We start from the raw sequence: 222,033 nt of genomic DNA, 5'->3' as shown, positions 1-222,033 counted from the left end.
GAAGCCGCTGAGATTTTCCCAGTGGATGGTGCAGCGATAGCCGTCGAGCAGGCCGGCCCAGGCCAGGTGATAGGTGCCGGTCGAGACCGCGCCGAGCCGCGAGCCGCGCCGCGCCATCCGCCGCAGCCAGGCCAGGATGCGCTCGTCGCGGCCGTCCTGCGGGTCCAGCCCGGCGACGACCACGATCATGGTGAAGGAATCCTCCGGCCCGATCGCGCCCTGCGCCATCAGCACGCCGCCGTTGCTGGCCGTCACCGGCTCGCCGTCGACCGAGAGCAGCCGCCAGTCGTAGAGCGTGCGCCGTGCCACCCAGTTGGCGGCGCGGAACGGCTCCAGCACCGCCGACAGGGCCATCATCGAGAAGTTCGGCACCAGGAGGAAGCCCACCCGCTGCGGCGGCTCGGTCATCGGATCGTCGGCCATTCCTGATCTGCTGCGCTTCCCGCGGTTTCCGGCATCCGGCCACAGCGCGAGGGCCGGCGCAACCCCCGTACCGGTCGGGTCAGCGGCGCTCCCGGTCGCGGGACCGTCCCCGCACGATCAACACCACGAAGCCGCCGATCAGCAGCAGAGCCGCCACCGCCGCGCCGGCGGCGATCCGGACGGCCTGGCCCCCATCGGCTCCGGCCACATCGCCGGTGATGGCGAAGCTCCAGACGCCGATTCCGACGAGAAAGGCGGCGATGGCCGCGATCAGCAGGGCGATGCGCATGGATCCTTGGCTGTGGCAGGTCTCAACAGGCATCGGCATCCTGCCAGGACGGACAGCAGGCGGTCGAGGGTCCGCGGCCCGGATGCGATCTCCGGGCCGCGGATCGGCGGTCAGGCCAGGTCGAACAGCAGGAACTCCGCCTCGGTCTCGGCGGTGATCCGGAGGCCGGGCTCGCCTTCGACCGCAGCGCCGTCGCCCGCCCGCATCTCGTGGCCGTCGAGCGCGACGACCCCGCGGGTCAGCTGGACGAAGGCGGCCCGGCCTGGGGCGATCGCATGCTCCACCGCCTCGCCGGCGGCAAGCCTCGCGATCGAGAGCCGGGCATCCTGGTGGATCCGCAGCACACCGTCTCCGGCCTCAGGCCCCGCCACCAGCCGCAGCCCGCCCGCCGGCCCTTCGCCGACGCTCAGTTGCTCGTAGCCGGGGGCCAGGCCGCTTCGGTCGGGATGGAGCCAGATCTGCAGCAGGTGCAGCGGCTCCGTCGCCGAGGGGTTCATCTCGGCATGGGTGATGCCGGTGCCGGCGGTCATGCGCTGCAGCTCGCCGGCGCCGACCACCGCGCTGTTGCCGAGGCTGTCGCGATGCTCGACCGCGCCGGACAGCACATAGGTCAGGATCTCCATCTCGGCATGGGGATGCGCCGGGAAGCCGGCGCCCGGGACGACCCGGTCCTCGTTCAGCACGCGCAGCGACCGGAACCCCATGCGGTCCGGGTCGTGGAACCGACCGAAGGAGAAGGTGTGGCGGGCCTCGACCAGGCCGGTCTCGGTGCGGCCCCGGGCCATGCGGTCATGCAGCGTGATCATCGCGATCTCCGATCCGGTGGTGATGCCGGGAAGATCGGGCCGATCGGCCGGCAGCGAAAGCGGCGGATCAGGAAACCCGGCGTTCGGCCGGGGCGAACGACAGCCCCTGCTCCCAGGGCGCGGCCTCGCCGCAGCTCTCGGCCAGGTGGTCGATCAGCGCCCGCACCCGGCGCGACAGGTGCCGGGTCTGCGGATACAGCGCATGGATCACATCCGCCACCGGCTCGGCGTCGAGCATCACCGGCAGCAGCCGGCCCTGGCGCAGGGCGTCGGCGACGATGAAGCTCGGCAGCACGGTGAGCCCCAGCCCGGCGATCGCCGCGTCCCGCGCGGCCTCGCCGTTGTTGACGGTGACCCGGCTGCGCATCGCCACGCTGCGCGGGGGCCCGCCGGCGGCGAAGGGCTCGAACTGCCACAGCCAGGTGGAGGGCGCCTCGGTGGAGCCGATCGCCTCGTGCTGCGGCAGCTCGGCCAGGGTCTTCGGCAGTCCGGTGGCGGCGGCGTAGCCGGGGCTGGCGCAGACCACGCGCCGGCTGGCGGCGAGGCGCCGGGCGATCAGCGCCGAATCGCGCGGCCGGGTGATGCGGATGGCGAGGTCGTAGCCCTGTGCCGCCAGGTCGACCATGCGGTCGTCGAGGTCGAGGGTCAGGGCCAGCCGCGGGTGGCGGCGGGCGAAGTCGAACAGCACCGGGCCGAGATACAGCGTGCCGAAGCTCATCGGCGCGGCGACGCGGAGAGCACCGCGCAGGTCGCCGTCGCCCTCCGCCACCTCCTCCGCCGCCTCGTCGAGCTGGCGCAGGATGCTGCGGCCGCGCTCGTAGAAGGCCAGGCCACGCTCGGTCGGCAGCACCCGCCGGGTCGAGCGCTGCAGCAGCGCCCCGCCCAGCGCCGCCTCGAGATCGCTGACGCGCTTGCTGACCACGGATTTCGACAGGTTCAGCCGTCGCGCCGCCGCGCTGATGCTGCCGCTGTCCACCACCTGCAGGAAGGTGGCGATGTCGTCGAGCCGATACCGCATCGTTCGATCATAGCGAACGGCGGTTTCGGGGAAAGCCGCATTCTCCGCGCCGGCCGTCGGCCCGATCTTGAGGGCAGAGCGAAACCGCGCCGATGATCCCGGCGCCGAGACGGAGATGATGATGGCAACCACCGACACCGCTGCCCTGACCCGCCCGCGCGGCGTGACCCGCACCCTGCGCGGCCGCCCGGCCAGCGAGGGCGCCGGGGTGAGGCTGACCCGCGTGATCGGCCAGCCCGGCCTGCCCGATCTCGACCCGTTCCTGATGCTGGACGAGTTCCGCTCCGACGACGCCGCCGACTACCTGGCCGGCTTCCCGGACCATCCGCATCGCGGCTTCGAGACCGTGACCTACATGCTGGCCGGCCGGATGCGGCACGGCGACAACAAGGGCAATGTCGGCCTGCTCGGCCCCGGCAGCGTGCAGTGGATGACCGCCGGCAGCGGCATCGTCCATTCCGAGATGCCGGAGCAGGAGAACGGCCTGATGTGGGGCTTCCAGCTCTGGGTCAACCTGCCGGCGGCGGAGAAGATGACGGCGCCGCGCTACCAGGACATCCCGGCCGCTTCGGTGCCGGAGGTGACGGCCGGCCCGGGCGCCAGGATCCGCGTCATCGCCGGCCGGTTCGGCGGCACGGCGGGCGCGGTCGAGGGCGGCACCACCGAGCCGGTCTATCTCGATGTCCAGCTCGAGGCCGGTGCCGCGGCCGACCTGCCGCTGCCGGACGGCCATGCCGGCTTCGCCTATGTCTATCGGGGCGCGGCCGAGGTCGGCGGCGAGGGGCTGGAGCGCGGCACCCTGGGCGTGCTCGGCGCCGGCGACGGCGTGCGCGTCGCGGCCAAGGCCGGCCCGGCGCGGCTGCTGATCGTCGCCGGCAAGCCGCTGCGCGAGCCGGTGGCGAAATACGGCCCCTTCGTGATGACCACCGAGGCGCAGATCGCCGAGGCGATCGAGGATTTCCGCGCCGGCCGGTTCTGAAACGCAAAAAAGGGGCGGAAGCCTTTCGGCCTCCGCCCCCTTTTTAGCGCCAGCCGCAGTGCCGCTGGCCGTAATCGACGATCGGCACCAGCCAGTCCACCCAGGCCTGGTCGGCGCTCTCGACCCAGCCCGTTGTCACCGGCGGTTCGGCCACCACCAGGCAGAGGCTATCGGCGCTCCCGGCCTTCGGCGTAGCGGCGCAGCCACTCGCGGCGAGCAGCAGGGCTGAGAGAGCGCAGCGCCTGGTCGCGCCGGACGATGTCCAGAACATGGGTCAGGGTCTCCTGGGTCTGCTGCGCGGCGACGCCGGCCCGGCCGGCCGCGAAGACGCGCCAGAGGATCAGCGCGACGGTGGCGGCGCCCAGCAGTGCCAGCGCCGCCCGGCGACCGAGACGGGAGCCGAGCAGGCCGGCGACGATCCCGATCATCGCCGCCTCAGCACCAGCCAGGCCATCAGCCCGGCCGCGGCGATACCGCCGGCCACCACCAGGGCGATGGGCGGCAGGGTGGCGATCTGCTGCACCACCGGCAGCGCCGGGGCCAGCTGCTGCAGCCCGTCCAGCGCGGCGCCGAGCACCGCCGTGCCGCCGGCCGCCACCGCCACCGTGGTCTTGGCCCGGTCGGCGGCGCGGCTGACCACCGCCCGGCCCGGCGGCTGCACGCCCGTCCGCAGCAGGCCGTCGTCGATCACCGCATCCGGATAGCGGTTCCGGCCGTTCTCATGAGCGATCACGGCCTTCACCAGCGGCGCCAGATGGGCGTAGCCGTGCAGGTCCAGCACGGCATCCGGCCCGAATCCGGTCAGCGCCGCCACATGGGCGACATAGGCGCCGGTGTCGTTCTCGTGGCCCGGAGCCCAGCGCGCGATGATGCCGCGGATGGTGCGCAGCCCATGCCGGTCCTGATAGGCGATCAGCAGCGCGGCCAGGGCGCGGATGCCCCAGGCCGGCGCGGCAAACACCTCGAACCGGCCGCCATTCTGCCGGGCCTCGACGGTCCGGCGGTATTCGGCCTCCGGCAGGCGCCCTTGCCATGGGTTGGCGGCGGTCCGCTCGATGTTGCCGGGGTTGTTGTTCCGCTCCCCGCGGGTCTGTGCAGCCATGCCGTGCTCCTGAGGCAAAAAGGCCCCGCGCGAGGCGGGGCCGGTTGATCCGAATCCGCTGCCGCCGCGCCGCGGCAGGCGCTAGGATCGGCGCGAATCTCGAGGGGGAATGGGTATGAACGCGTTGTCGAGGATTGGGGCGGCCGTGCTGTTGGCCGCCCTGTCGGCGTGCTCCGGGGAATGGGGCCCTGCTCCGCCGCCGAAGCCCAAGCAGCCCAGCGTGCTCGACCGCGCGGCGGAGCCGTTGGTCAAGGATCTCGGCGGCACGATTGGCCCGCAGGGCGGCATCGTGTTTCAGGGCCAGCCGCCGAAATAGCGCGTCAGCTCGGGTCCTGCCGCGCGATCCAGCGGTAGAAGACGACCTCGACGACCTGCGGCCCCAGGTAGCCCAGTGTCGCCGCCAGGCCCCAGCGCACGGTCTCGGCCGCACCCAGCCAGTCGCCGAGGGCGCCGCCCATGATCCCGAGGCCGATGACGGACGGCAGCTCGAAGGACAGCCGGCGCAGCGAGAACGGCTTGCCTGTCGCCGCGCGCTGGGCGTGCCGCATCACGACGCCGATGCCGGCCGAGACCACCGGCCCGATCAGCGTCATCAGGATTGCATACGGCGCGGGCTCGGGCAGGTTGGGGTCGGCCATTTCGGTCTCCTGAGCGGGCGACATGAAAAAGCCCGCCGGCGGCGGGCGAAGAGACTGGCCTTCGCCGGGCAGAGCGGCGAAGATTGCCAGGATACATAAGGGGGTATTGCGCATGACCCGGTTTGCCGAGCACAGCCTGATCAACCCACGCACATTGACGCCTGCCAGCGTTCTGCTGTCGATGTGCCTGGCTTGGCTGGCCATCTTCTGGCTTGCGCCGGTCCAGATGTACGCCCCGGCGACGAGCGCCCCCTGCGTGTTGCTCGGATCCTGCCTGGCGGCGCTGTTCGGGGGGCTGGTGCTGTTCTTCGAACCTTCCTGGAGAGCGCAGGAGGCGAAGCCATGACGGCCGGGCCGAAGCCGCACCGCCTCGCCTATATCGACTCCCTCCGCGGCGTCGCCGCCCTGCTGGTGGTGCTGATGCACAGCATCCAGCCGATCGCGACGGGCCCGGTCAAGACCTTGATCTACGACATCATCGACCCGGGCAAGGTCGGGGTCGTGATGTTCTTCGCCATCAGCGGCTTCGTGATTCCGTTCAGCTTTCCGAAGGGGCCGGCGCCGCTCGCCCGGTTCGTGGTGTCGCGGCTCTTCCGGCTCTACCCGGCCTACTGGCTGTCCATGGCCGCCTGGATCGCCGTTGCCGCCATCATCGGCGGGGCGATGCCCTCGGCGATCAATGTGCTGGCAAACGCGACCATGGCCCAGACCCTGTTCGGCCAGGCCAACCTCGTCGGCCTCTACTGGACCCTGTTCATCGAGCTCCTCTTCTACAGCCTGTGCGCTGTGGCTTTCGCACTGGGGTTGCTGCACATCGGCCGCTTCACCTTCGGCGCCTGCCTGGTCTGGCTGCTGGTCGCGGTGCTGTTCGCCATTGCCCGCTTCGCGCTGGAGCGGAAGGTGCCGGTGGCCGTGCCGCTCTGCCTCTCGATCATGTTCTGGGGCACGCTCTGGCGCGAGGCGACGATCAACCGATCTGCGCTCCACCGGCGCTATGCTCTCCGGGTCCTGGCGCTGTTCGCGGTGGCGATCCCGCCGATCAGCCTGCTCGCCTACGACTTCGACACCGGCCTCGAGGAGTACTGGGTGCGCTATGCCGTGTCGTATTGCGCCGCCATCGGCTTGTTCATGCTGCTGTCCACCCGGGTCCGGCTGACCGGTCGGGTGGCGGTCTGGTTCGGCCAGATCAGCTACTCGCTGTACCTGTTCCACGTGCACACCAAGCTGCTGGTGGACGAGGCCGTGGCCCGAGCCGGGCTGGCGCTTCCAGCCGCGCTGCAGGTCATCCTGTCCATCGCGGCCGCGGTCTGCGTCTCCTGCATCGTCTTCACGCTGGTCGAGCGCCCCGCCATCCGGATGGGCAAAGCCGTCGGCGGAATGATCGCGGCCCGCCGGTCGGAACAGGCCGGCGCGCCGGGCGCCGCCCAGTGAGTCCTTAAGAGACCGTTTGGAAATGCGCTGGTGTGAGTCGGATGGCGGTGGTTTCGAGAACCGGCGCGCAGCGGACGTTTGGGTCCGTGAGCACTGGAAGCGCTCGAGCCCGCCGTCAGACGGCCGCACCAGTAGCATTTCCAGACGGGCTCTAAGGTCGGCGCGTGTCGTCCTGGGAAGGCCTCGCCCGAACCAGCATCGGCTGGCCGGTGACGATGGATCGCGCCGGCACATCCTTGCTCACCACCGCGCCGGCACCGACCACGGAGCCGGCACCGATCGTCACGCCACCCAGAATGATGGCATCGGCGCCAATCCAGACGCCATCGCCGATCGTGATCGGCTTGTGCACGTGCGGGTACGGAAGCGGCGCCGAGAAATCCAGCCCGGCGGTCTCGACGTGGACGCCTTTCGACAGGTGGACGTGGTCGCCGAGCCGGATCGGCGAGGCCGCCCCGATCGTGCAGCCAGGCCCGATGATGACGCCGCGGCCGAGCCGCACGCGCTCCGGATACTTCACCTCGGCAGACCAGTGGCAGAAGCAATCGGGCGCCCCCGGAAAGAGAGCCGCAGTCCTGGCTGCGCTGGCGAGCCTGGCGGAGCCGCTCGCGATCTTCATAGTCACCCGCGCCAACAGGCGCACAGGGCCGCTGCGCAGGCATCGCAGGATCAGGTTTCTCGACATGGCCTGAGGGTGCCGACGCCGGCAGGGCAAAGCAATGGGATCGTCAGCGGAGCCCGCACGAAGCGGACGTGACAGATCAGGACGGCGCCCCTATCCTGCGCGGCTCGATTGGAGGGGCGTGTGAGCAATCAATTCACGGGCGCTGGCGCGGCGGCCCATCCGCTTATCAATCCTCGCAAACTGACCCCGACGGCCTGCCTCTTGTTCATGATGGCCATCTGGACGCTGGTTTACGCGGTGGCGCCGGTGACCCCTTACGCTGTCGAAAGCCTCTACCCGTACGTCCTGCTCGGCCTCGGCCTAGCCGGGCTGCTCATCGGCTTCAGCCTTTTCGAGCCGCGCAGCACGCCGGCACCGGTTACCGACCGCGACGATCTGTGGCGCTCGCTCCGCGCGCTGTACCGGGCGACCTATCTTCTCGGCTTAACCGGCATCACCTTCCGCGCAGTCGACTGGGTAGTCTACCGCGGGTTTTCCATCGCGATGGACTTCGCCGAGAACAGGGAGCGCGCCGAAGAGGCGGGCGGCAACCCCTTCTCGTCGATCGCCGTCTTCCTGATCCCCTTCACGGTCGGCCCCTACATCTTCCACGCCGTGGCGCGCCGGAACGGGCTGCGAGTAGGCCGCGCGTGGACCGCCGCCGGGCTGGCGATTCTCTGGCCATGCATGGCGATGCTCGTCGGGTCGCGCTCCACGATCTTCATGCAGGTCGGGATGCTGGTCATCGCCCGCATCCTGATCATTCCCCGATTCCCGTGGCGTGCCATTCTCGCGTCGCTGACGCTGTTCCTCGTCCTGGTCCATGTCGCCGGCTATATCTTCATCTTGCGCTCACAAGAATTCGGCCTGAGCATAGATGGCGTCTCCAGACTGTCCGCGTTTACGCATCTGATACCAGCGACCGATGAGTACTTCTACATGATGGACAACTTGGATTCGCCCTGGAGGGAGATCCTGTTCATCGATGTAACTATGTGCCAGTACTTCCTCCACGGGGTTCCGGAATTCAGCTTTCAGGTAGAACACTACACACGCGGCGACAACTGGGGTGCCTATACGTTTACCGCCCTGGTCAGGATCTATAGCGCGCTTGCCGGCATCAGATTTGACGGCGAGGCAATGGGTACGATTACGCCGCGATTCGGCATCTACACCACGCTGTTCGGCCCATTTTATGTCGACTTCGGCCCCCTTACCCCGGTCGCCGCCTTTGTCTTCGGCGGCTTCATCTCATGGGCACGACGCTGCGTCCTTGAGGGCAGCATCGGCGCATTGCCGATCTATATCGTCCTCACCATGCAGGTGATCGCCGCTGTCATCGTCAACACGATCACATCAGCCTATGGGCTCTTTTACGACGTGGCCTTCATAGGCCTTTGGATAGGCTTCGTGATCTTCCGGCGTGGCACCAGACGCCAAGCTATGCTGAATGCCGAAGCCAGCGCCTGATGCCGAGCCTGCTGGCGCGCAGCAACGGACGCTCGACGACGTAATAGGCGACAACGCCGAGGACAAGCGACGCAACAAAGGAAATCGCCACCACCGCGCCGAGCCCGAACTCCAGCAGATGTCGGGCAACTGCATACACGGCTCCAATCGTGAACAGATGCGACAGATAGATCGAGTATGACGCATCACCCAGCAGCACGAGCAGGCGGCCAGCGCTCCCCTTAACGTCTGGCAACGATAAAGAAGCGAAGACCACGGCCACAGCCGGGATGCCCCACATCAAGAAGCGAACGGCCGGCGCGTGGTTTCCCTGCCCGGACCATGCGAAAAGCGCTGCCGCGGCGCCGATCAGCATCAAGGAGTGCAAGATGCTGCAGCGGAAGCCGCGGCGATGCAGGACATACAGCGCCATCCCGGCCAGGAATTCGAATGTGATGCTACTCTGAAGATATAGAAAAACCTCCCCCCCGTTCGAATAACTATGTCCGATAACAAACAACGATGAAAATATAACGGCCATCACTGCCAAACGGCGCCAAAGTCCGAGGTGTATCACCAGGGCAAAAGCCAGATAGAACCAAATCTCATAATTCAAGGTCCAACCGACAGTTAATATCGGAGCCACACCATCGCTTTCCCTAAAAGGGATGAACAGCAATGTTAGAACGACCGACTCCGTTGAAACTAAAGCGCTCCTCATCAGATTCAACCCAGAAATGGCAACGACCGTTACGGCCCATGTATACATCCAGTATAATGGAACAATTCTAGCGACCCTGTTAGCGACAAACTGCCTAGCAGTGATCTCTCGACCGGCTCTATGATCGCTGACCAACATCATTACAAACCCGCTGATTACAAAAAATATATCCACCCCTGCTGCAAATACGTTGAGACCATCGGCGAAATTTACCACATTGTCGCGCGCAGCGGCATAGTAAATAGAATGGTGCAGAGCGACGGACGCTGCCGCCAAGCCCCTTAGAATCTGGATCCACTGAATATTTTCGTGATATTTATCTATCATCCTCGTGAATCCTGTCGCCAAATTCTTATCCTATAGCGCAACATAGAACAGAAAACCGGAAACACAAATTCCGTATCATCCTATTAGGACCAGCGGCATCCTGCCCTGATATGGAGGCAAAACACCATGGGCATGCTCGATATCACAGCAGTTTTAGTCCTATTGGCCGCATTTCTCGATATCGCGCATCCCGGGCGGCCGATTGGGTAAATCCTGTCGAGCATCCCGACATGAAACCGAAGAAGGCTCCAATCAACGCCAGTGGTGAGCTGGACCGCGCTCACGTCCCGTCGAAGGTGTTCGCCACCCACGCTGCGATCACCTCCGCATACTGGTGTACGCCGGACGGCGACGGGTGCAGCATGTCGCCGTTGTCCAGCGTCTGCACGCCGGTGTCCGCGTCGGTCGAGACCAACCACGATGCTGGTCGAGTCATGAGGTACAGCGACCGCAAGGACGTCGCTGCGGCGGACGTGGCCGGCGTGATTAAGTCTGGCGGTCTTGGGGCGATCGGCATCGAATGGGGCCGCAAGAGCCCGAAGAAGTCGCCGCGGAGCGCATCGGCTACATTGTCGGCTCGGCCAAGCGCCTGCCGACCATCGACGCCATCCTGGTGCTGTTTGGCGACCGCGAGGTCGGTGACCTTCTGGTCGTGCCCCGCCTGCGCCGATCGTTCTAGAGCGCCAAAAAACGTGATTCGGCATCGTACGGTCGCCTTCCTGAGATTCGCCGAGATCTGGACCATGAGCCCATGGCCTAGGGGCGTGACAGATCTGGACATCGCCCTTATGATCTCGACCTATAGTTCCGATGTATTGAGAGGCTTTTCAAATGACGTCCGCGACGGATCGCCAATGGCAGCGCTGGGGTCGGAAGAACCCCTATTTCGGCATCGTCGGCATCGAAACGTCGGAGTTCGAAACAAGGTGGCGGGCCAGGTTCTTCGAGACTGGCAAGGTCCACATGGACCAGGTTTTCGAGCATCTTGCCCGTTATGACGCGCTGCCTGCCGGCCGGCAGAAGGCTCTGGACTTCGGTTGCGGCGCCGGCCGGCTGCTCCTGCAATTGGCGGCCCGCTTCGACAGCCTGGTAGGCGTCGACGTCTCGCCTGACCAGTTGGCCCTGGCAAAGGAGAACGTCCGCACCGACAGCCTCCGGCTCATCCGCTCCCCTGATGACCTATCGGGCGAGGCTGGCACATTCGATTTCGTGAACACCTTTGTCGTGCTGCAGCACATCCGACCCCAGCAGGGATATTTGATCATCGACAAACTGCTGAAGCTGCTCCGACCGGGCGGATCCTTCGCGCTACATTTCACCGTGGGCGACACCCGGGAGAAGCGTCGGCGTGTGAACTGGTTCCGCTACCGGCTACCGCCGTTGCACTGGGTCTACAACCTTTCCAGGCGCCGGCCCTGGAACGAGCCGATCATGGAGATGAACAAGTACGACATGGCGACCGTCGGCGCGATCTTCATGCGCAACGACGTTGGGCGGTTCGGCTGCTCCTTGATCAACCACACGGGCTATACCGGCATGCTCTGCGTCGGCCGCCGAGAACCCGGCATCAACATCCTGCCCCAGAACATGGAAGGATGATCTGATCAGGAAATTTTACTGGTCGAGCATTCCACCACTCCGGAGCAGGGCGGAACCTCCACCTTCAGCATCTTGGCGCGCCTGCGGGTCGTCCTGTGGGGAACGAACTACGGCGCCACCGCGGCCCTGCACATGATGCCTCGCTTCGGCATCTACACCACCACCGCGTTCGGCCCTACGTCCACTTCGGCATACTGGTACACGCTGGCGGCATCGCCTTCTCCGGTCGGCAGTGACAGGCCGCGACATCTCTCCTATCATTGCCGCATTGTTAGAGGGGAATTGATGGCTGCCGAATTGCTTTCCGCCGACGGCTCGAAAACCAAGCACCGCCGATCGCTGGGCCGGGCAATGCGCAACTGGATCGGCCCGATGTTCAGTCAGTGGCCGCGGGCGCAGCTCCGGGTAACGCTGTACCGCTTCGGCCTGGCCGCCGTCCGCTACGCTTGGTTCGTCCTCATCCTACGCCGGCTGAAGACCGTAGCCGGCGAGGGCGTCGCCGCCTCGACCGTCCGCCACAATTTGCGCGGCATGCTTGACCTGCACGTCGAGCGCTCGGTCCGGCTGATCTATCCCATCGTCACCACCTTGCTCGGCGACCGGCAAGACCCGGCGGAAAAGAAGGTCCTCTCGATCGGGCCGCGGACCGAGGGGGAGTTGTTCAACCTGGTGGCCTATGGCTTCCGGCGCCGCAACATCCGGGCGCTCGACCTGATCAGCTACTCGCCCATGGTCGATCTGGGCGACATGCACGCAATGTCGTATCCCGACGCCAGCTTCGACATCGTGCTGGCCGGCTGGGTCATCTCCTATTCCGACGCCAAGGAACAGGCCGCGGCCGAGATAGCCCGGGTCGCGAAGCCCGGAGCCATCGTGGCGATCGGCGTCGAGTGGGGGCGCAAGACGCCGGAGCAGGTTGCCGCGGAGCGGGCCGGCTACATCGTCGGCTCCGCCAAGCGCCTGCCGACCGTCGACGCCATCCTGGAGCTGTTCGGTGATCGCGTCGACCGCGTCTATTTTAGGCAGGATGACCAGGACATCTCGACCAACGAGGTCGGCGATCTCCTGGTCGTGTTCCGGCTTAAGTAAGCGCGTTCGCTGCGATCAGCAGGAACGTGCCTTCCGTCCCGCCGCCGACCTTCACGACGTTCGCGGCGGTGCGCTCGGTCGTGCAATCCCGATAGGCCAGGATGTTGTTTGCGGGGACGCGGACCTGCCCTGTCAGCGGCTGGGCGCTGACCACCAACTCCCCGTTGCCGACCCCGGCGGCCGGGGTTCCGATCCAGACGCCGCTGAGGTCGCAGCGCAGGAGGGCCATACCGTCGGTGTAGAGGTTCTGAACACCGATGGTCCCGACGCCCTGTGGGTCGATGACGGTCCCGTTGATGAACGCCCGCTGCGTCCGGCCGATCGCCACCGTGGGCACGGTGTTGCCGGGCACGCCGAACAGCGACAGCTGGGCCGTCCCGCACCGCTCGATAACCCCGCCTTCCACCATCATCAGATCGTCAAGGCTGACGAGCCCGCACTTCCAGCAGTCGTGGATCCAGGGGTTAACCAGCTTAGTGACCGTGGCGTTCCTGATCGTCTCGTTAAAGTGCTGGGAGATGCCGTCGCCCTCCCGGGTGTGCGAGATCTCGGGGTTGATGATCTCGATGACCTGGATCGCGTCAGCCTGGAAGGGCATGGTCGCGATGTCGTCGCGGGGCGTCCGCCCGATGCCGTCGTTCCCGATGTACTTGATGCGCGGGTTCTCGATTCGGTAGGACCCGTTTTGGCACTCGACGCCGTTGCCCTTGTAGCCGGACCAGTAAAAATCGCAGTTCCTGATGACCCCTCTCCCAGCGCCGCCGGTGAACAGGTGGGCCGTCGAGTACTGCAGCGTGATGTTGGTCAGGTTCACCTCCGGGCCACCCACCACCTCGACGACAATGGCCGTGCGCGACAGTCTGATGGTGGCCGACGCCGGATTGGGGCCGACGCCGTCCGGCAGGCGGATGTAGACGAGGCCGTTGGCCTGGGCCTGGGCCCCTCCGATCAGCCCGGCCATGTCGACGCCGCCGTTTGTTGTGGTCACGACGGGCAGGATGAGATCGGGGAAGGTGTACCAGGGGCGAGGGTTGTTGTTCACGCCGACGACGAAAGCCTGGTTGAGCTGGCTTCGGCCCTCGTTGCCCCACTTGTGCGGGGTTGACCAGATGGTGTTGCTGGTGCCTGGCACCACGGTCCACGGCACGGTCTCCTGGATGTAGCCGTTCAACCTGGTTTTGCCGCCCGGCCGTCCGTTGAGGTTCCACTTGCCGGCCAACGTGTCCTTGCACTGCAAGTAGCCATAGTCATCGTCGCTGAGCCAATTGATCGTGACCTCGTCCTGGTAGCCGATCCTGGAGAGATAGGCCGGGACATCGAGCATGGACTTGAGAGGGCTGCCCCGAGATCCGTTGCCACTGACTGAGACGGTGCTGTCGATCCAGATGGTCTTGCCGGCGCTGGATTTGCGCAGGATCTTGGAGAGGCGGCCGGTCACCCCGTTGATGACGCTGAGGCCCACAACCACGGCTCCGGCCGCAGTTGCCGGGGTGACCACTACGTCGACGAGCTGCTGGACGCCGTCCCGGTAGACGCGCCAGCGGAGGGAGCGATCGGACAGGACGTCGATTGCGAAGCCGAAGACGGCCCCTACGGCCACCGCGCCAGTCGCGGCCCAGGCCGGCGACACGGCCCGCGCCCCGTCGGCCGAGATGGCGTTCGCCAGCGTCGGCACCAGGATGGTGTCGCGGTAGGTTACAAACTTGGCGCCCGACGAGATATCGCCGGACGTGACTGGGTCGGTCCCGAAGAAGAATCCGATCTGCGTGAAGCTAGCCCCCGCGCTGTAGCTGCCCTCGATGTAGTAGCTGTCGCCAGGGACCAAATCCCAGGGCAGCTTGATCCCAACCGGCCAGGGGGTGGCCAGGGCCGGCAGCCCTTGCACCTGGAAGCCGGACGCGCTTGGAGTGATCGTGAAGCGCGTCGAGGGGTTGGAGATCGTGCCCCAGGTCTTGGCATAGCTGGAAGTGTCGGCGAAAGCGACCGGCCGCGGCGCTCCAATCGCGGTATAGATGCCGTCGGCAGTGCTGGATGCTCCGGCGATCTGGAGCGCCTGCAGGTCGACCACATCCTTGAGCGACTGGATGCGGTCGGTGCCGGCGATCCACTGGTTCAGGGCATCGTCGTAGACCCAGACCGTCGGGAAGTTGTTCGCTGGGGTCGGATCCGCCCAGAGCAGCGCCGGCTGGCCGTCCTCCTGCGTCAGGTCCGCGTCCATCGCCGCCTTGTTGGGATAGGTCTCCATCCCGGCGGCCGTGGCAATGGCCTCGATGTATCGCCCCCAGCGCCGGACATCGGCCTTGTTCGGCTCGTGCACCGTGCCGTCCGGATTGTAGTCGGCCCAGATCTCGTCAACGTTCGGCGTCGCCATGAACGTGCACTCCGTCAGGTTGTCGTGTAGAGCCGCCTCGGCGGCGATGTCAGGTGACCGTCGTCCAGCCGCTCTTGGCCTGGAGGGTCGCGCTCGTCGGCTTCGTCGTGCCCCACTTCACCTGCTCGACGATGCCGTTCAGCGGCACGGTGACATTGAGGCTGACCGTGATCCTGGCTGGCGTCCCGCTCGGGAGCGCGCCGGAAGTGTCGGTCACGGTCGTCGATCCGTTGGCCGAGAAGCCGAAGTCGTTGGCCTTGTAGCCGTAAAGGGCCGTCGTCATGTTCGTCGCCGTGAGCGACTGCGATGCCAAGCCTGTCGCGGCAGAGGCCACTTGCGTCAGGCCGCGCATGGCCGTCGTCGTCACGGCCTGGATTACATTCGCATCGCCAATCGTCGTCTGGATCGAACCCACGATGACGCCGCTGTTGCTGGCGCCGGCGGCAACTTTGGCGCGTGCGCCGAAGAACCCTTCCGTGGCGTTGAAGTCTACTCCTGCTGTCCGCTGGATCTGCGGCGCGTTGCGCGTCGCGATGGCGGCGTTGACGACGATCGGCGCCGTGTCGAAGGCCCCGGCCTCGAGCTGGTTGAGGATGAAGTAGATCACCGCCCCGGCGGGCGCCGCGATGCGCATCTGCTCGCTGGTGGCCGCCGCGGTTCTGCTGCCGCCGACGCGGGCGTAGGGCGTCGAGGCGCCGAAGGACACCGCCGTGGCGCCGCCGATCTCGATCCGCCCGGCCGAGCCCCGGTAGACGATGGAGCCGCGGCAGGCGCCGGTCACCGCCACCGTGCCGCTGATCGTCGCGAAGGCGTCGGCCCCGCCGGTGGAGTTGTCCAGCTTGAAGACGCTGCCGTTGATGTCGCTGCTGGCCAGCAGCGCCGTCAGGATGCCGCCGGCCATCGCGGCGCTGTCGTTCACCAAGGTCACGCCGCCCGCCGTACCGGCCCCGCTGGCGGTGACGCCGGTCAGGTCGATCGGCTTGGCGTTGCGGTTGGTGCAGCGGTTGGTGCGGTTCTCCCACAGCTCGAGGCCGCGGTCGGAGATCGGCGCCGCATTGGCGGCAATGGCGTGCAGCGAGCCGTCGGCGTGGGTGACGAACGTCGCCGAGGTCGTGATCGTGTCGAACATGCCGGCCAGGGTCGAGCCGGCCCCGCTGAGCCGGTAGTTGCCGCCCTTGAAGTCGGCATGGCCGGAGGCGTCCGGGTCGTACCAGACGACGGTCAGCGTCACCGAGCCCGACGCCGGGCTCTCATTGCCGCCGACAGTCGCCGTGGCCGTGATGGCCTGCGCGCCGCTGCCGAGCGAGACGAGTGCGGCGGACCAGTTGCCGGACCCGTCGGCCGTCGTGGTCGTGTTCAACACGGCGTTGGCAAAGACCTTGATGGACGCGCCGGGCAGGGCCGTCCCGCTGACGGTCGGGTTGGTCTGGCCGATCGTGGCCGGCGAGGTCAGGATCACCGGCGCCGCCGGTGACACCTCCGCCATCACCCCGCCCGCCGGCGCGCTCGGCACGTTCGACCAGTTGCTCGAGGTCGCGAAATACCACCAGTCGCCGGCGGCCGGCATGTCGATGCAGGTCTGCGCCGACAGGGGCGCGCAGTAGAGCGGCCCGTTGATCAGCGTCGCCCCGGCGAAGCTGCTGCTGCTGTTCCGGTAGAAGCGGAGCGACAGGTGCCGCGGGTCGTTCGGCGCCGTGGCGGAGACCGTGACCTGCCCGGTGGCCGGCGCGTTCGCCTGGGCCGTCAGGTTGGCCGGCGATGCCGGCGCCACCGGATCCGCGACCGCGGTGAAGGTCGCCGGCGGCGTCGACCAGTCGCTGCCGGCGCCGCGCGGCCCGATGAAGCGCACCTGCGCTTCGTAGGCCGTGCCGTCCTGCAGCGGGAAGGTCTCGACCTGGTCGCCGTCCTGCGCCACCGGCAGCGGCTGCCACGGGAACGGGTGCTGCGGATCCGCGGAGACCTTCCTGTACCGCGCCTTGGCGACATAGACCGACCGCGGCGGCGGCTCCCAGGCGATGACGCCGACCGCAACCGGCGTCTGCGCGTTGTAGAACCGATGCGCGATGGTGACCGAGACCGCCTCCGGCACCGGCACCCCGGCATCGTCGTCGCCGTCCGGCGGCGGCACGGCCGGGTCCTGCTCGTCGGTCGCGGCGCTCCACTCCCACCAGGTGTCGTAGCTGGTCACCTCCAGCTCCACCGTCATGTCGGCCTGGTTGAGCCGCATCGACGTGATCTCGAACACCGCGTCGATGCCCAGCTCGGCGATCCGCAGCCGGATCCACCGCTCGCCCCAGGCATCCAGCCCGGCCAGCGTCGTCCGGATGCGGCCGGCATGGCTGGGGTTGCCGCGCCGCAGGACCTCCCTGGCCACGCGCTGGGCCTGGCTCTCGGACGGGACGAAGCGCAGCTTGATCTGGCTGCTCTCGACGCCGTTGCGGTCGATCGCCGCCTGGTCGAGCTGGATGCCGGCCTCGGTCTCCGCCCATTCCCACGCTTGGGCGACATAGGTCGCCCGCACCTCGTTGATGCGCTCGATCGCCGGCTTGCCCTGGTTCAGGTCCCATTCCAGGATCTGCTCCTCGGTCAGGGTCACCGCCGCCGCCGGCCCGGGCGCGCCGACCGTCAGGCCCAGCTTGCCGTCCGGTCCCTGGATCAGCCGGCCGCCGCACGCATCCAGCAGGTCCTGCAGCACCGCCTTCTTGTCCTCGGTCAGCTCATAGGCGCCCCAGGCCCGCCAGCGCTTCTCGGTGCCGCCGGCCTTCAGCGCGACGAGCTGGTCGCAGACATCGGCCGCGGCCTTGAAGCTGGCGAGGTCGATGCGGCCGGCCGGCCCGGCCAGCGGGATGCCGAAGCCGACCGGAACGCCCCGCTCCAGCCGCGTCAGGTAGTCCAGGACCACCAGCGCCGCGTTGTCCGACCAGGTCCAGCTCGCCTCGTCATCCGGGTCATGATCGCCCGGATCGGTCCCCTCCAGACGCGGGTCGAACACCTTGGCGCCCCGCAGCACCACCCGGTAGGGGGGCGGGCCGGAGGGGAAGACCTTGATCTGGTCCTCATCCTTCAGGTCGGCATATTTCACATAGGCGCAGCACAGGCCGTGCGCCTTGTGTTGCGCGGTCCACTTCTCGTCGAAGGCCGGGATTTCCTGGGTCGGCGCTCCCAGATAGTGCCGGATGACGACGGCGCTGTGGCCTTCGTCGCCGCCCAGCCCGCTCCCGTCCTGCCACCACGGATCGTCCGTGACATTGCCCTCCCCGTCGAGCTGTACCCGCTCGTCGTTCAGCCAGTCCTCCTCGGGGTTCGGCCGTTCCGCGGTGCTGTCGTCGACCTCATGGGCGCAATGGCAGACCAGGGTCTTGAGGTCGCCCTCGCTGGTGCTGTCGTAATACAGGTACACGCCACCCAGCCGCTGCCGGCCGTACATGCGCGTCCGCGGCGGGATCGCCTGTTTGATGCTGACGTCGCCGTCCTGCATCTTGGGCTTCGGCGGCTGCTCGGCCAGCAGGGTTTGCGCCAGCGTCCCGGCGATCGAAACGCCGACGCCGACGGCCGTCCAGGCGACCGCGGACAAACCGAGGAAGAAGCCGGTACCAGCGGCAGCGGCGCCGCCGGCAGCAGCAGCGGCGCCGGCAGCGGCTACGATGGGGATCGCTTGTGGCATTCAGATCCTCCAGGCGAACGAGGCGTCGGGCGTGGTGCAGAGCTGGTCGCCGGTCTTGGCCATCCAGGCGAGCTGCCCGCGGATCGCGAGCGCCGGCCCCCTCTCGGTCACGATGATGCCGACGTCGCCGGGCCGGGCATCCGCCGGCGCGACCCGCCTTGCGCCGAGGCGCGCCATGGCCCTCGCGGCGACACGGACGAGCCCGCCTTCGGCCAGCAGCAGCCGCATGTACTCGCGCTCGGTGCCGTAGGCGCCGCGCCACGAGGCCGCCAGGTCGATTCCGGTCTGTCGCAGCACCCAGTCCGCAGCCCACAGGCTGCAATCCATCCTGCCGAGCACGAACGGCGTCGTGTTGCCGACACGCTGGTGGATGGCGAGATCGGAGAGAAGCGACGACATCAGGAGAGCCGGTTGCGATCCGCGACACTGATCGGCCGGCCGCTGCCACCGACCACCACGGTCATCGCCTCTCGCTCGGCCCGCGCATGTTCCTTGGCCTCCAGTTCGGCAACACGGTCCCGCAGCGCGCCGACAAGGGCGCACAATTCATCGAACTGCATGGGTGTCTCCTGGATCAGAGCGGAATGAGTTCAAGCGAGAGCGGGTTGTCCCGATCGCGCCAAGGCGGTGTTGTTGCCTCTCCCGCTTGCGAGGCCTTTTCGGAATGGCCCTTGGGCCATCCTTGGGGGCCAGAAACGCATCGACCGAAAGAAGAATGAGTCCCCCCTCCCCTCGCGGGAGGGGGGTAGGGGGAGGGGGTTTTCGCCGTCAAGACCGGCCTGAACTCTGGCGATCGGGCTCTGGCCGTGGGACCTGTTCTCCGCGCATTCGCGCACGGACGCGCGCAGTCCCCTCCCCCTGCCCCCTCCCGCAAGGGGAGGGGGACTAGAAAGGAGCGAATTCAGCCATTCTGAAAAGGTCTCGCCACGCGGGAGAGGCAACACACGAAGACGCTCGACATTCTGTCAGCCGCTGCCCGAATGCAGTGACGTGACCCGACCTCAATTCATTCCGTCTAGTGACGCGGCCACGCCACGTCGCGGTCCACCAGCTTCGGCGGGAACTGGCAGCCCAGGTCGCCGGGGAATCGGCGCTGCTGGTCCCGGTCGGTCAGCATCCCGAACGGCGCCCTGCTGCGCTGCGCGAACAGCGTCTCGCAGGGCAGCGAGATGGTCCGCAGCGTCGGGCCGGTCGCGGTGAAGCTGGGCTTCTGCATGGTCCAGATGCCGAGCGTCAGAAGGTCGTCGAGCGCCACCAGGGCGCCGGGGACGGTCGCGTCGTAGAACCCGATCTGCACCGTCAGCCCGCGTCCTTCGATCTCCTCCGGATCGGCGCTCTTGGCCGCCGTCACCACGGTGGAATCGACGCCGTTCAGCGTCAGGCTCAGCTGCGGCGCGGTGCCGTTCGCCGCCTGCTCCAGCCCGTCGATCGACTGCAGCGGATTGCCGCTGCCGTCGACCCGCTGCCCCAGGCCGATCCAGTCGAAGCCGCCGCGGCGGATCGGCCCGTCGCCCTCCCACACCCGCAAGGGCCCCTGCTTGAACGCGAAGGTCACGAACAGGGCGGCGAAGACGTGCTGCCCGGCGGCCTGGGCGCGGATCACCGCTTCGAGCGGCGGCGGCGGGGTCGGGAAGAAGGCCATCTCACCACACCTCCACCAGGTCGAGCGACGCCGTGCCGCTGCGGGCGAGCTGCAGCTCGAAGGCACCGCTGTCGTCGGCCGACAGGCGCATCGGCGCCCGGGCCCGGCACCATTCGACCGGCGCACCCTCGGCAACGCCGGCGCGCAGCTTCGGCCGGATGTCCAGCACCGTCTCCTCGCCCGGTTCCGGGTCGACGCCGACGACGACGTAGAGATAGCCGCCGAGGCCGAGGAAGCTGCCCTCCAGCACCGGCAGCACGGTCGATCCGTTGAGGATCCGGATCGTCGTGGCGCCGGCCGGCACCGCCGCCGCAACGGTCGGCGCGATGCCGCCCTGCATGAAGCCGGCGCCGTCGCTGTGCAACGCCTGGTCGCTATAGGGGATGTCGCCGACCACCGGGATCAGCCGGTTGCCGTTGCGGCAGTCGCAGGGGCCGACGCGGACGGCGTTGGTCCGGCCGTCCAGGCGGGCCAGCAGCGACCGCATGGCCCGGATCTTGGCCGGCGTGTGCAGCGGCACGGTCAGCCGCGCCACCCACCGGCCGAGATTCGACGTCACGACCTGCTCGCGGCCGGCGATCGTCTCGCCGCCGGAGCGGGTGCGCGCGTCGATCCGGAAGGTCTCGGCATTGGCGATCAGGATCGCCGGCCAGTCATAGATGATCATGCGAAGCGGATCCTGTGCTGGCGGTTGATCTCGGGCACGCCGGCCAGGCCATTCTTCACCGCCGCGGCGGCGATCTCGGCGATGGTGCGGTCGCCATTGGCGCCGGCCATGGAGATGTTGAAGGTGATCGGCTGGTTCGCGCCGTTGCCGCCGCCGGCCGCCCCCTTGATCACGTGGTTCGGGATCACCTGGCCCGGCACCGACGGCGCGAACCATTCCCGGCCGGCCTCGCCGACCTCGTACAACTGGCCGGGCAGCACCTGGCCGCCGGAGGCGCGGCCGAAGATTCCGCCGAAGAGGCTCCCGAACAGGCTTCCGATCCCGCTCCAGACTCCGCCGCCGGATGAACCTTCGGACGACCCGCCGAGCAGGCTCAAAAGCCCGGCCCCGCCGGGGCCAGCGCCGAGCAGCTGATTGAAGACGCCGCCCAGGGCCCCCTGGCCGAACAGCCCCTTGGCCGCGAGGTCCAGCAGGCCGAGGCCGATGCTGTCCAGCGCGTCGTTGAAGTCCTTGGCCCCCTTGATGCCGTTGCTGAACACGTCGCCGACGGCGGTGATGGCGCCCGCCAGTTGCTTCTGATCTTCGGTCGTCTTTTCCACGAGCCGGTCATAGGTCACCGGGTCGATGATCTTGAGATCCCGCAAATTCTTATAGTGTCCGAGTTGCTCTGCGCGCTTCTCTCGCTCGGGGCGAACCGATTCCGTGAGTTCCTCCCCCTCCTCGATCAAGGCCGCGAGGTCTTTGCCTCCGGACAAGCGTGATATGTGCGAGGCATTCTGGCTGTCAGCCGCAATCGCGGGTGAAGGCGCCTGAGGCGCTTGTCTATCAGGCTGCGGCGTGGAGCCCTTGATTTCGGCAATGCTCGCAGCACTCCTCGGCACCGACGCGTCATCACTGATCTCGATGGGATTTAGGAAGCCGCCCACATTCGGAGACACCTCCTCGGCCGCAGTGGCAAGATCATCTGCACTCTTCGCTGCAGTATCGAAAGCGCTCCCCGCTCCGTCGGCGGCTCTAGCACTCTCGATCAATCGATCATTGACCAAACGCAGATGATTGTTCATCAGGATAGATTTTTCGATATAATCCTGCTCTGCCCCACTCGCGCCACGAATATGATCTTCGAGTCCCGCGTATTCACCATTAAGAAGATCAAATTCTTTGACAATTCTCGCAATTGTTATTTTGCCATCTTCCAAATCATCAAAATACTGAACAAATTTCTTATTTTCATCGAAGGCGCGGCGACTTTTCTCGTCTGCCAATTCGCTGATGCCGCTCGCTACGGCGCCTCGTTTCGGATCAAGCACCCAGTCAAACATGCTGATGAAGCTTTGCCGAGCCTCGGCAGCTTTTGCGTCCTGATAGCCGATCCCGGCCTGTAGATCTTTGCGCTGAACCTGAAGCACATCGGGAGATGTTGCTCGGATGCGCTCGGCGGCTTCGTGCGGGGTTTTCCCGAACCGATCGACAGCCTGATTGTAGCTCTCACGTGCCAAAATCGAGAGCTCGTCATCGCTCTTCAGCTTGTCGTAGAGAAAGTTGCCAAAGATCCCGCCCGCGATATCGACAGCGCCCCTTCGGACGGCCGGCGCATACCGCTTCACGAATCCTAGAAGCGCCGTTCCATATGACGCCACCTGAGTGCGCTCGCCTTGCTCAATGCGAGTTGGCTGGAGACTTGGCAGCGCCGACCGCATCAAAGCCGTATACTCAGCTACTCTCGAGGTTGCCGAATCGGCAACAACGGGGAGCCGGCTTACTCCGCCCTGCGGCCTAAGCCCCTGGCTCGTGGATCGGACAGCACGTCTGCGCTCCCGGATCTGCACATCGGCGGTATTACGAGCCGACTGAACCGCGCGCCTCTCGAAGCGCTCGAACTGGCCGGCGGCGTTTGCGAGATCGCGCGGCAAGCCGGCCAGGTTCGCCCGGAGCTCGACATTGATGCGATCGGCGGTAGTTGCCATGGGACCTCCTGGAGATGGGTGCAGGGGCTGGACTCTTGGCTTCGGTTCTGCAAATGTTCCAGCATTGGCCGTTTCGGCTGGAATCCGGCTGGAAGGTCGGCCAGGTTGGTCGGCTGTATGATTTGCGAGAACCGGAGCGCAACGAATACTAAGCTTCGTGGATAGTAAAAGCGCAGGTGATCGCGTCAGACGACCACCGAAATGAATCTCGGATCAGGCTCTGAGGGCGATCGGTTCCAGTGTGGAGGATGATCGTGTTCGAAGATTGGACTTTCAGTGAATGGTTCTTTGTATTGAGCTTCGCCGTGACCACTGCAATCGTGGCGCATGTCCGAGGCAGAAATGCTGTCGGCTGGTTCATCCTCGGCTTGCTGTTCAACGTCTTCTCTCTGATCATCCTGTTCGCGCTCAACCGCCTGCCGCGCGGTCCGGTCAAGACCTGCCCCCGCTGCGCCGAAACGGTGTTGGCAGCGGCCCTGGTCTGCCGCCACTGCGGTCACGAATTCGCCCTTCACCGACCCTCTCCGGCAAGGCCGTCGCGGCCGTTGCCCGTCGTCATCGGGGCGCCCCGAACATTCGTCTCTCGGGACAGCTACGGGTCTGTCGCCTACTCGGTCTTCAGTGACGGGTCGATCGAGGCGACCCTGGACGGAGCCCTGCGAGCCTGGGACAATGTCGACGAGTTCCGCCGGGACGCCGATCGCAGGACGCTGTCGATTTCGGGCGGGCGACGCGGCGGAGTCTGACATGGGTTTCGATTGGCAATCCCCGTTCGATACGGGACAATCTCTCAGCGTCCCGAACAGAAATATTGGAAGAACACGGGCTACGGTGGACAGGATCATGTTCGCTGTTTATCGCAATTCGCTTAAGATCTTGTCGGCGGGCTTCATCGGCATCGTTTTCCTGATTCTGCTCATCTTCTGGAGTGACGGCGCCTTCACACCCTTCCCGTCGCTGCTGGCAAGCGAGTCGACCTTCGATCACGTAGCGGAACCTGAGTTTCAGCGCCGTCTTGAGACCTGGTACCCGCCTGGATCGAGCGACGAAAGCGCGCTGATCGCCGCGCTGGCCCGCCACGGCTTCGAGACCGATCCAGGACGTCGGGTTGCTCTGTACCGCATCTCCGCGATCGTCTGCGTCGACGAGGCGAAAGTGTCTTGGGGGACGGATGAGGCAGGCCGTCTGACAGGGGTTCAAGGATGGTTCGACAGCGTATGCTTTTGAACGGCGCGCCTTCCGGAGAACCCGTCGAGAGCGCGCCGGCGCGATTCGGCTGGCGACGGTCAGCCAGGTGGACGATCACTGGAGATTTCGGATGATCAGGAAACTTGCGGCGATAACAAGGCTTACCCTTTTTGCACTCCCCATTGTCTTCTTTTGTGAATCAGCACTGTCAGACACACAGACTTCCAATGCCCTCTATGACAACTTGGAGACCATGCATCGACACTTTCGAGGAGAATCAATACGAAACCTCATATGGATTGTTGTCTCTATTATTGTGGCGTTCGTTTGCGCAAACCTGGCAGGCAAGGAAGGCAGAAGCAAAATCGGATGGTGGCTAATAGGTCTAATTTTCAATATTAACGGATTGATATTTCTTTATGCAATTTTGATATTACAGCAGATTCGGCAGAATCGATCATAGATTAATTTTGTCTCGCGGGTCCGGTACCCGCCGTCGCCCGCCTACACCACGACGTCGGCCATGCCGATGTCGCGCAGCGCCTCCATCATCGCCGCGAAACCCTCTTCCGATGGCGCCGCGGCCGGCGAGGCGTCCGACAGCCGGGCATAGGCCCGGCCGGCGATCAGGAACTCGGCCAGGCTCAGCCCCCCGATGTCTCGGGGGGAGAGGCCGAGGGCGAGTCCCTGGCCGTAGAAGGCCGCGACGTCGACTCTTCCTCCGTCGCGGCCTCCTCTTTTCCCGGCTGATCCCCGCCCTCGCCGTCGCCGGCCTTGTCCTCGCCCAGGGCCTCGGCGACGCCGAAATAGGCGGCGCCCAGCACCGCCTGGGCGACCGCCAGCGCGTTGTTGGCGTCGCGCGGATCGGCGATGGGCCGGCCGTCGACATAGGTCTCGACCAGCTCCCGTGCCCGCGCCGGCGGCAGGCCGCCGCCGATCAGGCCGAGACGGATGGTCTCGACCACGTCGGCGGCGTACCAGCGGCCCGAGAACAGGCGCTGCGCGATCTCGCCCAGGCCGGCCCGGCACAGTCGCTGCAGCTCCTCGATCTGCTTCAGCTTCAGGGCGAACAGATAGTCGCCGTCCGCCCAGTTCAGCACCACCTCGGCGGCGATGTTGGGCTGCGCTCCCGTTGTCATGCTGCCCTCCGGTTCAGGCGGCCGCGGTCCAGGCCGGCTTGCCGTTGAGGGTGATGGCGATCTGCACCGTCGCCCGCTGCCCGCGCTGGGCCGTGACCTGGTAGTTGGTCAGGATCGCCGGCGCCTGGTAGTAGCCGCCGAAATCCGCGGCGGTGACGTCGTAGATCCAGCGCACGGTCTTCTCGGTGCCGCTGAAGGCCCAGTCCTCCCACGTCTTGCGCGCGTTCCGATCCAGGATGCCCTGGCCGGACAGCGTCATCTGCAGCGCGGAGATGTCGGTGATCTTCCAGGCCGGGTCGTCCGGGTTCTCGCAATCCGGAATGATGCTCTCATTGGTGTCGGTGGCGATCGTCATGCCCAGCTCGGTCAGGCCGCAGGGCGCGGCGAAGGTCTCGGTCGGGGTCGCCCCGTCGCCGAGCAGGATCATGACGTCGCTGAACTTGAAGGTCTTGGCCTGAGCCATCTCGAAGATCTCCTCACACGAAAAACCCCGCACGCCGGCGGGGTCGGGGCATGCCGGCAGGCGGCATGGGATGAACCGCGCGCTACAGCGTCGCGATGCCTTCGAACTCGATCACGCCGTGGGCGATGCCCTGGTCGGCCGGGTCGTCGAGCAGTCGGGTCTGCCGCCATTGCAGCGACAGCAGGGTGGCGCCACCGAGACCGAGGTCGGCCTCGTCCAGCGCCGCGGCCACGGCGGCGGCGAGCTGCTCGGCCGTCGCCCGGCCGTAATCCTTGGTGAAGGCGTCGACCTGCACCGTCGACGTCGCGCCACGCACCGCGCCCGTCGCCTCCCATGGCGTCGCCGTCGCGATCGTGCAGCGCAGGAAGGGATAGGTCGGCGACGCCGCGACATAGTCGTAGACGCGGGTGCCGACCAGGGCGGTCACGCCCGGATCGGCCAGCAGGGCTGCGACGACGGCCTGGCGCAGCGGGCCGGACAGGTCACGGCCGCTCATGCGTGGGCTCCTTCGGCTTCGGCGCGCGCCGGCCGGCGCCGGCGGCTTCGGCGGCATCGGCCGCCGCAGCCGGGATCAGCAGCGTCGTCCCGGCGCGATAGGCCAGGATGATGCGGCGGGCCGGCCGGAAATCGAAATCGGTGGCAAAGGCGAACCAGGGCATCGTTGCATCTCCCATATGGCCTGTCCCTCATCGCGTCGCCTTCCGCACCGCGCGCGCGATCAGATCGTCGATGTCGGCGCGAACGGCCTCGACCGCCGGGCGCAGGAAGGGCCGTGCGGCGGTTCCGGCGGTGCCGTATTCCAGTTCCGCGGCGCCGGGTCCGGCGGCGATCACGTCCACCGCCAGCTCGTCGCGCCGCGACACGGTGACCTCGACCTCGGCCCCGCCCGGCGTTTTTTGAAGCCGGGCTCGTGCCTCGGCCCGGATACGCCGCGCGGCCTCGGCCAACGCCTTGTCGATCTCCACCCGCATGGCCGGCCCCATCCGGGCGAGCCTGCGCAGAGAGCGGTCTGCGCCGGTGATGCGCGCCATCAGGCGGGCACCCCGGTCAGGATCCAGGCGGCGCCGGCCGGGTCCTGCTCGACCGCGCTGATCCGCCACCGGCCGCCGGCCAGGGTGATCTCGTCATCCGGCGTCGGGGCTGCGGCGATCCCCGCTTGCAGCACGATCAGCCGAGCCGCCCGGTCCGGGATGTTCCAATCGGCCCGCTGCCGGTCATGGGACTCGTCGCGATGGCCCTTGGCCGGGACATCGGCGAAGGCCGGCGGCAGGATCATCCGGCCGTCGGCGTCCTTGGCCGCGACATGCAGCGTGCCGTCGAGCAGCAGCGGCGCGAAGGCGGCGCCGAACACCGTCCGGAAATGGCCGTCGAACAGGGGCATGGTGGCCTCCAGATTGGGAATGGTTCATCCGTGCTTGCGGCAGCCGGCACCGGCTCTATATAATGTGGATTATATAGGAGGAGACTGCCATGCTGAGCTTCAAGGTCACGACGGTCGGGGCCTCGGCCGGGTTCATCCTGACCAAGGAGGCGATGGCCCGCCTGAAAGTGAAGAAGGGCGACACCGTCTACCTCACCGAAGCCCCTGGCGGCGGTTACCGCCTGACGCCCTACAACCCCGAGTTCGAGCGGCAGATGGCCCTGGCCGAAGAGATCATGCACGAGGATCGCGACATCCTGCGGGCCTTGGCGAAATGACGGATTGGCGCTGGGTCGGCGCCGATCTGGTCCACGCGCTGCACGACCGGCAGCTCGCCGAGCATGGCGGACCGGACGGCGTGCGCGATCCGGGCGCCGTGGAATCGGCGCTGGCCCGACCCCTGAACCTCGCCGCCTGCGGCACGCCGGATGCGGCCGATCTCGCCGCGGCTTACGCCTTTGGTCCGGCGCGCAATCACGGCTTCGTCGACGGGAACAAGCGGACCGCCTGGGTGGTGGCCCGCCTGTTCCTGGCGGACAATGGATACCGGCTGCGCTTCGACCCCGTCGATGCGGTCAAGACGGTCGAGGCGCTGGCCGCGGGTTCTCTCGGCGAGAGCCAGCTTGCCGCCTGGTTCCGGGACCGCCTGCAGGCGAAGTGAACGGGTCGTCCCTGCCCGTCCGAGTCTACACCACCGTGACAGCCGGAACGTTGCGCCGCATCAGCTCGATGAAGCGGCGGCCATAGCCGGTCGAGTCCAGCGCGCCCGGGCCGGCCTCGGCGGCGCGCTCCAGCTCCAGCGCGCCGCTGCGCATCCGCCGGAACCCGCCGGCGGCGGCGGCCGCGGCCTCGGCGCCGCTGCCCTGCCCGTCCAGGGTCAGGACATGGGCGGCGAGGAGCAGCCGGCCGAGCCGGACATCGGCCTCGCTCGTCCAGCCGGCGCCAACCTGCAGCGCCGCCTCGTCCAGCGCCGACTGCACCACGGCGTCGGCGATGGCGGCGAAGCCCGGGAAGCGGGCCTTGAGCTCGGCCGGGGTGGTGGCGTCCATGATCACCCTCCCTGCCCCAGAAGCCGGGCCAGCTCCGCCGCGGCCTCCTCCTTGCGCAGCGGGCCGGCCAGCACCTCGCCGCCGGCGCCGACGATGTAGTGCCTGCCGAAGCCCCGATACACCGCCCGCGGCCCGGCTGCCGCCGGCGGCTCGGACAAGGCCAGCACCCCGGCCTCGACCTGCTGCCGGGCACTGGCCGCCTCCGCCGCGCTCAGCTCCAGCTCGGCGGTCTCGCCTGGCTCGAGCAGCCGCGCCTGGCCCTGCGCATGGAGGAAGCGCGGACCGGGCGAGATGTTGGTGACGCGCATGACCGCTTCTCCTCTCAGATGCCGTCGCCGTAGCGGAAGGCCTTCGGCCGCCGGATCTCGACCCCGCCGGTGCGGAAGAAGCCGGGGACGTCGAACACCATCGGGGCGGATTGCCAGGGCGCATGGAACTGGTGCGGCATCGGCAGGTGCAGCTTCACCACCTGCGGGTCGCGGCGATAGGCGACCATGCGCGCGGTGTTGCCGGCCCCTGCCGTGTCCAGTCCGCGCACCGCCCGGATGGTCAGCGGCGCACCGGTGATCGCGGTGTAGGTGTTGTTGCGGCGCAGGTATTCCAGAATGGTCGTGTCGCTGGTCGAACTGCGCGGCGTGCTCGCGATGGTGTCGAGTCGCGCCACCGGCAGCAGCAGCGTGTCCGCCATCTCGACCGTCAGCGACCCGGTATAGACGCCGCTCAGCAGCCCGTTGATGTCGCGCAGGATCTGGTCCGGGGACTTGTCGGCCCACAGGGTCGACGCCCCGGCGCCGTCATTGATGACCGGGCCGGCGGAGACGATCGGATTGTTGATCAGGCCGGTCCAGGTCTTGCCGGTGCCGCTCGGCGGCACGCCGCGCAGGGCGAGGCCGTCCATGAACTCCTCATAGGCGCGGATGGCGGCCGCCGCCCGGTCCGCCGACAGGTTGGTGCCCGGCACCATCATCGCCTGGCCCAGCTCCTCGCTGGTGTAGCGATAGCCGATCGCCGCCATCGCGATTGGATGCTCATGCGCGCTGCGCTCGACATCGGCCAGCGGCATGTCCTTGGCCAGGTGGCTGAACCATTCGGCCTGGCCGAGCTTGTCGGTGGAGTAGAAGGTGACGCTCTTGGCCCAGGGATTGGCCGAGGTATCAACCGGCACCAGCGCCGGATACTGGATGTCGGGATACTGGATCTCGTAGGCCTGGGCCTCGATGCTGGCGGTCTGGGACACGAGGAAGCCCAGCGCCTGCTGGGCGTCGAATGCGAACATGGAAGGCTCCTTCGAGAGGGGCTGGGTTGGCCGGGGAGCTCACTGTTCCCCGTCTGTCATCACCGGGCTTGACCCACGGCTGTCCGGCTGAAGAAAATCGCAAATAAAGTGTGTTTACCTCAGGTTGATATTCGATTTTATTGTCATCCTCGGGCTTGACCCGAGGATCCAGGGGCTTTCAAGGCAGTTCTCGATGGCCCCTGGAGTGCCGGGTCAAGCTCACGGCCGTCCGGTTGAAAAAAATCGCAACCGAAGCGTATCTATCATGGGTTATCATTCTATTTTTATTGTCATCCTCGGGCTTGACCTGAGGATCCAGGGCTTTCAAAGCAGCTCTCGGTGGCCCCCTGGATTGCCGTCCTCGGGCTTGACCCGAGGACCCGTCCGGCAATGACAATAAAGTTTAGTTTGCCGCCTGGATATCAGCGGATCGGCTCTCAGGCGGAGGGCAGCGCCCCGCCCAGCCGGACGACCGCGAGGCCGCCATTGCCGGCTGCGGTCATCCAGCGGGCGCCGGCGACGGCGAAATGGGTGGCGTCGGCCGGCAGGCTGGACAGGATGCCGGTTGCGGCCTCGAACACGACGGTGTCGCCGGCCGCGACGGCGCCGCCGGTCACCACCCAGATGTCGCCCTCGGTCAGGACGGCGATGCCGGCGCCCCGCGGATAGGTGTCGCCGTCGGTCGGATCGAGCACGACGTCGCGGATCGAGATGCCGACGAAGCCGGCGGCCGCGGCGGCGCCGAGCACGGCGCCGCGGGCTCCGGCACCCTGGCCGACGACGAGGCCGAAGCCGATGCCGGCGGCGGTCTCGACGATGCGGGTGTCGGCATCGGAGCTGGTCAGGTTGGCGACCATGCCGGCGACCGCCGGGCGGATGGTCTCGCTGTAGCTGTTCTGAACGACGGCCATGTCCGTCTCTCCTTCTACGATGGGTGGCGGCTCAGGTTGGGGCGGAAGCTCTCCAGGCGCCGGCCAGGCGGGCGTCGCGCCGGCGCAGGGCCTCGGCCCGGGCATCGCCCGCGACCGGCCGCTCGGCCAGCACCTGCCGCAGCGGGTCGGGCCGCACGGCCGCGGTGGCCAGCACCCGGAAGGCGCCTTCAATCGCGGCGTCGCTCATGTCGCGGGCGGCGGCGTCGCCGATCCGGGTGGCCACGGCGGCGCGACGGATCTCGGCCTCGCCGCGGCCGTCGACCGGCAGCGCCTCGCCGCCGATCCGCCGGGCCTCGGCGACCAGCCGGGCACGAACGGCCACCGCCTCGTCCAGCCGCGCCGGGCTCAGCTCGGCATCGCGCAGCCGGGCGGTCAGGGCGGCGATCTCGCCGTCCTTGGCCTCGATCACGGCCCGCAGCGCCGCCGCCTCGTCGACCGGCGCGGCCGGCGCGGCCGGCGCGGCCGGTGCGACCGGTGCGACCGGTGTGGCCGGCGCGGCGGCGGCGGTCCAGGCGTCGCCGATCCGGCAGGCCGGTCCGGCCCGGGCGGCGTCGACCACCGCCAGGTGGTTGGCGCGGATCCGGCGCTGCACGGCGTCATAGGCCTCGCCCGCCGGCGTGGTGCCGGGCGTCCAGTCGATCTCGGCGGCATAGCCGACGCTCAGCTGCCGCTTGCCGGCGATGACGGCATCGACCGCCGCCCGGTCCATCAGCACCAGCGGCACCCGGATATAGTCGCCGTCCCGCGCCACCTCGCCGCCGATCTGGCCGACGCAGTGCGCCTTCCAGTTGGCGGCGGTGACCGGCTCGGCCGGATGGTCGAGCGTGACCGGGCGGTGCGCCATCGACGCCAGGGCGTCGGCGGCGAACACCTCCTCCTCCGGCCGCCAGACCCGCACGGTGGCGAGGTCGGTGCGCCCCATCTCGGCGCCGCTGTAGCTCTGGACGCCGGTGCGGGCGATGCGGGCCGCCGCGACCAGATAGCCGTCCTGCGTGGTGCGCCGGTCTCCGACCAGCGTCACGGTGTCGGTGATGAGCATGGGATCTCCGTTGTGATGCGGCGGTGCCGTCGCCAGTCGACCGCCAATAACCACCGTCATCCCCGCGAAAGCGGGGATCTCGTCACGATCGATCTGAAAGAGATTCCCGCTTCCGCGGGAATGACGACCAAGAGGGGCGGCAATCTACGCTCCGGATGCCCTCTCCCCGCCGGCCTCGGCATAAGAGACCGTTTCGAAATGCGCTGGCGTGAGTCGGATGGCGGTGGTGTCGAGAACCGGCGCGCAGCGGACGTTTGAGTCCGTGAGCACCGGAAGCGCAGAAACCGCCGTCAGGCGGCCGCGCCAGTAGCGTTTCCAAACGGTCTCTAGGCGGCCTCGATGCCGGGATAGAGGCCGTCCTCGACCACCTGGTTGCGCACGGCCCGGGCCAGCACCTCGGCCGGGATCAGCCCGGACGCGGCGTAGAGCGTGCTGGTCTCCGCCTTGGTCTTGCCGATCGCCGCCGCCTCCCCCGCCCCGAGCTGCCACAGCGGCGCCCATTCGCAGCGGATCTCCGGCGGCCGGGTGCCGAGCGCGCTCAGGATCAGCGCCTCGTCCAGCCGGCGCAGCGCCGGGCCCAGCGTCACCCGCTGCTCCGCCGCGATCCGGTCGTAATAGTTGCGGACGTCGCTTTCGCCGGTCGCGTTCAGCCCGGCCGGGGCCTGGCCCAGCAGCCGGGTGGCCGGGATGTCGGCGGCGCCGGCGGCGATCTGCAGGTATTGCTGCATGATCTCCGGCAGCTGGGCGAAGCTCAGCTGCTTGCGGTCCCACTCCTCCTCCTTGTCGATCACCAGGGCGTTCACCAGCCCCTTCATCGTGTTGGCCAGGGTGAAGCGGTCGACCAGCCGCCTGGCATAATCGTCCTGCGCCAGGTTCTGGGTCAGCTGCGGGACCCGGATGACGTCGAGCTTGGCCTCGTGGATCAGCGTCGCCACCCCCTGGGCGGCCAGCCCGGCGTGGCGGATCGCGTCCATCACCGCCTGCAGCACGCTGTCGCCCCAACCGTCGGTGCCGACCCCGTCCGGCAGCTCGGCGCCGGGCAGCCGCACCACCCGGCTCGGATGCAGCCGCACGCCGCCCTGCCCTGCCCCCATCCTGCTGGTCCCCATGCTGCCGGCAGACGCGACCTGATACCAGCCGGGCTCGCCGAAGCCGGGCGACAGCACGTCGCGGTCGATCTCGCCGGGCGCGATCTCCCAGCGATGCATGACATGCAGGTAGCGCAAGGCCCCGCGGCCCAGCGGCGGCAGCGGCTGCGCCGGGTCGCCGTCGCCGGCGCCCAGCACCAGGGCCGCGCCGCCATACAGCCGGGCCAGCCGCAGCGCCCGCGCCACCTTGCGCTGGACGCCGAGCCGCGCCTCCTCCGCCTCGATCGCCGCGATCTGCTCCGGCGCGGCATGCCAGCGCCGCCATTCCCGGGTCATGTCGAAGGGCGGCACGTCGATCACCTTGCGGGCGATCCAGTCGCCCCGGTATGCGGCGTCGAGCTGCCCGCGGTCCTGCAGCACCAGGCCGAAGCGGTCATGGGCGAGCTTGTCCTTGCCGGTGAACAGCCCGGCGACGAGATTGCTCAGCGTGTCCAGGAACAAGGCCGGCCTCCAAGGGCCATGGCGGCCCGCTTGTGTGTTGCCTCTCCCGCCTGGCGAGGCCTTTTCGGAACGCTCACCCTTCGCCGTCATTGCGAGGAGGCGAAGCCGACGAAGCAATCCATCGGTCCGCCCGTGCGCTGCATGGATTGCTTCGCTGCGCTCGCAATGACGGTGTGGGGAATTCTGAAAAGGTCTCGCCTGGCGAGAGAGATCGGGCTTGCGCAGCGAGATCGGGACGGGTGGCGGACAGCAGGCCTCACCCGAACAGGCGGTACGTCCAGCCGAGCGTGCCGACCCAGCGCATCGAGCTGTCGTAGGTGCCGCCCCTCCGCTGGTTTTCAACGGCGTAGCGCAGGGCGTCGATGACGTGGTTCTCGCGGTCCTCGAGCCGCCGCTGCAGCTCGCCGGTATGCGGGTCGGTCCGATAGCTGTACAGGGCCAGCTCGTCGATCAGATGCCGGCAGCGCGGATGCACCAGGATGTCGTGGCTCTGCAGGAAGGCGACGCCCTCCTCGACCGATCCCGCCCCCTTCGCCGCCGCCCGCAGGTTGCCGAAGCCGTGGCGCTGCAGGTAGTTGATCGTCTCCGGCCGGGCGCTGTCGGCGGTGATCGGCCATGACCGCGCCCCCGGGATGGTGTCGAACAGCGCCGGCGTCCGGTCGATTTCGCAGCCCACGGCATAGGCCTCGTGGTCGACGAACAGCGTCCGGCCGGTGATGAAGCAGCGCACCAGCACCGTCGGGTCGGTGCTGAAGCCCCAGTCGGCGCCGAGCAGGAACCGGGCATCGGCCGGCGTCTCGAACGCCTCGACCCGCCAGTTCTTGAACACCCGCGCCTCGCTGACCCGGCGATAGCCGCCCAGCCAGACATGCTGGTACTTGTCCGGGTCGCGCCGGCGGTCCCACTCCATCTCCGCCTTCAGCACCTCCGGAAAATGCGGGTTCTCCGAGTATTTGGCCTCCACCAGCAGGGCGTCGGGCGGCAGCATGGGGCCGCGGAACAACGCGTCGACCGGGTCGGTCGGCTGGGTCGGGTTCCAGGAGAACCACAGCTCCGACCCCGGCTTGCGGATGGTCGGGCGCAACAGGTCCAGGCTGCGGGCCGACAGCGACTGCGCCTCCTCGACCCAGGCGATATCATAGCCCTCCAGCGATTTGATGCTCTCCGCCGTGTGGTTCTGCATGCCCTGGAAGATGATCCGGCCGCCCGGCGTCAGGATCTGGGCCTGCTGCACCTTGAACTGGCTGCCGACGCCCAGCGCCAGGATCTTGTCCTCGATCAGCCGCTTGACCGACTGGTCGAGCGACCGCTGCACCTCGCGGATGCACACCGCGCGGGTCGGCCGCTCGAAGCAGCGCCGCACCAGCAGTTCGGCGAAAAAATGCGACTTGCCAGAGCCGCGGCCGCCATGGGCGCCCTTGTACCGGGCCGGCGGCAGCAGCCCGGCGAAGACGCCGTAATGCTCGGGCGGCGGATCGGCCGGCAGGCAGGACATCTTGGTCACCTTGGCTTGGTCGGTCTTGCCTTTGGCGGCCCGCCCCGCCGGCAGGCGGAGGCGGCCGAGGCTGCGGTGCAGCTCGCGCACGGTCTCGCGAGTCTCCTCAGGAACATCGGCAGTCTCGAAATGGACGGCCACCTTCACCAGCATGGCCTGCACGCGCTTGCGGAGGCTCCGGCCGTCCTGCCGCAGCGCCACCGCCGCCTTGAAGACCGCGATCGCCGTGTCCGGATCCTTCAGCATATGGGACGCCAACGCCGTGGCACCCTTGGGGCTGTATCCGGCCCGGATCGCCGCCCGGTTGCCGTATCCGTCGACGAGAATCTCGTCGACGAACCTCAACTGCTTGTCCGTGCCCTTCATCCCGATCGCCCCCCGCTCCGGAACGAAAGCGCCCGCCGCGGCGGTGCCGGGCGGGCGCAACTCTTCGACTCTGCCTGAACTATGTCACGTGACGCAGCGTCGCGTCAAGAACAAAAGGCGAACGCATCTCGTGATGAGCTGTCGGCCCGTTATTGACGCCCGGCCGGCGGAGCTGTCGACGAAAGCATCCCGGCGAACATCGCCTGTGCCTGCCCCTTCACTCCGACGCTCGATCCTCGTCCCGGAACGAAAGCGCCCGCCGCGGCGATGCCGGGGCGGGCGCAACTCTTCGACTCTGCCTGAACTATGCCACGTGACGCAGCGTCGCGTCAAGAACAAAAAGCGAACGTAATGCGCGATGGGCTGATCCGGGTCGCTGGCGAGCGGTTCAGAGCACGAAGTCGCCGGCCACCGGGGCCAGGATGCCGGTGAGGGCGATGGCGAAATCCGCCAGCTTGTCGCCGTTGACATCGCCCGAGACGATGGTCTTGCCGGCGTCGGTCCAGATGTGCAGTTGCCCCGCGACGCCGGTGAACGCCCCGGTGCCGAGATAGGTGAAGGCCTGGTCGCCCGCGGCCCCGGCATTGGCGTCGATCAGCGACAGGTCGATCCTGTCACCCTGGGCGTGGCTGAAATCGGTGATCAGGTCGCGGCCCGCCGCCGTCGACGGGCTCTCGCTGGTCGTGACGAAGATGAAGCTGTCGGCGCCGGCGCCGCCGGTCAGCCGGTCCATGGCGCTGCCGCCATGGAGCAGATCGTTGCCGGCACCGCCGTCGAGCAGGTCGTGGCCGGCCCCGCCGTCGATCGTGTCATCGCCATTATAGCCGTTCAGCAGGTTGACCGCGCCGTTGCCGAACAGCGTGTCGGCGGCCTGGCTGCCATTGACGTCCTCGATCGAGATGTAGGTGTCGCCCAGGGCGGGGCCGCCCGTGCCGGTGCCGGTCAGCAGGTTGACAGTCACCCCGATCCACCTGTCCCAATAGCTGGCGAGGTCCCTGCCGGCGCCGCCGTCCAGGACGTCGCCCCATCCACCACGCAGCACATCGTCGCCGCCCCAGCCCTGCAACCGATTCGCGAACGTATCGCTGCCGGTGAGGCTGTCATTGCCCTGACCGCCGGTCAGGTTTTCGATGCCGGTCAGGACGTCACCCTGCGCGTCGCCGCCCGTGCCTTTGCCGGTCGCCAGGCTGACCGTGACCCCGGCCGTGCTGTAATAGTAGCTCGCCGTGTCGCTGCCAGAACTGTAGAAGTCCACGCCACCACCGCCGTCGAGGCGATCGGCCCCCGCGCCCCCCCGCAGAACGTCATCCCCAAAGGACCCGTACAGGCTGTCATTCGCGGCAGATCCCGTCAGTATGTCGTTATAGCTGGCGCCGCGAACACCCTCGATCGAGATCAGGGTATCGCCCATGGCGTCGCCGGTGGCCAGATCCACCACGATACCCTGGTTCCACGTCTCAAATGAAGCGATGTCGGACCCGCTGCCGCCATCCAGCGTATCGCCGCCGCCAAGGCCTGCCAGGATATCATTGCCCGCGCCGCCGCTCAGCCGGTTGGGCCCCGTATCGCCAGCAAGCCTGTCATTGAAGGCCGAGCCGATGATGTTCTCGACCGAAGTCAGCTCCTCCGCACTGATGACCCGGTGATTGAAGTAGATCAGCGGGTCGCCGATATAGGGGTTCAGCGGGCGGACTTCGACCCAATCCGGGCTGGCGGCGAAGCTGACCGTGTCGTTGCCGGCGCCGCCGTCCATATTGAGCCACCAGGCCCGTGGGCCTTCCCGTCCCGCGGCGTCGAGGACCTCGGTGTAGTCGGTGTGGACCGAGCGATCGATCATCACGTCGTCGCCATCGCCGCCTTTGATTGCGCCGACCCCGCTCAGGGTATCGTTCCCGGCACCGCCGTTCAGGGCGATGTTGGTGTGACGGGCGTCCAGCACGTCGTTGAAGCCGGTGCCGATGATCGCCTCGACCGAGACCAGCGTATCGCCCAGGGCGTCGCCGCCGGTGCCGGAGACGGCGGCGTTCAGGTCCAGCGTCACCGCAGCGGTGCTGTCGGCATAGCTGGCGGTATCGAAGTCGGCACCGCCGTCCAGGCTGTCCGCCCCGGCGCCCCCGACCAGCAGGTCATTGCCGTCGCCGCCGGCCAGCGTATCGCTCCCCGCGTCGCCGTAGAGCCAGTCGTCCTTGCCCAGCCCGGAGAGCGTGTCGTTCCCGCCCAGGCCGTGCAGCTCGTCCTGCCAGTAATTCGGGTCGATGACCGGGTCGGCCGGCGGCGGCTGCGGCACCAGGATCGCCCCGGTCATCGTATCGTCGCCCTCGGTGCCGAAACGCGGTGCGGCGATCGCCATGGTCGCTCTCCCTATCCCGAATTGAAATCCAGCTCGAATACAGCGTCAGCAGGCCCCGGCCGACGGCTCTCTGCCGCCGTGCCGGCCCCGGCCGCCGGTCCCATGCCAGGACCAGGCAACCCAATTAAGCGCAAATTATGTCGATCTCCGACCTCTCCGTCGAGCCCCGACAAATATCGCCCAGGGCAGCGAACTCAAGTTACAGGTGACAGGGGGGAGAAAGGGTGAATCGCTGGAGGCGGATGATTCGGAGCCGCCGAGATGAGCGAAGAGCAGGGGAGTGCGTGGCCGAAGTCGCGGCTGCGGGCGTTGTTGGAGCATTTTTCGACGATCGAGGATCCGCGGGACGTGCGTCGGATTCTGCATCCGTTGCCGGAGATCCTGCTGCTGGTGGTGTGCGGGACGCTGGCGGACTGCGACGACTATGAGGGGATCGCGTCGTGGGGCGAGGCTCATCTGCCGTTTCTGCGGCGCTATCTGCCGTATGAGCACGGGGTGCCGGGCGAGCGCTGGCTGACGATCCTGATGAACCGGATCAACCCGGCGCTGTTCTCGGCCGCTTTCAGCGACTGGGTGCGCGAGACCTGGCCGGAACGGCCGGAGTTGGTCGCCATCGACGGCAAGACCTCGCGCCGCAGCCATGACCGGGCGGCGGGCGCCGGGCCGCTGCATCTGGTCTCGGCCTTCGCCACCACCCGCCGGCTGGTGCTCGGCCAGGAGGCCGTGCCCGACAAGGCCAACGAGCTGGCCGCGATCCCCGTCCTGCTCGAACGGCTCGGCGCCGAGGACGGGCTGAAAGGCGCCCTGGTCTCGATCGACGCCATCGCCACCAATGCCGACATCGCCACGGCCATCCGAAAGGTCGGCGCCGACTATCTGCTGGCGGTCAAAGCCAACCAGCCGACCCTCAGGGCCGAGATCGAAGCCGGCTTCGCCGCTGCCGAACCTCACAGCCTCGATACCGACATCGATCTCGACAAAGCCCATGGCCGCATCGAGCACCGCCGCGTCGATGTGCTCCGCGAGGTCGACTGGCTCTCCGGCGAACGCCGCTTCCCCGGCGAGCTCCGCCTGCCCGGCGTCGCCTGCATCCTCCGCGTCCACGCCAAGGTCGAACTGGCCGACCGCTGCCGCCAGGACACCCGATACTTCATCTCCTCCGCCAGCCTCTCCGCCACCCAGGCCGCCGAGGCCGTGCGCGGACACTGGGCCATCGAGAACCGCCTGCACTGGGTCCTCGACGTCACCTTCCGCGAAGACCAGTCCAGGCTCCGCAAGGGACACGGTGCCCAGAACATGGCCGTCGTCCGACACTTCGCTCTCAACCTCCTACGCAACGCCCACGATAAAAAATCTCTCAAACTCCGCCGCAAAATCGCCGCCTGGTCCCCTGAATACCTCAGCTCGCTACTCTCCATGCCAGACCGGTAACTTGGATTCGTAGCCCTGAAATATCGCCAGCCAAGATCGACGCGTCATGGCGCGCATCTCACGCCGCTATGTGGCCCCGGAAAGGAGAAGAAGGGCGGTACCACCAGCCCATTGCCTCTCCCGCATGGCGGGAGAGGCCGGGCGTCCGCAGGACGACCGGGTGAGGGTTGGCCGGGCCTCGACAAAGAGCCTCACCCGGAGCCGCTTCGCGTCTCCGACCTCTCCCGCAAGCGAGATCTTTTCAGAATGTCTCTTGGGCCATTTTGGGACCAGCAAAGGCATCGGCCGAAAGAGAAAGGAGTCCCCCTCCCCTCGCGGGAGGGGGTTAGGGGGAGGGGGTTTCCGCCGTCAAGACCGGCTTGGACTTTAGCGATCCGGCTCCGACCGCGCGACCTGTTCTCTACCATTCGCGCGCGGACGCGCAGACCCCTCCCCCTGCCCCCCTCCCGCAAGGGGAGGGGGAGGTCTCGCAAGCGGGAGAGGCAAACCGGCTTCACAAGGCTCGAGTTTGGTACTTCTTCAAGAGCGCCGAAGGGGCGTGGCCATCCAAACAGGCGGAAGGGTCGCCCGGCTCAGGACGGCGTCGGGTCCGACCGCGCGGATGAGCTCGTCCTCCAGGTCGTGGCCGCAGACGAAGAACCCCTCGCGTTCGAGGTCGCTGCGCGTCGTCGTCGAACTGCTCGGCGTCTGATCCCTTCGCCCGAGCCCGGGGCTTGACCGGGTCCGGCCTGTGGTAGGACAATAGGCCGAACAGGGGCGGCAACGCTGCCCTGAATACATATATTTGTCTCAATATTTTTGCGTCTTGTCAGGGAGAGGCACGTGGCGATCATCAACGGCGACGACAACCCGAACGTTATCAACGGCACGGTGGCCAACGACATCATCAACGGCCTCGGCGGCGACGATGTGCTCGACGGCGGCATCGGCCAGGACCAACTTTTCGGCGGCCAAGGCGATGATGTGCTCTACGCGGGGCGCAGCGATCAGACCTTTGATGGCGGCGATGGGGTGGACACGGTGACTTTTTCCCACCTCCCCTGGGGAGGGACGGCCACTCTCGTCACCGGGTCAGCCAGGATGGGCAATCCCTACGCCAACCTCTACGACCTGATCGGCATCGAGAATCTCACCGGCACCAATTTCAACGACGAGCTGACCGGAAACAGCGGCGCCAATGTCCTGCGGGGCGAGGGCGGCAACGATCTGCTCCGCGGCGGGGCCGGCGCCGACAGCCTCATCGGCGGTGGCGGGGTGGACACCGCGACCTATTCCGAAAGCGCATCGGGGGTGACGGTCGACCTCGCTGCCGGGACCGGCATGGGCGGCGACGCCGGGGGCGACACGCTGGCCGGGATCGAGAATGTCACGGGGTCCAAGGCCGGCGGCGATACCCTGACCGGCGACAGCGGAAGCAATGTCCTGGGCGGCTTGGCTGGCGACGATCTGCTCCGCGGCGGGGCTGGCAACGACACGCTCGAAGGCGGGGCGGGCATCGATACGCTCGATGGCGGCGACGGGGTGGACACAGTGAGCTACCTCGACGATCCCTACGGGGCGATCGTCGACCTCACCCTCGGGATCGGTGCCGGCAGCGACAACCAGCCCGACACCCTGATCGGCATCGAAAATGTCATTGGCACCATTTACGGCGGCGACGTGCTGACCGGCAACAACGGTTCTAACGTCCTGAGCGGCCGGGGCGGCAACGATCTGCTGCGCGGGGGCGGCGGCGCCGACACGCTCGATGGCGGTCACGGGGGGCCATGGGGCCCCGGCACCGGCATCATCGAGACGGACATCGTGGCCTACTACAGCAGCGCCACGGCGGTCACGGTCGATCTCGCGGCCGGCACCGCCGCGGGCGGCGACGCTCAGGGTGACATCCTGATCGACATCGAGGCCGTCACCGGCTCGAATGTCGGCGGCGATGTGCTGACCGGCACCAGCGGCGCCAACAGCCTGTGGGGCTATGGCGGCGACGATCTGCTGCGCGGCGGCAACGGCGCCGACAAGCTCGACGGCGGTACCGGGGTGGACACCGCGACCTATTACGCCAGCGCCTTAGGGGTGACGGTCGGCCCCGGTTCCGGCTCCGGCGGCGATGCCCAGGGCGACAAACTGGACGGCATCGAGAACCTCACCGGCTCGAATATCGGCGGCGACAGCCTGACCGGCACCGACGGCGCCAACGTCCTGAGGGGCTGGGGCGGAGACGACCAGCTGTTCGGCGGCGCCGGGGCCGACACGCTCGACGGCGGGGTCGGAAGCGACACGGCGTCCTACTTCGGCAACGGTGGGGCGGTGACGGTGAATCTGGCCGCCGGCACAGCCTCCGGCGGCACCGCCCAGGGCGACGTCCTGATTTCGATCGAGAGCGTCGACGGCTCCAATTTCAACGACACCCTGACCGGCAGCGGCGCCAACAATACGATGCGCGGCTGGACAGGCCGCGACATGCTCACCGGCGGCGCCGGCGCGGACCGCTTCATCTATGCGGCGACCAGCGAGAGCGCGGTCGGGGCCAATGCCGACCGGATCACCGATTTCAGCCACGCCCAGGGCGACAGGATCGACCTGTCGACGATCGACGCCAATGGCGGGGCGCCCGGCAACGGGGTCTTCACCTTCATCGGCACCGGCCTGTTCACCGGTGTGCCCGGGCAGCTCCGCTTCGCCGTGACGAGCCCCGGGGTCACGACCATCGCCGGCGACGTCAACGGCGACGGCACCTCCGACTTCCACATCCAGCTCACCGGCAACCTGGCCCTCGTCGCCGGCGACTTCGTACTCTGACCAGGCCGGCTTGACCCGGCCCGGCCCCTGCCGGGAGAATGGATCGAGCAGGGGCGGCAACGCCGCCCTGAATACAGATATTTGTCTCAATATTTTCACGTCTTTTGAGGGAGAAACACGTGGCGATCATCAACGGCGACGACAACCAGAACGTTATCGACGGTACGTCGAGCGGCGACACGATCAACGGCTTCGGCGGCGACGATACCCTCTCCGGTTTGGACGGCAACGATGAACTCAATGGCGGGGCCGGCAACGATGAACTCAATGGCGGGGCCGGCGACGATAAACTCAATGGCGGGGCCGGCTACGATGAACTCAATGGCGGCGACGGCGACGATGAACTCAATGGCGGCGACGGCGTCCTCCGCGGCGGCGGTGGCAATGATGTGCTCCACGCGGGGCCCGGCAATCAGACCCTCGATGGCGGCGATGGGGTGGACACCGCGAGCTTTTCCGACCTCCCCTGGGGAGGGACGGCCCATCTCCTCCCCCCGGGGGTGCCAGGATGGGCAATCCCTACGCCAGCCTCTACACCCTGATCGGCATCGAGAATCTCACCGGCACCAATTTCAGCGACGAACTGACCGGGAACAGCGGCGCCAATGTCCTGCGGGGCGAGGGCGGCGACGATCTGCTCCGCGGCGGAGCCGGTGCCGACACGCTGGATGGCGGTGCCGGGGTGGACACCGCGACCTATTTCGAAAGCGCATCGGGGGTGACGGTCGACCTCGCTGCCGGCACCGGCATCGGCGGCGACGCCGGAGGCGACACGCTGGCCGGGATCGAGAATGTCACCGGGTCCAAGGTCGGCGGCGATACCCTGACCGGCGACAGCGGAAACAATTTCCTGGGCGGCTTGGCTGGCGACGATCTGCTCCGCGGCGGTGCCGGCAACGACACGCTCCAAGGCGGGCGGGGCATCGATACGCTCGATGGCGGCGGCGGGGTGGACACAGTGAGCTACCTCGACGATCCCTACGCGGCGGTCGTCGACCTCACCCTCGGGATCGGTGCCGGCGGCGACAACCAGCCCGACAGCCTGATCGGCATCGAAAACGTCACAGGCTCCAATTACGGCAACGACACGCTAACCGGCAACAGCGGCGTCAACACCCTGCGGGGTGAGGGAGGCAGCGATCTGCTGAAAGGGGGCGGCGGCGCCGACACGCTCGATGGCGGTTACGGGGGGATGGACACCGTGATCTACTACAGCAGCGCCACGGGGGTCACGGTCGATCTCGCGGCCGGCACCGCCGCGGGCGGCGACGCTCAGGGTAACATCCTGATCGACATCGAGGCCGTCACCGGCTCGAATGTCGGCGGCGACGTGCTGACCGGCACCAGCGGCGCCAACACCCTGCGGGGCGGGGGCGGCGACGATCTGCTGCGCGGCGGCGGCGGCGCCGACAGGCTCTTCGGCGATGCCGGGACGGACACCGCGACCTATTACGGCGGCGCCTCGGGGGTGGTGGTCGATCTCGTCGCCGGAAACGGCTCGGACGGCGCCAAGCTGGAGGGCATCGAGAACCTCACCGGCTCGAATATCGGCGGCGACAACCTGACCGGCACCGGCGGCTCCAACGTCCTGAGGGGCTGGGGCGGTGATGACCAGCTGGTCGGCGGCGCCGGGGCCGACACGCTCGACGGCGGGATCGGAAGCGACACGGCGTCCTACTTCGACAGCGGTGCGGCGGTGACGGTGAACCTGGCCGCCGGCACCGTCTCCGGCGGCACCGCCCAGGGCGACATCCTGATCTCGATCGAGAACCTCAACGGCTCCAGCCTGAACGACACCCTGACCGGCAGCGGCGCCGACAACACGATGCGCGGCTGGACAGGCCGCGACACGCTCACCGGCGGCGCCGGCGCGGACCGCTTCATCTATAAGGCGACCAGCGAAAGCGCGGTCGGGGCCAATGCCGACCGGATCACCGATTTCAGCCACGCCCAGGGCGACAGGATCGACCTGTCGACGATCGACGCCAATGGCGGGGCGCCCGGCAACGGGGTCTTCACCTTCATCGGCACCGGCCTGTTCACCGGTGTGCCCGGGCAGCTCCGCTTCGCCGTGACGAGCCCCGGGGTCACGACCATCGCCGGCGACGTCGACGGCAACGGCACCTCGGACTTCCACATCCAGCTCACCGGCAACCTGGCCCTCGTCGCCGGCGACTTCGTGCTCTGACCTGCGCTTGGCCGGTTGTGTACGCTGCGCGACATTGTGGCGGTACGGGGTTTCGGACAGATGGCCCGGTATCTTTTCGCCGGCGCGCTCAGCATGTCCGGACGGTCTCTAAGAGCCCGTTTGCGAATGCGCTGGCGTGAGTCGGCTGGCGGTGGTTTCGAGAACCGGAGCGCAGCGGACGTCTGGGTCCGTGAGCACCGGAAGCGCAGAAGCCGCCGTCAGACGGCCTCGCCAGTAGCATTCCCAAACGGGCTCTAAGCCCGGGTCAGGACGCCCTGCAGGGGCCGGGGCTGGCGGTCGAGGTCCAGCGCGAGAACGAAAAGGCTGGCATAGCGCAGCTTCCGGCGTGCGCCGGCCCCCAGGAAGCGGCGCAGCTGAGCGCCGAAGCCGGCGTCGCGCCATGCGGCTTGCCTCTGCAGCGTGCGGAACGAAGCGAGGTCGCCCTCCTCCGCCAGGATCGCTTCGATGGCGTCGGGCCCGACCGCGCGGATGAGCTCGTCCTCCAGGTCGCGGTCGCAGACGAAGAACCCCTCGCGTTCGAGGTCGCTGCGCGTCTCGGGCGGCGCATAGCCGGCCCGCGCCAGTTCACGACAGAAATGCCGCTCCTCGGCGGCATCGCACAGCCCGCCGACGCGCAGCCCGGCGCCGGCCGGCCCGAAGCGGGCCAGGAACTTCGACACCGACCGGGCGCCGCCGATCGGCACCACGACCACGCCGTCCCGCGTCAGGTCTCTGCCCTGCAGGCTCGCCAGGGTCTCGACGGCGATCTGATCGCTGATCCCCTCGACCAGCACGATGGACCGGGCGTGCCGGGCACGCTCCAGCGCATCGGCGGTCGCTCGCAGCGGGGCATCGGCGCCGCTCGCATATCCGGGAACGGCGAGCTCCCGGTGCCGGCTCCGCGCGCCGCGGCTCCGCGATCGCGTCGGCGCGATATCTGCGTCTTTGTCAGCCAACCGCCCCCCCTGCGCTCCGACAGCCCAGCCATCGTACACATCGCAGAGCCCCCCTGACCACCGGCCCGGGCAAACCGCACCTCTGGCGGTGGACAGCAAATCCGTTACTGCTCCTTCTTGAACAGGTCCTGGAAAATCAGCTGGCCCCAAGCGCGGCCGCGTGCGTGCACCAGCGCGCCACCCTCGTTGAGCTTTCCCAGCTTGAGGGGTGCGAACCCGAGTTGTTTGGCCAAGGCCGCCACGGGAGCGATCGCGTCCTCGTCGTCGCTCGACAGAAAGACGACACGGTGGCCGCCCTCGACGACCGGATCGGCAGCCAGGGTGGCCGCGACCAGGTGATTGAACCCTTTCACGAGCCTGGCGCCGGTGAACGCCTTGGCGACGAAGGCGGAGGACGGCAGGCCGTCCAGCTCTTCAGGGACGGGAAACGCGTTCGTCGCGTCGATGACCGTCTTGCCTTCCCAGCTCGGCAGGGCCTTCGCAACCTCGCGATGCTCCCCGAACGGGACCGCCAGGATGATCGTGTCGGCCTCGAGTGCATCCCGCAGCGACTTGGCGACGACCGTGGGTCCGATCGCCCGGGCCTGCGGCGCCAACACCTCGGGCGGCCGGCGGCTCGCGACGGCCACGTCGATGTTCTTGCGGGCGAAGGCGCGGGCGAGGGCCTGGCCGATCTTACCGAATCCTACGATTGCGTAGCTCATGACGCTTCTCCGATCCGTGTTGATAGTGAGTCCCCGGCCTTCAACGGCGCCGGGTTATCCGTTCCGCTGCGTGGCGACCTTCCCGTGGGCGTCCCGCCGTGACCGACTTCCGCGCGGCCCGGACTGACCGTTCAGCGCGGAAGCCGTCCACCAATCCCGCGATCTGGCGCGATTTCAGATGGCCGAGAAGCCGCCGTCGACGGACAGCTCCACCCCATTCACGAAGCTCGACTCGTCTGAGGCAAGAAACAGTGCGACCGCCGCAATTTCCTCAGGACGGCCCATCTTTCCCCGCGGGATCAGGGATTCGAACATCCGCTTCGCCTCTTCGGTGAGGACTTGGTCCTGCATCGGTGTGGCGATCGGCCCCGGGCTCAGCACGTTCACCCGGATATTCCTGCCCTTCAGTTCGTTGAGCCAGGTGCGTGCGAATGACCGCAACGCCGCCTTGCTCGCCGCATACACGCCGTAACCAGGAAACCCTTTCACCGAAGCAACCGACCCGGTCATGAAGATCGATCCGCCGTCGTTGAACAGCGGCAACGCCTTCTGAACCGTGAACAGCGTGCCGCGCGTGTTCAGGCCGAAGGCCGCATCGAAATGCTGCTCGGTGATCTCGCCCAGCGGAACGGCTTCGCCCATGCCGGCGGCTCGCATACAGGACGTCGATCCTGCCCTTCTCGCGCTTGACCGTGTCGAACAGCCGGTCGAGGTCGTCGAGATTGGCCGCGTCGCCGCGCACGCCGGTCACGTTCCGGCCGATCAGCCTGACGGCCTCGTCCAGCGCCTCCTGTTTCCGGCCCGTGATGAAGACATAGGCGCCTTCTTCGACGAACCGCCTGGCGCTCGCCAGCGCCATGCCGCTCGATCCTCCCGTGATGACTGCAACCTTACCTTCAAGCTTTCCCATGACGTCCTTCAAACTCCGTCTCTGTCCGATCGGGGAGGTCCCCGAGACGCTCGAAATGGGTCCGCCGGCGTCAGGCGTTGAGTGCGGAAGCGCGCACACCGGTGGTGCGAAATCGATCCAGCCGGACGGCTGACACCGGCCGCGACGATCGGTGTCAGCCATTCGGAAATTGGGCCACGCTCGCCGACATAGGTTACGATGGTCTAGCTACGGGCTTTGGAAGCCGCACCGTGCGGCGCGGAAATGCACCATGATCGACTGGGATGACGTTCGCTACTTTCTCGCCGTCGCGCGGGGAGGCTCGGTGCGGGCCGCCGCCGGGCGCCTCGGGGTGAATCACTCGACCGTGCTGCGACGCGTCGCCCAGCTCGAGGAACGCCTCGGGGCGCAGATGTTCGAAAAGCTGCCTTCGGGCTACCGCCTGACGGCTGCGGGCGAGGAGGTCCTCGAGCTCGCGAACCAGATGGAAGCGTCGTCGCACCAGCTGGAGACGCGCGTCTTCGGCCGCGACCAGAGCGTGCGCGGGCTTCTGCGGGTGACGCTGGCGCCGCCCCTCGCGACCCACCTGCTGATGCCGGACTTCGCCGATTTCGCGCGTCTGCATCCGGACATCGAGATGGAAATCCTGTCGTCCGGCGAGCTGGCAAATCTGACCAACCGGGAGGCCGATGTCGCGATCCGCGTCGTCTACGACCGCAAAACCCTGCCGCTCAATCTTCACGGCCTGAAGGGACCGGAGCTGTTCGGCGGCGTCTACATGTCTCGCGATCGGCTGGCCGCGTGGCGTGCCGGTGCGACTGATCCCATCCGGTGGATCGTCATAAGCATGCATGGCATCCCGGACTGGGCCCGCGAGGGTGAGGTTCGCACCACGGGGGTTCCGTTCAGGGCCACGGACGGCGAGGCGCAGATCGTGGCGGTCCGGCAAGGGCTCGGGATGACGACACTGCCGTGCTTCGTCGGGGATGCCGACCCCCTGCTGGCGAGGGTGCCGGGCACCGACCTGCACATGCATGGAACGCTCTGGCTTCTCACGCAGGGGGAGACACGCAAGACCAAGCGCGTGCGGCTCTTCACCGAGTTCGTATCCCGCAGGCTCGCCGCGTACGCTCCGCTTCTCGCGGGGCTGTCTGTATTGCGCGACTGACGCGCGGCAGGTCGCCGGCGACGCTTGCAATGGACAAGTGCCTGCGGCTTCGGTCTCCGGATCACCCCTGTCCAGGCTCATGGACGGCGCTCCACGCCCCGCGATGCCGGAGGATCCCCGTCACGGCACGCCCTTGGCCCGGGCCCGAGGTCCTCGCCGCGGCCCGGCCTCCCCTGCTCCCGGTGCCGGATCGTCGCGGCCGGTCAGGCGATAGTGGTCGGCCAGGGTCTTCAGCCCGTCCTCCAGCACACCCATCACCTTGTCGCGGATGCGGCCCTGCCTGGCGGCGATGACCGTGACGTCCTGCTCATGGCAGCACATCGCTTCCACCACCGCGCCGACATGGGCGCCCAGGCAGCGCATCGCCGATTTGTAGGCACGCAGGGTTTCGAGCTGCACCTCGCTCGGGGTCGGCACCCCGCCGGTGCCGCGTATGCCGGGCGGCAGCTCGCCGTCGCGGTCCCTGGCGCCCAGCACGCCGATCTCGAACTGGCCGCGCAGCCGCTGCCCGGCCGAATGCATGCGCGGGCTGATCGTGCCCCGCGCCGCCAGCCGGTCGAGCGGCGATTGCACCAGGCGGCCGACCGGGGCGCGCCGATCGCGGTGCCGGTCGGGCGGTCGACGATCCCCGCCGCATGCCGGCCCCGCTCCGGCGTCTCCCGCATCTCTTTCCCGGTCGCAGCCGCCCCGTCGCGGCCGATCCTGCGTCGCACCATCTCGCCCCTCTGCCGGTTCGGAAAGTCCGCGATGGCGGCGGCATCCTGCCGCCTTCATCTCTTTGATCGGGAACAACTTCCAGGGTCGCCCCCTTGCTCTCATGGGATGACCGGAGGTCGCATGTCTGAATCCGCAAGGCAGGCCGAGGCGATCCACGCCTGGCTGCGCATCTATCTGCTCAACTGGCAGGAGGGCCATCGGCCCTCGATGCTGGAGGTGGGATGGATCGCCCGCGCAATGCGGATCGCGCGCGACGGCGGCAGCCTGGACCGGATCCACGACTGCATCCTGGCCGCGATCACGCACCGGGCGTTGGCGGAGCCGCCCGAGCCCTATGAGCTGGAGCAGTTCCGCCGTGACTTCGCCGCCTTCTGCGAAGCCCATTTCAGCGGCCCGGCCGCCGCCCGCATCTGAGGGCTCACCCGGAGACCGTTTGAGAATGCGCTGGCATGAGTCGGCTGGTGGTGGTTTCGAGAACCGGCGCGCAGCGGACGTCTGAGTCCGTGAGCACCGGAAGCCTCGAGTCCGCCGTCAGACGGCCATGCCGGTAGCATTACCAAATGGTCTCCTCACCAGGCCGCCATCATCGCCGTCGCGCAGCCGGTCGATGACCACCGGGCCGGCGGGCTGATCCGGACCACCGGGCCGGACCGCTCGGGATGCTCGTGCCTGGCGAATTCGCGGCGCTGCACCGCCGCGTCGTAGCTGGCGGCGCTGTCCTTGGTCGGCCGCGGCCAGCCCGCCTGCGCCATCCGGAGGCGGCCCTTCGCCTCGGCCAGGGCCAGTGTCCGTGTCGCGCTGGGCCCGCCCCGGCGCGGCACCGTGCGCCGGCCGGTGGCGGCGATCTCGAAGATGCGCCGGCGGCGGCCGATGACGGTGATCAGGCCGGCGCACCGCAGCCGGCGCAGCTCGTAGCTGATCAGGCCGGGATTGCTGCCGATCCGGTGGCCGGCGGCCTGCAGCGTCGCCGTCAGCTCGGCCGTCGAGGGTGTCACCGCCCCCTCCTCCGCCGCGGCGGCGATGATCGCGAACAGCGTCCGGCTGCGGTCGCTGAGCGGGGCCTCGCCGCCCATCATGCACCCGTCCCCGGCACCGGCGCCGCCGCCGGGTTGACCAGGGCGAAAGCCGACCCGGTCGCCAGCACGCAGGCGGTGCCGCTGGCCTGGATGCCGAGCACGGTGGCCGTGGTGCCGTCGGCCGACGCCAGGATCTCGATGACGAAGCCGCGGTCGGACAGCATCCGCGCCACCGGGGCCTCGTGATAGCGCTCGCTCAGCGCCGCGGCGACGATCTCGTAAGGGGCACAGGGGCTCTCCGCCTGGGCGATCGCCGGGCCCGGCTGGATGGCGGTCAAGGCAAGGGCGAGGCCGGCCGCAGGGCCGGCAAGCGTGGATGCGAAATTCATGACGGAACTCCGAAAGGGAGGGCGGTCAGCCGGGCCTCATTTCGCTCGGCGTTGCGTTGGCTTGAAATGGACGGAAGCCATGCCGTGATTATTCCCCAATATGGGGAACTGAGTCAAGTCGCTATTTCCCAAAATGGGGAATGACAAACCCATTTCGATCTATAAAATGCCCGGAATGGGGAACGGACTGAAACGGCTGCGCCAGGCCCGGGGCTGGACGCATGAGCAGGCGGCGGAGGCCATGGGCATCTCGCGCGGTCAGCTGATCAAGCTCGAGCGCGGCGAGCGGCGGCTGACCGCCGACTACATCCGGCTGGCGGCCGAGGCCTTCGGCACCAGCGAGCTGGAGGTGCTGGGCACGCCGCGCACCGTGCGGCTGGTCGGCAAGGTCGGCGCCGGGGCCGAGGTGCATCTGTTCGACGGCGATGCGTCGTCGGAGCGGATCGACGAGGTCGAGGCCCCGCCTGGGGCCGACGACATGACCGTGGCGGTGATCGTCGAGGGCGATTCCATGTTCCCGCGCTACATGGAGCGCGAGACCATCTACTACCGCCGCGCCGACACCACCGGCGACCCGGCCGGCCTGATCGGCCGCGAGGTCGTGGTCCGCCTCGCCGACGGCCGCACCTTCGTCAAGGTGCTGCGCCGCGGCTCCAGCCCCGGCTATTTCACCCTCGACAGCTACAACGCCCCGCCGATGGAGGATGTGGTGGTCGAATGGGTGGTGCCGGTGAAATGGGTCCGGCGGGACTGATCGGACGCATTCCAGGCTCCTCCGGCCCCGCATTCGACATAATCACTGTGGTATATGCGGCGGTCTGCTTCTTTTGTGACCGGCCTGATCTCCCATCCGGGGGTGTCGCCGGCCGCGTCCTTCGGGGCTTGGCGGCGGGCGTCAGACAGGGGGATCATCATGCCGGTGCGGAAATGGGGCAGTGAGCGGGTCGTCGGGACGGACCACTGGATCAGCTTCATGGAGGCGGATGTCGCCGGGCTGGCCGATGGCGGCTATGTCGTGGTGTGGGAGGACGGCGACACCGAGCGCGTGCTGGCCCAGCGCTTCGATGCGCAAGGCAGCCCGGTCGGTGCGGAGATCGTGGTTGTCGGCAGCGAAGTCGCCGGCACCGGGTATTACCTGCCGCAGGTCACCGCGCTGGACGGGGGCGGCTTCGCGATCAGCTATACCAGCGACGCCGGTGGCCAGAACATCTGGGTGAACCAGTATGCGGCCGACGGCAGCTACCTGAACGGGCAGGGCTTCGTCGACCCCACCGCCTCCGAAAGCCAGGGCGCGATCACCACGAATGGTCTTGGCTACCGCATGGCCTACCAAGATGGGACCGACATCCGGATCGGCGGCACCATCGTCAACAGCGACGCCACGGCCGGCCTCCAGTCGCATCCCGCGATCGCGGAAATCGACGACGGCCGCTATGTCGTGACCTGGCTCGACGGCGGCGACATCCGCTACCGCGTGTTCGCCGCGGACGGCACCGCCCTCACCGCCTCGATCCAGGCCAACAGCTCGCCGCACGTCGCCGCCCCGCATAACCCCAGCGTGATCGCGCTGGCCGACGGGCGCTTCGTCATCGCCTGGGGCGAGTCGTCCGCCCTCCTGCAGGACCGCGACGGCTACAGCGTGCACGCCAAGGTCTACAATGCCGACGGGGTCCAGATCAGCAACGAGTTCGTGGTCAATTCGGCCTTCAAGAACGATCAGCTCTTCCCTGACCTCGCCGCCCTGCCGGATGGCGGCTTCGTCGCCGTCTGGTCCGACTCCTCGGCGGGGACGGACAACGACGACTACAACATCGCCGGCCAGCGCTTCGACGCCTTCGGCGCCCGGGTCGGCAGCCAGTTCACCGTCAACACCGGCACCGACGGCACGGTCGGCCAGTACTTCCCGCATGTCGCGGCGCTGGCCGACGGCCGGCTGGTGGTCGAATGGCACAGCGGCACCGGCGAGATCCGGACCCAGATCATCGACCCGCGCGACGGGGTGGTGACCGGCACCGAAGACGCCGACACGCTCTACGGCCATACCCTCGTCAATGACGAGATCAACGGCCTCGGCGGCGACGACGCCCTGAACGGCCTCGGCGGCGACGACGCGCTCTACGGCGGCGACGGCAACGACGTGCTCCGCGGCGGCGCCGGGGCCGACGAGCTCGACGGCGGCGCCGGCATCGACACCGCCAGCTGGTACACCGGCTCGGCCGCGGTCGTGGTCAGCCTCGTCACCGGCATCGGCGGCGGCGGGGAGGCGCAGGGCGACACACTCTCCGCGATCGAGAATCTCTCCGGCAGCCAGGGCAATGACAGCCTGGTCGGGAATTCGGGCGCCAATGTTCTGCAAGGCTGGAACGGCAACGACGTGCTCACCGGGGCCGGCGGCAAGGACACGCTCACCGGCGGCGCTGGGGCCGACCGCTTCGTCTACAGCAGCGCGGCGCAGAGCGTGGTCGGCGCCAATGCCGATCTGATCACCGACTTCAGCCACGGCCAGGCGGACAAGATCGATCTGATGGCGATCGACGCCAAGACCACCGTGGCCGGCGACCAGGCCTTCAGCTTCATCGGCACCGGGCTCTACACCGGCGTCGCCGGCCAACTGCGCTATTCCGTGGTCGGCAGCCTCACCACCATCGCCGGCGACACCAACGGCGACGGCGTCTCGGATTTCCACATCCAGCTCACCGGCGCCATCGCCCTGGTCGCCGCCGACTTCGTGCTCTGACATCGGCGTGGGCGGCGCCCGGTCGGCACAATCCTGATACCGGCTCGGCACGGTTATGAAACAACATGCTGCGCTTCCTGTCTGACCGGCGGCACCGCCACCGGTCAGACAGGAGGGAACATCATGCCGGTACGGAAATGGGGCAGCGAAAAGGTGGTCGGGACCACCGACGGCGAGCTCGGAGTCAGGGAAGCAGACGTCGCCGGCCTCGCCGATGGCGGCTATGTCGTGGTGTGGGAGGATGCGAGCGATACCCAGCGCGTGCTGGCCCAGCGCTTCGACGCGCAAGGCAGCCCGGTCGGTACGGAGATCGTGGTCGGCAGCGGGATCTCCGGTGAGCATTCCGGGCCGCAGGTTGCCGCGTTGGCGAATGGCGGCTTCGCCATTTCCTTCACCAGTTCCACCGGCGGCAACAACCTCTGGGTGCGAGAATATTCGGCCGGCGGGATCTTCCAGACCGAACAGGGCTTCGCCACCAACCCCGTGTCCGAGAGCCAGGGGGCGATCACCTCGTCCGGCACCGGTCACCGTTTGGTCTTTCAGTTCGGCGACGACATCCTTGGGGCCGGCATCGTCAACAGCGACGCCCTCGCCGGTACCCAGCTGGCGCCCTCGATCGCCGAGATCGCCGATGGCGACCGCTTCGTGGTCACTTGGCTCGACACCACCGGCGGCAACTATCGGTATCGCGTGTTCGAGGCAGACGGCACGGCCGTCACCGCCTCGACCCAGGTCAACAACCCGCCGGGCGTCGTCGAATCCTTCGACATCCCGGCCGCCGTGACCGGGCTGGCCAATGGCGGCTTCGTCATCGCCTGGGATGAAATGTCGGCGACGTTGCAGGACCAGGACGGCTACAGCGTGCATGCCAAAATCTACAACGCAAACGGCGTGCAGGTGAGCACCGAGTTCGTGGTCAACGCGACCTTCAAGCATCATCAGGGCGTCCCCGACGTTGTCGCCCTGCCGGATGGCGGCTTCGTCGCCGTCTGGTCGGATTCCTCGTCGGGCGTCAACGCAACCGATCACAACATCGCCGGCCAAGTCTTCAACGCCTTCGGCCAACGGGTCGGCGGCCAGTTCACCGTCAACACCGGCACCGACGGCCCGGGCAGCCAAATTTCCCCGCATGTCGCCGCCCTGGAGGACGGCCGGCTGGTCGTCCAATGGCACAGCGTCGCCACCGGCGAGATCCGGACCCAGATCGTCGACCCGCGCGACGGGTTGGTGACCGGCTCCGACGACGCCGAGACGCTCTACGGCCACACGCTCGTCGCCGACGAGATCAATGGCCTCGGCGGCGGCGATGCCCTGAACGGCATGGGCGGCGACGACGCGCTCTATGGCGGCGACGGCACCGACGTGCTCCGCGGCGGCACCGGGGCCGATTATCTCGACGGCGGCGCCGGCACCGACACGGCCAGCTGGTACACCGGCGCGACCGGGGTCGTGGTCAGCCTCGTCACCGGCCTCGGCAGCGGCGGCGAAGCGCAGGACGATACGCTGAGCGGCATCGAGAACCTCTCCGGCAGCCAGGGCAGCGACAGCCTCGTCGGCGACACCGATGCCAACACGCTGCAAGGCTGGAACGGCAACGACGTGCTCACCGGATCCGGCGGCAAGGACACGCTCACCGGCGGCATCGGGGGCGACCGGTTCCAGTTCACCGCCATCGGCGACAGTATGGTCGGCGCCAATGCCGACCGGATCACCGATTTCAGCCATGCCCAGGGCGACCGCATCGACCTGGCGGGGATCGATGCCAGGTTCACGGTCGCCGGCGACCAGGCCTTCAGCTTCATCGGCACCGCCGCCTTTACCGGGGTCGCCGGGCAGCTCCACTACTGGCACGACGCCGGCCGGACCATCGTCTCCGGCGACGTCAACGGCAACGGCACCGCCGACTTCAACGTTACCCTGACCGGCACCATCGGCCTCGTCGCCGGCGACTTCGTGCTGTAGCGAGGGAGAAGGATGGCGACCCCGGCTGGACTCGAACCAGCGACCGTCCGCTTAGAAGGCGGGTGCTCTATCCGGCTGAGCTACGGGGCCGTATCCGCTCAGCGCGGCCGCGGGCGGAAATTATCGGCGTAGTTGCGCGGCACCACCCGGCGCTCGTGCTCCGGCAGCACGGAATAGGCGATGCTCTTGCGCTCGGCGAAGGCGATCGCCTCCTCCTTGCTCGGGAAGGTCAGCTGCACCTGGTTCAGCGTGTCGCCCGAGGCGACCCAGCCCATCAGCGGCTCCGGCCGGCGCGGTGTCGCGGGCTCGTATTCCAGGACCCAGTCCTGGACCTTGCCGCGGCCGCTCTGCATCGCGGATTTGGAACGACGATAGATGCGCGCCTGCATGGCTCGGCCGACTCTCCAGTGTTCTGCCGGGCTGGTCGGGGCGGAGAGATTCGAACTCCCGACATCCTGCTCCCAAAGCAGGCGCGCTACCAGACTGCGCTACGCCCCGTCGGCCCGAACGCCGCAGGTTTCCTAGAGCTTTTGCAGCAGGTTGGCAAGGAGCTTCTCTTCGATCGAACAGAACAAAACAGCACCTTTCGAAGCCCTCTTACGTGACGAGTCCCGACATGGTCCCGACCGATGTTCCATCTTTGTTTACACCGTACGAGGCAAGGCCCTGGTCCAGGTCGTGGCAGGCAGGCCGACTTTGGACTCGACTCCCCTCCTGGGGTTTCAGATGGCGTTCTGCGGTCGCGCCCGTCCCTGCCCTACCGCCGCGCTATCACAAACTCAGCTTCAAATCGGGGACCCGCAACTGCCTACGCTCACACACACCGATGTGCGACGATCGGGTCAATCGTTAAACCCCAACGCACGATAACTCTCTTATTGCGCGCTGAATGGGCCCCTGGTGACCGAAGCGAACTGGATCTGCTTAGGCCTTGGTCGCCTCAACGTCCCTGCGCGTCGCGCCAAGCGCGGTACTCCGCCTCGCCCTCCTTGGTGAGCGGGTAGTATTTCCGGAGGTCACCGCCCTCCGACAGGCGAATACGGGTGAACTCCTCCCATTCCGTATGCTGGCCGGCGATCTCGACGAGCTTCGATGCCAGCCCGATGGGCACGACGACCACGCCGTCATCGTCGGCCACGATGATGTCGCCGGGGATGACCAGCACGTTCGAGCAGGCGATCGGAACATTCACCGCGAACGGGATGATGTTGGTCTGGGCATGATAGTTCGGGGTCACGTCGCGAACCCAGATCCCAAGATCGAGCTCGGCGGCCGCGGCGGAATCTCGGATGCAGCCGTCGACCACGACGCCCACGCCACCGCGTCCGGCGAAAAAGGTCAGCATCATCTCGCCGAAGATGCCGCTGCCGAGATCGCCGCGCGCGTCGACCACGATGACGTCGCCGGCCTGGGTCGGATACATGACGTGCCGGTGCAGCTGCAGCTCGGGGTTCCCGTACTCGGCCGCGCCGTAGAGATCCTCCCGCTTCGGCATGCACTGCAGCGTCAGCGCCGGCCCGGCAATCGTCCTGCCCTTCTTCAGCGGCCGCGGCCCGCGGATCTGCGCGTCGCGGATGCCGAGATGCTGGGCGAGCTCGCTCGACAGCGTCGCGGTGCCGATCGCGGCCAGCGCATCGCACAGCGCGCGCGGCGGGCGCGCGATATCCTTGATCTCGATCGTGGTCACTCTCGTCTCCGTCGGAAGGCCGCCGCGCTGGCGGCGGCAAGGGGATGGATCAGCGAGCCTCGGGATCGCCGAAACCGTCGATCATGTTGGCGCGCAGATAATCGAGGTTCATGGTGATGCCGAGACCCGGCTCGCGGCCGAGGTGAATCCGTCCGCCCGAATTATCGACCGGAGTCCCGACCAGCCTGTCGTAGTGCGAGAGGTCGCAGTCGCTGGTCTCGATCCGGTAGAAATTCGGGACGGTCATCATGACATGGGCGCCGGCCGTCACATTGATGGGGCCGCTCGCATCATGCGGGCTGATCGGGACGTAATAGGCCTCGGCGAGCGTGGCGATCTTCTTCAGCTCGCTGATGCCGCCGGTCCAGGTGACGTCCGGCATCAGATAGTCGGCCAGCTCCTTCTCGAGGATCGGCACGACCTCCCAACGCGTGTGCAGCCTCTCGCCGACGGAAATGGCGGCGGAGACTTTCTCCCGCACCTGACGCAGCGCGTGATAGCTCTCGACCGGCACCGGCTCCTCGAACCAGTCGATCTGGCCGGCCTCCTCGAGCGCCCGGCAGAGCCGGATCGCCGTCGGCACGTCGAAGCGGCCATGCGCATCGATCAGGATCTCGATGTCCGGCCCGGCGGTCTCCCGGATCAGCGCGGTGAGCTCGGCGGCCTCGCGCTCGCCCCTCTTAGACAGGTAGCCGTCGAGATAGCCGTGCGGGTCGCTCGATCGTCCCTCATAGGACGGGAACGGATCGAATTTGATGGCCGTGTGTCCCGAATCGAGGATCCGCCGGATCTCGGCGACAACGCCTTCCTTCGACGTGAACCTCGACTGGTCCGGATGGGTGTAGATCAGCACATCATCGCGGACCGCCCCGCCGAGCAGCTCGTAGATCGGCAGCCCGCGCGCTTTTCCGACGATGTCCCACAGCGCGATGTCGATGCCGCTGACGACATGCGAGGCAGCGCCGCGCGACCCCATATAGGTGAAGGAGCGGAAGGTCTTGTGCCAGAGCTGCTCGATCCGGGTCGGATCATCGCCGACGAGCAGGTCGTTGAGCTGGCGCAGGATCGCGGCGACGGCGCGGTTGGCCGGTCTGGTCGTGGTCGTGATCTCGCCCCAGCCGGAAAGCCCCTCATCCGTTCTGACCTCGACGAAGAGGTACTCGCCCCAGTAGGAGCGCTCCACCTTCACCAGCCACGGAATGATCTTCGTAATCTTCATGTCTCGCTCCTCAGCCGCGAACCGCGCCGGACATCAGGCCCTTCACCAGCAGACCTTGCGCGAACCAGACGAAGATCAGGGTCGGGATCACCATCAGCACGCCGGCCGCCGACATCGCGCCCCAGTCGATGCCGAACTGGGAGACGAAGTTGGTGAGACCCACGGGAAGCGTCTGCGCCGCCTCCGACGATGAGAGGGTCAGCGCGACCAGGAGGTCGTTCCAGGTGAACAGGAAGGTGATCACCCCCGTGGCACCGATCCCCGGCGCGATCAGCGGCGACACGATCTGCACCAGGAGGCGCAGCGTGCCCGCGCCGTCGATCTTCGCCGATTCCTCGAGCTCCCGGGGCACGTCCTGGATGAAGCCCATCAGCAGCCAGATCGCGACCGGCAGCTTCGCGGCGGTGTGGGTGAGCACCAGGGCCGTCAGCGTGTCGAGCAGGCCGATCGAGGCGAACACCGCGAACAGCGGGATGGCCAGCGCGACCACCGGGATCATGCGCATGATCAGCAGGACGGTGAGGACGACCCTCGCCCCGGGCAGCCGGAAGCGCGACAGCGCATAGGCGCAGGGCACGCCCAGCAGGATCACCAGCACCACGGTCGCCACCGACACGATGACCGTGTTCCAGAGATAGTCGTCGAGGCCGTACTGGCTGAAGACCGCGATGTACTGGCCGAAGGTCACCGATTCCGGGAACACCCGGACCGGCATGGCGAAAATGTCCGCCGAGCCGCGCAGCGAGGTGAGCACGAGCCAGACCAGCGGAAAGATCGTCAGCAGGATCGTCCCGAGCAGGACGGCGTAGCGCGCCGCGAGGCCGAGGTCGCGACGGCGGCGCGCACGATGGCGGCGGCGGACCGGCGCGGCGACAACGGCGCCGGTCATGCCCGCCTCACCAGCTTCCGCCGCGCCCGGGGTACGCCGTACAGGAGTCCGAGCAGCAGCAGCGACAGGAACAGCGCGATGTAGGAGACGGCCGCCGCATGGCCGAACGCTCCGCCCTGGAAGGCCAGGAGGTAGGCGTTGACGGTGACGAGATTGGTCGCGCCGCCGGGCCCGCCCTGCGTCATCAGCCAGATCACGTCGAAGGTCCGGAAGGTGTCGATGATGCGGAGCATCAGCGCGATCATGATGACCGGGCGCATCAGCGGCAGGGTGATGTGCCGGAAGATCGCCCAGGGCGAGGCACCGTCGACCTTTGCCGCCTCGATCGGATCCTGTGGCAGCGACTGCAGGCCGGCGAGGAAGAGCAGCACCAGCAGCGGCGTGTTCTGCCAGATGTCGGCGATCATCACCGAGGCCAGCGCCCAATGGGGGTCGGACAGCCAAGGGGCCTCGGGCAGGCCGAGAAACCGCAGGGCGGCGTTGACGAGGCCGTACTGGCCGTTGAACAGCCAGCGGAAGTTGAGGCCGACCACCGCCGGCGCGATCATCGGCGGCACCAGCAGCAGCGTGCGGGCGAGCCTCAGCCCGTGCAGGCGCCCATTCACCAGGACGGCGACGCCGATGCCGGCCACCACCTCGATGGTGATGGTGATGACCGAGAAGATCAGCTGGACCCGCAGCGACTGCTGGAAGCCCAGATTGGTCAGCATATCGCGATAGTTCGACAAGCCGATGAACGCCTGCGACGGGGCGGACAGGTCCCATCGGGTGAAGCTCATGATGAAGGAGTAGCCCAGAGGGTAGATCAGGATCGCGATCATCGCGATCAGCGCCGGGCTCGCGAGCAGGTAGCCTGTTCGCCAGGACGGCGCCAGCGGCGACCCTCGCCACCGGCGCCCCGCCGGCCGGACTGCGGCTGTCATGCTAATCGTAGGCCCCCGCCTGCGTCATGATCTGCAGGGCTTCGGCGGCAGCCTGGTTGAGCGCATCCTCCGGCGTGGCCTGGTTGCTGAGCGCCCGCTCGATGGTCGAGAACATGAGTGTGCAGACCCGCGAGAAGCCGGGCAGCTTGGGCCATTCCTTGCCGGTGGCGATCGTCTGCTCGAGCTGGGACAGCCACTCCGCCTCGGCGCCACTTGCCTGCGCGACGACCTGCTTGGCGACCGAAATCCGGCTCGGGAAGTTCGAATATTCGTTGAAATTCAGGAGCTGCGCCTCCGGGCTCACCGTATACTTGATGAATTCGACCGCCGGGTCCTTGCGCTTCGACAGGCTGTTCAGGGCCATGGCGTGCGAGATGGCGCAGGAGATCGCCGCCTTGTTCCGGATATATGGCGCGGTTGCCCACTTGCCGACGACCTTCGACGTCTCCGGATTGGACAGCGTGGCGAAAGCCCCCGGCCAGTCGAAAGTGGACATGGCGGCGCCCGACGAGAACTGGGTCGAGTTCTCGTTCCACTGATAGGAGACCGTGTCCGGCGGCACGACCTTCCACTTGTGGATCAGGTCGCGATAGTAGGTCAGCGCCTCGATGCCCGGTGCGGCGTTGAACGAGGGCTTGTTGGCCTCGTCGACCCAGTCGCCGCCGGCCTGCCACAGCAGGTCGCTGAAGGTGCGCTGCGCCGGATCGCCCTGGCCGGGCACGACGAGGCCATAATAGCCATTCCCGGTAAGCTTGCGGCCGACATCGACCATGTCCTCCCAGGTCACCGCCGCCTTCAGCCCGTGCTCGGCATAGACATCGGACCGGTAGTATTGCGTCCGAGAGTCCATGTTGCGCGGAATGGCCGCGAGCGCCTTGGTCTTCGGGGAGATAAGATAGTCGACGCCAACCTGATAGAAATCCTTCAGCTCATCGGCCGAAAAATAGTCGTTGAGCGGGCTGAAATAATTGAAAAAGGAATCGATCTGCGCCGTATGCGTGCTGAACACGTCGTAGAGGTCGCTGCGGGCGGCACCGAGGGTGACCACCTTCGTCGTCAGCGGCGTGAATTCGAGCAGGTCGTATTTGACCCGGATGCCGGTCTTCTGGGTGAATTCGCTGACGATCCTCTCCCAATACTTCGGATAGAGAGGGCCGCCGGTGATCAGCAGGGCGCGGATCTCATCTCCCGCTGCTGCCCGCGCGATATGCGGGGCCGAAAGCGTGGTGGTGCCGAGCAGCGCTGCGGACCCACCGAGAAACCCACGCCGCGAAAACGTGAAGGACATTCGTCTCCCTCCCTTTTCATCGTTGATGGTTCTACGAAACCGCGATCCTCCTCCCGGCGAGGATGGGATTTCTGATGATGTCCGGTCTCGATCGCTCGACGAGCGCATTGCCGAACACGGCTCACCGCATCAGACGGAGCGCAGGCAACGGATGTCTTCGAAATCGCATTGTTCCTCCCCGCCGTGCGAAGGCAGCGCGAGTCCGGACAGTTGCGCTTGATCACGCTTATCTACTTATCGACTCGTCTGATAAGTGAATGCTAGCGTCCGAAACTGGTAAAGGTCAATAGGGCCTCTGGATCTTTGGTCGGCATGGACTTAATCGAAGTGGCGGCTGCGGCCGAGCCTGACTCCGCCCCCGAGACCGGGCCGGACAGAAGCCGCAGCCGCACGGCGAATTCCGGCCTTGCCGGCTCGCCGACGGCTTGTTGCAGGAGCCGGCTTGCGTCATGAAGATGACCATGGCAAGCGCTCGCGATGGTCGGCTCGGCAGCGAAGGCACTGGAAAGGAACGGCGGGTATGAGCATTGATGCTGGGGAGGCGAAGGAGCGTGGCGCTTCCGGGCCGCTCCGCCGGACCGATCTTCACGCGCCGCATTCGTCCGACCAGGCGGAAGGCGCCTCGTGACGGCCAAGGTTCAGCTCCGGACACTGCCGACTCAGGTCGCCGGCCTCCTGATCCAGCGGATCGCCACCAACACCTTCCCAGACGGGCTCGTCCCCTCGGAACTGCAGATCCTGACGGAATTCAGCGTCTCCCGCGCCGTCGCGCGCGAGGCGCTGAAAATCCTCAGCTCCCTCGACATGGTCGAGATCGCGCAAGGACGCCGCGTGACGGTTCGGCCCATCGCCGAATGGGACTATCTCAACCCCCTGCTGATCGAATGGCTTCCGCACGATCAGGTTCGGGAACTGCTGCTGGAGCTTCACGACTCGCGCGTCATCCTGGAGCCGGCCATTGCGGCCGAAGCCGCCCGAAGCCTCTCCGGCGAAGATCTGGCCCGGCTTCGGAACCTCGTCGACAGCATGTCGCGCGCCCACGACAATCCCGACGGCTACATCCAGCTCGATCTCGAGTTCCATATGGAGATCTGCCGGGCGACCCGGAACCGGATCCTCGATCGCTTCATGTTCTCATCGCGGTGGTGGCAGTCGGCCGCCCGCCGGATCAGCAACCAGGCGCCACATGCTCTGCCGATCGCCACCGAGCAGCATCGGTCGATCTATGAAGCGCTTACGGCGCGCGATCCGAAGCGCGCCGAGGCCGCGATGCGCGTGCATCTCGAGGCGAACAAGGCGAATTTCCTGATCGAGGAGCAGTTGCCGAGCGCCCGCTGAATCGATCGTTCGGCCATTCCACCCCTCGGACCACCACGATTGCGGCCGGATATCCGCCGACGCGATGTCCTCGCCCGAACGATATTCACCCACTTGTCAGATAAGCTAATAAGTATATAGGCTCCAGGATGCTTCGGCCGGGAGGACATCGGCCGCCATTCGGGAGGAAGACATGCAACAGCGGCGCCTGGGGTCATCGCCCGTATCCGTTTCGGAGATCGGGCTCGGGACCTGGGGTATGTCCGGCGCGTTCTGGGGGGCTGCGGACGACACCGAGTCGATTCGCGTGATCCATCGCGCCCTCGAGCTCGGCGTCACGCTCATCGACACGGCGGAAGCCTATGGCAATGGCCACTCCGAGGAGGTGCTCGGCAGAGCCCTGGCCGGCCGCCGCGACAAGGCGGTGATCGCCACCAAGGTCGCCCCCAATCACCTCGACCCCGCCGATCTCCTGCAGGCGTTCGAAGGATCGCTGCGGCGTCTTCAGACCGATCATGTGGATATCTATTTCATCCACTGGCCGCACCCGGATTACCCGATCGGCGACACGATGGCCGCACTCGAGAAACTGCGGACCCAGGGAAAGATCCGCGCGATCGGCGTCTCGAACTTCGGAGTGAAGGAGATCGGGAGCGCCAGCGCCCACGGCACGATCGACGTCCTGCAGCCGCCTTACAACATGCTTTGGCGCGAGATCGAGGCAGAGGTCCTGCCTTATTGCCGGAGCCACAATATCGGGATCATCCCCTATAGCGGCCTCGCCCAGGGGCTGCTGACCGGGGCGCTCTCCCGCGACACGAGGTTCGCCGAGGGGGACGAACGGCCCACCACCGTCCTGTTCCAGCCGGGCATCTATGAGAAGGCGGTCGACGCCGTCGACGCGCTCCGCCCGATCGCCGCGAGATATGGCAAGTCGGTTCCTCAGCTTGCCATCCAGTGGCTGACAAGCCGGCCGGGCGTGAGCTCCCCACTGCTCGGCGCGCGGACCGTGCGTGAGATCGAGGAGAATGCGGGCAGCGTCGGCTGGACGATCGCGCCAGAGGATGTCGCCGCCATCGACGGCCTGACGAAGACAGTTTGGGCCGAGATCTCGGACAAGGGCGACATGTTCGGATACTGGACCCGCCACCACCGGCCGAGGCAGCAGGCCCGCTGACGGACCCGCGCGTCCAACAGTCCTCCACGTCCAGCTCTGGTCAAACAAGCAGCGCGCCGCCATCGGCGCAGCTTGGGTCTGACACCTGCCCGCAAGCGACAACAGCCAAGGGAGACATGCATGAAGATCGTCGACATCAAGACAGCCGTTGTCGCCTATCACGGGCACGCCACGCTGGTCCGGATCGATACCGACGAGGGCATCTACGGAATCGGCGAGGCCAATCCGGACGCCGGCGCCGCCGCGATCGTCGGCCTGATCTCGGAGCTGAAGCGCGAGCTGATCGGCGAGGATCCGCGCAATGTCGAATATTGCTGGGACAAGCTGCGCCGCGCGCACGTCTTCTCGGGGGCGCAGTCGGGCGTGTTCCTGATCGCGCTATCCGGTATCGAGATCGCGCTCTGGGACCTCGCGGCCAAGGCGGCGGGCCAGCCGCTCTACCGGATGATGGGCGGCAAGTACCGCGACAAGATCCGCCTCTACGCGGATTGCGGCGATGGCGACGATGCGGACGGCTCGCCGGCGGGCTGCGCCGCGCGCGCGAAGCGCATGGTCGCCGAAGGGTTCACCGCGCTGAAGTTCGACATCGACAACCTGCGGCACCCCGCGAAGTTCGATGCGATGAACCATACGGCGAACGCCGCCGAGATCCGCACCATGGTGGAGCGGGTCCAGGCGGTGCGCGAGGCGATCGGCGCCGACATCGATCTCTGCATCGACCTCCACGCCCGCTACGACGTCCCGAGCGCCTGCCGGATCGCCTGGGAGATGGAGCAGTTCAACCTTCTCTGGCTCGAAGAGCCCATTCCGGCCGAGAACGTCGACGCTCTTCGCCAGGTCCGTGCCCGCAGCCGGACACCCCTCTGCATCGGCGAGAACCTGTATATGCGCTGGGGCTTCCGTGAGCTGATGCAGCAGCAGGTGGCCGACGTGATCATGCCCGACGTGCCGAAATGCGGCGGGCTCGCCGAAAGCAAGAAGATCGCGAATCTCGCCGAGATCTACTATCTGCCCTTCGCGCCGCACCTGGTCTCGACCCCGATCGGCACGATGGCGACCTGCCACACCTGCGCCGCCGTCCCGAACTTCCTCGTGCTCGAATGGCACGCGCTCGAGGAACGAGCCGTCTGGGACAGCTATGTCAAGCTGCCCGGGGGCGCGACATCGATCGTCGAGAACGGGCATATCCGCATTCCCGAGACCCCGGGCATCGGCGTCGAGCTGGACATGGAGGGCGTGCGCAGGCACGCCGTCGCCGGCTACGGCATCTTCGCCTGACCGAATAGGGGGCGGCTGATCGCCACCGGTCGCGCATCAGCCGCTCCTCCACAAAAAGAGGCCGGCGCCGACCGGTGCGGTGCCGCGCGATGCGCGTCACACGGAGCAAGAGCCATGGGCAAGCGGATCGTCTTCACCGGCGGCAGCGGCAAGGCCGGCTGCCACGTCGTCCCCTATCTGCAGCAGCGCGGCCACCAGGTCCTGAACCTCGATCGCGTGCCGCTCGACCTACCCGGCGTGAACACGTTGATCGTCGATCTGGCGGACAGCGGGCAAACCTTCAATGCGCTTTCGACGTATTACGGGTTCGAGGAGTATTTCGCAGGAGCCGGCCGGGCTCCCGTCGATGCCGTCGTGCACTTCGCCGCGATCCCTCGGATCTTCATGGTGCCTGACAACACCATGTTCGCGACCAATGTCCTGTCGACCTACAACGTGCTGGAGGCGGCGACCAAGCTCGAAATCCGGAAGGTGATCATCGCCTCGAGCGAGACCGTCTACGGTGTCTGCTTCGCCGAAGGCGACCGGGACTTCAATAGCTTTCCGGTCGACGAGCACCATGACACCGATCCGACGGACAGCTACGGCCTCTCGAAGGTCGTCGGCGAGAAGGTTGCCCGCTCCTTTGCGTCCCGCAGCGGTGCCGACATCTATGCCCTTCGTATCGGCAGTGTGACCCTGCCCGAAGACTATGAGCGCTTCCCCGGCAATCTCGCCGACCCGCTTTCGCGCCGGCGCGACGCCTGGAGCCATATCGACGTTCGCGACCTGGCCCAGATCGTCCATCTCTGCATCGAGAAGGACGGGCTCGGCTTCCAGGTCTTCAACGTGACGAACGATGAGATCATTGCCGACGAGCCGACGGCGGCCTTCCTCGAAACGCACGCCCCGCAGACGCCGGTGACGCGCCCCCTCGATGGGTTCGAGGCGCCGCTGAGCAACAGGAAGGCGCGAGAGATCCTAGGGTTCAGGGAAGAATACAGCTGGCGCCGGTTCGTATCGAGACCATAGGCCCAGTCACACTCCACTCCCCTGATCGGTTGCCGACGCAGCCTCGGCTTGGTTGGAACGCGAGCGACAGGGGCAGGCTGCTGCCTTGCGCGCGTTTCGGCAATCAGCCTGGCGCGACGGGATGGAAGGGGCCTTCGCTCACTTCCGCGCCCCCACAGCAGCTCCTGCTCGATCGGCGCCTGCGCCATGGTCGACCACCGCGACGCGGTGACGCACGAGATGCCGAGACGAGTTCAACGCGTATCGAGCCCTCACCCAGCTGCTGGACGCCGCAGGTCGCCTCTCCTGCCCGCCGTCGTCGGAGTGCGGTTTTTTACAAGTGTGCTGCTTCCAACCCTCGCCCTTTGAAGCAGGCGGCTCTTTGCGAGCCTCCATGGCAATCGCCCTCATCACAGGCGTGACGGTCCTGAGTGTCTCAGCTCTCCCCAAATCCGGCTCAAGAATATTCGATTGTTGACAGATAATATATGATCTTGCAAGAATCGCATGCACACTGCGATTTGAGCCAAGGGCTAGGCCGGCAGCCAGCCACTCGATCAGACCGTCCCGAGGGTGGACGGGAGCAGACCGGTAGGGAGGATTCCGATGAAAATCACCGGCATAAAGCCGTTGGTTGTTTCCGCGCCGCCGCACCGCAACTGGATCTTCGTGAAAATCGAAACGGATCAGCCCGGGCTCCATGGCTGGGGCGAGGCAACCCTTGAATGGAAGACCCGAGCGGTAATGGGCTGCCTTGAGGACTTCGAGCCGATCATCGTTGGTCGGGATCCACGCAATGTCACGCAGGTGTGGGAGGCCTTGCTCAAGGCAGCCTTCTGGCCCTTGGGCGTCATCGGATTGACCGCGGCGAGCGCGATCGAGCAGGCGCTATGGGATATCAAGGGCAAGGACCTCGGCCAGCCAGTCTGGCAGCTCCTTGGAGGTCAAGTGCGTGACCGTGTGCGTGTCTACACGCATCTGGGATCACGTAAGACCAAGCTCGATCGTGCCGCCCGCGATATCAAGAATTTCTGCGAATCTGCGATCGAGATCAAAGAAGCAGGCTACACGGCGCTGAAATTCGGACCTGTGCCCTACACGCACTACGACACGCTGCTGCGCGAGGTAAAGCACACCGGAAAGCTGCTGGAAGCCATGCGAGAGACGGTGGGCGACGACATGGACATCCTGCTCGATTTCCATGGACGGCCGTCCTCGATTGGTGCGGCGATCGCCTATATCGAGGCCGTTACTCCCGCGCGGCCAATGTTTGTCGAGGAGCCGATCCAGCCCGGCGATCCCGAGGCGATGCGCATGATCGCGCAGAAGGTCGACTGCCCGATCGCAACTGGCGAGCGCCTTCTGACCCACAAGGAGTTCGAAGACCTCTGCAACTTGAAGGCCGTAACCTACGTCCAGCCCGATCTGTGCCATTGCGGTGGCTTCACCGTCGGCAAGAGCATCGCGGCAACTGCGGCAGCCAACTACATGGGAGTCTGTCCCCACAATCCAATGGGCCCGATAGCTGGGATGGTCGGGCTCCACTTTGGGGTCGCCGTGCCCAATTTCGTCATCCTGGAGGAGATCGGGGGGGCCGTGCCTTGGTATGACGATGTCGTACAGACCTCGATCCAACGCTCCAATGGCTTCTGGGAAGTCCCGACGACCCCCGGCCTCGGCGTCGAGATTAATGAACGCGAAGCCGCGCGCCATCCCTTCCAGCAGGAGACCGTCGCAGGCCTCGAAGCAATGGTGTCGCGCGACGGGACCATCGCCAACTGGTGAGCCCAATCGGCTGAACTCGGACGTCGGACCTGGCAGCGCAGCCGCGCGCCAGAGCTTGGCGCGCGGCAACGCAAGCCGAATTGACGGCAGCAGCGCATAAGATCCGCGAGATCAAGACTTCAGGAGTCGTCATGAAGATAACGTCGGTTGTTCCTTGGCTTGTCAAAGCCGATAGCAGTTCCTGGGCCGAATACCTGTTTGTCGAAGTTCATACGGACGAGGGAATTTCGGGCTGGGGCGAGGTTACGACGACGACCAAGGTGGCTAACCGGGTCGTCGCCGATGGCATCCGCCAGCTCAATGCACTGCTCGTCGGCGACGATCCAGCCAAGATTGAGCTGATCTGGAACAAGATCTTTCGCTCATTCACCTATATGGGAACCCGGGGCGCGGCCTCGCACATCGTCAGCGCGATCGACATCGCGCTGTGGGACATTCGGGGCAAGCGTCTTGGCCTGCCGATATACGAGTTGCTGGGCGGACCCGTTCGCGAGGACATCCTCCTCTACACGCACCCGGACCAGAGGAACTTCACGGATGCGGAAGGGGTGACGAAGGAGATCCGCGCCATTGTCGAATCCGGTCATACCGGCATCAAGTTCGATCCCTTTCCCGCCTATGATGGAACCGTGGGTCATCGGCACGGCTACCTGGATGGCCAGATGACGAAGCGCGGCGAGAAGGAGGCGGCGGATCTCACGGCCCTGATCCGGAAGGTCGCAGGGCCTGACGTGGATATCCTGATTGATGCGCATGGCCGATTTGATGTGCCGACCGCGATTCGCCTGTGCCGATCTCTAGAGGAGGCCGGCCAGATCGACTGGTTCGAGGAGCCCGTGCCACCCGAGAGCTACGGCGCGTTGGGGCAAGTCCGAGAGAGGGTCAATGCGGCGATCTCCGTCGGCGAGAGACTGCACACGAGGTGGGACTTCGTCCCGATCCTGCAGAATTCGCTGGCCGACTACATCATGCCGGATGTGACCTGGGCAGGAGGCATCTCGGAACTAAAGAAGATCGCCACGATGGCCGAGGCTCACTACATCCCAATCTCACCTCATGACGCGAGCGGACCGATCAACGTCGTCGCCGGAGCGCAGGTCATGATGACGGTCCCCAACTTCTATCGCCTCGAAACGAGCCGGTACGATCTCGGGAAATACAATGCATTCCTCGACACACCGCTCGACAATCGCGGCGGCCGGCTGCAGCTGTCGGGAGGCCCCGGCTTGGGGATCAGCATGAACGTACAGCACCTGCGCGCCACCGTCGTCGAGGGCTATGGCGACGGCGGGAAATGACTCTTCCGTCGTAGGAGAGCGCATGACTGGGACAGGTGCGAGGCCTGTCCCGACCGCGCAATTCCATCTTCGTGAACGGGGGATTTCATCGTGACGATTGTGGAACGTGAGAGCCGACCGGAGGTGCTGCAGATGGCCCCGACGGCACGCTTCGGCTTGGCCCGAAGGATAATCCGTCATCGCTTTGACTATCTTTATGTACTGCCTGCGATGGCGGTGATGCTGCTTGTCATCGCCTATCCTGTCTACTACACGGTCTATCTCTCCTTTTTCAACACTCAGCCGAACCTGACCTTCGATCAGAAGGAGTTTGTTGGGCTCGACAACTACACGGCTGTTTTGCAAGCCGAGAGTTTTCATGAGGCAACATACAACACCATCATCTGGACCGGCTTCTCTACCGTCTTCGCCTTCGCGATCGGCTTCGCTGCCGCGCTCGCCCTTAACCGGCAATTCACGGCCCGAGGTCCGCTTCGGGGCATCCTGCTGGTGCCGTATGTGATCAGCGCCGTCGCCGCGTCCTATGTATGGCGCTGGCTGTTCCACAGCGATTTCGGCGTGATCGGGGCCGTCTCCGTAGCGCTCGGGCTAACCGATCACCCGATCAACTTTCTCGACGACCGCAGCGCCGTGATGCCTTCGCTGATCCTGGTGAATATCTGGAAGGAGTTTCCCTTCGCCATGATCATGATGCTCGCGGGTCTTCAGACCGTACCGGATCAGTTGCTGCGTGCCGCGCGGATCGATGGCGCCAGTGCCTGGCAACGTTTCTGGCATGTCACCGTGCCCCATGTTCACGGCGTGACATTGATCACCGTGCTTCTCCTCCTCGTGAACAACCTGAACAGCTTCACCATTCCCAACGTCATGACGGGTGGTGGACCCGCCGGCGCATCGGAGATCTGGATCACCCACATCTATCAGCTTGCTTTCGGGCGCATCCGCTTCGGCCTTGCCTCGGCATATTCGGTCATCCTGTTCATCATCATGATGGCGGCCGGCTACTTCTACGTGCGGGCGCTGACGCGCGGCGACAGGAGGGCCTCGACATGAGCGCCACCGAGACAGTCACCCACCCGATCCGACGCAGGCCACGCGATACATGGCGCCTCGTGGGCAATGTGTTCCTCGTCGTTCTGACGGCATTCTCGGCCCTCCCGATGCTGTGGATGCTGTTGACCTCGGTGAAGGGGCAGTTCGCCGCCCTGCAATATCCACCGCAATGGATTCCGACGAGCCCGACGTTGGAGCAGTATTGGCGACTGCTGTCGCCGGCCAGCGATGTCGGTCGGGAATTCCTGACCTACATGCTGAACAGCCTCGTTGTGTCGACGGCGACCACGGTCCTGGGACTGGTGGTGGCCGTGCCGGCTGCCTATGCCTTCTCGCGCTTTCGATTTCCCGGTCGCAATCTGCTGTTCTATTCAGTTCTCTTGCGTAACATGTTTCCCGCGGTGGTGTTCCTGATGCCGCTGTTCATCCTGATGCGGTGGCTCGGACTTGTGAATACCCACGCATCCTTGATCCTGACCTATCTGACGTTCGGCCTGCCGCTTTCGATCTGGCTGCTGAAGGGCTTCTACGACAACATCCCGGTTCAGCTCGAGCAGGCCGCCCGCATCGATGGCGCCACGCGGTTCCAGGCGTTTCTGTTCGTTGTGATGCCGCTGTCCTCGCCCGGCATCATCGCCACGGCGATTTATTCGTTCATCATCGCCTGGAACGAATACATCTACGCCCTGACATTCCTCAATGATCAATCCAAGATGACATTGCCGGTGGGCTTGCAATACTTCTTTACGGAATATGCGACGAATTGGCCGGGCCTGATGGCAGCCTCGTTCATCATGAGCGTTCCCGTCGTCGCCATGTTCCTGATCCTTCAAAAATACTTCGTGAGGGCGTTGACCGAGGGAGCGGTCAAGTCTTGACCGCATCCCACCAATGCCAATGATCGCACATCCGAGGAACCCGCAATGGCCCAGGTAAAACTGCAGAACGTCGTCAAAAGCTATGGCAGCTACAAGGCTGTCCAGGACGTCTCACTGACCGTCGAGGATGGCGAATTCGTGGCACTCGTGGGGCCCTCCGGGTGCGGCAAGACCACGACGCTGAATCTCATCGCGGGCCTCATCGAGGTCTCCGGTGGCGGGATCTATATCGGCGATCGTCTCGTCACCGACCTCGATCCGAAGGACCGGGACATCGCAATGGTGTTTCAGAACTATGCGCTGTACCCGAACAAGACCGTCTACAGGAACCTTGCGTTTCCCCTGAAGATGCGCAAAACGCCGGCATCGGCGATCGATCCGAAGATCCGCTCGGCGGCCAGGCTTCTCGATATCGAACACCTGCTGGAGCGCAAGCCGCGCGAGCTGTCGGGCGGGCAGCAGCAGCGCGTGGCTCTCGGCCGGGCCCTCGTGCGGGAGCCCAAGGTCTTCCTGATGGACGAGCCCCTGTCCAATCTCGACGCGAAGCTGAGGGTGCAGATGCGCAGCGAACTGAAGCGCTTCCACCAGGATCTGCACGCCACGGTGATCTATGTGACCCACGACCAGCTCGAGGCTATGACGATGGCTGACAGGGTCGCTGTGATGAACGGGGGCGTGCTGCAGCAATATGACAGCCCAGACCGCATCTTCGACAACCCGGTGAACACCTTCGTCGCCGGCTTCGTCGGCAGCCCGGCCATGAACCTGGTCAGGGGAACGGTGTCGACGACGCCTGACGGCGCCATCGTCGAAGGCCCGGCCGGCTGGCGTTGCCCGCTGTCGGCCGCCAACGCGCGCAAGACCGCCGCCGCACGTGACGTCGTCGTCGGGGCCCGGCACAGCGCAATCCGCCTGTCGGACGAGAGCCATCCCGACTCCGTTCCCGGCCGCATCTACACGGTGGAACCGACGGGGGATGTCACCTACGCCCACGTCCATGTCGGCGCATCAACGATCATCGTGAGCTCGCCGCCCCATATCCGTCTCCGGCCGAATGAGAGTGTCTGGGTGACGTTCGATCAGCAGCGGCTGCATCTGTTCGACGCGGAGAGCGGCCTGGCGCTGCAGGCAGCCTGAGGCGCGTTCCCGGTCACTCCGAGGAAGCTGCGCCTTGCGAGGTGCCGGCGACACCGCCAGCACCTCGGATGAGTCTTCCTGCACATCCCCGAGTGGTCGAGCCACCGCTACAGCGGGCTGAAGATATCCTTGATCTTCTTGGCTGCATCTTGGGTGGCCTGCCCGACGGTCATCTTTTCCGTCAGCGCGTTCTGCATCATGTCCGGCACGATGATGTTCATGATCTCCGTCGACTCCGGAATGACGGGGAAGGGTATGCCGCTCGGCAGCATCGAGGTGGTGACGTTGAGGAATTTTATCTGCTCGAGCCGCTGCTTCATCCACTTGGTGCGGAAGCCGCGCAGATTGCCGGGGTTGGATTGCTCCCAGTTGAGCTTCGTCGACCATTCCGGGCCGGTTGAGAAGGCGATGAAGGCGCGCGCCGCGTCTGCATCGAAGTCGCCGTCGACCACGTCCGGATTGAACATGTGTACGTTCCACCCGCCGAAGACGACGGCGCGTCGGGCGGGCCCCCTGGGTATCAGGCCGTAGCGCATGTTTTGGACGACGGCATCGGCCATCTTCTTGTCGTCGCCGGTTGCCCTGGCCGCTCGGTCGAGCATGGTCGCATATTCGGTCGGATGGCTGATCATCATGCCCAGCCGCCCGGCAATGAAGGGGTCCTGGTTCTCCGTCTGGGCGTTGGTCAATGCCGAAACCGGCACCGAGCGGTCACGGACATACATGTTATAGACCGCCTGCAGGGCCGCACGTGATCCATCATTATCGATCAGGATCTTCTGATAGGTCGGGTTGGGCTCGGCCTCGTCCAGGGCGCCACCGCCATAAGCCCACATCTGCGGCATGAAGCGGTACGGCGTATTGCCGGCATTGCGGCGGGCCACCAGGCCGTAGCCCTGCTTGCCCGTCTGGTCCTTGATCTGCTTGGAATAGGCGACCACGTCGTCCCACGTCGCCGGCGGGTTCTCCGGGTCGAGGCCGGCTTGGTGGAACAGGTCTGCGTTCCAGATAAAGGCCATCGTCTCGTTGTTGGTCGGGATGCCGTAGGTCTTGTCTTTCCACGTGGCGGATCGCAGGGCGCGGGGCCAGAACTCGCTGCTCGGGTAGCCGACATCCTCCGGCTTGAGTTCCTGGAGAAAGCCCTTGGCGGCGAATTCGCATCCCCACAGCAGCATCAGCCGGGCAACCATCGGAGCGGCCCTGCCCAGGGCCGCGGTTCGCAACTTATTGGGGATCTCGTTGTAGTCGATGCTCTGCTTCTCGACCGTGATATTGGGATAGGTCTTGGCAAACGCATCCCAGAATTCGGCCTCGAGCTTGTGCTGAAACGGCGTCGACGCTTGGTTGGGGCCGACATACCAGTAGGTGAGCCTGCCCTTGTAGTCGAGCGGCACGACCTTGGCACACTCTGCCGCCGTGTCGACGTCGACCGTCCCGGCAATGCTTCCGATGAATTCGGGCGTCCATTGCTCCTGCGTGACGGCGCCGAGATTTTCCGCGGCGGCGGCGCCCGGCACGCGGCCGATGGCGGTAGCCAAAGCCGCGCCTGCGGAATAGCCGAGCAACTGGCGCCGACTGATCCACAGCCGATTTGGATCTCCCTGGATCGTCATCGTTTCACTCCCTCTGGGCGTTTTCTCGTCGAACCGGATCCGGGTTGGATCTGGCTCATTTCTCATTCTCGTTGCATATGATAATCTGAAAATCATATATTATTTGTCAAGAGTTGGATATCGCCCAGACCGGTGGTCGATTCCTGCCGAGCACTGGAATTTCCTCTATGGCGTATGGCGTTCCTGCCGAATTCCCGGTTGCCCTCGAAATGCGCGCCATCGGAGGTCGTCAGGGCTAGAATAGCTGTCCCGGGACTGTCGCTTCGGGAACGTGATGCCCATAGTGCGAGTCGGCGGAGCGGTGTAGGCGCACGGCGAAGTTGTTGAGATCGAGAAATGAACCATGGGGATGGACATCCTGGATCCGGAAATGAGAGACGAGGCACCCGCGCAGCCCAACTACAGCCGGCTGCGCGAGTTGATCCGCGCCGACATCATCGAGGGACGTCTGGCCTCAGGATCCAGGCTCAAGATCGCCGAGCTTGCCAAGCGTTATGAAAGCAGCGCCATTCCCGTTCGCGAGGCGCTGCATCAATTGCAAGGCGAGGGGATCGTCACCTTTGAACCAAACCGCGGGGCCCGCGTCCGCCAGATCGACGACGCCTTTTTGCGCAACATCCATGAGGTGAGAGCGGTCCTGGAACCCTATCTCATCCGCTGGTTCGTCCGGCACCGGAGCGAGAAAGAGCTTGAGGAACTGATTGCCGCGCAGCGCGAATATGATCGGGGTGCCGAGACAGAGGGGCCCGAGCAATGGCGCCACCACAATCAGCGCTACCATGCGATCTGCTACGAAGGTCATTACAATCACGAGGCCCTCGTCGTCGCCAAACGGCACAATGACTTGTTGCAGGCGCTCGCGATCAGGTTTCCGATGTCCCGCTCACGGGTCCTGCAGGTCTGCCGAGAACATTGGCAGATCATCGAAAGCATCCGTGCCCAGGACGAAGATGCGACTGCGGCGATCGTAGCCGAGCACGTCCGTCGCGCCGGCCAGGATCTTATCGAGCGGATGCTTGCTGCCAGCCATAGCGGACTCCGCCGTGGTCATGGGCCCGGACGATCCCAGAAGGATCATTGAGCGAACCCGAACTCCATGTATGAGATCCGCAGAAGCCATGAGCGAAGATCCGGAATGGTTCATTGAAGTGTGCCCTGCATCGGGCCTTGGCGCGGACCGGTACAGTGAGTGCGTGTATTCCCCGGGTATCGAGGGGACACGAGGCGGTGCCGATTGACACTCGGGTATGCGGGGGGCCGCGGCTCACGAGGCACGGATGGCCTGAGGAAGGGGCCGCCAGTACCACGGCAGGAGTTCGTGTCGACTATCAGCGTTGGTGGACACCATGGTGGAGTGGAGTCAGATGTCGAGCTCGGGCCGGCGGAGTCGACCGCTCGTCGCCGAGGACGCCGGCCTGACCGAACTCCTTGAGCAGGACGACGTTGCCGTAGACGTCGAAATCCCGCACGGTCGCCGTGCTGCGCATGCGCCCGTCGAACCAGGCGCGAGCCTCCGTCTTCATGTTCTGGGAGCGGTAGGGCGGTGTCAGCCGCTCCGTACAGGTCTCCAGCGTCTCCCGCATCAGCTTGCCGTCCGCGGCGGGGCCGTCATAGCTGCTGATGTGCGGGGGGCGGCCGGCCGAGGCCAGGGACTGGCTGAACTCGTAGGTCACGACCGGGCAGACGCCGATGACGCGAGTGAGTCCCGACCGGGATTCGGTCGTCGTCCGGATTCGGTTGCCGGTTGACGGGCCAAACCGTCGCACCCCGAAGGCAGCCCTGCCCTTGTGCGCCGGGCCCGGTTCGCGTATCGATGCGCGTGGTGATCCAGAGATCTTTTGCCGTTGGACCGGCCCGCAGCGATGCGGCGGCCGTTCTTTGACGTTCCGGAAGGTCGGGGATCTCCATCAGGAGCAGTGTCCGCCACGGCTCGAAACAAGGGTCTCGTGCGACATGCCTTTCTCTCCCGCCCCCGCCAGCCTGCTGCGCGCCCTGTCCGAGCGCGGCTATGCCGAACCCACGCCGGTCCAGGCCGCGGTGCTGCAATCCGAGAACGCCGACCGCGACCTGCTGGTCTCGGCCCAGACCGGGTCGGGCAAGACCGTGGCCTATGGCCTGGCCCTCGGCGGCACGCTGCTCGGCGACGCCGAGCGGCTCGGGCCTGGCGGAGCGCCGATCGCCCTGGTGATCGCCCCGACCCGCGAGCTGGCGCTGCAGGTGCAGCGCGAGCTGGAATGGCTGTACCAGCCGGCCGGTGGCCGCGTCCTCGCCTGCGTCGGCGGCATGGACGCCCGGCGCGAGCAGCGGCTGCTGGCCGCGGGCTGCCACATCGTCGTCGGCACGCCCGGTCGCCTGCGCGACCATATCGAACGCGGCCAGCTCGACCTCTCGGCCTTGCGCGCCGTGGTGCTGGACGAGGCCGACGAGATGCTCGACCTCGGCTTCCGCGAGGATCTCGAGGCGATCCTCGACGCCGCCCCGGCGGAGCGCCGGACCCTGCTGTTCTCGGCCACGCTGCCGAAGGAGATCATCGCTCTCGCCCGTCGCTTCCAGCATGACGCCCAGCGCATCGCCATGTCGTCGCGCGACGAGCCGCACCGCGACATCGAGTACCGGGCGATGCAGGTCGCGCCGCACGAGGTCGAGCGCGCGGTGGTCAACATCCTGCGCTTCTTCGAGGCACGCGGCGCCATCGTGTTCTGCTCGACCCGTGAAGCGGTCCGCCGCCTGCAGGGCAATCTGCTGGAGCGCGGCTTCGCCGTGGCGGCGCTCTCGGGCGAGCTGAGCCAGGTCGAACGCAACCGGGCGCTGCAGGCGCTGCGCGATGGCCGGGCCCGGGTCTGCGTCGCCACCGATGTCGCGGCCCGCGGGCTCGACCTGCCGGATCTCGGCCTGGTCATCCATGCCGAGCTGCCGCATGACGCGCAGGTCCTGCAGCATCGCAGCGGCCGCACCGGCCGGGCCGGGCGCAAGGGCGTCAGCGTCGTGCTGGTGCCGTACAACCGCCGCCACCAGGCCGAAAGGCTGCTCGGCGCCGCCCGGATCGAGGCGGTCTGGTCGCCGCCGCCGGCAGCGGAGGAGATCCGCAGCCGTGACCAGGCGCGGCTGGCCCAGGAAACCATCCTGGCAGAGCCGGCGACGGAAGAGGATCTGGCGGGCGCTCGCGCCCTGTTGGCCGAGCGCAGCGCGGAGGATCTCGCCCTCGCCCTGGTCCGCCTGCACCGAAGCCTCCTGCCCGCGCCCGAGGAATTGTCGTCGCCGCCGCCGGAGCGGACCGCCTCGGCCGATCGGCGCCCGCCCCGTCCTGCCCGGGAGGGCGGCCCGGCCCGCGAGGGTGACGGTGAAGCGGTCTGGTTCCGGATGAATGTCGGCCGCGCCAACAATGCCGACCCGCGCTGGCTGCTGCCCTTCCTGTGCCGTCGCGGCCATGTCACCAAGGCCGAGATCGGCCGGATCGAGATTGCCGAGCGGCAGAGCCGGGTCGAGATCGCCCGCCATGCCGCCGGCCGCTTCGCATCCTCGATCCGTCGGCCGGACTCGCAGGACCGGCACATCCGGATCGAGGAGGATCGTCCCCACCGCCCGGCCTCGAAGCACCCGGCGCCGCGGGCGAAGCCGCCGCGGCCCTGACCGGCCGGGCCGACTGTTCGCCACAGCACGCTTGCGTGGGAAGCCGTGCCCGGCGCAAATGCAGGCTCGATCCGGAGACCGGCCGCCCAGAATGCAGCTTCCCCGCGCGATCCTGTTCGATCTCGACGAAACGCTGATCTCCGCCTATGGCCGGCCGGACGCCGCTTGGCTCGCCGTCGCCGCCGAGTTCTCCGAAGCCCTGGCCCCATGGTCCGCCGCTGAGATCGCCGCCGCTGTCGGCGCCTTCGCCCGCGACTTCTGGGCAGACGCGGAGCGCCACCGGATCTGGCGCCAGCGGATCGGCGAGGCCCGGCGCGTGATCGTGGCCGGCGCCTTCGACACCCTCGCCGCCGGCGGCCGCCCAATCCCCGCAGCCACCGCCCTCCACCGTCTCGCCGACCGCTTCACCGCCTATCGCGACGAGCAGATGCACCTGTTTCCTGACGCCCATGCCGTGGTCGACGGCTTCCGGGCGCTCGGCATCCGCCTGGCCCTGGTCACCAACGGCGCGGCCGAGGCCCAGCGCGCCAAGATCGCGCGCTTCGACCTGGCGCATCGGTTCGATCACATCCAGATCGAGGGCGAGCATGGCTTCGGCAAGCCGGAGGAGCGCGCCTATCGCCATGCGCTGCAGGTGCTGGGGGTCAATCCTAGCGAGACCTGGATGGTCGGCGACAACCTCGAATGGGAGGTGGCGGCGCCGCAGCGCCTGGGCATCCACGCGATCTGGGTCGACGGAACCGGTGACGGGGTACCGTCGGGCTCGACGATCCGGCCGGACCGCATCATCCGGGCGGTGGCGGAGCTGCTGGCGGAATCACCCGACAGAACGGCCGCCTGATCGCGCCCGCCCGCCCTGCCCGTCCCGGCGCGCATTCTGTATGATCGATTGCAGGGCGCGACCGAACGCGCCGCGATCCATCTCAGGGAGGAGGCCATGGCCGCGCAGGTGAAGCCGATTCCGGACGGCTACCCGACCGTCACCCCCTATCTGATCGTCCGCGGTGCCGCCGCGGCGATCGACTTCTACCGCACCGCCTTCGGCGCCGCCGAGCGGCTGCGCATGGATGCACCCGGCGGCACCATCGGCCATGCCGAGCTGACGATCGGCGGCAGCCTGGTCATGCTGGCCGACGAGATGCCGGAGACGGGCTGGTCCAGCCCGACCGCGATCGGCGGCACGCCGGTCTCGCTGCATCTCTATGTCGAGGATGTCGACGCGGTGGTGGAGCGGGCCCTGGCCGCCGGCGCCACCCTGTCGCGACCGGTCGCCGACCAGTTCTACGGCGACCGGCTGGGCACGGTGGTCGACCCCTTCGGCCATGTCTGGAGCATCTCCACCCATATCGAGGACGTGCCGCCGGACGAGATGAGGCGGCGGGCCGAGGCGCTGTTCGTCGGCAAGGCCTAGCTCCTGATCCGTCCGGCGGGGCACGGCCCTCAAACCTCCTCTTTTCTCTTGCCGTAAAGGCGGTCCGCCTCGTTCACGATCGCCTGGCGGATCCAGTCGTCTTCGACCTCCTCGGGCCGGATCACGACGACACCCTGAGCGTGCCAGGCCGCGGCTCGCATGCGACGCAGTTGTTCCATCTGCGCCGGCGAACGCCGCTGGTGGCGCGGCAGGCTGCTGCGCGGCTCGCTCATCGCAGCCACCCCTCGACCTCGCGGCCGATGACCCGCACGGCCGGCCGGCCGCTGCGCAGGGCCAGCGCGCCGGCGATCACCGCCTGCAGCCTGCGGCTGTGCTCGACCAGGACGACCAGGTCGTCGACCAGTTGGGCCAGCGCTTCGGCCGGCAGCGCCGCGACGGCGGCGACCGGCATGCCCTCGATCTGGTCGAGGGTCGGCAGGGTGCTCATATGTGGTCTCCATGACAGGGTGATGGCGGGGTCACGGCTGCCCCCTCCGGGATGTGCAGCCGGACCAGCAGGTCGTAGTCGACGCCGGCGATGCCGCGCCGGGAGGCGGCGGCGACGAAGCGGGGCCAGAAGCGCACCGGGACCGACCCGCGGACCCGCATCATCCGCAGATGCTGCGGCGTGACGCCGAGATCGGTGGAGAGATGACCCTGCCTCGGCCAGCGAGTGAACAGGTCATCGAAGCTCGTGATCGTGTTTTCCATGTCATGACGATACGTTTCGTATCCAGTTAACGCAATACGAAATGAATTGTCTTTAGGTTACAAAACGTGCTAAATCCCCGGCATGCTGGAACCGCATCAACGCCTCGTCCTGGCACGGACCAAGGCCGGTCACGAGACCGCTGCGGACGCCGCCCGCGCCTTCGGCTGGAGCCCGATCACCTACCGTGCCCATGAATCCGGGCTGCGCGGCCTGCGCCGTGACGCCGCCGGCCGCTATGCCGCCGCCTTCGGCGTCTCCGAGGCCTGGCTGCTCACCGGCGAAGGCGCGCCGGCGGGCCTGCGGCCGATGGTGCCGGTGGTCGGCCATGTCGGCGCCGGGGCCGAGATCCATATGTTCGAGGGCGACCAGTCGACCGAGCGGATCGACGAGGCCGACGCTCCGCCGGCGGCCGATGAGCACACCGTTGCCGTCATCGTCCGCGGCGATTCGATGGCCCCCGCCTTCCGCGACCGCGACGTCATCTACTACCGCAACGTCCGGGCCGATCCGGACCAGTTGATCGGCCGGGAATGCGTGATCCGCCTGGCCGACGGCCGGACCTTCGTCAAGATTCTGATGCGCGGCAGCGGCCCCGGCTTCTTCACCCTGTTCAGCTACAACGCGCCCTTGATCTCCGACGTCGCGATCGAATGGGCGGTGCCGGTCAAATGGGTGATGCGCGACTGATCCGATGGCGATACGATTCGTGTTGACATCTTAGGCGGAGATACATAACGTATCCATCGGCTCCACATGAGCCGCTTTCCTCCCTGACCTCGCCGGGACCTTCGGGTCCCGGCCTTTTTTGTATCGGCAGCCAGCCTGACCAAACGGTCAGGATCGATCTTGCCTCGCCTCGCGATCCGTCCCACTCTCCCCGTCGACAGGGAACAAGGCACGCGACAAGAGGAGAGCGCCGGCCATGACGATCGCACTCAAGGGCGGCACGGTGGTGAACGCCGACCGCAGCTTCCGCGCCGACGTGATCTGCGACGACGGCAGGATCGTCGCCGTCGGCCCCGACCTCGCCGCCCCGACCGGCGCCCGGGTGATCGACGCTTCGGGCAGCTACCTGCTGCCGGGCGGCATCGACCCGCACACCCATATGCAGTTCCCGTTCATGGGCACGGTGGCGGCCGACGACTACTACACCGGCACCGCCGCGGCGCTGTCCGGCGGCACCACCATGATCATAGACTTCTGCATCCCCGGCCCGCAGCAGAGCCTGCTGGACGGCTATCGCCAGTGGCGCGAATGGGGCGAGAAGGCCGTGTCCGACTGGTCTCTGCACGTCGCCATCACCTGGTGGTCCGACCAGGTGCGGGAGGAGATGGGCACGCTGGTGGCCGAGCACGGCGTCAACAGCTTCAAGCACTTCATGGCGTACAAGAACGCCCTGATGGTCGATGACGACGTGCTGATGCACAGCTTCACCCGCTGCCGCGAGATCGGCGCCCTGCCGATGGTGCATGCCGAGAACGGCGACATCGTCTGGCTGCTGCAGAAGGCGCTGCTCGAGGCCGGCATCACCGGGCCGGAGGGCCATGCCCTGTCGCGCCCGCCCGAGGTCGAGGGCGAGGCCGCCAACCGCGCCATCATGATCGCCGGCGCTGCCGGCGTGCCGCTCTACATCGTCCACACCTCCTGCCGCGAGGCGCATGAGGCGATCGCCCGCGCCCGGGCCAATGGTCAGCGGGTCTATGGCGAGCCGCTGATCCAGCACCTGACGCTGGACGAGAGCGAGTACCGCAACAAGGACTGGGCCTACGCCGCCGCGCGGGTGATGAGCCCGCCCTTCCGCTCCAAGGATCACCAGAAATCGCTGTGGGACGGGCTGACTGCCGGCAGCCTGCAGGTCGTCGCCACCGACCATTGCGCCTTCCGGACCGAGCAGAAGCGGATGGGGATCGACGACTTCACCCTGATCCCGAACGGCACCGGCGGCATCGAGGACCGCATGGCGGTGCTGTGGACCCATGGCGTCAACACCGGCCGGCTGACCCCGAGCGAGTTCGTCGCCGCCACCTCGGCCAACGCCGCGAAGATCTTCAATCTCTACCCGCAGAAGGGCGTGATCGCGCCGGGCGCCGACGCCGACCTGGTGGTCTGGGACCCGGCGGCGACCAAGACCATCAGCGCCGCCACCCAGCATTCGAACATCGAGGTCAATGTGTTCGAGGGCATGGCGGTGCGCGGCCTGCCGGTCATCACCCTGAGCCAGGGCAAGGTGGTGTGGGAGAACAATGAGCTGAAGGTCCAGCGCGGCGAAGGCCGCTTCGTGCCGCGCCCCGGCACCGCCCCGGTGTTCGAGGCGATGAAGATCCGCAACGAGCTGCGCCGGCCGGTGCCGGTGCAGCGCAACCCCAGCGTGCATGTGACGCCATGAGCATCGGCCTGAACGACGCGCTGCAGACGTACCTGCTCGACGCCTCGCTGCGCGAGCCGGAGATCCTGGCCCGGCTGCGGCAGGAGACGCGCCGGGTCGCGGCCGGGCAGGCCGGGATGCAGATCACGCCGGAGCAGGGCCAGTTCATGGCCCTGCTGGCCCGGCTGATCGGCGCCCGCCGGCTGGTCGAGATCGGCACATTCACCGGCTACAGCGCGCTGGCGGTGATGCTGGCACTGCCGCCGGAAGCCCGCCTCCTCTGCTGCGACGTCAGCGCCGAATGGACCTCGGTCGCCCGGCGGCACTGGCAGGAGGCCGGCGTCGCCGACCGCATCGAGCTCCGCCTGCAGCCGGCCCTCGACACGCTCGAGGAGCTGACGCGCGCGGATTGGGCGGGGACCGTTGACATGGTCTTCGTCGACGCCGACAAGGACAACTACCCGGCCTATGCCGAAGCGGCGATCGGCCTGCTGCGCCCGGGCGGGCTGCTGCTGGTCGACAACGCGCTGTGGAGCGGCCGGGTGGCCGATCCGTCCGACCGGTCGGCGGGCACCGAGGCGATCCGTCGAGTCAACGCGATGCTGCGCGACGACAAGCGGGTCGATTTCTCCCTGATCCCGATCGGCGACGGCGTGGCCCTGGCGCGCAAGCGGGGCGCGGGAGAGGGCTGATCCCTCCCCTATAGCACCCCCGCTGACAGCTTCCGCACCACCTCGGACTGGCGGCGGGTGTCGGTCTTGGCGAAGATGCTCTTCAGCTGGCTGCGCACGGTCAGCGGCGAGACGCCGTCGACCGCGGCGATCTCCGCCGGGGTCAGGCCCTCGATCAGGCGCCGCGCCACGCGCAGCTCGGCTGCGGTCAGGCCGTAGGCGGCGCGGGCGCTCTCGATCCGCGCGGCGGCGGAGGAGATCGCCGGGTCCTCGATCAGCACCATCGCCGCGGCGCCGGCGAAGAACACCTGGGCCGAGGATTGGTCGAGCTGCACGAAGCGGACCCGCAGCGGCGCGCGGCCGGCGTCGGGCCGCAGCAGCTGGGTGTCGAGCAGGCCGCGCGACAGGCCCAGGCGGATCGTTCCCAAAGCGCGGTCAAGCGCGGCGGTAACCTCCGGCGAGGCGAAGCGAAGGCGCCCCTCCCCGTCCTGGTCGATCGCGCCGCCGGCGGCGATCAGGGCCTCCGCCGCCTGGTTGCTGTGGCGGACCCGCCGGTCCGGCGCGACCAGGATCATGCCGATGCCGAGCAGGTCGAGCACCGAGAGGCCGTCCTGCAGGGTGGCGCCGGCCTGGGGCGAGCGGCGGTAATAGGCGAAGACCCGGCGCAGATGCGGCGCCAATTGGCCGAGCAGCGCGCGGGCGGCGTCGATGGTGGCGTCGTCCGCCTCCGCCCCCAGCACGCTCAGCATGAAGTTGCAGCGCTCCTCCTGGTACACCGTGACGCCGACGGCGGTGCCCAGGCCGTGCGGCTGCAGATAGTCGGCGTAGAATTCGGTGCGCAGCAGGTCATGGCGCGGCAGCATCTGCTCCGCCCGGACCGCCAGCCCGACCAGGCGCTGCGACGCCGCCCGCATCCACGGGTTCACCCGGCTGAAATGGCTGCCATAGGCGGCCACGGCGTCGGCCGGGAAGCCGGTGTTCACCGAGAACGCACCGCTGCCGCTGTCGAGATCGTGGAAGAACAGCGTCGCCTTGCCGTTCGGCAGGCAGGTCGCGACTTCCTGCAGGAACACATCCCAGCCGATCTCGCCGACCAGCGCCGCATAGATGCGGTCGATCAGGGCCGCCGCACGGTCCAACTCAGCCAACCCGGCTCCCCCTGCCTGGATGCCGCAATGCAGAAGAGCGTCAGCCGGCAAGATGGCGGATTCCGGGCGGCACTGCAGCCCTCTTCGGGCGAGCCGAAATTCTCTCTCAGCTGCCCGCGCCAGCCTTCACCGACCTCACGGTCCAGCCGCCGCCGAGCGCCTTGTAGAGCGCGACCGCGGCCTGCAGCCGGTTCGACTTGGCCTGCACCAGCTGGTCGCGGGCGGAGAAGTAGCTCTGCTGCGCGTTCAGCACGGTCAGCAGGTCCACGGCCCCGGCCCGGTACTGCGCGTCGGACAGGCGGAACGCCTCGCGCGCCTGGGCCACCACCTCCTGCTGCGCCCGATAGGCCAGCCCGGTCTGCTGCGTGGCGATGAGCGCGTTCTCGACATCGCCGAAGGCGGCCAGCACGGTCTTGACGTAAGTCTGCCCCAGCTCCCGGTACTGGGCCTCGGTCAGCTGGACCTGGCCGCGCAGGGCGCCGCCCTCGAAGATTGGCTGGGTCAGCGAGGCGGCGAGGCTGTAGAGCGTGTTGGCGGAATTGAACAGGGTGCCGAGCGCCGCGCTCTGGACCCCGCCCGAGCCGGTCAGCTGGATCGACGGGAACAGCTGCGTCTTCGCCTCCTTCGCGTTGAACCGGGCGGCCAGCAGCTGGGCATCGGCGTTCTGGATGTCCGGCCGGCGGTCCAGCAGCGAGGACGGCAGGCCGGCGGCCACCACCGGGATCTTCAGGTCGTCGAGCGACTGGCGCTCGACCGACAGCCGCGCCGGCGGCTCGCCCAGCAACAGGGCCAGGGTGGTCTCGGTCTGCTGGCGCTGCTGCTCCAGCGGCGGGATCGCGGCCTTCTGCTGCGCCACCACCGTGCGCTGCTGCGCCACGTCGAGGGCCGAGGCCGCGCCCGCACTCTCCTGCGCCAGCACCACGTTCAGCACCTGCTGGGCGTTGGCCAGGTTGTCGCGCGCGATCGCCAGCCGGTCCTGGAATTCCAGTACTTGGATATAGGTGGTGGCGGTGCTGGAGGTGACGGTCAGGGCGACGGTGTCGCGGTCGTAGCGGCTGGCCAGCGCCGAAGCCTGCGCCGATTGCAGCGCCGCCCGGTTCTTGCCCCAGAGGTCGATCTCGTAGCTCGCCGAGAGCTCGGCCGAGAACTGGTCGCTGACCGTGCGGCTGGAACCGAGGCCGAAGCTGCTGGCGCGCTCCGGCGAGACCGAATGCGAGCCATCGCCGGTGGCGCCGATGCTGGGCAGCAGCGGCGCGCCGGCGATCCGCGCCTGGGCGTCGGCCTGCAGCACCCGGGCCACGGCCGCGCCGATGTCCTGGTTGTTCTGCTGGGCGGTGCGGATCAGGCCGTCGAGTTGGGACGAGCCGAAGCTGCGCCACCAGCCCGTCTCCGGCCAGGTGGTGCCGGCCGGCCCCTCCGCCTTCCAGCCGCCGGGGATGTCGAGGGCGGGCCTGTCGTCCTCCGGCCCGGCGCAGCCGGCCAGCAGGGCGACGGTCAGGACCGCCGCGAGGGGGCGATGGAAGCGGATCGGCATGGTCACTCGGCGGACAGGGCGACGACGGGGTCGAGGGTGGCGGCCTTGCGCGCCGGCATATAGCCGAAGATCAGGCCGGTGAGGAAGGCGCAGCCGAAGGCCAGCAGCACCGGCCCGGGCGAGAACACGATCGGCGTGCCGAAGGCCTGCAGCGCCGCGGCCACCCCGAGACCGCCGACCACGCCGATGGCGCCGCCGATCGCCGAGACCACCACGGATTCGGTGATGAATTGCTGCAGGATATCGCGCATCCGGGCGCCGGTCGCCATCCGCACCCCGATCTCACGCGTCCGTTCGGTGACGCTGACCAGCATGATGTTCATCACCCCGATGCCGCCGACCAGCAGCGAGATGGCGGCGACCGAGCCGAGCAGGATGGTCAGCGTGTTCTGCGTCGCCGACACGGTCTCGATCAGCGATGACATGTTGCGGATCTGCACGTCCTGGCGGCGGTGTCGGGCCTCGAGCAGTGCCTGCACGTCGGCCTGGGTCTGGTCGATCAGCGCGGTATCCTCGACCTGCACCGTGATCGAGCGGACGAAGCGCTTGCCGAACACTCGCAGGCTGCCGGTCGACAGCGGCATGAAGGCGATGTCGTCCTGGTCGGTGCCCCACGTCGTGGCGCCCTTCGCCTCCATCAACCCGATCACCTGGAACGGGATGTTGTTGACCAGGACATAGCGGCCCAGCGGGTCGACGCCTTCCGGGAACAGGATCCGCGCCGTGGTCTGGCCCAGCACGATTACCGGGGCGTAGCTGGCGTGATCTCCGGCCGAGATGAAGCTGCCGCGCTCGACCGCCCAGTTCCGCGCCTTGGTGAAGTCCGGCGTCGTCGCGTCGGCCTGAGTCGAGTAGTCGGTGTTGCCGGTGCGCAGGGTGACGGCGCCGGTCAGCTCCGGCACCGCGGCGGCGACGTTCGGCACCTCCGCCAGCGCCTCGGCATCCTCCGGCACCAGCGTCGCGATCACGCCGTCGGCGGTGCGGTTGTTGCTCTGTGCCGGCCGGATCAGCAGCAGGTCGGTGCCCATGGCCGAGATCCGGTCGACCACCGACTGCTTGGCCCCGTCGCCGATCGCCAGCATGGCGATCACCGCGCCGACGCCGATGACGATGCCGAGCAGGGTCAGGATGGTGCGGAACAGGTTGGCACGCAGGGCCCGCAGCGCCATCCTCACCGCCTCCGCCATGTCGGCGACGCCCAGCGCGCCGGCGTCCCCCGCATGGATTCCCTCTGCCGCGGCCGCTGCCGCTGCCGCTGCCGGCCCGCGCGCACCGCTGTCGCCGACGATGTGCCCGTCGCGGATCTCGATCAGCCGGTGCGCATGCTCCGCCACCGCCCGGTCATGGGTGATCAGGATCACGGTGCGGCCGGCCTCGCTCAACCGCTTGAGCAGCGCCATCACCTCGGCGCCGCTGCGGCTGTCGAGCGCGCCGGTCGGCTCGTCGGCCAGGATCACCCGGCCGCCATTCATCAGGGCGCGGGCGATCGACACGCGCTGCTGCTGGCCGCCCGACAGCTGGTTCGGCCGGTGGCCGGTGCGGTCGGCGAGGCCGAGCGAGCCCAGCAGCTGCTCCGCCCGCTCGCGCCGCTCGGCGGCGGCGATGCCGGCATAGATCGCCGGCACCTCGACATTCTCGGCCGCGGTGGCGGACTGGATCAGGTTGTAGCTCTGGAAGATGAAGCCGAAGGTCTCGCGCCGCAGATGCGCCAGGGCGTCGCGGTCCAGCGTCGCCACATCGGTGCCGTCGACCCGGTAGGTGCCGGTGGTCGGCCGGTCGAGGCAGCCGAGGATGTTCATCAGGGTCGACTTGCCGGAGCCCGAGGCGCCCATGATCGCCACGAACTCGCCGGGATGGATGTCCAGCGAGATGCCGTGCAGCACCTCCACCGCCAGGTCGCCGTTGACATAGGTCTTGGTGACGTCGCGCAGCGACACCAGCGGCCCGGTCTCGGTACGGCCGGACGCCGCCGGCGTCTGATCACCGGCTGCCGCCGGCCGGGGCTCGCGGATGTCCATCAGATCCTCGGACGCCGGGTCTGGCTAGGCGCCGGTTCCGCGTTCGGACGGCGCGAGCCGGTGATCACCTGCTCGCCCGGCTCCAGCCCGCTCAGGATCTCCGCCTGCGCCCGGTTGGTGACGCCGACCGCCACCGTCCGGGTCTCGATCGACCCGCTCGGCTTCAGCACGCGCACCGTGGCCCGCCCCGGCGCGGCCGAGGAGGTGCCGGGCGACAGGCCCGAGAGGGCGGTGACCGGCACCAGCAGCGTGTCCTGGGCGGCAGCCGAGACGAAGAACACCTGCGCCGTCATCTGCGTCATCAGCGCGCCGTCCTGGTTCGGCACGTCGAACAGCGCGTTGTAGAGCACGACGTTGTTGACCACCTCCGGCGTCGGCTGGACCTGCCGCAGCGCCCCGTACCAGCGCTTGTCGGGCATGCCGAGGGTGGCGAAATAGGCGGTCATGCCGAGCCGCAGCCGGCTGACATCGGCCTCCGACACCTGGGCCTCGACGGTCATGGTCGCAAGGTCGGCGACCTGGACGATGATCGGCGCCGACTGGTTGGCGTTCAGGGTCTGGCCCCGGCGCGCCGACTGCGACACCACCGTGCCGTCGATCGGCGCATAGATCTTGGTGTAGCCGAGATTGGCCTCGTCGCCCCGCAGCGTCGACTGGATCTGCCGGGTCTGGGCGTCGATCGCGTCGAGCTGGGCCTGGGCCGCGGCATAGGCCGCCTCGGCCACCTGCAGCGCGTCGTCGCTGGTGGCGCGCGACGCCTTCAGGTTGCGCTGCCGCTCGGCCTGCTGCCGGGCCAGCAGCAGCTGCGCCTCCTTCTCGGCCCGCTGGGCCGCGAGGTTGGCGATCTGCGCCCGGTCGGCCTCGACCCGCGTCTGGTAGACGGTCGGGTCGATCTCGGCCAGCAGGTCGCCGGCCTTCACCCGGTCGCCGATCGCGACATGCAGGGTCTTCAGCTGGCCGGAGACCTGGGTGCCGACATCGACATAGCTGACCGGCTGCAGCGTCCCCAGCGCCGTGATCGCATCCTCGATATCGCCGCGCTCGGCCGTGGCGGTGAGCCAGAGCTGGTCGGGCGCCGCCGCCCGGCCCCAGCGATACCAGGCGCCCCCGGCGGCCAGCAAGGCGAGGATCAGCAGGCCCAGCAGCAGGAGGCGACGCCGGCGGGGTGCCTTGCGCGCCGTCCGGCCCGGTGCCGGCAAGGGCGGCGGCGGCGCCTCCCGCAGCCTCGGCTCGATCTCAGTCCTGGTGTCCGGCATTCCCCTCGGCCCGCAAGTGTGTTGCCCCTTCACGGTCCGGCTGGCGATTTCCGGCGCGGGGCCGGCTGTCGTATGGCTGGTCTGGCCGAGGCTCTCCGATTATACCGGTTTCCTGGCCTCCCGGCCGCAGAGACTCCGACACGGCTTCGAGGCAGGCATGGCCCGTGCGGCCGCGATCGCATTTTTCAGCATTCTCCAGGCCACCCCGGCCTTGGCGGCGCCGGCCTCCTGCGGCCCGCATGACGTGGTGGTGGACTATCTGGCACGCAGCTTCCAGGAGACGCCGGCGGGCGTCGGCACCGCCAACAGCGGCGGCCGGGTCGAGCTGTTCACGGCGCCGAAGGGGCGGAGTTGGACGCTGATCTACACCGGGCCGGACGGACAGTCCTGCATGATCGCCGCCGGCCGCGGCTGGGCCCCGCCCCTGCCCGGCCCGCCTCCGCCTGGCCTGGGCGACGAGACCACCAAGCCGCGCTGACCTCAGCCCTTGGTCGCGGCGATCAGCGGGTGGACCACCCGGTCGCCCGGCTTGATGTCGAGGAAGCGGGCGATGCCGCCGCTCAGCTCCAGCACCGCCTTGGCCGGCCCGTCCGAGGCGCGGGGGTCCAGGGTCTGCGGCGGCACCTTCTCGAGGATGTTGGCGATCGTGCCGTCGGTGCGGATGAAGATCATGTCCAGCGGGATCAGCGTGTTCTTCATCCAGAAGGCCCGCGGCCCGGACTCGTCGAATACGAACAGCATGCCCGCGTCGGGCGCCATCTTCTCGCGGAACATCAGGCCGCGCTGCTGCTGCTCCGGCGTCAGCGCCAGCTCGACCGCGAAGTGGAAGCTCTTGCCGGCCGCGGTCTCGATAGTGAGCTCGCTGGTCTTGAACGGCGCCTCCTGCGCCCGCGCAGGGCCGACGGCGAAGAGCAGGAGCGCGAAAGCGGCAAGGAGCGTCTTCATCGGTCGTCCCATCTCGTCAGGGTGCCATCACGGCACGGATCACGGCTTGGACCTCCGGCCGCACCGGGCCCGGCCGCGGCGCGTCATCCATCCGGTCGAACCAGCCGGGCTCGGGCGGGGTGCCGCGGCGGCGCGACCAGGACAGGCCGGCCAGCACCGCACGGGACTCAGCCGTCAGGGGCTGCGCCGGATCAAAGCCGCTCAACACCGCCCAGACCCCGGCCCAGCAGCGCCCGACGGTCCAGGGATTGTAGCCTCCGCCGCCGAGCACCAGGAGGCGTGGCGCGGCATCGCGCACCGCCGCCACCACGTCCCACAAGGCGCGGTTGGAGAGTGAGAGGCGGCTCAGCGGATCGTCATGCAGCGCGTCGGCGCCGCATTGCAGCACCACGACCTGGGGCCGGAATGCCTCGACCAGCGGCAGCAGGCAGTGGTTGCGCACCGCCGCCATCTCGTCATCGTTCAGCTCGCGCGGCATCGGCAGGTTGCGGGCATTGCCGCCGCCGCGGTCCTCGACGGCGCCGGTGAAAGGCCAGCGCTTCGCCTCGTGCACCGACACGGTCAGAACCCGAGGGTCGCCGGCAAAGGCGTCCTGCACCCCGTCACCGTGATGCGCGTCGATGTCGAGATAGGCGATGCGATCGACGCCGCGGTCGAGCAGGGCGAGGATCGCCAGCGCCGGGTCGTTGAAGTAGCAGAAGCCGGAGGCGCGGTCGGGACGGCCGTGATGCAGCCCGCCCGCCGGGCTGTAGACCACCGCCCCCTCGGCCACCAGCCCGGCGCCGAGCAGCGAGGAGCCGCAGGCGGTGGCCGGCCGGCGAAACACCTCGCCGAAGATCGGGTTCTCGATGCCGCCGAGATTGTGCCGCTGCCGGCGCGCCGGATCGAGGTCCTGGTCGCGCTCGGCATCCTGCACCGCGGCGACATAGTCCGGGTGGTGGAACCGGATCAGGGCCTCGGCCCCGGCCAGCAGCCCCTCGCGATATTGGCCGTCGGCCAGCCACCCCTGGGCCCGGATCAGGTCGAGCGCAGTCGAGACCCTGGGGATGGCGAGCGGATGCTTCGGCCCGTAGCTGGAATGCCGGTAGACCTCGCTGCCGATCAGGATCGGCCGCGCCGCCATCGCCGGATCAGGCCTTCTTTCCCGCCGCCGGCGTGCCGTCCGCCGGAGCCGCCGGCGGGGCCTTCTTGCGGAACAGCTTGTCCTCGCCGAGGAACAGCAGGATCGGCGCCGCGATGAAGATCGAGGAGGTGGTGGCGACGACGACGCCGATCAGGATGACGATGGCGAATTGCTGCAGGCTCTCGCCGCTCCAGATCGCCAGCGGCAGGCAGGCCAGGAAGGTGGCCAGCGAGGTGCCGATGGTCCGGTTCAGCGTCTGGTTGATCGACAGGTCGATCAACTGCCGCAGCGGCAGCGACTTATAGAGCCGCAGGTTTTCGCGCACCCGGTCGTAGACCACGACCTTGTCGTTCACCGAATAGCCGAGGACGGTCAGCAGCGCCGCGATCGAGGTCAGGTTGAACTGCATGCCGGTGACGGCATAGACCCCGATCATCTTGGTAACGTCGAGGATCATGGTGACCACGGCGCCGACGCCGAACTGCCATTCGAAGCGGAACCAGATGTAGAACAGCATGGCGACCAGGGCGAGGCCGAGCGCCAGCATGCCGTTCTGGAACAGCTCGCCCGAGACCGTGCTGCCGACCGAATCGACGCTGCGGATCACCGTGCCCGGCACGGTGTCGGTCAGGGTCTTCTTGACCGTGTCGAGCGCCGCCTGCTGCTGCTGCTCGGTCGGCTGCGCCTCCATCCGGATCAACACGTCGCTGGGCGAGCCGAACTGCTGCAGCTGGACCTGCCCGAGGCCGAGCGCGTCGAGCCCGGAGCGCAGCACCGAGAAATCCGCCGGCTGCGGCGTCTGGATCTCGATGGCGATGCCGCCCTTGAAGTCGACGCCGTAGTTCAGCCCGGGATGGAAGAACAGGATCACCGAGGCGATGCTGAGGAAGGCCGAGGTTGCGAGGCCCAGAATGCGGCCCCGCATGAATTGGATCTTGGTGTCGTCCGGGACGAGACGGAGCCAGAACATCACGCTTTCCTCAGCACGGGCAGAACGGTGGGGCGTTTGCGGCGGATCCAGCTGACCATCATGAAGCGCACCAGCACGATGGCGGTGAACATCGAGGTCAGGATGCCGATTCCGGTGGTGACGGCGAAGCCGCGGACCGGGCCCGTGGTCAGCGTGTACAGGATTGCCATCTTGATCAGCGAGGTGATGTTGGCGTCGAAGATCGTGCCGAAGGCCCGGCTGAAGCCCGCATCCATCGCCGAGAACGGCGTTCGTCCCCGTTTCGTCTCTTCGTACAATCGCTCGTTGATCAGGATGTTGGCGTCGACCGACATGCCGAGGGTCAGCAGCATGCCGGCGATGCCGGGCAGCGTCAGCGTCGCTTCCAGCAGCGACAGGATCGCCACCGTCAGCACCATGTTCATGACCAGGGCGATGTTGGCGAACAGCCCGAACAGCCCGTAGGACAGGAACATGTAGGTGATGACCAGGACGAAGCCGACGGCGACGGCGATGATGCCGGCCTGGATGGCGTCGGCGCCCAGGTCGGGGCCGACTGTCCGCTCCTCGACGATCGTCAGCGGTGCCGGCAGCGCGCCGGCGCGCAGCAGCACGGCCAGGTCGTTGGCGCTCTGGGCGCTGAAGTTGCCGCTGATCTGGCCGCGGCCGCCCAGGATCGGCTCGTTGATGTTCGGGTAGGTGATGACCTTGTCGTCGAGCACGATGGCGAAGGGCTTGCCGACATTGGCCTGGGTGACCTGGCCGAAGCGGCGGGCGCCGGCGCTGTCGAACTCGAAATTCACCACCCACTGCCCGTTCTGCGAGTTGGTGCCGGCGCGGGCGTCGGTCAGGTTGGCGCCGTCGACCTCGATCCGCTTGCGCACCGCGATCGACGTCCGTTCGCCGGGGCGCGGATTCTCGATCGGCAGCACCTCGGTGTCCGGCGGCACCGGCTGGCCGGGCTGGTAGTCGAGATTGACCAGATGGAAGGTCATCTTCGCCGTCTGGCCCAGCAGGCGGCGGATGCGGTCGGGGTTCTGCTCGCCCGGCAGCTGCAGCAGGATGCGGCTGTTGCCCTGGCGCGAGATCAGCGGCTCGCGGGTGCCGCTCTCGTCGACGCGGCGGCGGACGATCTCGATCGACTGCTCGACCGCCCGCGCCTCGCGGTCGCGCAGGCCCACCTCGGTCAGGGTCAGGCTGCCCTTGCCGTCGCTGCCGACGCTGATGTCGAGGTCGCGCTGGCCGCCAGCCAGCGGGTCGACGGCGCCGGTCAGCAGGTTCTCGGCCAGCAGCGTGCGCGCCCGGTCGGCCTGGGCAGGATCGGACAGGGTGAAATTGACCGAATGGTCGTTCACCGCCAGGTCGCTGAAGGTGATGGTCTCGCGCCGCAGCAGGCTGCGGATCGAATCCTGGATGTTGGCGAGGCGGGCATCGACCACCGCCTTCATGTCGACCTCCAGCAGGAGGTAGGAACCGCCCCTCAGGTCGAGACCGAGATTCATCTGCCGGGCCGGGATCCAGGACGGCAGCGAGTCGAGCGTGCTGCGCGGCAGGATGTTCGGCAGGCTCAGGATCACGCCGAGGAGGCACACCACCAGGATGGTGACCTTCTTCCACGGGGCGAAATACATCATCGACGGCAAGCTCTCAAAATTCAGTCGGTTCGGGCTGGCCCGGCCGAGACATCATGGGATCCGGACCGGCACGCCGGACCGCAGGGCGCGCACGGTACAATGCACGCCGCCGTTTAGCCATGGCGAAGTGGCGGGGTCGTGACACCGGCGTCGACAAGCCGCGCCAGATGCTCCGCCACGGCCGGTGAGACGTATTCTACCAGAAGATCGGGGCCGAGGGCGGCGGTTGTGATCGGCCGCCACTCCCGCGTCCCATTGGCACGGTGGGGGGCGGCGCTCCCGGGGAAGGCGATGCGGTTGCGCTCGCCGCCGCCGATCACCGGCGCGATGAAGACATGGGCCAGGTCGACGCGGCCGGCCTCGAGCAGCAGGCCCAGCAGCCGCGGGCCGCCCTCGACCATGACCGAGGCGACCGGCCGGCCCAGCCGCGCCACCATGGCCGGGGCGGCCAGAGTGTCGAACAGGGCGTCGACCGGCGACCCATCCGGCAGCGCCAGCATCGCCGCCGAGGGCGGCAGCAGAGCCTCGAGCGCCGCCGCCTGCCGCGCCGCCGCGGCGCCCAGCAGGAACACGGTCGGCGCGTCGGCGGAGAGCAACCCGGCCTTCCAGCGCTCCAGCCGCTGCGGCAGGGCGGCCAGGGCCCGGCCGTTCGGATCGTAGACCAGGCGAAGGGGGTGGCGGTGCCGGTCGCCGGCGGCGTCGCGCACGGTCAGGGCCGGATCGTCGGCCAGCACGGTGCCGGCGCCGACCAGGATGGCGTCGTATTTCTGGCGCAGCCAATGGGTGTGGGCGCGCGCCGCCTTGCCGGTCAGCCAGCGCTCGGCGCCATCGTCATAGGCGAGTTGGCCGTCCAGCGTCTGCGCCCATTTCGCCGCCACCAGCGGCCGGCCGAGACGCTGCCGCAGCAGGAACGGCGCGTGCCAGGCCGCCGCCTCCGGCGCCAGCGCACCGACGCTGACGGCGACGCCGGCCGCCTGCAGCCGGGCCAGGCCGGTGCCGTCGACCAGCGGGAACGGATCGCGCAGCGCCACCACGCAGCGCGCCAGCCCGAGCGAGGCGAGCAGGTCGGCGCAGGGCGGCTGGCGGCCGTGATGGCTGCAGGGTTCGAGCGTGACATAGGCGGTGGCGCCGTGGAAGGCCGAGCGGTCGGCCAGCGCCTCGACGGCAACGCGCTCGGCGTGGCGCTCGCCGATCCGCTCGGTGGCGCCGCGTGACACGACGTGGCCATCGCGGACGATGACGCAGCCGACCACCGGGTTCGGGTCCGACAGCCCGTTATGGGCCATCGCCGTCCGCAGCGTCTCCAGCATCCAGGCTTCGTCGTCGCCCGCGGTCCGGGTGGGCGGCGCGGCATCGCGCAGCGGCCCCGGCAGCGTGTCGCGGAGGATGCCGCCGAAGCCGAAGCCCGGCCGCAGCAAAAGTGCGGCCGGCAGGCTCAAGGCTTGCCCAGGCGGCGCACCCCCTGGGTGTCGCCGACAGCCAGAGGCAGCACCTTGGCCTGACCGGAAATATCAGAAAGATCAATGCGGTGGGCGTGCTTCTTCACCTTGGCTTCAAGGTACTGGATGTTGTGCTCGGTGACGAAGACGCCGGTCGGCACGATCTCGGCGATCTCGATCCCGGCGGCCTCGAGCTGCTTCGCCTTGTCCGGGTTGTTGGTCAGGAGCCGGATCCGCTTGACCCCGAGCGCCAGCAGCATCTGCGCCGCCGGGGTGAAGTCGCGCAGGTCGTGCGGGAAGTTCAGCCGCTCATTGGCCTCATAGGTGTCGAGCCCCTGGTCCTGCAACACATAGGCGTCCAGCTTGGCGTAGAGGCCGATGCCGCGCCCTTCCTGCCGCAGGTAGAGGACGAAACCGCCTTCTTTTCCAATGCGATGCAGGGCGTCGTTCAACTGCGGGCCGCAATCGCAGCGCTGCGAGCCGAAGACGTCGCCGGTCAGGCATTCGGAATGCACCCGCACCAGCGGCACGTCGCGGCCCTCGGGGCCGAGGGCGATGGCGAAATGCTCGCCGCCGTCGGCGAAGCCGTCGAAGGTGTGGAATACGCCCCTCGCCGCCCCGTCCAGGATCGGGATGGTGACGGTGGTGCGGATCTCGACCCGCGGCGGATTGACCGGTGCCTGCATCGAATACCCCGACGGCCGCGCCGCGACCGACCCCGTGAAACCGTGGGGCACAATATCGGTGGGCCGCCCCGTTATTCCCAGCCCCAACGAACGGAGATCGGCTATGCGGGCTCGCTACGTCTGCAAAGCCCGGATCTCGTTCACCGCGACGATCCGAGTGCCGTCCCAGTGATAGGACAGGTGCCGCTCCTGGATCACCGGGGTCAGCACGCTGCGCGGTCGGAACACGGCGGCACAGTGCCCGCCGGCATGGCGGACGCTGTCATAGGCGACGCCATACGAGCCCTCGCCATGCAGCCGCCGCCCCAGCGCCTGGCCGGCCGAATAGTCGGCCGGGTCGTAGACGCCGGGCAGTTCGGCGCCCAGGCCGCGGATGTCGTGCAGCTCGCCCGACAGGCTGTTGATCAGCACCCGCATGTCGATCGTGGTCGCCGGCGTCGCCGTCGCGGCGAAGAAGCGGGCGCGGTGATAGCAGGTCTCCGCCACCGCCGTGTCCAGCGCCGCGGCGCCGTAATAGGCGCCGTAGGTGCCGTCGGTGAACCGGCTGCCATCCGGGTGCAGATGGGTGAAGGGCGCCATGATGAAGCTGGTGCCCGGGCCGCTCATCCGCTCCTCCAGCGGCACCAGCGCGATCTGCCCGACCTGGTCGCGCAGCCGGTCGTTGGTGCGGGATTCGAGCTCGATCAGCAGCTCCCAATCCTCGGGCGGCGCCACCCGCTCGAACAGGTCGATCGGCGGATACCGGCTGGGAATGATGCGCCAGCATTCGGGCCAGTCGACCCGGCGGACCGGAAGGGTCAGCCCCAACCGCCGCGCTCCGCATCCAGATAGCGGCGGACCACGAACAGGTCGGCGACGTTGCCCGACAGCATGCGGTCGAGCGCCGAGCGACCGCCGAAGGGCGAGGCCGTGTTCGGCCGCCGCACCCAGCCATCGGCCAGCTTGGCGTCCTTGAACAGGATCTGCAGCGCCCGATAGATGCCGAGGATGTAGGAGATCCGCTCCATCGTGTCGGCCGAGGGATGGCCGGTCGCGCCGGCCTTCCAGCGATAGAAGGTGGCCTTGGACGGGCGGCCCAGCAGCACGCGCTTCTCCTCGTCCTTCAGCCCCCAGGCCTCGGCGATGTTGAAGAAGGCGCTCAGGCCTGCCCGGGCCGCCCGACCTTCGGCACCGCGCGGCGCCACCGCCGCCTCTTGCGCCATCATCGAACCGCTCCTCTCTTCAAACTCATTTGAGATTTTTTATCTCGTTTGAGATAAATATAGCGGGAGACCCGGCCGATGACAAGTCCCGCCCCATCAACACGGCTGCCCCTCTCCGCGTTGCATCCTGGTTGACGGCGTCCGCCGGTCATGGCTCACTCATGCCATGAGTGCGATCCGTTCGATGATTACCGCGACCACCAAAACGACCACCGCCACAGGCGGGTCGTGCGGAGGTCGTGTGGGCTGATCGGACAGCGCCTCGCCGACCACCAAAGGGCCCCGCCGGCAACGGACGGGGCCCTTGGTCTTTCTGGGCTCTCCCTGCGCCGGTTCAACGCAACGGAGACTTCCCATGGACGACGTCGATCACCGCAGCCTCGGCAACCGCCTCGACCTGTTCCACCAGCAGGAGGACGGCCCCGGCATGGTCTTCTGGCACCCGCGCGGCTGGGCGCTCTACCGCGTGGTCGAGGACCATGTCCGAAGGCGGATGGCCCGGGCCGGCTACCGCGAGGTGCGGACACCGCAGCTGCTGGCCCGGGGCCTGTGGAACCGCAGCGGCCATTGGCAGAAATTCGGCGCCCAGATGTATGCCGTGGCCGATGAGGGCCGGATCATGGCGCTGAAGCCGATGAGCTGCCCTGGGCACATCCAGATCTTCAACAAGCGCGTGCGGTCATACCGCGAGCTGCCGATCCGCTATTTCGAGTTCGGCGCCGTGCACCGCAACGAGCCGTCCGGCGCGCTGCAGGGGCTGATGCGGGCCCGCGGCTTCGTCCAGGACGACGCCCATGTGTTCTGCCTGGAGCACCAGGTCGAGGCGGAAGTGGCGCGGTTCTGCGGCCTGCTGCGCCGGATCTATGCCGATTTCGGCTTCGACCGCTTCGACGTCGCCTTCGCCACACGGCCGGCACAGCGGGCGGGGTCGGAAGAGGTCTGGGACCGGGCCGAGGCGGCACTGGCGGCCGCGGCGCGTCACGCCGGGCTCGATGTCGAGACCCTGCCCGGCGAGGGCGCCTTCTATGGCCCGAAGCTGGAGTTCCACCTGCGCGACAGCCGCGGCCGGCGCTGGCAGTGCGGCGTCATCCAGCTCGACCTGGTGATGCCGGAGCGGCTCGGCGCCGCCTATGTCGACGAGTACGGCAATCACCAGTTGCCGGTGATGCTGCACCACGCGGTGCTGGGCAGCCTGGAGCGCTTCATCGGCGTCCTGCTCGAACACCATGAGGGCAAGCTGCCGCTGTGGCTGGCGCCGGAGCAGGTGGTGGTCGCGTCGATCGGCGCCGACGAAGTCGTCCCGGCCTGCCGGGTGGCCGAGGCCTTCGAGGCGGCGGGGCTGCGCGTCGCCCTCGACGCCCGGCCGGAGCGGCTGTCGCGCAAGATCGTCGACGCCCATGCCGACGGGGTCCCGGTGCTGGCCGCAATCGGCGCGCGCGAGGTGCGGGACGACACCGTGGCGCTGCGCTTCCGCGACGGCCGTCAGAAATCGTTGCCCCTGGCCGCCGCGATCGCCCGGCTGGAGGCCGAAGCGCAGTCGCCGGCGGAGGCCCCTGCCCTCGCCGCCTGAACTGCCGGGGCGCGGCGGATTATGCTTTGCCGCGCCCCGCTTCGGCGCCAGGATTCCGGAACGATCCCAAGCACCGGAGACGGTCGATGGCCAGCACCTCCCTGGCGGCGCAGGACAGCCGCCTGCACCGCGTTCTGCGCCATCTCGGGCACGAGCTCCGCCTCGTCCTGCCGCCGACCCTGTTCTTCCTGGTCGGCTTCAACCTGATCGTGTTCACACAGAACCTGGTCCTGGCCGAATACTTCGCCCGGTCGATCAACTTCCTGGTCGCGACCACGGCGGCGCTGGTGGTCGGAAAGGCGGTGCTGGTCGCCGACAAGATGCCGTTCCTGCGGCGCTTCGACAACGCGCCGCTGATGCTGCCGATCCTGTTCAAGACCGTCGTCTACTGGGCGTTCGTGTTCATCGCCCGGCTGCTCGAGGCCTTCATCCACCACATCGTCGACAGCGGCCAGATCGGCGGCTTCGGCGCCGCCATGGCGGAGCAGTTCTCCTGGCACCGCTTCCTGTTCATCCAGATCTGGATTTTGGTGCTGTTCCTGATCTACACAACCGGCGCCGAGCTGAACGCGCTGTTCGGCGACGGCGAGCTGGCCCGGATCCTGTTCCGGCACCGCTCCTCCGATCTCAAGCAGACGCGGCGGCAGCGCATCCGCGCCCTGGTGCGGCTTAGCCATCTGACCGGGGACCAGCCGACCTCCGCCCTGCGCGATCCCGCCACCCCCGCCCATCGCGAGCTCGTCGGGCTGATCGAGCAGCTGGCGCAGGACGCCGGCCGGCGCCGCGGCAGGGTCGGCGCATCGCGGCGGCTCCGCGACCCTTCATCGCGGGCGTGAAGGCGCGCCGCGCACGCTATCCTGCGGCGAACCTATCCGAAGCGGACCATATGGCACGACGGCTTTCCCAGGCGCTGGCTTTCCCGGTCGCGATCCTCGCACTATTGCTCTCGACGGCCCCCGGCCGGGCGGCTGGCACCGATGTCGAGGCCACGCTGCCGGTCGACGGCGTGTCGCGCAGCTATATCCTGCACCTGCCGCCGGCCGCAGCGGGCGGCAACCCGCTGCCGCTGGTGGTGGTGCTGCATGGCGGCGGCGCCAATGCCGACAGCGCGATCGCCCTGACCGGCTTCAGCGCCGAAGCCGATGCGGAGGGCTTCATCGTCGCCTATCCGAACGGCACCGGCCGCCTGAAGCCGACCGCCGAGACCGCCGGCCAGTTCAGCTGGAACGCCGGCGACTGCTGCGGCGCGGCGATGCGGCGGGATGCCGACGATGTCGGCTTCCTGCGCGCCCTGGTGTCGACGATCGAGCAGGAGCGCGCGGTCGACCGCCACCGCATCTATGCCGCCGGCTTCTCCGCCGGCGGCATGATGGCCTATCGCCTGGCCTGCGACGCCGGCGACATCTTCGCCGGAATCGCCGTGGTCTCCGGCGCCATCCTGGTGCCGTCCTGCACCCCGAGCCGCCCGGTCTCGGTCATCCACATCCACGGCACCGGCGACGACGCGGTCCCGTTCAAGGGCACCGCCGAGCGCGAGAGCTACGCCCGGGCCAAGTTCCCGCCGGTGCGGGAGTCGGTGGCCTTCTGGGCCGCCTTCGACGGCTGCCGGCCGCAGCCGGTGGCGCGGGCGACGGTGCTGGGCATCAAGGTGGAGGATTATCCCGATTGCCGGGCCGGGACCGCGGTGCGGTTCGATGTCGTCGAGGGCGGCATCCATGCCTGGCCGGACGGCACCGATACTCCCGGCTTCGTGGCCACCCCGCATATCTGGCACTTCTTCGCCGACCACCCGCGGCTGTAGCGCTTGAACGGTCTCGGCAGGGCCATTCTATTGAGGCAGCAGAGGTGTGGGTTGGCCGGTTGCCTTCCAATCTTCACATACGTAGGCGGGGTACGGGAAATTCAACGTCATCTTTTCCGGCTGAATGCCGGACAGGTCTTCAGAAAATTCCTCATAATTTATGTAACCACGCAACCCTTTCCCCGGATGAATCCGATAGCTACAATAATTGGGATTTCTGGCGATCTCATCTTCAGAACCAAAGCAATCAGTACACCGAGACTCTTTAAATCCGATTTTTCTATTTTCGTATACGACCTCTAATTTTTCCGAAACACAATCGTCCATCCGACCCTTCTTCGGCCAACCGCCTGATTCTATGCACAAATCTATGAACGATCTATTTTCAATATATAAATTAATCCGTTTATTCTGATCATCTTTTCCAGCAGAAATAACATAATTATCGTGCTCCCATGGAGAAGAAACTGATATTTCGCTACCAGATCTCACAGAACAAGCAACAAACAACATCACAATCGGGAAGTAAATACTTTTATTGCATCTCAAAAATGATTTCATTACCGCCCCCTTCTTATCTCATAACGCAGGCAATCCCAGTTCGCGGCGCAGGCCGATAGCGGCCTCTACTCCGGCCGGCAGAGCCCTGTCCTCCAGTTGCCCCACGGCGCGGATCGACAGGGCGTTGGTCAGCAGCAGGGCCTCCGCCTGCTGCAGATCGGCGACCGCGAGCGGCCGCTCTGCTACGCCCAGTCGCGCCAGCACCTCGGCGCGCATGATCCCGGGCAAGGCACCCTCCGCCACCGGCGGCGTGACCCAGGCACCGTCGATCCGTGCGAACAGGTTGGCGATGCTGGTCTCGGCCACCCGGCCGGCGGTGTTCAGCATCACCGCGTCGTCGGCGCCGCGCTCCGCGGCCTCGCGCCGGGCCAGCACCGCGTCGAGATAGTTCAGCGACTTCACCCGGCTGAGCGGCGAGGCCTGGTTGCGGCAGGTGCCGCGGGCCACGACCAGCGCCACCGGCGATTGCGGCGGCAGCCCGGCATGGCCGGCAATCAGCACGGTCGGCGACGGCGCCGCCGGTGGCAGCACGCCGCGCGGGCCGGCGCCGCGGCTGACGGTCAGGCGCAGTACTCCGGCCTCGATCGCTTCGGCCGCGATCACCGCGGCGCAGGCCTCGGCCAGGGCGGCATCGCCGAAGCGCGCCGGGATGCCCAGCGCGGCGCTGCCCTCGGCCAGCCGGGCCAGGTGCCGGTCCAGCCAGACCGCAGCGCCGTCGCGTACCCGGATGGTCTCGAACAGACCGTCGCCGAGGGTGAAGCCGCGATCGGCCGGGTCGATCCGCGCCGCTGCGGCCGCGAGCAGCCGGCCGTTCAGCCAAGGCATCAGCCGGCTCCCGCCAGGGCCTGCAGCAGTGGCCGGACCTTCACCATGGCCTCGTCATATTCGGCGTCCGGATCGGAATCATAGACGATGCCGCCGCCGGCCTGGGCTGCGACCTGCCCTCCAGCGCCACATAGCGTGCGGATGACGATGCTGGAATCCATCGACCCGTCGAAGCCGAGATGGACGACCGAGCCGCAATAGGCCCCGCGCCGCGCCGGCTCGAGTTCCCGGATGATCTCCATCGCCCGGATCTTCGGCGCGCCGGTGATCGAGCCGCCGGGGAAGCAGGCGCGCAGCAGGTCGACCGCGCTGCGGCCCTGCGCCAGCCGCCCCTCGACCACAGACACCAGGTGATGCACCCGGGGGAAGGTCTCGAGCCCGCACAGCACCGGCACCCGCACGCTGCCGACGGCGCAGACCTTCGACAGGTCGTTGCGCAGCAGGTCGACGATCATCAGGTTCTCGGCCCGGTCCTTCGTGCTGGCCTGCAGCTCCGCCGCCAGCGCCGCATCCGTCGCGGGGTCGACACCCCGCGGCCGCGTGCCCTTGATCGGCCGGGTCTCGACCCGCCCCGCCGGGTCGACGGCGAGGAACCGCTCCGGCGAGGCGCTGGCGATCCAGCGCCCCTGCCCCAGGTCGAGAAAGGCGGCGAAGGGCGCCGGCGACAGGGCGCGCAGGCGGCGATGCAAGGTAAACGGGTCGAGCCCGTCCGGCAGGTCGGCCAGGAAGCGCTGGGTCAGATTGGCCTGGTAGATGTCGCCAACCGTGATCCAGTCGCGGATCCGGCGGACGCCGTCGCGATAGCCATCCGCCGGCATCTCCGACTGCCAGACGCCGCGGGGCGTGGCGTCTGGCGGCGGCAGCGGCGGGGCGCCGACGATCGCTGCCGCGAGGTCGTCGGCCTGCGCCTGCGCCCAATGAGGGCGGGCCACGGGATCCTCCTCCGGCCAGCCGGTCGACAGCACCCAGGCCTGCCGCTGCACCGTGTCGAACACGGCGACGCAGTCATAGAGTCCGAAGGCGATATCCGGCAGGGCGAGCCCGACCGGCTGCGGCACCGGCATGCGGTCGGCGAAGCGCCCGGCCTCGTAGCCCAGGACACCGATCGCGCCGGGCCCGAGCGGCGGCAGCTCCGGATCCGGCTCGACGCGATAGCGGGCCAGCAGCGCCGCGATGGCGCCGAAGGGATCGGCCGGCGCCTCCGCGGCCCCGACCTCGACCCAGCGGAACGGGTCGGCCGCGACCAGCGACCAGCGGCCCCGAATCCCGTCGACCAGCGCCGAATCGAGCAGCACCGGCCGGGACCGATGGCGGATCGCGGCGAAGGCCTCGACCGGGTCGCGCCACGGGATCGGCCGGCACAGGACGTCCGGCGCAGCGGCGGCGGGCAAAGGGAACGGAGTGGCCAAGCGGTGGTTCACGTAACGATCGGGCTCCGGCGGACAAGGCTGCCCGAAGCTAGCACGCGGCGGGTCGGCACACACCGCCGCGCCTTCGGGAGGCATCCATGGAACTGATTTCTCGCGCGGCCTTCTTTCTCGTCAGCGTCATCCTGATGCTTCTGGCGGCCGGGCTCACCGCCTATGCGATCTATTCGGTGGTGATGACCTTCCAGACTCCGCACGCCGCGACCGACACGGCGATGCTGGACGTCATCGGCTACCTGATCATCGCCATCGCCGTGTTCGACGTCGCCAAATACCTGCTGGAGGAGGAGGTTGCGCGGGGCCAGGAGCGGCGGCGCGCCTCCGAGGTCCGCAAGAGCCTGACCAAGTTCATCTCGACCATGATCATCGCCGTCTTCCTTGAAGCCCTGGTGGTGATCTTCAAGGTGGCGCGCGACGACGTGAACCTGCTGCTGTACCCGACCGCGCTGATCGTGGCCGGCACCGGCATGATGCTGGGCCTCGGCCTGTTCCAGCGGCTCAGCGCCTCGGTCGAGCGCGACATCGCGCGGGGCACGGTCGACGACACCGATGACGAAGAAGGTGAGTCGGCGGCGCGCGCCCGTAGGCGCAAGCCGTCCCCGTCCTGAGTCCGGCCGTCAGATCCCGGAGCCGGCCATGGTGTCCGGTCCCGACCGGGCGCTGCCGTCCGGGCGCAGCCGCAGCAGCCATTCGCGGCCGACCTTGACCATCGGCTTGCCGTCGTATTCGACGATGTCGGCGGTGGCGTAGGTCTCGCTCCAGCGCTCCGGCAGGAAGCTGCCGGTGCCGACCACGTCGATCGGCGCCTTGGCCAGCGCCATCACCCGGCATTTGGCCGGGCTGAAGCCGCTCGATGCGACGATCTTCACCTTGCCGAAGCCGGCCTCGTCCAGCTTGTCGCGCAGATGATGGATCGCCGCGGCGGAGACGCCGGTGCCGATCAGGTGGCGCAGCTCCTCCTCGCTGCGGTAGCCGCGCACCGCCTCGGGCACGTGGCGCTCCAGCACCGCGTAGGATTCGCCGGGCCCCAGCCCTTCCATGTAGCGGCCGCCACCGGTGTCGATGCGCACCGACAGCCTGCCGGCCGCCGCCATCTCCGGGAAGCGGCGGCAGACCTCGAGCGCGTCGGTCACCTCGCGGGCGAAGTAGTCGACCAGGACGGTCAACGCCTCGTCCGGGTAAACCTCGTGGAACATCTCCGCGGCACGGACGGTCGACCCGGCATAGCCGATCAAAGCGTGCGGCATGGTGCCGAGGCCATCGGTCTGGCCGAAGAAATGTGCCGTGGCGTCGGTGGCGTTGCCGACGAAGCCCTTGGCGTCGTGCTTGCGCCGGGCGCGGGCCGAGCCGACGCTGGCGGCATAGGCCATCGATTCCGCCATCTCGGTGCCGGCGCAGTGCCGCGCATCCATCGCCAGAAAGGCGGCGCGGGACAGCTCGGCGCACATGGTGTAGGCGTTGTAGGCGGCGACGCAGGCCGGCCCCAGCTTCTGCAGCAGCACCGTCTCGCAGTCCACCAGATGGCGCAGCGGACCGGTGATGTAGAGCAGCGGCTCGCCCGACCCGACCCATTTGCCCTCGGCGTAGCGCAGCTCGATCTCGACCGCGAAGCCGCGCTCCTTGGCCACCTGCTGCAGCCATTCGATCGCCAGCCGCGGCGCGGCCACCACCGGCCGGCGCATGAACACGGCATAGGTGACGCGGGTGTCGCCGAAGCGCTCCACGATCCCCTTGGTCCGCAGGAAGTACTTGTCGGTCCAGCGCGACAGTTCATCGACCGAAGGGATCATGGACGCCGTTCCCTGCTATTCCGCGGCCGCGGCCCGGCGGGCCGCATCCTGGGCGCTGCGCTCCTGCTTCAGCTTCTCGGCGATCAGGAACGCCAGCTCCAGCGACTGGCTGGCGTTCAGCCGCGGGTCGACCGCAGTCTGGTAGCGCAGCGACAGCGCCTCGTCGGTGATCGCCTGGGCGCCGCCGGTGCATTCGGTGACGTCCTCGCCGGTCATCTCGAAATGCACGCCGCCGGGATGGGTGCCCTCGGCCCGGTGCACGTCGAAGAAGTCGCGCACCTCGGACAGGATCCGGTCGAACGGCCGGGTCTTGTAGCCGGAGGGCGAGGAGATGGTGTTGCCGTGCATCGGATCGCAGCACCAGATCACGGCCCGGCCCTCGTCGCGCACCCGGCGCAGCAGCGGCGGCAGCTTGTCGACGACCTTGTCGGCGCCCATGCGCACGATCAGGGTCAGCCGGCCGGCCTCGTTGTCCGGGTTCAGCACGTCGATCAGGCGGATCAGGTCGTCGGGATCCAGCGACGGGCCGCATTTCAGGCCCAGCGGGTTCTTCACCCCGCGCAGGAACTCGACATGCGCGCCGTCGGCCTGGCGGGTGCGGTCGCCGATCCACAGCAGATGGGCCGAGACGTCGTACCAGTCGCCGGTGGTGCTGTCGATCCGCGTCAGCGCCTGCTCATAAGGCAGCAGCAGCGCCTCGTGGCTGGTGTAGAAATCGGTCTCGCGGATCGCCGGCGTGGTCTCGGCGGTGACGCCGCAGGCGGCCATGAACTCCAGCGCCTCGTCGATCCGGCTGGCGAAGGCCTCGTAGCGCTCGCCCTGCGGCGACCGGGTGACGAAGCCGAGATTCCACTGGTGCACCTTGTGCAGGTCGGCATAGCCGCCCTGGGCAAAGGCGCGCAGCAGGTTCAGCGTGGCCGCCGACTGGTTGAAGGCCTGCACCATGCGCGCCGGGTCGGGGATGCGCGAGGCCTCGTCGAACTCGACGCCATTGACGATGTCGCCGCGATAGGAGGGCAGCGACACGCCGTCGATCGTCTCCATGTCGGCGGAGCGCGGCTTGGCGAACTGCCCGGCCATGCGGCCGACCTTCACCACCGGCAAGCCGCCGCCGAAGGTCAGGATCACCGCCATCTGCAGCAGCACGCGGAAGGTGTCCCGGATCTTGTCGGGATGGAACTCGGCGAAGCTCTCGGCGCAGTCGCCGCCCTGCAGCAGGAACGCCTTGCCCGCGGCGACCCGGCCGAGCGCCGCCTTCAGCGAGCGGGCCTCGCCGGCGAAGACCAGCGGCGGGTATTTCGACAGGGTCTTCTCCGCCGCTGCCACCTTGGCCGCGTCGGGATATTGCGGCATCTGCCTCACCGGCATCGCGCGCCAGGAGTCAGGGGTCCACCGTTCCGCCATCACACACTCCGCACCTTGCGCCCCCGCCCGCTCTCTCCCTTGCGGACGGGGCCGGATGTGAGGCTATACGCCTGCCCACCCGGCATTTCCAGCGTCGCAGCGCAGCCCACTTATGACAAGAACCGCGTGCAGCCGGCCCGCCACGCCGGCTTGTCGGCGGCCAGCAGCAGGAAGGGAGGCCGGCGCCGTTGCAGCGCCAGCTCCGGCCGGGCCTTCAGCGCCGCCGGATCAGCCTCCGGCTCCTCCAGCCGCGCCAGGGCCAGCCCGGCATCGACCAGGCCGTTCACATAGCTGGCAACGGTGCGGTGGTGCTTGACCACCCCGTCGACGAACCATCGCGTGTCGCGCCGCCCCTCCTCGCCGTAGCGATCGACCGGCCAGTACAGTTCGGCGCCTGTTGCATCGCGATGCCATTCATAGACGCCCATCGCGGTGCAGATCGGGTGCTCGACCGAGCAGACGAAGCGGCCGCGGGGTGCCAGCGCTGCGGCGATCGTCCGGACCGCCGCCCGATAATCGGCGACGTAATGCAGGGCCAACGACGAGACGGCCAGATCGAACGCTGCCGGCTCCACCGCCAGCGCCTCGATCGGCGCCTGTTCGTACCGGATCGCGGGATCCGAGGTCCGCCGCCGGGCTTCCGCCAGCATCTTCGCCGAGACGTCGATCGCCAGCACCGAGGCGGCGCCCCGCGCCCGGGCAGCGCGGGCGAAGTCGCCGAAGCCGCAGCCGAGATCGAGGACGCGCAGCCCCGTCAGCGAGGCCGGCAGCAGCCGCGCCAGCGCCGGCTGCTCCAGCACGGCGTTCAGCCCGCTCTCGGCGTCGCGCAGCGCGGCATAGCCGGCGAAGAACACCGGGTTGTCATAGATGTTCTGCGGCCCGTCCGGCTCAGCCGTCATTGCGCCAGTCCCGGGCTGGCCGGGCGCTCCACCTTGCTGCGCATGGTCACGAACTCCTCCGCCGCGGTCGGATGGATGCCGATGGTGGCGTCGAACTGCGCCTTGGTGGCGCCGCAGGTCAGGGCGATGCCCAGGCCTTGGACGATCTCCGGCGCGTCCGGCCCGACCATGTGGCAGCCCAGCACCCGGTCGGTCGCCGGATCGACCACCAGCTTCATCAACGTCCGCTCCTCGCGACCCGACAAGGTGTGGCGCATCGGCCGGAACACCGCGCGGTAGACATCGACCTCGCCATGCCGCTCACGCGCCGCCGCCTCGGTCAGCCCGACCGTGCCGATCGGCGGGTTCGAGAACACCGCCGTCGGCACGTTCTCGTAGGACGGCACCCGCGGCTTGCCGCCGAACAGCGTGTCGGCCAAGGCGTGGCCCTCGGCGATCGCCACCGGCGTCAGGTTCAGCCGGTCGGTGACGTCGCCCAGCGCGTAGATGTTGGGCACGCTGGTCCGGTAGTGCTCGTCGACGGTGATGGCGCCGTCGGCATCGACCGCGACTCCGACCGTCTCCAGTCCCAGCCCCGCCGTGTTCGGCTTGCGGCCGGTGGCGTACATCACCCCGTCGGCGGCGATCACCTCGTCGTTGCTCAGCGTCACCGCCAGGGCGTCGCCGACCTTGGCGATGCCCTCGACATTGCAGCCGAGGCGCAGATTGACCCCGGCCTTGCCGATCTCGGTGGCGAGGTGGACCCGCAGATCGTCATCGAAGCCGCGCAGCACCATGTCGCCGCGATGCACCAGCGTCACCTCGGCGCCGAGGCCGTGGAAGATTCCGGCGAACTCCACCGCGATGTAGCCACCGCCGACGATCACCACGCGCTGCGGCATCCGCTCCAGATGGAACGCCTCGTTCGAGGTGAAGGCGTGCTCGCGGACGCCGGGCTTGTCCGGCAGCACCGGCCAGCCGCCGGTCGCCACCAGGATACGGTCGGCGGTGACGCGCTTGCCGCCGACATCGATCGTGTGGGCGTCGACCAGCACGGCGCGAGCGTCGAACATGGTGGCGCCGGCATTGGTCAGCAGGGTGCGGTAGATGCCATTCAGCCGGCCGATCTCGGCGTCCTTGCGCGCGATCAGCGTGGCCCAGTCATGGGTCGCGGACGGGACGGTCCAGCCGAAGCCGGCGGCGTCCTCGAAATCGGCGGAGAAATGCGCCGCCATGGCCAGCAGCTTCTTCGGCACGCAGCCGACATTGACGCAGGTGCCGCCCCAGTAGCGTTCCTCGGCGATGCCGACGCGGGCGCCGTGCTGCGCCGCGATGCGGGCCGAGCGCACGCCGCCCGAGCCGCCGCCGATGACGAAATAGTCGAAATCGAATCCGCTCATGGCATGTCCGGACCGCCTGCCGCGGTCAAAGCGGCGCGGCCGGCGACCGGCCGCGCGGGAAGGGGTTCACCCGGCATTTGGGCCGCGGACCCCGATCGAGGCAAGCCCGTTCAACCCGCAGGGCCGCTATGCCTGACCGATCAGCGCGTGGGCCGCAGCGAGCTCGTGGTGCCATCCGCCTGGCCGATGATCGCCTGCTCGGCACCGCCGAGGAACAGCCCGGTCTCGACCACGCCGGCGATCGACTTGACCGCCCGCTGCAGCCCGTCCGGGTCGCGGATCGGCGCGAAGCCGCCGCAATCCAGCACCAGGTTGCCGCCATCGGTGCGGACCGTGGCGCCGTCGCGCTGCCGCAGCACCGGGGCGCCGCCGAAGGCCGAGAGGCGCCGGGCCGTCGCCTCCCAGCCGAAGGCCGTGACCTCGACCGGCAGCGGCGCCTTCTCGCCGAGCACCTCGACGATCTTCGAGCCGTCGACCACGGCGATGAAGCGCGCGGAGGCTTCGGCCACGATCTTCTCGCGCAGCAGCGCCCCGCCCAGCCCCTTGACCAGGCGCAGCGTCCCCCGCTCGACCTCGTCGGCCCCGTCGATGCAGAGGTCGAGCGCCTCGGTCGAGGCGAAGTCGGTCAGCGGGATGCCGAGTGCGCGCGCCCGCTCGGCCGTCTGCTCGGAGGTCGGGATGCCGGTGATGCGCAGCCCCTCCTCCCGGATCCGGCGGCCCAGCGCCTCCAGCACCCAGCGGACGGTCGAGCCGGTGCCGAGGCCCAGCCGCATGCCGTCCTCGACCAGCGCCGCCGCGGCCTCGCCCGCGGCGCGCTTGCCCTGCTCCTGCGGCGACAGCGTCTCGGTCACCGGTTCAGCCCGCCCATGCACAGGTACTTCACCTCGAGGTAATCCTCGATGCCGTAATGGGAACCCTCGCGGCCGAGGCCGCTCTCCTTCACCCCGCCGAAGGGCGCGACGGCGGTCGAGATCAGGCCCTCATTGATGCCGACGATGCCGTATTCCAACGCCTCGCCGACCCGCCAGATCCGGCCGATGTCGCGGCTGTAGAAATAGGAGGCGAGGCCGAATTCGGTGTCGTTGGCCATCCGGATCGCCTCTTCCTCGGTCTTGAACCGGAACAGCGGCGCCAGCGGGCCGAAGGTCTCCTCCTTCGCCACCTTCATCTCCGGCGTGACGTCGGTCAGGATCGTCGGCTGGAAGAAGGTGCCGCCGAGGCTGTGGCGCTTGCCGCCGAGGGCGACATGCGCGCCCTTCTGCACGGCATCGGCGATGTGCTCCTCGACCTTCTCGACCGCCTTCATGTTGATCAGCGGCCCCTGCTGGGCGCCGTCGGTCATGCCGTCGGCGACCTTCAGTTTGCAGACGGCCTCGGCCAGCTTGGCGGCGAAGGCGTCGTAGACCCCGTCCTGCACCAGCAGGCGGTTGGCGCAGACGCAGGTCTGGCCGGTGTTGCGGTATTTCGAGGCGATCGCCCCCTGCACCGCGGCGTCGAGATCGGCGTCGTCGAAGACGATGAACGGCGCGTTGCCGCCCAGTTCCATCGACACCTTCTTCACCGTCGAGGCCGATTGCTGGATCAGCAGCTTGCCGATCTCGGTCGACCCGGTGAAGGTCACCTTGCGCACGATCGGGCTCGAGGTCATCTCGCCGCCGATCTCGCTGGCGCTGCCGGTGATGACCGAGAACACGCCGGCCGGAATGCCGGCGCGCTCGGCCAGCTCGGCCAGCGCCAGGGCCGAATAGGGCGTCTCGCTGGCCGGCTTGACCACCATGGTGCAGCCGGCGGCCAGGGCGGCGCCGGCCTTGCGGGTGATCATCGCCGCCGGGAAGTTCCAGGGCGTGATCGCGGCGCAGACGCCGATCGGCTGCTTGATCACGACGATGCGCCGGTCGCCCGCCGGCGCCGGGATGGTGTCGCCATAGATCCGCTTGCCCTCCTCGGCGAACCATTCGACGAAGCTGGCGGCGTACGCGATCTCGCCGCGGCTTTCGGCCAGCGGCTTCCCCTGCTCCGCCGTCATCAGCTTCGCCAGATCCTCCTGATTCGCCAGCATCAGCTCGAACCAGCGCCGCAGGATCGTGAACCGCTCCTGGGCCGTCTTGGCGCGCCAGGCCGGCCAGGCCTTGTCGGCGGCGGCGATGGCGCGGCGGGTCTCGGCGGTGCCGGCGCGCGGCACGCTGCCCAGCCTGGCGCCGCCGGCCGGGTTGGTGACGTCGATCACCCGCCCGTCATCGGCGTCCGCCCAACGCCCGTCGATGTAGCATTGCTGGCGGAAAAGCTTCGAGTCGGTGAGCTGCATCGGTTCGGTCTCCCTCTTCTCGGCGCATCCGGCCGCCTGAATCTCGGAAGGAGGTTGTAGCGCGGCCGGCGGAGGGCTGCCAGGGCATGGGATATCCTGTTATGCGCAGGACGCAGGGCTCGCGGCTTCGGCGCCAAGGTCCGAAACCGGAACATCGGCCGGATTTGTCGGACGTTCAAGGTGTTAGCAGCCGCTTCGCTTCCCTGCCCTTAAATAGTCTTACCAATCAATTGAACCACTCATCTTTCCAGCATCGTGTTAACGGCGGGACGAATAGGCCGGTGAACCGACCCATGCACTTTGCAAAAGCCGAATAATTTTTTTAGGTCCGCCTGCAATACATAAATCTGGACCGCCTCTGTATTGGCGTTCGAAAGCGGGCAGGAATCGGGCGAAAGCGTGTCATTTTTGCTTGGCGGGAATATTTCAGAATGTTACTAGACATCCTTGCCGGTGAGGGGGCGGTGACTGGGGTCATCGAACGAGCCGGACGGAAAGGCGCTGCATCCGTTTGGAGCGCCAAGGGAGCGAGTGCAGTCCGATTGACACAGCGCAGGGGGGACGGGCCAGTGATGACCCGCGACAATGACTATGACCTCAGAATCAGAACTCAACGTCGGGCTAAGCGCCCACTCAGTACCCTCACTGCAAGTCTGTTGACGCTGGTCTGCAGCGTCGCCCTTCTCAGCGAAACCGCACATGCCGCATCGCGCACCACGCGCGAGTTGAATGCCGCGGCTGCCGCAGCCGCCGGTCAGGCCAGTGAGCAGGTCGAAGGCGCCGTGCGCAACGCCGTGGCCACCGGCCAGGCGACGACGGACCGGGCGGCCAGCCCGGCACCGGCCACCGAGCGGAAGACGGCCGCCGCCGCACCGGCCCCCCGGGTTCGTCCTCAGGCTCCCGCCGCTGTCGATGCGCCGATCCCGCGCACCCAGCTGACGGCCCGCAACATCACCGAACAGCGGCAGATCCAGCGCGTCTCGACGCTGAAGGCCCAGGGTCGCCGCTGGTCCTGCGTTCCCTTCGCCCGCGAGCTGACCGGCTTCCAGATCTCCGGGGATGCGTGGCGCTGGTGGGATGCCGCCGCCGGCCGCTACAATCGCGGCCGCATGCCGGTCGCCGGCTCCGTCATCGTGCTGAAGCGCACCGGCTCGATGCGCCGCGGCCATGTCGCGGTGGTCCGCCGGGTGGTCAGCTCCCGCGAGATCATCGTCGACCAGGCCAACTGGGCGCCGCGCGGCCGGGTGAATGAGCCGGCCCGGGTGATCGACGTCTCGGCCAAGAACGACTGGAGCCAGACCCGCTTCTGGCATCAGCCGACCCGCCAGATGGGGACCTCGGTGTATCCGACCTACGGCTTTATCTACGCGCCGAACACCCAGGTCGCCGAACGCGCCGACTGACCGACCGTTTCCCGCTCCCGGTTCCAGCAAGGCCCGCCGCAATTGCCGGCGGGCCTTGTCTTTTGTGGGCCAGCAAGCAGCAGCGGCTTCCTTCCACAAGCAAGTTTGCAGCTTTTCATTGAACTACTCAAGCAAACCAGGATTATTAATTTCTCTCCACAATACTTGAATCTCGGACAGAACCAACGCCGTCAAACAGATGATGCGTCGAAAAACCTATACCAAACCGTAAATACCGAAACCTCGGACAAGCCATTATTTCTGATGGCGACACATCCCCGACCGCCATCGGCCCGGGCCGAGACCAAGCATCCCATCGAGCAGCATCGACATCGTGAGCACAGAAGCGGTCCGATCCATTGCCGACTCCCCGGCCGCGCTGGGGACGCACCATTCCGGCCCGGCATCGGCCGGAGCGCTGGTGCCGGCCGCCCGTGATATCCATCCGCTCTGGGTCCCTGCATTCCTCGGCGCCGGCTTCCTGGCCTGGACCCTGCTGCCGGCCTGGCTGGACGGCAACCTGCATCCCGACACGCTCGAAGGGCTCTACTGGGGGCAGCACTGGCTTTGGGGCTACCACAAGCACCCGCCGCTGGCCGCGTGGTCCGCCGAACTCGTCCACGCCGTGTTCGGCAGCGCCGACTGGGCCTATTACGCGCTGAGCCAGGCCTTCATCGCCGCCGCTTTCGCCGGCATCTGGCTGCTGACGCGCGACATCGCCGGGCGCCGGGCCGCGCTGGTCGCGGTCGTCCTGCTGGCCCTGACGCACTACACCACCTACGCCGCGCCGCGCTTCAACCCGAACACCGTGCAGTTCGCCTTCTGGGCCTGGACCATGGCGCTGTTCTGGCGCGCCGTCACCCGCGACCGCGCGGCCTGGTGGATCCTGACCGGGCTCACCGGCGGGCTGGGCCTGCTGGCGAAGTATTCGATCGGCGTGCTGCTGGCCACGCTGCTGGCCTATCTGCTGCTGTCGCCCCCCGGCCGGCGGCACTTCGCCCGGCCCGGCCCCTATCTCGCATTGGCGGTCTGCCTGCTGGTGGTCGCACCGCATCTGCTCTGGCTGGCGCAGAACGACTTCACCACCCTGAGCTATCTGGCCGAGCGCAGCGACGACACCCTGACCGGCCCGGCCGGCCATCTGATCGGTCCCCTCACCTTCCTCGGCGACCAGGCCTTCGCCGTCGCGCCGATGCTGCTGGCGGCGGCGATCGGCCTCAGCCCCCTGGGACGGCAGCGGATCGCCGCCCTCCTCCACCTCGCCCGCCGGCGGCTGGGCGCTCCGGCCGGGATCTATCTCGCCTTCGTCTATCTGGTCCCGATCGCCGTCCTCACCCTGGCCTCCGCCGCCACCGGCATCCGCATCCGGACGATGTGGGGCATGAGCTTCGTGCTGGCGGCGCCGCCGCTCCTGGCCCTGCTCCTGCCCGCCCTCGGACTGTCGGCGCCGCGCTTCCGCACCGCCGCCCTCGCCCTGGCGCCGGCCTTCGCGATCGGCTTCGCCGTGCTGATGCTGGTCAAGCCCGCCCTGACCGGGAGGCCGAACCTCATGAATCTCGACGGCCCGGCGCTGTCCGCGGCGGCCGAGGCGCTGTGGCGGAACAGCCAGCCCGGCACGCCGGAGACCGTAATCGGCACGATCCCGGAGGCTGGGACGATCTCCCTGTACGGCGCCGCTCGGCCCCAGGTGTTCGAGGATGCGGACCCGGCCCTGTCGCCCTGGGTCGACCAGGATCGCCTGCTGCGCGGCGGCGCCGTCTACGCCTCCCGGCGCGTCCCCGTGCCAGGCCGCCCGATCGCCGGCCTCTGCCCGCGGGACGTCACCGCTTATGCCTGGCCGGCGCGGACGGCGCTCGGCACGCCGCTCGCAAGCCGCACGGTCTGGCTCGCCGTGCTCCCCGGCCGGACCACCCCGGCCGTCACCTGCCCCGGCTCATGAGGGCCATGATGAACCACACCCTCCGCACCACCCCGCGCCGCCTGTCGATCGTCGTGCCGCTGTACAACGAGGCGGATTCGGTGGCGGCGCTGCACCGGCAGCTCGAGGCCCTGGCCGCCCGGCTCGACGAGGCTCATGGCCTGGCGGTCGAGGTGATCTATGTCGACGACGGCAGCGGGGACGGCAGCGCCGGGGTCATCGCCGCCCTGCCCGACGGTCGGGCGCGGGTCGAGCTGATCCGCCTCAGCCGCAACTTCGGCAAGGAGGCGGCGCTGACCGCCGGCCTCGACGCCGCCATGGGCGACGCAGTGGTGTTCATGGATTCGGACGGCCAGCACCCGCCGGAGCTGATCGACACCTTCGTGCGCCACTGGCTGGTCGACGGCGACGACATCGTCTATGCCGTCCGCCGCCGGCGTGAGGCCGGGCCGGTCTACCGCCTGCTGGTCAAGTCCTTCTACGGGCTGATGAATTCCGGCAATGCCTTCCGCATAACGCCGGATGCGGCCGATTTCCGCCTCATATCGGCAAGGGCGGCCGAGGCGCTGCGCGGCCTGCGCGAACGCGGCCGGTTCTTCAAGGGCCTGTCGGTCTGGGTCGGCTTCCAGCAGCGTCGGATCGACTACCAGCCGGCGGAGCGGATCGGCGGCACCACGAAATGGTCGTTCTGGAAGCTGCTGCTGCTGTCGCTCAACGGCGTCACCTCGTTCAGTCGCGTGCCGCTGAGGATCTCGACGCTGCTCGGCTTCGCCATGGCCCTGACCGCCTTCTCCTACGGACTGTGGATCACCATCGTCTGCCTGGCCAAAGGCGTGGCCCTGCCCGGCGTGCCGGGCGTGATCGCCATCCTGGTGCTGATCGGCGGCGTGCTGCTGATCAATCTCGGCATCCTCGGCGAGTATCTCGGCCAGATCCTCGACGAGGTGAAGGACCGCCCCCTCTACGTCGTCGCCGAGCATAAGCGGCGGGACCCTGTGGAAGAGATGAGCCATGTCCTCGAGGCGTATCACGCTGGTCGCCGATGATTACGGCCTCGCCCCCGGCGTGTCGCTGGCGATCCGCCAGCTGCTGGCCGAGGGCCGCCTGTCCGGCACCAGTTGCCTGACCGTCGGACGTTTCTGGGCCGAGGCGGCCGGCCTGCTGCGCAGCCTGCCCGCCGCCGCCGGGCCGGCCGAAATCGGCCTCCATCTCTGCCTCACCGGGCCGTTCGCGCCGCTGTCGCCGCAACTTCGCGTAGCTGCCGGCTGGAACCGGTTCCCCGGCCTCGCCGCCCTGATCCGGCTGAGTCTCGCGCGACGGCTGCCGACGGGCGCCCTGTCGGCCGAAATCGAGGCGCAATATGCCGCGTTCGTCGATGCCTTCGGCCGGGCGCCGGACTTCATCGACGGGCACCAGCATGTCCATCTGCTGCCCGGCATCGCCGAGACCTTGGCCCTGACCCTGCGCTCCGCCGGGCTGCGGCCGCGCTGGATCCGGCGCTGCGGCGACCGGCCGCGGCGGATCGTCCGCCGTCCTTTCGCCGTGAAATCCCTGGCCCTGCAGGCCCTCAGCCTGCGGTCCGACGCCGTGCTCGACCCGGCGGCCGAGCGCCGGAACGACAGCTTCTGCGGGGTCTATGATTTCGTCGACCGCGGCTACGGTGTGTTGTTCGAGCGCTGGCTCGAGACCGCGCCGGACCGGACGGTGATCATGTGCCATCCCGGCCTGATCGACGCCAGGCTCGCCGCCCTCGACCCGGTCACCGGGATGCGCGCGGTGGAATACCGCTACTTCGCCGGGCCGGATTTCCCGGCCGCGCTGCGGCGCTATGGCGCGACGCTGGCGCCCTTCGGCGCGCCGGCGGCGGCCAATCACCCCATTCCGGCCATGGAGGCTCCCATTCGCCGCGGAATCGGCTAGACTCTCCGATCTGGTTCCGCAGATCCGCGAATGGTCATGCCCTCCTTCGACATCGTCTCCAAGACCGACCTGACCGAAGTCGACAACGCCGTCGCCGGCGTCACCCGCGAGGTGGCGCAGCGCTTCGACTTCAAAGGATCGAAATGCACGATCGAGCGCAGCGACGAGACGCTGACGATCATGGCCGACGACGACCTGAAGCTGAAGCAGATGCACGAGCTGCTGCGCGTCTATTTCACCCGGCGCAAGCTCGATGCCGGCGCGCTCGACTTCAGGACGGTGGAGAAGGCTTCGGGCAACATGGTGCGCCAGGAGGTGGTGGTGAAGCAGGGCATCGACCGCGACCTGGCCCGGACCATCATCAAGGCGATCAAGGACAGCAAGCAGAAGGTGCAAGCCGCGATCCAGGGCGACGAGCTGCGCGTCACCGGCAAGAAGATCGACGACCTGCAGGCCACCATCGCCGTGGTCCGCGGCCTGAAGATCGAGCAGCCGCTGCAATATCTGAATTTCCGCGACTGACACCGTCGGCGGACGCAACCGAACGGGTCGCGAAGCGTTGTCATCGGCAGAACAGCGGCCGGCTTGGCCCTGCAAGGGATATCCGATGAACCGCCGATCCTGCCTCGCCGCCCTGATCGCCGCCATGGCCCTCGCCGCCTGCGGCAAGGCCGGAGAGACCGCCGCGCCGGCGCCTACGCCCGTCGTCAGCGCCGCCGTCACCGGCACGGCGACTTATCGCGAGCGCATCGCCCTGCCGGCGGATGCGGAGCTGATCGTGCAGCTGCTCGACGTCTCGCTGGCCGACGCGCCGTCGACGGTGGTGGCCGAGCAACGCATCGCCCCGGTGCGCGTGCCGGCGACCTTCACCCTGTCCTACGATCCGGCGCAGATCGACCAGCGCCACAGCTATGCCGTCTCGGCCCGGGTCGAGCGCGGCGGCAAGCAACTGTTCGTCACCGACACCCGCCACCCGGTGCTGACCCAGGGCGGCGGCGGCACGGCCGACATCGTCATGACCCGGGTCCGGGCGCCCTGAGCCGGTCGCGCCACAGCGCGTAAAGATCGATCCCGTCCAGCCGCACCGGCAGGTGCCGGATGGTCATCGCCTGGTCGGCCGGTGGCTTGGCCAGCTCGGCATAGACCGCGGCGGTCGACAGCCCGTAGGGCGCGCCCTCCTCGTTGGAATGGGCGTAGTACACCGCGGTGACGCCGGTCATGGTCATCGCCGCGAGGCACATCGGGCAGGGATGGCCGCTGGCGTAGACGGTGCAGCCGTCGAGCCGCAGCGCGCCGATCGCATGGGCGGCCGCCCGGATCGCCTGCAGCTCGGCATGCGCGGTCGGATCACCGGTGGCGCCCATCTGGTTGACGCCGGTGGCGATCACCGCGCTGTCGCGCACCAGTACCGCGCCGAAGGGCCGGCCGCCCTCCTCGACATTGCGGCGGGCCAGCTCGATCGCCTGGGCGAGGAAGCTTTCATGCGGGGTCATCTGATCCTCCGAGCTTCGATTTCTGCGCCAGGTCGCCGCCGCGCCAGAGATACAGCGCCAGCAGCGGCTGCTCATCCGTGCGCATCGCATGGGCGACACCGGACGGGTGATGGATCAGCTCGCCGGGGCAGCGCCGCCGCCACCCGTCCCGGCCCCGGAGCCAATCGGCGGTGCCGGCGAGCGGCAGATAGATCTCCTCGGCCGCATGGCTGTGCGGCGGATACTCGATCTCCGGCCCCAGCAGCAGGACGCCGCAGGCCAGCCGGTCGCTGGCGATCGGGCCGCGCAGGCCGATCAGCTCGCTCCAGCCATAGCGCTCGAGGAAACGCTCGCCCAGATCGCCCGCCGCATAGGTCTGCCCCCAGGCGAGGGCTCCGGCCGCGGCGACGACCTGATCGACCAACGGCCGGGTCGCCGCCGCTGGCGTGGCCTGGTCGAGCCAGCGCAGCACCGGCAGGGGCCTGGGCTCGACCATCCGCTGCGCGGCGCCGGCCGCCGGCCATTCGTCCAGGAACGGCGCCAGCTCCGGCTGGTCGAAGCCGGCCAGCAATGCCCGCGCCGCCGTCGCCAGCCGCTCCGCGCCGGTCACGACAGCCCCTTCCGGGTCTCGGCGATGCGGGCCAGGATCGCGTCGACGGTCTCGCCGACGGTCAGCCCCGAGCTGTCGAGCCACAGCCCGAGCCGCGGCGTGTCGGCGCGCAGGCCGCGGTCCAGATCGGCGGGCGTCCAGGCGTCGTAACCGGTCTTGCTTCGCCCCGCCTCGCGCGCGGCCACGGCCTCGGGCGACGGGCACAGCACGACGATGCCGAAGGACCGGCCGCACAGCAGCTCGGCGACCCGTACCAGGGTCGGCCCCAGGATCACGTCCTGCCAGATCACGGTGAAGCCGGATTCGGCAAAGCGCCCGGCCACCATCGCCGCCAGCTCGTGGCGCAGGTCGAGCTGGCGCATCGCCTCGGCCGGCAGGTCGGGCGTCACCTCGACCCGGCCGGAGACGATCATGCGCCGGAACAGGTCGCCGCGCAGATGCACCGCCCGCGACAGCCGTTCCGCCAGCGCCTGGGCCACGGTCGACTTGCCCGCCGCCATGATGCCGGTGACGACGAGGATGTCGGGCAGCTCGGTCTCGCTCGGCATGGTCAATCTCTTCGGTTCTCGTCCATGATTGCCGTCCCATGGCGCGACGGCACCGATCCGATGTCAACCTTCTGCAACCCACCATGACCAAGGCGGGCTCGATGAAGCAGATCGCCTGCGCCATCCTGCTGCGCGACGGGCGCATCCTGTTGGGCCGCCGCACGCCGCAGCGCCGCTTCTATCCGGATTGCTGGGATGTGCTGGGCGGCCATTTCGAGGCCGGGGAGACGCCGGAGCAGGCGCTGATTCGCGAGGTGCAGGAGGAGGCCGGGGTCACGCCCCTGCACCACCGCCTGGTCGCGACATTGCCGGCCCCCGATCCCGTCCGGAACGGCGAAGCCCGGTACCACGTCTTCGTCGTCACCGGCTGGACCGAAGGCGAGCCGCGGATGCTGGGCGACGAGCACAGCGAGATCCGGTGGGTCCCGGTCGACGAGGCCGTCCGGCTGCCCAGGGCCTCGATCGGCAAGGCGGTGTCGGCGAGGTCGACGTCGTGATGCCGGTCCGAAGGGCCAGGCCTCCGGCCCGGCTTCGGTTCAGTCCGCCCTTAAGCGCGGCCGCTGCATTCCCGCAGCAGCAGGGTGGCGAACCAATCGTCCTTCAGAAGAAAGTTCAGGTTCTTGGCGATGGCGTCGTCCACCGCGCGGTCCACCGACTGGCCGCGGGCCACCGTGAAGGTGGTGCCGAAGGCCTGGTCGAACTGGACGTTGCCGCCGACCGCCAGCACGTAATGGATGTCGACGCCGTAATGCTCCTCCGCCCCTGCCCGGTCGACCTTGAAGTCGCGGACCGTGGCGTCGAGGACGCAGCGTGACGAGTTCAGCCCGGCGCCGGCGCGGCGCAGCTCGGCTTTCAGCGCGTTGGTGACGTAGCCCGGCACGTCGCGCACGCTGCCCTGCGGCGCCACCCCGCTGCGCGGCCGGTAGTCCATCGGGTTGACCGCGACTGCCCCGGTCAGATGCGCCGTGGTCTGCGGCTGATAGCCGGTGCGCGGTCCCGACACCGGCTGGGTGGCGCAGGCGGCGACGAGAAGTGCGAAGGCGAGCGGCAGGCGGCGCAGCATGGGGGCTCCCGAAATGTCCGGCGGGGTCCGAATCGCCCCGCCCCGACTTAGCCTCGCCGCCGCAGCGGGGTCAATGCGATGCGCTGACGGCGAGCCGCCACGGGGCCTCGGAACCCTCTGCCGCCTCGGCACGTTTCTGACACGCCGAACCGGGAGAACCTGCCATGTCCCCGCACGACCTCAACGTGAAGCTTGATGCCGACGTGCCGCAGCTCAGGATCCTCGATCCTGAGCTGCTCGACTATATCCAGCGGCGCCGGGTCGAGGATGTCGGCTTCCCGGCCGGCGCGCGGATCATGACCGAGGGCGATCCCAACCCGCCACTCTACACCGTGGCCCGCGGCTGGGCGATGCGGTTCAAGGCGCTGCCGGACGGCCGCCGGCAGATCCTGTCCTTCATCCTGCCGGGCGACGTGATCGGCTTCCAGGCCCAGTTCTTCGACAGTGCCGTCACCTCGATCGAGGCGATCACCGATGTCTCGCTCTGCGTCGTCCCCTACCAGGACATCGTCGGCCTGTCCCAGGCCCAGCCGGAGATCGCCCTCCGCTTCGCCGCGCTGACCGCGGACCAGAAGCGCGCGATGGAGGAGCAGTTGCTGTCGCTGGGCCAGCGCACCGCGCCGGAGCGGGTGGCGGCCCTGGTCCTCGACCTGTACGGCCGGGCCGAGGCGCGCGACATGGTGCGAAGCGACGGCATGCCGTTCCCGCTGACCCAGCAGCATATCGCCGACGCGCTCGGCATCTCGCTGGTGCACGCCAACCGGACGCTGAAGCGGCTGCAGCGCGATGGGCTGTTCCAGATCAAGGGACGGCGGCTGCAGGTCCTGGACGCTGCGGCGCTCGAAAAAAGGACGGCGAAGAAGCTGGCGGCCTGAGCGCCGGGTCTCCCGAGTATTACGCGGCTTCCGCGGTCGGCGGCACATAAGCCATCCGGGCGGCGCGCACCTTGTCGTGATGCTGGTCGGCCCAGCGCACCAGCGCGTCGAGTGGCTCCATCAGCGACCGGCCCAGCGGTGTCAGCGCATAGTCCACTCGGGGCGGGATCGTCGGATGCACCGTGCGCGTCACCAGCCCGTCCTGCTCCAGCCGGCGCAGCGTCTGCGCCAGCATGCGCTGGGAGATGTCGCCGATCTCGCGCTTGACCACGGTGAAGCGCTTCACCCCCGGCGCCAGCGTCTGCAGCACCAACAGGCTCCAGCGGTCGCCGATCCGGTCCAGCACGTCCCGGATCGGACAGGGATGAAACGCCCCGTCCACCATCTGCCGCGCAACCATGATCCGCTCCTCCGTCCATCGCGACAACCACGCCGGTATACTATCGGAACTGAAATCCTGGCCGGAACCACCTCGTTGCCGCAGGCTCGCGGTCGCGCCGAAAGCCCGAAAGCGAAGCTTACCGAAGCGGCTGAAAGTTAAGGATTTTTCATTGGGAACCTCGCCTCGCTGCGGCCTATTCCCATGACGTGAGCCCACAGCAAGGGAGCTTGGATTATGGCGAGCAGCCAGACTCCGCACCGGGGCGGCGCCGGGAACTTCGCCTACAATCGGGAGCGAGCGGCGGAAGCCGGCCGCAAGGGCGGCCAGAAGAGCAGCGGCAACTTCGCCCATGACCCCGCCCGCGCTTCCGAAGCCGGCCGCAAGGGCGGCCAGCACAGCGGCGGCAACTTCAAGAACGATCCGGCCCGGGCGGCGGCGGCAGGCCGCAAGGGTGGGCAGGAAAGCGGCGGCAACTTCGCCAATGACCGCGAGCGCGCGGCGGAAGCCGGGCGGAAGGGCGGTCTCTCCGGCCACGGGCCGCATTGACGCGACAGCGCTGACGTCGCGGCATCAGGGCAGGCACGGGCCTGCCCTTTCTTTTGCTGCGAGAGTGCTCGACCGGCCGAACGCGGTGCTTCAGGCCGCCCGCGGATGGGTGTGCCGGGCCGCCGCGGCGTTGACCGTGGTCTTGGCCAGCTTGGTCAGCGTCTCGTCGGTCGCCTTCTCCTCCGCCAGCGTCTCCAGCAGCAGGGTCAGCGCCTGGTCGTGCTGCATCGCCTTGGCCCAGGTGCAGACGGTGCCGTAGGAGGCGATCTCGTAATGCTCGACCTTCTGCGCCGCGGCGATCAGCGCGGCGTCGAGCGCGTCGGGCTCGAGCCCGAGCTCGGTCAGTTCCTGCGCCTCGGCCAGCAGCCCCTCCATCGCCTCGCAGCTCTGGCCGCGCGGCGACGCCTCGAGGCCCTTGAACACGGTGTCCAGGCGCTCGACCTGGACCTTGGTCTGCTCGAGATGATGCTCGAAGCCCTGCTTCAGCTCCGGATTGGTGGCGGCGCGCGCCATCTTCGGCAGCGTCCGGGTCAGCTGCTGCTCGGCGCTGTAGAGGTCCTTCAGCTCGTTGAGGAACAGATCGTGCAGCGTCTTCGTTGCCATGGCCGGCCTCGCTGTGGCTGGTGACGAGGGCCGCCGGCGGTGCGGCAGCCCTCGTCCCAACCAATGGCGGCGTCCGGCCCGCGGTTCCGGATCAGGCCAGCAGCGGCATCATCGCGGCGACCAGCGGGTGGCGCACGATGTCCGCGGTGGTCAGCCGGACGACGGCGACGCCGTCCAGCGGCTCCAGCCGCCGCGCCGCCTCCTCCAGCCCGGACAGGCCGGGCAGCAGGTCGGTCTGGTCGGGGTCGCCGGTGATCACCATGGTCGAGTGCCAGCCCAGGCGGGTCAGCAGCATCTTCAGCTGCTGGAAGGTCATGTTCTGCGCCTCGTCGACGATGACGAAGCTGCGCGAGATGGTGCGGCCGCGCATATAGGCGAGCGGCGCGATCTCGACGATCCCCTCCTTGGTCATCTGGCGCACCTGCTTGGCGCCGAGACGGTCGGACAGCGCGTCGTAGATCGGGCGCATCCAGGGGTCCATCTTCTCGTTGATGTCGCCGGGCAGGTAGCCGAGGCTCTCGCCGGCCTCCACCACCGGCCGGGTGATGACGATGCGGCTGACCCGCTCGGCGGTCAGCGCCTCGACCGCCTTGGACACGGCGAGATAGGTCTTGCCCGTGCCGGCGGGGCCGAGGGCCAGGGTCATCGCATGGCCGTCGATCGCCTTCATCAGAACTTCCTGATTGGCGGTCCGCGGCTTGACCGTCTTCAGATAGCTCTGCTCCCGGAAATCATCGTCGTAGCCCTCGCTGATCGGGACGATACGGGCGGTGGAAGCGCTGCGTTTGGCCATGGAACGTCGTCCTTTGCTCTCGCTTGCATCCTCGAACAGGGGATCCCAGTTGCGGCCCCCTTCACCGGGAGATCTCATTCGCCGGAACCCTCCATCGGGTCGGGTGGAACAGGACAGGTGACGGATCGGAACGGACGGCCGAAAACGACAAACGCCCCTGCGAGGGGCGTTCGAACGAGCGGCGATGCTGATGCTGGCCCTGGTGGGAGCCGGGAAGCGGATGGTGATGCCAGGCTGCTGCCCTTGCATGTCGCCTTTCCGATCACTGGCGACGGAAATCACGTCGCCATGAGAAGCGTCTCACCAACCCTCGTGCTGCACCAGCGAAAAGAAGGGCGACACGGAAAATTCATACCAATTGTGCCAAACCCCGGCCGGCCTGCGGCTAGATCTAGCGGCTGCCACCAGACACCGCATCCGGCCGGGTCGCCATGTCGATGAAGGCGCGCGCCGCCGGCGAGGTCTCGTCCCGGCGCCAGGTCAGCCACATGGTGGTGACGGCGCCAGGGTCGGACAGAACGCGGAACACCACGCCCTCGACCTGGATTCGCTGCAGCGACGCCGGCAGCAGCGCCACGCCGAGCCCGGCCGCGACCAGTCCGACGATGGTCGAGACCTCGCGCGCCTCCTGCCCCAGCCGCGGGCTGAACCCGGCGTCGCGGCACAGGCCGATCATCTGGTCGTACAGGCTGGTGCCGGCGTCGCGCGGATAGCAGACGAAGGATTCGTCGGCCAGCTCGGCCAGGGCCAGCGGCGCAGGGGCACCCGCCGCCAGCGGATGGTCGGTGCGCAGCGCCGCCACCAGCGGGTCGCGGAACAGCTCGCGCACCTCGATCCCGTCCGGCACCGGCGGGTAGGTCGGGTTGCGCAGGAAGCCGATCTGCAGCCGCCGCTCCGCCAGCGCCTCGATCTGCTGCCGGGTCGGCATCTCCTGCAGCTCCAGATGCACGTCCGGGTGGCTGCGGCGGAAGGCGAAGATCGTCTGCGGGATCAGCGTGGTGAACGGGGCGGAGGCGGTGAAGGCAATGCGGATCTCGCCGATCTCGCCGCGCTGCGCCCGGCGCGCCACCTCCGCCGCCCGGTCGGCCGCGGCCAGCACCGTCCGCGCCTGCTCCAGGAACAGCCGGCCGACCTCGGTCAGCGCCACCCGCCGGTTGCTGCGCTCGAACAGCCGGGCGCCGAGCTCCTCCTCCAGCGCCTGGATCTGCTGGCTCAGCGGCGGCTGGGAGATGCCGAGCCGCGCCGCCGCCCGGCTGAAATGCAGCTCCTCCGCCAGGGCCACGACGTAGCGCAGATGCCTCAGTTCCATCATTCGCCAAAGCGATCAAACATGCCGTTAAACATATTGGACACTATCAATCGACGTGGCCATGTTTCCGTAAGGGCCGGGCGCATCTCCCTTCCGCAATCCTGGCCGGAGACTTCCCGTGACCTCATCGGTCCAGTCGCTGCCGCGCCATTCCGCCCCTCCATCGGTTGCCGACGCCATTCCGGCGGGGACGATCGCGGCCGAGGACGTCGTCGCCTTCATCGAGCACGGCACCGCCGCCTTCCACCGCACCAACCTGGCGCTGTTCGCCGCCGGCTTCGCCACCTTCGCCCTGATCTACTGCGTGCAGCCGCTGATGCCGGTCTTCGCCGCGACCTATGGCATCAGCGCGGCCGAGAGCAGCCTGTCGCTGTCGCTGACCACCGGGACGCTGGCCGTCGCGCTGCTGGTCGCCGGCGCCCTGTCCGAGGCCTGGGGCCGCAAGCCGGTGATGGTAGCCTCGCTGTTCGCCTCGGCGATCCTGACCATTCTCTCCGCCCTGATGCCGTCCTGGCACGGGCTCCTGGTGTTGAGAGCGCTGATGGGGCTGGCGGTCAGCGGATTGCCGGCCGTCGCCATGGCCTATGTCAGCGAGGAGATGCATCCCCGTTCGGTCGGGCTGGCGATGGGGCTGTTCATCGGTGGCAGCGCCATGGGCGGGCTGGGTGGCCGCTTGATCGCCGGCATTCTGACCGACCTCGCCTCCTGGCGCCTCGGCCTCGGCGTGGTCGGGCTCTCCGGCCTGGTCTGCGCCGCGCTGTTCTGGCGCAGCCTGCCGCCCTCGGCGCATTTCACGCCCCGGCCGCTGCGGCCGCGGCTGCTGCTGGCCGCCTTCGCCGACCATCTGCGCGACCCCGGGCTGCGCTGGCTGTTCCTGGAAGGCTTCCTGCTGATGGGGGCCTTCGTCACGCTCTACAACTACACCGGCTTCCGCCTGCTGGCGCCGCCCTACGGGCTCAGCCAGACCGCGGTGGCGGCCATCTTCGCGGTCTATCTGATCGGCATCGGCGCCTCGATCTGGGTCGGCCATCTCGCCGGCGTGCTTGGCCGCCGCCGGGTGTTCTGGGCGCCGATCGTGCTGATGCTGGCCGGCATCGCCCTGACCCGCAGCGACGATCTGTGGGCGATCATCGCCGGCGTCGCCGTGCTGACCTTCGGCTTCTTCGGCGCCCATTCGGTGGCCAGCAGTTGGGTCGGCCGCCGGGCGCGGCATGCCCGCGCCCAGGCCTCCTCGCTGTACCTGTTCTTCTATTATCTCGGCTCCAGCGTCGCCGGCTCGCTCGGCGGCGTGGCCTGGGCCGATTGGGGCTGGCCCGGCGTCACCCTGATGATCGGCGCCCTGGCCCTGGCGGCGCTGCTGGTCGCCCTGCGCCTGGTGATCCTGCCGCCGCGTCAGGCCTGATCGGGGCCCAGGCCCTCGACGAGGTAGAGCCGGGTCATCCGCCGCAGCTCGGCCAGGGCGGCGGCGCGCGGCTTCAGCCCCGGCTCGACGCCGAGCACCGCCGCCGCCTTCATCTGCAGCAGCACGACGATCGCCATCGCCATGGCCCGGTCCGGCGGCAGCCCGGGCGCGCGCAGACCCAGGATCCGGGCCACCCCCTCGCGCATGTCGTCGCGCAGCCGCAACGGCTGGGCGACGTCCCGCCGCGCCTCGAACAGCACCAGCGCCGCCGCGCGCTTCTCCTTCAGCCCGACCAGCAGGTCGATCAGCGCATCCGCCAGCGCCGGGACGGCCAACTGCGCCGCCTGCGCCTCGACCGCCTGCAGCCCGGCCAGCACCTGCTCGCCATAGCCGGCCAGCAGCGCGTCGGCCAGCGCCTCCTTGCTCGGGAAGAACTGGTACAGCGAGCCAATCGACGCCCCGGCCCGAGCCGCGACCTCGGTCATCGTCGTCGCCTCGTAACCCTTCTCGGCGAACACGGCCGCCCCCGCCTGCAGCAGTGCCGCGACGCGGTCGCGCCCGCGCTGGCGCCGGGGCTCGCGCCTCACGACAGCGTCGGAGGCGGTTGACTTTTGTGAGGACATGCTCATAAAACTGATTGCGAGGCTATCCTCATATTTTCACATGCACCCGCCCCCGTCCATCCGCCCGGCCCCGGCCGGCGGCACCGGAGGCGCGCTGCCTGCCGCGAAAGGCGACGACCATGCCCACTCTCGACCCGCGCAGCACCGCCCTGGTCCTGATCGATCTGCAGAACGGTATCCTCGGCATGCCGGTCGCGCCCCGCAGCGGGGCGGAGGTGCTGGCCACGGCCAAGGCGCTGGCCGCGCGCTTCCGCGCCGCCGGCGCCCTGGTGGTCCCGGTCCGCGTCGGCTGGGCGCCGGACTACGCCGATGCGCCTCGCCAGCCGGTGGACCGGCCGATGACCCGCCCGGCCGGCGGCCTGCCGGCAGGCTGGAGCGACCTCGCCGAGGGCTTGGCCGAGCCGGGCGACGTCGTCGTCACCAAGCGGCACTGGGGCGCCTTCACCGGCACCGACCTCGACCTGCAGCTGCGCCGGCGTGGCGTCACGACCATCGTGCTGGCCGGCATCGCCACAAATTTCGGCGTCGAATCCACCGCCCGCAACGCCTGGGAGCTGAACTACGCCGTGGTCTTCGCCGAGGACGCGATGACCAGCCTGTCGGCGGAGATGCATGGCTTTGCGGTCGAGTCTATCCTGCCGCGCATCGGAATCGTCTCCCAGGCGGCGGACATCCTGCTCGGCCGGCCCTGAGGCGGAAAGCGAGGCTGCAGTGGTTTCCGTGAACGGCCCGGCCCTGCCGGTCCTGGCCAGGCTGCCGCGTGCCGGGCAATGGGCCGTCCTCCTGGCCGTGTCGGCCGCCGCCGCCGCCCTGCTGCAGGCCGCCGCCCTGCCTGCCGCGCTGCTGCTGGGCCCGATGATCGCGGGCATCCTGGTCGGGGTCGGCGGCGGCACCATCCGGGTGCCGCGCCGGCCCTATCTCGGCGCCCAGGCGATCATCGGCTGCCTGATCGCCGGAGCGATCACGCCGTCGATCCTGGTGTCCTTCCTGCGCGACTGGCCGCTGTTCCTGGCGATCGTGCTGGCGACGCTGGCGGCCAGCAGCCTGCTGGGCTGGCTGATGAGCCGCTGGCAGGTGCTGCCCGGCACCACCGGCGTCTGGGGCTCCTCCCCCGGCGCCGCCACCGCCATGGTGCTGATGGCCGAGGCCTTCGGCGCCGATGCCCGGCTGGTCGCCTTCATGCAGTATCTGCGCGTCGTCTGCGTCGCCACCGCCGCCTCGCTGATCGCCCGCTTCTGGGTCGACGCGGGCGATGCCGGGCCGGCGGCGATCGTCTGGTTCCCGCCGGTCGATGCCGGCGCCTTCGCGGCGACGCTGGCTTTGGCCGCGCTGGGCGCCGTGGCCGGGCGGCGGCTGCGCATCCCCGCCGGGTCGATGCTGGTGCCGCTGGTGGTCGGGGCGGTGCTGCACGCGTCTGGCCTGATCGAGATCGAGCTGCCGGAATGGCTGCTCGCCCTCGCCTATGCGCTGATCGGCTGGAACATCGGCCTCGGCTTCACCCGGTCGGTGCTGGTGCATGCCGCCCGGGCGCTGCCGCAGATCCTGCTGTCGATCGCGGCACTGATCGCCTTCTGCAGCGGCCTCGCCTTCGTGCTGGTGCGGACCCTCGGGGTCGACCCGCTGACGGCCTATCTGGCGACCAGCCCCGGCGGCATGGATTCGATCGCCATCATCGCCGCCTCCAGCGATGTCGACCTGCCCTTCGTCATGGCGCTGCAGACCGTGCGCTTCTCCCTGGTGGTGCTTCTCGGCCCGGCGGTGGCGCGTTTCATCGCCCGGCGATCCCCGCACGCGTCCTAGGCGGCGGCCGCCTTCAGCCGGCCCAGCTCCTCCAGGAAGCGCTCTGCCGCCACGTCGGGCGCCCAAGGCTCCCAGGGCGTGCCGCCATAGACGGGCCACAGCGGGTCGTCCTCGACCGGACGGAACCGGATCTTCAGCACCCGCCAGACCTCGTCGCGGGTCCAGCCGACCACATGGATCGCCTCGCTGGCCGCGGCCACCCGGTCGGCGCGCTTGTGGAAGGCCTTCTGCTCCACCGTCCAGCGCGGCAGGCCATAGCGCAGGAACACCGTGTCCTCGAGCCGCGCGGCGAGGTCGCGGAACTCCTGGCCCAGGAAGGGCTTGATCACCGACAGCGGATCGAAGCCCAGCAGCCCCTCATCGGCGTCGTGCAGCAGCTCGCGCAGCTCGGCCAGCGGCGACAGCGGGGCCGGCGCCCAGGCCCGGCACAGCGCCAGCACGGCCAGCGAGTGCTGGGCGACCGACAGCGGCAGCGGCCAGGCCGAATGCCCGCCCCAGCGATAGGTGCGGGCCAGGCCGAGCGCGAGGTCGCGGTCGTCCCAGTCGAACGGGGTGGGGTTGAGCAGATCGAGCCGCTTGCCCGACGGCAGCCGGACCCAGGCCCGCGCCATCGCCGTCCGTCCGTCCCAGCGCATCCGTTCCCCTCGATCCCCTGACCGCACCGCCCTTCCGGGTAGCACCGAACCCGACGGGCTGTCATCCGCGGCGCTATGGTGCGGACAAGCGCAGACCGGCAGGCCGCGTCGGCGGCCGCCGGTCGGGATCGCTCAGGATCTTCGGGGGAGGGCTATACCTTGATGCCGCTCGTCCGCCCTTCGCGCGGAGCCCAGTTGCGCACGATGGCGCCGGCCGGGCCGTAGCGGCGGGCGAATTGCGCCTGGGACAGGCGCAGCCCGCGACACAGCATCTCGGCCCGCAGCGCGGCCTGGATGCGGGACGTGCGGGGGGCGGCGGGTTGCTCGGCCGAGGGGGCCAATTCCGCGATCTCCCTCATCGGGACCACGGCGACGGTGTCATTCGCGGCTTTCGGCGGAAGAGAGGTCTCGTGTTCATCCGCCCGCATCGGGGCCGGATTCGTCTTGGGACGCCTGCGGTGCTGACCTGCCATGGCGGTTCCTCCAGCGGCTTTTGTCGTTGCGGCTCTCGGCGGCCCCGAAAGCCCGCCGCGCGCCGTGGTTCTTGCAGGAGAGAATCGGTCCCATGGTCATCGGCGATGCGACGGATCCTGTGGAGCGCATCGGCACCGGGGAACGGATGCCAAACCGACAAACACACGGGCCGGCGGGGCTGACGGAAAACCCGTTCTCTACGCCCTCGCGGCCGATCTCCGACCTGCAGGGTCGGCACTCTGCGCCAGCAGCGACGCCCCGACAAGGAAAATTGTAGAAGGAGTTATAATATTACATTCCTATGAAGCGCCCGGCGTCTGAGCCGCCGAACATCTGTTCAAGGCACCGTCGGCTTGAACACTCGCGCCGCCTCGGCCGGCACCAGAATCCGCCACTTGCCCTCTGCCAGATCATCGAGGCCGAGGCCGCCGACGGCGGTCCGATGCAACGCCTCGACATGGTTGCCGGCGGCCGCGAACATGCGCCGGACCTGATGGTAGCGGCCCTCGGTCACGGTCAGCCGGGCGCGGCGAGGGCCGAGCGGCTCCAGCACCGCCGGCGCCAGCGGCGTGGTCTCCGACCGCAGCATCAGCGTGCCGGCGGCGAAGACCGCCGCTTCCTCCCCGGTCAGGTCGCGGGCCAGCGTCGCCTCGTAGACCTTCGGGATCCGGCTCTTCGGCGAGATGATCCGGTGCAGCAGCGGCCCGTCATCGGTCAGCAGCAGCAGGCCGGTGGTGTCGCGGTCCAGCCGCCCGACCGGGGCGATGATCGGGTTGCGCAGGCGGAAGCGTGGCGGCAGCAGCTCATACACCACCCGGCCGGGATCGCTGGTCGAGCAGGTATAGCCGGCCGGCTTGTGCAGCATCAGCACGGCACCGGGCGGCGGGTCGAGCGGCTGGCCGTCGATCCGGATCGCCTCGTGCTCCGGCTGCGCTTCGGCGCCCAGCGGCCGGCCGTCGGCGTCGGTGACGCGGCCGTCGCGCAGCAGCGCCTCGACCTGCCTGCGGCTACCATAGCCGAGATTGGCGAGGCGGCGGACGAGCTTCATCGCACGCCCTTCGACGCCTCGATCACCTTGTAGGCGCCGTCATCGGCGATGCGGCGGACCTTGACGAAGGCCTTCTCCAGCGTCGCCTCATAGGGCAAATGCCGGTTCGCCACCAGGAACAGCCGGCCCTTCTGGCGCAGCGCGGCCGCCGCGGCGGCGATGAAGGCCCGGCCGAGATCGTGCCGGTCGGCCCGCCCGCCCTCGTGGAAGGGCGGGTTGGTGACGATGAAGTGATAGCGCCGGTCCCGCGGCAGCCCGGTGGCGACATCGTGCCAGAGGAAATCGAGCGCGACCCGGCCGGCATAGGGCTCGAGGTTGCGCCGCGCCAACTCCAGCGCCCGCGCCTCGGCCTCGTAGAGGTCGAGCGCCGTCACCTCGGAACAGCGGTCCAGGACCTCGGCCGCGAGGGTGCCGAAGCCGGCGCCGAGATCGGCGCCCTGCCCTTTCAGATCAGCCGGCAGATGGGCGGCAAGCAGGGCGGAGCCGGGATCGATCCGGTCCCAGGCGAACAGGCCGGGGCGGCTGAGGAAGCGACCATCGGCCACCGGCCGCGGTTCGTCCAGCGCCGCCCACTCCACGCGCAAGGCCGGGTCACCGGTGTTGGCCTGCGCCCAGAACACGCGGCACCGGTTCTTCGACAGGCTGTCGACCGGGCCGGCCAACCGGGCCAGATCCTCCTCGGCCGAGCGGGCGCCGTCGGTGTTGGCCAGGCTGACCACCACCATCCCGCCCGGCTCGGCCTGGTCCAGCGCCCGGGCCAGCAGCGCCCGCGCCGCCTCGCGCTGCCGCGGCGGCAGCACCAGCACCAACGGGAAGCGGCCCTCGACCCTGGTCGAGACGCTCAGCCCTGCCGCCTCCAGCGCCGCGGCCCGCGGCTGGAAGCTCTGCTCGCAGACCAGGGCCGGCGACGCGAACTCGGCCAAAGCGGCGCCGGCGCGGGCGCCGAGCAGCAGCGCCCGGCCATCCGTTGGCCAGGCCAGGGTGCCGCTGTGGAACGGCAGGAACAGGGTGTCGAGCGCGGGATCGTCGGTCATGCCGGCCCTCCCTGGCATATCGCCGCCGAAAACGGAAGTGTCACCCGCCGCGCGAGGCGCTGCCCAGCAGCTGCGCCGGGCGGCGCAGCGCCGGATCGAACGGGTTGACCCGCGGGCCGATCGCCGCCGCCTCGCGCTTCAGGATCTCGACCACAGTCGGCAGCCGATCCTCGCCCAGCCGCTCCGAGATCGTGCCGATGCTGAGCGCCGCCGCCGCCCGGCTGTCACGGTCCAGGATCGGCACTGCCGCGCCGCCCATGCCGGGCAGCACGAAGTCGCGCCGGGCCGCGAAGCCCGCCTCGCGCGCCTTGGCCATCTCGGCGCGCAGATAGACCTCGTCCATGAAGCCCTGGCCGACCAGGCGCGGGACGTTGAAGCGGATCACCTCCTCGCGCTCCGCCTCCGGCAGGAAGGCCAGGATCACCAGCGCCCCCTGCCCGACCCCGAGCGGCACCCGGCCGCCGATGTCGCCGGTGAAGGAGCGGATCGGGAACGGCCCTTCGCAGCGGTCCAGGCACATCGCGTCGAAGCCGCTGCGCACCAGCAGGAACACGGTGTCGCCGAGCATGGCCGACAGGCGCTGCAGCACCGGCCGGCACAGGTCGCGCAGATTGCCGGGGTTCCCGGCCCGCGCCGCCAGGGCGAAGAAGTCGATGCCGAGCCGGTACAGCCGGCTGCGCCCGTCCTGCTCCACCATGCCTTCCGCCTGCAGCGCCTGCAGCAGCCGATGCACCGTCGCCTGGGTCAGGCCGGTGGCCTCGGCGATGCGGATCAGCTTCGCCCCCTCCCCGCCCGCCTCGGCTAGCGCGCGCAGAATGGCGAAACCGCGCTGCAGGCTCTTGCCCGGCGCCTCGCTCTCTTTCGCCATTTCCGGAAACTCCAGGCCGCCTTTCCCACCACTGATTCCGTTATCCGGAATCCTAATCACAATACTCCCAAAAAAATGGAATGTCGCCTTGACTCACCATCCCGAAAGAGTCTTTTGGAGAAACGCGCCTGCACCTTCCGTTCGACGGAAGGCAAGACCGGCGGGACCGAAACGGTCATCGGACAGGGATGCCAGGGAGACAGCAGTGACCTTCCTCCGTCTCGAGCGGATCTCGAAGCTCTATGGCGACGTCGCGGCGGTCGCCGATCTCGATTTGACGGTGGAGCGCGGCGAGTTCGTGTCGCTGCTCGGCCCCTCCGGCTGCGGCAAGACCACCACCTTGCAAATGGTCGCCGGCTTCGTGCCCGCCACCACCGGCCGGATCGTGCTCGACGGGCAGGACCTGACCCAGGTGAAGCCGAACCGCCGCGGCCTCGGCGTGGTGTTCCAGAGCTATGCCCTGTTCCCGCACATGACCGTGGCCGACAACGTCGCCTTCGGCCTGGAGATGCGCGGCGTCGCCAAACCCGAGCGGGCGAAGCGGGTGGAAGAGGCGCTGGCGCTGGTCCATCTCGACCACCTCGCCGGCCGCTATCCGCGGTCCCTGTCCGGCGGCCAGCGCCAGCGCGTCGCCCTGGCCCGCGCCCTGGTGATCGAGCCGCCGGTGCTGCTGCTGGACGAGCCGCTGTCCAACCTGGACGCCAAGCTGCGCGAGGCGATGCAGTTCGAGCTGCGCCAGATCCAGCGCCGCACCGGCACCACCACGATCATGGTCACCCACGACCAGTCCGAGGCGCTGTCGATCAGCGACCGGGTGGTGGTGATGGAGCGCGGCCGCATCACCCAGATCGACCAGCCCTACCGGATGTACGAGCATCCGCGCAGCCGCTTCATCTCCGATTTCGTCGGCAAGGCCAACCTGCTGGATGGCATGGTGGCGCACGCTGGCGCCATCGCCCAAGTAACAGTTGGCGCCGCGATCCTTGAGGTCCCGGGAGAAGGCCTGTCCGCCGGCACCCGGGTGCTGCTGTGCCTGCGGCCGGAGAAGCTGATGCTGGGCGCCCCCGGCACCGGCCGGCTGCCCGGCACGGTCTCGCGCCGCTATTTCCTGGGCAGCCAGTGGCTGTACCATCTGGACAGCCCGGCCGGCGAGCTGCTGGTGGCGGCGCCGAACCTCGGCGGCGAGCCGCTGCCGGAGGGCGCTCAAGCCGGCATCGATTGGGCGCCGGAGATGGTCCGGGTGCTGCGCGATGCCGAGGCCGCGGAGTCCGCCCGATGAGCGCTGCGACCGCCGAGGGGCGCCTGGCCCCGGCGGCGATGGCGCTGCCGGCGACGATCCTGTTCGCCGGGCTGGTGCTGACGCCGCTGGCGCTGACCCTGATCCTGTCCTTCCACGTCTACGACCACGCCACCGGCGTGCAGGATGCGTGGACCCTCGGCCAGTACCTGACGGTGCTGACCGACCCCTACTACTACGAGATCTTCCTGCGCACCTTCCGCCTGTCGGCCCTGACCACGCTGATCTGCATCGTGGTCGGCGCGCCGGAGGCCTATGTGCTGAGCCGGATGCGCAGCCCCTGGCGGTCGGTCTTCCTGCTGGTGGTGCTGGCGCCGCTGCTGGTCTCGGTCGTGGTCCGCGCCTTCGGCTGGAGCATGCTCTTGGGCCCGACCGGCTTGGTGAACGAGGCGACGCAGGCGCTGGGCTTCGGCCGCGTCCGGCTGCTCTACACCGAGACCGCGGTGGTGGTGGCGCTGGTCCACGTCATGGTGCCTTTCATGGTCATCCCGGTCTGGACCTCGCTGCAGAAGCTGGATCCGGCGACCGAGCAGGCGGCGCTGTCGCTGGGCGCCTCGCACGCCACCGTGCTGCGCCGGGTGGTGCTGCCGCAGATCCTGCCCGGCCTGCTCTCCGGCAGCCTGATCGTCTTCGGCCTCGCCGCCAGCTCTTTCGCCATCCCCGGCCTGCTCGGCGGGCGGCGGCTGAAGATGGTCGCGACCGTGGTCTATGACGAATACCTGAACTCGCTGAACTGGCCGCTGGGCGCCGCCATCGCGGTGATCCTGCTGGTCGCCAACCTGGCCATCATGCTCGGCTACAACCGGATCGTCGAAGGACGGTACCGGAAGACCCTGGGCTGAGGCGCAGATGCCCCGCAACGGCCCCCTCGCCCTGGTCTTCCACACGCTGGTCGTGATCTTCATGCTGGCGCCGCTGGTGATCGTCTGCCTGGTCGCCTTCACGCCGGAGAACACGCTGAGCCTGCCGACCACCGGCGTCTCGCTGCGCTGGTTCGACGCGGTGTTCGACCACCCGGACTTCCTGCAGTCTTTCTGGAACAGCCTGTGGCTGGCGACGCTGTCGGCGACCCTGTCGACCGCGATCGCCGTGCCGGCCGGCATCGCCACCACCCGCTATGCCTTCCGCGGCCGCGACGCGCTGAACGCGCTGTTCCTGTCGCCGCTGCTGATTCCGCATCTGGTGCTGGGCGTGGCGCTGCTGCAGCTGTTCTCGCGGCTCGGCGCCGCCGGCAGCTTCTTCTGGCTGGTGCTGGCGCACAGCGTGGTGATCACGCCCTACGCGCTGCGGCTGGTGATCGCCGCCCTGGTCGGCTTCGACCGGTCGACCGAGCAGGCGGCGGCGTCGCTGGGCGCCGGCGCCTTCACCGTGTTCCGCCGCATCACGCTGCCGATGATCCTGCCCGGCGTCGCCGGCGGCTGGCTGCTGGCCTTCATCAACAGCTTCGACGAGCTGACGCTGTCGATCTTCGTCACCTCGCCCGCCACCGTCACTTTGCCGGTGCGGATGTACATGTATGCGACGGAATCGATCGACCCGATGATGGCCGCGGTGTCGGCGCTGATGGTCGCCGTCACTGCCGCCACCATGATCGTGCTCGACCGCATCTACGGCCTCGACCGCATCCTGGTCGGCCGCCAGTGACCGGATCCTCCTCATGCCCATCCTGACCCGCCTGGCCGAGACCGGCCGGCCCCAGATCCGCTTCCGCCTGGACGGGCGCCCGGCCACGGCGCTGGCCGGCGACACGGTGCTGACCGCGATCCTGACCAGCGCCGACCGGCTGCGGCGATCGGAGTTCTCCGGTTCTCCCCGCGCCGGCTTCTGCCTGATGGGCGCGTGCCAGGATTGCTGGGTGGCGACCGAGGACGGACGCCGCTTCCGCGCCTGCTCCACCGCCATCGCCGAGGGCATGCGCCTGGTCACCGGAGAGGCGGCATGAGCAGCGAGATCCGCCCTGTCATCGTCGGCGCCGGCCCGGCCGGCATCCGCGCCGCCCAGGCCCTCGTGGCCGCCGGGCTGCGGCCGGTGGTGGTGGACGAGGCCGCCAAAGGCGGCGGCCAGATCTACCGCCGCCAGCCGGACGGCTTCACCCGCGACGCCAAAACCCTCTACGGCACCGAGGCCGCCAAGGCCGAAGCGCTGCACCGGACCATCGACGGGCTGGCCATCGACCACCGGCCGCAGACCCTGGTCTGGAACATCGAGGCCGGGGCGCTGGACCTGTTGCGCGACGGCCGGGCCGAGCGGCTGCCCTACAGCCACCTGATCCTGGCCACCGGCGCCACCGACCGGATCCTGCCGATTCCCGGCTGGACCCTGCCGGGCGCCTACAGCCTGGGCGCGGCGCAGGTCGCGCTGAAATACCAGGGCTGCGGCATCGGCCGGCGCGTCGCCTTCATCGGCACCGGCCCGCTGCTGCCGCTGGTCGCCTCGCAGTATCTCAAGGCCGGGGCGGAGGTCGTAGCGGTGCTGGACACCGCCCGGCAGACTGACAAGCTGGCCGCCCTGCCAGGCCTGCTGCGCAGCCCAACCGTCCTGGCCAAGGGCCTGCGCCTGATCACGGCGCTGAAAGCCGGCGGCGTGACGATGCGCCAAGGCGCCCGGCCGCTGCGCATCCTGGGCACCGAGAGGGTCGAGGGTCTCGTCTGGCATGACGGCGAGCGCGAGCACCGCATCGACTGCGACGCTGTCGCCTTCGGTTACGGTTTGCGATCGGAGACCCAACTGGCCGACCTGGCCGGCTGCCGCTTCCGCTTCGACCCGCTGAACCGGGCCTGGCTGCCCGAGCGCGATGCCGCCGGCCGCAGCAGCGTGCCGGGCGTCTACCTGGCCGGCGACGGCGCCGGCATCGCCGGGGCGGACGCCGCCGAGCTGGCCGGCGAACGCGCAGCCCTGGCCCTGCTGCAGGATCTCGGCCGGCCGGTCGACATGGCTCGTGCCGCGCGGCTTGAGGCGAAGCTGGCCGCGATCGGAAAATTCCGCCAGGGGCTGGAGCGCGCCTTCCCCTTCCCCGCCGATTGGGCCGCCACGGCGCCCGACGATCTGGTCGTCTGCCGCTGCGAAGAGATCGCGGCCGGCACGCTGCGTGCCACCGCCACACGCTGGGGCACGCCGGAGCTGAACCGGCTGAAGGCGCTGTGCCGGGTCGGCATGGGCCGCTGCCAGGGCCGCATGTGCGGCGCCGCGGCGGCCGAGATCCTGGCCGCCCATCGCGGCGTGCCGGTCGAGGCCGTCGGCCGGCTGCGCGGCCAGGCCCCGGTCAAGCCGATCCCGGTCGCGATCGAGGACGCGCCTGAGGAAGCGGCATGAGCGTCACCGAGCGCATCGCCACCGACGTCGCCATCATCGGCGGCGGCATCGCCGGCGCGGCCGCAGCCCTGGCGCTGCGCCGCATCGGGATGTCGGTGCTGCTGCTGGAGCGCGGCTTCTGCGGCGCCCAGGCCAGCGGCGTGAATTATGGCGGCGTGCGCCGCCAGGGCCGGCCGCCGGAGCAGATCCCGCTGTCGCAGCGGGCGCATGCGATCTGGCAGCGCCTGCCGGAGACGATCGGCATCGACGGCGAATACATCCGCTCCGGCCATCTCAAGCTGGCGCGCAGCGAGGCCGAGCTGGTGTCGCTGGAGGCCTATCGGGACCGGGTGCGCGATTTCGGGCTCGGGCTCGAGATCGTGGCCGGCAACGCCTTCCGTGCCCGCTGGCCCTGGCTGGGCGACCGCGCCATCGCGGGGTCCTGGTGCCCGGCCGACGGCCATGCCAATCCGCGGCTGGTGTCGCCCGGCTTCGCCCGCGCCGCGCGCAAGGCCGGCGCCGACATCCGCGAGCAGACCGCGGTGCGGGAGGCGGAGCGCGACGGCGACGGCTTCCGCCTGCTGGCCGGCGACGGGCTGGAGGTGCGGTCGCGCCTGCTACTGAACTGCGCCGGCGCCTGGTCCGGCCGCTTCGCCGCCGCCTTCGGCGAGACCGTGCCGCTGGAATCGGCCCATCCCAACATGGCGGTGACCGAGCCGCTGCCGCGCCTGATGGACATCAATGTCGGGGTCGAGGGCGGCAGCATCTATGCCCGCCAGGTCGAGCGCGGCAACTGCGTCATGGGCGGCGGCCGCGGCATCACGCTGGACGCCGACCGCGCCCGGCCTGGCCGCAGCGCCATCGGCGCGCTGCTGCGCCAGGCGGCGGAGCTGTTCCCGGCCCTGCGCGGCGCCCAGGTGATCCGGTTCTGGAGCGGGGTCGAGGGCGACACGCCCGACCGCAACCCGGTGCTGGGGCCGAGCCGAACCACGCCGGGGCTGATCCACGGTTTCGGCTTCTCCGGCGCCGGCTTCCAGATCGGCCCGGCGGTCGGCGAGGTGCTGGCCGAGCTGGCGCGCGACGGCCGCAGCAGCACCCCGATCGACGCCTTCGACATCGGCCGCTTCGCCACAATCGCGGCGGCATGAGCAGCAACAATCAAACGGGAGAGAGCGACATGAACGGACGGATCACGGCGACGCTGCTGGCCACGACGACGCTGCTGGCCACGACGGCGTTGCTGGCCTCGGGCGCCGCGATGGCGGAGACCAAGACGATCTATATCGGCATGAATGGCGGCGACATGGAGAAGGCGTTCACCGAACACGTCTTCCCAGCGTTCGAGAAGGCCAACGACGTCAAGGTCGTGGTCGTGCCCGGCACGTCGTCCGAGATCCTGGCCAAGGCGACTGCGGCCAAGGACAACCCGCAGATGCACGTGATCTTCCTCGATGACGGGGTGATGGTGCGGGCGATCGGCATGGGGCTGTGCCAAAAGACCGAGCCGGACCCGGTGCTGGACGAGCTGTATCCCGCCGCGCGGATCAAGGACGACATGGCGACCGGCGTGACGCTGGGCCTGACCGGTCTGGGCTACAACACCAAGATGTTCCAGGAGGAGGGCTGGGCCGCCCCGACCTCATGGATGGACCTCGCCGATCCGAAATTCGAGGGTAAGGTCGTGTTCCAGTCGCTGTCGAGCAGCACATACGGGCTGCACGGCTTCCTGATGGTCAACCGCATCCAGGGCGGCACCGAGGCAAACGTCGAGCCCGGCTTCGGCAAATGGGCCGAGACCATCGGCCCGAACGTGCTGGAGTACATCCCGAGCTCGGCCAAGCTGTCGGAGATGGTGCAGACCGGCGAGGCCGCCATCTTCCCGCTGACCCCGACCGCGATCGCCGGTATGCAGAACAAGGGCATCCCGGTGGCCTATGCCCAGCCCAAGGAAGGCGGCGTGCTGCTGATGGTGACGCAATGCGTCGTGGCCGGGAACACCGAGCCGGCGCTGGCGCAGAAGCTGGCGCATTACCTGCTGAGCGCCCAGGCCCAGGACCCGGCGCTGCAATATGGCGGCCAGATCCCGTCCAACAGCAAGGTCGCCGGCGCGACGCCGGAGGCTGCCAAGATGCTGACCGAGTTCCGCGGCTATCTTGAGCACGCCATCGTGCTGGACTGGGACCAGATCAACGCCCATCGCCCGGAGTGGAATGACCGCTGGAACCGGACGGTGGAGCGGTAAGCGTTCCGCCATCCCCAATCTTCATCCCCGCGAAAGCGGAGATCTCGTCGGGATCATGCCGAAATCCTGTGTCTGCGCAGCGGCACTTCGCGCCGCAGCGCGCACGGGATGACGGGTTGAGGATGGCCTTTCACCCGGCCCCGGCGCTTGGCGGAAGAAGGCCTGCAGCTCCTTCGCAGCGCGATCTGGCGCATCGATCAGTCCGCAGAGACTGCCGCGGAGGATCTGGACCGACCAGAACGCCATCGAGGCGGCGACGAGCAGGCTGGCGACCGGATCGATGAACGGTCCGATTTGCGTCTCGCCGAACAGAAGCGCGCCGCCCAGCGCCGCGACCATCAGCAGGTTCGACGTCACCTTGTCGATGAACAGCCGGAGCTGCGACCGGATCAGCGGCGACGGGTCTGTCTTCCGCTGCGCCAGGCAGCGCCGCAGGATCGCGATATTGACCAGCCCGTAGATCAGGTTGATGCCCAGGCCGGCCGCCACGCCATCGCCGGCAACCACGGCACCCCCCTGCCCGATCCGCAGCGCGGCGAGGCTGGCGACGACGCAGAACGACACCAGCATGAGGCCGCCGACCACGGCGCCGGCCAGGCGTTCCAGCCTGGCGACGCCGTTGCCGCCGCCCATCCGCCGCGCCACGAGCCAGACGGCCAGCACGCCGGCGGCGTCCAGCAGCGTCAGCACGAGATCGGCGAGCAGCGTCAGCGAATTGGAGGCGAGCGCGGCATAGGCGGTGACGGCGAGCGTCGGCAATGCCGCCAGCACCGCGATGCGCGCCGTTTTCTCGCGCTGCCGGCCGTGATCGGCGGCCGTCCCCCGGTCCATGGCGTCCTCCATCGTCCTGGTGTTGCCCAGGCCCTGATTGCGATGATGTCGCTCGAGCGGATTCCGGCCGGCCGGCGCGCTACAGCACGAAGTCCCCGGCGACCAGCGCGATGGCGCCGGTGAGCTGGATGTGGGCCTCGCCGTGGAGTTCGTCGTCGCCGCCGTCGCCATGGAGGGTATCGCCGCCGCCGGCACCGTGGAGGCGATCGTCCCCGCCGCCGCCGTCGATCGCATCCGCCTCATCCGTGCCGAGGTAGGAGTCGTAGGTTTCCGTGCCGTTGAATATGGCCATGGCCGTCTTCCTTCTGTGCGTGTCGGATCGCCATCGCACAGGCCGGGTGGATCGCCCGGGCCGTGCCGGATGGCTGGTCGGATGTCGTCCTGACATGGATAGGGCAGCGCGGTTTCGGCGTGATGCCGTGGCTGTTTCAACCGGTGTCGTGTTGGCCTGGCCGCCGGCACGGGCACGTCAGGGCGGGGGTCGGCTTCGAGCTCCACCTGCGGACCCGGCCCGAAGCGGAGTCCGGGCCGGCGGGGCGCCGCGCTACAGCACGAAGTCGCCCGCGGCCAGCGCGACGGCGCCGGTGAGCTGGATGTGGAAGTCCGACGTGCCGTTGCCGTCGACGTCGCCGGCGATGGTGGTGACGCCGCCGGATTGGGCATAGCGCAACTGTCCCGCGACGCCGGTGTAGAGGCCGGTGCCAATGAAGCTGAACGCCTGGTTGCCGGCGGCGCCGCTATTGGCATCGATCGCCGCAAGGTCGATCTTGTCTGCCTGGGCGTGGCTGAAATCGGTGATCCGGTCGGCATCAGCACCGACCACGCTCTGTCCCACGCTGCCGTAGACGAAGCGGTCGCCGCCGATGCCGCCGCTTAGCGTGTCCTTGCCGCCAGCCCCGGTGAGCAGATCGTTGCCGTTCCAGCCCCGCAGGACGTTGTCGTCCGAATTCCCGACCAAGCTGTCATGGCCCTGGCTGCCAGAGAGATTCTCGATGCTGCTCAGCCTGTCGCCCTGGGCCCCGCCACCGCTGCCGATGCCGGTCAGGAGGTTGATCGTGACCCCGACCGCGCCGGTGAAGTAGCTGGCAGTGTCGATGTCGACGCCGCCATAGAGTAGATCGGCGCCCGCACCACCGCGCAGGATATCGTTGCCGGCTTCGCCATAGAGCGATTCGAATTCCCCGCTGCCTGTGAGCGTGTCGTCGAAGGTGCTGCCGTAGACCGTCTCGATACTGTCGTAAGTATCTCCTTCGGCGTCGCCGTTGTCGCCCGTGTGCGCAGCGAGGTTCACGGTCACACCAACCGACGATTGAGAGTAGTAAACCCTGTCGTTCCCACCGTCGCCGTGAAGCTGGTCTGCGCCAGCATCACCGGTCATAAAGTCGTCGCCAGTGCCACCGTGGAGTTCATCGTCGCCGATGCCGCCGAGGAGACCGTCATTGCCGCCGTCGCCGTAGAGCAGGTCGTCGTCGGCCTCGCCATAGAGAGCGTCACCGCCGGATCCACCGAAGAAATGATCCTCGCCGATGCCGCCAAAGGCGACATCGGATCCGCTCTTGCCGAAGAAGGCGTCGTTGCCGCCGTTGCCGTAGAAGCGATCGTCGCCTGCGCCCGCGGAGACGTTATCGTTGCCAGAGCCGAGGTGGAATTCGAAGATCTCGATGCTGGTGATCGAGAGGCCGTTCGACGAGGTGATGCTGTTGCCGGTGTCTTCGGCGATGGCCAGGAAGAAATCGGCCGGGATCAGCTCATAGTCGATGATCAGTTGATCCCGATTGGAGCCGCCGTCGACCGTGTCGGCTCCACCGACGGTGGCGATAACGTCGTCCCCGACATCGCCGAAGATCTGGTCCGCGACCGAAGCAGCGGAGCGCGGACCGTCATACAGCGTATCGTCGCCGCCGGCGCCTTCGATGTAGTCGCTCGCGGCCGTGCCGTTGTGGGCGTCGTCTTCGTCGGTGCCCATGTAATGCGCCATAGGTTTTCTCCTGCCGGCAACCGGCGCGGAGCGTGCGGTCGGCGGCTGTTGGTTCAGGGAATGCCGTTCAGGGACGGGTGGTCGCCGTCTGCACGGCGCCGGCGACCTGCCGGCGGACTATCTGGCGCGGCGCCAGCACCGCCAGTTGGTGCGGCGAGGCCGGCATGGCGCCCAGCATGAGCGGGGACGCGGAGGCCCGCTCCTGCAGGTCGGCCAGGCCGGTGAGCTGGGCCTGGTGCGGCGCGATCGGCAGCCCCTGCGTCTCGAAGATGGCGGACTGGGCCCGCGCCGCGCCGGTGCCGCCGAGCAGGAGGGCTGCGGCGGCCGAGATGAGGATCATTTTCACGATCGCCTCCCTTACCGGCCGAGCCGCACGGCGTGATCGATCGCGCTGCGGACAATGCCGATGTCGAGCAGAAGGCGATCGTCCAGCTGCCGCAGATGGCGGGTCTGGCGCAGCCGCAGGCGGGCCGTCCGGAGGTGGAGGACGGCGTCCCCCAGGCCACGCGCGATGCGATGCCCGAGATCGCCCGACGTCCGGGCGAGATCAAGGCCGGCTGTGGCCGGATGGAAGGTCATGACAGGCTCCTGAGCTGAGGTTGTTGGAACCCCTGCAGCCTGCCCTGCCGCTGTTTCAGCCCTTTGCCGTCGGTGTTTCAGCCTGTGCCGTCGAACCCGCCGGCGTCGGGTCGAACAGATAGCCCTCGCCGGGCACCGTCCGGATCAGCTGCGGATCGGCCGGGTCGTGCTCGATCTTCCGGCGCAGCCGCATGATCCGCAGATCGAGGCTCCGGCTGCCGCCGTCGAGCGCCTCGCCATGGGCGAGATCGGACAGCTGGTCGCGGGACAGGATCCGGCGCGGATGCAGCACGAAGGCGAGGAGCAGCTCCATCTCCCGCGCGGTCAGCTCGATCGGGCGCCCCGTCGCGTCGGCCAGCCGCTTGGCGTCGAGATGGAGGCTGTGCTGGCCGACCGGCCTGCAGCGGGCCGCCCCGCTGTCAGGCGCGACCGCGATGCGGCGCAGCACGCTGCGGATCCGGGCCAGCAGCTCCCGCGGTTCGAAGGGCTTGCCCAGATAGTCGTCGATGCCGAGCGCATAACCCTCCAGCCGCGAGTCCAGCCCGTCGGCGGCGGTGAGCATGATGATGCCCAGGTCGCAGCCGGCGCCGCGCAGCCGTCGAGCGACGGCAAAGCCGTCTTCCCCCGGCATGTTGAGATCGAGCACGATAACGTCGGCGGGTCCGGCGGCGAGATAAGCGTCGAGCTCCGGCCCGCCGGATGCCGCCCGGACGAGAAATCCGTTCAAGCTGAGATAGTCGGACAGGAGCGCCCGGACGCCCGCCTCGTCATCCACGATCACGACACGGTTCCGGCCCGTCATGGCGCGGCCTCCTCCGGCATGTCGGCCAGGGCCCCTTCGGGGCCGTCCGGCCGCAGCAGGCGCCGCACCGCACCGCGCAGGGCATCGAAGTCGAGCGGCTTCTCCAGCACCGGCAGCCGCCGGTCGGTCATGGTCGCGTCCAGCTCCGGGCCGAGCGCGTCGCCGGTGATGACGATGCTACGATGGAGCAGCGCCGGGGCGATCCGCTCCACCTCCGCGATCAGCTGCGAACCGTCCATGTCCGGCATGCGCAGATCCGTGATCAGCACGTCGTAGGCGCGGCTGCGGATCAGCTCGACGGCCGCGGCGCCGCTGGTGGCGATGTCGATTTCCAGCCCGTCCGCAGCCAGGCGCTCCGCGATCAGCTCGGCCAGTTCCTCCTCGTCATCGACCACGAGGACCTGACCGGACAGCGACCGGGGCGGAAGGGGTTCGCAGGCACCGGCATCGGGCAGTTGCGCTGACGGCGCGGTCGGCAGGCGGATCGTGAAGCTTGCACCCTGGCCGATCGAGCTTGCCAGGGTCAGGCTGCCGCCATGCGCCTCGACGATGCCGCGGCTGACCGCCAGCCCGATGCCGGTCCCCATGCCCTGCGGCTTGGTGGTGAAGAACGGTTCGAAGGCCCGGCGCTGCACCTCGGCATCCATCCCCGGGCCGTTGTCGGCGATCGCGACGACCACGACGCCCGCCTCGGCGTGTCCGGTGATGCGGATGCGACGCGGACCCGGCACCACGGCCAGGGCATGCTGCGCATTGACGATCAGGTTCAGGAAGACCTGGTGCAGCTGGTCGCGGTCGGCATTGACCGGCGGCAGATCGCCGGGAAGCGCATTGTCGACCGTGACCGAATGGGTCCTGAGGCCGTAGGACGAGAGCGTCAGCGCGTCGTCCAGGACCTCGGCCAGGACGACCCGGCGGCGCTCCACCGGCTTGGCCCGCGCCATCGCCAGGAACGCCTTGACGATGCGGGCGCAGCGCTCGGCCGCGGCCTGCACATGGGCCGCACGGTCCCGCATCGCCTCGCTCTCCGCCAGGTCGGTCAGCATCCCGGAATAGCCGATCACCACCGACAGCGGATTGTTCAGCTCATGCGCGACGCCGGCGAGCATCGAGCCGAGCGCCGCCAGCTTCTCGCTCTGGTGCAGCGCTTCGCGCTGGCGCTCCAAGGCCAGGGCCGTGGCCTTCCGCTCGGTCAGGTCGCGGCCGACCGCCTGGGTCGCGACCAGCTTTCCCTCGTCGTCGAAGATCCCGGTGTCGGTCCATTCCTCGTACCCCACGCGGCCGCCCGGCATGGTGACGCGCAGCTCCGTCCGGCTTGTCGGCCGCTCCGGCGTGAGGGCCGCGATGTTCCCGCGCAGCCGGACGAGGTCCGACGGCTCGACCTGGACATACTCGTTGGCGAATGCGCCGAGCAGCACCTCCCGGGGGATGCCGATGTGTCGGCAATAGGCCTCGTTGGCGAAGAGCACGCGATTGTCGGGCAGGAACCGCACGACGAATTCGGTCTGGGTCTCGACCACCGCCCGATACTCGGCCTCGCTCGCCTCCAGACGCTTCTGGTACAGCCGGACCGAGGCGAAGGCGCGGCTGACCGCGTCGAACCAGGGCCGCCACATGGCGGGCGGAACCCGTGCGGCCGGTGGCGCCTCGTTCTGCGCCTCGGCCTGGATATGGCGCACCAGCATCAGGCCCGGGCGCACCAGATGGCGGCCGAGAAGGATGATGGCGACCGCCAGCGTCACCAACAGGCTCAGCAGGATCAGGCCGACCGGGGCGAAGCGCGGCAGAAGTTGCCGAAGCAGCTCGGTTTCCGAGACGAAATGGATCAGCCAGAATGGTTCGGCGGCCGCCCGCCGGGCCAGGATGTAGGTGCCGTCGATCCTGCGGAAGCCCTCCGACGGCGCCAGCACCTCCACGGTCGGGCGTGTCGCCAGCTCCGGGGGCAGGAGCGATGACAAGCCCTCCGGCGCCGAGGTATCGCCGGTGACCGCGTTGCGCGCGGCCAGCACCTGGCCCTGTGCATTCGTGATCGCGACCGTTCCGGGAGTCTGCGCCAGGTGCTGCAGAAGCTGGGCGAACATCCCGAGCGTGATGTCGGTCGCGACGATGCCGAGGAAGCGGTCCTGCCGGTAGATCGGAGTGGCGTGGGTGACCATCCGGCCGGCCCCCGCCGCATCGACATAGACCCCGGTCCAGTAGGGCTTGCGCTCCGGATCGGCGCGTGGCGTTCCCAGCTTGAACAGGTCGTACTCGTTCCAGCTCGCCAGCAGGGTCCGGACGTCGTGGCCGCCCGCCGCGACGGAGGTCGCGAGCGTCTCCGCAGCGGTGGCTCCCGGATATATGACCACGAACTGCCGGCCCTGCGAGAAGTAGTAGCTCCATTGCAGATAGGGCGAGGTCAGATGGCCCAGCCGCATCGGCTCGATCAGGTCGAGTGCGGCGTCGAACTCGTCATAGCCAGGTCCCAGCGTCTCGATCAGCTTCGCGTCGGCCAGGACGAAGCCGAAATCGGACGATGGGTCGGCCCGCAGATGGTCGGTGTAGAAGCCGCCCATCCGCGTCGCGCCGATCACCGGCGCTTCATAGCGCAGGAATCGGCGGAAGGGCGTCGGTCCGCGCCCGATGTCGTCGGCCAGGCGCTCCTCCATGAAGGCCTTCAGCCGGGCGAGATGATCGACCGGGGCGGCGAGCAGCGCCGCCAGCGCCGTGTGGCGGTCCTCGGTCTGTCGGGCGATGTCTCCGAGCAGGATCCGGCGCTGCTCGACGTATTGCAGGATCCCGAGCCCGACGATCAGCAGCAGCAGCGGCAGGCTCGCAACCAGAAGCAGCCACGCGGCGCGCCGGGTCAGCGCTCGGGTCTGCCGCCGGATGCTGGTTTCCATCATTGGCGCCGCGCCCGCCGCGGCGCCCCATCTGCCCATACCACCATATCAGCTCTCGTCGAACCTCGCTGCAACGTCCCGCTGCGGTCGAGGCTGGCACGGCGATGTATCAATCCGGTGTCGTGAGCGGTTTCCCGTCTCGAGGAAACGGATTATCCTCAGACGATATATTGGCAGTCGATTGTTTGATCATGGCCGGGATCGTAATCGTCGACGATGAAGCATCCCTCCGGCACATGGTCCGCGACTATTTCGAATTGGCCGGGTACCGCGTGCGCGAGGCTGCCGACGGGCACGGCCTGCGGCGGCTGATCGAGGTGGAGGGATACGAGCCTGGCGCCGAGATCGTCCTGCTCGACGTCGCGCTGCCGGGCGAGAGCGGCTTCGAGCTCGCCCGCTTCCTGCGCGAGCGCCACGACCGGCTCGGGGTCATCATGCTGACCGCGGCGGCCTCTGTGGTGGACCGCGTGGTCGGGCTGGAGGGCGGGGCCGACGATTACGTGACCAAGCCGTTCGACCTGCGCGAGCTGGTGATGCGCGTCAATGCCGTGCTGCGCCGCCGCGCCGCACGGCCGGGCGTCGGGTCGGGAGCGCCGGCCCGCTTCGGACCCTACCGCCTCGATCTGGTCCAGTTCCGGCTGTTCACCGATGCAGGCAGCCCGGTCGACCTGCTGCCGACCGAGATCGATCTCGTGGTCGCCTTCTCGACCAACCCGGACAAGGTGCTGTCGCGCGAGCAATTGCTGAAGCTGGCGCCGGCGCGCGGGGACGACGCGCTGGACCGCAGCATCGACAGCCGCATCACCCGGTTGCGCCGGAAGCTGGAGCGTGACCCGCAGAACCCGATCCTGATTCAGACCGTGCGCGGCACCGGCTACATCCATCCGACGTCATCGTGAGGAGCGGTCCCCGGCGTCGACCGCCGGGGACCCGCCGCCACCATCAGGCGATATCGAACCGGTCGAGGTTCATCACCTTGGTCCACGCCGCTACGAAGTCCTTTACGAACTTCGCCTGCGAGTCGGAGGCGCCGTAGACCTCCGCCAGCGCCCGCAGCTGCGAGTGCGACCCGAAGATCAGGTCGACACGCGTGCCGGTCCACTTGACCTCTTCCGTCTTCCGGTCCCGGGCCTGGAACACGTTCTCGGCATCCGAGGACGGCTGCCACTGCGTGCCCATGTCGAGCAGGTTGACGAAGAAGTCGTTGGTCAGCGTTCCCACCCGCCGGGTGAAGACGCCATGCGAGTTCCCGGCATTGGCGCCCAGCACGCGCAGGCCGCCGACCAGCACCGTCATCTCCGGCGCCGTCAGCGTCAGCAGCTGCGCCCGGTCGACCAGCATCTCCTCGGGCGTCAGGGCCACCAGCGTCTCGCCGAGATAGTTGCGGAACCCGTCGACCTTCGGCTCGAGCGGCGCGAAGGAGACGACGTCGGTCTGCTCCTGCGACGCGTCGGTGCGGCCCGGGGCGAAGGGCACCTGCACGTCCTGCCCGGCATCCTTCGCCGCCTTCTCGACCGCCGCGCCGCCGGCAAGGACGATCAGGTCGGCCAGCGAGATCTTCTTGCCGCCCGACGCCGAGGCATTGAACTCCTGCCGGATCGCTTCCAGTTTGGCCAGCACCGTCGCCAGCTGGTCCGGCTGGTTGACCGCCCAGTCCTTCTGCGGCGCCAGGCGGATGCGCGCGCCGTTGGCCCCGCCGCGCTTGTCGGAGCCGCGGAAGGTCGATGCCGAGGCCCAGGCCGTGGAGACGAGCTGCGGGACGGTGAGGCCGGAGGCCAGCACCTTCGCCTTCAGCGTGGCGACGTCCGACGCGTCGACCAGCGGATGGTCGACCTCGGGAACCGGATCCTGCCAGATCAGCGTCTCCTTCGGCACCAGCGGGCCGAGATAGCGCACCTTCGGCCCCATGTCGCGATGGGTCAGCTTGAACCAGGCGCGGGCGAAGGCGTCGGCGAACTCCTCCGGATGCTCGAGGAAGCGCCGTGAGATCTTCTCATAGGCGGGATCGAACCGCAGCGCCAGGTCGGTGGTCAGCATCCCCGGCGCGTGGCGCTTCGACGGGTCGTGCGCATCCGGAACCTGGCCGGCGCCGGCACCGTTCTTCGGCCGCCACTGCTGCGCCCCGGCCGGGCTCTTGGTCAGCTCCCATTCGTACTGGAACAGGTTCCTGAAGAACTCGTTGCTCCACTTCGTCGGCGTCGAGGTCCAGGTCACCTCCAGGCCGCTGGTGATCGCGTCGCCCGCGTGGCCGGTGCCGTGGGTGCTCCGCCAGCCCAGGCCCTGGTCCACGATGTCGGACCCTTCCGGCTCCGCGCCGACCAGGGAAGCATCACCGGCACCGTGGGTCTTGCCGAAGCTGTGGCCGCCGGCGATCAGGGCGACCGTCTCCTCGTCGTTCATCGCCATCCGGGCGAAGGTCTCGCGGATGTCGCGCGCCGCGGCGACCGGGTCCGGATTGCCGTTCGGGCCTTCCGGGTTGACGTAGATCAGCCCCATCTGCACGGCGCCGAGATGGCCCTGCAGCTCGCGGTCGCCGCTGTAGCGCTCATCCCCCAGCCACTTGCCCTCGGGGCCCCAGAAAATGTCGTGGTCGGGTTCCCAGGTGTCAGGGCGACCGCCGCCGAAGCCGAAGGTCTTGAAGCCCATCGACTCGAGCGCGACGTTGCCGGTCAGGATCAGCAGGTCGGCCCAGGAAAGCTTGCGGCCGTATTTCTGCTTGATCGGCCACAGCAGCCGGCGCGCCTTGTCGAGATTGCCGTTGTCCGGCCAGCTGTTGAGCGGCGCGAAGCGCTGCTGCCCTCGTCCGCCGCCGCCGCGGCCGTCGCCGATGCGGTAGGTCCCGGCGCTGTGCCAGGCCATGCGGATGAACAACCCGCCGTAATGGCCGAAATCGGCCGGCCACCAATCCTGCGAATCCGTCATCACGGCCCGCAGGTCCTTGATCACGGCGTCCAGGTCGAGGGTCTTGAATTCCTTGGCGTAGTCGAACGTCTCGCCCATCGGGTCGGACAGGGCGGAGTGCTGGTGGAGCACCTGAAGATCCAGTTGGTTCGGCCACCAGTCGCGGTTGGTGGGCTTGCGGCCCCCGCCTGTGAACGGGCACTTGCCTTCGTCAGCCATGTTCCCTCCGTTTGCGTTCCGCAGCTTCAATTTTGAATCATTCTAAAACCTACACGCCGCTTTGGCCAAGGGCGAATAAGTTCGAACGTGATCTCATCCGGGAACAGGCCCGCGCCGGTCTTGATGCAGCCGCCGCCCATGACCGTCGGTCGATGGAACGCAGTGGTGGCGGATGGGACGCTCCGCCGGGCCGGGACGCTCGTCGCCTTCGAGACCCCGCGGTTCGCGAGGCCTCGGCACGGATTCAGCGCACGGTCTCACGAACCGGTGCGAGGGTCAGAATCGGTAGGCCAACCGCCCCAAGCCGGCATGGGAGGAGTACCCGTCGCCGACCTCGGCGCCGTACTGGAGCCGGAAGTCCCAGCTCGTGCTGCTCAGCACCTCGGCGCCGAGAGTGAACTTGCCCAGCACGTCCGGGATGGGCGTCGTGGCGCGGAAGCCGCGGCTGCCCGGCTGATCGGCGAAGCGCGCCGTCGCCGCCCAGTCGCCGTTGGCGTTCAACTCGACGCCGGCGCTCGCATATGGACGCAGCACCACGGTCCCGCCGATGGCGATGCGCCCGCCCACCTCCACCGCGGGAATCGCCGTGAAGGCCGTGGCGCCCTCGGACTCGACGGCAAGGTCGAACGGGCCGGCCCCCGTCTCGGTGTAGCTGTTGCCATGCACATAGGTCAGGTGCAGGTCGAGGCGGGGCTGCACGTACCAGTCCGCGATCGGCGCCTGATAGGCGAGCCGCGCATGGGCGCCGACATGCCAGATGTTCGGCGAGGCATCCGCGGTCCCCTGGAAGGTGCCGGCTTCGACCGAACGCCGGCTGTCATACCAGCCATAGCCGAAATCGAGCGCACCCGCGGCCTGCCACGGCCCGGTCTGGTAGCGGAGGGTCGCGCCGAGCAGCAGGCTGTCGCCGCTGACCCGCGAGCCGCCGCCATCGCCGCGCAGGCTGCTGCTCTCGTACCCGACCGATCCGCCGAGGAACCAGGCCGGTGCGATCTCACGCTGGCCACCGGCCTGCAGGGTCCAGGTGCTCGTGTGGTAGCCCAGCGCGTCGCCGGTGCTGTCCTGGTCGGCCACGCCGCCATAGGCGCGCGACCAGACGCAGCTGGCCTCGTCCTGCGTCCGGCCGGCGCCCTCGAAGGTCGCGCATTCGTCCAGCATGTTGGTGACGAAGCCGTGGCTCGAGCTGTAGCGGAGGGCCGCGACCGCCCCGACCGACTGCCCGGAGAGGCTGCTCAGCGCCCGCGCGTAGCTGCCTCCGTCACCGACGCCGGCGAGCGCGGTGAAGCCTTCGTCGAGCCCGGCGCCGCTGTCCCAGAGCTGCTGCAGATGCGCCGCCACCCGCCGCTGGTTCCGGCCCAGCGGGCCGGCCGCCGCGCTGAACTCCGCCACCGGCTGCAGCTGCAGGCTGTTGCCGGACTGCTGCGCATCGAAGCGGTAGAGATGGGTGCGGCTGGCGGTGAAGCCCGGATCGACCGCCAGTTCCCCGGTTGCGCTCAGCACCGTAACGGCGCGGTTGGCGAGCGACAGCGGATGCACCTCCACCACGCCGCCGAGGCGCGCACGGCCCTGCACATCGAGGAGATCCGCCGTGCCGATGCTGTGGTTCGTCTCCACCACCAGACGGCCCGTGGCGCCCTGGACGAGGTCACCCGTCACGGTCGTCCGGCCGATCGCACCGGCGCCGCCGACCTGCAGGGCGCCGGCGTTGCGGAGCTGGCCGCCGTTCAGGTCGATGGCCGTGAAGGCCTCGAGCACGCCGCCGGGACGGTTGTCCACGACATTCCCGACCCCGCTGTTGAAGATGATGTCGCCCGAGATCGTTCCCGTGTTCGTGACCTGGGTGTTGCCCGCCGGCGTGTCGGTCAGGATCGCAATGCCATTGAGCGACGAGATGATCCCCTTGTTGTTGATCGTGTTCCCGGTACCGCCCATCAGCCGGACGCCCGCCACGTCGCGGAGTCCGCGGCCTTGATTGCCGGGGAAGGCCGCGTCGTCCTGGCCGCCGTGAACGCTCGAATTGGCATCGATCGAAATGAGGATGTTGACTGATGATGTTCCATCGCCATCGTTCTGGGCGAAGATGCCCGGCGACCCCGCCCCCGCCGCCGAGACCAGGCTGCCGATGAGGTTGACCAAAACACCACCGCCGCTGCCGCCGCCGCCGGCACTGCCCCGCGCCTGGATCTTGTCGCCAGGACCGCCGGCGATGTTGTAGTTCACCAGGCCGCCGCCGCCGCCGATGCTCTGGGCGAAGATAGCCGGGGCATAGTCGCCCGTGGTCTGAATGCGGGCGCTTTCCGCAGTAACCGAGACGGTTCCGGCATCGCCGATGTTGCTCGTCACGGCCGCCGCCGTATTGGTCTCGTAGTCGTGCACCACGGACGGATCGCCGGCGAAGCCGCCGCCGCCGCCGATGCTCTGGGCAATGATGCCATAGGCGCCTTTGCCGGCTGTGAGAATCGCCGTGCCCGTTTCGAGATCAACGTTGACATTGCCGCCGTTGCCGGTGGCGCCGCCCGCGCTGATCGGGCCGCCCGGCAGGATGACCTGCCCCCCGACGGCCAGCCCGCCGCCACCCCCGATCGACTGCGCCAGGATGCCATGCGCGTCCAGGCCGGATGTGGTGATGGCGCCGCCCGTGGTGACGGAGACGTCCCCGCCGTTGCCGGCGACGCCGTTCTGGCCGCCGAATGTCAACGTCAACCCGTGGACGTCGGCAATGCGCCCTTGCGGGTTGTCGACGATCTTGGAGGGATCGAACGTCTCGTCGGTGGTCATCGTCCGGACCAGCCCGCCGCCGCCGCCGACGCTCTGGGCAAAGATGGCAATGCCGTGCTTGCCGGTGGTGGTGATCGCGCCGTCCGTCGTGACACTGACCGCGCCGCCATCCCCGCCAGTGCCACCATTGCCGCCGACCCCGACGGAGAGGCTCTTCAGCGAGCCGCTGACGGTGCCGGCCAGCGATCCTTCGCCGCCGCCGCCGCCCACGCTATGCGCCAGGATGCCGAACGCGGCCACGCCCTGCGTCAGGATCTTGGCGCCCGTCTGGTTGGCCACCGTCACAGCACCGCCGTTGCCGCCGCCGCCGCCCTTGCCGCCCACGCCGATCGCGGTCTGGATCGGCGTGTCGTCGGCGGCGCCGCTGGTCGAACTTGCGGCGCCGCCGCTGCCGCCGCCGCCGCCGACGCTCTGCGCATAGATGCCGTCCGACTGGGCGCCATAGGTCGCGATCAAACCGGTGTTGGTCGCATTGGCCGCGCCGCCAGAGCCCGCGGCCCCGCCACCGCCGCCGACCGACACCGAGACGTTCATCTTCACGGCGGTGCCCTTCTGCGCGTCACCCGACTGCGGCTGCGAGAAGATGCCGTTCAACTCGTCATAGGTCGCCTTGATCTCCTCGCCGATATGCCCGATCCGCAGGATGCCGTCGCCGAGATTGGTGACCTCCTGATTGAGGCCCAGACCGTTTGCCAGGATGTCGAACAAGGCCTTCGCGTTCGAGAGAACAGCCGCTCCGCCGGCGGTGGCGCCGCCTTTGCCGCCCTTGCCGCCGCCGCCGCCGATGCTCTGCACGGACAGGCCGATCGCATCGGTGCCGCGGGTCACGATGCTGCCGCCATTCGCGACCGTGGCGGTGTTGCCGTTTCCGCCCGCGCCGCCGCTCCCGCCGACACCGACCGCGACGCTGAGCACGCCGCCGCCGGCCGTGGCGACCCCGCCCCCGCCGGCGCCACCGCCTCCGCCGACGCTTTGGGCAAACACGCCATCGGCCCCATCGCCGACCGTCGTCACCGCGCCGGTGCTGGTCACATCGACGGTGTCGGCGTGGCCACCGGTGCCACCGGTCCCGCCCACGCCGATCGACGTGGCGACGCTGAACTTTGCCTGGCTTGCCGCGGACGAGGCATCGCCGGCACCGCCGGATCCGCCACCGCCGCCGACGCTCTGGGCAAAGACACCGTAGGCATCCTGGCCCCGTGTGGCCACGAGTCCCTCATTGGTCACCGTCACCGCGCCGCCGGTGCCGCCGGTGCCCCCGGCACCGCCGACCGCCACCGAGACCGAGATCGCAACGCCGGCCTGGCTGCCGCCGGAATAGGACGCCGCCGTGCTGTCGCCACCCGTGCCGCCGCCGCCGCCGACCGATTGCGCCATCACCCCGATCGCGCCGTCGCCGGCCGTGGCGATCAGCCCCGAATTGTCGAGCGCGACCTTGCCGCCAGTGTTGCCCGACCCGCCCTGGCCGCCGGTCGCCACCGAGATCGAGATGGCGGGGACGTCCTTGTTCGGCGAGAGGTCGACCGCCCGCGCCGCCGCGGCCCCACCGGTTCCGCCGCCGCCACCGATGCTCTGAATGAGGACGCCCGTGGCATCCGCGCCGTAGGTCGTGACCTGGCCGCTATTGCTGACGAAAACGTTCCCCGCCGGGCCGCCGCTGCCGCCGCGGCCGCCGACTGCGATCGCCGCGACCGGGAGGAAGCCGGCCGTAAACGTGAACGCCGCGCCCCCCTTCCCGCCGCCGCCGCCGATGCTTTGCGCCTGGATGCCGGCCGCATGATCGCCATAGCTGGTGATCAGCGACTTGTTGGCGACGCTCACCAGGCCGCCGACGCCGCCACCGCCCGCGTCGCCGCCGATCGTCATCGCAAACACTCCGGTGCCGGTCGAGGCTGCGCTGCCGCCGGCTCCACCCGACCCGCCGATGCTCTGGGCCAGGATGCCCGCACCGCCGAGCGTGCTGGTGGAGGCGAACACACCCCCCGTCAGGTCCATGCTGACCACCCCGCCATTGCCGCCGAGACCGCCATTGCCGCCGATGGCAACCTGGGTGCCGATCGCGATATCGTTGGTGTCGCCGCCCACCCCGCCGCCGCCGCCGACGCTTTGCGCCACCATCGCGATGGCGCCCTTGCCGGTGGCGATCACCGAGGCGTTGGGCACCCGGACCACGGCCGCGCCCCCATTCCCGCCTGCGGCGCCGGCGCCGCCCTGGGCATTGAAACTCGCATTGCCGCCGTTGCCGCCGGCACCGCCGACACTCTGCACCAGGGCGCCATGGGCGAAAGCCCCCGAGGTTCGGACGATGCCCGTGTTCGCGGCGTTGCCCAGGATCAGGGTGGCACCACCGCCCGCGCCCGCGAAGCCGCCGCCGCCCGCGCCGCCGACGATTCCACCCGCACCTGCACCAGGCCCGCCCGCGCCGCCGTTGGATTGAACCAGGACGCCCTGACCACCGCCCTGGCTGGAATAGGCGACCGAGCCCAGAATGGTGGCGCTGGCAGTCCCGCCATTCCCACCGTTCCCGCCGTTGCCGCCGCCTTCCCCAATCCCGGACTCCACGGTTCCGCCATTGCCGCCATTGCCGCCGATCGCCGAGACATAGATGCCGGCGCCGGTCGAATGGGGCGGGGCCAGGATGACGGAGACCCCGCCGCTGGTGAGCACCAGGCTGGCTGCGCCCGCATTGCCGCCCGCACCGGCATCGCCACCCGTGGTGTCGAAGGCGCTGGCTGCATCGCCTCCGGAGCCTCCGGCCCCGCCATCGGCGGTGGCGAGCAAACCGAATTGCGCGGAAGTGACAGTTCCGCTCAACCAATTCAGCGACACCGAGCCGGCCTGGCCGCCATTGCCCCCATCGCCGCCCTGTGTGGTGTCGAGCTTGTCCGTGGTGGAGGAATTGCCTCCGTTCCCGCCCATACCGCCGCTGGACACTGCCGCAACGCCGACAGCATCCGCCTGGACGGAGCCGCTTGCCGTGAGCGCGACCGATCCGCCGGCCCCCCCTGGCCCGCCATCGCCCCCCTGCTTCGCCCAGATTCCGGAATAGCTGGACTCTCCTCCGTTGCCGCCGGCGCCGCCAGCAGACAACACGTCGAGCCCGTAAGTCGCCAGGCCGGTCGTTGGATCCGGAACGAAGGTGCCGTCGAACCTGATCGTAATGCTGCCGCCCGCTCCGCCGGCGCCGCCATTGCCGCCCTGGAGGTCGCTCGAGGTGGTGTAGCCACCTTGACCGCCGGCGCCGGCAGCCCCGCCCACGCTGGCGATGTAAGCGCCGAAGGTCGAAATGCCACCGACAGACTCGGCGCCGCCGATGATGGTCAGGGCCGTGCTGGTGCCGGTGATCTGCCCACCGGCCTGTCCCGGACTGCCATCGACGCCGGATTCGCCGTAATCTCCATCGGGCCCGGTGCAGCCGGTGATGCCCGGCGAGGTCACCATATAGGGCTTCAGCGGTGGATTGCCGAAGCTTTGGTTCGAGAAGTTCGCCGAGGCCGCAGGCGCCGGAGCCGGATTGCTGCTCGAGTTGCACTGCGCCTGCGCCGCGGTGGGGATCTGGGCGAAGGCGATGCCGCCGAACGCCAAGCCGATGACTTTGGTTCGCATGCTCATCGTGGTCTAGCCCCTTGCTTCACCAGGTCCGCCGGAACACCGCCCTGATCTGATGGTTGTCGGTGCTGCCGCCGACTTCGCCGTCGTAGCCGACCGACAGGAAGGTGTTGTCGGCGATCTCGGTTGCGGCGGAGACGCCGATCACGGCGCTGTCGCGCGCCGCCTCGGCGCCGGACACCGTGAACTCCGGACCGGATGCCCCGGCGAAGGCTGCCGTGATCGGCCGGTCCGTGTCGGCGAATTCGTGCATCCACCCCACCCGCACGCCGACATCCAGCGGCCGGCCGCCGCCGAGATCGAAGCCGGCGGCGAGGTCGGCGCCGAAGGTCGAGCGCACCGAGGTGGTGGTCTGCGACTCGACGTCGAGATTGAAGTCGCTCCGGCCCTTCTCGGTGAAGCCATCCTGATGGACCGAGGCGATCTGCAGGCGGCCGAAGGGGGTGATCGACGTGCCGGCCGGGAAGCCCAGCCCGATCCTGTAGCCGGCCTCGACCTGGCCGAGGAACTGGTCGGCGCTGGTGTCGCCGCTGGCGCTGCCGCTCTCCATCCCCGGAAGGGAGACCTTGCGCTTCAGGTGGTTGGAGGCATTGGCGTAGCCCGCCAGCGCATCGGCATAGAAGGCGCCCTGGGTGAAGGAGCCGTAGAGAGCGACGCTCAGCGCATCGGTATCGCCGTCGCCCCGGAAGCCGTCGACCGACTGCGAGCCGCCGACATAGCCGCCGGCGATGCCGACCAGCAAGCGCGGATCGAGGCGATAGTCGACGCCGAAGGCGGTGCCGCCCAGCGTGTAGGAGAGGTCGGCGGCGTTGCCGTCGCCATCGACGCCGCCGGTGCTGCCGATGCCGGCCAGCCAGGCGGAGAAGTGCTGTGGCGTGACGGCATCGGCGTCGCAGTCAGCCTCGCACGTCCCGGCCAGCGACACGCTCGGGGGCGCACCGAGGCGCGCGCCGCGCCGGCCCGCCATCTGGCGGCCGACCGTATTCATGAACAGCTGGCTGGCCTGCACGTTCACCGTGCCGAAATCGGCATAGGGCTGGCCGCTCAGCGCATCGAACGCCGCCGCGCCCTGCGACGGCTGCAGGTTGGCCACTGCCGTGATCAGGCCGCCGTCATCGCCGCCGGCGGCGATGGCGTCGAGCGCGCCGCCGACGGCCCGCTGGTTGTCGGTCCGGCCGGCCGAGCGGAAGGCGTCGGGCGGCAGCGCCAGGGTGAGATAGATGCTGTGCAGATCGGGATCGAGCGAGGCCTCCGGCACCAGGAACCCGACGCCCCCGGCCAGCTCGCCGACCCAGACGTTGCCGCCGGCCTCCGTCGTGATGATCGTGTAGGTCGTGCCGGGTGTGTAGGTGCCGGGGTGCGGGACGACCAGCAGAGTGCCGGTATGGATCCTCACCGCATGGCCGGCGCCGACCACGCTGACGCGGTCGCTGTCGCCTTGGGGATCGACCTCGACCTCGTAGGTGCCGCTGTTGAAGGTGAAGTCGCCGTCGACCGTCAGATGACCGATCGAGTTGCCCGGGCTGATCGTGCCGCCATTGTTGGTGATGCTGCCGGTGATGTTGCCCACGCCGTTGAGCGTGCCGCCTTTGTTGACCGTGACGTTGCTGGCCAGGTGACCGTTGACGGCAAGAGCGCCGGCATTGATGGTCGTGCCGCCGCCGACGCTGCTGGTGCCGGTGAAGCTGAGTTTGCCGGTGCCGTTCTTGGTGAGCGTGCCGGAGCCGGTCATGGCGCCGGCGTAAGTGCCGGCGAAGTCCTGGTCGAAGATCACCGCGGCGTTGTTCGCGATGGCGCCCTGCAGGCTCTTGCTCGTGCCCTGCAAGGTCCCCGCCGAGACCGTGGTGCCGGTGCTGTAGCTGTTGTCGCCGCCCAGGATCAGCGTGCCGGCGCCGGTCTTGGCCAGGCTGCCGATGCCGGTGATCTTGCCGGCAAAGGTGCCGTCCGCGGCCTGGTCGAACGTGACCGATCGGGCGATCGTGTTCTGCGCGTTGGCATCGAAGGCGATGTTGCCGCCGCCCAGGGTCGAGGTGTTGCCCTGCAGCGTGCCGCCGTTCTGGTAGATGGTCCCGATCGCGCTGCTGGTGCCCGCCAGGACGAGCGTGCCGGCGCCGATCTTGGTGAGGCCGCTTCCTGCGGCCACTTGGAGGTCCCCGCTCAGGGTGAGGGTTTGGCCGGCGTCGACCTGGAACGCGCCGCCCCCGTTCTGCAACAGGAAGGGCCGCGGGGTGGTGAAGGTCCCGGATGCCCAGAGATTGCCCCCCTGGATCAGGGTGACGCCCGTGCCCGCCGCGCCAAGCTTGTCGTCGGACGCGATCTGCAGCGTGCCTTGCGCCACGAACGTGCCGCCGGTGTAGGTGTTGGTTGCTCCCGCGAGCGTCAGCACGCCGAGGCCACCCTTGATCAACTGGCCATTGCCGGTGATGTTGCCGGCCCAGGTGAGGGGATTGACCCCGAGGGTGATGGCGCCCCTGCCGGCCAGGGTGATGGGGCGGGTCATCGAGAGGCCCGCGACCGCATCCTTGGTCGGTCCGATCGTTCCGCCGTTCTCCAGCGTGATACCTGTGCCGGCCGCGCCCAGATTGGCGTCGGAGGTGAACAGCAGCGTGCCGCCGCCGACCACCGTGCCGCCGGAATAGGTGTTGACCCCGGACAGGATCAGCGTGCCAAGGCCGGACTTGCCCAGCCTGCCGCCGCTGATCTGGCCGCTCCAGGTCACAGGGTTCGGCACATTGTCCCCAACGGAAATCCCGCCGGTGTCGGTGATCGTGACGGGTCGGCTGAAGACCTGTCCTCCCTCCCCTGCGCCAACCCCCATCGTGCCGTTGTTGAGACTGATGCCATTGCCCGCGGCGCCCAGGTTGGTGTCGGAGCTGAACAACAGGGTGCCGCCGCCATTGACCGTCGTGGCTCCCGAATAGGTGTTGGTTCCGGTGAATGTGACGGCACCCGTGCCGCGCACGGTGAGAGCGCCGGTGCCCGACATGTTGCCGGCGTAGGTGCCGGTGCCGGCCTGGTCGAAGACCACGCTGGCATTGTTCAGGATATTTCCCTGCAGGCCCGCAGTGCTGCCCTGCAGGACACCGGAATTGACGGTGGTTCCGCCGGAATAGGCGTTGGCCCCGGTCAGGATCGTCGTCCCCGCGCCGTCCTTCACGAGCGACCAACTGCCGGCGTTGGTGCCGGTGCCGCCGGCACCGGTCTGGTCGACAATGGCGTCGCTGATCACCTGTGGCTGCCCGGCACCGGGGGTCAGGTTCAGCGTCCCATTGCCGCCGAGAAAGAGCCCCGATCCGACGCCTGCGCCGCCCCCGCCCCCGGTATGGCCGGATCCGCCATTGCCGCCGGCAACCGTGTTTCCGGAAATGTTGATCGAGCCGGCCAGGCTCAGGGTTCCGCCCTGCTGGACGAAGATCGCACCGCCGAATCCGCCGCCGCCACCGCCACCACCGCCGAGGCCGGTTGCGCCGGCGCCGCCCGTGCCGCCCCCGAAGCCACCGGGCATCGTGGTGGCGCCGCTGCCGCCGCCGCCGCCGCCCCCGAACCCGCCGGTGCCGCCGAAATAGCCGGTGCTGCCACCCCCGCCGCCGCCGCCGAACCCGCCGGCGTCGCCGTTGGCATTGGAGTGGCTGTCGCCGCCGGTGGGGGTGCCGCCGCCGCCGGCGATATAGGGGCGGCCGAAGCCGCCATCGGCCCCGGTGATCCAATACCCGCCGCCGCCGCCGCCGGTGGTACCGAAGCTGCCTGTGACGCTGTTGCCGCCATTGCCGCCGCGCGCCACGCCGTTCTGCACGCTGACACCGCTCACCGCCACATGGGCGCCGGCGCCGATGAAGATCGCGCCGCCGAGCCCTGCACCGCCGCCGCCAGAGCCGGCGCCGTCGCCGTCTCCGCCCTTGCCGCCCTGGGCGACCGCATCCTTGATGGCGAGATTGTTGATCGCGACCGTGCCGGACTGCACGAACAGGCCGCGATACTTGTTGTCGCCCGACAAGGTGAAGAGCCCGCCGTTGACGGTCACGTTCTTGGTCACGGTCGGCAGGTTGTCGCCGAGGGTGATGTTGCCGGTGAAGGTGATGGTGTCGCCATTCCCGGCGCTGCTGATGGCGTTCCTCAGCTGTGCGTCGGTGCCGACATTGAAGTTTGCGGCAAGCGCAGGGCCGGCCGGCCACGAGACGCCCACGGCGAGGCCCAGGACGAGCAACACGGCCGGCGTCCGGCGCATGATGGGGGGCCGGAGGCAAGTGGTGTCGAGGAGTGCCCGTGCCGCTGCGCGGCCGTGACCCTGCAAACCGGTGATCAATTCAGCCCCCTCAGGTGCACTTTCCCACATCATCTTTGCGGCAGTGCGGGCGGGAACAGCATCCCTTGCGTTTGGAACGCGTCGGATTTCTTTGTCTTTTCCAGGAATATGCCAATATGGCGTCGGCAATGGGCGGGTGGCCCGACAGCAGGGAACTCGAGTGGCACGAGACATCGATCGGAAGTTTCGTCTCACCGCGGCCGTACTGGGCGCGGCCACGCACAAGGATCTCGCCGCCGCGTTTCGGCGCATCAATCCGGCGACGCCGTTCGATGTCGACCGCGCCTACAAATGGCTGCAGGGCCGTGCCCAGCCGCGTGAGCGGCAGATCTATGAGGACTGGTCCAAGGTGCTCGGCCTGGACCGGCCCGGCCAGTGGATCGCGGATTGCGACACCGAGGCGTTCCTCGACGAGATCTGTGCCCGCCACGGCCGTGACCGCGAGGATCTGCTGCAACGCCTTGGGGAGCCCGCCAGCCGCCGCAACAGATCGGGATCCGTCGAGCTGGCCGGCACGTTCGTCTGCTACTCACACGCCTGGTCGCCCTATTTTCGCGGCCGGCTTGTCCGGGGCGAGCTGACCGTCGGGGTCGAATCGAGTCCCAATCGGCTGCCGGTCTCCTACACCGAGGTGCTGCCCACCGGCACTCTGACGCTCAAGGGCGCCATGTTCCTCTCCAAGCATGGTCTTCACATCCAGGTCGGCGACCTGACGGGCGACGCGCAAGCCATCACCTTCTGCCTGTTCCCGGCGGCCCCGCCCGTCAGCGTGCTGGGCGGATTGATGCTCGGCACGACCCTGATCAGCCCCGATGCCCAACCCTCGGTGACACGCGTCGTCCTGGTGCGGCTGCCCGCGGCGAGCCCGCAGCTGCGTTCGGTCGACGCCTATCTTCCGCGGCAAGGCTCGGTGGCCGAAGACCTGGCTCAGTTCGGCCTGCATGTCGGCGACGCCACCGCCGTCGACCTCCGTCTCTCCGAGTTCTTCAACGGCAGCAGCGACGGCTTCGATCAGGTTCCCGTATCGGCCTATCGCGCGCTGGCGGACCTGTTCGATCGCGACTGGCTCGTTGGCGCGGCGCGGCGCCCCGGATCGCTGAGGGTCATAGCCGGCGGCGCGTAACCGCATCGCGCGATCTTCACATCAATCCTCGTCAGATCCTTCGCCATGCGGCCTCGCTCTTGCGTTTCGACGGCCGTTCATGTTACCGGTCACATCAATAAGAACGACAAATCGACCTCAGGCCGTGGGGAGGGCCGACATCATGCTTGCCATCGATCGCATCTGCCTGACCGTACGGACCGCCCGGCCCTGCCGATGATGCGTTCCATCGCCTGCTGCACCTGCGTGCGATCCCGCCTTGTCCGCCGGCCTGCCGCTGCGGCCCGGACGCGCCGGGATGTGCAGTCTTGTCGGCGCCGGGCCGGATCCGGAGCAGTTGCACGGCCGATCGAGAGCCAAGCCATGCCCAAGCGTTCCCTCCGGCCGACCATGCGGGACGTCGCCCGTCTCGCCGGGGTCTCGCCGATGACCGTGTCCCGGGTGCAGGCCGGCAGCAGCCGGGTGGCGCCGGAGACGCGCGACCGCATCCGCCGGGCGATCGAGCAGCTCGGCTATGTCGACGACAAGGTCGCCGCCGCCCTGTCGTCGCGCCGCACCGGCTTCATCGCCACGCTGGTGCCGACGCTGACCAACTCCAACTTCGCCGACACCGCGCATGGGCTGTCGGAAGCGCTGCGCCGGACCGGCTATCAGCTGCTGATCGGCTATACTCTCTACCGGATGGGTGAGGAGGAAGCGCTGGTGCGGGCAATGCTGGAGCGCCGGCCGGAGGCGATCGTGCTGGCCGGCATGCACCACACCGATGCGGTGCGGACCATGTTGCGCAGCGCCGGCATCCCGGTGGTCGAGATCTGGGATTGCGGCGCGGTCGCGCCGATCGACCGGGCCGTCGGTTTCTCCAATATCGACGCCGGCCGGGCTGCGGCGCGGCACCTGATCGCGCTGGGGCACCGCCGCATCGGCGGCATCGGCCCGGCTGTCGGCGGCGCCTCGCACGATTTCCGCGGTGAGGCCAGGCTGGTCGGCTTCACCGAAGTGCTGCGCCAGGCCGGGCTGCCGGCCGACGCCGTCGTCCATCGCGGCCACGTGCCGGTATCCTTCGCCGGCGGCGCCGCCGCCATGGGCCATCTGCTCGACACTGCCGGGCCGATCGACGCCGTGTTCGCGGTCTCGGACCTCGCCGCCGTCGGCGCCTTGATGGAATGCCACCGCCGCGGCATCGCCGTGCCGGGGGAGGTCTCGATCATGGGCTTCGGCGATTTCGAGATCGGCAGCCAATGCGTGCCGGCGCTGTCGACCGTCCGGATCGACGCCGAAGGCATTGGCCGCCGGGTCGGCGAGCTGCTGATGCGCATCCTCGACGCCGAGGACGACGCGCCGGCGCCGCCGCGGGTGATCGATGTCGGCTTCGAAATCGTCGAACGGGGCTCCACCGCCAGGAGGCCCGCCTGAAAACCCCGCTTCCAGCCGTCCGGAAGCCACCAGCAAGACGGCACAAGCCGCCGCTTCCTTTCCTCTGTTCTGGGAGAAGTTCCATGCCCAAGATCGGTCTCCGCCACCTCATGGCGGGTTGTGCTCTGACCCTCGGCCTCACCGCCGCCCTGCCCGCCCTGGCGCAGGACACCCTCACTGTCTGGTTCACCAAGGGCTTCTACAAGGGCGAGGACGCCGCCCTGACGGACCTGATCGACCGGTACCAGAAGGCCACCGGCGTCAAGGTCGACCTGTCGCTGTATTCGACCGAGGACTGCATCGTGAAGTCGGTCGCAGCGGTCGAGGCCGGGACGCCGCCCGATGTCGGGTACTGCACCACCTACGACTTCCGCACCACCGGCCAGTGGGCCTTCGAGGGCCGGCTGGAGGATGTCAGCGACGTCCTCACCCCGATCAAGGACCAGTTCCAGCCCGACGCGCTGGCCACCACCTTCCTGATGAACGGCAAGACCGGGCAGAAGGCCTATTACGCCTTCCCGATCGAACGCCAGACCATGCACATCTTCTACTGGAAGGACATGCTGCAGGATGCCGGCTTCACCGAGGCCGACATCCCGACCGAGTGGAACGCGTACTGGGACTTCTGGTGCGACAAGGTGCAGGCCGGCTTGCGCGCCAAGGGCAAGCGCATCTACGCCATCGGCCATCCGATGAGCGTCGCCGCCTCCGACACCTTCTTCAGCTTCCTGACCTGGGCCAACGCCTACAACGTCAAGATCGTCGACGAGAGCGGCAAGATCGTGCTCGACCAGCCGGAGAACCGGGCGGCGATGATCGAGGCGGTGAAGGGCTACAGCTCGATCTTCACCCGCGGCTGCACCCCGCCCTCCTCGGTCAACTGGCTCGACACCGACAACAACGTCAACTTCCACAACAAGACCACAATCCTAACCCACAACGCCACGATCTCGATCCCCAGCAAGCATCTGGACGATTCGACCAACCAGACGCTGACCGAGGAGCAGCGGGCCCAGGCGAAGAAGAACTACGAAGAGAACATCCGCACCACCCTGTTCCCGAAGAAGCCCGACGGCGGGACGTTGCCGAACCTGGCCGCGACCAAGACCGCGGTGATCTTCGCCGACTCCAAGAACAAGGCGCGGGCCAAGGAGTTCATGGCCTTCATGATGAAGGATGAGAACCTGACGCCCTTCGTCGAGGGCTCGGTCGGCCGCTGGTACCCGGTGACCAAGTCGGGCGCCGCCCGGCCGTTCTGGACCGACGGCAGCGACCCGCACCGCGCCGTGGTGTCGAAGCAGTTCACCGAGGGTACCCTGCCCTTCCCCTTCGTCTACAACTACCACTTCACCACGGTGAATGCCGAGAACGTCTGGGCCAAGGCGCTGAACCGCGTGGTCCAGGACGGCGTCTCGCCCGATCAGGCGGTCGATGAGATGATCGTCCGGATCAAGGAAATCGCCGGTTAAGGACCGACCTGCCGGCCCGGCCCGCGCAGACCGCCGCGCGGGCCGAGCCGCAGCCTGTTTCTAGAGAGGACCAGCCGATGACCGCGACCACGGTCCATGCGATCCCGGCCGCCGCCCGTCGCAGCCACCGCCGCACATGGGCGACCTGGGGGGCGATCATGCTCATCCCCTATGTCGCCGTGTTCCTGGTGCTGGTGGCCTATCCGGTCGGCTACGGCCTCTATCTCGGCGCCAACCCGGCCAGCTACCGGCGCCTGTTCGCCGACCCGATCTTCCTGACCGCGGCGGTTAACACCATCCTGTTCCTGCTGATCGCGGTGAACGTGAAGATGGTGATCGCGCTCGGCCTGTCCGGCTTCTTCGCCGTGCCGCGCTGGTGGATCCGGCTGCTGCTGGTGCTGTTCATCCTGCCCTGGGCGGTGCCGTCGATCCCGACCATCCTGTCCTTCCGGGTCATGCTCAACCCCGAGACGGGCATGATCAACCAGCAGCTGTTCCAGCTGTTCGGCATCTTCGAAGGCCCACCCTGGCTGACCAACCCGTGGCTGGCCTTCTTCTGCACGGTCGTGGTCCATATCTGGAAGTCGCTGCCGTTCTGGACCTTGATCCTGCTGACCGGGCGCCTCGCCATCGCCCGCGACCTCTATGAGGCCGCTTCGGTCGACGGCGCCTCGCGCTGGCAGCGCTTCCGCTTCGTCACTTGGCCATCGGTCGCGGCGCTCTACGTCACCTCGGTCATCCTGTCGACGATCTGGACGCTGGGCGACTTCAACAGCGTCTACCTGCTGACCGGCGGCGGCCCGAACGACAGCACCCAGGTGCTGGCCACGCTCGGCATCCGCTACCTGCGCAACAACGCCCTCGACCTCGGCGTCGCCTCGATCATCGTCGCCATGCCGCTGGTCCTGCCGCTGGTCTTCGTCATGGTGAAGCGCCTGTCCAAGGGAGGCGAGGCATGAAGCGCTGGTTCAACGAAGCGGTTCTGGTCCTGATCGCCGTCCCGGTGGTGCTGTGGACGATGGTGCCGCTGTACCATCTGTTCGTCCTGGCGATCTCGCCGCAGGACGCGGTCCTGGCCGGAACGCTGTGGCCGGAGCATCCGACCTTCTCGAACTTCCTCACCGTGTTCCGGCAGCAGCACTACTACCTCAGCAACTTCTGGCTGCAGCTCGGCAACAGCTTCTTCATCGCGGTCACCACCGGGGTCGCGACCCTGTTCGTCGCCACCTGCGCCGCCTTCGCGATCAGCCGGCTGCGCGTCAAGGGCGGCCGCCAGGTGATGAACCTGGCGCTGGCCACCTACCTGATCCCGGCCGCCTTCCTGGCGGTGCCGATGTACAAGACCATGGGTTCCTACGGCCTGCTCGACACCCAGACCGCGCTGATCCTGGCGATGATCGCGCTGGCCTCGCCCTATGCCATCTGGGTGCTGAAGCAGGCCTCGGACAAGCTGCCGCGCGAGCTCGACGAGGCGGCGATCATGGACGGCGCCGGTCCGCTGCAGATCTTCCGCCTGGTCTATCTGCCGCTGATGCGCCCGTCCCTGGTGGCGATCGGCATCTACGCGCTGATCCTGGCCTGGAACGAATATCTCTACGCCTTCCTGCTGCTGTCGAGCGAGCAGGCGGCGCCGCTGTCGGTCGGGCTGGGGCTGTTCCTGTCGGCCGACGATTCGCCCTGGAACCTGCTGATGGCGACCGGGCTGATCTACGCCGTGCCGCCGGCGGTGATCTACTATATCTTCCGCAACGCCATGACCAGCGGGCTGACGGCCGGGGCCGTGAAAGGCTGACCGAGCGTTCAGCCAACGAAAAGACGGCAAAGAAAAGGGCGGCCGAAGCCGCCCTTTTCCGTCCGTCGAAGGCGCCAGCCTTACTTCGGCGTCGCCTCGGTCATGATCTGCTGCCGCGCCACCACCAGCAGCGCATCCATCTTCTTGCGCAGCCGATGGTCGGACAGGTCGACGTCGTGGATCTTCAGGTCGGCATAGACCTTGTCGTGCACGTCCTCGTCGGTCTGCCGCTCGAAGTCGGACATGATGACCTCCTTCGCATAGGCCTCGGCGTCGGCGCCGGTCAGGCCCATCAGCTCGGCCGCCCACAGGCCCAGCAGCTTGTTGCGCCGGTTCTGGATCCGGAACAGGAGTTCCTGGTCGTGCTGGAACTCCGCCTCGAAACCCTTGCCCCGCGAGTCGAACGTCGTCATGCCGTGTCCTTCCACCGGCCCGCAGGCGCGGGCGTATCCCATAGGGAAGGATATAGCGTCTCCGGCCGCCACGGTCACCTCCGGAGGCGGACGGGAGCGCGCAATTGTTTACCGGAGCCGCGCTTGCTATATGTGCGCGAGCGTGGACGTCCCCCGTGGGACGTCCCGACCCTTTTTTGCTGTTGGCTTCACCGTACCATGGACGCCCCCACATGAGCCGCCGCAGGCGCATCTACGAAGGCAAGGCCAAGGTCCTCTACGAGGGACCGGAGCCTGGCACGATCGTCCAGTACTTCAAGGACGATGCGACGGCGAACAACGGTACGAAGAAGGCGGTGATCTCGGGCAAGGGGGTGCTGAACAACCGCATCTCCGAGTACCTGATGACCCGGCTGTCCGAGATCGGCGTGCCGACGCATTTCATGCGCCGCCTGAACATGCGCGAGCAGTTGATCCACGAGGTCGAGATCATCCCGCTCGAGGTCGTGGTGCGCAACATCGCCGCCGGCTCGTTCTCGAAGCGCTTCAACGTGCCCGAAGGCACGCCGCTGCCGCGCTCGATCATCGAGTATTATCTAAAGTCGGACGAGCTCAACGACCCGATGGTATCGGAAGAGCACATCACCGCCTTCGGCTGGGCCAACGCCCAGGACCTCGACGACATCGTGTCGCTGTCGCTGCGGGTGAACGATTACCTCACCGGCCTGTTCCTCGGCATCGGCCTCAAGCTCGTCGACTTCAAGCTGGAGTTCGGCCGGCTATACGACGAGAACGACGAGATGCGGATCGTCCTGGCCGACGAGATCAGCCCGGACAACTGCCGCCTGTGGGACGTGCAGACCAACGAGAAATTCGATAAGGATCGCTTCCGCCAGGATCTCGGCGGCGTCCTCGAGGCCTATCAGGAAGTGGCCCGGCGCCTCGGCATCCTGCCGGAAGGAAGTGTCGTCGACATCCGTGAGAGCCAGGTCGCCCCATGAAAGCGCGCATTCACGTCATGCTGAAGCCCGGTGTCCTGGACACCCAGGGCAAGGCGATCGGCCATTCCCTGCAGGGCCTCGGCTTCGGCGAGGTCGGCGAGGTCCGGCAGGGCAAGGTGATCGAGGTCGAGATCGCCGCTGCCGATGCGGCCGAGGCCAAGGCGCGCCTCGACGAGATGTGCCGCAAGCTGCTGGCCAACCCGGTCACCGAGAGCTACACGATCGACCTGGTCGCCTGAGGCACTGCGGTCGTCCCACTTCCTGTCATCGCCGGGCTAGACCCGGCGATCCAGGGGCCACGGAGCGGCATCGACAGTCTCTGGATGCCCGGGTCAAGCCGTGGCATGACAGCGAAGGGGTTATGCGACCGCGGCCGCCTGCGCCTCGAGATGGGCTGCGAGCCCCTCGGGCAGCTTCAGCCGCGTCGCCAGATCGTCGAGATAGGCCTTCTCGCGCGGATCGTCCGCGTCGATCGCCAGGCGTGAGGCCAGCCAGATCTCCGCCGCCTGCTCCGGCGACGCCGGCAGGGCCGCGATCGCCGCGATGTCGAGCGGCTTGGCCAGCTCGTCCATCACGAACGCCTTCTCCTCGGTGCCGAGGTTGAGCTGGCCGATGCGGTCGAACAGGGCCCGTTGCTCCTCAGCATCGATATGGCCGTCGGCCTTGGCCGCGGCGATCATCGCCCGCACCACGGCGATGCGCGCGTCGCCGCCGCCGGCGGCGTTCTGCGTCTCGAGGTCGAACGGGCTGCGCGGCGGTGGCAGTGCCAGCGGCTGCTGCGCCGGTGGCTGGGCCGGGGCCGGCGCCCGGTTGGCCGACCAGTCCTGCCACGCCTTGTAGGCCAGGCCGCCGAGCACCGCGGCGCCGCCATAGCCGAGCGCGCTGCCGCCGAACTTGCGGACCTTCTTCGAGCCGAGGAGGAGGCCGATCAACCCGCCGCCGACAGCACCTGTGGCCAGCGTGCCGAGGTTGCCGGACAGGCCGGAGCCCTTGCCGCCGGACTGCTTCGCACCGCCGCCGAGGAAATCCTCGAACAGCTTCTTCGGATCGATCACGCGCCTCTCCTCCAATCGTTGTACCGGAAGGCAGATGGTCCGGCCGGCAGCGCCCGACAAGTCCGGGCGTGGTTCAATCGGCCGGGGGCGACGACGCGACCGGTTCCCTCGGCGCCAGGGTGGTCTCGGCTGCCGCGGCGACGATCCAGTCGCGGAACGCCCGGACGATCGGCCGGCGCAGCGCCCGCGTCGTGGCGACGAAATGGTAGCTGGCGGGGCTTGGCACCGAGAGGTCGAGCGGCCGCACCAGCCGCCCCGCCGCCAGGTCGTCGGCCACCAGGGAGAACACGACCAGCGCCACCCCCTGCCCTTCCATCGCCGCCTGGATGGTCAGCGAGGAATCGCTGACCCGCAATCCGCGCACCCAGTCGACATCCGCCATGCCGACGGCGCGCAGCCAGTCGCGCCAGGGCGCCAGGGACTGGTCGTGCAGCAGCGTGTGCCGGCGCAGGTCGTCGAGCGTGCGCAGCCCTGGCGGCCCGTCGCGCAGCGCCGGGCTGCAGACCGGGAAGCTGTCGTCCGTGAACAGCCGGTCGCACGCCAGCCCCTCCCACCCGCCCTGGCCCCAGCGGGTGGCGCAATCCGCCTCCCCGCCCTCGAGATCGACCCGGGCCAGCGATGCCGTGACGTTGACGTCGATATCGGGATGCGCCGCGGTGAACCCCCGCAGGCGTGCCGTCAGCCATTTCGCGGCGAAGGACGGGGTGGTGCTGATGGTGAGCACGCCAGCAGTGCGACCCGGCGCGATCTGCGCCGTCGCATCGGCGATGCCGGCCAGGGCGGCGCTGACCGGCGGCAGATAGGTGCGGCCGGCCTCGGTCAGCTCCAGGCTGTTCTCGCGGCGGCGGAACAGCTTGACCGACAGCCAGTCCTCCAGCCGGCGCACCTGCTGGCTGACCGCAGCCTGAGTCACCGACAGCTCGGCCGCGGCGCGGGTGAAGCTGCGGTGCCGCGCCGCCGCCTCGAAGGCCCGCACGCCATTCAACGGAGGCAGACGCCATCCCATTCCGACCTCACAGGCCAAGTTTTTATTGGTCTAGGGCCAGACTATCCCGTTTGCCGCCGCGGCCGCCAGGACCGATCTTAGAGGCACGGGTCGACCCCTGATCTCCCAACCTCGATCAGGACCGTATCATGACCAGCTTCTGCGTTGACGAACGCCGCGCGGCACCCCGCAAGCGGCCGAACCCCATCCTTGTCCTGCTCCGCCGCGTCGCGGCCCTGCCGGTGCTGTGGTGCGCCCGGATCGAGGCGCGCGGCCGGATGCAGCGCATGGACGACGACACCTTGTGCGACCTCGGCCTGAGCCGCGACCAGATCGAGACCATGCGCCGCAAGCCGTTCTGGCGGGAATGAAGCCTATGATCCCGCCACGGCCGCTCCTTCTCGATAGCGCTCCCGCGGCCGGGGCGAGCCACCAGGGATTGGCAGATGAGGCGCGACCTCCAGATCAAGACGTCGGACGGGACGGCCAAGGCGGCGCTGTTCCACCCCGACAGCGCTGCCGCGACCGGCAAGACGCTGCGCGGCGCAATCCTCTACATGGATGCGATGGGCCCGCGGGCCTCGCTGGCCGGTATGGCGCAGCGGCTGGCCGATTCGGGCCATGTCGTGCTGCTGCCGGACCTGTTCTACCGCTTCGGCGCGTACGGCCCGTTCACCGGCGCGTCCTTCGGCGACGAGACGGCCCGCGCCCAGATCATGACGATGCTGCGCGAGACCAGCCAGGAGATGACGCGGCGCGACACGGCCGCCTTCCTCGACGTGTTCGACGCCGAGAAGGTCACAGGCCCGATCGGCGCCGTCGGCTACTGCATGGGCGGCGCCCGGGCGCTGACCGCGGCCGCGTCCTATGCCGACCGGATCGCCGCGGCGGCGAGCTTCCATGGCGGCAACCTGGCCGGCGAGGCGCCGGACAGCCCGCATCTGCTCGCCGACAAGATCAAGGCCCGCGTCTATGTCGGCGTCGCCGAGGTCGACAACAGCTTCCCGCCGGAGCAGTCGGCCCGGCTGGCCGAAACCCTGCGGCGGGGCGGCGTCGACCACATCATCGAGAACTACGTCGGCATGGCGCATGGCTGGGCGGTGCCCGACCACAGCGTCTACAACGAGACCGGCGCCGAGCGGCACTGGAAGCGGCTGCTGACATTCTTCGACGAGGCGCTGGCTTAACCCGGCCCAAGCCGGCGGCGCTCAAGCCGCCGGCAGCGCCATCGGCTCCTCCGGCGAAGCCTCGGCCTCCGCGGCGACGGCGAACAACCAGTCGCGGAATGCCCGGACCAGAGGCCGGCTGAGGGCCGTCGGCGGCGCCACGAAGTAATAGGCGTAGTCGCTCTTCAGATGGTCGCTCGGCAGCGACAGCTCGAACGGCCGAACCAGCCGACCGGCACGCAGGTCGTCCATCACCAGCACCCGCTGCGCCAGCGCCACCCCCTGGCCTTCGATCGCCATCTGGATCAGCAGCGCCGAATCCTGCGTCCGCGGCCCGCGCACCCAGCCGAGATCCTCCATCCCGGCCGCACGCAGCCAGTGCTTCCACTGCACCAGCGTCTCGTCGTGCAGCAGGCGGAAGCGGCGCAGGTCCTCCAGCCGGCACAACCCGGCCTCGACCAGCTCCGGGCTGCACACCGGGAAGGTGTCCTCGGAGAACAGCTTCTCCGCCACCACCCCCTCCCAGGCGCCGCTGCCGAAGCGGATGGCGCAGTCGACGCGGTCCCGGCTGAAATCAACCAGCCGGGACTCGGCGTCCAGATTGACGTCGATGTCGGGCTGCTGCTCGTTGAAGGACGGCATCCGCGACACCAGCCATTTGCGGATGAAGGACGGGATCGCCGATACGGTGAGAATGCCGGAATGCGGCGGCGGCCGGATCCGGGCCGTGGCCTCGGCAATCGCGTCGAAGGCATCGCGCAGCACCGGCAGGTAATTGCGGCCGATGTCGGTCAGCTCCAGCCCGCCCTCGGTGCGGTCGAACAGCTTGGCGCCCAGCCAGTCCTCCAGCCGCCGCACTTGCTGGCTGACCGCGGCCTGGGTCACCGCCAGTTCCTCGGCGGCGCGGGTGAAGCTCTGGTGGCGGGCCGCGGCCTCGAAGGCGCGGATCCCGTTCAGCGGCGGCAGGCGACGGCGCATGGTTCCCTCGTCGGCTCGATAGATTCTCTTATCCCGTCCAAGAGAATATCCTGTTTGCGGTTTGTTCTCTAGACCGCGATCCTGATGGTGTTCCCGATGACCGAACGAACGCCCTGCCGGAAAGGGACATGCCATGACGACCACCTGCACCGACCATATCCAAAGTCGCGCCACTCTGCCGACCAGCCGCTCCGGTCTGCGCGCCCTGATCGGCGCCGCCGCGGCCACGCTGGGCGCGCGCCGCAATCCCCGGCTGCCGGTAGATGGGCTGGACGACCACATGCTGCGCGACATCGGCGTCGACGGCCCAGCCCCCGCCAACGACCCGCGCGACCTGCTTCTCCGCCTCGCGCCTCTCCGCCTGTAGCCTTATCCCCCTGCGACTGGCCTGCCGGCCGGCTCCGCCACCCTGCGGAGCCGGCCGTTTTCTCGCCCGCACATCGCAGCGCCGAGGCCGCGCTGCCCTGCATGCCAGCACAGCCCGCGGCGCCCTTGCCAAGGCCCGGCGGGACCGCTACATCCCGCGCATGCAAGCCGCCGTCATCGTCTTCCCGGGATCGAACGCCGACCGAGACCTCGCCGTGGCACTCTCCCACGCGACCGGACGGCCGACCCACATGGTCTGGCACCGCGACACCGAGCTGCCGCCGACCGACCTGATCGCCATCCCCGGCGGCTTCTCCTACGGCGACTATCTCCGCTCCGGCGCCATGGCGGCGCAGTCGCCGATCATGGGCGCGATCCGCCAGGCGGTAGCCCGCGGCGTGCCGACCGTCGGCATCTGCAACGGCTTCCAGATCCTGACCGAGGCGGGGCTGCTGCCCGGCGCGCTGCTGCGCAATGCCGGGCTGAAATTCTGCTCCCGCACCGTGGCGATGCGGGTCGAAACCTCGAACAGCCCGTTCACCCGCGGCTACAACGCCGGGCAGACGGTGCGCATCCCGATCCAGCACCATGACGGCTGCTACTTCGCCGACCCGGACACGCTGAAGCGGCTGGAGGACGAGGACCGCGTCGCCTTCCGCTACATCGCCGACCAGGACGGCCGCGGCAACCCGAACGGCAGCCTGAACGACATCGCCGGCATCCTGTCCGAGAACCGGCGGGTGCTCGGCATGATGCCCCATCCCGAGCGGGCGGCGGAGCCGGAGCACGGCAACACCGACGGCCGCGCCATGTTCGAAGGCCTGGCGCAGATCCTTTCATGACCCACCCGTCCAACGCTCCCCAGGAACCCGAGGTCACGCAGGCGCTGGCGGCGGAGTTCGGCCTGACCGCCGACGAGTTCGCCCTGACCCAGACGATCATGGGCCGGATGCCGACGCTGACCGAGCTCGGCATCTTCTCGGTGATGTGGTCGGAGCACTGCTCCTACAAATCCTCCCGCCGCTGGCTGAAGCAGCTGCCGACCGAGGCGCCCTGGGTGATCTGCGGCCCCGGCGAGAATGCCGGCGTGATCGATATCGGCGACGGCCAGGCCGCCATCTTCAAGATGGAGAGCCACAACCACCCGAGCTTCATCGAGCCGTACCAGGGCGCCGCGACCGGCGTCGGCGGCATCCTGCGCGACGTGTTCACCATGGGCGCGCGGCCGGTGGCCAACATGAATGCGCTGCGCTTCGGCAGCCCGGACCACGCCAAGACCCGCCACCTGGTGGCGGGCGTCGTCGCCGGTATCGGCGGCTACGGCAACTGCGTCGGCGTGCCGACGGTGGGCGGCGAGACCAACTTCCACGCCTCCTACAACGGCAACATCCTGGTCAATGCCATGACCGTGGGCGTGGCCGGCACCGACAAGATCTTCTATTCGGCCGCCGGCGGCATCGGCAACCCGGTGGTCTATGTCGGCTCCAAGACCGGGCGCGACGGCATCCACGGCGCCACCATGGCCTCGGCCGAGTTCGACGACGCCTCGGAGGAGAAGCGCCCGACCGTGCAGGTCGGCGACCCCTTCACCGAGAAGCTGCTGATCGAGGCCTGCCTGGAGCTGATGGCCACCGACGCCATCGTCGCCATCCAGGACATGGGCGCGGCCGGCCTGACCTCCTCCTCCGTCGAGATGGCGAGCAAGGGCGGCTGCGGCATCGAGCTGGACCTCGACCACGTGCCGCAGCGCGAGACCGGCATGGTCCCCTACGAGATCATGCTGTCGGAGAGCCAGGAGCGGATGCTGATGGTGCTGAAGCCCGGCCGCGAGGCCGAGGCCGAGGCGATCTTCCGCAAATGGGAGCTGGATTTCGCCGTGATCGGCCGGGTCACCGACACCGGCCGCATGGTGCTGAAGATGCACGGCATGGTCTGGGCCGACATGCCGGTGGCGGAGCTGGTCGACGCCTCGCCGAACTACGCCCGGCCGTGGGAGCCGACGCCGAAGCAGCCGGAGATCGCGGCCGCGGCCCTGCCGCTGCCGGAGGCGCCGGAAGCGGTGCTGACGCGCCTGCTGGCCTGCCCCGACCTCGCCTCCAAGCGCTGGATCTGGGAGCAGTATGACAGCCAGGTCGGCGCCGACACCGTCGCCCTGTCCGGCCAGGCCGATGCGGCGCTGGTGCGGGTGCACGGCACCGGCAAGATCCTGGCCATCACCACCGACTGCACCCCGCGCTATTGCCTGGCCGATCCCGAGGCCGGCGGCGCCCAGGCCGTCGCCGAGGCGTGGCGGAACCTGACCGCCACCGGCGCCCTGCCGCTGGCGATCACCGACAACATGAACTTCGGCAACCCCGAGAAGCCGCGGATCATGGGCCAGTTCGTCGGCTGCATCCAGGGCATGAAGGCCGCCTGCCTGGCCCTTGATTTCCCGGTCGTTTCAGGAAACGTCTCGCTCTACAACGAGACCTCGGGCGAGGGCATCATGCCGACCCCGGCGATCGGTGGCGTCGGCCTCATCGCGGACGGCGGGCGCCATGTCCGGCTCGGCTTCAAAGCCGCCGGCGACGCCATTGTCCTGATTGGGGAAACCCAGGGTCATCTCGGCGTCTCGCTGTATGCCCGCGAGATCCATGGCCGCGAGGACGGGGCGCCGCCGCCAGTCGATCTGGCGGCCGAGCGCCGCAACGGCGACCTGGTGCGGGCGCTGATCCAGGACGGCACGGCCACCGCCTGCCACGACCTGTCCGACGGCGGCCTCTATGTCGCCCTGGCGGAGATGGCGATGGCCGGGCGGATCGGCGCCACGGTCGACCTGCCGGCCGACGCCGGCCTGCTGTTCGGCGAGGACCAGGGCCGCTACCTGGTGACCACTGCCGATGGCGAGGCGCTGCTGGCGCGGGCCCGCGCGGCGGGCGTGCCGGCGCAAATCGTCGGCCGGATCGGCGGCGACGTGTTGAAGCGCCAGGACGGCAGTGCCATATCCGTGGCTGAGCTGCGCCGCGTCAACGAGGCGTGGCTGCCCGGATACATGACCGATATCGTCCAGGCTGGAGAAGCGTGAGATGGCGATGGAACCGGCGGAGATCGTCCGCCTGATCAAGGATGGCCTGCCCGGCGCCGAGGTGCGGATCGAGGATCTGCGCGGCGACGGCGACCATTATGCCGCCTACGTCACCAGCTCCGCCTTCACCGGCAAGAGCCGCGTGCAGCAGCACCAGATGGTCTATCAGGCCCTCGGCGGCCGGATGGGCAACGAGCTGCATGCGCTGATGCTGCACACCACCGCCGCCGAAGTCTGACCCTCAGCCAGCGAGTATCCCATGGACAATCCCGTCTTCGAGCGCATCCGCAGCGACATCTCCGGCACAGACGTCGTCGTCTACATGAAGGGCACCCCGGTGTTCCCGCAATGCGGCTTCTCCGCCGCGGTTGTGCAGGTGCTGACCCATCTCGGCGTGCCGTTCAAGGGCATCGACATCCTGACCGACCCCAGCCTGCGCCAGGGCGTCAAGGAATTCTCGAACTGGCCGACCATCCCGCAGGTCTACGTCAAGGGCGAGTTCGTCGGCGGCTGCGACATCGTCCGCGAGATGTTCCAGACCGGCGAGTTGCAGGAGCTGCTCGAGGGCAAGGGCATCGCCGTCGCCGCCCAGGGCTGACGCAGCCTCATCAGATCGGTACAGATGCCCGCCCCTCCGGGGCGGGCATTGTCATGTCGGGCTGCCGCTACAGCACGAAGTCGGCCGCCACCAAGGCGATGGCGCCGGTCAGCTGGATGTGGAAGTCGGACGCGCCGTCGCCATTGACGTCGCCGGCGATGGTGACGACGCCCGCCCCCTGGCTGTAGCGCAGCTGGCCGGCGACGCCGGTGTACAGGCCCGAGCCGATGAAGCTGAAGGCCTGGTTGCCGGCGGCGACGGTGTTGGCGTCGATCACCGACAGGTCGATGCGGTCGCCCTGGGTGTGGCTGAAATCGGTGATCCGGTCGGCATTGGCGCCCACCGGGCTTTGGGCGATGGTGCTGTAGACGAACCGGTCGACCCCGGCGCCGCCGGTCAGCGTATCCTTGCCGTCGCCTCCGGTAAGCACGTCGTTGCCGTTCCAGCCCTGCAGGGTGTTGGCGCCGGCGCTCCCGACCAGGCTGTCGCTGCCCTGGCTACCGGAGATGTTCTCGATGCCGCTCAGAATGTCGCCCTGGGCGTCGCCGCCGCTGCCGAGGCCGGTGGCGAGGCTGACCGCTATACCGACCGTGCCGGTGTAGTAGCTGGCGGTGTCGATGCCGGTGCCGCCGTCGAGGTGGTCGGCCCCCGCATCGCCCCGCAGGACGTCGGTGTCGGCCCCGCCATAGAGCCAGTCGTTGCCGGCCGCCCCGGTGAGGGTGTCGTTGCCGGCGTCGCCGTTGAGGCTCTCGGAATCGGCCGACCCGACCAGGGTGTCGGCGCCGTCGCCGCCATAGCCGTAATCGTTGCCGCCTCCGCCGGTCTCGATCAGGTCGTTGTCGAGCCCGCCATAGAGGTAGTCGGTGCCGGCGCCGCCGCGGAGAGTGTCGTTGCCCTCATCGCCATAGGCAGTGTCGTTGCCGTCGCCGCCGGTGAGCGTATCGGCGCCGATCCCGCCGCGGAGATAGTCGTTGCCCGCCGCCCCGGCCAGGACATCGGTGCCGGCATAGCCGTAGATCGTATCGTTGCCGCCGGCACCGGTGATGGTGTCAATGCCCGACCCGGCATAGTAGGTCATCAGCTCCATACCGGTCGCCTTGCTGCCGTCGCTGCCGGCGGCGCCGTTCAGGGTGAAGCTGGCGCCGGTCGAGATGAGGGTGCGGTCGACATAGAGCGTATCGGTGCCGGCACCGCCATCGACGATATCGACCCCGACGCCGGTGGAGATGTAGTCATCACCGTCACCGCCGTTGAGCGTGTCGTTGTCGGCGCCGCCATTGAGCGTGTCGTTGCCGGCCAGGCCGGAGATCACATCATTGCCGGTATCGCCGTAGAGGGACTCGGCATCGGCCGACCCGACCAGCGTGTCGGCGCCGTCACCGCCATAGCCGTAATCGCCGCCGCCCCCGCCGGTCTCGATCCGGTCGTTGTCGGCATTGCCGTATAGGTAGTCCGTGCCGGCACCGCCGCGGAGGATGTCGTCTCCGTCATTCCCCGAGAGGCTGTCATTGCCGTCGCCGCCGCCGAGCGTGTCGATGCCGGCTCCGCCATTGAGGTTGTCGTTGCCCACCGCCCCGTTCAGGACATCGGTGCCACCGCCGCCATAGATCGTGTCGTTGCCGCCGGCCCCGGTGATGCTGTCGTTGCCGGTCCCGGCATAATAGGTCATCAGCTCCATGTTGGTCGCCCGGCTGCCGTCGCTGCCGGCGGCACCGTTCAGGGTAAAGCTGACCCCTGTCGAGGTGGTGCTGCGGTCGACATAGAGCGTGTCGGTGCCGGCGCCGCCATCGACGATATCGACGCCGACGCCAGTGGAGATGTAATCATCCCCGTCGCCGCCGCTGAGCGTGTCGTTGTCGGCACCGCCATTGAGCGTATCGTTGCCGGCCAGGCCGTAGATCGCATCGTTGCCGGCATCGCCGTAGAGGCTTTCGGCGTCGGCCGACCCGATCAGCATGTCGGCGCCGTCGCCGCCATAGCCGTAATCGCCGCCGCCCCCGCCGGTCTCGATCCGGTCGTCGCCCGCCTGGCCGTACATGTAATCCGTGCCGGCGCCGCCGCGGAGGGTGTCGTTGCCGTCATTCCCCGAGAGGTTGTCGTTGCCGTCGCCGCCGCCGAGCGTGTCGGCGCCGACCCCGCCATTGAGGCTGTCGTTGCCGCCGGCCCCGTTCAGGACGTCGGTGCCGTCGCTGCCATAGATCGTGTCGGCGCCGCCGGCCCCCGTGATGGTGTCGTTGCCGGTCCCGGCGTAATAGGTCATCAGCTCCATGCTGGTCGCCCGGCTGCCGTCGCTGCCGGCGGCGCCGTTCAGGGTGAAGCTGACCCCTGTCGAGGTGGTGCTGCGGTCGACATAGAGGGTGTCGGTGCCGGCGCCGCCATCGACGATATCGACCCCGACGCCGGTCGAGATGTAATCATCGCCGTCGCCGCCGCTGAGCGTGTCGTTGTCGGCGCCGCCATTGAGCGTATCGTTGCCGGCCATGCCATAGATCGCATCGTTGCCGGCGTCGCCATAGAGGGTCTCGGCATCGGCCGATCCGATCAGGGTATCGATCCCCTCGCCGCCATAGCCGTAGTCGCCGCCGCCCCCGCCGGTCTCGATCCGGTCATCGCCGATATCGCCATACATATAGTCGGTGCCGGTGCCGCCGCGGAGAATGTCGTTGCCGCCATATCCGCGCAGCGTGTCGTTGCCCGCCAGACCGTCGATGGTATCGGCAAAGGCAGTCCCGTTCAGGGAATCGTTGCCGGGGGTTCCTGGAATGATCGCCATCGTGACTATGCCTTCCGTTCAAACCGCACGATCTCCCGGCCGGATCCGGCGCAGCGCCGCGCTTCTCGAAATTCGACAAGGGTGCGCACGGGCGGATCGCCGAGCCTGGAGAGGAGCCTTCAAACTTGCTTGGAAACCCGTTGTTCGGCATCAGCCGAACGGAGGGTGCGCGATATCAGGCGAGAGTGTATTCTTCTCTGTTCCCCCACGATTCGCCTAAGCGGGCCGCAGCAACGGCTTCACCAGGCTGTGGATCGCGGCGGAGGGGGCCGTGCCGGGGACCGCCCGGAGCATCCGTTCATAGCGCTCATAGTCGTCGAGGGCCCCGGCCGTGTCGGCCTGGGCCAGCCGGCCGCGGATCAGCGCCTCGTGGATCCGGGCCGAACCCGGATAGAGATCGAGCGCGCGCAGATACAGCCCCCGGGCGCGGCCGGCGTCGCCCTGCTGCTCATGCCGGCGGCCAAGATGCAGCGCCAGGTCGAGGAACCGGTCGCGCAGCCGGTCGGCGGCCGGCAGCGACCATCCGGCGTCGCCCCCACGCGGCTGCACCGGCCCCGGAAAATCGAGGATCAGACGGTCGGAGTCCGGCCCGGCCTCCGCCAGCCCTTGCCGGAGGCGGTCCTCCCAATCGTCGAGATCGACCCAGACCCGGTCCGGCGCCAGGCGCAGCCGTCCCTCCCGCTGCAGCACCAGATCGGACCGCCCGAGCAGCCGGCGCAGGCGATGCAGCGCCTGGTCGCAGGCGGCCTTGGCCCGGTCGCCATCCGCATCCGGCCAGAACCAGTCCTGCAGCTTCTCCAGGCGGCAGCTGTGGTCCCGCGCCAAGGCGAGGGCCTGCAGGATGTCGAGCGAGCGCGTCGGCGGCTTCGGCCCCGGGTCCAACGGCACCCCGTCCCGCTCGAGGCGGAACCCGCCCAGCACATGCACCGCGAGCGTCCAGGGCCAGCGCGCCGGACGGCGCTGCGGCGGCGAGAGCCGGCGTTGCCCGATCAGCGCGCGGCAGAATTCCGTCCCGATGCCGCCATCGATCGCGTCGGCGCAGAGCTCCGCCAGCAGCAGCGGCAGGTTGGTCAGGATCGCCACCCAACCGGTCTCGCGCACAGCCTCGACCGCCGCCCCGAGCCGGTCGGGATACTCCGCGTCTCCCGCCCATTTCGCCTCCAGGGCCCGGGCGATCCGCACGCCGGCCTGGGTGCGGCGCAGCACCGCCCCGTCGAACAGGGGCAGCCGTGCCTCCAGGAATTCGGCCGCCTGCGCCGGCTTGCGGTCCGCCAGCAGGAGCTGGAACAGGGTGATGAAATGCGGCCAGCGCTCGATCGGCGGCTCGTTCGCCGCCTCGATCGCGGCCATGAAGCGGTCGCAGGCCCGGTACGCCTCGGGAAGGTTGCCCTGCCGGGTGTGCAACGCGGCCTGGCAGTCCGCCACCACGGCGACCTGGGTGGTGAAGCGGCTATCCGCGATCTCCGCCAGGCGGTCGACCAGCCCGGCGAACTCCTCCCACTCGTTGCGCAGCTTCATCTGCAGTTGCAGATGATACAGCGCGCCGAACTCGACCCCGCGCAGCGCCTCCCGCTCGCCGATGGCGATGGCCGCACGCAGCGCCTGCTCCGCCTCGGCATAGGGAAAGCCGCGCCGCGCATAGGGGAAGAAGTAGCGCCCCCTGACCGCACCGAAATCGACCAGCCAGAGGCCGAGCACCCAGGGGGAGACGCCGGGGTCGTGTAGCTCCTCCGCGACGCTGTCGACGGCGGTCTCGAACAGCGCCGCGTTGCCGGTCGAGCCGGAATAGGAGATCAGGATCTGGCTGGCATGCACACGCGACGCCGGCGCATCGCCGGCATGGGGCGTCGCCAGCCTTGCAACCAGCTGCTCCGCCAGCCGGCTCGCGGCCTCCATGCCGCGGCGGTAGTCGTCGGCGTAGACGCAGGCTCGCAGCAGCCCGACCCGGACCAGGAGGTGCTCGTCCGCCGGCAGCTCCGGCAGCCCCTGGTCCAGGAGCGCGAAGGCGCGCCGGGTCCAGTCGGCCAGCCCCTGATGCGTGCGCCAGCTGTCGGTCTTGACCAGGACGGCGCGGGCCACGGCCAGGCAGCGGCCGCGCGCATCGCCGTCATGCTCGAAGGCGGCCCAGGCCCGCGACAGCCACGCCTCCGCTGCGCTGTCGTCCGGCATCGCGGCGACGCCCGCCCAGTAGCACAGCCAGCCGTCGAATGCGTCTTCGGGCAGCTGCGCGCACCAATCGACGAAGGTGGCGCGACGGCCTTGCGCCAGAACCGCCTCGGCATGATCGGCCATCAGCCGGCCCGCCAGCCCCCAGGCCCGGACCTGCAGGGCGAGATCGATGGCGTCGTCGACCCGGCCGGCCTCGCTGAGGACCGTCGCGGCCCGGACCCGCAGCCGCACCTGTTCCTCCGCCGCGAAATGCCGGGCGAAGCGGTCGCTCAGGAAGCCGCGCAGCAGGTCGTGCAGGGTGAACACCGGCTGGGCCGCCTCGGCGCGCGCGACCAGGAGCTGCCGCCGGTGCAGCCGCTCGAGCACCGCGCGGGCCCGGTCCGACCCAACCATGGCCGTCGCCAGTTCGGCGGTGATCGCCGGCAGCAGGTTCAGCTTCAGCAGCATGTCCTGCTCGACCGCCGGCAAGGTGTCGAAGAGCTGCGTCCCCAGCACGTCGAACATCGCGTCTTCGCCGCCGAGGGCCGGCCTCGCTGCCGGGCCGGCATCGACGGCGATGCCGGATTCCGCCAGCAGCACCAGCCCGGCCGCCCAGCCCCGGGCAGCCCCGACATCGATCGCCGAGGCGGCGCGCAGCATATGGGCCGTCACCAACTCCCGCGCTTCCTCGTCCGAGAAGGCGAGATCGGCGTGGTCGATCACCGCGATGGCGCCGCGGTGCCGAAGCCCCGCCAGCTCCGCCGGCGGCAGGGTGCGGGCCAGGCACAGGCAACGCAGCTGCCGCGGGCGCTCCTGAAGCAGGATGTCGAGCGTGCCGCGGAAGCGCGCCGTCTCGGCCCGGTGCAGGTCGTCGAGCACCAGCACGGTGCCGGGCTTCAGTAGGGCAAAGAAGGCCCGGAAGAAGCGGCGGGCGAAGGCTTCGGGCTGTTCGGCGTATTCCGGACCGAACACCGGCAGGCGGCGAGCCCGGCCGGCAGGCAGGGTCCGGCCGAGGAAATGGAAGAAGCTGGCGATGTCGTCGTCGCCCTCGTCGACCCGGTACCACAGATGCGGGTCGCGGCGGTTGCGGAGATAGTCGACGGCAGCCGTGCTCTTGCCGTAGCCCGCCGGCGCGGCCACCCAGCAGCAGCCCTCGCGCAGGCCCCGGTCGATGGCATCGAGAATGCGCGGCCGCCGGACGATGTGGCCCGGCCGCGGCGTGATCAGCTTTACGGCAATCGGCGACACCACCATGGCCCCACTCCCGGGACGGCAGTCTACCAGACCCACGTCTGATGATTGACAGGCTTCTGCGCGTCATCTGCCCCGGCACGGCCATGCCGAGCCCTGGACCCTGGCATGACGAGGAGGGACAGGCGACGAGCCCCCACTCCGGTCCAGAATGGCGGCCAACCGCCCCGCGATCCGCCGGGGCGAATATCGTTTCGTGGCCAGGAGGTAGCCCGTGGTGTCGACTGCCGAGCAGGATCGGAAAGCCCGGGCCGTGCCCTCTGCCCCCCATGGCTTGGCCCCCCATGGCTTGGCCGACGAGCTGCTGATCGACGCCGAGGTCGACGACATCCCGGCGCCGGCGTCGCCGCTCAAGGCCGGGTGGCTGCTGGTCATCAGCCTGGTGCTGATCGCGCTGAACCTGCGTCCGGCGCTGTCGAGCCTGGGCCCGGTGCTGAAGGAGATCATCGCCGACACCGGCATCTCCGCCGGAACGGCCAGCCTGCTGACCACGGCGCCGGTGGTCTGCCTCGGCCTGTTCGGCGTGCTGGCGCCACGGATCAGCCGGCGGCTGGGCACCGAGCGCGCGATCCTGGCGCTGCTGCTGGTGCTGGCGGCCGGCACCGCGCTGCGCGGCCTGGGCACGACCCCTGCCCTGCTGCTGGGCGCCGTCCTGGCCGGCGCCGGCATCGGCGTCACCAACGTGCTGCTGCCGGGGATCGTCAAGCGCGACTTCCCGGACAAGGCCGCGCTGATGACCGGGGTCTACACCATGGCGCTGTGCGCCGGCGCCGCGGTCGCCGCCGGCAGCACCCTGCCGCTCGCCCGGGCCGCCGACGGGTCCTGGGCCGCGGCCCTGGCCTTCTGGGCCATCCCGGCGGTCATCGCCGCGCTGGTCTGGCTGACCCAGATCCCGCCCCGCCAGGGCGCCGCCGCCCGTGCCGGCTTCACCGTCCGCGGCCTGTGGAACGACCCGCTGGCCTGGCAGGTGACGCTGTTCATGGGGCTGCAATCGTCGCTGGCCTACAGCGTCTTCGGCTGGCTGGCCCCGATCCTGCGCGACCGCGGCGTCGACGGCGTGGCCGCCGGGATCATGGTCTCGGTCTCGATCATGGTCCAGGTCGCCGCCGCGCTGGTGGCGCCGTCGCTGGCGACCCGCGGCCGCGACCAGAAGCTCGCGGCGGTGCTGTGCATGGCGTTCTCGCTCGCCGGGTTCCTGGGCTGCATCTTCGCGCCCCTGGGCACGGTCTGGCTGTGGATCGTGCTGCTCGGCATCGGCCAGGGCGCCGCCTTCGCCGTGGCGCTGACCCTGGTGGTGCTGCGCACGCCGGACGCCCATGTCGCGGCCCATCTGTCCTCGATGTCGCAGGGCGTCGGCTACACCCTGGCCTCCGGCGGGCCGCTGCTGATCGGGCTGCTGCACGACTGGACCGGCGGCTGGGCCGCGGCCGGGCTGCTGATCCTGGCGATCGGCACCGTCGCGGCCCTGGCCGGCCTCGGCGCCGGCCGCGACCAGCTGGTCCGGGCCCGGACCGTGACCGGCTGAGCGGGACGCTCATGGACGCCCAATCCAACCGCAGCCGCGCCGGCTTCGGGGCCGGCGCCGCGCTCGGCGCCTTCCTGATCTGGGGCTTCGCGCCGCTCTACTTCAAGGCGGTGGAGCATATCGGCCCCTGGCAGATCGTGGCGCACCGCATCCTGTGGAGCGTGGTCATGCTGGGCCTGCTGCTGCTGGCCCTGGGACGGCTGCGCGAGATCGGCGACGTGCTGCGCAGCCGCCGCCGCTTCCTGACCTATTGCGCCACCACGACGCTGGTCACCGTCAACTGGAGCGTCTTCATCTGGGCGGTGCTGAACGGCTATCTGGTGCAGTCGGCGCTCGGCTATTACCTGAGCCCGCTGATCAACGTCCTGCTCGGCGTCGCCTTCCTGGGCGAGCGGCTGGGCCGGCTGCAGGTCGTGGCCGTCGTGCTGGCCGCGGCCGGCGTCGTGGTCTCGGTGATCGGCGCCGGCGAGATCCCGTGGATCGCCCTGGTCCTGGCCTCGACCTGGGGCTTCTACGGCCTGATCCGCAAGCGCGAGAAGATCGACCCCTTCGTCGGGCTGATGGTCGAGACCGGCTTCCTGCTGCCGGCCTGCCTGGCCTATCTGCTGTGGCTGTGGAGCCAGGGCGCCGGCGCCTTCGGCCCGGTGGCGGCCGGCGGCGAGGGCTGGGCGATGTCGCTGGCGATCATGGCCTCCGGCCTGATCACCGGCCTGCCGATCGTCCTGTACATGATCGGGGCGCGGCACCTGCCGCTGTCGACCATCGGGCTGCTGCAATACCTGGCGCCGAGCATCAACCTGGTGCTGGCCACGCTGGTGTTCGAGGAGCCGCTGCGGCCGGCAACGCTGGTGACCTTCGCGTTCATCTGGGCCGGGCTGGCCCTGTTCACCTTCGACGCAACCCGGCGCGCGCGACTGCCGGTGGCCCCGCGGCACGGCGTCGGCTGATAACAAAAGGGGCGCCCGGAGGCGCCCCTTTTCTCGTTGGACAGCCGGCTCAGGTCAGCGGCTGTAGAACTCGACCACCAGGCTCGGCTCCATCTGGACCGGGTACGGCACGTCGGCCAGGGCCGGGGTGCGCACCAGCTTGCCCTTGAAGGTGCCGTGGTCGACCTCGATGTAGTCCGGCACGTCGCGCTCGGAGGACGAGATGGCGCCGAGGATCACCGGCAGCTCACGCGACTTCTGCTTGATCTCGATCACGTCGCCGTCCTTGACCTGGTAGGAGGCGATGTTGAGGCGCTTGCCGTTGACCAGGACATGGCCGTGGTTGACGATCTGGCGGGCGGCGAACACGGTCGGGACGAACTTCATCCGGTAGACGACAGTGTCCAGGCGGCGCTCCAGCAGGCCGATCAGGTTCTCGCCGGTGTCGCCCTTGCGGCGCACAGCCTCGTCGAACAGACGGCGGAACTGCTTCTCGCCGATGTTGCCGTAGTAGCCCTTCAGCTTCTGCTTGGACATCAGCTGCGTGCCGAAATCGGTCGGCTTCGTGCGCCGCTGGCCGTGCTGGCCCGGGCGGTAATCGCGGTTGTTCAGCGGGCTCTTCGGACGGCCCCAGAGGTTGACGCCGAGGCGGCGGTCGATCTTGTGCTTCGAATTCAGGCGCTTGCTCACGCGCTCGATCCCTCTCATGTTGTCCCGGTAGGCCCTGCCAAAGACAAGGCGGGGCGCCGGCTCATGCGCCGGACCCACGTTCCCAGGAATGGAAGCGGTGAAAAACGCCATTCCGGCCCGGATGTCAAGCCCGAAGCCGGTTTCCGCTAGCCCGGGAGGTAGTGGATATGCGGCCGGCCGTGATGCGGCGACCGCTCGACATGGGCCCGCACGCCGAACACCTCGCGGATCCGCGCCTCGGTCAGGATCTCCTCCGGCGCGCCGGCACAGACCACCCGCCCCTCGCGCAGCAGCGCCACGGCGTCGCAGAACATGGCGGCCAGGTTGAGGTCGTGCAGGGCGACGATGCTGGTCGCCGGCAGCCTTCCGACCAGCGCCAGGATCTCGAGCTGATGCTGCACGTCGAGATGGTTGGTCGGCTCGTCCAGCAAGAGCTCGGTCGGCGTCTGGGCCAGGGCGCGGGCGATCTGCACCCGCTGCCGCTCGCCGCCCGACAGGGTGTGCCAGGACTGGCCGCGCTTGCCCTCCAGCCCGACCCGGCGCAGCGCCTCCTCCACCGCAGCGTCGTCGCGGTCGCCCCAGGGCGACAGCGGGCCGCGATGCGGGGTGCGGCCGAGCCGCACGACGTCGAGCACCGACACCTGCATGTCGGTCGCCGCCTGCTGCTCGACCAGCGCGACGCGGCGGGCGATGGCAGCGCGGGGCAGGTCCGCTATGTCCGCACCTCCGAGCGTGATTACCCCGCTCTCGACCCGCCGCAGCCGGCAGATCAGGCGCAGCAGGGTCGACTTGCCGGCCCCGTTCGGGCCCAGCAGGCCCAGCATCCGGCCGGGCGCCGCCTGCAGCGTCACGCCGTCGACGATCATCCGGCCGCCGGCGGCCCAGCGCACGTTATGTGTCGCGATGGTCATGCCGCCCGCCTCGCCCGGTACAGCAGCACGGCGAAGGCCGGCGCGCCGAACAGGGCGGTGACCACGCCGATCGGCAGGATCTGCTGCGGGATGATGATGCGCGAAACGATGTCGGCCAGCACCATGAAGATCGCCCCGATCATCGCCGTGGCCGGCAGCAGCCTTGCATGGCCGGGCCCGACCAGGAAGCGCGCGGCGTGGGGGATGACCAGGCCGACGAAGCCGACCGATCCGACGATGCTGACCATGGTCGCCGTCATCGCCGCGGTCGCCGCGAACAGCACCACCCGCACCCGGGTGACGGCGATGCCGAGCGAGGCCGCGGCGTCGGCCCCGAAGGTGAAGGCGTCGAGCGCGCGGGCGTGCAGGATGCACAGGACGAAGCCGGCCGCCGCGACCGGCACCGCCACCTGCACGTCCGGCCAGCGCACCCCGCCGAGGCTGCCGAGCAGCCAGAACATCACGCCGCGCGCCTGCTCGGCATTGGCCGAGGTGGTGACGATGGTCGAGGTCAGGGCGTTGAACAGCTGCGACCCGGCGACGCCGGCCAGGATGACCCGGTCGATGCCGCCGCCGACCCCGGCCGCCAGCAGCGACACCACGGCAAAGGCCAGGACGGCGCCAATGAAGGCGCCGCCGGACAGCGAGACGGCGCCGCCGCCGAAGCCCGCGATCATCACCGCCACCGCGCCGGTCGAGGCCCCGGCGGAGATGCCGAGGACATAGGGCTCGGCCAGCGGGTTGCGCAGCAGCGCCTGCAGGATGGCGCCGGACAGGGCCAACGCGGCGCCGCAGCAGGCCGCGACCAGGGCGCGGCTGAGCCGGTAGTCCCAGATCACGCCTTCCTGGATCGGGCTGAGCGCGAAGCCGGCGCCGAACAGCCGGTTGGCCAGCGCCTGGACCGTGGTGGCCAGGGGGATCGCCATCTCGCCGATCGACACGGCCAGGGCGATGGCCGCGACCAGCGCCGCCAGGGACAGCACCGCCAGCAGGGCGCGAACGCCCCAGCCGTCGCCGAGGAGCGGCCTCATCCCCCGAGCCCGAAGCTCTTGATGCCGCGGGCCACCGCCTCGATGCCGTCGACGGCGCGGATCGAGGGCTGCATCGCCTGCACATCCATCACCACGATGCGCTTGTCCTTGACCGCCTCCAGCCGGCTGGTCACCGGGTCGGTGGCGAGGAAGGCCAACTTCACCGAGGTGTCATCGGCGGCGTAGCGGCGGCGGCTCATCTCCGCCATCACGATGATCGCGGGGTTGGCGGCGGCGATGCGCTCCCAGCTCACCAGCGGCCACTCCTCCTCCGTGGTGATGACGTTGCGGGCGCCCAGCTGCTGCAGGATCCAGGCCGGCACGCCGTTCTTGCCGGCGACGAAGGCCTCGCCGGCGACCTCCTTGCTGGAGAACCAGAACACCATCGGCACGTTGTCGAGCCGGGCGCCCGCCACCGAGGCGATCGCCGCGGCCCCGCGCTGCCGCAGGTCGGCGACCAGCGCCTCGCCGCGATCGGCGACGTCGAAGATCCGCGCCAGGTCGCGGATCTCCTGATAGACGAGGTCCATGGTGAACAGCTGCTTGCGCACGCCGTCGCCGCCGCCGGAATTGTCCTTCCCGACGCAATCGGCCGGCGAGATGTAGGTCGGGATGCCGAGGCCGGCGAACTGCTCGCGAGTGCCGACCGACCCCTGCGGCCCGACATGCCACTCGAACTGGGCCGTCACCAGCTCCGGCTCCTTTCCGACCACGGATTCGAAGCTGGGGTCGTTGTCGGCCAGGCGCGGGATCCTGGCGTTCGCCGCCTCATAGGCCGGCAGAACCGGGCCGAACCAGACCGCGGTGCCGACGATGCGGTCGGCCAGGCCGAGCGACAGCAGGATCTCGGTGCTGCTCTGGCCGATCGCCACGGCGCGGCGCGGGGCGTGGTCGAAGGTGACGTCGACGCCGCAGTTGCGGATCGTCAGCGGGTACTGCGTCGGGTCGGCCCAGGCCGCCGGCGACAGGGTCAGAAGCGCCAGCCCGGCCAGGGCCAGGACATGCGAAGGGAAGGACCGGAATGCCGCCACGAAGCCTCCTGCCCGGGCCACCCCGCCCGGGAAATGGATTGCGCTGCGACGGCAGGTCTCCTGGCTCGCGGATCATGGCTTCGCGCCTGCCTTCCCACCCGCGCCGCGGGCAGTGGCATGGCCCTTGAGGGGCCACGAGGGCGCTCGGCGATCCGCTGACAGTTGCGGGGGCAGCCACGGATTCCGCCCCCTCACCTTAGATCGGGGGGCGCCACCGTGTTCCCTTTTGATCCCATGCGGGAACCGTCGCGCCGATGTGTATCAGCGCGGCCGGAAGCTGGTCAATCGAGGCGACGATCCCGCAGGGCAGCGAACTCAAGTTACAGGTGACAGGGGGGAGAAAGGGTGAATCGCTGGAGGCGGATGATTCGGAGCCGCCGAGATGAGCGAAGAGCAGGGGAGTGCGTGGCCGAAGTCGCGGCTGCGGGCGTTGTTGGAGCATTTTTCGACGATCGAGGATCCGCGGGACGTGCGTCGGATTCTGCATCCGTTGCCGGAGATCCTGCTGCTGGTGGTGTGCGGGACGCTGGCGGACTGCGACGACTATGAGGGGATCGCGTCGTGGGGCGAGGCTCATCTGCCGTTTCTGCGGCGCTATCTGCCGTATGAGCACGGGGTGCCGGGCGAGCGCTGGCTGACGATCCTGATGAACCGGATCAACCCGGCGCTGTTCTCGGCCGCTTTCAGCGACTGGGTGCGCGAGACCTGGCCGGAACGGCCGGAGTTGGTCGCCATCGACGGCAAGACCTCGCGCCGCAGCCATGACCGGGCGGCGGGCGCCGGGCCGCTGCATCTGGTCTCGGCCTTCGCCACCACCCGCCGGCTGGTGCTCGGCCAGGAGGCCGTGCCCGACAAGGCCAACGAGCTGGCCGCGATCCCCGTCCTGCTCGAACGGCTCGGCGCCGAGGACGGGCTGAAAGGCGCCCTGGTCTCGATCGACGCCATCGCCACCAATGCCGACATCGCCACGGCCATCCGAAAGGTCGGCGCCGACTATCTGCTGGCGGTCAAAGCCAACCAGCCGACCCTCAGGGCCGAGATCGAAGCCGGCTTCGCCGCTGCCGAACCTCACAGCCTCGATACCGACATCGATCTCGACAAAGCCCATGGCCGCATCGAGCACCGCCGCGTCGATGTGCTCCGCGAGGTCGACTGGCTCTCCGGCGAACGCCGCTTCCCCGGCGAGCTCCGCCTGCCCGGCGTCGCCTGCATCCTCCGCGTCCACGCCAAGGTCGAACTGGCCGACCGCTGCCGCCAGGACACCCGATACTTCATCTCCTCCGCCAGCCTCTCCGCCACCCAGGCCGCCGAGGCCGTGCGCGGACACTGGGCCATCGAGAACCGCCTGCACTGGGTCCTCGACGTCACCTTCCGCGAAGACCAGTCCAGGCTCCGCAAGGGACACGGTGCCCAGAACATGGCCGTCGTCCGACACTTCGCTCTCAACCTCCTACGCAACGCCCACGATAAAAAATCTCTCAAACTCCGCCGCAAAATCGCCGCCTGGTCCCCTGAATACCTCAGCTCGCTACTCTCCATGCCAGACCGGTAACTTGGATTCGTAGCCCTGACGATCCCGGGCGGGGCAATCCGAGGGCGGCGCTGGCTCTCAAAACGACGCTCAGCTGCTGTCCGGCTTCCGGGGTCCGGGCGGCGGACGGCCGCCTTCTGCCCTGATCATTGTTGCAAAGGATGTTGAGCCTGTTGGTCAGAACCTTTATTCTGTCCAACAAGGAGCCTTGCCATGTTGAAGCCGACTTCAGACATGCCCGATATGCCGGTTCAACCGAACCTCCGGCGCCGTGCCGTCATGGACACAGCGCGCCAGCTCGGGTTGCTCGGCGGCGAGAACAGCCGAATCGGCGGGCGCATTCGCCGCGAGCTGGTTGCGGCCGCGAAGAAGAAGTCGGGGATCTCCTCCGACACCGAGTTGCTCGAATACGCTTTGGCGAAGGTCGCGCTCGAAGACGACTTCGGCACGAAGCTCGTCCGGCGCAAGGGCCGGATCGCGCAAGACATCGACCTTGAGCTTTGATCTCGCGCGCTCCCTGCGGCGGATCAAGCCGCAGCGCACAGCGAATGCGATCCGGCGCCGCTCGATCGACGCCTTGCCGATGGTCGAGGCACCAGCCTCGGCGGGCGCGGAATTGCTGCTCGACACCTGCGTTTACATCGATGTTTTACAGGGCCGCACGCCGGCGAGCGTCGATGAGCTGCTGGAAGCGCGGGTCGTCAATCACTCGACCGTCTGCCTCGCGGAGATAACGCATCTGTTCGGACGCCTCGATCCAGCGCATTCCGGCACAAAGGCAGTGTTGCGCGAGATACGACGCACGATCGACGACATTCCGCCCCATCGCCTCTCGGCACCCTCGGAGACCGCGACGGGTGAAGCCGGGATGCTTGCCGGCCTGGTATCGCGCCTTCTCGGCGTCGAGCGAAGCGAACGGCCGCTCCTGCTGAACGATGCGAGCCTCTACTTTCAGGCGCTCGAACGCGGATGGACGATTCTGACGCGCAACATCCGGGATTTCGACTGCTTCGACCAGCTTCTTCCAGCAAACCGCGTGCTCCTTTATGAGCAACAGAGCTGAGGCGACCTCAAAGGCCGTCGGCATCACTCGTCCTCGGCGAAGAAGTCCTCGTCCAGCCGCTTGAACTCGATCGCCCGGCTGGTGCGAACGCCGACATTGTATTCGATCATCAGGTCGGCGAGGCGCTGGCCGTCGATCAGGGTCACGCGCTGCGCGAGATGCTGGACGCCCGTGCCGTCGCAGCACCGATGCCGCTGCCGGCACCGGTGATGAACCAGACTTTACTCACTCGAATTCCTCTCATGGGTCGGGCGCGTCGCGCATCCAAGCCGGCTTGCCGTCGCGGCGTCTCAGGCGAGGTTGAAGGGCAGCTGGCGCAGCGGTTTGCCGGCGAGCTGTGCGACGGCATTGGCGAAGGCGGGCGCCAGCGGCGGCAGGCCGGGCTCACCCCGCATCTCGCCCGAGATCAGCATGGCGGTGGTCGGATCACCCTCCTATTTCGCCCAGCGCCCGAGGCCGGAAACCCCGCATGATCTGGCGGCCCATACCTGCATCAATTACCGTAGCGGCCATGCCGGAGGGCTCTATGCCTGGGAGTTCGAGCGCGACGGCCGGGAATTGTCGGTCAGAGTGCGAGGCAGCTTCATCTCGAACGACTCGGACCTCTCGCTCGATGCCGCCCTGAAGGGGCTCGGGATCGCGATCCTGTTCGATTATCAGGTCGCGGACCTCGTCGCCTCCGGTCGACTGGTGTGGGTGCTTGGAGATTGGTGCCCGCCCTTCCCTGGCTTCTATTTCCATTACCCCAGCCGGCGGCACACCCCGCCGGCCTTGGCGGCGCTCATCCATGCGCTGCGCTGGAGGGATTAGCCCGGCGTGGCCTGTGGCACGCCGAAGACACTCATGCCTCGGGCAGATCATCTCCTGCATGCACTGGGCATCCCTCTGCTCCCGATGCAATCTTTAGTAGATTGACATTTTCATTCGATTACTAGATCATTAATTTTAATTTTTAGACGGCTTTCGAAAAAATAGATCGCGCATCGCCCTCAGGGCGGCGCTGGAGCAAGCAGACGCAAGTCTCAGGAGCCAGTCCTCCGACAAGTCCGTCGCACGTCCGATGACTGCTCAGGAGGCTGACATGACGCAAGGTGCGCGCGGATCGAAGAAGCCTGACGGCACCGCGCATTGTCGGGTCGATATCCATATCAAGAGCAAGGGTGACGTTCATGTCCACGCGTGCTGCGCGGAGGACAAGACACCGACGGATTCCGAGTGCCCGCGTGACTGCCCGCCACCACGGACCGAGGGTGCCTGCATCCCGCTCGGGCTTGGCTGCAAGCCGAAGCAGAGCCGCACCACCAAGCTTGAGCGGCTGCGGTCCCGCAGTTCCGTCCCCAGCGCGTTGGCCGCGTCTTTCTTCCAGACGGCACGACGGCATCTGGCCGGGGCAAGCGCGGCAAACGATTTCGAAGCCGCGGTGTTTCCGGTCTTCGCTGCTATGTCGCCGTCGGTTCGGGGCGTTCTGGCCTGCGCCGTCGACAGCTATGAGACGACGCCTGCGGACCTGCGCGATGCCGGGCTCGATCCCTCGATCCTCGCCGATCCCGCCAAGCCCGTGGACACGGCAACGCTGACCGCGGCGGTGGTCCGCGAGATCACACTGCGGGCCGCCGAGGCCGCCTTCGGGGACGTCACCGCGCTCGAGGAGCGACCGGGCCGCAATCGGTTCTTCGATCCCGGTGGCGAATTTTTCGAGGCGCAGCTTCAGATCTGCCGGGTCAACGACTTGCGCACCGCAACGCACCGGCCGCCGATACCACTGGGCGACCGGCTGCCGGGCGAAATCCAGCAGAGCTGTACGCTCATCCTCGGCTCTGACGGAGTCATCCGGCAGAATTGCAGTGTCCAGACCGGCAACTGCCCGGGCAACGAACTGCTCGATTCGGTTTGCGCCCGGGTGCCCGACATCGCCAACGGCGACAGCGTCATGCTGAGCGGCGTCAACTTCATGAACATCGACATGAAGGTGCGGCTGAAGGCGCGGGTCGGAGCCGGCTCTGCCGAAGTGGATGCTCATGTCTTCGGCGACCTGACCACGCCACTGAACGAGGAGGTCGGCGGGCAAACCGTGCTCATCCGCGATTGCCGCGTGAAGGACCAGGCAAGCTTCGTTGTGCCCGACGACCTGCCGCCGGGGATCTATGAGCTGCAACTGGCGATGCCGAACACCACCGGGTTTCCGATCTTCGGGCCGACGGTGCTGTCCAACAGCGAGTTCATCAACATCGTGCCGCCGGCAACGGCGCGGTTCCAGATCGTCGCGGAGCGGATGCGGGCCCGGGAGGAGACGTCGCCGCAATCCTTCGGCTCGGACGAGGTGGCGCTCACCTTCCTGGCGGCGGAACTGCTGGCGGACGGGTCGACCGGCTCGCTGCAGAAGCTCACCAAGCGCTTCGGCGATGTTGATTCGGGCGAGAACCGGACCATCGATCAACCGGTCTTCATCCAGTCCCAGCCTGCGCTCGGGATGGCGATGAGCGTGGTCGGCTTCGAGGTTGACAGCGAGCGGGCGTTCCGCGAGCAGCTGAACGATTTCCAGGACGCCTTCGTCGACTATCTGAGTCGGGCCTGGGAGAAGTTGAAAGAGGCGCTTGCGGCCGGGGCGGGGGCGGCGATCAAGGCCCTCGGCTTCATCAAGGGGGCGGTCGCGATCGCCATCGCCGCGGTGATCGGCATTGCCATCATCGCGGTCATTGCGCGCTGGGCTCCGGCAGACTTGATCATGGATGACGCGATTGGCTTCTCGGTGATCGAGTTCGCGGAGCTGACCAATGTCGATGTGCCCACGGGTGGAATCACCGAGCACCAATCGCCGCAGGACCTCGAAGTGGTGGTGACGCCGCTCGACAAAAGCGCGCTGACGTATCGCGAGTTCCGCGAGTATGTCGCCGATGACGAGGACAGCCGGTACGAGGTCTATCTGCGCTACAACCGGATCGCATAGGCGCCCGCGCAAACCAACCAGGCTGCCTTTCGTCATCGGTGATCGAGATAGGTCGGGCCTGCAACCGCAAGCCCGGCCATCGCCTGTCCTACCCTCAGACAGGCAGGCACCGGGAGATAGGTGATCGCACTCTGCTCATGAAGGCGGAGATGTCCGCAAACGCCCCCTTTTTTGAGTCCGTCGGCTCCCCGGAGCGGCCAAATGGCCGCATCCCCATCATTAAAAACACATCTCAAGATATATCTTGAAACCGATCTTCGGTCGCCATATCTTGCGATATATCGAAACCTATGGAGTGAATTCGATGTTCGGAAGACATCATCGCGGTCAGCGCGACGATCATGGCCATCGCGGCGATTGCGGCGGCGGCGAGGAGATGTGGGCCGGCGGCCGCGGCCGGGGCGGCCGCATGTTCGGTCATGGCTTCGGCGGCGGGTTCGGCGGCCGCGGCTTCGGTGGCGGCGGCGACATGATGCGCGCCGGCCGGATGCTGGCCCAGGGCGATCTGCGCCTGCTGGCCCTGGCCCTGATCGAGCAGCAGCCGCGCCACGGCTATGAGATCATCAAGCTGATCGAGGACAAGACCGGTGGCTGGTACAGCCCGAGCCCGGGCACGGTCTACCCGACCCTGACCTATCTCGAGGAGGCCGGCTACGTCACGGTCGAGGCCGAGGGCAGCAAGAAGCTCTACACCATCACCGCCGAGGGCCGTGCCTATCTGGACAGCAACCGCGGCATCATCGACGCCGTGCTGGGCCGCCTGGCCGCGGCCGGCGAGAAGATCGCCTGGGTCAACAAGATGATGGGCGGCGAGCGCGACCGTGAGCGCGAGCGGTCGAGCCGGCTGCCGTCCCTGGTGGTCGCGGCGCTGGACAACCTGCGCGAGGCGAGCGAGCAGAAGCTGGACGCCGGGACCGACCCGGACGCCGAGACCCGGATTGTCGAGATCCTGGCCCGGGCCGCGGCCGAGATCCGGCGCAACTGAGGGCGGCGGCATGAGCCCCGCCTCCCTTCCCCACCCCGGGCCCGCCCCGGCCCTGGCCCGGCTGCGCGACGCCGGGCTGCGGCCGACCCGGCCGCGCCGCATCCTGCTGGCGGTGCTGGCCGAGGCCGACCGCACACTCGACGCCCGGGAAATCTGGAGTAGAGCCCGCCGGCTGGATCCGCGGATCAGCCTGGCCACCGTCTATCGCTTCCTGGCGGCGCTGCGCCGGACCGGCATCGCCGGCTGGCGCGACGACACGCTCAAGCGCCCGGCGGTCGGCCCGGCTGCCGCGCCGGCGCCACTGGAGACGCTGACGCTGGGCGAGGTCCAGCTGCGCGCCGCCCTGGCCGACGTGCTGCTCCAGTTCGGCTACCGCCTGGTCCGCGCCCGATTCGAGCTCGAGGTCGAGAAGCTGCATCCGCAGGCCCCCCTGGCCGATCCCGACCCGCTCTCGGCCTTTGCCAAGCTCGCCTGCATTCTCTGACGTTCAGGTGCTAGGGTCGGCCGATGGCACCGACCTTTCTCACCGACGGGCCGCCTGACGCCCGCATCACCATCCTACTGGCCCATGGCGCCGGGGCACCGATGGATTCGGCGTCGATGACCGCTGCAGCGAAGGCGCTGGCAGAAGCCGGTTTCCGGGTGGCGCGGTTCGAGTTCGGCTACATGGCGGCGCGGCGCGACGGCCAGCGCAGGCCGCCGCCGCGGGCCGAGACCGTGATCCCGGAGTACCGGGCGGCGGTCGACGCCCTCGGCGCCAGCGGGCCGCTGATCATCGGCGGCAAGTCGATGGGCGGACGCGTGGCCTCGATGGCCGCGGACGAGCTGCACGCGGAGGGCCGGATCGCCGGGCTGCTGTGCCTGGGCTATCCGTTCCATCCGCCGGGCAAGCCGACGCAGTTGCGCACCGCCCATCTCGCGGGGCTCAAGACCCCGGCGCTGATCTGCCAAGGCTCGCGCGACGAGTTCGGCACCCGCGACGAGGTCACCGGCTACGCCCTGTCGGACCGGATCGAGCAGCTGTGGCTGGAGGACGGCGACCACGACCTGAAGCCGCGCAAGAGCGTCTCCGGCTTCACCGCTGCGGACCACCTGCGGACCGTCGCGACCGCCGTGTCGGACTGGGCCGGGCGGATCACGCGGCCGGCGGGTTGAGCTTAGGAGATACTTGAGAATAAGCGCTCCCAAACCCCTTTTTGTCATTTGCCGGGCTTGACCCGGCAATCCCAGGGGCCACCGAGAGCCGCTCTGAAAGCCCCTGGATCCTCGGGTGAAGCCCGAGGATGACAATCAAAATTCAGCTCCTATTCGAATGCCCTACTCCCCACCCTTCCGCCGGCCGGACAGGGCGACGATCATGCCGTGCAGGGTCCGCACCTCCTGCTCCGACAGCTGGGCGCGCTGCAGGAAGGCACGGATGTTGCGCTGCATGCTGGGCTTCTTCTCCGGCACCCGGAAGAAGTTGCCGGCGTCCAGCGCCTCTTCGAGATGCTCGAACAGGTTGACCAGCTGCTCCTTGCTGGCCGGCGGCGCGTCCTCCTCATAGTCCAGCCGCCGCTCCGGCGTCGCGTCGCCGGCGGTGAACCACTCATAGGAAACCAGCAGCACCGCCTGGGCCAGGTTGAGCGAGGAGAAGGCGGGGTTCAGCGGCACGTTGACCACGGCATCGGCCAGGGCGACGTCGTCATTGGTCATGCCGGTGCGTTCGGGCCCGAACAGGATGCCGGTGCCGACGCCCGCGGCGTGGTGCGCCCGCATCTCCACCGCCGCCCGGCGCGGCGTCACCACCGGCTTCAGCTGGTCGCGCAGCCGCGCCGTGGTGGCGTAGACGGCGCCGAGATCGGCGATCGCGTCCTCGGTCCGCTCGAACACCTGGACATGGTCCAGCACGGCATCGGCGCCGGAGGCGGTCGGCACCGCCTTCGAGTTCGGCCAGCCGTCGCGCGGCCGCACCAGGCGCAGATCGGTCAGGCCGCAATTCAGCATCGCCCGCGCCGCGGTGCCGATGTTCTCGCCCATCTGCGGTTCGATCAGGATGATCGCGGGGCCGCCCAGCAGCGGGTCGCGGGTCTGGTCGGTGCCAGCCATCAGAGCCGGTCCATCAGATTGGTGCCGTGGCGCCGGCCCGCAGCAGCGCATAGGTGAAGCTGTCGCCCAGCGCCTCGAAGGAGGCGTCGATGACGTTGGTGGAGACACCGATCGTCGACCAGCGCGTGCCGTCGGCGTCCTCGGTCTCGATCATCACGCGCGGCATCGCGCCGGTGCCCTCGTTCGAGCGCAGGATGCGGACCTTGAAGTCGACCAGCCGCAGCGGCTTCAGGCCGGGATAGATCGGCTCCAGCGCCTTGCGCATGGCGTTGTCGAGCGCGTTGACCGGGCCGTTGCCGAAGGACACCTCATGCCAGGTCTTTTCGCCGACGCGCAGCAGCACCGTGGCCTCGGATTCCTGCACCACCTCGCCGCGGGCGTTGAAGCGCCGCTCGTCCACCACGGTGAACCGGTCCATGGCGAAGAAGGCCGGCACCTGGCCCAGCATGCGCCGGGCCAGCAGCTCGAAGCTGGCGGCGGCGGTGTCGTAGGAATAGCCCTCGAACTCGCGCTGCTTCACCAGGTCGACCAGCCGCTCGACATTGCGGTCCTTCGGGTCGATGGCGACGCCGATCTCGGCGAAGCGGGCCAGGATGTTCGCCCGCCCGGCCTGGTCGGAGACGACGAGATGGCGCCGGTTGCCCACCCGCTCCGGCGCCACATGCTCGTAGGAGCGCGGATCCTTGGCGATGGCGGAAACATGCAGCCCGCCCTTATGGGCGAAGGCGCGGCCGCCGACATAGGGCGCGCCGGCCTGGGGCGTGCGGTCCAGCCGCTCGTCGAACCAGTGGCTGAGATCGGTCAGCGAGGCCAGGCCGGCCTCGGTCACCCCGGTCTCGTAGCCCATCTTCAGCGCCAGGGTCGGGATCAGGGTGATCAGGTTGGCGTTGCCGCAGCGCTCGCCCAGGCCGTTCAGCGTGCCCTGGATCTGGCGCGCCCCGGCCCGCACCGCCGCCAGGCTGTTGGCGACGGCATTGCCGGTGTCGTCATGGGTGTGGATGCCCAGCCGGTCGCCCGGAATGTGCCGGGCCACGGCCGTGACAATCTCGGTCACCTCATGCGGCAGGGCGCCGCCATTGGTGTCGCACAGCACCACCCAGCGCGCCCCGGCCTCACAGGCCGCCTTGGCGCAGGCCAGGGCGTAGTCCGGATTGGCCTTGTACCCGTCGAAGAAGTGCTCACAGTCGAATCCGGCCTCGCGGCCGCGGCCGACGATCTCCGCAACGCTGTCGCGGATCAGCTCGAGATTCTCCTCGCGCGGGATGTTCAGCGCGACGTCGACATGGAAATCCCAGGTCTTGCCGACGATCGTGATCGCCTGGACGTCGCAGTTCAGCAGCGCCGACAGGCCGGGATCATTGGCGGCGCTGCGGCCCGGCCGCCGGGTCATGCCGAAGGCGGTGAAGCGGCCATGGGCCAGCTTCGGCGGGTCGCGGAACAGCGCGTCGTCGGTCGGGTTGGCGCCCGGCCAGCCGCCCTCGACATAGTCGATGCCGAGCGCGTCGAGCTTCTTGGCGATGGCGATCTTGTCGGCCACCGAGAAGTCCACGCCCTGGGTCTGCGCCCCGTCGCGCAGGGTGGTGTCGAACAGCCAGATCCGCTCGCTCATCGCCTCACCCCACCCGACGCCACAGCGTGCGGTCCGGCTTGTCCTCCAGTGCGATGCCGGCGGCCACCAGCTGGTCGCGGATGCGGTCGGCCTCGGCGAAGTCCTTCGCCGCCCGCGCCGCCCGGCGGGCCGCCACCAGCGCGTCGATCTCGGCGTCGTCCAGCCCGGAATCCGCCTTCGGCCGCCAGCGGAACCAGTCCTCCGGCGCCTGCTCCAGCAGTCCCAGCAGCCGGCCGCCGGCCAGCAATCCGGCCGCAAGGCGGGCCTGCTCGGCGGAATCGGTCGCCTTGTTCAGCTCGCTCACGGTTTCGTGCAGCGCGGCCAGGGCCTCCGGCGTGTTGAGGTCGTCCTCCAGAGCCGCCAGCACGGCCGGGGGCACCTCGCCCGGTTCGGCCGGCGCGGTGCCGATGGCGCGCAGCGCGCCATAGAACCGGTCGAGCGCCGCCCGCGCCTGGCGCACCCCATCCTTGGTGAAGTCGAAGGGCTGGCGGTAGTGACCCGACAGCAGCGCATAGCGCAGCGCCTCGCCGGGGAACTCCTCCAGCAGATCATGCGGCGTGTAGAAGTTGCCGAGCGACTTCGACATCTTCTGGCCTTCGACCTGCAGGAAGCCGTTGTGCAGCCAGACATTCGCCATCACCGGCGTGCCATGGGCGCAGCGGCTCTGGGCGATCTCGTTCTCGTGATGCGGGAAGACGAGGTCGATGCCGCCGGCATGGATGTCGAAGATGGTGCCGAGATGGGCGGCGGCCATGGCCGAGCATTCGATGTGCCAGCCCGGCCGGCCGCGGCCCCAGGGGCTGTCCCAGCCCGGCTGGTCGTCGGTCGATGGCTTCCACAGCACGAAATCCGCCGGGTCGCGCTTGTAGGGCGCCACGTCGATCCGGGCGCCGTCGATCAGCTCGTCGCGGTTGCGGCGCGACAGCTGGCCGTAATCCGGCATCGACGGCACATTGAACAGGACATGGCCATCGGCGGCGTAGGCGTGGCCCTTGTCGATCAGCGTGCCGATCATCGCCTGCATCTGCGGGATGTGCTCGGTGGCGCGCGGCTGGATGTCGGGCAGCAGGGCGCCCAGCGCCGCCATATCCGCGGCGAAGACCTCGCCGGTGCGCCGGGTCAGCTCGCCGATCGACTCCCCGTTGGCCTTCGCCCGCTCGATGATCTTGTCTTCGATGTCGGTGATGTTGCGGGCATAGGTCACCTGCGGATACAGCGTCCGCAGCAGCCGGTACAGCACGTCGAAGACGACGATCGGCCGGGCATTGCCGATATGGGCGTAGTCATAGACCGTCGGGCCGCAGACATACATCCGCACATGGCTCGGATCGATCGGGACGAAGGCTTCCTTCGTCCGGGTGAGCGTGTTGTGCAGAGAGAGCGCCACGGGTCGCAATCCTAAGGTCAGACCTGTCCGGTCGGGACCGCGACGATTACCAGATCGGGCCCCTGGCGTCCAAGGTTCCGGCCGCAGGGCAGCCCGGTCAGCGACGCTTGCCGAACCAGCCCTTGCGCTGCGGCACCACCGGAGTGCCGGCCATCAGTGGCGGGCCGGCGGGGGCGGTCTCCGGCTCGTCGAACTGGGCGGTCAGGGATGGGCGATGGGCGCGGGCCGACGCGGACGGGCGCGGCGGTTCCGCCACCGCAGGCCCCAGCCGGGCCGCGCGGGCAGGCTCGGCCGGCGGCTTCACGCGCAGGCGGGGCGCCGGCTCCGCCGGTCGCGGGGCCGGCGCCGGATCGGAGCGAAGCGCCGGGGCAGCCGGATGGGCGACCGGCGCCGCCGCTGCCGGGCGGATCTCGGCCCGCGCAGGCGCGGCAGCCGGTCGGCCGAGCACGGCGCAATCGACGAAACGGTCGCATTCCGACTGGAACATCGGGTCCATGCGGCGGGCGGGGCCGATGGCGATCACCCGCTTGCCGTGACGGCGCAGGCTGCGGACCAGCGGCAGGAAGGCCGCGCTGCCGGTCACCAGCACCACGGTGTCGATGCTGCGCTCCAGCAGCGCCAGCTCCATGGCGTCGACCACCAGGCGCAGCGAGGCGGCGTCGCGGCCGGGCTCGATCTCGGTGGTCTGCACCTGGTCGAAGCCGTGGCGATGGGCGACGCCGCGCAGGTCGGACAGCGTTGCCCAGTCGGCATAGGCGATGCGGCGGGCCGGGCGGCAGACGGTGCCGAGTCCGCCGAGGATGCGGGCGAGATCCTCCGGCCCATCATCGACCGAGGCGTCGCCCGACAGCGACGCGACATCGAGGAAGACCGCGGCCACCGGCAGCACCGGGGTGTCCTGGGCAGGCAAGGTATCGTCGGTCATATCGGGTTCTTACTCCGGACCGCGGGTCGGCGCCAAGAGGGGAAGGGCCAAGTTTTACGCAAGTTTTAGCAGGATGGGGCGTTCACGCCACACGGCCGGAGAGCCGGGCCAACGCCCGCTGCCGTCCGATCAGCGGCAGCAGGCCGCGCAGCTCGGGCCCGTGGTCGAGGCCGGTCAGGGCCAAGCGCAGGGTCAGGAACAGCGGCTTGCCCTTGACCCCGGTGCGGTCGCGCACCGCCACCGTCCACTCGCTCCACGTGGCATCGTTCCAGGGCTCGAGCGGCAGCAGCCCGGCCGCGGCAGCCAGCAGCGCCGCGTCGGCGACGACCGGCGTCACCGGTCCGGCGACCACCCGCCACCACTCGGCTGCGTCTTCAAGCCGCTGCAGGTTCGGGCGCAGCACCGCCCAGGCGGCCTCGTCGACGGCGCCGAGGCCGAGCGCCACCAGCCGGTCGCGCACCGCCGCATAGGGCGTCTCGTGCAGGATGCGGCCGTTCAGCCGCTCCAGCTCGGCCGGGTCGAAGCGCGGGATGGCGCGGGAGAATTTGGCGAAGTCGAACTCGGCGACCAGAGCGTCGAGCGACAGCCGCGGTTCGATCGGGTCGGAGGTGCCGAGCTTGGCCAGCAGGCTGGTCACCGCCAGCGGCTCGATCCCCCCCTCCCGCAGGCTGCGCAGCGACAGGCTGCCCAGGCGCTTGGACAGGCCGTGGCCCTCGGCGTCGGCGATCAGCGAGGTGTGTGCATAGGCCGGCGGCGCGGCGCCCAGCGCCTCGGCCAGCTGGATGTGCATGGCGGTGTTGGCGACATGGTCCTCGCCGCGCACCACCAGGGTGATACCCATGTCGATGTCGTCGACCACCGAGCCGATGTGATAGAGCGCCCGGCCGTCCTCGCGCACCAGCACCGGGTCGGAGATGTCGCGACCGTTGAAATGCACCCGGCCGCGGACCTTGTCATCCCATTCGACCGGCGCATCCGCCATCTTGAAGCGCCAATGCGGCCGGTGCCCTTCCGCCTTGAGCCGGGCGCAATCGGCGTCGGTCAGAGCCAGCGCGGCGCGGTCGTAGAGCGGCGGCAGGCCGCGGGCCAGCAGGCTCTTGCGCTTGAGCTCCAGCTCCTCGGCCGATTCGTAGCAGGGATAGAGCCGGCCAGCCGCCTTCAGCCGGTCCTGCGCCGCCCGGTAGCGGTCGGTGCGGTCGGACTGGCGGGCGAAGCCGTCCCAGCCGAGGCCGAGCCAGCGCAGATCCTGCTCGATCGCCGCGGCGAATTCGGCGCTGCCCCGCTCGGTGTCGGTGTCGTCGAGCCGCAGCAGGAAACGCCCGCCCGTGGCGCGGGCGGCGAGCCAGCAGACCAGCGCGGTGCGGACGTTGCCGACATGCAGCAGGCCGGTCGGGCTGGGGGCGAAGCGGGTGATGATCGGAGCGGAGGTCGGCAAGTCGGTCATGGGCGGGGAGATAGCACGATCCGGCCGGTAACGGAAAAGGCCCGGTTTCCCGGGCCTTTCCGTCACGAAGGCTGAGTCAGGTCAGGCGACGGTGGCGATCACTCGTCGCCGCCGGCGCTCTCGTCCCCGCCGCCGGAGGTCATCATCCGGTCGGAGACCAGCCCGGCATTGCCCCGGATCTTGGCCTCGACCGACTTCGCCATCTCGGGGTTGTCGCGCAGGAAGCCCTTGGCGTTCTCGCGGCCCTGGCCGATGCGCTGGCCGTCATAGGAGAACCAGGCGCCCGACTTCTCGACCACCCCGGCCTGGACACCGAGATCGAGCAGCTCGCCGGTCTTCGAGATGCCTTCGCCATACATGATGTCGAATTCGACGGCGCGGAACGGCGGCGCCATCTTGTTCTTCACCACCTTGACCCGGGTCTGGTTGCCGGTGACGGTCTCGCGGTCCTTGATCGCGCCGATGCGGCGGATGTCGAGCCGGATCGAGGAGTAGAACTTCAGCGCGTTGCCGCCCGTCGTCGTCTCCGGATTGCCGAACATCACGCCGATCTTCAGCCGGATCTGGTTGATGAAGATGACCAGGCTGTTGGACTTCGAGATCGAGCCGGTGAGCTTGCGCATCGCCTGGCTCATCAGCCGCGCCTGCAGGCCGGGCTGGCTGTCGCCCATCTCGCCCTCGAGCTCGGCCCGCGGCACCAGCGCCGCCACCGAATCGATGACGATCACGTCGATCGCGCCGGAGCGGACCAGCGTGTCGGTGATCTCCAGCGCCTGCTCGCCGGCATCGGGCTGGGAGATCAGCAGATCGTCGATGTTCACCCCCAGCTTGCGGGCATAGGTCGGGTCGAGCGCGTGCTCCGCATCGATATAGGCGCAGGTGCCGCCGGCCTTCTGCGCCTCGGCCACCGCGTGCAGCGCCAGCGTGGTCTTGCCCGAGCTTTCCGGCCCGTAGATCTCGATGATCCGACCCTTCGGCAGGCCGCCGATGCCGAGCGCGATGTCGAGGCCCAGCGACCCGGTCGAGATCACCTCCGCATCGACCTGGGGCCGCGCCCCGAGCTTCATCACCGACCCCTTGCCGAAGGCGCGTTCGATCTGGGTCAGGGCGGCTTCCAGCGCCTTGGTCTTGTCCATCGGAGCTCTTTCCACAACGCGGAGAGTCGGGGTCGACATCACCAGTCCCTTCCAGTTGCATGGCGCCATACGCCGCGTCAATGCAGCTCTTGTACACGTTTTGTTCGCATCGAGCAAGAGCCGAAGCGAGAGGCGCCTTTCGCGGCCGCGGCTTCGCAAGCAGGATCAATCCGCTTCAGGCTAACAGGAGCCCGCCTCTCTCAGATCCCTTGTACCCTGCGCCGGTTCAACATGCCGACAGGGCAGGAGGGCGGCGCAGCGCGATGCAGCGCATCGCGCAAGCCGTTCGACGCACCATGTCGGCATGTTCAACCGGCCCGGAGGGTCGCCTTGCGGCGGCCGCCTGCGGGCGCGGGCCACTCGATCGTATGGTCCGATACGCTCTTCGCGGCCCGCGCCCTCATTCGACTCTCCGCAAGGCGACGCAGGGTGCAAGGGATCTGAGAGATGCGGGCTTAGCCCGGGAGAACGAACCGATGCCGAAGGACGACACGCTCGACCGCCACCTCGCCCGCATCCAGCGGGTGATCGACCACATCGCCGCCCATCTCGACGACCCGATCGACCTGGACCGGCTGGCGGAGGTGGCCTGCTTCTCGCCCCACCACTTCCACCGGGCCTACCGGTACCTGCTGGGCGAGACGGTGGCGGACACGGTGCGCCGGCTGCGCCTGCACCGCGCCGCCGGCACCCTGCTGGAGAGCGAGACGGCGATGGCCCGCATCGCCCGCCGGGCGGGATACGGCAGCGCCGCCGCCTTCAGCCGCGCCTTCGCCGAGCGCTATGGCCAACCGCCGGGCGCCTATCGCGGCACGCGCCGGTCGTTCCCCTTCGACCCACCCGAAGGAGAGACAGCCATGCCCGACGTGACCTATCGCACCCTGGCGCCGATTCGCGTCGCTGCCGTCCGCCACATCGGCCCCTATATATGGAGGTCGGCCGCAGCTTCGACATCCTGATGTCCTGGGCCCGCGCCCGACAGTTGCTGCGCCCGGCGCCCGCAGCCTGGGGCTCTACTACGACGATCCGGCCGCGGTGCCGCCCGCCGAGCTCCGCTCCGACGCCTGCCTGGAGGTGCCGGAGGGCGTCACCGGCGAGGGCGAGGTTTCCATCCGGACCGTCGCCGGCGGGCCGCACGCGGTGCTGCGCCACACCGGCTCCTATGCCGAGCTGGAGCGGTCCTATGCCCGGCTGTACCGGACCTGGCTGCCGACCAGCGGCACCGAGCCGGCGGAAGCGCCGATCTTCGAGGAGTACCTGAACGATCCGCGCAGCACGCCGCCGGCGGAGCTGATCACCGACATTCACCTGCCGGTCCGGACGATCCCGGAAGCGCATGGCTGATAACGCCGGAAGGCCGGATCATCCTCTGATCCGGCCTTCCACGCTGATCCGATCGGACCTCAGAACGGATAGTAATTACCGGTCGGCAGCCGGTTCACGGTCAGCGGCAGCGTGGCGTTGGGCTTGCAGGTCACGGCCCGCCGCCAGCTCGGCTCCGCGGCGGTGGCGTAGGAGCCTTCGGGATACGGGCCGGGGGCCTCCGCCGAGACCGGGTTCGGTCCGGTCGGCACGTTGATCACCTCATAGGACGGCACGCGCTGCGGCTGCTCGCCGGCGGCGACAGGGACCGCGGCGAACGGAATGTAGGTGTCGTCCGACTGGTCTTCGATGGACGCCCCGGCCGCACGGCGGGCGGCGCGGCGGTCGCGCGCCGAGGACACCGGAGCCATGGCCACAACCGGCCCCTGGAATCGTGCCGCCGCGGCGGGCGGAACGGTGTAGGGCTGCCCAGGCGCGGCCGAGGCCGAGGCCGAGGCCGCCGGCACGAAAGCAGGAGCCGCAACCGGCGCCAGCGCGACCGGCTGCCCCGGCGCCGCCGCTTCGGCCGGATAGCAGTTCGGCACGGGCAGGCACTGGAAGGTCGCCCCCTTGCGGCCCTCGACCACGTCCTCGACCTTGAACACGGCCAGGCGGTTGATCTGGGCGCATTGCGCGTTGGCGTAGATGGCGGCCTGATCCGCACTGTTGATGAAACCCGCATAGTCGACGCGGGTCTCCTTCGGCGTCACCGGATCGATCCCGCAGCCCGAGACGGCGAGAACGGCGGCGAAAAGCGCTGCGCCACGAAGCATCGAATACCCTCGATCTGAAAGCCCCTCGCCGCCACCCTAACACGGACACGCAGCGAGGCGGAGACGAGAACCGCGCCTTCCATCAAAGATGGAAGCACGCGGCGGCGAGGCCACGCCTTTCGGCCGAGACCACAGACGACAACGGCGCCTCTCGGCGCCGCGCATCGGTCAATCGTCGCGGTGGGTGCGTTCCAGCCGCTCGTGGCGCTCCTGCGCCTCGAGGCTGAGGGTCACGGTCGGCCGTGCCTCCAGCCGCTTGACGCCGATCGGCTCGCCCGTCTCCTCGCAGAAGCCGTAGGAGCCGTCCTCGATCCGCCGCATCGCGGAGTCGATCTTGGACAGCAGCTTGCGCTCGCGGTCGCGGATCCTGAGCTCGAGCGAACGGTCGGTCTCCGCGGAGGCCCGATCGGTCAGATCGGGCTCCTGGATGCCGCCATCCTGCAGGCTGCTCAGGGTCGCGTTGGATTCGGCGAGAAGGTCGGCCCGCCACTTCAGAAGCTTGCGCCGGAAATACTCCAGCATCATCGGATTCATGAAGTCTTCATCATCCGACGGCCGATAATCCGGGGGCAGAAGCATCGCTGTCATCGCAACAACCACTCACTGTCTGACGTGCCGGCCTTCGTCCGAGCCTGGGCGGCGCGGAGTATAGGGAGACGCCGGAACGGAAACAATCGAAACGATGCGCGGATCGTATTTTATAACCCGCTGATTTTGTTGGACTTTTAACGACCGCACAAGATCCGTCGCCCCCGGACGCCGCTTCGCCTCGCCGCATCGGGGTGCCGCAGCGGCCCACCGGATCAGGTCCGGTCGGGCGCATTGCGGCATGCGGCGCCCTGATAGCGCCGAACGGGGCGGGAACGCAAGGGGATCAGAGTGTGGCGGCGATCCGAGCGGCCATGCGTATGACGAAGACCGCCGCCCAGGAGGCCTCTCCAGGGCGGCGTACCGGTCGCGGCGGGGCGGTCGTCAGCGCGGCAGGCGGACGGTCTGCGCCAGGAAGATCACCAGCGCGCAGCCGATCGGGAACAGCACCTCGTTGACGCCGACTCCGACGATCCGCGGCAGCTCGGGCACGGTGCCGCCGGCCGCGAGGGCCTGCCAGGTCAGGGCGGTGATGGTGCCGCCGAACACCAGCCCGGTCGCGGCGCCCGCCAGCAGGAACGGCCTCGGTCCCCTCGTCCCGCGTTCCACCATCCGCCCCAGCAGCCAGCCCAGCAGGCCGTATTCGACCGCCTTGACCGCGGCGATGACGACGAGCGGCACGGCGGCGGGCTGGCCGACGGCGCCGAGCGACGCCGCCATCACCTTCTGCCCGGCATTGGCCGCGCCGATCGCCACCGGGGTGCAGATCGCGGCCAGGATCCCGGCCAGCACGGCCCGCAGCTTGACCAGGACGGTGCCCATGCTGACGCCGAAGCAGACCAGGACGGACCAGGTGATGCCCTGCACCAGATCGGCCAGGAACCGGACCCCGGGGAGTTGGCCCCCGGCCGAGACCCGTGCCGACAGCACCAGCACCTGCATGGCGAAGCCGAGGAGGATCGCCACCCAGGCGATCGCGACGATCTTCCGCACGGTGCAGGAGGCCGGAGCGCCGGCCTCCGCCCCGCCGTGGTCGAGGGATGCGTTCTCCGCAGCCATGAGGGCCTCCGACATTGGTGGTCAGCAGGCCCTTGCTTACGGCAGTCCCTATCCTCCCCCTGTTCCCGCGGGAACGACGCCCTGGAAAAGCCCGATCCGGCGCGCGACAGTGCAACGAGAGCCGACTGCCGGGAGCCGATCGTGACCACCACCTTCACCGCCCTTTCGCTCGGCCTGGCCGCTTTGCTCGTCCCGCTGGCCGGCGCCTCGGCCAATGACACGACGGCGCAGCTGGCGGCCGGCGGGCTGGTCCTGACCAAGTCCGCCGACATCGAGATGCGGTCCGAAGACCTGTATGTCTCGGCGAAGGAGATCCGGGTCGGCTACCGCTTCTTCAACCGCGCGGCGCAGGACAGGACGGTGACCGTCGCCTTCCCGATGCCGGACGTCACGCTCGACTTCATCGACGGCATGACCGCCGTGCCGCATCCCGGCAGCGAGAACTTCCTGGACTTCTCGACCAAGGCCGACGGCAAGCCGGTGGCGACCGCGGTCGAGATCAAGGCCTTCGGCAACGGCGTCGACCAGACGGCGCTGCTGCGCAAGCTGGGCGTGCCGATGTATCCCGATGCCGATTATGACGGGCTGACGGCGCTGCCCAAAGCCAAGCAGGACGAGCTGATCGGGCTCGGCCTCGCCGCGGTCAACGAATTCGATTCCGGCAAGGGGTGGGAGCAGCATGTCGTCCCGATGTGGACGCTGAAGACCACCTACCATTTCCAGCAGACCTTCCCCGCCGGGCGCGAAGTGGTGATCGAACACCGCTACACGCCGGGCACCGGGGAGAGCGTCGGGTCGGTGATGGGATCGCCCTACGCCCCCGGCACCCCCGAATACGCGGACGACCTGCGGACCTATTGCATCGACCAGGGCTTCCTCGCCGCGGTCGGCCGGGCCAAGGCCAAGGCCGGTCAGGACGGCATGCCGTTCAGCGAGCAGCGGGTCTCCTACATCCTGACGACCGGGGCCAATTGGGCGGCGCCGATCAAGGATTTCCGGCTGGTGGTCGACAAGGGCGATGCCCGCAACCTCGTCAGCTTCTGCGCCGAGGGGGTGAAGAAGATCTCGCCGACCCAGTTCGAGGTGCGGAAGACCGACTTCACCCCCGGCGCGGACCTCAATGTGCTGATCCTGCGGCCGATCCCGCCTCAGTAGGGCGGGCGTCTACAGCCGCCAGAGCGCGCTGCGCCGTTCCAGCATCTTCCGCCGCTGCTCGGCCGGCAGCTTGGGCATGATCTCGAGCACCGTCCCCTCCACCACGTCGCGCAGCTCCTTGAACTTGTCGCGCACCGCCGCCAGCGCCGCGGCGGCCTTGTCGGGGTCATAGGGATCGGCCGACAGTGCCTGGTTCGCCGAGGAGCGCAGCCGGCGCATATCGTTCCAGATCGCATCGGCCTCGGCCCGGCGCTGGCCGAGCAGATGCCCCAGCGTGGTGCGGTCGGGCTCAGGCAGGGTCGCGACCGCCTCGGACAGCGCCGACGGGTCGGACCGCGAATCCGAGCGCCACAGCCAGGTGCCGAGCACGCCGAGCAGCAGGAGGTTGAGCGCGAGCGAGGCGACGAAGGCCCAGCGCCACGAGCGTGCAGTCACGGCGTTCCTCCGAAGGGCGACGAGTCGTCGGCCAGGGCGTAGCCGAAGGTCGACCAGTCGTCGTCATTGGCCTGCACCGTCGGCACCATGGCGCCGAGATAGACGCCCACCACCAGCGCCGCGGCGAAGGCGACCGCCGGTCGCCAGGACAGGATTTCCGAAATCCAGCGGCGCGGCCGCGGCGCCGCGTCGAGGATGCGGCCGAGCAGCGCCGCCGAGGGCGGGGGCACCCGCAGGTCATTGAGAGCGGCGGATACCGCCCGGGCATCGGCCATGGCGGACCGCGCCTCGGCCGAGGCGGCCAGCAGCGCCTCCGCCCCGTCCTGATCGGAGGCGGGCCATCGGTCGATCACCGGACCGTGCCGGTCGAGCAGATCGAGGAACCGATCGAGCGTCATTTCGGCCATGTCACACCTCTCCCATCAGATCGGCCCGTTCCGCCGCCAGGGCCTGGCGGAGGGCGCGCCGGCCGCGCGCCAGGAGCGATTCCACCGCCTCGACCCCGACCCCGAGGGTCTCGCCGATCTCACGATTGCCCTGGCCCTCGTAGTGACTGAGCAGGATCGCCGCGCGCTGCCGTTCGGGCAGCTGGGCCAGCGCCTCGGCGACCCGGCGCGAGACCCGGGCGCGCTGCAGCCCGGCTTCGGCGCCGGCGGCGGGGTCCGGCGGCTCCGGCACCGCGTCGAGCGCGACCGAAGGCTGCCGCCGCAGCCGGTCGATCGACCGGTTGTAGGTGACGCGGGTGAGCCAGGTCGAGATCGTGGCGCTGCCGTCCGGCCGCCAGCGCCCGGCCTCCTTCCACAGCGCCAGGAACGCATCCTGGGCCACGTCCTCGGCGTCGGCGCGGCTGCCCAGCATGCGCTGGGCAAAAGCGAGCAGGCGTCCGAGATGCCGGTCGACCAGGCGGCGGCAGGCGGCGGCGTCTCCCGCCGCCACCGCCGCCACCAGGGCATCGTCGCTCTCGGCCACGCTTCAGTTGCGGTGGGTCTTGAGGTCATCGATCGAAAGAACACCCGTCTTGTCGGTGTCGCGGCGGTCGAAGCGGGCCAGAGCCGGCGCGTCGAATTCAGCCGCGGTCACCTTGCCGTCCTTGTCCGCATCGAGCTTGTCGAAGCGCTGTTCCAGGCGGGGGCGTATCTTCGCGATCATGGCGTCGACATACTGCTCCTTGGTCAGCGCCCCGTCACCCGCCGTGTCGAGCCCTTTGAACCGCGCCTCGGACCAGGCCAGGACCTCCGTCCGCTCGATCTTGCCGTCCTTGTTGGTGTCGAGCTGGCGGAAGAACCCGCCGCGCCAGCCGCCCTCGGGCGCGCCCTGGGCGGCCGCCATGGCGGTGCCGGCGACGAGGGCGACCAGTGCCGAACCGACAATCCACTTCGTCTTCATGATGCTCTCGGTATTGCGCACCACCAGGGTGCCCGATGTCCCCTTCACGCCGCAGCCGCCGAGTTCCGTCGCAAAGTCGGACTCACCGACGCTTGCGCGACCCCGGGACTTGGCCCACCTCTTGGTGCAGATGCCGATCCGCAACCGGGCGATGCCATGGCCGACTTCACCTTCCTGGACCGCGACGTCCTGCGCCTGACCGGCGAGGACCGGACTGCCTTCCTGCAGGGGCTGGTCTCCAACGACATGCGCAAAGTGGCGCCCGACCGCGCCGTCTTCGCCGCCTTCCTGACGCCGCAGGGCAAGTACCTGCACGATTTCCATGTGGTCGCGCTGGGCGACGCCTGGCTGATCGACTGCGAGGCCGGGCGCGGCGCCGACCTGTTCCGGCGGCTGCGGATGTACAAGCTGCGCTCCAAGGTCGAGCTCGCCGATGTCACCGCCGACTGGGCGGTGGCGGCGATCCCGGGCGAGGCCCTCGATCTGCCGAACGAGCCCGGGGCCGCGCGCGCCCTGGTCGACGGCGTGATCCATGTCGATGCCCGGACGGCGGCGCTCGGCGCCCGGGCGCTGCTGCCGAAAGCGACGGCGAAGGCCGCGCTGGCGGGCCTCGGCCTCACCGAGACCGGGCCAGAGGCCTGGGACCGGCTGCGCCTGACCCTTGGCGTGCCCGACGGCAGCCGCGACCTGGTGCCGGAGAAGACGGTGCTGCTGGAGGCGAACTACGATTCGCTGAACGCCATCGCCTGGGACAAGGGCTGCTACATGGGCCAGGAGCTGACCGCCCGCACCCGCTACCGCGGCCTGTTGAAGAAGCGGCTGGCGCCGGTGCTGCTGGACGGCCCGGCGCCCGAGCCCGGCACCCTGATCCTGCGCGACGGCCGCGAGGCCGGCGAGATGCGGTCGAGTCGTGACGGCATCGGCCTGGCGCTGCTGCGGCTGGAGGCGCTGGAGGGCGAATCGGGGCCGCTGCTGGCCGGCGACACGTCGATCCGCCCTGCGACCCCGGCAGGAAAGGCGGCCTGACCTCTCCGAGCGCTGGCGACTCACCCCGGCAGCATGGTTTCCTATCCCTTGCGGCGCATTTTCGCCGCGAGGGGGAGTCCACCATGCGCATCTTCGCTGTCATCGGCCTGCTGCTGTGGGCCGCCGCCGCCGGTGCTGCCGAGCCGGCACTTGACCTGACCATCGGCGGCGAGACCCGCCATTTCACCCGCGACCAGCTTCTGGCCCGGCCCGACGCCGCCACGATCGAGGTGGCGAAGGACGCCATCTACGGCCGCGCCATGACCTATCGCGCCGTGCCGGTGGCGGGGCTGATCGCCGGCCTGACGCCGCCGCCCGACGCCGTGATCGAGGCGGTGGCGACGGACGGCTACGCGGCGCAGCTGCCGGTCGACCAGATCCTCAGCACTGACCCGAAATCCGTGATCGCCTGGGTGGCGATCGAGCCGGCGGATGCCCCCTGGCCCACCCTGCCGGACAAGACGGTCAGCGCCGGCCCCTTCTACCTGGTCTGGACCGGCGACCAGGCGGCGGCGGTGCGCAGCGAGCAATGGCCCTACCAGATGGCCAGGCTGGCGACCCAGCCCTCCCCCGCCGCGCGCTGGCCGGAGCTGGCGGTCGATTCGGCCCTGCCGGCCGCCGACCCGATCCGCAGCGGCCAGACGCTGTTCGTCACCCAATGCCTGGTCTGCCACAAGCTGAACGGCGCCGGGTCGGCCGCGATCGGGCCGGACCTGAACCGGCCGATGAACCCGACCCAATACCTGGCGCCGGCGGCGCTGCACGCGCTGATCCGCGACCCGGCCACCGTGCGCGACTGGCCGGACCGCAAGATGCAGGGCTTCACGCCGGAGCAGATGAGCGACCGCGAGATCGAGCAGGTCATCGCCTATCTGAGGCACATGGCCGGGCGGAAGGGCTGAGAGCCCCTTCCCCGTTTCCGCCGGCACCTGATCTGCTCTAGGGTCGTCCCAACCCGCGTTTCCCAGAGGATTCTTCCCGTGAGCACGCTCGACCAGGTCCTGTCGGCGATCGACGCCGGCCTCGATTCCAGCCTCGACCGGCTGATGGCGTTCCTGCGCCTGCAGAGCATCTCGACCGATCCCGCCTACAAGGCGCAGTGCCGCGCCGCGGCCGAATGGCTCGCGGCCGACCTGGCCGATGCCGGGATCGCCGCCGATGTGCGGCCGACCACCGGCCATCCGATGGTGGTCGGCCACGCCGTCGCGGCCGGCGCCGGTCCCTCGGTGCTGTTCTACGGCCATTACGACGTGCAGCCGGTCGACCCGCTGGAGCTGTGGCACGCCCCGCCCTTCGAGCCGCGGATCGAGACCGGGGCGGACGGGGTGAAGCGCATCCGCGCCCGCGGTGCGTCCGACGACAAGGGCCAGCTGATGACCTTCGTCGAGGCCTGCCGCGCCTGGAAGGCCGTCACCGGGTCGCTGCCGCTGCCGATCACCGTGTTCTTCGAGGGCGAGGAGGAATCCGGCAGCCCCAGCCTGAACCCATTCCTGGAGGCCAATCGGGAGGAGCTGTCCAAGGACCTGGCGCTGATCTGCGACACCGGCATGTGGGACCCGAAGACGCCGGCGATCACCACCAGCCTGCGCGGCATGGTCTATGAGCAGGTGACGATCACCGCGGCCAACCGCGACCTCCATTCCGGCATCTATGGCGGCTCCGCCCGCAACCCGATCCATGTCCTGACCCGGATCCTGGCCGACCTGCGCGACGATGACGGCCGCATCACCGTGCCCGGCTTCTACGACGGTGTGGCCGAGGCGCCGACCCAGTTGAAGGCGCAGTGGCAGTCGATGGGCTTCGACGAGGCCGAATCGCTGCGCCAGATCGGGCTGTCGGTCCCGGCCGGCGAGCGCGACCGCGCGCCCCTGGAGCGGCTATGGGCGCGGCCGACCTGCGACGTCAACGGCATCTGGGGTGGCTATACCGGCGAGGGCGCCAAGACAGTGATCCCGTCCAAGGCCTTCGCCAAGGTGTCGTTCCGGCTGGTCAGCGACCAGGACCCAACCAAGATCCGCGACGCCTTCCACGATTTCGTGCGCGCCCGCCTGCCGGCCGACTGCACGGCCGAGTTCTGGTCGCGCGACGGCAGTCCTGCCCTGTCGCTGGCGATCGACAGCCCGGCCCTGACCCGCGCCCGCGCGGCGCTGCAGGACGAATGGGGCCGGCCGGCGATGCTGATCGGCTCCGGCGGCTCGATCCCGGTGGTCGGGTCGTTCAAGACGATCCTGGGCATGGATTCGGTCATGGTCGGCTACGGCCTGGATGACGACCAGATCCACAGCCCGAACGAGAAATACGACCTGACCAGCTTCCACAAGGGCATCCGCTCCTGGGCCCGCATCCTGGCGGCGCTGGCGGAACGATAAGGGCGGCGCCCCCCTCTTTCGTTGTCATCCTCGGGCTTGACCCGAGGATCCAGGGGCTTTCAAGAACAGCTCTCGGTGGCCCCTGTCATTGCCGGGTCAAGCCCGGCAATGACAGCAAGAGAAGGCGTTTGGCCTTCGTTACCCCAGGTGGAAGCTCGCCATGGCGGCGATGCGTCCCCGGTCGCTCGGGTGGCGGTCGCCGCCGCGGCGCATGTGGCGCAGCCGGCGCAGCTCCGGCACTCCGCTGCGGCCCAGATGGTGGAGCATGGCGACATGGCTGGAGGGCACGGTGATCGTCATCGGTCCCGCCGGCGCCAGGACGGACAGCGCCGCGACAATGGCCGCCGCGGTCTCCTGGTCCTCGGCCAGCACCGGGCCGACCCGGTCCGGGTGGCGCAGCCCGTAGCCGGCCACCCGCCCGTCGCGGCGGCAGACCACCCCATCGGGATATTCGCGGAACAGCTCCCTGAGCCCGGTCGTGCGGTCGGCGCCGAACACCGCCGCATCATAGGCCGCGACATCCGGCAGGTCGGCCTCCGCCATCGGCGCCAGGCCGGACACCGGCGGCGCCTCGACCGGTCCTGTCGCCTCCAGCACCACCGAGGCGTCGACATCGACGAAGCCGAGCCTTTCGTACAGCGGCGCGCCGAAGGGCGAGGCGTCGAGCAGGACTACGCGGTCGGCCGGCACCGGCGCCAGCGCCGCCTCGACGATGCGGCGGCCGAAGCCCCGCCCCTGCACCGCCGGATCGGTGCCGACGACGCCGAGATAGGCCACCCGGCCGTAATCGACCACCGCCGCCCCGGCGCGCAGCACGCCGTCCGCCTCCAGCACATGGATCGCGGCGTTGGGCATTCGCGACAGCCGGGCGATGGTCGGCCCGAACCGCGGGTTGCCGAAGGCCGCCCCCATCAGCGCCGTCAGCTCCACCTCCTCGCCGGGCCGCATCCGCCGGCAGACCGGACTCATCCGACCGCCACCAGCACGGCACCACCGCCGATCAGCGCCACGCCCAGCCAGGCCAGGCCGGACAACGTCTCGCCCAGGACGATCGCGCCGAACACCGCCACCAGCACGACGCTGAGCTTGTCGATCGGCGCCACCTGCCCCGCCTGGCCGAGCTTGAGCGCCCGGAAGTAGCAGAGCCAGGAGGCCCCGGTCGCCAGGCCGGACAGCACCAGGAACAGCCAGGTCCGGCCGGAGATCGAGGAGGCCGGCTGGAACTGCCCGCTGGCGGCGACGATGCCGCCGATCGCCAGCAGGATGACCACGGTGCGGATGAAGGTGGCGAGGTCGGAGTTGATCGCCTCGATGCCGATCTTGGCGAAGATCGCGGTCAGGGCGGCGAAGACGGCGGAGAGCAGCGCCCAGAACTGCCAGGAGGAGAGAAGGTTCATGCTCGACTCGCTGCAGGAGACCCGACCACCTTGGCCCCGATCCCAAGGGCAGCGGAAGGGGTCGCGGCCACGCGCCTGCCATGCCCTGGCCGACATGATGCTTGCGGGCGCCGGATGGGATGGCTATTTTCAAAGCATGGACTTTGACAATAATCCTTCGCGGGAGCCGGCGACGGCGGCGGAGCGGCTGCTCCTGCTGCTGAAGACGCGCGGCGGCCAGAGCGCTGCGGCGCTCGGAGCCGCGCTCGGCACCACCGGGGAGGCCGCGCGGCAGCAGCTGGTCAAGCTGGCCGAATCCGGGCTGGTCGAGTCGGCGCCGCAGCGTGCCGGGGTCGGCCGGCCGCTCCAGCTCTGGTCCCTCACCGCCGCCGGCCATGCCCGCTTCCCCGACGGCCATGCCGAGATGGTGGCCGGGCTGATCGCCGGCGTCCGGCGCGAGCTGGGCGAGGCGGCGCTGGACCGGCTGATCGCCGCGCGCGAGGCCGAGACCTTCGCCCGCTACGCCGACGCGGTGACCGGCGCGGCGACGCTGCGCGACCGGATCGCCGCCCTGGCTGGCCTTCGCACCCACGAGGGCTACATGGCTGGGTGGGAGGAAGACGAAAACGGCTTCCTTCTGGTCGAGAATCATTGTCCGATCTGCGCCGCGGCGGCGGCCTGCCAGGGCTTCTGCCGCTCCGAGCTCGACTTGTTCCGCCGCGTGCTCGGGCCGGAGGCCCGGGTGGAGCGCACGGAGCACATCCAGGCGGGGGCGCGCCGTTGCGCCTACCGCATCCTTCCACACCCAAGCCGATCAGAAAGTGAGCACCACCATGGCGTTTGAACTTCCCCAGCTGCCCTACTCGCAGAACGCCCTCGCCGAGCGCGGCATGTGCCAGGAGACGCTGGAGCTGCATCACGGCAAGCACCACCAGGCCTATGTCACGGCGCTGAACGGCTTCGTCGAGAAGGACGATTCGCTGAAGGGCAAGTCGCTCGAGGAAATCGTCGCCTTCGCCTACGGCAAGGACAACCTGGCCCCGGTGTTCAACAATGCCGGCCAGCATTGGAACCACATCCTGTTCTGGCAGAACCTGTCGCCGAAGGGCGGCGCCATCCCGGGCGCGCTGGAAAAGAAGATCACCGAGGATCTCGGCGGCGTGCAGGCCTTCAAGGACGCCTTCAAGGCGGCCGCGATCGGCCAGTTCGGCTCCGGCTGGGCCTGGCTGGTGCTGGGCAAGGACGGCAAGCTGAAGATCACCAAGACCCCGAACGGCTCCAACCCGCTCGCCACCGGCGAGGGCAAGGTGCTGCTCGGCCTCGACGTGTGGGAGCACAGCTACTACCTGGACTTCCGCAACCGCCGTCCGGACTACGCCCAGAACTTCCTCGACAAGCTCGCCAACTACGAGTTCGCCGAGGCCCAGCTCAAGGCCGCCTGACGCCGACCCCGCCCGCCGGTCCGGTTTCCGTCACGGGAGCCGGGCCGGCGGGCGGCCTTTTTCCGACGGCCCTCAGGGACAGACCTTGGTCGCGCGCACATCGCTTCGCCTCAACCCGGACCCGCGGCACCCGCCGGCGGTTCCCCGCGACCGTTTCGCCGAGGCGCTGTCGCGCCTGACCGCGACCATCTGCGTGGTGGCGGCGGCCGAGCCCGACGGCACCCGCCACGGCCGCACCGCCACGGCGGTGATGTCGCTGGCCGCCGATCCGCCGACCATGCTGGTTTCGATCGACCGCAGCAGCGCCATGGCCGGGGTGATCGAGGCCACCGAGGGCTTCTCCGTCGCCATGCTGGCCGAGCATCAGGACGAGGTCGCCGACGCCTTCGCCGGCAAGCTGGCGATCCCCCGCTCCGAGCGTTTTTCCCGCGGCATTTGGTCCACCTGGCCGTCCGGCCGGCCGAAGCTGGAGGGCGCGGTCGCCGTGATCGACTGCCACCTGATCGGCCTGACCGAGGTGTCGACCCACATCCTGTTCGTCGGCCTCGTCACCGGGGTCGAGACCCGCAACGCCTCCCCCCTGCTGTGGAGCCTGCGCCGCTACGCCGGCGTCGCCGCCCGCCCGGCCGCGACGCCAGGGGTGGACGAGGACTGAGCCAGAGAAGGCCGGCGGTCGGCAAGCCATCGTCACGCCCTTCCCCATCTCCGGCGATCCAATCCTGCCCGAAGGCAGACGGCACGCGGAACGATCGGACCGTCGTCGATCCTGTTCCTGCGGTCCGTGTGCGAGTGTCAGGGGAAGGCTGCCCCGGGCGGCTTCGCGTGTGATCCGTCCGGTCAGACCGACCAGCGGGCGGCAAGCGGTCATTCCATTGCGGCCGACCGACGCCGCGAATGCGCCGCCAGCCGGCGTGCTGCTCGGTTCCCGGAAGCGGACACGGGTCGAGCGGACCGCCGTCGGCCCCGAGCCGGAGGTGGCTCCTCCGGCCCGGACGCCTTGCCCTAGCCAGGACTACAGCACGAAGTCCGCCGCGGTCAGCGCGTGGTCGGAATAGACGGTGATCAGCGCGTCTTCGACATTGTTGCCGGTGGTCTCGAGATAGACGCCGTAGTGGCCGCCGCCGAAATCCAGCACCCGGATCTGGCCGGCGGCGGTGAAGGCGCCGGTGCCGAAGGTGAAGGCGGTGTTGCCGGGGCCGGCGCCATTGGCATCGATCGCGGACAGATCGATCCGGTCGCCGGTGGTGAAGTCGGTGATCGTGTCCCGGCCCGCGGCCGCAAGGGTGCTGTCGCCAGTCGCGACATAGCGGAAGGCGTCGGCGCCGGCGCCGCCCTTCAGCACATCGGCGCCGGCGCCCCCGGTCAGCACGTCGTCGCCGGACAGGCCCCACAGCGTGTTGGCGCCGGCGTCGCCGGTGATCGTGTCGGCGAAGCCCGAGCCCATCACCTGCTCGATGCCGACCAACGTGTCACCTTGGGCATCGCCGCCGCTGGAGGCGCCGCCGAGCACCACGATCACGCCGGCGGCCGAGCCTGCATAGCTCGCCGTGTCGATGCCGGCGCCGCCGGTCAGCGAGTCGGCATCCGCCCCGCCCTCCAGGAAATCATTGTCGTCGCCGCCATCGAGTTGGTCGGCACCGGTACCGCCGGTGATGCTGTCGTTGCCGGCATGGCCGAAGGCATCGTCATTGCCAGCGCCACCATCCATCGAATCGTTGCCGGCGTCGCCGGACAGGCTATCGGTCCCGTCGCCGCCGACAAGCCGGTCATTGCCGTCCCGGCCGCTGAGGATGTCGTTGCCGGCCTCGCCCGACAGCGCATCGTCGCCGCCACGACCGTCGATGAGGTCGGCACCGCCCTCGCCGCCGATGATGTTGCGGCCGGCGTCGCCGGACAGGGTGTCGCTGAAGCTGGAGCCGTAGAGGTTCTCGATGCCGGTCAGCGTATCGCCCATGGCATCGCCGCTGAAGATCAGGCCGCTCTGGATGTCGACGAAGACCTCGGCGCTCGACCCCTGGTAGTTGGCGAAGTCCAGGCCGGCGCCGCCGTTCAGCGCGTCGCCGCCGGCGCCGCCGCGGAGCGTGTCATTGCCGTCGCCGCCATTGATGGTGTCGTTGCCGTCGAAGCCCATCAGTAAATCGGCCTGGGTCGAGCCGCCGATCGTGTCGTTGCCCGAAAAGATGGTGGCCAGCATCGCCAGTTCGTCGCCGCCGTTGAACCCGGAGACCAGATCCTCCAGCGCGATGTTCGTGCCGGTGATCGAGAAGACCTGGATGGACAGAGGCGTGCTGTAGGTCAGGCTGTCGACGGTGCCGGCATAGGTCGACGGCAAGGTGAAGGACATCCCGGCCCCGGTGATGCCCAGTTCCCCGCCGTCCAAGAAGAGGAGGGCGCCGTTCGTCGGCACGGGAATGTCCGCGGTGGCGAGGCCCGAGGACGCGATCTGCGAGAGAGTGCCGAACTGGATGCCGGCGCCGTTGAGTCCAGAGTCGTTGAGCACAGTGAAAACCGCCATGGAAAACTCTCCTCGTTTAAGTCTTATGATCCGCCGGCCAATCCCGGCCCGGAAACTTTGCCAATGGTCTGGCTGTGCCCGAATCTTCAAGTCTGGGCTTCGTAAGCCCTGAAAATATCCATCCCAGACAACCGGTTCTGCGTGTATAGAATTCTTCATCTTTTCCAGGAAGATTTGCCCTGGAAAATCGGGGTCGTCGTGGCGGCGGGGCAATCGGAGGAACGGAGGGGGTTTGGCGCGGGATATCGATCGAAAGCTGCGGGTGACGGCTGCCCTCCTGGGTGCGGTGACGGCCAAGGACCTCGCGGCAGCGTTCCGTCGCGCCAACCCGGCGACCTCGTTCGATGTCGAGCGTGCCCACAAATGGATCCAGGGGCGTGCCCGCCCCCGCGAGCTCCGGCTTTACGAGGACTGGGCCAAGGTCGTGGATCTCGACCGCCCCGGGGCCTGGATCGCGGACTGCGAACTCGACGACTTCATCGGGGTCATCTGCGCCCGGCACAATTGCGACCGCGACATGCTGGAGCGGCGACTCGAATCGTCGCGGCGTCCGACAGCAGGGCAGCGGCAGGAGCGGAACCCGGCGCTCGCAGGGACCTACGCCTGCTACTCGCATGCCTGGTCGCCCTATTTTCGCGGCCAGCTCATCCGGGGAGAATTCTCGATCGCGCAGCAGGGCTCGCAGGGGCTTCTCGCGTGCTATTCGGAGCGCCTGCCGACCAGCCGATTGCATCTTGAAGGCCGGCTGGAGGTGACAGGACGGGCCATGCATCTCGACCTGCGCGAAACCGACGGCAATGCGCACATGCTGTTCTGCTTGTTCTCGCCAACGCCGCCGGCGAGCGTGCTGGCCGGCTTCATGTGCGGTGCGACGATCATTGATCCCGACGCGCAGCCATCGGTGACCCGAATTGTGATGGTCCGGCTTCCAGGACCGAGCATGCGGTTGCGCTCCGCAGATGCGTACCTGCCACCTCAAGCTTCGGTTGCCGCCGATCTGGCGTCACTCGGCCTGCCAATTCCGAATCTGGCCGCGGTCGACCACGGCGTCGGCGGGTTTCTGGCGGGCAACCAGAATAGCGGGCTTAACCAGGTCGACCCACATTCCTACAGAACGTTGATCGACCTGTTCAATCCGATCTGGCTCGCCGGCGCGACAGCGATGCGGGGGCGTGTCGGAGAGGCCTAGTGTCCGGGCGCAGTGGCCGGCGCGGAAACGTCGGGTTTTGGAGCAACCCGGCAGATCGGCAAAGGACCGCTTCGGTGAAGGGTTTCGGATGCAAGGGTCGCGTGCGGTCATGTCCGCTCTCCGAAGTCCAGCGCGACGGCAGCTTTCGGCTCTCTCAGTCAGCTTGGCTGGCCGAGACGGGCGGGCACGGGCAAAACCGCGGTGTGTGAAGAACTGCGACGGCGCGGTTACCACGCCATCAATGGTGACCGGGAGTTGTCTTATCAAGGTGATCCGGAGACTGGTGAACCGCTGGATGGCTTTGTGCATGAGCACCATATTTGGGATGTCGACAAAGTCAAATCCCTGGTCTCTGATCAATGCAACGCGATTTCCTTCTTCTGCGGCGGCTCCAGAAATTTTCCCCGCTTTATCGATTTGTTTGACGGGGTCTTCATTCCCGAAGTCGATGTCGACACGTTGAACCGGCGGCTTGCCGGGAGGCCCGGAAGACGAGTGGGGCGGAAGATCAAACGAACGGGAGCTGATCGCGCGACTGCATGCAACGAAAGCGGATGGTCCGCAGAATGCGGTGAGCATTGACGCCACTGCGCCGCTCGCCCGTGTTGTCGACGACATTCTCCCGAAATGCGGAGAGGCGGACCAAGGGGCCCACTAGCAAGCTCCGTACCTTCCGCTGATCCGGCCGGAACTCCTCGACGCGAGCACCCGGACCACCCGGTTGAACTGATTTCCGGCGTCGCACGACAAGCTTCCCCGCGGTCGGCCGTGGTCGGAATACACGACTGGGGCGCCCGTTGGGGCACCCCAGTCAGCCGTCGCTAGAGCACGAAGTCGCCGGCGACCACGGTCAGATTGCCGGTGAGCTGGATGTGGAAATCGGAGACGCCGTCGCCGTTGACGTCGCCGGCGATGGTGGTGATCCCCGGGCTGGTGACGACAGCGCGCAGCTGTCCGGCGAGGCTGGTGTAGAGGCCAGAGCCGATGAAGGTGAAGGCCTGATCGCCCGCTACGCCGGTGTCGGCATCGATCGCCGACAGGTCGACCAGGTCGCCCTGGGCATGGCTGAAGTCGGTGATCCGGTCGGCGGCCCCGACGACGCTATGGGAGGCGGCAGAGAAAGCGAAGAGGTCGGCCCCGGCTCCGCCGGTGAGCACGTCCTGGCCGGCCCAGCCGTTCAGCACATTGGTCAGGGCGTTGCCGGTGATCTGGTCGGCCACGGTCGAGCCGTGGACGTTCTCGATGCCAACATAGGTGTCGCCCTGGGCATCGCCGCCCGTGCCGGTGCCCGCGACCAGGTCGACCGTCACCCCCACGATGCCGGCAAAGTAGCTGGCGAGATCGTCACCGTTGCCGCCATCGAGCGTGTCGGCCCCAGCCCCGCCGCGAAGCACGTCATCGCCGTCCCAGCCGGCCAGGACGTTCGCGCCGGCGGTGCCGGTCAGTGCATCATTGGCTTGGCTGCCGTTGACGTTCTCGATCCCGGCAAAGGTGTCGCCCTGGGCGTCGCCGCCGGATCCGGTTCCGGCCGCAAGGTCGACGGTCACACCGACTGTGCCCCCATAGTAGCTGGCGATGTCGCTGCCGGCGCCGCCGTCCAGTTGATCGGCGGCGGCTCCGCCGCGGAGCACGTCGTCGCCGTCACCCCCTCGGAGGGAATCGGCGCCGCCGAGGCCTTCGAGGATGTCGTTCCCATTGCCGCCGTCGAGAACATTTGCTCCGCCATTGCCAGAGACGCGGTCGTCGTGGCTGGAACCAGCCACATTCTCGATGGAGCCCAGGCGATCTCCAGCGGCGTCGCCCGCGCTTCCCCTGCCGGCGATAAGGTCGACCACGACAGCCGAAGTTGAGCCGCTGTATCGCACCGTATCGGTGCCGCCTGCCCCCTCCATCCTGTCCACCCCCGCGCCACCTTCGAGGATGTCGTCACCGCCATTGCCCCACAGCACGTTGGAGCCGGCGTTGCCGACAAGCGTGTCGTTGAAGGCGCTGCCGCCCACGTCTTCGATGTTGGTCCACCGGTCCCCGGTGGCGTGGCCTCCGCTTGCAAAGCCGGTGGCAAGATTGATCGAAACCGCGGTGGGCGAGACCTCGTAACCGATCACGTCGATCCCGTCCCCGCCATGGAGCACGTCAGCTCCAGCAAGACCGAACAGGTAGTCTGCGCCGCCATTCCCCCACAGCACGTTGGAGCCGTCATTGCCGACGAGACGGTCGCCGAAGGCGCTGCCGCCCACGTCTTCGATGTTGGTCCACCGGTCCCCGGTAGCGTGGCCTCCGCTTGCAGAGCCGGTCGAAAGATTGATCGAAACCGCGGTGGGCGAGACCTCGTAACCGATCACGTCGATCCCGTCCCCGCCATTGAGCACATCAGCTCCGGCAAGACCGAACAGGTAGTCGGCGCCTCCTAGACCATTGATCGTATCGGCAAGGTCAGTGCCGGTGAGGCGATTGCCACCCGCGTCTCCGTTGATAACGGCCATCGTCCATTCCTCTGTTCACGTTGGGATATTGCGACGCAGTGGTCGCAGTTGCAGACAGCCGCGCTCCGGCGGTCAGACACTGATCAATGAGAAGGAATGCGCTGAGAGCGCCTGAGGATTTGCCCCAGCGCTCCGACGTTCTCTCCCAATTGGCGCATCCGAGCTGCGTGCCCTCGCCTGGATGGAGGGGCCGGAATGCACTCAAGAATTGATGCATCAGTAGTCATATGGGATTCTGCAGTCCTTTTGTGTGAAGTTATTCTCTTAATGCGGATAGGTTAAGGATTTTTATCATATGGAGCGAGCGAGTCAATCGCCGCTTTATGCTATTTTCTTTCAATTAATCTCAATATTAAGTATTTTATGATGAAAATCGATGCTTTTATATCAACACGACTGCGAGGGCTCCAAGTTATGTTTGCAGAAGCAGCATTCTTGCGCAGAAACACACTATCCACTTCCAAGGCGCGGCGGAATGACCGGCTATGGCGCTGTCGAGACGCATGTGCCGCTTACCCTGCACGCTCCCGAGATCTGCCCCTCACCCGCCGCGGACACGCACTCGCCGGCACGGTGGGCGCTTGACATGGCGGGAGCCCCCCTCGAATGTAAGAAATCCTGAAATTTGACCTGTCGAGAGAGGCTCATTCTGCGTCGGTCCCGCCTCCATAGCGGCCTTTCGCAGGTCTTCCTGGTGCTGTTCGCGCTGCTGGCGATCATGGCGCGGAGCGCCGACGCGCCGCTCGCCGGCAGCGAATTCGGGAATTATCTCTCGGAGCTGGACGATCCGCAGGGCGATGCTGCGGTCCTCGCCGGCGCCACGCTCAGCGTTGCCGAGGACCCCGAGGAAGACCCGGACCGGGAAGAAGCCACCGTCCTCATCATTGCGACGCTCCACTGCGCCGCCGATGCCGAATATCGGGCGACCGATGCCTGGCATCCCTCCGTTCCGCGCCCGTCGGCGCATCCCTGCACAGGCCCTCCGATCCTCTGAAGCGACGGCGGCCGGGCGCACCTTGGGGGGGGCCGCGCCGCCTCATCCGCGATAACCCGCGACCCTGCGGCCATCGAGAGCCGCGCGCTGGCCGGGACGTCGCGCATGCCGCTCATGCGGCACGCCTTCGGAGTGAGTTTCGATGGAAAGTCTCGGCCCCGAGCTGCTCAAGCTCGTGCAGATCATCTGGATCAACATCATCCTGTCCGGCGACAATGCCGTCGTCATCGCCATGGCCTGCCGCGGCCTGCCGCCGGACAGGCAGCGTCCCGGCATGGTGCTCGGCGCACTCGTCGCAGTCGTTCTGCGCATCGTCTTCACCGTCGTCGTCGCGGCACTTCTCTCGACCCCTTTCCTCAAGATCGTCGGCGGCTGCCTGCTCCTGTGGATCTCGGTCAAGCTGGTGCTCGGTGAAGACGAGGATGGCGGCGGCGTGGTGCAGCAGACCGCGCGGCTCTGGCACGCCATCCGAACCGTGGCGATCGCCGATGCGGTGATGAGCCTCGACAATGTCCTGGCCATCGCCGCCGTGGCGAAGGATTCCACCACGCTGCTCATCGCCGGCCTCATCATCTCGGTGCCGCTCATCGTCGCCGGCTCGGCGATCATCATGGCTCTGCTTGGCCGTCTGCCGATCCTGGTCTGGGCCGGAGCCGCGCTGCTCGGATGGGTCGCCGGCGAGATGCTCGTTTCCGACCCGTGGTTGCTCGGGACCTTCGGCGAGGGGCTCATCCAGCGCA

220 protein-coding genes, 2 tRNA genes, 1 pseudogene and 1 riboswitch (2 of these 224 running past the window's edge) are annotated in these 222,033 nt (G+C 68.7%); of the genes and pseudogenes, 99 read left to right on the top strand and 124 right to left on the bottom strand.

Translation table 11 applies throughout. The features are described from left to right. From QFZ27_RS21085 to QFZ27_RS21070, 4 genes are all read right to left on the bottom strand, one after another. Positions 1 to 423 carry the 5' portion of a GlxA family transcriptional regulator gene (locus tag QFZ27_RS21085; RefSeq protein ID WP_429228396.1) on the bottom strand. 585 nt of this gene lie to the left of the window's left edge, so 423 of the gene's 1,008 nt are visible here — the first part of the coding sequence; the start codon lies at positions 421 to 423; the stop codon falls past the left edge of the window. A gap of 79 nt (positions 424 to 502) precedes the next feature. Next, positions 503 to 712 carry a hypothetical protein gene (locus QFZ27_RS21080; protein ID WP_429228395.1) on the bottom strand — a complete coding sequence of 70 codons (210 nt, stop codon included), beginning with the start codon at positions 710 to 712 and terminating at the stop codon, positions 503 to 505. A gap of 110 nt (positions 713 to 822) precedes the next feature. Continuing rightward, positions 823 to 1,518, bottom strand: coding sequence for a pirin family protein (locus QFZ27_RS21075; RefSeq protein ID WP_429228394.1), 696 nt, complete (start codon positions 1,516 to 1,518; stop codon positions 823 to 825). A gap of 67 nt (positions 1,519 to 1,585) precedes the next feature. Next, complete coding sequence (locus tag QFZ27_RS21070; protein WP_429228393.1) at positions 1,586 to 2,536, bottom strand: LysR family transcriptional regulator; 951 nt, start codon at positions 2,534 to 2,536, stop codon at positions 1,586 to 1,588. 121 nt (positions 2,537 to 2,657) lie between these two features. On the opposite strand from QFZ27_RS21070, the gene QFZ27_RS21065 reads away from it, so the two are divergent. Beyond that, on the top strand, positions 2,658 to 3,515 hold the full coding sequence (locus QFZ27_RS21065; RefSeq protein ID WP_429228392.1) for a pirin family protein: 858 nt from the start codon (positions 2,658 to 2,660) through the stop codon (positions 3,513 to 3,515). A 167-nt stretch (positions 3,516 to 3,682) separates the two neighbouring features. Here the strand turns inward: QFZ27_RS21065 and QFZ27_RS21060 are convergent, their stop codons facing one another. Continuing rightward, complete coding sequence (locus QFZ27_RS21060) at positions 3,683 to 3,943, bottom strand: hypothetical protein (RefSeq protein WP_429228391.1); 261 nt, start codon at positions 3,941 to 3,943, stop codon at positions 3,683 to 3,685. Further along, on the bottom strand, positions 3,940 to 4,617 hold the full coding sequence (locus QFZ27_RS21055) for a hypothetical protein (protein WP_429228390.1): 678 nt from the start codon (positions 4,615 to 4,617) through the stop codon (positions 3,940 to 3,942). Before QFZ27_RS21055 ends, QFZ27_RS21060 begins: the two co-directional genes overlap by 4 nt. A 115-nt stretch (positions 4,618 to 4,732) precedes the next feature. On the opposite strand from QFZ27_RS21055, the gene QFZ27_RS21050 reads away from it, so the two are divergent. Then, positions 4,733 to 4,933: a hypothetical protein gene (locus tag QFZ27_RS21050; protein WP_429228389.1), complete on the top strand. Its 201-nt coding sequence runs from the start codon at positions 4,733 to 4,735 to the stop codon at positions 4,931 to 4,933. 4 nt (positions 4,934 to 4,937) lie between these two features. Here the strand turns inward: QFZ27_RS21050 and QFZ27_RS21045 are convergent, their stop codons facing one another. Continuing rightward, complete coding sequence (locus QFZ27_RS21045) at positions 4,938 to 5,255, bottom strand: phage holin family protein (RefSeq protein WP_429228388.1); 318 nt, start codon at positions 5,253 to 5,255, stop codon at positions 4,938 to 4,940. Between the two features lie 22 nt (positions 5,256 to 5,277). Between QFZ27_RS21045 and QFZ27_RS21040 the strand changes: the two genes are divergently transcribed. Together QFZ27_RS21040 and QFZ27_RS21035 are read left to right on the top strand one after the other, a co-directional pair. Continuing rightward, positions 5,278 to 5,601 (top strand): hypothetical protein, encoded by a 324-nt coding sequence (locus QFZ27_RS21040; protein WP_429228387.1) that lies wholly within the window; start codon positions 5,278 to 5,280, stop codon positions 5,599 to 5,601. Further along, positions 5,598 to 6,686 carry an acyltransferase family protein gene (locus QFZ27_RS21035; protein WP_429228386.1) on the top strand — a complete coding sequence of 363 codons (1,089 nt, stop codon included), beginning with the start codon at positions 5,598 to 5,600 and terminating at the stop codon, positions 6,684 to 6,686. Before QFZ27_RS21040 ends, QFZ27_RS21035 begins: the two co-directional genes overlap by 4 nt. A gap of 151 nt (positions 6,687 to 6,837) precedes the next feature. Here the strand turns inward: QFZ27_RS21035 and QFZ27_RS21030 are convergent, their stop codons facing one another. Then, complete coding sequence (locus QFZ27_RS21030) at positions 6,838 to 7,305, bottom strand: acyltransferase (protein ID WP_429228385.1); 468 nt, start codon at positions 7,303 to 7,305, stop codon at positions 6,838 to 6,840. 186 nt (positions 7,306 to 7,491) lie between these two features. Here QFZ27_RS21030 and QFZ27_RS21025 point away from each other — a divergent pair, with 186 nt between their 5' ends. Then, positions 7,492 to 8,820: a hypothetical protein gene (locus QFZ27_RS21025; RefSeq protein WP_429228384.1), complete on the top strand. Its 1,329-nt coding sequence runs from the start codon at positions 7,492 to 7,494 to the stop codon at positions 8,818 to 8,820. Here QFZ27_RS21025 and QFZ27_RS21020 read toward each other — a convergent pair. Then, positions 8,792 to 9,868: an acyltransferase family protein gene (locus QFZ27_RS21020; RefSeq protein WP_429228383.1), complete on the bottom strand. Its 1,077-nt coding sequence runs from the start codon at positions 9,866 to 9,868 to the stop codon at positions 8,792 to 8,794. The two genes, QFZ27_RS21025 and QFZ27_RS21020, sit on opposite strands and share 29 nt — an antisense overlap. Before the next feature lie 499 nt (positions 9,869 to 10,367). Between QFZ27_RS21020 and QFZ27_RS21015 the strand changes: the two genes are divergently transcribed. From QFZ27_RS21015 to QFZ27_RS21005, 3 genes are all read left to right on the top strand, one after another. Next, on the top strand, positions 10,368 to 10,526 hold the full coding sequence (locus QFZ27_RS21015) for a hypothetical protein (protein ID WP_429228382.1): 159 nt from the start codon (positions 10,368 to 10,370) through the stop codon (positions 10,524 to 10,526). A 152-nt stretch (positions 10,527 to 10,678) separates the two neighbouring features. Further along, a complete protein-coding gene (locus QFZ27_RS21010; RefSeq protein WP_429228381.1) occupies positions 10,679 to 11,446 on the top strand; it encodes a class I SAM-dependent methyltransferase in 768 nt (255 codons plus the stop codon). A 72-nt stretch (positions 11,447 to 11,518) separates the two neighbouring features. Then, on the top strand, positions 11,519 to 12,535 hold the full coding sequence (locus QFZ27_RS21005; protein WP_429228380.1) for a methyltransferase domain-containing protein: 1,017 nt from the start codon (positions 11,519 to 11,521) through the stop codon (positions 12,533 to 12,535). On the opposite strand, the gene QFZ27_RS21000 is transcribed toward QFZ27_RS21005, so the two are convergent. The 7 genes from QFZ27_RS21000 to QFZ27_RS20970 form a co-directional block, all read right to left on the bottom strand. Continuing rightward, positions 12,528 to 14,906, bottom strand: coding sequence for a hypothetical protein (locus QFZ27_RS21000; RefSeq protein WP_429228379.1), 2,379 nt, complete (start codon positions 14,904 to 14,906; stop codon positions 12,528 to 12,530). The two genes, QFZ27_RS21005 and QFZ27_RS21000, sit on opposite strands and share 8 nt — an antisense overlap. Before the next feature lie 49 nt (positions 14,907 to 14,955). Then, the gene (locus tag QFZ27_RS20995) at positions 14,956 to 18,570 is read right to left on the bottom strand and encodes a phage tail protein (protein ID WP_429228378.1); all 3,615 of its coding nucleotides are present in this window, start codon (positions 18,568 to 18,570) and stop codon (positions 14,956 to 14,958) included. After that, positions 18,571 to 18,969 (bottom strand): DUF6950 family protein, encoded by a 399-nt coding sequence (locus QFZ27_RS20990; protein ID WP_429228377.1) that lies wholly within the window; start codon positions 18,967 to 18,969, stop codon positions 18,571 to 18,573. Beyond that, entirely contained in the window at positions 18,969 to 19,130 is a 162-nt protein-coding gene (locus tag QFZ27_RS20985) for a hypothetical protein (protein ID WP_429228376.1), read from the bottom strand. Before QFZ27_RS20985 ends, QFZ27_RS20990 begins: the two co-directional genes overlap by 1 nt. A gap of 455 nt (positions 19,131 to 19,585) precedes the next feature. Beyond that, positions 19,586 to 20,212 carry a hypothetical protein gene (locus QFZ27_RS20980; protein WP_429228375.1) on the bottom strand — a complete coding sequence of 209 codons (627 nt, stop codon included), beginning with the start codon at positions 20,210 to 20,212 and terminating at the stop codon, positions 19,586 to 19,588. 1 nt (position 20,213) lies between these two features. After that, positions 20,214 to 20,879: a hypothetical protein gene (locus QFZ27_RS20975; protein WP_429228374.1), complete on the bottom strand. Its 666-nt coding sequence runs from the start codon at positions 20,877 to 20,879 to the stop codon at positions 20,214 to 20,216. Continuing rightward, positions 20,876 to 22,846, bottom strand: a complete 1,971-nt coding sequence (locus tag QFZ27_RS20970; RefSeq protein WP_429228373.1) for a hypothetical protein — start codon at positions 22,844 to 22,846, stop codon at positions 20,876 to 20,878. The genes QFZ27_RS20975 and QFZ27_RS20970 overlap by 4 nt, the downstream gene beginning before the upstream one ends. A gap of 248 nt (positions 22,847 to 23,094) precedes the next feature. On the opposite strand from QFZ27_RS20970, the gene QFZ27_RS20965 reads away from it, so the two are divergent. Then, the gene (locus tag QFZ27_RS20965) at positions 23,095 to 23,592 is read left to right on the top strand and encodes a zinc ribbon domain-containing protein (RefSeq protein ID WP_429228372.1); all 498 of its coding nucleotides are present in this window, start codon (positions 23,095 to 23,097) and stop codon (positions 23,590 to 23,592) included. Between the two features lies 1 nt (position 23,593). Continuing rightward, positions 23,594 to 24,073: a hypothetical protein gene (locus QFZ27_RS20960; protein ID WP_429228371.1), complete on the top strand. Its 480-nt coding sequence runs from the start codon at positions 23,594 to 23,596 to the stop codon at positions 24,071 to 24,073. Positions 24,074 to 24,678: 605 nt separating this feature from the next. Here QFZ27_RS20960 and QFZ27_RS20955 read toward each other — a convergent pair. The 6 genes from QFZ27_RS20955 to QFZ27_RS20930 all read right to left on the bottom strand — a co-directional run bounded on the left by QFZ27_RS20955 (position 24,679) and on the right by QFZ27_RS20930 (position 27,017). Next, positions 24,679 to 25,173 carry a gene transfer agent family protein gene (locus QFZ27_RS20955; protein ID WP_429228369.1) on the bottom strand — a complete coding sequence of 165 codons (495 nt, stop codon included), beginning with the start codon at positions 25,171 to 25,173 and terminating at the stop codon, positions 24,679 to 24,681. A gap of 13 nt (positions 25,174 to 25,186) precedes the next feature. Beyond that, positions 25,187 to 25,636, bottom strand: coding sequence for a phage tail tube protein (locus tag QFZ27_RS20950; RefSeq protein WP_429228367.1), 450 nt, complete (start codon positions 25,634 to 25,636; stop codon positions 25,187 to 25,189). An 82-nt stretch (positions 25,637 to 25,718) separates the two neighbouring features. Beyond that, on the bottom strand, positions 25,719 to 26,132 hold the full coding sequence (locus QFZ27_RS20945) for a DUF3168 domain-containing protein (protein ID WP_429228366.1): 414 nt from the start codon (positions 26,130 to 26,132) through the stop codon (positions 25,719 to 25,721). After that, a complete protein-coding gene (locus tag QFZ27_RS20940) occupies positions 26,119 to 26,295 on the bottom strand; it encodes a hypothetical protein (RefSeq protein WP_429228364.1) in 177 nt (58 codons plus the stop codon). Before QFZ27_RS20940 ends, QFZ27_RS20945 begins: the two co-directional genes overlap by 14 nt. Positions 26,296 to 26,322: 27 nt before the next feature. After that, on the bottom strand, positions 26,323 to 26,667 hold the full coding sequence (locus QFZ27_RS20935) for an HK97-gp10 family putative phage morphogenesis protein (protein ID WP_429228362.1): 345 nt from the start codon (positions 26,665 to 26,667) through the stop codon (positions 26,323 to 26,325). Next, complete coding sequence (locus QFZ27_RS20930) at positions 26,667 to 27,017, bottom strand: hypothetical protein (RefSeq protein ID WP_429228360.1); 351 nt, start codon at positions 27,015 to 27,017, stop codon at positions 26,667 to 26,669. Before QFZ27_RS20930 ends, QFZ27_RS20935 begins: the two co-directional genes overlap by 1 nt. Positions 27,018 to 27,106: 89 nt before the next feature. Between QFZ27_RS20930 and QFZ27_RS20925 the strand changes: the two genes are divergently transcribed. After that, positions 27,107 to 27,334 (top strand): AbrB/MazE/SpoVT family DNA-binding domain-containing protein, encoded by a 228-nt coding sequence (locus QFZ27_RS20925; protein ID WP_429228359.1) that lies wholly within the window; start codon positions 27,107 to 27,109, stop codon positions 27,332 to 27,334. Beyond that, positions 27,331 to 27,717, top strand: coding sequence for a type II toxin-antitoxin system death-on-curing family toxin (locus QFZ27_RS20920; RefSeq protein WP_429228358.1), 387 nt, complete (start codon positions 27,331 to 27,333; stop codon positions 27,715 to 27,717). Before QFZ27_RS20925 ends, QFZ27_RS20920 begins: the two co-directional genes overlap by 4 nt. A 25-nt stretch (positions 27,718 to 27,742) precedes the next feature. On the opposite strand, the gene QFZ27_RS20915 is transcribed toward QFZ27_RS20920, so the two are convergent. The 8 genes from QFZ27_RS20915 to QFZ27_RS20880 all read right to left on the bottom strand — a co-directional run bounded on the left by QFZ27_RS20915 (position 27,743) and on the right by QFZ27_RS20880 (position 37,152). Then, entirely contained in the window at positions 27,743 to 28,105 is a 363-nt protein-coding gene (locus QFZ27_RS20915; protein WP_429228357.1) for a DUF4054 domain-containing protein, read from the bottom strand. A gap of 2 nt (positions 28,106 to 28,107) precedes the next feature. Further along, the gene (locus QFZ27_RS20910) at positions 28,108 to 28,413 is read right to left on the bottom strand and encodes a hypothetical protein (protein WP_429228356.1); all 306 of its coding nucleotides are present in this window, start codon (positions 28,411 to 28,413) and stop codon (positions 28,108 to 28,110) included. A 14-nt stretch (positions 28,414 to 28,427) separates the two neighbouring features. Next, positions 28,428 to 29,381, bottom strand: a complete 954-nt coding sequence (locus QFZ27_RS20905; protein WP_429228355.1) for a DUF2184 domain-containing protein — start codon at positions 29,379 to 29,381, stop codon at positions 28,428 to 28,430. Positions 29,382 to 29,818: 437 nt separating this feature from the next. Further along, a complete protein-coding gene (locus QFZ27_RS20900) occupies positions 29,819 to 30,292 on the bottom strand; it encodes a structural cement protein Gp24 (protein WP_429228353.1) in 474 nt (157 codons plus the stop codon). A 31-nt stretch (positions 30,293 to 30,323) separates the two neighbouring features. Further along, entirely contained in the window at positions 30,324 to 31,352 is a 1,029-nt protein-coding gene (locus QFZ27_RS20895; RefSeq protein ID WP_429228352.1) for a DUF2213 domain-containing protein, read from the bottom strand. Between the two features lie 326 nt (positions 31,353 to 31,678). Then, positions 31,679 to 32,941: a DUF1073 domain-containing protein gene (locus QFZ27_RS20890; protein WP_429228351.1), complete on the bottom strand. Its 1,263-nt coding sequence runs from the start codon at positions 32,939 to 32,941 to the stop codon at positions 31,679 to 31,681. A 256-nt stretch (positions 32,942 to 33,197) separates the two neighbouring features. Further along, a complete protein-coding gene (locus QFZ27_RS20885; RefSeq protein ID WP_429228350.1) occupies positions 33,198 to 34,802 on the bottom strand; it encodes a PBSX family phage terminase large subunit in 1,605 nt (534 codons plus the stop codon). 388 nt (positions 34,803 to 35,190) lie between these two features. After that, positions 35,191 to 37,152, bottom strand: a complete 1,962-nt coding sequence (locus QFZ27_RS20880; RefSeq protein WP_429228349.1) for a calcium-binding protein — start codon at positions 37,150 to 37,152, stop codon at positions 35,191 to 35,193. A 261-nt stretch (positions 37,153 to 37,413) separates the two neighbouring features. Between QFZ27_RS20880 and QFZ27_RS20875 the strand changes: the two genes are divergently transcribed. From QFZ27_RS20875 to QFZ27_RS20860, 4 genes are all read left to right on the top strand, one after another. Then, positions 37,414 to 38,583, top strand: a complete 1,170-nt coding sequence (locus QFZ27_RS20875; RefSeq protein WP_429228190.1) for an ISAs1 family transposase — start codon at positions 37,414 to 37,416, stop codon at positions 38,581 to 38,583. An 822-nt stretch (positions 38,584 to 39,405) separates the two neighbouring features. Then, positions 39,406 to 41,379, top strand: a complete 1,974-nt coding sequence (locus QFZ27_RS20870; RefSeq protein ID WP_429228348.1) for a beta strand repeat-containing protein — start codon at positions 39,406 to 39,408, stop codon at positions 41,377 to 41,379. 119 nt (positions 41,380 to 41,498) lie between these two features. Beyond that, complete coding sequence (locus tag QFZ27_RS20865; protein WP_429228347.1) at positions 41,499 to 41,921, top strand: calcium-binding protein; 423 nt, start codon at positions 41,499 to 41,501, stop codon at positions 41,919 to 41,921. Next, positions 41,888 to 43,567, top strand: coding sequence for a beta strand repeat-containing protein (locus QFZ27_RS20860; RefSeq protein ID WP_429228345.1), 1,680 nt, complete (start codon positions 41,888 to 41,890; stop codon positions 43,565 to 43,567). The genes QFZ27_RS20865 and QFZ27_RS20860 overlap by 34 nt, the downstream gene beginning before the upstream one ends. 254 nt (positions 43,568 to 43,821) lie before the next feature. Here QFZ27_RS20860 and QFZ27_RS20855 read toward each other — a convergent pair whose 3' ends face one another. The 4 genes and pseudogenes from QFZ27_RS20855 to QFZ27_RS20840 all read right to left on the bottom strand — a co-directional run. Further along, complete coding sequence (locus QFZ27_RS20855; RefSeq protein ID WP_429228344.1) at positions 43,822 to 44,523, bottom strand: TOPRIM nucleotidyl transferase/hydrolase domain-containing protein; 702 nt, start codon at positions 44,521 to 44,523, stop codon at positions 43,822 to 43,824. A gap of 104 nt (positions 44,524 to 44,627) precedes the next feature. Continuing rightward, a complete protein-coding gene (locus QFZ27_RS20850; RefSeq protein ID WP_429228343.1) occupies positions 44,628 to 45,227 on the bottom strand; it encodes an NADPH-dependent F420 reductase in 600 nt (199 codons plus the stop codon). Positions 45,228 to 45,401: 174 nt separating this feature from the next. After that, a complete protein-coding gene (locus QFZ27_RS20845; RefSeq protein ID WP_429228342.1) occupies positions 45,402 to 45,869 on the bottom strand; it encodes an SDR family NAD(P)-dependent oxidoreductase in 468 nt (155 codons plus the stop codon). Between the two features lie 70 nt (positions 45,870 to 45,939). Further along, positions 45,940 to 46,086, bottom strand: a pseudogene (locus QFZ27_RS20840) (oxidoreductase); the annotation flags it as partial. A 301-nt stretch (positions 46,087 to 46,387) separates the two neighbouring features. Here QFZ27_RS20840 and QFZ27_RS20835 point away from each other — a divergent pair. Next, positions 46,388 to 47,284: a LysR family transcriptional regulator gene (locus QFZ27_RS20835; RefSeq protein WP_429228341.1), complete on the top strand. Its 897-nt coding sequence runs from the start codon at positions 46,388 to 46,390 to the stop codon at positions 47,282 to 47,284. A 120-nt stretch (positions 47,285 to 47,404) separates the two neighbouring features. Here the strand turns inward: QFZ27_RS20835 and QFZ27_RS20830 are convergent, their stop codons facing one another. Beyond that, positions 47,405 to 47,857: a DUF6456 domain-containing protein gene (locus QFZ27_RS20830; protein ID WP_429228340.1), complete on the bottom strand. Its 453-nt coding sequence runs from the start codon at positions 47,855 to 47,857 to the stop codon at positions 47,405 to 47,407. 264 nt (positions 47,858 to 48,121) lie between these two features. On the opposite strand from QFZ27_RS20830, the gene QFZ27_RS20825 reads away from it, so the two are divergent. Further along, a complete protein-coding gene (locus QFZ27_RS20825; protein ID WP_429228339.1) occupies positions 48,122 to 48,415 on the top strand; it encodes a hypothetical protein in 294 nt (97 codons plus the stop codon). Between the two features lie 155 nt (positions 48,416 to 48,570). On the opposite strand, the gene QFZ27_RS20820 is transcribed toward QFZ27_RS20825, so the two are convergent. Further along, positions 48,571 to 49,077, bottom strand: coding sequence for a hypothetical protein (locus tag QFZ27_RS20820; RefSeq protein WP_429228338.1), 507 nt, complete (start codon positions 49,075 to 49,077; stop codon positions 48,571 to 48,573). After that, complete coding sequence (locus QFZ27_RS20815; protein WP_429228337.1) at positions 49,074 to 49,406, bottom strand: hypothetical protein; 333 nt, start codon at positions 49,404 to 49,406, stop codon at positions 49,074 to 49,076. The genes QFZ27_RS20820 and QFZ27_RS20815 overlap by 4 nt, the downstream gene beginning before the upstream one ends. 175 nt (positions 49,407 to 49,581) lie before the next feature. On the opposite strand from QFZ27_RS20815, the gene QFZ27_RS20810 reads away from it, so the two are divergent. The 3 genes from QFZ27_RS20810 to QFZ27_RS20800 all read left to right on the top strand — a co-directional run bounded on the left by QFZ27_RS20810 (position 49,582) and on the right by QFZ27_RS20800 (position 54,105). Next, positions 49,582 to 50,160 carry a LexA family transcriptional regulator gene (locus QFZ27_RS20810; protein ID WP_429228336.1) on the top strand — a complete coding sequence of 193 codons (579 nt, stop codon included), beginning with the start codon at positions 49,582 to 49,584 and terminating at the stop codon, positions 50,158 to 50,160. 159 nt (positions 50,161 to 50,319) lie between these two features. Continuing rightward, positions 50,320 to 52,143, top strand: coding sequence for a calcium-binding protein (locus QFZ27_RS20805; RefSeq protein ID WP_429228335.1), 1,824 nt, complete (start codon positions 50,320 to 50,322; stop codon positions 52,141 to 52,143). A 123-nt stretch (positions 52,144 to 52,266) separates the two neighbouring features. Continuing rightward, entirely contained in the window at positions 52,267 to 54,105 is a 1,839-nt protein-coding gene (locus QFZ27_RS20800) for a calcium-binding protein (protein ID WP_429228334.1), read from the top strand. A gap of 13 nt (positions 54,106 to 54,118) precedes the next feature. On the opposite strand, the gene QFZ27_RS20795 is transcribed toward QFZ27_RS20800, so the two are convergent. The 8 genes from QFZ27_RS20795 to QFZ27_RS20760 all read right to left on the bottom strand — a co-directional run bounded on the left by QFZ27_RS20795 (position 54,119) and on the right by QFZ27_RS20760 (position 60,219). Next, positions 54,119 to 54,195: transfer RNA gene (locus QFZ27_RS20795), tRNA-Arg, on the bottom strand. A gap of 8 nt (positions 54,196 to 54,203) precedes the next feature. After that, complete coding sequence (locus QFZ27_RS20790) at positions 54,204 to 54,494, bottom strand: ETC complex I subunit (RefSeq protein ID WP_138893450.1); 291 nt, start codon at positions 54,492 to 54,494, stop codon at positions 54,204 to 54,206. Between the two features lie 32 nt (positions 54,495 to 54,526). Then, positions 54,527 to 54,603: transfer RNA gene (locus tag QFZ27_RS20785), tRNA-Pro, on the bottom strand. Positions 54,604 to 55,045: 442 nt separating this feature from the next. After that, positions 55,046 to 55,792, bottom strand: coding sequence for an RraA family protein (locus QFZ27_RS20780; protein WP_429228333.1), 747 nt, complete (start codon positions 55,790 to 55,792; stop codon positions 55,046 to 55,048). 49 nt (positions 55,793 to 55,841) lie between these two features. Beyond that, the gene (locus tag QFZ27_RS20775; protein ID WP_429228332.1) at positions 55,842 to 57,011 is read right to left on the bottom strand and encodes a mandelate racemase/muconate lactonizing enzyme family protein; all 1,170 of its coding nucleotides are present in this window, start codon (positions 57,009 to 57,011) and stop codon (positions 55,842 to 55,844) included. Positions 57,012 to 57,021: 10 nt separating this feature from the next. After that, positions 57,022 to 57,900, bottom strand: coding sequence for a carbohydrate ABC transporter permease (locus QFZ27_RS20770; RefSeq protein WP_429228331.1), 879 nt, complete (start codon positions 57,898 to 57,900; stop codon positions 57,022 to 57,024). Beyond that, complete coding sequence (locus QFZ27_RS20765) at positions 57,897 to 58,721, bottom strand: carbohydrate ABC transporter permease (protein ID WP_429228330.1); 825 nt, start codon at positions 58,719 to 58,721, stop codon at positions 57,897 to 57,899. The genes QFZ27_RS20770 and QFZ27_RS20765 overlap by 4 nt, the downstream gene beginning before the upstream one ends. 103 nt (positions 58,722 to 58,824) lie before the next feature. Beyond that, positions 58,825 to 60,219, bottom strand: coding sequence for an ABC transporter substrate-binding protein (locus QFZ27_RS20760; RefSeq protein ID WP_429228328.1), 1,395 nt, complete (start codon positions 60,217 to 60,219; stop codon positions 58,825 to 58,827). 516 nt (positions 60,220 to 60,735) lie between these two features. Between QFZ27_RS20760 and QFZ27_RS20755 the strand changes: the two genes are divergently transcribed. The 9 genes from QFZ27_RS20755 to QFZ27_RS20715 all read left to right on the top strand — a co-directional run bounded on the left by QFZ27_RS20755 (position 60,736) and on the right by QFZ27_RS20715 (position 71,024). Next, complete coding sequence (locus QFZ27_RS20755; protein WP_429228326.1) at positions 60,736 to 61,449, top strand: FadR/GntR family transcriptional regulator; 714 nt, start codon at positions 60,736 to 60,738, stop codon at positions 61,447 to 61,449. A 172-nt stretch (positions 61,450 to 61,621) separates the two neighbouring features. Next, positions 61,622 to 62,605, top strand: a complete 984-nt coding sequence (locus QFZ27_RS20750; RefSeq protein ID WP_429228324.1) for an aldo/keto reductase — start codon at positions 61,622 to 61,624, stop codon at positions 62,603 to 62,605. Positions 62,606 to 62,725: 120 nt separating this feature from the next. Continuing rightward, on the top strand, positions 62,726 to 63,883 hold the full coding sequence (locus QFZ27_RS20745) for a mandelate racemase/muconate lactonizing enzyme family protein (protein WP_429228322.1): 1,158 nt from the start codon (positions 62,726 to 62,728) through the stop codon (positions 63,881 to 63,883). 114 nt (positions 63,884 to 63,997) lie between these two features. Beyond that, entirely contained in the window at positions 63,998 to 64,894 is an 897-nt protein-coding gene (locus QFZ27_RS20740) for an NAD-dependent epimerase/dehydratase family protein (RefSeq protein WP_429228320.1), read from the top strand. A gap of 585 nt (positions 64,895 to 65,479) precedes the next feature. After that, positions 65,480 to 66,658, top strand: coding sequence for an enolase C-terminal domain-like protein (locus QFZ27_RS20735; protein WP_429228318.1), 1,179 nt, complete (start codon positions 65,480 to 65,482; stop codon positions 66,656 to 66,658). Between the two features lie 131 nt (positions 66,659 to 66,789). After that, a complete protein-coding gene (locus QFZ27_RS20730; protein WP_429228316.1) occupies positions 66,790 to 67,956 on the top strand; it encodes a mandelate racemase/muconate lactonizing enzyme family protein in 1,167 nt (388 codons plus the stop codon). A gap of 90 nt (positions 67,957 to 68,046) precedes the next feature. Beyond that, on the top strand, positions 68,047 to 69,009 hold the full coding sequence (locus QFZ27_RS20725) for a carbohydrate ABC transporter permease (RefSeq protein WP_429228314.1): 963 nt from the start codon (positions 68,047 to 68,049) through the stop codon (positions 69,007 to 69,009). Beyond that, the gene (locus tag QFZ27_RS20720; protein ID WP_429228312.1) at positions 69,006 to 69,887 is read left to right on the top strand and encodes a carbohydrate ABC transporter permease; all 882 of its coding nucleotides are present in this window, start codon (positions 69,006 to 69,008) and stop codon (positions 69,885 to 69,887) included. Before QFZ27_RS20725 ends, QFZ27_RS20720 begins: the two co-directional genes overlap by 4 nt. 45 nt (positions 69,888 to 69,932) lie before the next feature. Beyond that, entirely contained in the window at positions 69,933 to 71,024 is a 1,092-nt protein-coding gene (locus QFZ27_RS20715; RefSeq protein ID WP_429228310.1) for an ABC transporter ATP-binding protein, read from the top strand. A gap of 107 nt (positions 71,025 to 71,131) precedes the next feature. Here QFZ27_RS20715 and QFZ27_RS20710 read toward each other — a convergent pair whose 3' ends face one another. Beyond that, entirely contained in the window at positions 71,132 to 72,637 is a 1,506-nt protein-coding gene (locus QFZ27_RS20710) for an ABC transporter substrate-binding protein (protein WP_429228308.1), read from the bottom strand. A 349-nt stretch (positions 72,638 to 72,986) separates the two neighbouring features. On the opposite strand from QFZ27_RS20710, the gene QFZ27_RS20705 reads away from it, so the two are divergent. Continuing rightward, positions 72,987 to 73,718, top strand: a complete 732-nt coding sequence (locus QFZ27_RS20705; protein WP_429228307.1) for a GntR family transcriptional regulator — start codon at positions 72,987 to 72,989, stop codon at positions 73,716 to 73,718. 247 nt (positions 73,719 to 73,965) lie between these two features. Here QFZ27_RS20705 and QFZ27_RS20700 read toward each other — a convergent pair whose 3' ends face one another. Then, complete coding sequence (locus QFZ27_RS20700) at positions 73,966 to 74,310, bottom strand: hypothetical protein (RefSeq protein ID WP_429228306.1); 345 nt, start codon at positions 74,308 to 74,310, stop codon at positions 73,966 to 73,968. 280 nt (positions 74,311 to 74,590) lie between these two features. Here QFZ27_RS20700 and QFZ27_RS20695 point away from each other — a divergent pair, with 280 nt between their 5' ends. The 3 genes from QFZ27_RS20695 to QFZ27_RS20685 all read left to right on the top strand — a co-directional run bounded on the left by QFZ27_RS20695 (position 74,591) and on the right by QFZ27_RS20685 (position 77,678). Further along, complete coding sequence (locus QFZ27_RS20695; RefSeq protein ID WP_429228305.1) at positions 74,591 to 76,267, top strand: DEAD/DEAH box helicase; 1,677 nt, start codon at positions 74,591 to 74,593, stop codon at positions 76,265 to 76,267. Positions 76,268 to 76,358: 91 nt separating this feature from the next. Then, positions 76,359 to 77,108, top strand: a complete 750-nt coding sequence (locus QFZ27_RS20690) for an HAD family hydrolase (protein WP_429228304.1) — start codon at positions 76,359 to 76,361, stop codon at positions 77,106 to 77,108. A 96-nt stretch (positions 77,109 to 77,204) separates the two neighbouring features. Next, positions 77,205 to 77,678, top strand: a complete 474-nt coding sequence (locus tag QFZ27_RS20685; protein WP_429228303.1) for a VOC family protein — start codon at positions 77,205 to 77,207, stop codon at positions 77,676 to 77,678. 29 nt (positions 77,679 to 77,707) lie between these two features. Here the strand turns inward: QFZ27_RS20685 and QFZ27_RS20680 are convergent, their stop codons facing one another. The 3 genes from QFZ27_RS20680 to QFZ27_RS20670 are packed head-to-tail and all read right to left on the bottom strand — an operon-like array spanning position 77,708 to position 78,389. After that, entirely contained in the window at positions 77,708 to 77,911 is a 204-nt protein-coding gene (locus QFZ27_RS20680; protein ID WP_429228302.1) for a hypothetical protein, read from the bottom strand. Further along, on the bottom strand, positions 77,908 to 78,126 hold the full coding sequence (locus QFZ27_RS20675; protein WP_429228300.1) for a hypothetical protein: 219 nt from the start codon (positions 78,124 to 78,126) through the stop codon (positions 77,908 to 77,910). Before QFZ27_RS20675 ends, QFZ27_RS20680 begins: the two co-directional genes overlap by 4 nt. After that, a complete protein-coding gene (locus tag QFZ27_RS20670; RefSeq protein WP_429228299.1) occupies positions 78,123 to 78,389 on the bottom strand; it encodes a hypothetical protein in 267 nt (88 codons plus the stop codon). The genes QFZ27_RS20675 and QFZ27_RS20670 overlap by 4 nt, the downstream gene beginning before the upstream one ends. Before the next feature lie 82 nt (positions 78,390 to 78,471). Between QFZ27_RS20670 and QFZ27_RS20665 the strand changes: the two genes are divergently transcribed. From QFZ27_RS20665 to QFZ27_RS20655, 3 genes are all read left to right on the top strand, one after another. Continuing rightward, entirely contained in the window at positions 78,472 to 79,077 is a 606-nt protein-coding gene (locus tag QFZ27_RS20665; protein ID WP_429228298.1) for a LexA family transcriptional regulator, read from the top strand. Between the two features lie 235 nt (positions 79,078 to 79,312). Continuing rightward, positions 79,313 to 80,776, top strand: a complete 1,464-nt coding sequence (gene hydA, locus QFZ27_RS20660; protein WP_429228296.1) for a dihydropyrimidinase — start codon at positions 79,313 to 79,315, stop codon at positions 80,774 to 80,776. Further along, positions 80,773 to 81,447, top strand: a complete 675-nt coding sequence (locus QFZ27_RS20655; RefSeq protein WP_429228295.1) for an O-methyltransferase — start codon at positions 80,773 to 80,775, stop codon at positions 81,445 to 81,447. Before hydA ends, QFZ27_RS20655 begins: the two co-directional genes overlap by 4 nt. Before the next feature lie 8 nt (positions 81,448 to 81,455). Here the strand turns inward: QFZ27_RS20655 and QFZ27_RS20650 are convergent, their stop codons facing one another. The 4 genes from QFZ27_RS20650 to QFZ27_RS20635 form a co-directional block, all read right to left on the bottom strand. After that, on the bottom strand, positions 81,456 to 82,574 hold the full coding sequence (locus QFZ27_RS20650; RefSeq protein ID WP_429228294.1) for a helix-turn-helix transcriptional regulator: 1,119 nt from the start codon (positions 82,572 to 82,574) through the stop codon (positions 81,456 to 81,458). Positions 82,575 to 82,680: 106 nt separating this feature from the next. After that, positions 82,681 to 84,108: an efflux transporter outer membrane subunit gene (locus tag QFZ27_RS20645; protein WP_429228293.1), complete on the bottom strand. Its 1,428-nt coding sequence runs from the start codon at positions 84,106 to 84,108 to the stop codon at positions 82,681 to 82,683. A 2-nt stretch (positions 84,109 to 84,110) separates the two neighbouring features. After that, positions 84,111 to 86,126 (bottom strand): MacB family efflux pump subunit, encoded by a 2,016-nt coding sequence (locus QFZ27_RS20640; RefSeq protein WP_429228292.1) that lies wholly within the window; start codon positions 86,124 to 86,126, stop codon positions 84,111 to 84,113. After that, complete coding sequence (locus QFZ27_RS20635) at positions 86,126 to 87,382, bottom strand: efflux RND transporter periplasmic adaptor subunit (protein ID WP_429228291.1); 1,257 nt, start codon at positions 87,380 to 87,382, stop codon at positions 86,126 to 86,128. Before QFZ27_RS20635 ends, QFZ27_RS20640 begins: the two co-directional genes overlap by 1 nt. Before the next feature lie 157 nt (positions 87,383 to 87,539). Between QFZ27_RS20635 and QFZ27_RS20630 the strand changes: the two genes are divergently transcribed. Then, a complete protein-coding gene (locus QFZ27_RS20630) occupies positions 87,540 to 87,860 on the top strand; it encodes a hypothetical protein (RefSeq protein WP_429228290.1) in 321 nt (106 codons plus the stop codon). 2 nt (positions 87,861 to 87,862) lie between these two features. Here QFZ27_RS20630 and QFZ27_RS20625 read toward each other — a convergent pair whose 3' ends face one another. From QFZ27_RS20625 to QFZ27_RS20590, 8 genes are all read right to left on the bottom strand, one after another. After that, positions 87,863 to 88,327: a DUF192 domain-containing protein gene (locus QFZ27_RS20625; RefSeq protein ID WP_429228289.1), complete on the bottom strand. Its 465-nt coding sequence runs from the start codon at positions 88,325 to 88,327 to the stop codon at positions 87,863 to 87,865. A gap of 16 nt (positions 88,328 to 88,343) precedes the next feature. After that, positions 88,344 to 89,450, bottom strand: coding sequence for an acetoin utilization protein AcuC (locus QFZ27_RS20620; protein ID WP_429228288.1), 1,107 nt, complete (start codon positions 89,448 to 89,450; stop codon positions 88,344 to 88,346). Positions 89,451 to 89,457: 7 nt separating this feature from the next. Further along, positions 89,458 to 90,420, bottom strand: coding sequence for a protein translocase subunit SecF (gene secF, locus QFZ27_RS20615; RefSeq protein ID WP_429228287.1), 963 nt, complete (start codon positions 90,418 to 90,420; stop codon positions 89,458 to 89,460). Continuing rightward, entirely contained in the window at positions 90,420 to 92,033 is a 1,614-nt protein-coding gene (secD, locus tag QFZ27_RS20610; RefSeq protein WP_429228286.1) for a protein translocase subunit SecD, read from the bottom strand. Before secD ends, secF begins: the two co-directional genes overlap by 1 nt. A 113-nt stretch (positions 92,034 to 92,146) precedes the next feature. Beyond that, positions 92,147 to 93,472: a bifunctional diaminohydroxyphosphoribosylaminopyrimidine deaminase/5-amino-6-(5-phosphoribosylamino)uracil reductase RibD gene (gene ribD / locus QFZ27_RS20605; protein ID WP_429228285.1), complete on the bottom strand. Its 1,326-nt coding sequence runs from the start codon at positions 93,470 to 93,472 to the stop codon at positions 92,147 to 92,149. Beyond that, complete coding sequence (locus QFZ27_RS20600; RefSeq protein WP_429228284.1) at positions 93,469 to 94,158, bottom strand: GTP cyclohydrolase II; 690 nt, start codon at positions 94,156 to 94,158, stop codon at positions 93,469 to 93,471. Before QFZ27_RS20600 ends, ribD begins: the two co-directional genes overlap by 4 nt. 114 nt (positions 94,159 to 94,272) lie before the next feature. Further along, positions 94,273 to 94,965, bottom strand: coding sequence for an RES family NAD+ phosphorylase (locus tag QFZ27_RS20595; RefSeq protein ID WP_429228282.1), 693 nt, complete (start codon positions 94,963 to 94,965; stop codon positions 94,273 to 94,275). After that, positions 94,956 to 95,363 carry an antitoxin Xre/MbcA/ParS toxin-binding domain-containing protein gene (locus tag QFZ27_RS20590; protein WP_429228281.1) on the bottom strand — a complete coding sequence of 136 codons (408 nt, stop codon included), beginning with the start codon at positions 95,361 to 95,363 and terminating at the stop codon, positions 94,956 to 94,958. The genes QFZ27_RS20595 and QFZ27_RS20590 overlap by 10 nt, the downstream gene beginning before the upstream one ends. Before the next feature lie 352 nt (positions 95,364 to 95,715). On the opposite strand from QFZ27_RS20590, the gene thrS reads away from it, so the two are divergent. The 3 genes from thrS to QFZ27_RS20575 all read left to right on the top strand — a co-directional run bounded on the left by thrS (position 95,716) and on the right by QFZ27_RS20575 (position 98,731). Next, entirely contained in the window at positions 95,716 to 96,930 is a 1,215-nt protein-coding gene (gene thrS / locus QFZ27_RS20585; protein ID WP_429228280.1) for a threonine--tRNA ligase, read from the top strand. 86 nt (positions 96,931 to 97,016) lie between these two features. Continuing rightward, a complete protein-coding gene (locus tag QFZ27_RS20580; RefSeq protein ID WP_429228279.1) occupies positions 97,017 to 97,766 on the top strand; it encodes a hypothetical protein in 750 nt (249 codons plus the stop codon). A gap of 50 nt (positions 97,767 to 97,816) precedes the next feature. Next, positions 97,817 to 98,731 carry an extracellular catalytic domain type 1 short-chain-length polyhydroxyalkanoate depolymerase gene (locus QFZ27_RS20575; RefSeq protein ID WP_429228278.1) on the top strand — a complete coding sequence of 305 codons (915 nt, stop codon included), beginning with the start codon at positions 97,817 to 97,819 and terminating at the stop codon, positions 98,729 to 98,731. A 27-nt stretch (positions 98,732 to 98,758) separates the two neighbouring features. Here the strand turns inward: QFZ27_RS20575 and QFZ27_RS20570 are convergent, their stop codons facing one another. From QFZ27_RS20570 to pabB, 3 genes are read right to left on the bottom strand one after another with little or no spacing between them, the layout of a single operon-like run. Further along, entirely contained in the window at positions 98,759 to 99,292 is a 534-nt protein-coding gene (locus tag QFZ27_RS20570; RefSeq protein WP_429228277.1) for a hypothetical protein, read from the bottom strand. An 18-nt stretch (positions 99,293 to 99,310) separates the two neighbouring features. After that, the gene (locus QFZ27_RS20565) at positions 99,311 to 100,117 is read right to left on the bottom strand and encodes an aminotransferase class IV (protein WP_429228276.1); all 807 of its coding nucleotides are present in this window, start codon (positions 100,115 to 100,117) and stop codon (positions 99,311 to 99,313) included. After that, on the bottom strand, positions 100,117 to 101,526 hold the full coding sequence (gene pabB / locus QFZ27_RS20560; RefSeq protein ID WP_429228275.1) for an aminodeoxychorismate synthase component I: 1,410 nt from the start codon (positions 101,524 to 101,526) through the stop codon (positions 100,117 to 100,119). Before pabB ends, QFZ27_RS20565 begins: the two co-directional genes overlap by 1 nt. A gap of 98 nt (positions 101,527 to 101,624) precedes the next feature. On the opposite strand from pabB, the gene QFZ27_RS20555 reads away from it, so the two are divergent. Beyond that, entirely contained in the window at positions 101,625 to 102,152 is a 528-nt protein-coding gene (locus tag QFZ27_RS20555; RefSeq protein ID WP_429228274.1) for a hypothetical protein, read from the top strand. Positions 102,153 to 102,161: 9 nt separating this feature from the next. Here QFZ27_RS20555 and QFZ27_RS20550 read toward each other — a convergent pair whose 3' ends face one another. The 6 genes from QFZ27_RS20550 to gabD form a co-directional block, all read right to left on the bottom strand. Next, positions 102,162 to 103,334, bottom strand: a complete 1,173-nt coding sequence (locus tag QFZ27_RS20550; protein ID WP_429228273.1) for a nicotinate phosphoribosyltransferase — start codon at positions 103,332 to 103,334, stop codon at positions 102,162 to 102,164. Positions 103,335 to 103,349: 15 nt separating this feature from the next. Then, positions 103,350 to 104,738, bottom strand: a complete 1,389-nt coding sequence (locus QFZ27_RS20545) for a class II 3-deoxy-7-phosphoheptulonate synthase (protein ID WP_429228272.1) — start codon at positions 104,736 to 104,738, stop codon at positions 103,350 to 103,352. 110 nt (positions 104,739 to 104,848) lie between these two features. Next, complete coding sequence (locus QFZ27_RS20540; RefSeq protein WP_429228271.1) at positions 104,849 to 105,637, bottom strand: class I SAM-dependent methyltransferase; 789 nt, start codon at positions 105,635 to 105,637, stop codon at positions 104,849 to 104,851. After that, positions 105,634 to 107,016, bottom strand: coding sequence for a glutathione-disulfide reductase (gene gor / locus QFZ27_RS20535; RefSeq protein ID WP_429228270.1), 1,383 nt, complete (start codon positions 107,014 to 107,016; stop codon positions 105,634 to 105,636). Before gor ends, QFZ27_RS20540 begins: the two co-directional genes overlap by 4 nt. 140 nt (positions 107,017 to 107,156) lie before the next feature. Beyond that, on the bottom strand, positions 107,157 to 107,867 hold the full coding sequence (gene rpiA / locus QFZ27_RS20530) for a ribose 5-phosphate isomerase A (RefSeq protein WP_429228269.1): 711 nt from the start codon (positions 107,865 to 107,867) through the stop codon (positions 107,157 to 107,159). Beyond that, positions 107,864 to 109,321 carry an NADP-dependent succinate-semialdehyde dehydrogenase gene (gene gabD / locus QFZ27_RS20525; RefSeq protein WP_429228268.1) on the bottom strand — a complete coding sequence of 486 codons (1,458 nt, stop codon included), beginning with the start codon at positions 109,319 to 109,321 and terminating at the stop codon, positions 107,864 to 107,866. The genes rpiA and gabD overlap by 4 nt, the downstream gene beginning before the upstream one ends. 656 nt (positions 109,322 to 109,977) lie before the next feature. On the opposite strand from gabD, the gene QFZ27_RS20520 reads away from it, so the two are divergent. The 6 genes from QFZ27_RS20520 to QFZ27_RS20495 all read left to right on the top strand — a co-directional run bounded on the left by QFZ27_RS20520 (position 109,978) and on the right by QFZ27_RS20495 (position 115,601). Then, positions 109,978 to 110,724 carry a CHAP domain-containing protein gene (locus tag QFZ27_RS20520; protein WP_429228267.1) on the top strand — a complete coding sequence of 249 codons (747 nt, stop codon included), beginning with the start codon at positions 109,978 to 109,980 and terminating at the stop codon, positions 110,722 to 110,724. A gap of 334 nt (positions 110,725 to 111,058) precedes the next feature. Then, complete coding sequence (locus tag QFZ27_RS20515; protein WP_429228266.1) at positions 111,059 to 112,663, top strand: glycosyltransferase family 39 protein; 1,605 nt, start codon at positions 111,059 to 111,061, stop codon at positions 112,661 to 112,663. Between the two features lie 8 nt (positions 112,664 to 112,671). Continuing rightward, positions 112,672 to 113,688: a glycosyltransferase family 2 protein gene (locus QFZ27_RS20510; protein ID WP_429228265.1), complete on the top strand. Its 1,017-nt coding sequence runs from the start codon at positions 112,672 to 112,674 to the stop codon at positions 113,686 to 113,688. Further along, positions 113,654 to 114,562, top strand: coding sequence for a ChbG/HpnK family deacetylase (locus QFZ27_RS20505; protein WP_429228264.1), 909 nt, complete (start codon positions 113,654 to 113,656; stop codon positions 114,560 to 114,562). Before QFZ27_RS20510 ends, QFZ27_RS20505 begins: the two co-directional genes overlap by 35 nt. A gap of 36 nt (positions 114,563 to 114,598) precedes the next feature. Next, positions 114,599 to 115,084, top strand: a complete 486-nt coding sequence (locus QFZ27_RS20500) for a YajQ family cyclic di-GMP-binding protein (RefSeq protein ID WP_429232479.1) — start codon at positions 114,599 to 114,601, stop codon at positions 115,082 to 115,084. Positions 115,085 to 115,169: 85 nt separating this feature from the next. Then, complete coding sequence (locus tag QFZ27_RS20495) at positions 115,170 to 115,601, top strand: YbaY family lipoprotein (RefSeq protein WP_429228263.1); 432 nt, start codon at positions 115,170 to 115,172, stop codon at positions 115,599 to 115,601. Here QFZ27_RS20495 and QFZ27_RS20490 read toward each other — a convergent pair. The 3 genes from QFZ27_RS20490 to QFZ27_RS20480 are packed head-to-tail and all read right to left on the bottom strand — an operon-like array spanning position 115,576 to position 117,192. Further along, on the bottom strand, positions 115,576 to 116,055 hold the full coding sequence (locus QFZ27_RS20490; protein ID WP_429228261.1) for a nucleoside deaminase: 480 nt from the start codon (positions 116,053 to 116,055) through the stop codon (positions 115,576 to 115,578). The genes QFZ27_RS20495 and QFZ27_RS20490 overlap by 26 nt on opposite strands. Beyond that, entirely contained in the window at positions 116,042 to 116,644 is a 603-nt protein-coding gene (locus QFZ27_RS20485) for a dimethylsulfonioproprionate lyase family protein (RefSeq protein WP_429228260.1), read from the bottom strand. The genes QFZ27_RS20490 and QFZ27_RS20485 overlap by 14 nt, the downstream gene beginning before the upstream one ends. Further along, a complete protein-coding gene (locus QFZ27_RS20480) occupies positions 116,641 to 117,192 on the bottom strand; it encodes a P-loop nucleotide/nucleoside kinase family protein (protein WP_429228259.1) in 552 nt (183 codons plus the stop codon). The genes QFZ27_RS20485 and QFZ27_RS20480 overlap by 4 nt, the downstream gene beginning before the upstream one ends. 83 nt (positions 117,193 to 117,275) lie before the next feature. Between QFZ27_RS20480 and QFZ27_RS20475 the strand changes: the two genes are divergently transcribed. After that, complete coding sequence (locus QFZ27_RS20475; protein WP_429228258.1) at positions 117,276 to 117,689, top strand: NUDIX hydrolase; 414 nt, start codon at positions 117,276 to 117,278, stop codon at positions 117,687 to 117,689. Positions 117,690 to 117,739: 50 nt separating this feature from the next. On the opposite strand, the gene QFZ27_RS20470 is transcribed toward QFZ27_RS20475, so the two are convergent. Beyond that, complete coding sequence (locus QFZ27_RS20470) at positions 117,740 to 118,255, bottom strand: hypothetical protein (RefSeq protein WP_429228257.1); 516 nt, start codon at positions 118,253 to 118,255, stop codon at positions 117,740 to 117,742. A 164-nt stretch (positions 118,256 to 118,419) separates the two neighbouring features. Between QFZ27_RS20470 and QFZ27_RS20465 the strand changes: the two genes are divergently transcribed. Then, on the top strand, positions 118,420 to 119,130 hold the full coding sequence (locus QFZ27_RS20465; RefSeq protein WP_429228256.1) for a Crp/Fnr family transcriptional regulator: 711 nt from the start codon (positions 118,420 to 118,422) through the stop codon (positions 119,128 to 119,130). A gap of 19 nt (positions 119,131 to 119,149) precedes the next feature. Here QFZ27_RS20465 and QFZ27_RS20460 read toward each other — a convergent pair whose 3' ends face one another. Then, entirely contained in the window at positions 119,150 to 119,530 is a 381-nt protein-coding gene (locus QFZ27_RS20460) for a winged helix-turn-helix transcriptional regulator (RefSeq protein WP_429228255.1), read from the bottom strand. Between the two features lie 216 nt (positions 119,531 to 119,746). Between QFZ27_RS20460 and QFZ27_RS20455 the strand changes: the two genes are divergently transcribed. Further along, the gene (locus QFZ27_RS20455; RefSeq protein WP_138891958.1) at positions 119,747 to 120,058 is read left to right on the top strand and encodes a con-10 family general stress protein; all 312 of its coding nucleotides are present in this window, start codon (positions 119,747 to 119,749) and stop codon (positions 120,056 to 120,058) included. Between the two features lie 90 nt (positions 120,059 to 120,148). On the opposite strand, the gene QFZ27_RS20450 is transcribed toward QFZ27_RS20455, so the two are convergent. From QFZ27_RS20450 to QFZ27_RS20440, 3 genes are all read right to left on the bottom strand, one after another. Further along, positions 120,149 to 120,661 (bottom strand): YciE/YciF ferroxidase family protein, encoded by a 513-nt coding sequence (locus QFZ27_RS20450; protein ID WP_429228254.1) that lies wholly within the window; start codon positions 120,659 to 120,661, stop codon positions 120,149 to 120,151. 91 nt (positions 120,662 to 120,752) lie between these two features. Beyond that, positions 120,753 to 121,454 carry a PhoH family protein gene (locus QFZ27_RS20445; protein ID WP_429228253.1) on the bottom strand — a complete coding sequence of 234 codons (702 nt, stop codon included), beginning with the start codon at positions 121,452 to 121,454 and terminating at the stop codon, positions 120,753 to 120,755. 391 nt (positions 121,455 to 121,845) lie between these two features. Further along, positions 121,846 to 122,766 carry a LysR family transcriptional regulator gene (locus QFZ27_RS20440; RefSeq protein ID WP_429228251.1) on the bottom strand — a complete coding sequence of 307 codons (921 nt, stop codon included), beginning with the start codon at positions 122,764 to 122,766 and terminating at the stop codon, positions 121,846 to 121,848. A 115-nt stretch (positions 122,767 to 122,881) separates the two neighbouring features. On the opposite strand from QFZ27_RS20440, the gene QFZ27_RS20435 reads away from it, so the two are divergent. Then, positions 122,882 to 124,165: an MFS transporter gene (locus tag QFZ27_RS20435; protein ID WP_429228250.1), complete on the top strand. Its 1,284-nt coding sequence runs from the start codon at positions 122,882 to 122,884 to the stop codon at positions 124,163 to 124,165. Here the strand turns inward: QFZ27_RS20435 and QFZ27_RS20430 are convergent. Then, on the bottom strand, positions 124,156 to 124,752 hold the full coding sequence (locus QFZ27_RS20430) for a TetR/AcrR family transcriptional regulator (protein WP_429228249.1): 597 nt from the start codon (positions 124,750 to 124,752) through the stop codon (positions 124,156 to 124,158). The genes QFZ27_RS20435 and QFZ27_RS20430 overlap by 10 nt on opposite strands. 155 nt (positions 124,753 to 124,907) lie before the next feature. On the opposite strand from QFZ27_RS20430, the gene QFZ27_RS20425 reads away from it, so the two are divergent. Continuing rightward, complete coding sequence (locus QFZ27_RS20425) at positions 124,908 to 125,480, top strand: hydrolase (protein ID WP_429228248.1); 573 nt, start codon at positions 124,908 to 124,910, stop codon at positions 125,478 to 125,480. 19 nt (positions 125,481 to 125,499) lie between these two features. Further along, positions 125,500 to 126,588 carry an AbrB family transcriptional regulator gene (locus tag QFZ27_RS20420; protein WP_429228247.1) on the top strand — a complete coding sequence of 363 codons (1,089 nt, stop codon included), beginning with the start codon at positions 125,500 to 125,502 and terminating at the stop codon, positions 126,586 to 126,588. Here QFZ27_RS20420 and QFZ27_RS20415 read toward each other — a convergent pair. The 5 genes from QFZ27_RS20415 to QFZ27_RS20395 all read right to left on the bottom strand — a co-directional run bounded on the left by QFZ27_RS20415 (position 126,585) and on the right by QFZ27_RS20395 (position 130,647). Next, positions 126,585 to 127,223 (bottom strand): HD family hydrolase, encoded by a 639-nt coding sequence (locus tag QFZ27_RS20415; protein ID WP_429228246.1) that lies wholly within the window; start codon positions 127,221 to 127,223, stop codon positions 126,585 to 126,587. The two genes, QFZ27_RS20420 and QFZ27_RS20415, sit on opposite strands and share 4 nt — an antisense overlap. A gap of 152 nt (positions 127,224 to 127,375) precedes the next feature. Then, positions 127,376 to 127,696, bottom strand: a complete 321-nt coding sequence (locus QFZ27_RS20410; protein WP_429228245.1) for a hypothetical protein — start codon at positions 127,694 to 127,696, stop codon at positions 127,376 to 127,378. A 338-nt stretch (positions 127,697 to 128,034) separates the two neighbouring features. Next, the gene (locus tag QFZ27_RS20405) at positions 128,035 to 128,745 is read right to left on the bottom strand and encodes a pseudouridine synthase (protein ID WP_429228244.1); all 711 of its coding nucleotides are present in this window, start codon (positions 128,743 to 128,745) and stop codon (positions 128,035 to 128,037) included. Continuing rightward, positions 128,742 to 129,779 (bottom strand): class I SAM-dependent methyltransferase, encoded by a 1,038-nt coding sequence (locus tag QFZ27_RS20400; RefSeq protein WP_429228243.1) that lies wholly within the window; start codon positions 129,777 to 129,779, stop codon positions 128,742 to 128,744. The genes QFZ27_RS20405 and QFZ27_RS20400 overlap by 4 nt, the downstream gene beginning before the upstream one ends. Before the next feature lie 40 nt (positions 129,780 to 129,819). Beyond that, positions 129,820 to 130,647, bottom strand: coding sequence for an IclR family transcriptional regulator (locus QFZ27_RS20395; RefSeq protein WP_429228242.1), 828 nt, complete (start codon positions 130,645 to 130,647; stop codon positions 129,820 to 129,822). Between the two features lie 205 nt (positions 130,648 to 130,852). Between QFZ27_RS20395 and QFZ27_RS20390 the strand changes: the two genes are divergently transcribed. Genes QFZ27_RS20390 through QFZ27_RS20360 form a run of 7 tightly spaced genes read left to right on the top strand, consistent with a single transcriptional unit; the run spans position 130,853 to position 137,477 of the window. Further along, a complete protein-coding gene (locus QFZ27_RS20390; protein ID WP_429228241.1) occupies positions 130,853 to 131,926 on the top strand; it encodes an ABC transporter ATP-binding protein in 1,074 nt (357 codons plus the stop codon). After that, complete coding sequence (locus QFZ27_RS20385; RefSeq protein ID WP_429228240.1) at positions 131,923 to 132,786, top strand: ABC transporter permease; 864 nt, start codon at positions 131,923 to 131,925, stop codon at positions 132,784 to 132,786. Before QFZ27_RS20390 ends, QFZ27_RS20385 begins: the two co-directional genes overlap by 4 nt. Before the next feature lie 7 nt (positions 132,787 to 132,793). Further along, a complete protein-coding gene (locus tag QFZ27_RS20380) occupies positions 132,794 to 133,588 on the top strand; it encodes an ABC transporter permease (protein WP_429228239.1) in 795 nt (264 codons plus the stop codon). A gap of 13 nt (positions 133,589 to 133,601) precedes the next feature. Continuing rightward, complete coding sequence (locus tag QFZ27_RS20375) at positions 133,602 to 133,886, top strand: (2Fe-2S)-binding protein (protein WP_429228238.1); 285 nt, start codon at positions 133,602 to 133,604, stop codon at positions 133,884 to 133,886. Next, positions 133,883 to 135,256, top strand: a complete 1,374-nt coding sequence (locus QFZ27_RS20370; protein ID WP_429228237.1) for an FAD/NAD(P)-dependent oxidoreductase — start codon at positions 133,883 to 133,885, stop codon at positions 135,254 to 135,256. The genes QFZ27_RS20375 and QFZ27_RS20370 overlap by 4 nt, the downstream gene beginning before the upstream one ends. Further along, positions 135,253 to 136,383 carry an NAD(P)/FAD-dependent oxidoreductase gene (locus tag QFZ27_RS20365; protein ID WP_429228236.1) on the top strand — a complete coding sequence of 377 codons (1,131 nt, stop codon included), beginning with the start codon at positions 135,253 to 135,255 and terminating at the stop codon, positions 136,381 to 136,383. The genes QFZ27_RS20370 and QFZ27_RS20365 overlap by 4 nt, the downstream gene beginning before the upstream one ends. 29 nt (positions 136,384 to 136,412) lie before the next feature. Continuing rightward, positions 136,413 to 137,477 (top strand): ABC transporter substrate-binding protein, encoded by a 1,065-nt coding sequence (locus QFZ27_RS20360; protein WP_429228235.1) that lies wholly within the window; start codon positions 136,413 to 136,415, stop codon positions 137,475 to 137,477. 21 nt (positions 137,478 to 137,498) lie between these two features. Here the strand turns inward: QFZ27_RS20360 and QFZ27_RS20355 are convergent, their stop codons facing one another. From QFZ27_RS20355 to QFZ27_RS20325, 7 genes are all read right to left on the bottom strand, one after another. After that, the gene (locus QFZ27_RS20355) at positions 137,499 to 138,320 is read right to left on the bottom strand and encodes a cation efflux transmembrane domain-containing protein (protein WP_429228233.1); all 822 of its coding nucleotides are present in this window, start codon (positions 138,318 to 138,320) and stop codon (positions 137,499 to 137,501) included. 67 nt (positions 138,321 to 138,387) lie between these two features. After that, positions 138,388 to 138,600 (bottom strand): hypothetical protein, encoded by a 213-nt coding sequence (locus QFZ27_RS20350; RefSeq protein ID WP_429228232.1) that lies wholly within the window; start codon positions 138,598 to 138,600, stop codon positions 138,388 to 138,390. Positions 138,601 to 138,852: 252 nt separating this feature from the next. Continuing rightward, positions 138,853 to 140,286, bottom strand: coding sequence for a calcium-binding protein (locus tag QFZ27_RS20345; protein ID WP_429228231.1), 1,434 nt, complete (start codon positions 140,284 to 140,286; stop codon positions 138,853 to 138,855). Between the two features lie 67 nt (positions 140,287 to 140,353). After that, the gene (locus QFZ27_RS20340) at positions 140,354 to 140,632 is read right to left on the bottom strand and encodes a hypothetical protein (RefSeq protein ID WP_429228230.1); all 279 of its coding nucleotides are present in this window, start codon (positions 140,630 to 140,632) and stop codon (positions 140,354 to 140,356) included. An 11-nt stretch (positions 140,633 to 140,643) separates the two neighbouring features. Further along, positions 140,644 to 140,865 carry a YjiS-like domain-containing protein gene (locus QFZ27_RS20335; RefSeq protein WP_429228229.1) on the bottom strand — a complete coding sequence of 74 codons (222 nt, stop codon included), beginning with the start codon at positions 140,863 to 140,865 and terminating at the stop codon, positions 140,644 to 140,646. 55 nt (positions 140,866 to 140,920) lie between these two features. After that, positions 140,921 to 141,667 (bottom strand): response regulator, encoded by a 747-nt coding sequence (locus QFZ27_RS20330; protein WP_429228228.1) that lies wholly within the window; start codon positions 141,665 to 141,667, stop codon positions 140,921 to 140,923. Next, positions 141,664 to 144,549, bottom strand: a complete 2,886-nt coding sequence (locus tag QFZ27_RS20325; RefSeq protein WP_429228226.1) for an ATP-binding protein — start codon at positions 144,547 to 144,549, stop codon at positions 141,664 to 141,666. Before QFZ27_RS20325 ends, QFZ27_RS20330 begins: the two co-directional genes overlap by 4 nt. A gap of 191 nt (positions 144,550 to 144,740) precedes the next feature. Between QFZ27_RS20325 and QFZ27_RS20320 the strand changes: the two genes are divergently transcribed. Further along, entirely contained in the window at positions 144,741 to 145,448 is a 708-nt protein-coding gene (locus QFZ27_RS20320; protein ID WP_429228225.1) for a response regulator, read from the top strand. A 43-nt stretch (positions 145,449 to 145,491) separates the two neighbouring features. Here the strand turns inward: QFZ27_RS20320 and katG are convergent, their stop codons facing one another. The 3 genes from katG to QFZ27_RS20305 form a co-directional block, all read right to left on the bottom strand. Further along, positions 145,492 to 147,669, bottom strand: a complete 2,178-nt coding sequence (gene katG / locus QFZ27_RS20315; protein ID WP_429228224.1) for a catalase/peroxidase HPI — start codon at positions 147,667 to 147,669, stop codon at positions 145,492 to 145,494. Between the two features lie 276 nt (positions 147,670 to 147,945). Then, positions 147,946 to 154,053 carry a hypothetical protein gene (locus tag QFZ27_RS20310; RefSeq protein WP_429228222.1) on the bottom strand — a complete coding sequence of 2,036 codons (6,108 nt, stop codon included), beginning with the start codon at positions 154,051 to 154,053 and terminating at the stop codon, positions 147,946 to 147,948. A gap of 25 nt (positions 154,054 to 154,078) precedes the next feature. Continuing rightward, positions 154,079 to 158,263, bottom strand: a complete 4,185-nt coding sequence (locus QFZ27_RS20305) for an autotransporter domain-containing protein (protein ID WP_429228221.1) — start codon at positions 158,261 to 158,263, stop codon at positions 154,079 to 154,081. Positions 158,264 to 158,519: 256 nt separating this feature from the next. Here QFZ27_RS20305 and QFZ27_RS20300 point away from each other — a divergent pair, with 256 nt between their 5' ends. The 5 genes from QFZ27_RS20300 to QFZ27_RS20280 all read left to right on the top strand — a co-directional run bounded on the left by QFZ27_RS20300 (position 158,520) and on the right by QFZ27_RS20280 (position 164,135). Continuing rightward, on the top strand, positions 158,520 to 159,482 hold the full coding sequence (locus QFZ27_RS20300; protein ID WP_429228220.1) for a hypothetical protein: 963 nt from the start codon (positions 158,520 to 158,522) through the stop codon (positions 159,480 to 159,482). A 342-nt stretch (positions 159,483 to 159,824) separates the two neighbouring features. Beyond that, positions 159,825 to 160,874: a LacI family DNA-binding transcriptional regulator gene (locus QFZ27_RS20295; RefSeq protein WP_429228219.1), complete on the top strand. Its 1,050-nt coding sequence runs from the start codon at positions 159,825 to 159,827 to the stop codon at positions 160,872 to 160,874. Positions 160,875 to 160,957: 83 nt separating this feature from the next. Then, positions 160,958 to 162,343 carry an ABC transporter substrate-binding protein gene (locus QFZ27_RS20290; RefSeq protein ID WP_429228218.1) on the top strand — a complete coding sequence of 462 codons (1,386 nt, stop codon included), beginning with the start codon at positions 160,958 to 160,960 and terminating at the stop codon, positions 162,341 to 162,343. Between the two features lie 77 nt (positions 162,344 to 162,420). Then, positions 162,421 to 163,302 (top strand): carbohydrate ABC transporter permease, encoded by an 882-nt coding sequence (locus QFZ27_RS20285; protein WP_429228216.1) that lies wholly within the window; start codon positions 162,421 to 162,423, stop codon positions 163,300 to 163,302. Beyond that, a complete protein-coding gene (locus QFZ27_RS20280) occupies positions 163,299 to 164,135 on the top strand; it encodes a carbohydrate ABC transporter permease (protein WP_429228215.1) in 837 nt (278 codons plus the stop codon). The genes QFZ27_RS20285 and QFZ27_RS20280 overlap by 4 nt, the downstream gene beginning before the upstream one ends. Before the next feature lie 80 nt (positions 164,136 to 164,215). Here the strand turns inward: QFZ27_RS20280 and QFZ27_RS20275 are convergent, their stop codons facing one another. Then, positions 164,216 to 164,548 (bottom strand): DUF1476 domain-containing protein, encoded by a 333-nt coding sequence (locus QFZ27_RS20275; RefSeq protein ID WP_429228214.1) that lies wholly within the window; start codon positions 164,546 to 164,548, stop codon positions 164,216 to 164,218. A 212-nt stretch (positions 164,549 to 164,760) separates the two neighbouring features. Here QFZ27_RS20275 and purC point away from each other — a divergent pair, with 212 nt between their 5' ends. Together purC and purS are read left to right on the top strand one after the other, a co-directional pair. Further along, the gene (gene purC / locus QFZ27_RS20270) at positions 164,761 to 165,528 is read left to right on the top strand and encodes a phosphoribosylaminoimidazolesuccinocarboxamide synthase (protein WP_429228213.1); all 768 of its coding nucleotides are present in this window, start codon (positions 164,761 to 164,763) and stop codon (positions 165,526 to 165,528) included. Then, on the top strand, positions 165,525 to 165,767 hold the full coding sequence (purS, locus tag QFZ27_RS20265; protein WP_380303967.1) for a phosphoribosylformylglycinamidine synthase subunit PurS: 243 nt from the start codon (positions 165,525 to 165,527) through the stop codon (positions 165,765 to 165,767). The genes purC and purS overlap by 4 nt, the downstream gene beginning before the upstream one ends. Before the next feature lie 120 nt (positions 165,768 to 165,887). On the opposite strand, the gene QFZ27_RS20260 is transcribed toward purS, so the two are convergent. Together QFZ27_RS20260 and gcvA are read right to left on the bottom strand one after the other, a co-directional pair. Continuing rightward, positions 165,888 to 166,583: a tellurite resistance TerB family protein gene (locus QFZ27_RS20260; RefSeq protein WP_429228212.1), complete on the bottom strand. Its 696-nt coding sequence runs from the start codon at positions 166,581 to 166,583 to the stop codon at positions 165,888 to 165,890. A gap of 73 nt (positions 166,584 to 166,656) precedes the next feature. Beyond that, positions 166,657 to 167,589 carry a transcriptional regulator GcvA gene (gene gcvA, locus QFZ27_RS20255; protein ID WP_429228211.1) on the bottom strand — a complete coding sequence of 311 codons (933 nt, stop codon included), beginning with the start codon at positions 167,587 to 167,589 and terminating at the stop codon, positions 166,657 to 166,659. Between the two features lie 128 nt (positions 167,590 to 167,717). Here gcvA and QFZ27_RS20250 point away from each other — a divergent pair, with 128 nt between their 5' ends. Together QFZ27_RS20250 and QFZ27_RS20245 are read left to right on the top strand one after the other, a co-directional pair. Continuing rightward, the gene (locus QFZ27_RS20250; RefSeq protein WP_429228209.1) at positions 167,718 to 167,939 is read left to right on the top strand and encodes a DUF1127 domain-containing protein; all 222 of its coding nucleotides are present in this window, start codon (positions 167,718 to 167,720) and stop codon (positions 167,937 to 167,939) included. Positions 167,940 to 168,014: 75 nt separating this feature from the next. Continuing rightward, on the top strand, positions 168,015 to 168,755 hold the full coding sequence (locus tag QFZ27_RS20245) for a dienelactone hydrolase family protein (RefSeq protein ID WP_429228208.1): 741 nt from the start codon (positions 168,015 to 168,017) through the stop codon (positions 168,753 to 168,755). A gap of 21 nt (positions 168,756 to 168,776) precedes the next feature. On the opposite strand, the gene QFZ27_RS20240 is transcribed toward QFZ27_RS20245, so the two are convergent. Further along, complete coding sequence (locus QFZ27_RS20240; RefSeq protein WP_429228206.1) at positions 168,777 to 169,712, bottom strand: transcriptional regulator GcvA; 936 nt, start codon at positions 169,710 to 169,712, stop codon at positions 168,777 to 168,779. A gap of 133 nt (positions 169,713 to 169,845) precedes the next feature. Here QFZ27_RS20240 and QFZ27_RS20235 point away from each other — a divergent pair, with 133 nt between their 5' ends. The 5 genes from QFZ27_RS20235 to grxD all read left to right on the top strand — a co-directional run bounded on the left by QFZ27_RS20235 (position 169,846) and on the right by grxD (position 173,740). Next, positions 169,846 to 170,079 carry a hypothetical protein gene (locus tag QFZ27_RS20235; protein ID WP_429228205.1) on the top strand — a complete coding sequence of 78 codons (234 nt, stop codon included), beginning with the start codon at positions 169,846 to 169,848 and terminating at the stop codon, positions 170,077 to 170,079. 160 nt (positions 170,080 to 170,239) lie between these two features. After that, entirely contained in the window at positions 170,240 to 170,920 is a 681-nt protein-coding gene (gene purQ / locus QFZ27_RS20230) for a phosphoribosylformylglycinamidine synthase subunit PurQ (protein ID WP_429228203.1), read from the top strand. Further along, the gene (gene purL / locus QFZ27_RS20225) at positions 170,917 to 173,142 is read left to right on the top strand and encodes a phosphoribosylformylglycinamidine synthase subunit PurL (protein WP_429228202.1); all 2,226 of its coding nucleotides are present in this window, start codon (positions 170,917 to 170,919) and stop codon (positions 173,140 to 173,142) included. The genes purQ and purL overlap by 4 nt, the downstream gene beginning before the upstream one ends. A gap of 1 nt (position 173,143) precedes the next feature. Continuing rightward, positions 173,144 to 173,380: a BolA family protein gene (locus QFZ27_RS20220; RefSeq protein ID WP_429228201.1), complete on the top strand. Its 237-nt coding sequence runs from the start codon at positions 173,144 to 173,146 to the stop codon at positions 173,378 to 173,380. A 21-nt stretch (positions 173,381 to 173,401) separates the two neighbouring features. Next, positions 173,402 to 173,740 (top strand): Grx4 family monothiol glutaredoxin, encoded by a 339-nt coding sequence (gene grxD, locus QFZ27_RS20215; protein ID WP_429228200.1) that lies wholly within the window; start codon positions 173,402 to 173,404, stop codon positions 173,738 to 173,740. A gap of 67 nt (positions 173,741 to 173,807) precedes the next feature. On the opposite strand, the gene QFZ27_RS20210 is transcribed toward grxD, so the two are convergent. Further along, on the bottom strand, positions 173,808 to 176,513 hold the full coding sequence (locus QFZ27_RS20210; protein WP_429228199.1) for a beta strand repeat-containing protein: 2,706 nt from the start codon (positions 176,511 to 176,513) through the stop codon (positions 173,808 to 173,810). A gap of 216 nt (positions 176,514 to 176,729) precedes the next feature. Continuing rightward, the gene (locus tag QFZ27_RS20205; RefSeq protein WP_429228197.1) at positions 176,730 to 179,915 is read right to left on the bottom strand and encodes an AfsR/SARP family transcriptional regulator; all 3,186 of its coding nucleotides are present in this window, start codon (positions 179,913 to 179,915) and stop codon (positions 176,730 to 176,732) included. A 211-nt stretch (positions 179,916 to 180,126) separates the two neighbouring features. Between QFZ27_RS20205 and QFZ27_RS20200 the strand changes: the two genes are divergently transcribed. After that, positions 180,127 to 181,437 carry a CynX/NimT family MFS transporter gene (locus tag QFZ27_RS20200; RefSeq protein WP_429228196.1) on the top strand — a complete coding sequence of 437 codons (1,311 nt, stop codon included), beginning with the start codon at positions 180,127 to 180,129 and terminating at the stop codon, positions 181,435 to 181,437. A gap of 11 nt (positions 181,438 to 181,448) precedes the next feature. Next, a complete protein-coding gene (gene rarD / locus QFZ27_RS20195) occupies positions 181,449 to 182,384 on the top strand; it encodes an EamA family transporter RarD (RefSeq protein WP_429228195.1) in 936 nt (311 codons plus the stop codon). Between the two features lie 54 nt (positions 182,385 to 182,438). Here the strand turns inward: rarD and rpsD are convergent, their stop codons facing one another. The 4 genes from rpsD to QFZ27_RS20175 all read right to left on the bottom strand — a co-directional run bounded on the left by rpsD (position 182,439) and on the right by QFZ27_RS20175 (position 186,026). Beyond that, positions 182,439 to 183,053 carry a 30S ribosomal protein S4 gene (gene rpsD / locus QFZ27_RS20190; protein WP_429228194.1) on the bottom strand — a complete coding sequence of 205 codons (615 nt, stop codon included), beginning with the start codon at positions 183,051 to 183,053 and terminating at the stop codon, positions 182,439 to 182,441. A 146-nt stretch (positions 183,054 to 183,199) separates the two neighbouring features. Next, positions 183,200 to 183,964: an ABC transporter ATP-binding protein gene (locus QFZ27_RS20185; protein ID WP_429228193.1), complete on the bottom strand. Its 765-nt coding sequence runs from the start codon at positions 183,962 to 183,964 to the stop codon at positions 183,200 to 183,202. Continuing rightward, a complete protein-coding gene (locus QFZ27_RS20180) occupies positions 183,961 to 184,995 on the bottom strand; it encodes a FecCD family ABC transporter permease (RefSeq protein WP_429228192.1) in 1,035 nt (344 codons plus the stop codon). The genes QFZ27_RS20185 and QFZ27_RS20180 overlap by 4 nt, the downstream gene beginning before the upstream one ends. Next, a complete protein-coding gene (locus QFZ27_RS20175; protein ID WP_429228191.1) occupies positions 184,992 to 186,026 on the bottom strand; it encodes an ABC transporter substrate-binding protein in 1,035 nt (344 codons plus the stop codon). The genes QFZ27_RS20180 and QFZ27_RS20175 overlap by 4 nt, the downstream gene beginning before the upstream one ends. A gap of 33 nt (positions 186,027 to 186,059) precedes the next feature. Continuing rightward, a riboswitch (cobalamin riboswitch) is annotated at positions 186,060 to 186,289 on the bottom strand. A 119-nt stretch (positions 186,290 to 186,408) separates the two neighbouring features. Here QFZ27_RS20175 and QFZ27_RS20170 point away from each other — a divergent pair. From QFZ27_RS20170 to QFZ27_RS20160, 3 genes are all read left to right on the top strand, one after another. Then, positions 186,409 to 187,578, top strand: a complete 1,170-nt coding sequence (locus tag QFZ27_RS20170; RefSeq protein WP_429228190.1) for an ISAs1 family transposase — start codon at positions 186,409 to 186,411, stop codon at positions 187,576 to 187,578. A gap of 192 nt (positions 187,579 to 187,770) precedes the next feature. Next, a complete protein-coding gene (locus QFZ27_RS20165; RefSeq protein ID WP_429228189.1) occupies positions 187,771 to 188,061 on the top strand; it encodes a hypothetical protein in 291 nt (96 codons plus the stop codon). Further along, positions 188,051 to 188,620: a type II toxin-antitoxin system VapC family toxin gene (locus tag QFZ27_RS20160; protein WP_429228188.1), complete on the top strand. Its 570-nt coding sequence runs from the start codon at positions 188,051 to 188,053 to the stop codon at positions 188,618 to 188,620. The genes QFZ27_RS20165 and QFZ27_RS20160 overlap by 11 nt, the downstream gene beginning before the upstream one ends. Before the next feature lie 23 nt (positions 188,621 to 188,643). Here the strand turns inward: QFZ27_RS20160 and QFZ27_RS20155 are convergent, their stop codons facing one another. Both QFZ27_RS20155 and QFZ27_RS20150 read right to left on the bottom strand, forming a co-directional pair. Beyond that, complete coding sequence (locus QFZ27_RS20155; protein WP_429228187.1) at positions 188,644 to 188,766, bottom strand: hypothetical protein; 123 nt, start codon at positions 188,764 to 188,766, stop codon at positions 188,644 to 188,646. Between the two features lie 144 nt (positions 188,767 to 188,910). Then, positions 188,911 to 189,033, bottom strand: a complete 123-nt coding sequence (locus QFZ27_RS20150) for a hypothetical protein (RefSeq protein ID WP_429228186.1) — start codon at positions 189,031 to 189,033, stop codon at positions 188,911 to 188,913. On the opposite strand from QFZ27_RS20150, the gene QFZ27_RS20145 reads away from it, so the two are divergent. The 5 genes from QFZ27_RS20145 to QFZ27_RS20125 all read left to right on the top strand — a co-directional run bounded on the left by QFZ27_RS20145 (position 189,032) and on the right by QFZ27_RS20125 (position 193,707). Next, entirely contained in the window at positions 189,032 to 189,430 is a 399-nt protein-coding gene (locus tag QFZ27_RS20145; RefSeq protein WP_429228185.1) for a LysR substrate-binding domain-containing protein, read from the top strand. The two genes, QFZ27_RS20150 and QFZ27_RS20145, sit on opposite strands and share 2 nt — an antisense overlap. A 271-nt stretch (positions 189,431 to 189,701) precedes the next feature. Further along, positions 189,702 to 191,567: a hypothetical protein gene (locus QFZ27_RS20140; protein ID WP_429228184.1), complete on the top strand. Its 1,866-nt coding sequence runs from the start codon at positions 189,702 to 189,704 to the stop codon at positions 191,565 to 191,567. A 304-nt stretch (positions 191,568 to 191,871) separates the two neighbouring features. Further along, the gene (locus tag QFZ27_RS20135; protein ID WP_429228183.1) at positions 191,872 to 192,552 is read left to right on the top strand and encodes a PadR family transcriptional regulator; all 681 of its coding nucleotides are present in this window, start codon (positions 191,872 to 191,874) and stop codon (positions 192,550 to 192,552) included. Between the two features lie 10 nt (positions 192,553 to 192,562). After that, a complete protein-coding gene (locus QFZ27_RS20130) occupies positions 192,563 to 193,036 on the top strand; it encodes a Fur family transcriptional regulator (protein ID WP_429228182.1) in 474 nt (157 codons plus the stop codon). Positions 193,037 to 193,059: 23 nt separating this feature from the next. Then, positions 193,060 to 193,707, top strand: a complete 648-nt coding sequence (locus QFZ27_RS20125; RefSeq protein ID WP_429228181.1) for an alpha/beta hydrolase family protein — start codon at positions 193,060 to 193,062, stop codon at positions 193,705 to 193,707. 162 nt (positions 193,708 to 193,869) lie between these two features. Here QFZ27_RS20125 and QFZ27_RS20120 read toward each other — a convergent pair whose 3' ends face one another. The 6 genes from QFZ27_RS20120 to recA all read right to left on the bottom strand — a co-directional run bounded on the left by QFZ27_RS20120 (position 193,870) and on the right by recA (position 201,180). After that, positions 193,870 to 194,640 (bottom strand): RNA methyltransferase, encoded by a 771-nt coding sequence (locus QFZ27_RS20120; protein WP_429228180.1) that lies wholly within the window; start codon positions 194,638 to 194,640, stop codon positions 193,870 to 193,872. Positions 194,641 to 194,653: 13 nt separating this feature from the next. Then, positions 194,654 to 196,249, bottom strand: coding sequence for a citramalate synthase (gene cimA / locus QFZ27_RS20115; protein ID WP_429228179.1), 1,596 nt, complete (start codon positions 196,247 to 196,249; stop codon positions 194,654 to 194,656). Between the two features lie 4 nt (positions 196,250 to 196,253). Next, positions 196,254 to 197,636, bottom strand: coding sequence for a cysteine--tRNA ligase (gene cysS, locus QFZ27_RS20110; protein WP_429228178.1), 1,383 nt, complete (start codon positions 197,634 to 197,636; stop codon positions 196,254 to 196,256). Positions 197,637 to 197,733: 97 nt separating this feature from the next. Then, positions 197,734 to 198,561 carry an NYN domain-containing protein gene (locus tag QFZ27_RS20105; RefSeq protein WP_429228177.1) on the bottom strand — a complete coding sequence of 276 codons (828 nt, stop codon included), beginning with the start codon at positions 198,559 to 198,561 and terminating at the stop codon, positions 197,734 to 197,736. Positions 198,562 to 198,643: 82 nt separating this feature from the next. Next, a complete protein-coding gene (gene gltX, locus QFZ27_RS20100; protein ID WP_429228176.1) occupies positions 198,644 to 200,005 on the bottom strand; it encodes a glutamate--tRNA ligase in 1,362 nt (453 codons plus the stop codon). A gap of 98 nt (positions 200,006 to 200,103) precedes the next feature. Beyond that, on the bottom strand, positions 200,104 to 201,180 hold the full coding sequence (recA, locus tag QFZ27_RS20095) for a recombinase RecA (RefSeq protein ID WP_429228175.1): 1,077 nt from the start codon (positions 201,178 to 201,180) through the stop codon (positions 200,104 to 200,106). A 437-nt stretch (positions 201,181 to 201,617) separates the two neighbouring features. Between recA and QFZ27_RS20090 the strand changes: the two genes are divergently transcribed. Together QFZ27_RS20090 and QFZ27_RS20085 are read left to right on the top strand one after the other, a co-directional pair. Further along, positions 201,618 to 202,100 carry a helix-turn-helix domain-containing protein gene (locus QFZ27_RS20090; RefSeq protein ID WP_429228174.1) on the top strand — a complete coding sequence of 161 codons (483 nt, stop codon included), beginning with the start codon at positions 201,618 to 201,620 and terminating at the stop codon, positions 202,098 to 202,100. A 76-nt stretch (positions 202,101 to 202,176) separates the two neighbouring features. Then, positions 202,177 to 202,485 carry an AraC family transcriptional regulator gene (locus QFZ27_RS20085; protein ID WP_429228173.1) on the top strand — a complete coding sequence of 103 codons (309 nt, stop codon included), beginning with the start codon at positions 202,177 to 202,179 and terminating at the stop codon, positions 202,483 to 202,485. Between the two features lie 59 nt (positions 202,486 to 202,544). Here QFZ27_RS20085 and QFZ27_RS20080 read toward each other — a convergent pair whose 3' ends face one another. The 3 genes from QFZ27_RS20080 to QFZ27_RS20070 all read right to left on the bottom strand — a co-directional run bounded on the left by QFZ27_RS20080 (position 202,545) and on the right by QFZ27_RS20070 (position 204,923). Beyond that, the gene (locus tag QFZ27_RS20080; protein ID WP_429228172.1) at positions 202,545 to 203,276 is read right to left on the bottom strand and encodes a hypothetical protein; all 732 of its coding nucleotides are present in this window, start codon (positions 203,274 to 203,276) and stop codon (positions 202,545 to 202,547) included. Between the two features lie 168 nt (positions 203,277 to 203,444). Continuing rightward, entirely contained in the window at positions 203,445 to 203,864 is a 420-nt protein-coding gene (dksA, locus tag QFZ27_RS20075; protein ID WP_138892197.1) for an RNA polymerase-binding protein DksA, read from the bottom strand. Positions 203,865 to 204,248: 384 nt separating this feature from the next. Beyond that, a complete protein-coding gene (locus tag QFZ27_RS20070) occupies positions 204,249 to 204,923 on the bottom strand; it encodes a hypothetical protein (RefSeq protein WP_429228171.1) in 675 nt (224 codons plus the stop codon). A gap of 141 nt (positions 204,924 to 205,064) precedes the next feature. Between QFZ27_RS20070 and QFZ27_RS20065 the strand changes: the two genes are divergently transcribed. Beyond that, positions 205,065 to 206,078, top strand: a complete 1,014-nt coding sequence (locus QFZ27_RS20065) for a DUF4424 domain-containing protein (RefSeq protein WP_429228170.1) — start codon at positions 205,065 to 205,067, stop codon at positions 206,076 to 206,078. A gap of 9 nt (positions 206,079 to 206,087) precedes the next feature. On the opposite strand, the gene QFZ27_RS20060 is transcribed toward QFZ27_RS20065, so the two are convergent. From QFZ27_RS20060 to QFZ27_RS20045, 4 genes are read right to left on the bottom strand one after another with little or no spacing between them, the layout of a single operon-like run. Further along, positions 206,088 to 206,513 carry a periplasmic heavy metal sensor gene (locus QFZ27_RS20060; RefSeq protein WP_429228169.1) on the bottom strand — a complete coding sequence of 142 codons (426 nt, stop codon included), beginning with the start codon at positions 206,511 to 206,513 and terminating at the stop codon, positions 206,088 to 206,090. Then, on the bottom strand, positions 206,510 to 206,920 hold the full coding sequence (locus tag QFZ27_RS20055) for a hypothetical protein (RefSeq protein ID WP_429228168.1): 411 nt from the start codon (positions 206,918 to 206,920) through the stop codon (positions 206,510 to 206,512). Before QFZ27_RS20055 ends, QFZ27_RS20060 begins: the two co-directional genes overlap by 4 nt. A gap of 1 nt (position 206,921) precedes the next feature. Further along, positions 206,922 to 207,482: an RNA polymerase sigma factor gene (locus tag QFZ27_RS20050; RefSeq protein WP_429228167.1), complete on the bottom strand. Its 561-nt coding sequence runs from the start codon at positions 207,480 to 207,482 to the stop codon at positions 206,922 to 206,924. A gap of 3 nt (positions 207,483 to 207,485) precedes the next feature. After that, positions 207,486 to 208,043: an EF-hand domain-containing protein gene (locus tag QFZ27_RS20045; protein WP_429228166.1), complete on the bottom strand. Its 558-nt coding sequence runs from the start codon at positions 208,041 to 208,043 to the stop codon at positions 207,486 to 207,488. A gap of 12 nt (positions 208,044 to 208,055) precedes the next feature. Between QFZ27_RS20045 and ygfZ the strand changes: the two genes are divergently transcribed. The 3 genes from ygfZ to QFZ27_RS20030 all read left to right on the top strand — a co-directional run bounded on the left by ygfZ (position 208,056) and on the right by QFZ27_RS20030 (position 211,294). Beyond that, entirely contained in the window at positions 208,056 to 208,925 is an 870-nt protein-coding gene (gene ygfZ / locus QFZ27_RS20040) for a CAF17-like 4Fe-4S cluster assembly/insertion protein YgfZ (RefSeq protein ID WP_429228165.1), read from the top strand. An 83-nt stretch (positions 208,926 to 209,008) separates the two neighbouring features. Further along, entirely contained in the window at positions 209,009 to 209,827 is an 819-nt protein-coding gene (locus QFZ27_RS20035) for a c-type cytochrome (protein ID WP_429228164.1), read from the top strand. Between the two features lie 78 nt (positions 209,828 to 209,905). Next, positions 209,906 to 211,294: a dipeptidase gene (locus tag QFZ27_RS20030; protein WP_429228163.1), complete on the top strand. Its 1,389-nt coding sequence runs from the start codon at positions 209,906 to 209,908 to the stop codon at positions 211,292 to 211,294. Between the two features lie 138 nt (positions 211,295 to 211,432). Here the strand turns inward: QFZ27_RS20030 and QFZ27_RS20025 are convergent, their stop codons facing one another. Beyond that, a complete protein-coding gene (locus tag QFZ27_RS20025) occupies positions 211,433 to 212,263 on the bottom strand; it encodes a GNAT family N-acetyltransferase (RefSeq protein WP_429228162.1) in 831 nt (276 codons plus the stop codon). Further along, positions 212,260 to 212,691 carry an EamA family transporter gene (locus QFZ27_RS20020; protein ID WP_429228161.1) on the bottom strand — a complete coding sequence of 144 codons (432 nt, stop codon included), beginning with the start codon at positions 212,689 to 212,691 and terminating at the stop codon, positions 212,260 to 212,262. Before QFZ27_RS20020 ends, QFZ27_RS20025 begins: the two co-directional genes overlap by 4 nt. 136 nt (positions 212,692 to 212,827) lie before the next feature. Between QFZ27_RS20020 and QFZ27_RS20015 the strand changes: the two genes are divergently transcribed. The 3 genes from QFZ27_RS20015 to QFZ27_RS20005 all read left to right on the top strand — a co-directional run bounded on the left by QFZ27_RS20015 (position 212,828) and on the right by QFZ27_RS20005 (position 214,767). Then, positions 212,828 to 213,514 carry a helix-turn-helix transcriptional regulator gene (locus QFZ27_RS20015; RefSeq protein ID WP_429228160.1) on the top strand — a complete coding sequence of 229 codons (687 nt, stop codon included), beginning with the start codon at positions 212,828 to 212,830 and terminating at the stop codon, positions 213,512 to 213,514. Next, entirely contained in the window at positions 213,504 to 214,112 is a 609-nt protein-coding gene (locus QFZ27_RS20010) for a superoxide dismutase (RefSeq protein WP_429228159.1), read from the top strand. The genes QFZ27_RS20015 and QFZ27_RS20010 overlap by 11 nt, the downstream gene beginning before the upstream one ends. A gap of 85 nt (positions 214,113 to 214,197) precedes the next feature. Further along, complete coding sequence (locus tag QFZ27_RS20005; protein WP_429228158.1) at positions 214,198 to 214,767, top strand: flavin reductase family protein; 570 nt, start codon at positions 214,198 to 214,200, stop codon at positions 214,765 to 214,767. A gap of 357 nt (positions 214,768 to 215,124) precedes the next feature. On the opposite strand, the gene QFZ27_RS20000 is transcribed toward QFZ27_RS20005, so the two are convergent. Next, positions 215,125 to 216,627, bottom strand: coding sequence for a calcium-binding protein (locus tag QFZ27_RS20000; RefSeq protein ID WP_429228156.1), 1,503 nt, complete (start codon positions 216,625 to 216,627; stop codon positions 215,125 to 215,127). A 232-nt stretch (positions 216,628 to 216,859) separates the two neighbouring features. Here QFZ27_RS20000 and QFZ27_RS19995 point away from each other — a divergent pair, with 232 nt between their 5' ends. Beyond that, entirely contained in the window at positions 216,860 to 217,816 is a 957-nt protein-coding gene (locus QFZ27_RS19995; protein ID WP_429228155.1) for a hypothetical protein, read from the top strand. 201 nt (positions 217,817 to 218,017) lie between these two features. Beyond that, on the top strand, positions 218,018 to 218,398 hold the full coding sequence (locus QFZ27_RS19990; RefSeq protein WP_429228154.1) for a hypothetical protein: 381 nt from the start codon (positions 218,018 to 218,020) through the stop codon (positions 218,396 to 218,398). 239 nt (positions 218,399 to 218,637) lie between these two features. On the opposite strand, the gene QFZ27_RS19985 is transcribed toward QFZ27_RS19990, so the two are convergent. Next, the gene (locus QFZ27_RS19985; RefSeq protein WP_429228153.1) at positions 218,638 to 220,299 is read right to left on the bottom strand and encodes a calcium-binding protein; all 1,662 of its coding nucleotides are present in this window, start codon (positions 220,297 to 220,299) and stop codon (positions 218,638 to 218,640) included. A 694-nt stretch (positions 220,300 to 220,993) separates the two neighbouring features. Between QFZ27_RS19985 and QFZ27_RS19980 the strand changes: the two genes are divergently transcribed. Together QFZ27_RS19980 and QFZ27_RS19975 are read left to right on the top strand one after the other, a co-directional pair. Next, on the top strand, positions 220,994 to 221,293 hold the full coding sequence (locus QFZ27_RS19980) for a hypothetical protein (RefSeq protein WP_429228152.1): 300 nt from the start codon (positions 220,994 to 220,996) through the stop codon (positions 221,291 to 221,293). Between the two features lie 142 nt (positions 221,294 to 221,435). Then, positions 221,436 to 222,033, top strand: partial view of a TerC family protein gene (locus QFZ27_RS19975; RefSeq protein ID WP_429228151.1) — the 5' portion only. The gene runs 104 nt beyond the window's last position; 598 of the gene's 702 nt are visible here — the first part of the coding sequence; it begins with the start codon at positions 221,436 to 221,438; the stop codon falls past the right edge of the window.

The organism is Inquilinus ginsengisoli (assembly GCF_050434925.1).
Taxonomy (GTDB): domain Bacteria; phylum Pseudomonadota; class Alphaproteobacteria; order DSM-16000; family Inquilinaceae; genus Inquilinus; species Inquilinus ginsengisoli_B.
Note: the sequence above shows the minus strand (reverse complement) of the source record. Positions and strands in the feature narration are given on the sequence as shown.

Coding starts and splice junctions, on each gene's coding strand:
- QFZ27_RS20545 (WP_429228272.1), bottom strand. CDS start 104,738: ATGGCGGAACGGTGGACCCCTGACTCCTGGCGCGCGATGCCGGTGAGG.
- QFZ27_RS20540 (WP_429228271.1), bottom strand. CDS start 105,637: ATGACGGCTGAGCCGGACGGGCCGCAGAACATCTATGACAACCCGGTG.
- hydA (WP_429228296.1), top strand. CDS start 79,313: ATGACGATCGCACTCAAGGGCGGCACGGTGGTGAACGCCGACCGCAGC.
- QFZ27_RS20125 (WP_429228181.1), top strand. CDS start 193,060: ATGGCACCGACCTTTCTCACCGACGGGCCGCCTGACGCCCGCATCACC.
- gabD (WP_429228268.1), bottom strand. CDS start 109,321: ATGCAGCTCACCGACTCGAAGCTTTTCCGCCAGCAATGCTACATCGAC.
- QFZ27_RS20250 (WP_429228209.1), top strand. CDS start 167,718: ATGACCAGCTTCTGCGTTGACGAACGCCGCGCGGCACCCCGCAAGCGG.
- QFZ27_RS20910 (WP_429228356.1), bottom strand. CDS start 28,413: ATGCGCGTCACCAACATCTCGCCCGGTCCGCGCTTCCTCCATGCGCAG.
- QFZ27_RS20360 (WP_429228235.1), top strand. CDS start 136,413: ATGAACGGACGGATCACGGCGACGCTGCTGGCCACGACGACGCTGCTG.
- QFZ27_RS20885 (WP_429228350.1), bottom strand. CDS start 34,802: ATGAAGGGCACGGACAAGCAGTTGAGGTTCGTCGACGAGATTCTCGTC.
- QFZ27_RS20630 (WP_429228290.1), top strand. CDS start 87,540: ATGGCCCGTGCGGCCGCGATCGCATTTTTCAGCATTCTCCAGGCCACC.
- QFZ27_RS20760 (WP_429228328.1), bottom strand. CDS start 60,219: ATGCGCTCGTCGAGCGATCGAGACCGGACATCATCAGAAATCCCATCC.
- QFZ27_RS20145 (WP_429228185.1), top strand. CDS start 189,032: ATGGCGGTGGTCGGATCACCCTCCTATTTCGCCCAGCGCCCGAGGCCG.
- QFZ27_RS20895 (WP_429228352.1), bottom strand. CDS start 31,352: ATGCTCATCACCGACACCGTGACGCTGGTCGGAGACCGGCGCACCACG.
- cimA (WP_429228179.1), bottom strand. CDS start 196,249: ATGAGCGAGCGGATCTGGCTGTTCGACACCACCCTGCGCGACGGGGCG.
- QFZ27_RS20170 (WP_429228190.1), top strand. CDS start 186,409: ATGAGCGAAGAGCAGGGGAGTGCGTGGCCGAAGTCGCGGCTGCGGGCG.
- QFZ27_RS20070 (WP_429228171.1), bottom strand. CDS start 204,923: ATGGCTGCGGAGAACGCATCCCTCGACCACGGCGGGGCGGAGGCCGGC.
- QFZ27_RS20825 (WP_429228339.1), top strand. CDS start 48,122: ATGTCTGAATCCGCAAGGCAGGCCGAGGCGATCCACGCCTGGCTGCGC.
- gltX (WP_429228176.1), bottom strand. CDS start 200,005: ATGACCGACTTGCCGACCTCCGCTCCGATCATCACCCGCTTCGCCCCC.
- QFZ27_RS20955 (WP_429228369.1), bottom strand. CDS start 25,173: ATGACAACGGGAGCGCAGCCCAACATCGCCGCCGAGGTGGTGCTGAAC.
- QFZ27_RS20965 (WP_429228372.1), top strand. CDS start 23,095: ATGATCGTGTTCGAAGATTGGACTTTCAGTGAATGGTTCTTTGTATTG.
- secF (WP_429228287.1), bottom strand. CDS start 90,420: ATGTTCTGGCTCCGTCTCGTCCCGGACGACACCAAGATCCAATTCATG.
- QFZ27_RS21035 (WP_429228386.1), top strand. CDS start 5,598: ATGACGGCCGGGCCGAAGCCGCACCGCCTCGCCTATATCGACTCCCTC.
- QFZ27_RS20975 (WP_429228374.1), bottom strand. CDS start 20,879: ATGATCATCTATGACTGGCCGGCGATCCTGATCGCCAATGCCGAGACC.
- QFZ27_RS20945 (WP_429228366.1), bottom strand. CDS start 26,132: ATGAGCGGCCGTGACCTGTCCGGCCCGCTGCGCCAGGCCGTCGTCGCA.
- QFZ27_RS20950 (WP_429228367.1), bottom strand. CDS start 25,636: ATGGCTCAGGCCAAGACCTTCAAGTTCAGCGACGTCATGATCCTGCTC.
- QFZ27_RS20675 (WP_429228300.1), bottom strand. CDS start 78,126: ATGAGCACCCTGCCGACCCTCGACCAGATCGAGGGCATGCCGGTCGCC.
- QFZ27_RS20320 (WP_429228225.1), top strand. CDS start 144,741: ATGGCCGGGATCGTAATCGTCGACGATGAAGCATCCCTCCGGCACATG.
- QFZ27_RS20330 (WP_429228228.1), bottom strand. CDS start 141,667: ATGACGGGCCGGAACCGTGTCGTGATCGTGGATGACGAGGCGGGCGTC.
- QFZ27_RS20150 (WP_429228186.1), bottom strand. CDS start 189,033: ATGCTGATCTCGGGCGAGATGCGGGGTGAGCCCGGCCTGCCGCCGCTG.
- QFZ27_RS20690 (WP_429228304.1), top strand. CDS start 76,359: ATGCAGCTTCCCCGCGCGATCCTGTTCGATCTCGACGAAACGCTGATC.
- QFZ27_RS20240 (WP_429228206.1), bottom strand. CDS start 169,712: ATGCGCCGTCGCCTGCCGCCGCTGAACGGGATCCGCGCCTTCGAGGCC.
- QFZ27_RS20290 (WP_429228218.1), top strand. CDS start 160,958: ATGCCCAAGATCGGTCTCCGCCACCTCATGGCGGGTTGTGCTCTGACC.
- QFZ27_RS20410 (WP_429228245.1), bottom strand. CDS start 127,696: ATGGCAGGTCAGCACCGCAGGCGTCCCAAGACGAATCCGGCCCCGATG.
- QFZ27_RS20575 (WP_429228278.1), top strand. CDS start 97,817: ATGGCACGACGGCTTTCCCAGGCGCTGGCTTTCCCGGTCGCGATCCTC.
- QFZ27_RS20940 (WP_429228364.1), bottom strand. CDS start 26,295: ATGCCCTGGTTCGCCTTTGCCACCGATTTCGATTTCCGGCCGGCCCGC.
- QFZ27_RS20450 (WP_429228254.1), bottom strand. CDS start 120,661: ATGGCAACGAAGACGCTGCACGATCTGTTCCTCAACGAGCTGAAGGAC.
- QFZ27_RS20790 (WP_138893450.1), bottom strand. CDS start 54,494: ATGCAGGCGCGCATCTATCGTCGTTCCAAATCCGCGATGCAGAGCGGC.
- secD (WP_429228286.1), bottom strand. CDS start 92,033: ATGATGTATTTCGCCCCGTGGAAGAAGGTCACCATCCTGGTGGTGTGC.
- QFZ27_RS20875 (WP_429228190.1), top strand. CDS start 37,414: ATGAGCGAAGAGCAGGGGAGTGCGTGGCCGAAGTCGCGGCTGCGGGCG.
- QFZ27_RS20335 (WP_429228229.1), bottom strand. CDS start 140,865: ATGACCTTCCATCCGGCCACAGCCGGCCTTGATCTCGCCCGGACGTCG.
- QFZ27_RS20640 (WP_429228292.1), bottom strand. CDS start 86,126: ATGGACATCCGCGAGCCCCGGCCGGCGGCAGCCGGTGATCAGACGCCG.
- QFZ27_RS20905 (WP_429228355.1), bottom strand. CDS start 29,381: ATGTTCGCATTCGACGCCCAGCAGGCGCTGGGCTTCCTCGTGTCCCAG.
- QFZ27_RS20185 (WP_429228193.1), bottom strand. CDS start 183,964: ATGACCATCGCGACACATAACGTGCGCTGGGCCGCCGGCGGCCGGATG.
- QFZ27_RS20055 (WP_429228168.1), bottom strand. CDS start 206,920: ATGGCCGAAATGACGCTCGATCGGTTCCTCGATCTGCTCGACCGGCAC.
- purL (WP_429228202.1), top strand. CDS start 170,917: ATGACCCACCCGTCCAACGCTCCCCAGGAACCCGAGGTCACGCAGGCG.
- QFZ27_RS21060 (WP_429228391.1), bottom strand. CDS start 3,943: ATGATCGGGATCGTCGCCGGCCTGCTCGGCTCCCGTCTCGGTCGCCGG.
- QFZ27_RS20180 (WP_429228192.1), bottom strand. CDS start 184,995: ATGAGGCCGCTCCTCGGCGACGGCTGGGGCGTTCGCGCCCTGCTGGCG.
- QFZ27_RS20465 (WP_429228256.1), top strand. CDS start 118,420: ATGTCCCCGCACGACCTCAACGTGAAGCTTGATGCCGACGTGCCGCAG.
- QFZ27_RS20850 (WP_429228343.1), bottom strand. CDS start 45,227: ATGAGCTACGCAATCGTAGGATTCGGTAAGATCGGCCAGGCCCTCGCC.
- QFZ27_RS20740 (WP_429228320.1), top strand. CDS start 63,998: ATGGGCAAGCGGATCGTCTTCACCGGCGGCAGCGGCAAGGCCGGCTGC.
- QFZ27_RS20880 (WP_429228349.1), bottom strand. CDS start 37,152: ATGGCGATCGCCGCACCGCGTTTCGGCACCGAGGGCGACGATACGATG.
- QFZ27_RS20565 (WP_429228276.1), bottom strand. CDS start 100,117: ATGCCTTGGCTGAACGGCCGGCTGCTCGCGGCCGCAGCGGCGCGGATC.
- gor (WP_429228270.1), bottom strand. CDS start 107,016: ATGAGCGGATTCGATTTCGACTATTTCGTCATCGGCGGCGGCTCGGGC.
- QFZ27_RS20035 (WP_429228164.1), top strand. CDS start 209,009: ATGCGCATCTTCGCTGTCATCGGCCTGCTGCTGTGGGCCGCCGCCGCC.
- QFZ27_RS20985 (WP_429228376.1), bottom strand. CDS start 19,130: ATGCAGTTCGATGAATTGTGCGCCCTTGTCGGCGCGCTGCGGGACCGT.
- QFZ27_RS21070 (WP_429228393.1), bottom strand. CDS start 2,536: ATGCGGTATCGGCTCGACGACATCGCCACCTTCCTGCAGGTGGTGGAC.
- QFZ27_RS20665 (WP_429228298.1), top strand. CDS start 78,472: ATGCTGGAACCGCATCAACGCCTCGTCCTGGCACGGACCAAGGCCGGT.
- QFZ27_RS20080 (WP_429228172.1), bottom strand. CDS start 203,276: ATGCTTCGTGGCGCAGCGCTTTTCGCCGCCGTTCTCGCCGTCTCGGGC.
- QFZ27_RS20295 (WP_429228219.1), top strand. CDS start 159,825: ATGCCCAAGCGTTCCCTCCGGCCGACCATGCGGGACGTCGCCCGTCTC.
- QFZ27_RS20645 (WP_429228293.1), bottom strand. CDS start 84,108: ATGCCGATCCGCTTCCATCGCCCCCTCGCGGCGGTCCTGACCGTCGCC.
- QFZ27_RS20495 (WP_429228263.1), top strand. CDS start 115,170: ATGAACCGCCGATCCTGCCTCGCCGCCCTGATCGCCGCCATGGCCCTC.
- purQ (WP_429228203.1), top strand. CDS start 170,240: ATGCAAGCCGCCGTCATCGTCTTCCCGGGATCGAACGCCGACCGAGAC.
- QFZ27_RS20500 (WP_429232479.1), top strand. CDS start 114,599: ATGCCCTCCTTCGACATCGTCTCCAAGACCGACCTGACCGAAGTCGAC.
- QFZ27_RS20835 (WP_429228341.1), top strand. CDS start 46,388: ATGATCGACTGGGATGACGTTCGCTACTTTCTCGCCGTCGCGCGGGGA.
- QFZ27_RS19985 (WP_429228153.1), bottom strand. CDS start 220,299: ATGGCCGTTATCAACGGAGACGCGGGTGGCAATCGCCTCACCGGCACT.
- QFZ27_RS20375 (WP_429228238.1), top strand. CDS start 133,602: ATGCCCATCCTGACCCGCCTGGCCGAGACCGGCCGGCCCCAGATCCGC.
- purS (WP_380303967.1), top strand. CDS start 165,525: ATGAAAGCGCGCATTCACGTCATGCTGAAGCCCGGTGTCCTGGACACC.
- QFZ27_RS20745 (WP_429228322.1), top strand. CDS start 62,726: ATGAAGATCGTCGACATCAAGACAGCCGTTGTCGCCTATCACGGGCAC.
- QFZ27_RS20680 (WP_429228302.1), bottom strand. CDS start 77,911: ATGAGCGAGCCGCGCAGCAGCCTGCCGCGCCACCAGCGGCGTTCGCCG.
- QFZ27_RS20470 (WP_429228257.1), bottom strand. CDS start 118,255: ATGCTGCGCCGCCTGCCGCTCGCCTTCGCACTTCTCGTCGCCGCCTGC.
- QFZ27_RS20505 (WP_429228264.1), top strand. CDS start 113,654: ATGTCCTCGAGGCGTATCACGCTGGTCGCCGATGATTACGGCCTCGCC.
- QFZ27_RS20235 (WP_429228205.1), top strand. CDS start 169,846: ATGACGACCACCTGCACCGACCATATCCAAAGTCGCGCCACTCTGCCG.
- QFZ27_RS20805 (WP_429228335.1), top strand. CDS start 50,320: ATGCCGGTGCGGAAATGGGGCAGTGAGCGGGTCGTCGGGACGGACCAC.
- QFZ27_RS21015 (WP_429228382.1), top strand. CDS start 10,368: ATGGGGCCGCAAGAGCCCGAAGAAGTCGCCGCGGAGCGCATCGGCTAC.
- QFZ27_RS21055 (WP_429228390.1), bottom strand. CDS start 4,617: ATGGCTGCACAGACCCGCGGGGAGCGGAACAACAACCCCGGCAACATC.
- dksA (WP_138892197.1), bottom strand. CDS start 203,864: ATGACAGCGATGCTTCTGCCCCCGGATTATCGGCCGTCGGATGATGAA.
- QFZ27_RS20685 (WP_429228303.1), top strand. CDS start 77,205: ATGGCCGCGCAGGTGAAGCCGATTCCGGACGGCTACCCGACCGTCACC.
- QFZ27_RS20770 (WP_429228331.1), bottom strand. CDS start 57,900: ATGACCGGCGCCGTTGTCGCCGCGCCGGTCCGCCGCCGCCATCGTGCG.
- recA (WP_429228175.1), bottom strand. CDS start 201,180: ATGTCGACCCCGACTCTCCGCGTTGTGGAAAGAGCTCCGATGGACAAG.
- QFZ27_RS21080 (WP_429228395.1), bottom strand. CDS start 712: ATGCGCATCGCCCTGCTGATCGCGGCCATCGCCGCCTTTCTCGTCGGA.
- QFZ27_RS20915 (WP_429228357.1), bottom strand. CDS start 28,105: ATGGACGCCACCACCCCGGCCGAGCTCAAGGCCCGCTTCCCGGGCTTC.
- QFZ27_RS20285 (WP_429228216.1), top strand. CDS start 162,421: ATGACCGCGACCACGGTCCATGCGATCCCGGCCGCCGCCCGTCGCAGC.
- QFZ27_RS20415 (WP_429228246.1), bottom strand. CDS start 127,223: ATGCGCTGGGACGGACGGACGGCGATGGCGCGGGCCTGGGTCCGGCTG.
- QFZ27_RS21000 (WP_429228379.1), bottom strand. CDS start 14,906: ATGGCGACGCCGAACGTTGACGAGATCTGGGCCGACTACAATCCGGAC.
- QFZ27_RS20695 (WP_429228305.1), top strand. CDS start 74,591: ATGCCTTTCTCTCCCGCCCCCGCCAGCCTGCTGCGCGCCCTGTCCGAG.
- QFZ27_RS20025 (WP_429228162.1), bottom strand. CDS start 212,263: ATGAGTCCGGTCTGCCGGCGGATGCGGCCCGGCGAGGAGGTGGAGCTG.
- grxD (WP_429228200.1), top strand. CDS start 173,402: ATGGACAATCCCGTCTTCGAGCGCATCCGCAGCGACATCTCCGGCACA.
- QFZ27_RS20400 (WP_429228243.1), bottom strand. CDS start 129,779: ATGACCGACGATCCCGCGCTCGACACCCTGTTCCTGCCGTTCCACAGC.
- QFZ27_RS21065 (WP_429228392.1), top strand. CDS start 2,658: ATGGCAACCACCGACACCGCTGCCCTGACCCGCCCGCGCGGCGTGACC.
- QFZ27_RS20580 (WP_429228279.1), top strand. CDS start 97,017: ATGGCCAGCACCTCCCTGGCGGCGCAGGACAGCCGCCTGCACCGCGTT.
- QFZ27_RS20445 (WP_429228253.1), bottom strand. CDS start 121,454: ATGGCCAAACGCAGCGCTTCCACCGCCCGTATCGTCCCGATCAGCGAG.
- QFZ27_RS21075 (WP_429228394.1), bottom strand. CDS start 1,518: ATGATCACGCTGCATGACCGCATGGCCCGGGGCCGCACCGAGACCGGC.
- QFZ27_RS20135 (WP_429228183.1), top strand. CDS start 191,872: ATGTTCGGAAGACATCATCGCGGTCAGCGCGACGATCATGGCCATCGC.
- QFZ27_RS20455 (WP_138891958.1), top strand. CDS start 119,747: ATGGCGAGCAGCCAGACTCCGCACCGGGGCGGCGCCGGGAACTTCGCC.
- QFZ27_RS20010 (WP_429228159.1), top strand. CDS start 213,504: ATGGCGTTTGAACTTCCCCAGCTGCCCTACTCGCAGAACGCCCTCGCC.
- QFZ27_RS20990 (WP_429228377.1), bottom strand. CDS start 18,969: ATGTCGTCGCTTCTCTCCGATCTCGCCATCCACCAGCGTGTCGGCAAC.
- QFZ27_RS20715 (WP_429228310.1), top strand. CDS start 69,933: ATGGCCCAGGTAAAACTGCAGAACGTCGTCAAAAGCTATGGCAGCTAC.
- QFZ27_RS20600 (WP_429228284.1), bottom strand. CDS start 94,158: ATGCAGGCACCGGTCAATCCGCCGCGGGTCGAGATCCGCACCACCGTC.
- QFZ27_RS20385 (WP_429228240.1), top strand. CDS start 131,923: ATGAGCGCTGCGACCGCCGAGGGGCGCCTGGCCCCGGCGGCGATGGCG.
- QFZ27_RS20655 (WP_429228295.1), top strand. CDS start 80,773: ATGAGCATCGGCCTGAACGACGCGCTGCAGACGTACCTGCTCGACGCC.
- QFZ27_RS20015 (WP_429228160.1), top strand. CDS start 212,828: ATGGACTTTGACAATAATCCTTCGCGGGAGCCGGCGACGGCGGCGGAG.
- QFZ27_RS20930 (WP_429228360.1), bottom strand. CDS start 27,017: ATGCCCCTGTTCGACGGCCATTTCCGGACGGTGTTCGGCGCCGCCTTC.
- QFZ27_RS20900 (WP_429228353.1), bottom strand. CDS start 30,292: ATGGCCGTCGTTCAGAACAGCTACAGCGAGACCATCCGCCCGGCGGTC.
- QFZ27_RS20625 (WP_429228289.1), bottom strand. CDS start 88,327: ATGAAGACGCTCCTTGCCGCTTTCGCGCTCCTGCTCTTCGCCGTCGGC.
- QFZ27_RS20620 (WP_429228288.1), bottom strand. CDS start 89,450: ATGGCGGCGCGGCCGATCCTGATCGGCAGCGAGGTCTACCGGCATTCC.
- QFZ27_RS20350 (WP_429228232.1), bottom strand. CDS start 138,600: ATGGCCATATTCAACGGCACGGAAACCTACGACTCCTACCTCGGCACG.
- QFZ27_RS20635 (WP_429228291.1), bottom strand. CDS start 87,382: ATGCCGGACACCAGGACTGAGATCGAGCCGAGGCTGCGGGAGGCGCCG.
- ygfZ (WP_429228165.1), top strand. CDS start 208,056: ATGGCCGACTTCACCTTCCTGGACCGCGACGTCCTGCGCCTGACCGGC.
- QFZ27_RS20130 (WP_429228182.1), top strand. CDS start 192,563: ATGAGCCCCGCCTCCCTTCCCCACCCCGGGCCCGCCCCGGCCCTGGCC.
- QFZ27_RS20845 (WP_429228342.1), bottom strand. CDS start 45,869: ATGGGCGAAGCCGTTCCGCTGGGCGAGATCACCGAGCAGCATTTCGAT.
- QFZ27_RS20310 (WP_429228222.1), bottom strand. CDS start 154,053: ATGCGAACCAAAGTCATCGGCTTGGCGTTCGGCGGCATCGCCTTCGCC.
- QFZ27_RS20970 (WP_429228373.1), bottom strand. CDS start 22,846: ATGGCAACTACCGCCGATCGCATCAATGTCGAGCTCCGGGCGAACCTG.
- katG (WP_429228224.1), bottom strand. CDS start 147,669: ATGGCTGACGAAGGCAAGTGCCCGTTCACAGGCGGGGGCCGCAAGCCC.
- QFZ27_RS20425 (WP_429228248.1), top strand. CDS start 124,908: ATGCCCACTCTCGACCCGCGCAGCACCGCCCTGGTCCTGATCGATCTG.
- QFZ27_RS20820 (WP_429228338.1), bottom strand. CDS start 49,077: ATGATGGGCGGCGAGGCCCCGCTCAGCGACCGCAGCCGGACGCTGTTC.
- gcvA (WP_429228211.1), bottom strand. CDS start 167,589: ATGGGATGGCGTCTGCCTCCGTTGAATGGCGTGCGGGCCTTCGAGGCG.
- QFZ27_RS20935 (WP_429228362.1), bottom strand. CDS start 26,667: ATGGCGCGCATCACCGGCGCAGACCGCTCTCTGCGCAGGCTCGCCCGG.
- QFZ27_RS20550 (WP_429228273.1), bottom strand. CDS start 103,334: ATGATCCCTTCGGTCGATGAACTGTCGCGCTGGACCGACAAGTACTTC.
- QFZ27_RS21045 (WP_429228388.1), bottom strand. CDS start 5,255: ATGGCCGACCCCAACCTGCCCGAGCCCGCGCCGTATGCAATCCTGATG.
- QFZ27_RS20670 (WP_429228299.1), bottom strand. CDS start 78,389: ATGGAAAACACGATCACGAGCTTCGATGACCTGTTCACTCGCTGGCCG.
- QFZ27_RS20480 (WP_429228259.1), bottom strand. CDS start 117,192: ATGCCGAGCGAGACCGAGCTGCCCGACATCCTCGTCGTCACCGGCATC.
- QFZ27_RS20920 (WP_429228358.1), top strand. CDS start 27,331: ATGACGGATTGGCGCTGGGTCGGCGCCGATCTGGTCCACGCGCTGCAC.
- QFZ27_RS20355 (WP_429228233.1), bottom strand. CDS start 138,320: ATGGAGGACGCCATGGACCGGGGGACGGCCGCCGATCACGGCCGGCAG.
- QFZ27_RS20735 (WP_429228318.1), top strand. CDS start 65,480: ATGAAAATCACCGGCATAAAGCCGTTGGTTGTTTCCGCGCCGCCGCAC.
- QFZ27_RS20120 (WP_429228180.1), bottom strand. CDS start 194,640: ATGGCTGGCACCGACCAGACCCGCGACCCGCTGCTGGGCGGCCCCGCG.
- QFZ27_RS21040 (WP_429228387.1), top strand. CDS start 5,278: ATGAAAAAGCCCGCCGGCGGCGGGCGAAGAGACTGGCCTTCGCCGGGC.
- QFZ27_RS20325 (WP_429228226.1), bottom strand. CDS start 144,549: ATGGAAACCAGCATCCGGCGGCAGACCCGAGCGCTGACCCGGCGCGCC.
- QFZ27_RS21010 (WP_429228381.1), top strand. CDS start 10,679: ATGACGTCCGCGACGGATCGCCAATGGCAGCGCTGGGGTCGGAAGAAC.
- QFZ27_RS20460 (WP_429228255.1), bottom strand. CDS start 119,530: ATGGTTGCGCGGCAGATGGTGGACGGGGCGTTTCATCCCTGTCCGATC.
- QFZ27_RS20750 (WP_429228324.1), top strand. CDS start 61,622: ATGCAACAGCGGCGCCTGGGGTCATCGCCCGTATCCGTTTCGGAGATC.
- QFZ27_RS20365 (WP_429228236.1), top strand. CDS start 135,253: ATGAGCGTCACCGAGCGCATCGCCACCGACGTCGCCATCATCGGCGGC.
- QFZ27_RS20765 (WP_429228330.1), bottom strand. CDS start 58,721: ATGATCGCGATCCTGATCTACCCTCTGGGCTACTCCTTCATCATGAGC.
- QFZ27_RS21030 (WP_429228385.1), bottom strand. CDS start 7,305: ATGAAGATCGCGAGCGGCTCCGCCAGGCTCGCCAGCGCAGCCAGGACT.
- QFZ27_RS20710 (WP_429228308.1), bottom strand. CDS start 72,637: ATGACGATCCAGGGAGATCCAAATCGGCTGTGGATCAGTCGGCGCCAG.
- QFZ27_RS20730 (WP_429228316.1), top strand. CDS start 66,790: ATGAAGATAACGTCGGTTGTTCCTTGGCTTGTCAAAGCCGATAGCAGT.
- QFZ27_RS20205 (WP_429228197.1), bottom strand. CDS start 179,915: ATGGTGGTGTCGCCGATTGCCGTAAAGCTGATCACGCCGCGGCCGGGC.
- QFZ27_RS20105 (WP_429228177.1), bottom strand. CDS start 198,561: ATGACCGACGATACCTTGCCTGCCCAGGACACCCCGGTGCTGCCGGTG.
- QFZ27_RS20475 (WP_429228258.1), top strand. CDS start 117,276: ATGACCAAGGCGGGCTCGATGAAGCAGATCGCCTGCGCCATCCTGCTG.
- QFZ27_RS20570 (WP_429228277.1), bottom strand. CDS start 99,292: ATGAAATCATTTTTGAGATGCAATAAAAGTATTTACTTCCCGATTGTG.
- QFZ27_RS20000 (WP_429228156.1), bottom strand. CDS start 216,627: ATGGCGGTTTTCACTGTGCTCAACGACTCTGGACTCAACGGCGCCGGC.
- QFZ27_RS20440 (WP_429228251.1), bottom strand. CDS start 122,766: ATGATGGAACTGAGGCATCTGCGCTACGTCGTGGCCCTGGCGGAGGAG.
- QFZ27_RS20555 (WP_429228274.1), top strand. CDS start 101,625: ATGGAACTGATTTCTCGCGCGGCCTTCTTTCTCGTCAGCGTCATCCTG.
- thrS (WP_429228280.1), top strand. CDS start 95,716: ATGGACGACGTCGATCACCGCAGCCTCGGCAACCGCCTCGACCTGTTC.
- QFZ27_RS20395 (WP_429228242.1), bottom strand. CDS start 130,647: ATGGCGAAAGAGAGCGAGGCGCCGGGCAAGAGCCTGCAGCGCGGTTTC.
- QFZ27_RS20490 (WP_429228261.1), bottom strand. CDS start 116,055: ATGACCCCGCATGAAAGCTTCCTCGCCCAGGCGATCGAGCTGGCCCGC.
- QFZ27_RS20590 (WP_429228281.1), bottom strand. CDS start 95,363: ATGATGGCGCAAGAGGCGGCGGTGGCGCCGCGCGGTGCCGAAGGTCGG.
- QFZ27_RS20860 (WP_429228345.1), top strand. CDS start 41,888: ATGGGCAATCCCTACGCCAGCCTCTACACCCTGATCGGCATCGAGAAT.
- QFZ27_RS20210 (WP_429228199.1), bottom strand. CDS start 176,513: ATGGCGATCATTCCAGGAACCCCCGGCAACGATTCCCTGAACGGGACT.
- QFZ27_RS20275 (WP_429228214.1), bottom strand. CDS start 164,548: ATGACGACGTTCGACTCGCGGGGCAAGGGTTTCGAGGCGGAGTTCCAG.
- QFZ27_RS20995 (WP_429228378.1), bottom strand. CDS start 18,570: ATGCCACAAGCGATCCCCATCGTAGCCGCTGCCGGCGCCGCTGCTGCT.
- QFZ27_RS20800 (WP_429228334.1), top strand. CDS start 52,267: ATGCCGGTACGGAAATGGGGCAGCGAAAAGGTGGTCGGGACCACCGAC.
- QFZ27_RS20380 (WP_429228239.1), top strand. CDS start 132,794: ATGCCCCGCAACGGCCCCCTCGCCCTGGTCTTCCACACGCTGGTCGTG.
- QFZ27_RS20280 (WP_429228215.1), top strand. CDS start 163,299: ATGAAGCGCTGGTTCAACGAAGCGGTTCTGGTCCTGATCGCCGTCCCG.
- QFZ27_RS20815 (WP_429228337.1), bottom strand. CDS start 49,406: ATGAATTTCGCATCCACGCTTGCCGGCCCTGCGGCCGGCCTCGCCCTT.
- QFZ27_RS20370 (WP_429228237.1), top strand. CDS start 133,883: ATGAGCAGCGAGATCCGCCCTGTCATCGTCGGCGCCGGCCCGGCCGGC.
- rarD (WP_429228195.1), top strand. CDS start 181,449: ATGGACGCCCAATCCAACCGCAGCCGCGCCGGCTTCGGGGCCGGCGCC.
- QFZ27_RS20720 (WP_429228312.1), top strand. CDS start 69,006: ATGAGCGCCACCGAGACAGTCACCCACCCGATCCGACGCAGGCCACGC.
- QFZ27_RS20165 (WP_429228189.1), top strand. CDS start 187,771: ATGTTGAAGCCGACTTCAGACATGCCCGATATGCCGGTTCAACCGAAC.
- QFZ27_RS20510 (WP_429228265.1), top strand. CDS start 112,672: ATGAACCACACCCTCCGCACCACCCCGCGCCGCCTGTCGATCGTCGTG.
- QFZ27_RS20020 (WP_429228161.1), bottom strand. CDS start 212,691: ATGAACCTTCTCTCCTCCTGGCAGTTCTGGGCGCTGCTCTCCGCCGTC.
- QFZ27_RS20405 (WP_429228244.1), bottom strand. CDS start 128,745: ATGAAGCTCGTCCGCCGCCTCGCCAATCTCGGCTATGGTAGCCGCAGG.
- QFZ27_RS20245 (WP_429228208.1), top strand. CDS start 168,015: ATGAGGCGCGACCTCCAGATCAAGACGTCGGACGGGACGGCCAAGGCG.
- QFZ27_RS20810 (WP_429228336.1), top strand. CDS start 49,582: ATGGGGAACGGACTGAAACGGCTGCGCCAGGCCCGGGGCTGGACGCAT.
- QFZ27_RS20980 (WP_429228375.1), bottom strand. CDS start 20,212: ATGGCCTTCTTCCCGACCCCGCCGCCGCCGCTCGAAGCGGTGATCCGC.
- QFZ27_RS21050 (WP_429228389.1), top strand. CDS start 4,733: ATGAACGCGTTGTCGAGGATTGGGGCGGCCGTGCTGTTGGCCGCCCTG.
- QFZ27_RS20925 (WP_429228359.1), top strand. CDS start 27,107: ATGCTGAGCTTCAAGGTCACGACGGTCGGGGCCTCGGCCGGGTTCATC.
- QFZ27_RS20705 (WP_429228307.1), top strand. CDS start 72,987: ATGGACATCCTGGATCCGGAAATGAGAGACGAGGCACCCGCGCAGCCC.
- QFZ27_RS20140 (WP_429228184.1), top strand. CDS start 189,702: ATGACGCAAGGTGCGCGCGGATCGAAGAAGCCTGACGGCACCGCGCAT.
- QFZ27_RS20090 (WP_429228174.1), top strand. CDS start 201,618: ATGCCGAAGGACGACACGCTCGACCGCCACCTCGCCCGCATCCAGCGG.
- QFZ27_RS20775 (WP_429228332.1), bottom strand. CDS start 57,011: ATGAAGATTACGAAGATCATTCCGTGGCTGGTGAAGGTGGAGCGCTCC.
- QFZ27_RS20345 (WP_429228231.1), bottom strand. CDS start 140,286: ATGGCGCATTACATGGGCACCGACGAAGACGACGCCCACAACGGCACG.
- QFZ27_RS20960 (WP_429228371.1), top strand. CDS start 23,594: ATGGGTTTCGATTGGCAATCCCCGTTCGATACGGGACAATCTCTCAGC.
- QFZ27_RS20220 (WP_429228201.1), top strand. CDS start 173,144: ATGGCGATGGAACCGGCGGAGATCGTCCGCCTGATCAAGGATGGCCTG.
- purC (WP_429228213.1), top strand. CDS start 164,761: ATGAGCCGCCGCAGGCGCATCTACGAAGGCAAGGCCAAGGTCCTCTAC.